Here is a 187,914-nt window from a genome sequence, read left to right on the forward strand (position 1 = left end):
GCGCGGCCCACTGCGCGTTGCCGTGGATCAGCGGGGCCAGGCAGAGCCGGACCATGCCGTCCGCGCCGGCCCCGCGCCGGGACTGCTGCCACTCGTCCTCGAGGGGGATGCCGGTCATGAAGTCGACGCCGCCGCCGAGGGCGCGCCACACGTCCTCGTGCCGCCAGAGGACGCCTTTCGGATAGCCGGTGGTGCCGCCGGTGTAGAGCAGGTAGATGTCGTCGGCGAAGCGCTCGCCGAAGTCGCGGGCCGGGTCGCCGGCGGCCAGCGCGTCCGCATAGGTGACGGCGTCGGTGCCGGCATCGGAGTCGTCCGGCAGCACCACCACGGTGTGCAGGGAAGGTACCGAGGGCAGCACGGCCGCGACCCGGGGTGCGAAACGGCGGTCGTGGATCAGGGCCGCGGGCTCGGCGTCGGCGAACAGGAATTGCAACTCGTTCTCGACATACCGGAAGTTGACGTTGACGACCGCGGCGCGCAGCTTGTAGACGGCGATCATCGCGACCACGGCCTCGATCGAGTTGCCCGCGTACAGACCGACCCGGTCACCTGGCAGCACACCACGATCTTGCAGGAAGTGCGACAGGCGATTGGCGCGCTCCTCCAGCTCGGCGTAGCTGATCTCCTGCTCGCCGAAGCACACCGCGGTCCGCGGCCCGAACGCGTCGACCGCGTGCTCGAACAGGTCTGCGATATTTGCCGCCATCCCCAGAAAGTAGAACCTGTTATCGTTCGTGACAAGCCCGGGAATTGACGCAGGAGGCACAATGGAGGCGCACGCCCTCGTCGAGCAACACGGACCGATCCTGGTCGTGACGATGAACCGGCCGCAGGTCCGCAACGCGCTGTCGGCCGAGATGATGGCCATCATGCGCGACGCCTGGGACCGGGTCGACGAGGATCCGGCGATCCGGGTCGCGGTGCTGACCGGGGCCGGCGGGGCGTTCTGCGCGGGCGCCGACCTGCGGGCGATGACCGCGTCGCACCCGGGTGACACCTTCGACGGCGCCGACCTGTCCCGCATCGACGCGCTGCTCAAGGGGCGCCGGTTGAGCAAACCCCTGGTGGCCGCGGTGGAAGGCCCGGCGGTCGCCGGCGGCACCGAGATCCTGCAGGCCACCGACGTGCGGGTGGCCGGGCAGAGCGCGCGGTTCGCGGTGTCCGAGGCGCGCTGGGGGCTGTTCCCGCTGGGTGGCTCGGCGGTGCGGCTGGTGCGGCAGATCCCGTACACGATCGCGGTGGACATGCTGGTCACCGGCCGCCAGCTGAGCGCCGCCGAGGCCCGCGACGCCGGTCTGATCGGTCACGTGGTGCCCGACGGGCAGGCGCTCGGCAAGGCCATGGAGCTGGCCGGGGCGATCGCCGCGAACGGGCCGGTCGCCGTGCAGGCCATCCTGCGGACCATCCGGGAGACCGAGGGCCTGGCCGAGACGGACGCGTTCGCGGTCGAGTCGAAGATCGGGATGGCGGTGTTCCGCAGCGACGACGCCAAGGAGGGCCCGCGCGCCTTCATCGAGAAGCGCGCCCCCGAGTTCCGGGGGCGCTGACCCCTCAGCGTCGTGCCGTGCAGGTGACAGTGGTCGTGGCGGCCGGGTTGCTCTCCGAGCTGATCGTGACGGCCACCCTCGAGGCGCCGTGCACCGCGACCTGCGCCGTGGCGGTCCGGCCGCCCGGCACGGCGACGACGGCGCGCGGCACGCTCGCGCCGGGCGCCGCGACGCGCAGGACGTCGTCGCCACGGCCGGTGTTGCGGACCGGGATGTCGCAGCGCGCCCACCCGGACCTGTCGAGGCGGGCGGACGCCGAGTGGGCCTTCACCCCGCGGGCCGACGGCCCGGCGCCGTCCAGCGAGCGCACCGCCACCTGGTACGACAGCACGCCGTCGCGGTCCCGCTTCCGGTCGAGCACGTAGAAGTGCAGCCGGTTGGCGGCGTCCACGTACTCGAACTCGCTGCCCGAGCCGGTCCCGGCGTGGAACAGCGCGTCGGAGAGCTGCCGGTAGTCACCGATGGTCATCTTCTGCGGAGTGCCGTCCGGCAGCACGAAGTCGACCTTGTCGATGTCCTGCGGGTTGGCGTCGACGGTCCAGATGAACGGCGCGTTGTCGGCGTTCTTGGTCTTGGCCAGCAGCACCCCGGAGTCGGGGGTGAACGAGTCGAAGCCCATCCGGTCGACCACCTCGAGGGTGTAGTTGTCGTACTTGCCGCCGTCGCAGTACGGATCGGTCGCGGTGTCACACGCGGGCGCCTTGTCGCCGCCGTCCAGGGTCACGTTGATCCCGGCAAGCCGCCGCCCGCCCGGGTCCACCTCGCGCGCGGTCACCCGGGTCACCACGACGCCGGAGCCGGCCAGGGCGTCACGGGACAGCTTCAGCACCGCCGCGTCGTCGACGATGCCGAGTTTGATCTTGTTCCGCAGCATGTGCTGCGCGCCCATCGACGATCCCGCGGTGCCCGGGATCAACCACCGGCTGTGCGGGCCGCCGGGCCCGTTGAACGTGCCCCGGCTCAGCATCTCCCACGGGCCGCTGTAGTCGCGGCGGGCCGGGACGCTGTACGGGTTGTTGTAGTTGTCGCCGACGCCGAGGATGTGGCTGAACTCGTGCGCGTAGGTCGACATGCCCGAGCTCTCCGCCTGCAGCGAGCTGCCCGACGCGGCGTTCGGCCAGATGTTCGCCGAGGCCTGCCAGGAGGTCCACTCGACGTAGCGGGTCGCGTTCCAGTTCGGCAGCGCCTCGTCCGGCGGGCCGAACTCGTCGGTGACGTCCGCCTTGGTGGTGAACTTCATCTGGCCGAACTCCTGCCAGGTCGCCGACTCGTCCTGCCCGGCGGACAGGAAGAACACGAAATCGTACGAGGCGGCCTCCTGCTCGCCGACCGCGGCGATCCAGGCGGCCCGCGCGTCGGCACGCAGGTCACGGCCGCACACGTCGCCGGCCGGGCAGCCCTGGCCGCGCTGCATGGAGGACTCGATGCCGTAGTCGTGGCTGGCGTGCGGCATCCGGTAGACGCCGTACGCGCTCAGGTCGATGCCGTACCGCCCGTTCGAGTCCTCCATCCAGTACTCGTGGATGGTGTGGCCGCGGTTGAGCGTGCCCGGCGTGTTGAGGAAGTCCCGGTAGAACGCCGGCACCTCGGCACGGTCCAGGTTCTGCACGCCGGACGGGTTGCCGTAGATCGTGGAGTTCGCCGGCTGGGTGACCACGAACGGCTGGTTCGGGTAGTCGACGAGCACGAGCGCGCCGTTGAAGGTCCGTTCCGAGCCGCGTACCGCCGGATCCGCCCAGTCGGTGCCGGGCACTTTCCGGTAGTCCGACCAGGTCATCGTGTCGGGCAGCTCGTAGCGCTGCGGATCGACCGGCTGCGGCGCGCCGGCCAGCCCGGCCGGGGCGGCCACCTCGTCGCGCTGCCACGGCTGGGTCTGCGGCCAGTGCCGCGCCCGCCACGGCGTCTCCGGGTCACCGGCACCGGGCGGTGCGGCGCCGGCCGGTGTCACGGCGAGCGCACCGGTCACCGTCAGCACCACAGTGGACACGACCGCGACCAGACCTCGCACCGTCACCATCCCGCCATCCTGACAGGACCATCGATTCTTATCAATCAACACGCAGTGGTGCCGCTGATCTACGCTGCGTACGGCTCGATCCGCTGACCTGAGGTGGTAAACGACATGGCGCAGTCAGGAAGCAGCGAAGTCGCGGTGTGGCGGGCGGTCGTGCTCGGCGGGGCGGCGGGCACGGCGATCGGCCTGATCGGGAAGATCCCGGTGCTCGGCCTGGTGGCCGGCCTGGTCAGTGTGATCGGCGTGGTGGGGCTCCTGATCGCTCAGCGCACCCCGGCACGCTCCGCCCACCTGACCGCGAGCGATCGGCCCGCGCCCGAGGCGTCGCCGGGCCGGCCGGCGCGGAGGTGGGTGTGGGTCGTCGCCGCCGTCGTGGTGGCGGCAGCAGCCGCATTGCTGCTGGTCCGGCCGTGGCAGGACGACCAGTCGGCCGAGCCGCAGGCAGCCCGGGAACCGCTGGGCTTCTACCTGGTGCAGGGCATCACCCCGGGCGCCTGCGCGCCGAACGCGACGGCACCGCAGTACACCACGACCGACGGCAGTGGCTGCCTGACCGTGTCGGCCGAGGGCGGGTTCACGGTGCGGCAACTGGACGAGGTCCAGGTGCAGGACCAATCCGACCAGGGCAACGGCTGGGCGGTGTCGGTGACCTTCGCCGACCAGGACACCGCCCGCTTCACCGACCTGACCCGGCGGGCGAGCGCGCTGCCCGAGCCGCGCAACCAGCTCGCGATCGTGCTGGGCACCCGCGTGCTCAGCAACCCGACAGTGCTCGAACCGCTGACCGGCGCCACGGCAGTGATCACGACCCAGCTGGATCAGGCCGGTGCCCGCACCCTGGCCGGCGAGCTGGGCGCCCGCTGATCAGATGGCGCGCTCGCGGCCGGCCCAGTAGGGGTCGCGCAGCAGGCGTTTGTAGAGCTTGCCGTTCGGGTCGCGGGGCAGCTCCTCGGTGTAGTCGATGCTGCGCGGCAGCTTGAACTTGGCCAGCCGCTCGGTCAGGAAGGCCAGCAGCTCGACGGTCAGCTCGGGGCCGGCCCGCGCACCCGGCGCCGGCTGCACCACGGCCTTGATCTGCTCACCCCACTCGTCGTGCGGGACACCGAAGACCGCGACGTCGGCGACGGCCGGGTGCCCGGCCAGCTCGTTCTCGATCTCGGCCGGGTAGACGTTCACCCCGCCCGTGATGATCACGTCGCTCTTGCGGTCGCAGAGGTAGAGGTAGCCGGCGTCGTCGAGATAGCCGATGTCGCCGACGGTGAACATCCGGCCGCGCCAGGACTCGCGGGTCTTGTCGGCGTCGCCGAGGTATTCGAACGTGGCGTCGCCCATCTGCAGATAGACCGTGCCGGGCCGGCCCACCGGAGAGTCCGCGCCGTCGGCGTCGAGCACCCGCACCCGGGAACCGGGCCAGGCCTGCCCGACCGAGCCGGGCCGTTTCAGCCAGTCGGCCGCGGTGATCAGGGTGCCGCCGCCCTCACTGGCCGCGTAATACTCCACCACCACCGGGCCCCACCAGTCGAGCATCCGCCGCTTGACCTCCTGCGGGCACGGGGCGGCGCCATGGATCATCACGCGCATCGAACTCAGGTCGTAACCGTCGCGCACCGGCGCGGGCAGGGCCAGCAACCGGCGGAACTGGGTCGGCACCATGTGACTGTGCGTGACCCGGTGCCGCTCGATGAGCCGCAACATCTCCCGCGGATCCCAGCCGTCCATCACCACGACCGGGTGCCCGAACTGCAGCGAGATGACGGCAAAATTCATCACGGCCGTGTGATAGAGCGGTGAGCAGCACAGATGCACGTGCCCATCCCACGGCGCAAGCCCGAAAAGCCCAAAAAACCACAAAGACACCGGGGGTACGACGTCAGGGTCGGCTCCGGTCAACGGGCGGCGCACGCCCTTGGGCCGCCCCGACGTGCCGGAGGTGTAGACCATCAGCGCCCCGGCCGTACGCGGCTCGGGCCGGCCCTGGCCCGCGCCGATGGCGGCGATCTCCCCCACCGCGAAGAAGACCGGCACCCCCGTGGCCTCGGCCGCGGGCACCGCCGCCGCCGCGAACCGCTCGTGGGCGATGAACGCCTTGGCGCCGCTGTCGCGCAGGATGTAGGTGATCTCGGCGGCCGTCAGGTGCCAGTTCAGCGGCACCGAATAGAGCCCGGTCTGCAGCGTCGCGAACTCGACGGCCAGCAGGTCGGCGCCGTTGGGCAGCAGCATCGCCACGGTGTCGCCCGGGACGAGGCCGAGCTGCTGCAGGCCACGCCCGATCCGGTCGGCCTCGGCGGCCAACTCGCCATAGGTCACCACGCGGCCGTCCGGGTCGACGACCGCGGTCCGCTGCGGGCTCCGACCCGCGATCGTCCACAGCCCGATGTCGGTCATGCCGCCCACTCTATAACGCGTTCCAGTCATCGAACAGGCGTCCACCACAGGCCTTGATGCGCCGACTTAGAACGTGTTTCACTGGTCGCGTGACCGCTCCGCCGCTCTCCGCCCCGCTGAACATCAGCTTCGACTACACCCGCTCGCTCGGCCCGGTGCTGGGCCCGTTCATGACCGGCCTGCGCGACCGGCGGGTGCTCGGCAACCGCACCGCGGACGGCCGGGTGCACGTGCCGCCGCTGGAATACGACCCGGCGACCCACGCCCCGGTGACCGACCTGGTCGAGGTGCGGCCCACCGGCACCGTGACGAGCTGGACGTGGACCGATCGGCCGCTCGACGGGCAGCCCCTCGACCGGCCGTTCGGCTGGGCGCTGATCCGGCTCGACGGCGCCGACACCGCCCTGCTGCACGCCGTCGACGCGGGCGCCCGCGAGCGGATGCACACCGGCATGCGGGTCCGGATCCGCTGGGCCTCCGAACGCACCGGGCACATCCGCGACATCGCGTGCTTCGAGCCCGGCGCGGACTCGGCTGATCGTGCGGAAGGAGACGGCGAGCCCGTCACGATCATGACGACGCCGATCCGGCTGTCCTACACCCACACCACCTCCGAGGACGAGAGCCGCTACCTGCGGGCATTGGCCGAGGGACGACTGCTCGGGCAACGCTGCCCGGTCTGCCGCAAGGTCTACGTGCCGCCGCGCGTCTGCCCCGCCGACGGGGTGCCCACCGAGGAGGAGGTGACCGTCCGCGACCACGGCACGGTCACCACGTTCTGCGTGGTCAACGTCCCGTTCGCCGGGCAGCGGCTCGACCCGCCCTATGTCGTCGCGCAGATCCTGCTGGACGGCGCGGACATCCCGATCCCGCACCTGATCCTCGGGCTGCCCGCCGACCGGGTGCGGATGGGCATGCGGGTGGCGGCGGTCTGGCGCGACCCGGCGAGCTGGACGACCAGCCCGGAGAACATCGAGCACTTCCGCCCGACCGGCGAGCCGGACTCGCCCTACGAGTCTTATCAGGAGCATCTATGAGTACGCCGGAGGTGGCGGTCGTCGGGTTCGCCCAGGCGCCGTGCCTGCCGTCGGCCGGCACGACCAGCGGCGTCGAGACCCTGGTGCCGGTCTTCCGGCGGGCGCTGGCCGAGGCCGGGCTCGACCGGCGCGACGTGGACTTCTGGTGCTCCGGCTCGTCCGACTACCTGGCCGGGCGGGCGTTCTCGTTCGTCAACGCGGTCGACGCGATCGGGGCGTACCCGCCGATCTGCGAGTCGCACGTGGAGATGGACGCGGCGTGGGCGTTCTACGAGGCATACGTGAAGATCCTGGCCGGGGAGGCGCAGACCGCTGTGGTGTACGGGTTCGGCAAGGCGTCCGCCGGAGTCCTGCGCCGGGTGCTCGCGCTGCAGCTCGACCCGTATGTGGCCGCGCCGCTCTGGCCCGACTCGGTGAGCGTGGCGGCGCTGCAGGCCCGGTGCGCGCTCGACGGCGGGATCGTCACGGAACGGGCGATGGCTGAAGTGGCCGTGCGGAGCCGGGCGGACGCGGCCGGCAATCCGTACGCTCAAGTGTTCGGTGATTTTGATGTTGATGCTCTTCTCGCGGAGAGCTATGTGGCTGATCCGCTGCGGGTGCACGACTGCGCGCCGGTCTCGGACGGGGCGGCCGCGCTGGTGCTCGCGGGTGGTGACCGGGCGCGACAGCATCCGCGACGTGCGTGGATCAGCGGGGTGGCGCATCGGGTTGATCCGCCGGGGCTCGGTGAGCGGGATCTGACCCTGGTGCCGTCGGCGACCGCCGCGGGTGAGGCGGCCGGTCTGCGCGGAGATCTCGACGTGATCGAGTTGCATGCTCCGTTCACCCATCAGGAGCTGCTGTTGCGGGCGGCGTTGGGGGTGGGCGAGCAGGTCCGGATCAATCCGTCCGGTGGTGCGTTGTGCGGCAATCCGATGTTCTCGGCGGGGCTGGCGCGGATCGGTGCGGCGGCTGAGGAAGTGATGTCCGGGCGGGCGCGGCGGGCGGCCGGGCATGCGACGAGCGGGCCGGCGCTGCAGCAGAATCTGGTGTGCGTTCTGGAGGCTTCGTGATGCTTGCGGCCGTGCTCGGAACCGGACAGACACAGCACCGCACGCGGCGGACCGACGTGTCGATGGCGGGGTTGTGCCGCGAGGCGATCGATCGGGCTCTCATCGACGCCGGTGTCGAGTGGCCACAGATCGACGCGGTCGTGGTGGGCAAGGCGCCCGACCTGTTCGAGGGCGTGATGATGCCCGAGCTGTTCCTGGCCTCGTCGCTCGGCGCGGTCGGGCGGCCGCTGCTGCGGGTGCACACGGCGGGTTCGGTGGGCGGTGCCACCGCGAACGTGGCGGCCACCCTGGTCCGCGCCGGGGTGCATCGGCGGGTCCTTGCCGTCGCGTTCGAGAAGCAGTCCGAGTCGAACGCGATGTGGGCGCTGTCGATCCAGCCGCCGTTCACCGCGCCGATCGGGGCCGGGGCGGGCGGGTATTTCGCGCCGCACATCCGCTCCTACATCCGGCGGTCGCACGCGCCGGGCCACATCGGGGCGCTGGTCGCGGTCAAGGATCGGCGCAACGGGGCGCTCAACCCCTACGCCCACCTGCGGCAACCCGACATCACCCTGGAATCGGTGCAAGCGTCGGCGATGCTGTGGGACCCGGTGCGGTACGACGAGACCTGCCCGTCCTCGGACGGCGCGTGCGCCATGGTGATCGGGGATCAGGCAGCGGCCGAGGCGTCCGATCGGCCGGTCGCGTGGATCCGGGCGACGGCGATGCGGACCGAGCCGACGTTCTTCGCGGGCAAGGACCACGTGAACCCGCGAGCCGGTTTCGAGGCCGCGCAGGCGCTGTGGCAGGCGGCGGGGATCAGCGACCCACTCGAGGAGATCGACGTGGCGGAGATCTACGTGCCGTTCTCCTGGTTCGAGCCGATGTGGCTGGAGAATCTCGGCTTCGCCGAGGCCGGGCACGGGTGGAAGCTGGTCGAGGCGGGCGAGACCCGGATCGGCGGGCGGCTGCCGGTCAACCCGTCGGGCGGGGTGCTCTGTTCGAACCCGATCGGCGCGTCCGGGATGTTGCGGTTCGCGGAGGCGGCCATGCAGGTCATGGGGCGGGCCGGGGAGCATCAGGTGAAGGGGGCGCGGGTGGCGCTGGGTCACGCGTACGGAGGAGGCTCCCAGTTCTTCCAGATGTGGGTGGTCAGCAGTTCCTGAACGGGAAGGCGCCGTCCGGAAGCTCTCGGTGCGTCAGCCGGGTATGTCCCTCATCGCCCGGGACGACCGGGTCGTTCGACAGCCCGGTCACATTCGCACCGTTGTAGACATGCAGATCGCGGCCGGCGAACTGGATCCACAAACCCTGGATGAACCAGCCCTTCACCTCGTCCATCGGCAACTCGCCGGTGAGGTCCGACTCTCCGTCGAAGTACGGGCTCTCGGTCACCGCCCAGCCGGTGAGGACACGGCCGGCCACGTCAACAACCGGGTGGGACGAACGCCATTCGTGGGGCTGGCCGACGAGAAGGGGCGGCGTTTCCAGGTCGATCGTGTTCCACGTGATCGACAGGGACTCCCAGCCCTCCCAGGCGAGCTCCAACTGAACACCGTCGTCGAACACCAGCACCAGCGGGAGGACCGGTTGCCACAGTTCCCGGATCGGATCCCAGCCGGTCCAGCCGGCCCGCACCCGCCGGCCCATCAGCGCGAGCAGGCCGACGCGCTGGGCGCGCAACTGCGCCGGTGCGGGGAGGAAATCGGAGCGCCATCCGGACATGGCCAGGTCCTGGCGCCGACCCTGTTCCTTGGTCAAGAAGACTCCTCATCTGTGCATTTCCGGTCCTCGCGGGCCCGCGAGGTGGTGCTGGAGTTCGGAGCTTGGAGCGCGCCGTCACTCGGCTCGCTCGGCCTTCTCGTGGCGGCGGACCATCAGGGTCGTCTCCACCACCAGCGTGACGATCATCAGTGCGGTCGCGACGATCACCGTGAGCAGCCCGACCGTCATCGTCAACGCGCCGGGACCACTCCCCAGCGTGTCGATCCGCGTCGACAGATCCGCCGGCCCGCCCGGGCAGGAGGTCGTGCCGCACGAGCGGGCCGAATCCGACGGCGACAGCATCTGGATCGCTCCGAGCAGGACCACGGCGATCGCTCCGGCCGGGGCGAGCCCGGCGAACCACATCCGCGCCCGGCGGCTCGCCCACCACAGGGCCGTCCAGGCCACCACGAGCAGCACCGGGAGAGTTGCGTACCGCCACGGCAGGTCGAAGAAAAAGCCCACAACCTCAACCCCTTTCCGGTACGAATCGGAGCCGGCGGCGGTGGCTGGCGGTGGCGATGCCGTGGACCAGGCGGGCGAGGGCTGCCGCACCGTCCGGGTCGTCGGCGCGGCGGATGGTGGTGAGGATCGGGTGGACCTCGTCGAGTTCGATTCCCGCGCGCAGCAGGACGGCGTGCAGGACCAGGCCGGCCAGGCGGGCGTTGCCGTCGTCGTACGGATGGAAGAACGCGACGTCGAGATAGGCCCGGGCCGCGCGGGCGGTCGCCGGGATCGCCGGGTCGGTGGACTCCGCCAGGCAGGAGGCGTAGCGCTGCTGGGTGTCGGCGTGTAATCCGTAACGGTCACGGCCGTTCTTGGCGAACGCCGGGCCCCGACGGAACGTGACGGCCGGGAGGCCGCGCAGCGCGGCATTCCACTGGGCCGTGCGGGCCGGGGTCAGGGCGACGCCGGTTGCTGCCGCGGAGCGCACGTCGGCGTACGCGGTGAGCAGCAGCGTCTGCCGCTGCCGATCCTCGCCGATCGTGGCGTGGGCGGTGAATCCGTCGCGGACGGCGGGAATCGGGGTCGGCAGGTGCGGGACCACGTCGTGCCACGGCACCTGCTCGCGGACCTGCTGCCAGGTGGTGAGCTGGTCAGGCACCGGCCACCTGCCCGGCGACCCGCTCGGCCACCGAGGCGACGACCTCCCGGCTCGGCTCGGTCCAACTCTCGAACCGACCGCCGATCGCGTGGTCGAGCAGCTTCTTGTGCTCGGCAGGGGCGATGCCGGCCGCCTCGAGGAACCAGCGCAAAACCGTGGTGCAGCAGTTGTACCAGGCGGAGTCATAGTCGGTGCGGTCGCCGACGGCGGTCACCAGGTGGGCTACCGCGCGTTCCCAGCCGTCCAGGTCACCGGCGGGCAGCGGGAGGAACCGGTCGAACCGGTCGGCGGTGTCCACCAGCCAGTCGTCCCACTCGACCAGCGAGGCGACGATGGCGGCAGCGGTTGCCTCCGGGGTGGTGACCGAGTGCGAGAAGCAGCACCAGTTGCCGACCGGGCCGCCGTCGAGGTCGCCTTCGCCGACCGACCAGCGCCAGCCGACCGCCCATTGTCCGTACCGTTGAAGGAAACCGGCCGACACGGACTCCAGCCACAGATCCCGCAGCCGCCAGTCGGCGCCCTCCGCCGGGATGGTCTCGGCCGTGACCAGCGCGGCGACCGCGGCCGGCACCGTCGCCGGGTCGAAAGCCCGGCCTCGCGGATCGACGTCCGCCCAGCTCAGGCTCGCCGGGTGCGGAATGCTGCGGGTGAAGCGACCGGGGCGGGATCGGCCGATGCCGGGCGCCTTCACGGCCCGCCAGGCCACCGGGTCGCCGGTGCTGTCGGTGCCGGCCGGCGCGGCCGCGGCGAACCGGCCGCGGGCGTCGGTGGCGAGTTCGACGGTCAGCTCGTGCCAGGCCACCACGGCTGCGGCCAGGCGGTCGAGGGTCTCGGCCGGCGTGGTGATCGGCAGCTCGACGTCCCACCAGATCGGGATGACGCCTCGGCCCGGGTAGTCCTCCATCACCACCGTGTTCCGCCAGCCGACGACCCAGTCGCCGAGGCGTTCGACAAGGACCTGCGTCATCCGGTCCCGCCAGAAATCGGCGAGCCGCCAGTCGGTGCCGGCCGGCGGGATCTCGGCAGCCGGCGGCAACGACCGCACCAGCGCGGCCACCGCAGCCGGCTCGAAATCGGGGCGGCCGGCGGGATCGACGTCACGCCAGGTCAGCTGGTGGAACTGGGGCAGACGGACACGGTCAGTGGTCAATGTTTGATGGCCTTCCGGTGGGCAGCAGCACAGGATACGGGTCTGCCGCGTCCGCGCGTCACTGATTTTCCGGGGCCTTCTCGGGTGCGCGCCGGGCTACCGGACTCGAACCGGCTCATGCCTCCACGGAGCGAACCCCGCATCATGGGCAACATAACCTAATATGACGCACCCTTCCCATGTGCCTTTGCCCGGCGCGCAGCACAGGACGCTAGCTTATGGCCGGACGACATCGCTTCACGGGCCGGGCAGTTTTGCCGGTGGGGGTCCCTAGGGTGCGCGCGACAGTGCCCTGAGCAGAAAAGCCGACTTCTGATTCCGCTGATCGGAGACGACGGGCGGCGGGAGGACACGATCAGCGCCGACAGGGCTGCGGCAGGACACGATTGGTGCCGACGGGGCGGTAGGAATCCGCGGCCGGCGGGGTTGGGGGCGGCGGCAGGACGCGATCGCGTCCTGCGGACGTCTATCGCCCACCTGGGGGGCGGCAGACGTCCGCAAACAGACACCGCGGACCCGCACCGCCCCTGCGGCCGGGCGACCAGCGCCGACTCCGTTCTCAGCGGTAGTGGACCGGCAAGTGCTTGATGCTGTTGAGCCACCCCGACCGCAGCCGCTCCGGCGGGCCCGCCAGGCTGATCTCCGGCATCTGGTCGGCGATGGCGTTGAAGATCAGGTCGATCTCCAGGCGGGCCAGGTTCGCTCCCAGGCAGAAGTGGGCCCCGCTGCCGCCGAAGCCCAAATGCGGGTTGGGGCTGCGGGTGATGTCGAACCGGTCCGGGTGGTCGAAGACGTCCTCGTCGAAGTTCGCCGAGCCGTAGAAGAGCGCCACCCGATCGCCCTGCCGGATCTGCTGGCCACCCAGCGAGGTATCGCGCGTCGCGGTGCGCTGGAAGACGTTGACCGGGGTGCCCCAGCGGACGATCTCGTCGACCGCGGTCCGCGGGCGGGACTGTTTGAACGCCGCCCACTGGTCGGGGCGTTCGAGCAGGGCCAGCATGCCGTGCGAGATCGCGTTGCGGGTGGTCTCGTTGCCGGCGACGGCCAGGATCAGCACGAAGAAACCGAACTCGTCCGGGGACAGGTGCTCGCCGCCGATCTCGGCCTGGACCAACGTGGACACGATGTCGTCGCGCGGGCACGCCTGCCGGTCCTGCGCCATCGTCATGGCGTAACCGAGCAGCTCCATGGCCGGTTCGAGCGGGTCGGCGGCGCCACCGTACTCCGGGTCGTCGTAGCCGATCATCGAGTTGGACCACTCGAAGACGTTCTTGCGGTCCTCCTGGGGCACGCCGAGCAGCTCGGCGATCGCCTGCAGGGGCAGCTCGCAGGCGATCTCGGTGACGAAATCGCCGGTGTCACCACGGCCGGCGTCCTGCACGATCCGCTCGGCCCGGGTGGCCAGCGCCGCGCGCAAGCCGTTGATCGCGCGTGGGGTGAAGCCGCGGGACACGATCGCGCGCTGCTGGGTGTGCTGCGGCGGGTCCATGTTGAGCAGCACGTACCGTTGCATGTCGATCCGGTCGCGCGGCATGTCGGCCTGGAATCGGACGATAGCGGTGTTCTCCCAGCTCGAGAACGTCTCGCTGTCGCGGGACACGGCCATCACGTCGGCGTGCCGGGTCACCGCCCAGTAGCCCTCGTCGTCGAAGCCCGCACTGCCGCGCGCCTGCGGGATCCAGCACACCGGTGCGTTGCGGCGCATCTCGGCGAACTGCTCGTGCGGGATGCCGTGGACGTAGATCTCCGGGTCGGTGAGGTCGATCACGGTCCCTCCTCGGTAACAGGTTCTACCGATTCAAGCACGGCGGCGACGGCGATTGGTACGCCAACTGTGCTTAGATTCAAGAACACGTTCTAGTACGGGGAGGGCACCGTGGGCGTTCCGGTGATCGTCGAGGCGGTGCGGACTCCGATCGGTCGCCGCGGTGGCCTGCTGGCCGGGCTGCACCCCGCCGAGTTGCTCGGTGCGGCCCAGCGCGCGCTGCTCGACCGGGCCGCGCTCGACCCCACCCTCGTCGAGCAGGCCATCGGCGGCTGCGTCACCCAGGGTGGCGAGCAGTCGAACAACGTCACCCGCACCGCCTGGCTGCACGCCGGTCTGCCGCACACCACCGGCTGCGCGACCATCGACGCCCAGTGCGGCTCGGCACAGCACGCCGCCCACCTGATCGCCGGGTTGATCGCGGCCGACGCCATCGAGACCGGTGTCGCCTGCGGGGTCGAGTCGATGAGCCGCGTGCCGTTGCGGGCCAACCTCGGCGACGCCGGCCTCCCCCGCCCGGACGCCTGGGACATCGACCTGCCTAATCAGTACGTCGCGGCCGAACGGATCGCCGACCGCCGCGGGCTGACCCGCGAGGACCTGGACCGGTTCGGCGTGCGCTCGCAGGCCAACGCGGCCCGGGCGTGGCGGGAGGGGCGCTTCGACCGCGAGGTGGTGCCGGTCGGTGGCGCCGATCGTGATCAGGGGCTGCGCGACACCACGCTCGCCGGCCTGGCCGGGTTGCGTCCGGTGCTGGCCGACGGCCGGCACACTGCGGGCACCTCCTCGCAGATCTCCGACGGTGCCGCGGCGCTGCTGCTGATGGACGCCGATCGGGCCCGGCGCTCGGGTCTGCGGCCGCGCGCGCGGATCCTGGCGCAGTGCCTGATCGGCGCGGAGCCGTTCTATCACCTGGACGGCCCGATCGCCGCCACCGAGCGGGTGCTGGCCCGCACCGGCATGAAGATCGAGGACGTCGACGTGGTCGAGGTGAACGAGGCGTTCGCCAGCGTGGTGCTCTCCTGGCTGAGCGTGCACCAGGCCGACCCGGAGCGGGTCAACATCAACGGCGGCGCGATCGCTCTCGGTCATCCGGTGGGCAGCACCGGCGCACGGTTGATCACCACGGCGCTGCACGAGCTGGAGCGCTCCGGCGGCGGCACCGCGCTGGTCACCATGTGCGCCGGCGGCGCCATGTCCACGGCCACGATCATCGAGCGGATCTGACGGCTCCGGGCCGCTCCGGCTCGCGGTGGGCGACTGCTGTGATCGTACGATCAAAAGGTTTTGGCACCGACCGCGACCGTTCCGAGCTCGTCATCGGTTGTCACAACTGGCAATGAGCCCAGCACGCGACCGCGCGGTCCCGTGAGCCGGCTCCGCCGAAGACTCAAGTGCCGTTGACCTGCCTCTTATGCCTGAACGCGGACGCCGGGGTCCCCGGTGCCAGCACCGCACGCAGGGCCGCGAGCACGCGAGCCGCCACCTCGTCGCGGCAGTCATGGAAGCGCTGCGTCATCCGCAACAGCTGCTGTAACGGTTACCGCCGTGGGTGATGAGTTCTAGCGACATCCCATCGACGAAGGCGCACGGCTGATCACCACCCCAACGCCGGTACATCCGGTTCCGTGAGGACTCCCGCTACTGCCGCAGCGAACTGTTCGGGTTCGCCAAACGCACCTTTGCCCCGCTCGGTCACGCCCTGGCCGTCCGCGGCGCGATCGGCGACCCGCACGACGTCGTCCACCTGAGCCATGACGAGATCTTCGGGTACTTCGACGGAACCGGACCCGCCGAGCAGTTGCACGAGCTGATCCGGCTGCGACGCGGCGAGCACGAGCAGCCGGGCGCCGATCTGCCCATGCACTTCGCCACCGTGGGACCGGTCCGCGACAGCTTGCCGGAGATCGCCGCGGCCCCCGGCGGACGGCCGGGTAACTGGGCCGGGACTGCAAAGGGATCAAACGGACGTTCCGTGAGTGGCGTCTGCGAGTGACGCGCTCGGGCCTATGCGCAAACGGCTCAGCGCGAATCAGCGGGAAGCGATCGTGGAGAAGTCGCGGGCCGGCCCTGTCGTCGCGCGTGCTTGCCAAGCAGTACGGCGTCACCTCGAGCTGCATCAGGACGATCTTGATGAGGGAGCGGAAGAGGCGCGTCGTGGATGCTGACGCTTGAGACGGATCTTTGCCGCTCGAAGCTGTCCAAACCTATTCGAGCAGCCTGGTTTTAACGCGTTCTCCCTCACGCTCATGATTCTTAAGTGCTTCGTCATCAACGGTCAGCGTGAACATCAACTCAATGACAATGGGGTCGCCGGTGGCAAGCCTCTCCGGGAGACTGTCTGCAACAGCAACAATTTGGTCGATAAATTCTCGGATTTCGCGAAGCGGGGTATCAGTAAGGTGCGCAGCAGTCTCCATATATGGCGCTAGTTTACGGGAAACACCCGCACCACGTAGATTTGCAGCCATATCAATCAGGTCCTCGTAAACCTCTACGAAGCGCGTCGCGATGTGCTCAATGAGTGCTGGGTCGCCAGATTGGCCGAGCGGCCCAAAGGCACGTTCCTGGGCTTGGGTAGCGAGCATTTTCAAGATATTTGGGCCAAACGCCTGTAGATCATTGAAAACATTTCCGAGGAAATCAAATACCTCACGGTCATCGAAATGCTGACCGGTGCGGCGGGCGTAGCCCAACTCGTGGTCGCGCCATTTCGGCTCCAACGCCTCACGACGCTGCCAGAGCACACCCGCATACAGCAGGTACTCCCAGGCGGGTGGGCGCTGCGCTAGCAATTCGCGTTGTTGATCCGTCGTTCGCGGCACTCTCAGAACGGGTGGCTCAATGGTAGTCACGCCCGGTGTGACCGAGAGCTTCTGCTCGATTAATGATACGAGCTGTTCGGGCAACTTTCGCCGAGCATCAACGTACGCGACGGTCGGACGAAGCCCGGGGAGTTCGCTATCGTCGAGGCGAACCGGCAATAAGTAGGGGCCGATTTCTATAAGTGCTCGTGCCTGCACGCTCTGACGCTCGTGTCGCGTCCAAGTTTTGCTGACGTAGTGAGCCGATACGAACGCGACGGCGAAACGTGCGCGTTTTCTATAGACCTCGTCGAGAAGTACGTAAAGATCACTGCCCCACAACTCGGCAGCGGCGTACTCGTCGTAGAAGATCCGTATGTCTCGTTGTTTCAGCAGTTCGGCGACCTGCTGGACGTACGCACGGTCTTCCCCCGCGTAGGACAGTGCTACGTCGTAATCGAACGTCTGAGCAGCGGCGACCGTCACGCCAACTCCTTCGTACCGCAAGCGCCTTGAGCCTCAACCGCCTGTTCGCCTCGCACTTACTGCGCCTCCAGGAAGTCTGCGAGTTCTCGTAGGTCCATGTTCTCGGCGTCTTTCGGGTGAATCACAATCCGCAGGTGACTCGTTACGATCTGGGCCCGAGATGCAGTCAAGAACGATAGAAGAATCAAGCGCACGAGGTCGGGCCGGCTGATTTGACTGGAGAGCCGCGCGAGCCCGGAGCCGACAACAGGGATCGAGACGGGATCGCCTTGGCCGTTATTGCGTACAGCCTCCCATGCTGCGCACAGGCTTTGCCACAAGTCGGAAACGCTCCCTTGCGCCACGTTGTTGTTGCCCATGCGGGTATAAGCAACACAGAAGAAATGACGGTCAACGTCACCCAAAACGGCAACTGTGCCGACGGCATATCGATCGCGTTTACCGGCGGGCTTGTTGGCAGCGGTCTCTGTCGCTACGACCGTCGACCCGTGCAACGCCTTCTGGAGATCCTGGTCGAGTTTCGGCAGGTCATCTCCATAGACTCGGGTGAGAAGCTGCCCTTGGATTCCTCGCCTTTGGATGATGACTGGAGTTTCGGTATCGAACGTGTCGCTCATGCCGATAATAACATGGCCATCTTGTTCGAAGAGATCCCCTACGACGATGGAGATCTCCATGTCGGGATGGCTGAAACGGCGGCTATAGTGACGACGCGGGAGTGCGACCAAGACACCCCAGACAACGGGTACGCCGATGACCACCCACAAGTACCAGTTGGTCTGCTTCTTGGCCGCATCAGGGAAGAGGGCGGCGAGAAGGCCGGCGACGCCCGCTAGGAATCCCAGGCCAGCCAGAAAGGCAACTACCCAACGGCGGGAGGTGCGACGTGACAGCAGTGTCTTTTGAAATGCTTTGAGGTTCACAGGCCGAGCTTTTCGTAAATTGTAGCCTCGTAGTAAAAAGCGCCGGTTTTCGGAACCCTGGCGGCAAGGTTGGCGTAAAAATCCTCTACATGCTCGTCGAGTGCATATTGGACAATTTTGGGCTGAAAGGAAACGCTGGCGCTATATTGGGACACAAGCGTCGTCGGGATCTTGGCAGATTGCACCCTGCGTGATCCGTTGAGATTTACGAACACGACCGGCAGATTTAGCCTCGCAATGACTTCGATCTCGTAGTAGAGAAAGCTATTTGATCGCGCAGCCTTGGGTTTGGTGGTGTCACTGATCAGCACTACAGCTTGCTTGGTGTTCGCAAGGCGCTCACGCAGCCGACGTCGGATTGTGTCTGGCTGGCTGGTGTCGAGAGCGGTATTGATGCTGTGAGCATCCAGGAGGTCGAACTTTATATGCTCGTTGTCGCGCCAAGCCGTCATGAGCCGGTAGTAGTGAAGGTCCTCGCTGGCGAAAGCAACGTAAGTCTTGTTCCGATATGGCACGTTTGTCTTCTCCTGGACGCTATATCATACTTTAGCACTCAACGATGGTGACTGCTACCGGCTGCGTTTCGCGACCGATAGCGGAGTGGCAGAAGGCAGCACATCACCTCGCGCCCCTGATTCAAGATCACCGTCTGTAGTGGTGCCGCGCGGAGACGCTACTCCCGGGGTCCGACAGTGTTGGTGTTGTGGGCGCGACATACACGAAATCTGGCCGTTTGGCTTGATCGAATAGGCTGATCGAAGGAAAACGGCCAACCCGCGAGCCGATCGGCAGTCAAGGGTGTCGAGGTGCTGATTCAGAGGTCGGCTGGCGGTCGGCCCGACGGGCGAAACTGCGACCTCGCGCGCGATTTCGCAGCGTTCTGCGCCAGCCGGGGTTGATCTTCGAGCGGATGGATGAAATAGGTTGCCGGGATGTCGTTCGCACTGCCCGAGCCCATCGAGTCGTTGCCTCCGTTGCTGACCGCCCCGCCGTGGCGGGATCGCGGCCGAGTGAAACCGGTCCGGCTGAGGCTCGATCCAGTCCGGCCGGCGGAGTCAGTCCAGTGGCTGCCGGGTGAGCGGGAGAACTTCCTCGCGTCACCATTTCACCAGTTCGGTGCCGGGGTGGCGGCACTGCCCGCGCTGCTGGAGCAGGCCAAACAAGCACCCGCCGCGGTGATCGGGTTGTTGCAGCCCTTCGAGGCGCCGGTGTTGCCGTGGCTGATGAACTACTGGTTCGTTCACCGACCGGAGCAGCGGGTGGCGGCCTGGGCCTGGCTCGATCGGCACCCACATGCGGCCGCCGGTGATCTCGTGCCGCGCTCGCTTGGGTCGAGCCACGCCGACCGGCGCCGCGCCGAACTGGGCGTGCGCGCGCTGGTGGACGGCGGGCATGGCGACACAGTGCGCGGCGTCGCCCGCTCACACGGCCCGGCGGCGGCCGCTGGGCTGGAGACCATGCTGGCCACCGACCCGCTGCAGTGGCTGCCGGCAAAGCTGCCGTCCGTGCCTGCGTGGGAGGAACCGGCGCTGATCCCGCCGGTCCGGCTGCGCGACAAGTCGCGCGTGCTGCCGGCCGAGGTGCTCACCGATCTGGCGATGGTTCTCGCCTTGGGCGTCACCGACCACTATCCGGGGCTGGCACCGACCGCCGCGATGCTGGAGCCGGCCGACCTCGCCGAGTTCGGCTGGGCGCTGTTCAAGTTGTGGCAGGCGAACGGTGCCGACGCCAAGCAGTTGTGGGTGTTGGAGGCGCTCGGCATGGTTGGTGACGACGAGACGGCTCGCCGGCTGACCCCGCGAATTCTGAGCTGGCCGGGAGAGGGCGGGCACGCTCGTGCCGTCACGGGGTTGGAGGTCCTGGCCCAAATCGGCACCGAGGTGGCGTTGCTGCAGTTGTCCGCCATCGTTCAGCGGAGCCGCTACAAGGGACTCAAGGTCGCCGCCGAGCAGACGATGACCCGCGTTGCGGGTCGGCTGGGCCTGAGCTCGGAGCAGTTGGCCGACCGGCTGGTCCCGGACTTCGGCCTGGCCGCTGAAGGGGGCCTGGTCCTCGACTACGGTCCCCGCCGGTTCACTGTTGGCTTCGACGAGCGCCTGACGCCGTACGTGCAGGATACTGCCGGTAAGCGGCTCCGGGCGCTGCCCAAGCCGGGGGTGCGTGACGATGCTTCGCTCGCCCCGGAGGCATTCCAGCGGTTTGCCGCGTTGAAGAAGGACGTACGCACCGTCGCCGCCGTACAAGTGAGCCGGTTGGAGCGGGCGATGGTGGCCGGATGGCGCTGGAGCGTGGCCGACTTCCGGCTGTTCGTCGTGCAACACCCGTTGCTTTGGCACGTGGCGAAACGTCTGGTGTGGGGCGTCTACGACGGTGACGGAGCGCTGGTCGGCACGGTTCGGGTCGCCGAGGATCGCACCCTGGCCGATGTGCATGACGAGCGAGTCGAGCCGGCGGCCGGGACGACTGTAGGCGTGGCCCATCCGCTGCATCTCGGCGCGACGGGTCCGGGTTGGGTCGAAGTATTTGCTGACTACCAGATCTTGCAGCCGTTTGCGCAGTTGACGCGGGAGGTCTTCGAGCTCGGCGCGAACGAGGCGGCAGGCCCGGATCTACTCCGCTTCCACGGCCGCACGGTGCCCACCGGCAAGGTGCTCGGGCTGGAAAGGCGCGGCTGGCGGCGGGCATCACCGATGGACGGCGGAGTGCAGAGCGAGATCGAGGTCCCGGTGGGCGATGGCCGGATCTTCTCGCTGACGCTATCGCCGGGCATTGCGGTCGGTGCGGTGGACCTCTTCCCCGAGCAGACCCTCGGCTCGGGCAGCCTGGGAGGCGCCGTGCTGGGGCGGCTCGACCCGGTGACCACCTCGGAGATCTTGCGAGATCTAACGTCGCTGACAGCGTAGATACCGCCCAAGCGGTCGTGAAAGAACATGGACCGGCTGCCGCCATGTAGCGGTCAGCCAGCGTCCGAGCGCTCGATACGCCAATCCGACGCCGTCCGATGGATGACAGTCCGATGCGGGCGCGTCTCATAGCCTCACCGTGATCGAAGTCGATCTATTGAGGAGAGCCATGCGTATCGGCAGACTGCCCACCGCGATCGCCACCGTCGCCCTTTCCCTGCTCACCCTGCTCGTCGCCCCGGCGGCGGCGCAGGCCGCCGGCCCGATCTACATCAGCGTGCTCAAGCCGACCAGCACCAGCCCGACCCGAGTCCTCGACATGACCGGCTGGTCGATGGACAACCTGACCCAGGCGCAGCTGTGGATCTACCGGAACCAGGACGAGGTGCGTAACCAGCGCTGGTATGTCGACCTCATGTACAAGGACTCCGGCATGGGCGTCTACCACCTGCGCAACGCGCTGAGCAACAAGTGCCTGGACCGCCGCCTCGACGGCTCGCTGGACAACGGGGACGTGGTGCAGCAGTACACCTGCAACAACTCGAGCAAGAACCAGCAGTGGCGCGCCCACATGATCCCCCAGCAGACCGGTGACACGAACCTGAACTGGGTCCGTCTGGAGAACATGTCCGACGGCCGGTGCCTCGACGTCACCAATGCCAGTCACACCGACGGCGCGAAGCTACAGGTGTGGGACTGCGGCTGGGCCTGGAACCAGCGGTGGAACATCTACTGACCGGGGACCACGGAGTTCACTGGCAGCGGCCGGACGTGGTGATCGACGGACAGCCGCACCGTCGCCACCCCGGCGCGGCTGTCCGAGGACACGTCGACGTCGTAGGTGATCCTGGCCCACAACACCAGGATCACCACCACAGCCATCGAGTCAGCGAGACCACTCCCGCCGCCAGGTAGCGCTCAGCCGACGCCCGAGCGGGCGCCGGCCAGGCCCGCCACCATGAGTGCGATGCCGGGCACGGTTGCGCCATAAACCAGCAGTCCGACGCCGGCGATCACGAAGCCGCTGATGACCAACCCGGCCGGGGTTCGGTAGATCTGGGGTTAAAAACTGCTGGAAGCCCAGCTCAGCAGTTCGGTGCGGGCGGACGTGAGTGTTGCGGCGGGGATGCTCGTGGTGTCGGCGGTGTTGACGATCAGGGCGACGTGGATGGTGCCGGACGCGGAACCCGGCGCGGTCAGCAGGAGGCGCTGGGCGGTGCTGGCGCCGGTCTCGGTGGTGGCGGTGATCGCGCCGGAGGCCGGGATGCCGGAGACCGCGCCGAGGTCGCTGACCACCGTGGTGCGGGCCGGCAGGAACGAGCCGGGGAGATGAATTTCGGTCGGGGCGGTGATGCCGGTGTCGCGCCAGACCAGCACGCCGTATTGACGGGCGGCGACCAGCGACGCGATCGTGGTGAGGCGGGCCGGAACGGTCAGCCAGGCTCGCTGGGTGCCGGCGCCGGCGAACCCGTCACGGGCCAGGTCCTCGTAGCCGAAAGCCAGGGTGTGCCCGGCGACCGCGGACGGGTAGAGGCGGTCGAGCACGCGGCGGTCCAGGCGCAGGGCACCGGCCGCGATCACCGAGTGGTCCTCGCCGTTCCAGGCGTCGCCGCTGGTCTGCACCTTGTTCGGATTGCCGTTCATCAGTTCGGAGTGCCGGCCGCTGTAGACGTCCCAGTGCCACTGGGTGGCGGAGAGGACGGCGCCGGAGGTGGCCGCGTTGTTCCAGAACGTCGCGCCGGAGAGCCGGGAGTCGAGGCCCTGGTACATGGCGCGGATCATCCACGGGGTGCGGGAGCTGCTCATCGCATTGCCGAATTCGGACACGAAGCCGGTGGTGCCGAGGCCGGTGGCACGGTCACGGATGCGGTTCATCGCCGCGGAGTAGGTGCCGTCGCCGGCCGCGGTCGGGTCGACGGTGATCCGGGCGCCGTCGTAGTAGTGGCTGTTGAAGACGTAGCGGCCGCCCAGCGCGGGAATCGTCGAGAGGCCGCCGGCCTCGCCGAACGTGGTGTTCCAGAACACCAACGGCTCCGCGTAGAGCGGGAGGGCCGACCAGCCCGCGCCGTCCATCACGGTGCGGAACTTCTGGTAGAACGGCAGCAGGAAATTCTGCTCCCAGGTGGTGCCGGACGCGCCGTCGAGGCCGCCGTCGAACGGCTCGTTGAACGGGTCGACGCCGAGCAACATGCTCTTGGGCAGCGCATTACCGAGGTAGGTCAGCGCGGACGACGCCTGGGCGAGATACGCGTCCTGCACGCCGTAGTTGTTGTGCCAGAAGTCGTAGGCGGCTTTGCGGACGGCGTTGTTGGTCAGCATGTTCTGGCCCCAGAGCACGCAGATCCCGCACGACTCGGCCGGGTAACTCCCCTTGTCGATCACCCACTTCGGCGCGCCGTCGCCGGTGTACCAGCTGCCGGTGTTGAACAGGTACGACGCGTAGAGGTCCTGGTGGTAGTCGAGCAGCACGTGGATGCCGCGGTCGGTGAACTGCTTGATCTGGGCGGCCGCCCGGCTCAGATAGGCGGTGTCGATCGTGGTCGCGGTGGGCTGGACACCCTCCCAGCTGATCAGGAAGCGGATCGCGTTGGCGCCGGTCTGCTCGCGCATGATCGTGGCCGAGGTGGCCGCGTCGGCGGTGGTGCGGAACGGCAGCAGGCTGCTCTCATGGAGTTTGGTGCTGCCGGAGACGTTGAAACCACGGAAGGTGAGCTCGCGGCCGTACGGGTCGGTGAACCCGTTCGCGGCGGCGAGTGCGGGCCTCGGCACAGTGACCATCAGCCCCAGGAGCATCAGCACAAAGATCCATCGCGCTCGCACCATGTATCGAACGTAATCGATTGATTACGGAAGGCAATGACCCGAATGCGCGTCAGGTGTACCGGCCCCCGGGGCAGGTCACCTCAGGAGATCGCGACGCAGGCCTGTGCCGCGGTGTACTCGTCGGCCAGCAGCGTGCCGCAGAGGAAGGTGTTCGCGGCGACCTCGGCCACCGGGGTGAACGCGGCGCTCGCGGCGCCCGAGGTGCAGGCGCTGGTCTCGACGTTGCCGAACTCGGCGCCGGTCGCGTCGGCGCCCGAGACGCGCAGCATCACCTTGCCGGTGCAGGTCGACGAGGGGGTGAAGACCACCGTGACCCCGTTGATCGTGGTGTCCGCGGCGTCGACCGTCGTGCACAGCTTGCCGACCTCGTCGCCGGCCGGGGCCGTGACCAGGAAGACCGCCTCGCACTGACTGCCGCCGGCGGCCGTGGTGCTCCCCGGCGTGGAGGCGGCGTTCGCGATCGCGACGCCGAGACCGGTGACCGCGAGCAGGCAGGTCGTGATGATCGCGCCGTTGAACAGGGTACGTCTGCGCATGAGTGTTCCTTTCCGAGAAGCCGAACTGACGCCGTTCACCGTGGACAGACATTCTCTGAGATCCATGTGAGACGGTTGTCAGGAGGCTGTGCGGGACGCTTTTCATTCAGCCCGCACACAATTAGCGACGCTTTCCTGTATCTGATCTGTGGATTTTGATATCTCCCGCATAGCCATTCCACAGTGTCTATTCCTAGCTTCATCGACCATGACCGAACGATCGGCTCCGGCCCACACCGCCCTCACCCGCCGCGGCTTCCTGCGCGGCATCAGCGCGCTCGCCGTCGCAGGCGCCTCCTTGAGATTCGCCGCCCCCGCCCGGGCGGCCACCGCCTCCGGCAGCCTGACCGTCCCGCCCCTGCTCGAATCCACCACCGACAGCAGCGGGACGAAGGTGTTCAAGCTCAGCATGGAGTCCGGCACCACCGAGATCCTCAGCGGCGTCACGAGCGCGACCTGCGGCTTCAACCAGGCGTTCCTCGGCCCGGTGCTCAAGGTGAACCAGGGCGACACCGTGCAGATGGACATCACCAACAACCTCGACGACGTGAGCACGGTGCACTGGCACGGCGCGCACATCCCGCCCTCGGTCGACGGCGGCCCGCAGAACACCATCGACGCGGGCGGGACGTTCTCGCCGTCCTTCGAGATCAATCAGGCGGCGTGCACGCTGTGGTTCCACCCGCACGCACTGGGCACCACGGCCGAGCAGGTCGCCAGCGGACTGGCCGGGATGCTCATCGTCGACGACGACACCGACGGCGCGGCCGCGCTGCCCAGCACCTACGGCACCGACCAGTTCCCGCTGATCGTGCAGTCGAACCCGGTCAGCACGGCCGGGGCGCTGCTGTTCACGACCGCCGGCGAGACCGCGAGTACAACGTCGTTCCCGCTGCTGGTCAACGGGTCCAACGTGGGGGTGGACGGCACGCCGACGCTCACCGTGGACGCGAGCCGGGTCCGCTTCCACGTCCTCAACGCCTCGATCGCGGACATCATCACCGTCACCCGCTCCGACGGCGCCACCTTCACCCAGGTGGCGACGGATGCGGCGCTGTTGTCGAAGCCGCTCTCGGTCGCCGGTCTGCAGCTCGTGGCCGGCGAACGGGCCGAGATCTGTATCGACGTCACCAGCGGGGACAGCGTGACCCTGCAGGCGACGGTCACCGCCGGGGGCGCGCGGGGTGGCAGCGGCACGTCCGCGATCGTGACCCTGACCTCGAGCGCCACGGCGGCGGCCGACGAGCTGCCGAGCTCGCTCGCCACGTTCACGGCGTTGGACGTGAGCAGTCCGGACGCCACTCGTACGATCGCGTTGTCCAACCGCGGCAACAGCATGCTCATCAACGGGGTGGCCGGCACGACGATGGCCGCGATGGAAGCGGCCGGGATCATGACGACGCTCGGGGCGACCGAGGTGTGGACGATCACCAACGCGACCGGGCTGACCCACTCGTTCCATTTGCACGACGTACCGTTCCAGGTGTTGACGGTCAACGGAGTCGCGCCGACCGGCGGTTATGCTGAATGGAAGGACACCATTCTGATCGCGCCGCAGAGCACGAATGTCATCGCCATGCAGTTCACCGATTATGCGGACAACACATTCGGCTACATGTTGCACTGCCACAACACCGTGCACGAGGACGAGGGCATGATGACCATGCTGATGGTGATGACCGGCTGACCGTCTCCGTGGGCGATCAGCGGAGGCGGTCGCCGGGACTGCCCACCGGTCTGATCAGATACGCGCACGGAGCTCACCAAGCGGTTCAGCGACGACCAGTACGCCAAGGCGTTGGAGTCATGGTCGTGGCTGGACCTGCGGGGCAAGACGCCCCGCTTCGCCTCGCTGTTCGGGAACATCTTCCTCGAGGACGAACAGGGCACGTGGTGGTTCCTCGACACGATCGGCGGCGAGCTCCTGGCCGGATGGGTGAGTTACGCCGACCTGATCGCCGACCTCGAGACGGAGGACGGCCAGGACCAGTACCTGCTGGGCACCCTGGCCATGGCCGCATTCCACCGGCGCGGTCTGCGGCTGAACGACGACGAGGTGTACGCCTACGCGCCACCGCCCATCGTGACCGGCAGTTTTGCCGCTGACGAGATCCAGGTGTTCCGGTTCTCCGTCGTCGTCAACGTGGCGGGGCAGCTCCACCAGCAGCTCCGCAGCCCGGTGGCGGGCTGACGATCCCGCCGCCTGTATTACGCTGCCGCGCATGCCGCTGCCCGCTGACCTCCGCGCCTGCCTGACCGACCCGGATTTCTGGCGCGCCTACTTCTTCGAGAACGACACCACCGAGGACGAAGACGACGACGACTACGACGACTCCTCGATCGTCGTGGAGTTCTCGGTGGGTGGTGGCTACGGCCTGGTCCTCGACATCTGCGTAGGGCTCCGGTCGATCAACCTGGCGATGCGTACGCCGGACAGTTCCGAGCCCCTGGACCTGGGTTGGGATGATCAGGCGCACTGGCACCCTGACGCCCTGCGGTGGGCCGAGCTCGACCTGATCGCCCGCGCCGCCGCCGTGCTCGACCACACGCTCCGGCATCCCGGACCGGTCCTGGCCCTCGCCGGGCGGTTCGTCGTTCTCGGCTCCGGCGACGATCTGGACGCCGTCACCCCGATGATGGACGCCGCTTTCGGCACGCCGCCCGCACCCCAGGCCGATGTGGACCCGGAGGTTCCGATGCTGGACGTCGACTTCGGCCCGCCCCGGCCCGTCGAGACGTGGTGGCCCCGGACCCGGGACTGGCTGCACCGGATCGACGGCCGGTACAACGGGGTGGTGTGGCAGCAGGACGAGGCCGGAGTCTGGACGGTTCACCAGGACGAGGCCGAGAACATCGACCGTGACCTGTACAGCCTGCGCGGGCCCGACGGCGATTTCCCGTTCGCCGCCTGGCAGGAGCTGATGGCCGCGGCCGAAGCCACCCTGAAGACGGCCGACCTGCCCACCCCGGAGAGCCCGATCGAACAATGCTGGATCGACGAGGAGCGCACCGCCGCGCCCCGCGGATCACTCGTCGCGGCCCGCAACGGTCCGAGCCCGCTGCGCGACTCCCGCCGCTACCTGTTCACCCTGAAGCTGCCCGTGGCAGGCCGGTCGAAGGACTACCCGGTGGAGGTGCGCACCGATCTGAACCGGGCTCTGCGGCAGGCGGATCTCGGCTGGGCGGAGAGCAGCGGCTCCACGGTGATACCCGGAAGCGGGCAGACCGCAGCCGGCGTCAGCATCGGCGTCACCGGCGACCTCGACTCGGGCGTCGCCGTGATCCGGCAGGTGCTGGCTCGACACCGCGCCGACCCCGCTGGACTGACCGCCGGTCACTGATGCCGGCCCGGCCCGATTCATCGACCGGCGCCACTCCCGAAGCCCGCGGGCAGTGCCTAGGATCGCCAGCTATGACCGATCCCAGCATCGACGTGAACCGGCCGAGCAGCGCGCGGGTGTGGAACTACCTGCTGGACGGCACGGACAACTACGCCATCGACCGGGAGCTGGGCGACGCGCTCCGCTCGGCGAACCCGGCGATCGCGGCGGTCGCCCAGGCCCAACGGAGGTTCCTGATCCAGGCGGTGACGCTTCTCGCCGGCGAGGAGCGCATCCGGCAGTTCCTGGACATCGGCACCGGACTCCCGACGGCCGACAACACCCACGAGGTCGCGCAGCGGGTCGCACCCGGATCCCGGGTCGTCTACGTGGACAACGATCCCCTCGTCCTGGTGCACGCCCGCGCGCTGCTGACGAGTTCGGCGGAGGGCGAGACCGCCTACATCGACGCCGACGTGCACGACCCGGAGCGGATCCTGACCGAGGCCGCCCGGACGCTGGACCTCAGCGAACCCGTGGCGCTCACGATGATCGGCATCCTGGGCAACGTCGCCGACTACGCCGAGGCCCGCTCGATCGTCGAGCGGCTGCTCGCCGCCGTGCCCTCGGGCAGTTATCTCGTGGTGAGCGACGGGACGAGCACCAGCGCGCAGAGCGTGGAGAGCCAGCGGGTCGCCAAGCAGAACGGCCACCCCTACAACCTGCGCACACCCGAGGAGATCGGCGGCTTCTTCCAGGGCCTGGACCTGCTCGAACCGGGTGTGGTGTCAACCTCGCTGTGGCGGCCGCAGCCGGGCACGACACCGGAGGCCCTCGACGTCTACTGCGCGGTGGGCCGCAAACCCTGACCGCGCCGGGTCGGTTCTGGCCGGCCTGCTCGGCGGCACGACGGTGCCGACGACCAGTCACTCCGTGGGCCGCGTCCGCACGGCGCCGATGTTGGCGGCGATGACCAGCGCGATGGCCAGCCCTTCCACCGCGGTGAGCTGCTGGTGCAGGACGACATAACCGGCGATCGCCGCAACCGCGGGCCCCAGGCTCATCAGCACGGCGAAGGTCGCGGTGGGCATGCGGCGTAGTGCCAGCAGCTCCAGGGTGTAGGGCAGCGCCGACGACAACAGCGCCACCGCGGCACCCATCGCCAGAACGTAAGGATTCACCAGCGCGGTGCCGGCCCCGAGCGGAAGCGTGATGACCGCGGCGGCGATCATCGCCAGGGCCAACCCGTCAGCCTTCGGGAAGCGCTGCCCGGCCCGCGCACTGGCCATGATGTATCCGGCCCAGACAGCGCCCGCCGCGACCGCGAAGCCGATCCCCGCCGGGGTGAGCCGATCGGATCCGGTGCCGGTCAGCAACGCCACCCCGCCCGCGGCCAGGCCGGCCCACAGCCAGCTCGCCGCGCGGCGGGCGGTCAAAACCGACAGCACGAGCGGCCCCAGCACCTCCAGCATCACCACCGGACCGAGCGGGATCCGCGCGATCGCGTGGTAGGCCAGCGTGTTCATGCCGGCCAGCGCCACACCGAACCCGCCGATCAACAGCCAGTCCGCGCGCCGATAGCCCCGCACGCGGGGCCGGCACACCGCCAGCAGCACGAGCGCCGCGATCGTCAGCCGCAGCGTCACGACGCCGTCCACCCCGACCCGGGGGAACAGCAGCGCCGCGACCGCGCCGCCGAACGGGCCTGACAACAGCGCTGCCAAGACCAGCCCCACCGCCTCGGTGGAGTAACGAGCTTCAGTCATGCTTTTCGACGCTAGGAGTCACCCCGCTGGCCACGGAAATGCCGATTTTGCTGCGGTTATGCTCTGTGGTTATGACCGTCGAGCTGCGGCATCTGCGCGCCTTCCTGGCCATCGCCGCCGAAGGCACGATCACCCGCGCCGGGACCTGGCCCCTGCGCATCGGCCACGCCTGGTCGGCGCTGGGCGAACACACCACGCCCCTGCTGCGGCTCTGGAAGCAGGAGCACCCGGACACGCCTGTGCAGCTCCTGCGCGTCGACGATCGCCTGGCCGGGCTCGGACACGGCACCGTCGACGTCGCCGTCATCCGCGGCGAGGCCGACCTGCCCGCCGAGGTGGACACCGTGCTCCTGCTGTTCGAGGCGCGCGTCGCCGCCGTCGCCGCCGACAGCCCGCTCACCCGGAAAGCCCGGCTCACCCTGCACGATCTGGTCGCCGAGCCGATCGCCGTCAACACCATCGCCGGCACCGCGACCCTCGACCTCTGGCCGGCCGACGACGCGCCGAACGCCACCGTCGAGGTCGCCAACACCGACGACTGGATCGCCGCCATCGCCGCCGGCCACGCGGTCGGCGTCACCACCACCGCCACCGCGGCCACCTATCCGAACCCCGCCGTCACCTACCTCCCGCTGATCGACGTACCGGCCGTCCCGGTCCACCTGACCTGGAGGCAACCGCCGAGCCATCCCGCCGTACCGGATCTCGTCAACCTCGCCCGGAGGCTCCTCCTCGGGGAAAGAACTCGGTCTCGGGCCGCTGCAGGTATTCCATCGCCGCCGTGAACTGCGGGTCGGCGAAGCGCCGCGCCAACTCCTCGGGCGTCACGTCCTCGATCCGGCTCTGGATCCACCACACGTTGCCGAACGGGTCGCGCACCCGCCCGACCAGGTCGCCGAACGCCAGATGTGTCACCTCCGAGATCGACACACCGCCCGCCTCGACCGCTCGGCGGTGCACGGCGTGGGCGTCCTCGACGTAGAGCCGGAGAAACGCGGGCGTCGCCGGCCATCGCGGGTCAGCGTCGAAGAGCATCACGATCGCGTCGCCGATGCGCACCTCCGCGTGCCCGATCAGCCCCCGAGCGTCGATCACCCGGCCCAGCTCCTCGGCACCGAACGCCTCGCGGAGATAGTCGATGACCGCGGCCGCGTCACGCGAGACGATCCACGGCGTGACGGTCGTATAGCCCTCGGGGATCGCCTTGACAGACATATCGGATGGCTCCTCTCCGAACGGAATGCGTCCGGAAAAACTAGCCGTCATTCCGGCCAGTTTCCGTCCTCATGGGTGCTGGCTGCTCACCGAGATCACCTCGCCGGTCAGATAGGACGCGTAGTCGCTGGCCAGGAACGCCACCACGGTCGCGACCTCCCACGGCTGCGCGGCCCGGCCGAACGCCTCGCGCCCGGCCAGCTCGGCCAGCTCCGGTTCGCTGATCACTTTGCTCAGGAACGGGTGGGTGGCCAGGCTGGGCGCGACCGCGTTGACCCGGATGCCGTGCGCGGCCACGTCGAGCGCGGCGCACCGGGTGAACGCCATGACGCCCGCCTTCGCCGCCGCGTAGTGCGCCTGCCCGGCCTGCGCCCGCCACCCCAGAACCGACGCGTTGTTGACCACCGCTCCCCCGCCGCCCTGCGCGATCATCTGCCGCAGCGCCGCCCGCGTGCACCGGAACGTGCCACTCAGGGTGACATCGAGGACCCTCGACCATTCATTGTCGGTCATCTCGTGGACCGGCCGTTCGCCGCCGAGCCCGGCGTTGTTGATCATGACGTCCACCCGGCCGAACTCCGCCGCCGCGCCACTCACCAGGGCGGTCACCTCACGGTCGTCGGTGACATCACAAACCAAGGACCAGACCCTTTTTCGGTACGACGTGAGCAGCCGATCGCGCGCCGCCCCGAGCCGGCGCTCATGGCGGTCGCTGAGCACCACGCAGGCCCCCTCGGCGAGGCAGCGCTCCGCGATCGCGGCACCGATCCCGGTCCCGGCTGCCGCAGTCACCACGACCACCTTGTCCTGCAGCAGCCCGCGTCCCGCCGGCGGCCCGATCACCGGCGGCCCGGCCGGAGAAGGCTCCCGCGGCGGTCCCGGCCCCGTCCACGGACCTGAGCTCGGCGGCTGGCCCGGCGTCATCGGCGGTCCTGGCGGGGCAATCCCAGGACTCGCTCGGCCAGGATGCCGCGCTGGATCTCGTTCGACCCGCCGTAGATGGTGTCGGCGCGGCTGAACAGAAACAGTCTGCGCCACCTGTCGACATCGGGGTCACCGGGAACCGCGGCCACCCCGGCCGGCCCGAGGACCGTCATGGCCAGCTCGCCGAGGCCCTGCCGCCAGCGGGACCAGAGCAGCTTGATGACCGTGGCGGTGCCGGCGGACGGCGGCGCCGACAGCGACCGCAAGGTGTGCGCCCGCAGCACGGTCAGGTCGATCCAGGATCGGGTCAGCCGCTCGCGCACGCCGGGATCAGCGGCCGCGCCGGTGCGCCGGGCCAGCGCCACCAGGTCGTCGAGGTCGCGCTGGAAGCCGACCTGCTGGCCGACCGTGGCCGCGCCGCGTTCGAAGCCGAGCGTGGCCATCGCCACCCGCCAGCCCTGGCCGGGCTCGCCGACGACCAGGTCGCGGTCGGTGCGGGCGCTGTCGAAGAAGACCTCGTTGAACTCGCTGTCGCCGGTGAGCTGGCGGATCGGGCGGACCGTGACGCCGGGCTGGCGCATCGGCACCAGCAGATAGGACAGGCCGGCGTGCCGGGAGGCGCCCTCGGGCGGCGGCGCGGTGCGGGCCAGCACGAAACACCAGTCGGCCACGTGCGCCAGCGACGTCCACACCTTCTGACCGGTGAGCACCCACTGGTCGCCGTCGAGCCGGGCCCGGGTGGCGACGGCAGCGAGATCCGAACCCGCGCCGGGCTCGGAATAGCCCTGGCACCACAACTCCGTGGCCGCGGCGATGCCGGGCAGGAACCGCTCCCGCTGGCGGGTGGTGCCGAGCTGGATGAGGGTGGGACCGACCATGGTGACGCCGATGTGGTCGACCCGGCTGGGGGCGCCGGCCTTCGCGCACTCCTCGTGAAAGATGACCTGACGCTCCAGGGACGCGCCCTGCCCGCCGTGCTCGACCGGCCAGGCCAGGGTGGACCAGCCGGCGGCGGCCAGCCGGCGGGTGAAGGCCAGGCGCCTGTCGAACGCCTCGTTCTCCCGGCCCGCCCCGCCGGCGCCGCGCAGGTCGTCGGTCACGGTCGCGGCGAGCCACGCCCGGACCTCGCGCCGGAAATCCTGATTGTCGTCCACTGGCGACGCCTCCCGCTTCGCACGTAAGCTCACCCTACCAAGCACTTGCTTGGTCGGCCACGAGCGAGCGGAGGGTGCGATGGCCTCGACGATCCCGGCGGCGGTGGCCCGAGCCGCCCACGACTTCGGCTCGACGCCGGCCGTGGGCGCGCTGACGTACCGAGAATTGCTCGTCATGGTCCGGCGGGTGGCGCGGGCACTGATCGCGGGTGGGCTGCGGCCGGGTGATCGGCTCGCGCTGTGGGCCCCGAATTCGGCGGAGTGGGTGCTGACCGCGCTCGGGGTGAGTTATGCGGGCGGCACGCTGGTGCCGGTCAACACCCGGTTCACCGCGGTCGAGGCCCTGGAGGTGATCCGGCGCAGCCGGGCCCGGGGTCTGGTCGTGGTCGGCCCGTTCCTCGGTACCGACCGGCTGGCGCTGCTCCGCGCCGCCGCCGACTCCGACTCCGACTCCGACTCCGACTCCGACGAGCGTGGCCAGTCCCGACAGGCCGGTGCCCTCCCCGAGCTGGTCGTGTCGATTCCCGACGGGTGGGCCGATTTCCTGGCTCGGGGTGACGCGGTCCCGGCGAGCGAGGCCGACGCGCGGGCAGAAGCGGTCACGCCCGACGACGTCGCCGACATCCTGTTCACCTCGGGCACGACCGGGCGCAGCAAGGGAGTGATGAGCGCGCACCGGCAGTCACTCGACGTCGCCGCGGCGTGGGCCGGGATCGCCGGGCTCGGCACCGACGACCGCTATCTGGTGGTCAACCCGTTCTTCAACAGCTTCGGCCTCAAGGCCGGCATCCTGGCCTGCCTGGTCAGCGGCGCGACGATCGTGCCGCAGGCGGTGTTCGACGTGGCGCGCACGCGCGAGCTGATCGGCAGCGAGCGGATCACCGTGCTGCCCGGCCCGCCCACCCTCTACACCAGCTTGCTGGACCATCCCGGGGCCGGCGAGCACGACCTGTCCAGCCTGCGCCTCGCGGTCACCGGGGCTGCCGTCGTGCCACCCGCGCTGGTCGAGCGGATGCGCAAGGAGCTGGGCGCCGAGGTGCTCACCGCGTACGGATTGACCGAAGCGGTCGTGGCCACCATGTGCCGCGCCGGGGACGACGCCCGGACCGTGGCCGAGACCTGCGGCCGCGCCGCCGCCGGCTTCGAGATCAAAATCCATCGGTACGCCGGTGAAGTCCTATTGCGTGGGCCGAACACGATGCTCGGTTACCTCGACGACCCGGCCGCGACCGCTGAGGCGATCGACGCGGAGGGCTGGCTGCACACCGGTGACGTCGGGCGGCTCGACGAGCACGGCTATCTGACCATCACCGACCGGCTCAAGGACATGTACATCTGCGGTGGCTTCAACGTCTATCCGGCCGAGGTGGAGCGCGTGCTGGCCGGGCTGCCGCAGGTCGCCGAGTCCGCGGTGATCGGGGTGCCCGACCAGCGGCTCGGCGAGGTCGGCAAGGCGTTCGTGGTGTGCCGCCCGGGCCAGGTGATCACCGAGGCGGAGGTGATCGGTTTCTGCCGGGAGCGGCTGGCCGGTTACAAGGTGCCGCGCAGTGTCGAGCTGCGGGGCGGGCTGGCGCACAACGCCTCGGGCAAGGTCCTCAAATACCTGCTGCGCGAAGAGGCGGCCGATGGCTGACGAGGTGCTCTACGAGCGGCGGGGCCCGCTCGCGGTGGTGACGATGAACCGGCCGCGCTATCGCAACGCGCAGAACTCCGCGATGACGTACGCGCTCGACGCCGCGTTCGGCCGGGCCGTGGACGACGGCGAGGTGCGGGTGATCGTGCTGGCCGGCGCGGGTGAGCACTTCTCGGCCGGGCACGACATCGGCACACCGGAACGGGACGCGGACACGCCGTTCGCGCGCCGGGCGGCACTGTGGTGGGACCACACCGACCGGGCCGGGGCCGACCGGCGGTTCGCCCGCGAGACAGAGGTCTACCTGGGCATGTGCCGGCGATGGCGGGAGATCCCGAAACCGGTGATCGCCATGGTGCAGGGCGCGTGCATCGCCGGCGGGCTGATGCTGGCCTGGGTGTGCGACCTGATCGTCGCCGCCGAGGACGCGTTCTTCGCCGATCCGGTGCTGCGGATGGGCATCCCTGGCGTGGAGTATTTCGCGCATCCGTGGGCGCTCGGGCCGCGCTTCGCCCGGGAGGTGCTGTTCACCGGGGACCGGTTCGGGGCTCACCGTGCGTACGACATAGGGATGGTCAATCGGGTCGTGCCCCGCGCGGACCTGGAGCCGGAGGTGATCGCGCTCGCGGAGCGCATCGCGGCGATGCCGCCGTTCGGTCTCGCGCTGGCCAAACGCGGCCTGAACCAGTGCGAGGACCTGATGGGCATGCGTGCCGGGATGGACGCGGTGTTCGGCCTGCACCACCTCGCGCACGCGCACAACGCCGAGGTCACCGGCGATCCCCTGGCCGGTTTCGATCAGAAGGCCATGAAGCGGTGAACCTCGACCTGCCACCCGATGCCCTGACGTTCCGTGACGAGGTCCGGGACTGGCTCGCCGCGAACGTACCCGCCGAGCCACTGCCCCACGTGGACACGCCGGACGGCGACGCGGCGCACCGGGCCTGGGAGCGGCGGCTCGCGGACGCCGGCCTCGCGGTGGTGTCCTGGCCCGCGCGGTATGGCGGGCGGGACGCGCCGGCGCTGCACGCGCTGCTGTTCGAGGAGGAGTACCACGCCGCCGGGGCGCCGATCAGGATCGGTCAGAACGGGCTGTTTTTGTTGGCGCCGACGCTGTTCGCGGACGGTACCGCGGAGCAACGCGAGCGGATCCTGCCGCCGATGGCGCGCGGTGATCAGGTGTGGGCGCAGGCCTGGTCGGAGCCGGAGGCGGGCAGTGACCTCGCGGCGATCCGGTCCCGCGCGGAACGGGTCGAGGGCGGCTGGCGGCTGACCGGGCAGAAGACGTGGAGTTCACGGGCGGTGGTGGCCGATCGGGCGTTCGGGCTGTTCCGCAGTGATCCACGCGCGGAACGGCACCGGGGGCTGACCTATCTGATGGTCGACCTGCGCGCGGCAGGGGTCACGGTGCGGCCGATCCGGCAGCTCGGCGGGGAGGCCGGGTTCGCGGAGATCTTCCTGGACGACGTGTTCGTGCCGGATGCCGACGTGATCGGCGCGCCCGGTGACGGGTGGCGGGTGGCGATGAGCACCGCCGGGCATGAACGCGGGCCGGGATTGCGGAGCCCGGGACGGTTCAGCGCGGCGGCACGGCGGCTGGTGGCGGCGTGGCAGGAGGGCGGGGATCCGGGTCTGCGGGATCGGGTAGCGGATGCCTGGATCGGGGCTCAGGCGTATCGGATGCATGCGTTCGCCGGGGTCGCCGCGTCGCCCAGCATGGTCAAGCTGTTCTGGTCCGAGCTGGATGTGGGGCTGCACGAGACCGCGCTGGAGGTGCTCGGGCCGCGAGCCGAGATCGACCGGGCGTGGGCCGACGGATATCTGTTTGCGCTGGCCGGGCCGATCTATGCGGGGACCAACGAGATCCAGCGCGACATCGTCGCCACCCGGGCGCTGGGCCTGCCGCGATGATCCGCCAATCTTCGGTTGTCGCTGGCCGGGCGCTGGGGTGGCCGCGATGAGGCTGGTTCCGTCGCTGGAGCAGGCCGCGTTTGCCGGCTCGCTGCATGACCTGTTGTCCGGGGCCGAGGTGCCGGCGGCCGCGGACAGGTGGGCCGACGGGGATCACGGGCCTGGCCGGCGGGTGTGGGAACGGCTGGCCGGGGCGGGGGTCACCGGGCTCGCTGTGCCGGAGCGGTGGGGTGGACTCGACGCCGGGCCGGCCGACCTGGTCATCGCCGCCGAAGAGCTGGGGCACCACGCGGTGCCGGGGCCGGTGGCCGAGACTCTCGCCGCCGTGCCCGCCCTGCTGGCCGGGCTCGGCAAGCCCGGCAGGTGGCTGCGAGCGCTGGCCGAGGGGAAGGTCTTGGGCACGCTTGCCGCGCCGCCGTGGCTGCCGTATGCCGTCGATGCGGACGCTGCTGACGTGGTGCTTTTCGCCGATCGGGGCGCGGTCGGGGCGGGCGGGATCGGCGCGGCTCACTCCTCGCTCGACCGCACGCGGCGGCTGTTCGAGGTGGTTCCGGCCGGACCGCTGGAAGCGTGCCCCGCAGTCGGCCGGGCCCTCGACCTCGGCGCCCTGGTCTGTGCCGCACAGCTGCTCGGCGCCGGGCGGGCCTTGCTCGAGGTGGCGGTGGCGCACGCTCGCAGCCGGGCCCAGTTCGGCGGGCCGATCGGACGGTTCCAGGCGGTGCGGCATCGGCTGGCCGACGTTGCGGTCGGGCTCGAGTTCGCGCGGCCGCTCCTCTACGCGGCTGCGGTGACCGTCACGCCCCGGGACGTCTCGGCCGCGAAGGTGGCCTGCTCGGACGCCGCGAACCGGGCCGCCCGCGCGGCGCTGCAGGTGCACGGCGCGATCGGCTACACCCAGGAGCACGGCCTCGGCCGCTGGCTGACAAAGGTGCGCGCGCTGAGCCTGTCCTGGGGCACCCCGGCCGACCACCGGGCGCGTGTGCTGGCCGAGCTGGCCAAGGAGGACGGATGGAACTGAGTGACGAACATCGGGCGCTTCGTGACGCCGCGCGGGGACTGCTCGCCGCGCGCCCCGATCCGCTGTGGCCACGACTCTGCAAGGAGATCGGCGTCGCCGGGCTGGCGGTGCCCGAGCAGCACGGTGGCGCCGGTGCCACCCTGCTGGAGTCCCAGGTCGTGCTGGCCGAGTTGGGGCGGCAGCTCACCCCGTCGCCGATGCTCGGCAGCGCGGTCCTGGCCACCCAGGCGCTGCTGCGCGCCGGTGCCACCGACCTGCTGCCGTCGCTGTGCGCCGGTGAGCGGGTGGCGGCACTGCTGCTCCTCGGCGATCACGCGGTTTCCGGAGGGGGGCGGCTGACCGGCGAGGCCCGCCAGGTGCTCGACGCCGAGACGGCCGACGTCCTGCTGGTAGCAACCGGGGACGCGCTCTGGGAGGTGGCGGCCGCGGACGTCACCGTGCAGCACTGCGATCTGCTCGACCCCACCCGGCCGCTCGCCGTGGTGCGTTTGGACGACGCGCCCGCCCGGCGGCTGGGTGGCGATGCCGGGTTGCTGCCCTGGCTGCGCGACCTGGGCTGCGTGGCGTTGAGTGCCGAGCAGATCGGCGCCGCGGCCCGGGCTTTCGAGCTGACCCACGACTTTGTCCGCCAACGGGTGCAGTTCGGTCGTACCATCGGGTCTTTCCAAGTGATCCAGCACCGCCTGGCCGAGGCGTACCTGAGGCTGGAAACCGCGACCACCGCATCCTGGACCGCCGCCGAAGCCCTGGCCACCGGCTCTCCCGAGGCCCCGACGCTGGCCGCGATGGCCAAGGTGCACTGCTCGGAGGCGCTGCAGGCGATCGTCGCCGAGATGATCCAGATGCACGGTGGCATCGCGATCACCTGGGAGCACGACGCGCACCGCTACCTGCGCCGCGCCTACGCCGACGCGCAGCTCTTCGGCGCGCCGTCCGTCCACCTCGACCGCCTGTCCGGCACGCTGCTGCCCACCTGACTCGCCCGCGGGGCATACGATCCTTCGATGGAAGAGCCCGATCGGCCGTCAAAGGCCCGGTCCATGGTCGGACTGGGTGTCGCCTTCGCTCTGCTGCTGGTGCCGGCCGGTGGCGTTGCCCTGTTCGCTCTGGTCGTCAGCGCCTTCGAGGTCGGCAGCCGGGTCCTGGCGCTGCTCGCGGCGCTGGTCGCGGGCGCGGGTGTGGTCTGCGGTGTGCTGGCGTTGGCGGCCGGTTCCAGCGGAAAGGCGGAACGCGCCCGGCAGCTGATGACCGCCGACTTCCTGATCACCTTGGGCGCTGTCGTCGGCGCGATGCTCATCCCGACGCACGGCGAGTAGAGCCGTTTGGTCCTACGCGGCACTGACCACTAAGTTGACCGCCGTGAATGGTCAACACGGGGGTTTCGTGCCGCAGGCGTCCGACGGCACACAGAGCAGCGAGCCGCAGCCCTACCCGGAGCAGGCTTACCCGGCACAGCCCTACGCGGCGCAGCCCGTAGCGCCGCAGGCTTACCCGGGCCAGCCGGGTCCGGCGCAGCCCGGAACGCCGCAGGCCTACCCGGCGCAGCCTTACCCGGCGCAGGCCGGGCCGCCGCAGGTCGGACCGGTGCCCGAGCCGGGTGTGCAGTTCGGACAGCCCTGGCCTGACTCGGCGGAACGGTCCCCCAGCAAGCCGCCGCGCAGCCCGCGCACCGTCTGGGGCACGATCAAGACGCTGATCGGGGTCGGTATCGTCGTGGCGTTCGCGGGTGGCGTGTTCTACACCCACGTCATCGACCCCGATCGCGACGACGCCGGCAACGTGCGGGGGGACCGGTCGATCACCTATGCCGATGTCCGGGTCGGCGACTGCGCCAAGCTGAACCCGTTCATCCGCCAGGACAGCAACGTCGACGTGACACCGTGCACGAGCACGCACAACGCCGAGGTCGTCGCGCGCCACACCATGCCGAAGGGTGACTGGCCGGGCGAGGACGCAGTCGACAAGACCGCGACGACCGAGTGCTCGAAGCAGCTGGAGTCCTACGCGGGCAAATCCGCCGACGTCGAGCCGATCTTCGCGGTGCCCACCGAGTCGACCTGGAGCCGCGACCGCGACATCGTCTGCTTCGCCTATCGTTCCGGCGGCGGCCTCACCAAGTCGCTGCGCAAGTGAGCGGCCCGCGCTGATCAGATCCGGTCAGCGCGCCCCCGGCGGCTCCCGACCGTGCGAAGCCAGCTCCCCGCTCAACCGCGCCGACCGCTGCGTGGGGACTTTCGGCGCGCTCCGCACCACAACTTCACACGCTCCGCTGTTTCAGGCGCTGCGTGGGGACTTTCGGCGCGCTCCGCACCACAACGCTCCGCACCACAACTTCACACGCTCCGCTGTTTCAGGCGCTGCGTGGGGACTTTCGGCGCGCTCCGCACCACAACTTCACACGCTCCGCTGTTTCGGGCGTTGCGTGGGGACTTTCGGTGCGTGGCGGGCCGCTGCTCAGATCCAGTCGGTGTGGCGGGGCCAGGCCAGCAGGGTGTCGACCACCTCGGTGGTGGCCGACGGCGGTGGGGGCGCGGCGGTCCGGTACCGGCCCTGGAAGAACAGCAGCGGCCCGCCGTCGCGGCACTCGCCGAGGGTGAGCACCCGGCCTACCACGATCACGTGGTCGCCACCCGGGTGCACGGCCTCGACCCGGCACTCGGCCCAGGTCAGCGCGTCGCGCAGGATCGGCATGCCGCCCGGTGACGGGGTCCACGCGACGCCGTCGAACTTGTCCGGACGGCTCGTGCCGAACGCGCGGGACAACTCGTGGTGGTCCTCGCCGAGCACGTTGACGCAGAACAGCCCGGTGTCCTGGATCCGCTGCCACGTCTGCGAACCGGCCTGCGGGCAGAACAGCACCAACGGCGGATCCAACGACAGCGGCACAAAAGCCTGACACGCAAAGCCAGCCGGAAAAGCCCGGCCACCCGCCAAAGCCGCACCGCCAGCCGACCCCAGACCACCCGCCGCACCGCCAGCCGCCCGACCACCCGACGACGCCGGGCCGCCAGCCGACCCCAGACCACCAGACGACGCCGGGCCACCAGACGACACCGGGTCGGTGGATGACGCCGTTGTGACGATGGTGACGCCGGTGCAGAAGTGGCCGAACACCCGGCGGAACTCGCGCGCGTCCACCTCCACCGCGACGGTCACCCGTGGCCGCCCGCGGCGAACCGATGGCCCCACACGCTGTGCGCGGTGGTCTGCCGGGCCACCCACGTGTCGTCGTCGACGGTGAGCCCGGCCGTGCCGTATTCGATGTCGAAGCCGCTCGGTGTGCGTACGTAAAAAGAAATCATGTTGTCGTTGGCGTGCCGGCCGAGCGTGGAAATCATCGGGGCCTTGTGCCGCGCGCAGCGGTCGATCGCCCGGCCCACGTCGTCGATCGACGCCGTCTCGGTCATCAGGTGCACGAGGCCGCTGGGCGCGGGGATCGGCGCGAGCGCGACACTGTGGTGCCGCGGCCCGCAGCCGAGGAACCGCATCCACAACGGTTTGTCGTTGGGCGGCAGCCCGATGGTCTCCGGGATCAGCCGCATCGAGTCGCGCAGGCGGAAGCCGAGCACCTCGGTCCAGAACCGCAGCCCGGCCTCGTCGTCGAAGGACGGCAGCACCACGTGCCCCATCCCCTGCGCACCGGTCACGAAGCTGGTCCCGTAGCGGCTCAGTGCCGGCCGGGTGTCGAGGGCCGCGCCACAGAAGAACTCGAGCCGGTTGCCGGCCGGATCGTCCACGCTGATCATGCGATCCACCCGCCGGGCGGCGAGCTCGTCGTCGCCGGCCGCTTTGAAGCCGACGCCGGCCGCTTCCAGGGCGCTGGCGAGCTGCGCAAAAGAAGATGGTGACGCCAGCTCCCAACCACTCGCGGCGAGCCGGTCACGCTCGCCGGGCACCACCACGATCCGCGCGGGCAGCTCGTCCATCCGCAGGTAGACCGCGGACGCGTCCGGGCCACGGCCCTCGACCATGCCGAGCACCGTGACACCGAACTCCCGCCACGCGGGCACGTCGGTGGCCTCGACCCGCAGGTAGCCGAGCGATCGAATGAGACTCATGACCGGTCCCCTTCCAGCGAATCGAACAGGAAATCGAACGCCAGGCGATGGAACTCGTCGAACTTCTCCAGGTGCGCCCAGTGCCCGCAGCCGCCGAAGACGTGCAGCCGGCAGCGGCGGATCAGCTTGAGCGCGACGAGCGCGCCGTCGAGCGGGTTGACCCGGTCCTCGCGGCCCCACACCAGCAGCACCTCGTTGCGCAGCCGGTGCGCGTCGCGCCAGAGCAGGCCCTCCTCGAAGGACGCGCGGTCGGTGAAGGAGGCCCCCATCGCGCGCATGGCCTGCAGCGCCGCGGGGGTGGAGGCGGCGGCGAACCGCTCGTCGATCAACTCATCGGTGATCAATTTAGGATCGACCACGAGGGTACGAAGGAAAGCCGCCAACCGTTCCCGGCTGGGCCCGGCCCCGAACGCACCCAGTCGCTTGACCCCCTCGGTCGGGTCGGCGGCGAACACGTTGAGGCTGAGCCCGCCCGGCCCCATCAGCAGCAGCTTCCCGGCTCGGGCCGGGTGCCGCAGCGCGAACCGCACCGCGGTGCCCCCGCCGAGCGAGTTGCCGACCAGGTCCACCCGGTCGAGCCCGAGCTCGTCGAGCAGCTCCGCGAGCGCGTCGGCGGCGTGCGTGAAGTAGTGCCCGGTCAGCTCACCGAGCTCGGACCCGCCGTAACCAGGCTGGTCGACGGCGAGGGTGTCGAAGCGTTTGGCGAAGACCGGGACCGACCGCCCGAAATTGCTCATCGCCGACGCGCCCGGCCCGCCGCCGTGCAGCAGCACCAGCGGGGGCGCGCCGGGTGACCCGGCTCGGTGGAACGCGAGAGTCATGGCCGCCTCACATCATCGCGTCGGCGACGGAGAGGCCGAACTCGCCGCGGCCGAACATGGACAGGGCTCGCTCCGGATCGTTGATCGCGTGCACCCGGCCGGCGTGCGCGTCGCGCCAATACCGCTGCATCGGGTGGCTGGAGTAGATCGCCCGGCCGCCGGAATTCTCGAACAGCCGGTCGACGGCCTGGATCGCCAGCTCGGTGCCGCGCACCTGGTCGCGGCGCACCCGCAGGCGCAGCCGGGCCGGCAGCTTCTCCCCCGCGCTGGCGAGCGTCATCAGCTCGGTCATGTCGGCGGTCAGGGCCAGCCAGGCGGCGTCCAGGTCGGCGGCCGCCCGGGCCACCCGCACCTGCGAATACGGATCCTCGGCGGCGCGCACCCCGGCATACGCCGCGCGGACCCGCTCGCGCATGTAGCTGACGTGCGCGTCATACGCCCCGGTGGCCATACCGATGATCGGGGTGGTGATCGTGTACGGGAAGATCGACCCGTACGGGATCCGGTAGAGCGGCGCGGTGTTCAGCTCCTGGCCGGGGCAGACGCAGCGGGCGGTGTCACCGAAGCTCAACGACCGGTACGCCGGGACGAACGCGTCGGCCACCACGATGTCGTTGCTGCCGGTGCCGCGCAGCCCGACGGTGTGCCAGACGTCCTCGACGGTGTAGTCGTCGGCCGGCAACAGGAACGTGCGGAAGTCGGCCGGCGTCTCGCCCTCGCCGGGCACGATGCCACCGAGCAGCACCCAGCTCGCGTGCTCGCAGCCGGAGGAGAAGCTCCAGCGGCCACTCACCCGATAACCCCCGTCGACCGCGGTGATCCGGCCGGTCGGCGCGTACGACGAGGACATCAGCGTGCCCGGATCGTCGCCCCAGACGTCCTGCTGGGCCTGGTCGGGGAAGAGTGCCAGCTGCCAGTTGTGCACCCCGATCACCGAGGCGACCCAGCCGGTGGACCCGCAGGCGGCGGCGATGTCGCGCACGCAGCCGAAGAACGTCACCGGATCGGCCTGATAGCCGCCGAACCGGGCCGGCTGCAGCAGCCGGAAGAAGCCGGTGGCGGCGAGTGACTTGATGCTCTCGGTGGAGATCGTCCGGCGGTCCTCCGCCTCCTGGGCGCGGTCGCGCAGGACCGGCACCAGCTCCTGAACCCCGCGTGCGACGGCGATGGCGCCCTGCATGAGATCCCCTCTCATCGGCCTGGCTCGCGCACTCAACGGTCCCTATACTAGAACACGTTCTACCTGACGGGCTACCGCCCCGAGAGCTGGGGAGCGCAAGATGACCGACGGCGCGACAGCACGCACGATCGACACCGGGGTGCCGCCGCTCAGGTTCGCCCGCGGCTGGCACTGCCTGGGCCTGGCCGACTCGTTCCGCGACGGTGCGCCGCACGCGATCGAGGCGTTCGGCACCAAGCTGGTGGTCTTCGCCGACTCGGCGGGCGCCCTGCACGTGCTCGACGGGTATTGCCGGCACATGGGCGGTGACCTGACGATGGGCACGGTCAAGGGCGACGAGATCGCCTGCCCGTTCCACGACTGGCGCTGGCACGGCGACGGCCGCTGCGCCGCGGTGCCCTACGCGCGCCGGGTTCCGCTGCGCGCCCGCACCCGCTCCTGGCAGACCCTGGAGCAGAACAGGCAGTTGTTCGTCTGGCACGACCCGCAGGGCGCCCCGCCACCGCCCGAGGTCACCATCCCGCGGATCGAGGGCGCGTTCTCCGACGAGTGGAGCACCTGGACCTGGGATTCGATCCGGATCGACGGCGCCAACTGCCGCGAGGTGATCGACAACGTGGTCGACATGGCGCACTTCTTCTACATCCACTTCGCGTTCCCGACGCTCTTCAAGAACGTGCTGGAGGGTCACGTGGCGGCGCAGTTCCTGCAGACCCGGCCCCGGCCGGACGTGCCGGTCACCGCGCGGCAGGCCGGCGACGCGACGCTGCGCTCCGAGGCGGCCTATCACGGCCCGTCCTACATGATCGACTACCTGTTCAACGACTACCGCGGCTTCAACGTCGAGTCGGTGCTGATCAACTGCCACTACCCGGTCACGCCGACGTCGTTCGTCCTGCAGTGGGGTGTGATCGTCAAACGGCTGCCCGGCCTCACCACCGAGCAGGCGGCCCGGGCCGCGACGAAGTTCGCCAAGAGCATCGGGATCGGCTTCGAGCAGGACGTGGAGATCTGGAAGAACAAGAGCCGCGTCGACAACCCGCTGCTCTGCGCCGAGGACGGCCCGGTCTACCAGCTCCGGCGGTGGTATGAGCAGTTCTACGTCGACACCGAGGACGTCACCGAGGACATGGTGGCCCGCTACGAGTTCGAGGTCGACACCACCCGCGCCGTCGAGACCTGGACCGCCGAGGTGGAGGCCAACCTGCAACGGCAGGCCGGGTCGGCGCCGTGACCCGGGCCGGCACCCGCACCGAGCGGCAGGAATACCTCGAGGGCGGCCTCGAGGAGCTGGCCTGTGAGCGCTGTGCCGCGGTGGTCCGGGTCCGCAAGTCCAGCCCGCAGCAGACCAGCGTGCAGTGGAGCACCGCGGCCGTCCGGCAGTGCACCACCCCGCTCGGCGCGCTCGTGCCCCGCTGCCCGGCGCTGCACGCCAGCATCGACGACGCGGTGCGGGCCGGCCGCCTGGACATTCCCTGATGGCGTACCGGCTGCGGGTCGCCGAGGTCATCGCCGAGACGGCCGAGGCACACTCGCTGGTGCTGGCCGTGCCGCCGGAGCTGTCCGCGACGTTCTCCTACCTGCCGGGGCAATACCTGACCGTCCTGGTGCCGCACGGCAGCGGCAGTGTGGCCCGCAGCTATTCGCTGTCCAGCTCGCCGCACACCGACACCAACCCCAAGATCACCATCAAACGGGTACGCGACGGGCAGGCGTCCAACTGGCTCTGCGACCACGTCCAAGCCGGTGACGAGCTGGAGCTGTTGCCGCCGGCCGGGGAGTTCACGCCCGGCTCGCTCGACGACGACCTGCTGCTGCTCGCCGGGGGCAGCGGCATCACCCCGGTGATGGCGATCATCAAGTCGGTGCTCGCCCACGGGCACGGGCGGCTCGCGCTGGTCTACGCGAACCGCGACGAGTCGTCGATCATCTTCGCCGGCGAGCTGGCCGAGCTGGGGCGGCGTCACGGTGACCGGCTGCGCGTGACGCACTGGCTGGACCACGAGCGCGGCGCCCCCGACCCGGGCGCGCTGGCCGCGGTCGTGACGCCGTGGGCGGGGCTCATGGCGTACATCTGCGGTCCTGAGCCCTTTGTGGCGATCGCCCGCGAGGCGCTGCAGGAGGCCGGAGTCCCGCATGATCGCGTGCGGGTCGAGCGTTTCGCGTTCGAGCAGGTCCGCACGGCGGACGCGACCCTCGAGGTGGAGCTGGACGGGCAGACCCACCGGTTGGCGTGGCCGACCGGCACACGGATGCTGGACGTGGTGATCGAGGCCGGGCTCAACCCGCCGTTCTCGTGCCGGCAGGGGCACTGCGGCGCGTGCGCGTGCCGGCTGCTCAGCGGGGAGGTCGAGATGATCAACAACGAGATCCTCGAGGAGGAGGATTTCGCCGAGGGGTATGTGCTGGCCTGCCAGTCGGTGGCCCGCAGCGAGCACGTGTCGGTCACGTACTACTGAGTTGTAAGCTTTCAATCCAGAGACTTCCATGTTTCGATTCCATGACGCGCCCGGTGTCGTCGCCCCCCAACGACGGCGCCGATCCCCTCCGAAAGGAAGCGTCATGAGATCCATCCGGAACATCCTGGCCGCGTCGGCCGTCGCCGCCGTCGGCCTCGCGCTGCTGCCCGCACCGGCAACAGCGGCCACGGTCGTGGTCAGCACGGTGACCGACCTGACCAACGCCATCAAGAACGCCACCGCCGGTACCGTGATCCAGGTCCGCGGCGGCACCTACTACCCGACCGCCACACTGCAGTCGACGGTCAACGGCACGTCCGGCTCGCCGATCACGCTCACCGCGTACGGATCGGAAAGCGTCAAGATCAGCGGAACCAGCCTCCCCAGCGGTTCCTGGATCTTCAAGCTGACCGCCGACTACTGGAACGTCTCGAACCTGACCTTCCAGAACTCGCCGGACAGCGCGGTGGTCTGCCAGTCCTGCATCGGCACCACCTGGAACAACATCAAGACGATCAACGGTGGCGACTCCGGTTTCACCCTGACCGGCGACGGCACCAGCAACAACACCGTCAAGAACATCGATTCGTACGGCAACTACGACGCCGCCGAGCACGGGGAGAACGCCGACGGGATCGCGGTCAAGTTCGGCTCCGGCACCGGGAACCTGATCACCGGCGCCCGGGTCTACAACAACTCCGACGACGGGATCGACCTGTGGTCGTTCTCCTCGCCGGTGACCATCGAGCACACCTGGTCGTTCGGCAACGGCAAGAACCGCTGGAGCGACTCGGCGTTCGCCGGTGACGGCAACGGCTACAAGCTCGGCGGGGACGGCGAGACGGTGGCGCACGTGGTGAACAACTCGGCGGCCTGGGACGACGCCGGCAACGGGTTCACCGAGAACTCCAACAAGGGCGCGATCGTGATCAACCGGACCACCGCGTACGCCAATGGCAGTTGGGGTTATTACTTCGCCACCAGTGCGGCGAAGCTCGGCAAGAACCTGGCGGTCGGCAACGGCAGCGGCCTGGTGAACAAGGGGTCGTCGGTGGTCTCGTCCGGTAACAACTGGGACAGCGGGATCAGCACCCCGTCGTTCGTCTCGACCAACGCGACCACCACCTACAACGCGCGGTCGTCGAGCGGCACCCTGCCCGCCACCACGTTCCTGACCACCGGCAGCAGTACCATCGGCGCCACGATGAACTGATTCAGTGTGCGGCGGCCAGGCTGATCGCGATGTCGATGAGCTGATCCTCCTGGCCGCCGACCAGCCGGCGCTGCCCGGCCTGCACCAGGATCTCCGCGCCGGAGACCCGATAGCGCTCGGCCAGCGTGAACGCGTGGGTCAGGAAGCTGGAGTACACCCCGGCATAACCCATGATCAGAGCCATCCGGTCGAGTGTGCACTCGGCCGGCATGACCGGGCGCACCACGTCCTCGGCGGCGTCGACGATCGCGAAGAAGTCCACGCCGGTGCGGATGCCGAGCTTGTCGCAGACGCCGACGAACGCCTCCACCGGCGTGTTCCCGGCGCCGGCCCCGAACCGGCGGGTGCTGCCGTCGATCTGCTTCGCGCCGGCCCGCACGGCCAGGACCGAGTTGGCCACGCCCAGGCCCAGGTTCTCGTGGCCGTGGAAGCCGACCTGCGCGTCGTCGCCGAGCTCGGCGACCAGTGCGGCGACCCGGTCACCGACCTGGTCGAGCACGAGCGCGCCGGCCGAGTCGACCACGTAGACGCACTGGCAGCCGGCATCCGCCATGATCCGGGCCTGCGCGGCGAGCACATCGGGTGGCTGCGAGTGGGCCATCATCAGGAAGCCGACGGTCTCCAGGCCCAGCTCGCGGGCCAGCCCGAAGTGCTGCTCGGTGATGTCGGCCTCGGTGCAGTGGCTGGCGATCCGGCACACCGTGGCACCGTGTGCGGCGGCCGCGCGGATGTCGTCGAACAGCCCGATCCCGGGCAGCATCAGAAACGCGATCTTCGCGCGGGTGGCGGTCGCGACGGCCGCCGTGATCAGCTCCTGTTCCGGCGTCCGCGACAGCCCATACGTGAACGACGACCCGCCCAGTCCGTCGCCGTGGGTCACCTCGATCACCGGCACCCCGGCCGCGTCCAGGGCGGCGACCACCGCGGTGACCTCGGCGACGGTGAACTGGTGGCGTTTGGCGTGCGAGCCGTCCCGCAACGACGAATCGGTGATCCGGATGTCGGTGGTCATGCCGCCAGCTCCTCCCCGACCCGCGTCGCCGCCGCGGTCATGATGTCCAGATTCCCGGCGTACGACGGCAGAAAGTCCCCGGCCCCACTGATCTCCACGAAGATCGCCACCCGGCCGCGGTCGAACTGTGGCTCGTTGAGCAGCCGATAGCCCGGAACGTAGCGGGCCACCGCCGCGGCCATCGCGACGATCGAAGCGCGGATCGCGTCGTGGTCGGCGTCCGGCCCGATCGCGCAGAACACCGTGTCCCGCATGACCAGCGGCGGGTCGGCCGGGTTGAGCACCACGATCGCCTTGCCCCGTTCCGCGCCGCCGACCGTTGCCAGGGCGCGCCCGGTGGTGCGGGTGAACTCGTCGATGTTGGCCCGGGTGCCCGGGCCGGCCGAGCGGGACGCCACGGTCGCGACGATCTCGGCGTAGGCGACCGGCGCGCACCGGGACACCGCGTGCACCATCGGGATGGTGGCCTGCCCGCCGCAGGTGATCAGGTTGAGGTTCGGCGCGTCGAGGTGCTCGCGCAGGTTGACCTCGGGCACGACGAGCGGGCCGACGGCGGCCGGGGTGAGGTCGATCACGCGGATCCCGGCCTCGGCGTAGCGCGGCGCGGCGGCGCGGTGCACGGCCGCCGAGGTGGCCTCGAAGACCAGGTCAGGCAGCGGGTCCTGGGTGAGCAGCCAGTCGGCGCCTTTCGCGCTGACGGCCAGGCCGAGGTCGGCGGCGCGGCGCAGGCCGGGGCTGTCCGGGTCGATGCCGGCCATCCAGAGCGGCTCGATCCAGGCCGAGCGCCGCAGCTTGTGCAGCAGGTCGGTGCCGATGTTGCCGGACCCGACGATCGCCGCGGTCAGCTTTGCCACCCCGCCACCTCCGCCTGTCGCTGCGACCCCTGCGCCCGTCACCGCGCCGCCTCCGCCCGTCGCTGCGGCCTGGCCCCTGCGCCCGTCACCGCGCCGCCTCCGCTCGTCACCGCGCCGCCTCGGTGCCGGTGGGGTGCGCGTCGGCCCGGAAGGACAGCCGCACCTCGCCGAGGCCGGTGAACGCCGCCCGGTATGACGAGCCCGGCTGCACGTCGACGGCGCGGGCGCACGCTCCCGGCAGCACCAGATGGCCGGCGCGCAGACGCACCCCGAAGCCGGCGACGGTCCGGGCCAGCCACGCCACCGCGGTCACCGGGTTGCCGAGCACCGCGTCGGAGCGCCCGCCCACCACCGGTTCGCCGTCCCGGAACAGCACAGCGTCGATCCCCCGCGGGTCGATATCGGTCGGCCGCACCCGCCCGGCGCCGATCACGAACCCGGCCGACGACGCGTTGTCGGCGATCGTGTCGGCCAGACCGATCTTCCAGTCCGCGATCCGGCTGTCGATCAGCTCGATCGACGGCGCAAACCACTCCGTCGCCGCCAGCACATCCTCCTCGGTGCAGCCCTCGCCGGGCAGGTCCGCGCCGAGCAGGAACGCCACCTCGATCTCAACCCGCGGATAGCAGTAGCGCGCCGCGTCGACCGGATCGGTCTCGGACAGCTGCATGTCGGCCAGCAGGTGCCCGTAGTCCGGCTCGTCGACGCCCATCATCTGCTGCATCGCCGCCGAGGACAGCCCGACCTTGTGCCCCACCACGGCACTGTCCCGGCGGCCGATGTTGACGAGCTGGATCGCGTAGGCATCGGCGGCGGTCAGGTCGGGCCACTCCTCGGTCAGTGGCGGGATCGGCTTGCGGTCACGCTCGGCCACGCGCAGCCACTCGGCGAGCGCGAGACGATCAGCTTCGGTCAGCATGCGGGCCTCCCCAGCCCCGGACGATGGCCGGGGAAGTCAGCCTGCTGGCCTCCCGACCCCGGACGATGGCCAGGGAAGTCAGCCTGCCCGCCTCCCCGGTCCTGGACAGCGACGCTGCGGCCGGCCCGGCGCCCGGAGAAGACGCAGTCGGCCAGCGACAACCCGCTCACGTAGCTGCGCGAACAGATCCCGACCGCGGTGCGCCCGGCGGCATACAGCCCGGACACCCCCACCACCTGCCCGGTCTGCTCGTCGACCCGCAGACCCCCGAGGGTGAGCATCGGCGCCGGGTAGGCGGTCCGCTTCCGGATCGACACATCAACCATCGAGTACGGCGGGGAGCCCGCATGCGGCCCGGCCGTGGCGGCCAGACCGGCCTGGTCGACACCGGCCTTGCGGGCGACCGCCTCCAGCGTGGCGCCGGTGACCCGACCCGCCGTGAGCAGCCACAACACCGGCCAGCGCTGGAACCACAGCGTCTGCCCCCACCACTGACGGCGACACCGCGCCAGCGTGGCTGCGTCGAGCAGCAGCCAGGCCCGCGACCCCGGCGAGCGCAGGATCGCCTCGCCGACCGCCGCACCGTAGCGGGACTCGTCGCAGACCCGCCGGCCGTCCCGGTCGACGAGCAGGCCGTCGAGCATGGCCGCGGGCGGGCTCAGGAACCGCCAGACGCTCACCCGATCGAGATGCGCCGTGGAGCCACCCGCCGCGACACCGAGCCGGATGCCCGAGCCGTCGTCGCCGGGCGTGCCCAGCCGCAACCCGCCCCGATAGTCGGGCGCGTGCTCGCGCATCATCGCGCGGTTGAAGACGAACCCGCCCGCGCAGAGGATCACGCCACGGGTCGCCGAGACCCGCAGCGGACGCGCGTACCGCCGCTCCAGCGCGGCCACCCGCCGGTGCAGCGCCCGGCCCAGCCCCGGCAGGTAGAGCCCGGGCGTCACCGACCAGCGGTGCAGCACCCGAAACGCGAGCCGCACCCAGCCGGGCGCGCCGCGCAGGGTCCGGCACTCCACACCGGTCACCCGCCCGCCTGCGTCGGTGACCAGCCGCTCGGCCCGGGTCTGCGGGAACACGTCCACGCCGCGGTCGCGCACGGCAGCGGCGAGCCGGGCGAAGAGCACCCGGCCGGACGTGCCACGGGCCAGCACCCGGTGGCCCCGGGGCGCCGACTGGCCGAACGCGGTCTCGCTGCCCGAGACGTACAAAAAATGTCTGTTGGTGGGGTAAGAGGTCTTGTAGGGACAGCGGCGCGCGTCGAACGGCACCCCCAGCTCGGCCAGCCAGTCGAGCATCCCGGCGCTCTGCTCACAGAACCGGCGCAGCGTGCCGGCCGACACCGTGTCACCGGCCTCCTCGCGCAGGTAGTCGGCCATCTCCTGCGGTGTGTCGCTGACCCCGGCGGCCTGCTGCTGCCGGGTGCCGCCACCGGCATAAACCACCCCGCCGGAGATCGCGGTGGCCCCGCCGCCGCCGAACCGGTCGAGCACCAGCACCCGCGCGCCCGCGTCGGCGGCCTCGATCGCGGCGCACGCGCCGGCCGCGCCGAAACCGACGACGACGACGTCCCACGAGCCGGTCACGGAACCTCCTCCTCCAGTGGCGCCGGATGGGCCATAACTATAACCTGTTCTAGTGGCGGAGGCCGAGGGCGAATTCGATCTGGTGGTGGCCGGCAGCGGCGGCGCCGGGATGGTCGCGGCGCTCACCGCCGCGCACCACGGGCTGAGCGCGATCGTGCTGGAGAAGGCCGGCTCCTACGGCGGTTCCACCGCCCGCTCCGGCGGCGGGCTGTGGCTGCCGGGCAACGAGGTGCTGCGCCGCGCCGGCGTGCGCGACAGTGCCGAGGAGGCGCGGGCCTATCTCGCGCACGTCGCCGGGGCAGAGGTCACGGCCGCGCGGCAGCACGCGTTCCTGGCCGCCGGGCCGGCGATGCTGGCGCTCGTCCGGGCGCACACCCCGCTCGACTTCGCCTGGGTGCCCGGTTATCCCGACTATCACCCCGAGGCGCCCGGCGGCCGTCCGGGCGGGCGCAGCATCGAGCCGCGGCCGCTGGACGCCCGGCTGGCCGGGCCGGACCTGGCCACCCTGGCCAGGCCGTACCGGGCGGCGCCCAAAGGGATCGCCGTCACCCAGGTCGACTTCCGGTGGCTGTCGCTGGGCACCCGGCATCCGCGGGCCTTCCTGACCGTGGCGCGGCTCGCCGCCCGGGCGCTGACCCGGCGGAAGCTGACGATGGGTCAGGCGCTGGCCGCCGGTTTGCGGGCCGGTTTGCGGACGGCGGGAGTCGACGTGCGGCTCGGCACACCGATGACCGACCTGCTCGTCGAGCACGGCCGGGTCGCCGGGGTCCGCGCCGGTGGGCTGACGTTCCGGGCCCGGCGGGGTGTGCTGCTGGCCAGCGGCGGGTTCGAGCACAACGAGCCGATGCGCCGCAAATACCAGGACCTCGGTGTGGAGTGGACGGCGGGCGCGAGCGGCAACACCGGCGACGGCATCGAGGCCGGTGAGCGGCTCGGCGCCGCGCTCGACCTGATGGACGAGGCCTGGTGGGGGCCGTCGATCCCGCTGCCCGGCGGGCCGTATTTCTGCCTCGCCGAACGCAACCAGCCCGGCTGCCTGCTCGTCGACAGCAGCGGGCGGCGATTCGTCAACGAGGCCGCGCCGTATGTCGATGCCGTGCACGCGATGCTCGCCCCGGGCGTGCAGTTGCCGGCCTGGCTGGTGGCGGATCAGACGTACCGCAACCGGTACCTGTTCGCCGGGCACGGGCCGCGCGCCCGGCTGCCGCGCCGATGGTTCGCGGCCGGGATCGCGCACCGGGCCGACACCCTCGACGAGCTGGCCGGGCGGATCGGGGTGCCCGCCTACGCCTTGCGCAGCACCGTGCGGCGGTTCAACGGCTTCGCTGCGCACGGGCACGACGACGACTTCGGTCGCGGGGATTCGGCGTACGACAGGTATTACGGCGACCCGCGGCAACGCCCCAACCCGTGTCTGGGCGCGCTGGCCCGGCCGCCGTTCTACGCGTTCCGGATGGTCCCCGGCGACCTGGGCACCAAGGGCGGGCTGCGCACCGACGAGCGGGCGCGGGTGCTGCGCCCGGACGGCACGGCCATCCCGGGGCTGTATGCGGCCGGCAACGCCGGCGCCGCGGTGATGGGCCGGGGTTACGCGGGCGCGGGCGCAACCCTCGGCCCGGCCCTGACCTTCGGCTATCTCGCCGCCCTCGACTGCACAACCCCGGCTGGCCCACAGGGGTGCCTCAACCATGATCAGGGACCCCTGGAGACCAGCTGATGCCCACGACCCGGCTGGCCCACAGGGGTGCCTCAACCATGATCAGGGACCCCTGGGGGCCAGCTGATGCTGATTGATCCGGAGGTTGCGGTCGGGGCTGAGCTGCCCGGCCGGGAGCTGCGCTGGGACAGCACCGATGTGCTGCTCTATCACCTGGCCGTGGGCGCGGACGAGCTGTCCTACGTCTACGAAGGCGCCCTGTGCGGGGTGCTGCCCAGCTTCGCCACGGTGGCGTCGACGCTGCGCGACACCGAGCCGCCGGCGGTGCGTATGCCCGGCGTCGACGTCGACCTGGCCCGGGTGGTGCACGGCCGGCAGGAGCTGGAGATCCACCGGCCGCTCCCGGTGGCGGGTAGCTGCACGGCGCGGTCGCGGATCGTCGCCGTGCACGACAAGGGCAGCGCCGCGATCGTCGTCACCGAGACCGTCACGCCGTATTTCACCAGCCGGATCAGCATCTTCGTCAAGGGCGCGGGCGGCTTCGGCGGTGATCGCGGGCCGGACACCCGGGTGCCACCGCCGGTGCGCGCGCCGGACGCCGAGGTGCTCAGCCGGACCGATCCGCGGCAGGCGCTCTGGTATCGGCTTCTCGGCGACCGCAATCCCCTGCACGTCGACCCGGTCTTCGCGGCCCGGGCCGGGTTCGACCGCCCGATCCTGCACGGACTCTGCACGTACGCCATGGTGTTGAAAGCCGCGATCGGCACGGACCCGCAGCGGGTGGCCGGATATCGCGCCCGCTTCGCCGGGGTGGTCTTCCCCGGCGAGACGCTGCGCACCCGGATCTGGCGCGAGGACCACCGGTTGGTCCTGACCGCCACGGTCGCCGACCGCGGCGACGCCCCGGCGCTGTCGGACGCGGTCGTCACGCTCCGCTGAGGATCAGGCCGCTGGTCGGCACTCCGGTCCCGGCCGTGACCAGCACCGGGCCGTCGCCCGGGACCTGGTTGACGGCGGTGCCGCGGACCTGCCGCACCGCCTCGGCGATCCCGTTCATGCCGTGGATGTACGCCTCACCCAGCTGCCCACCGTGCGGGTTGATCGGCAGCCGCTCCTCCGCGACCACATGCCGCCCCTCCCCCCGGCCGCAGAAGCCCAGCTCCTCCAGCTGCATCAACACGTACGGCGTGAAGTGGTCGTAGAGCACAGCCGCGCGCACGTCGGCGGGCCTGAACCCGGACCGCCCCCACAGCTGGCGGGCCACCACCCCCATCTCCGGCAGCGCAGCCACCTCCTCGCGGTAGTAGCTGGTCATCACGAACTGGTCCGGTCCACTGCCCTGTGCCGCCGCGCGCACCACGGCCGGCGGCCGGCGCAGGTCACGGGCCCGCTCGACGGACGTCACCACCAGCGCGACCGCCCCGTCGCTCTCCTGGCAGCAGTCGAGCAGCCGCAGCGGCTCGGCGATCCAGCGCGACGCCCGATGGTCGTCGAGGCTGATCGGCCGGCCGAAGAACCAGGCGGCCGGGTTGGTCGCCGCGTGCCGGCGGGCCGCCACGGTGACCCGGCCGAAGTCGTCGGTGGTGGCGCCGTAGTCGTGCAGGTAGCGCTGGGCGACCATGGCCACCTGGGCGGCCGGGGTGGCCAGGCCCATCGGGTAGTGCCAGCTCGCGTCGAGCCCGGGCGGCACGGTCGCCTGCCCGAACCGGCGGCCGGAGCGTTCGTTGAGGGCGCGGTAGCAGACCACGGTCTCGGCGATCCCGGCTGTCACGGCGAGCACGGCCTGCTGGACGATCGCGCAGGCCGCTCCCCCGCCGTACCCGATCCGGCTCAGGAAGGTCAGCTCGCCCGCGCCGATCTCCCGGGCCACCGCGATCTCCGCGTTGTCGTCCATGCTGAACGTGGTCAGCCCGTCGACGTCCGACGCGCGCAGCCCGGCGTCGTCGAGCGCGGCGCGGACCGCTTCGACGGCGAGGCGCAGCTCGCTGCGGCCGGAGTCCTTGGAGAACTCGGTGGCACCGATGCCGGCGATCGCGGCGTTCACGACGTCACCCGCACGGTGCCCGAGACGTGCTCGCCGGTGGCCGTGCGGCCGGCGACCGCCACCTCGTCGCCGTGCGCGTATCCCGTGAAGGTCAGCGTGTCGCCGGGGTGGCAGGGCGCACCGAGCCGGATCTCGATGCCGCGCAGCACCGCGTCCGGGCCGGCCCAGTCGGTGACGTAGCGCTGAACGAAACCGGTCGTCGCCAGGATGTTGAGGAAGATGTCCCGGCTGCCGCGCCGCACCGCCGCGTCCCGGTCGTGGTGCACGTCCTGGAAGTCCCTGGTGGCCAGCGCACTGCTGATGATCACGGTGGGGGTGACCGCGAGGTCCCAGCGTGGCAGCTCGACCCCGGCCGGCCGCCACACCGGCAGGCCGTCGGCGAACGTCACCTGGACCCGGTCGCCGATGGCCGGGCGGGTGCCGCGCAGTTCGCCGACCATGCGGACGCCCTCGTCGAGATCGACCAGGGCGACCGTGACCGGGGAGCGGCGGCCGGGCAGCGGCGGGTGGTGGTGCACGACGTAGCTGTGTACGGTCCCGGTGCCGGCGGCGACCAGGTATTCCGGGGTGAAGGCGCCGCAGGCCGGGCAGCCCGGGCCGGGCGGGTGACGCAGCGCGCCGCACTTGCCGCAACGCTGGATGCGCAGCTCACCGGCTTCGACACCAGCCCAGAAGAACGCGGAGTCCGGGCCGGTCACCGGCCGGATCGGGTCCGCTCGCACCGGGGCCGCCGTCGCGCTGGGCCGGTACTTCAGCACCCGGAACCGCATCTCGGCCACCGGCTCGCCGTCGACCTCCCAGGTACTCGCCGTGGTGACGAACCAGCCCTCGCCGAGCGCGGTCCGTTTCGGCCCGGCCACGCCGGTGAGCCGGCTGCGGACCGCCACGGTCTCCCCCTCGCGCAGGTAGCGGTGGTAGGTCTGTGCACAATCGGTCGCCACGACCGACGTGAAGCCGGCCTCGTCCAGCACGTCCGACATGACGCGCAGCGGGTCGGCGTCGTCCGGCGCTGAGGGGCGCAACCCGCGCATCGTCCACACCTGCACCATCGCGGGCGGCGCCAGGCCCTCGCGCTCGTAACGCGGGTTGTCGTCGCCGATCGCGGCGAGCCAGTCCCGGATCGCCGGCCGGTGCACCGGATCCCGAGCCGGCCGTGCCGGCGACAAACCGGCCTCAGCGATCCGCCGCGCTGCCGCCTCGATCGTCTCGCTCATCGGGGCACCCGGGGCAGCCCGAGACCCGCCGACGCGATCAGTTCCCGCTGGATCTCGTTGACCCCGCCGCCGAACGTCAGCACCAGGTTGCGCTTGGCCTGCAGATCCAGCCACACCAGCAACTCCGCGGTCGCCGGGTCGGCCGGGTCGCCATACCGCCAGACCACCTCCTCCAGCTCCTGGCCGATCCGCAGCAGCCGCTCCGACGAGAACACCTTGGTCACCGACGCGTCGGCGGCACCCGGCTCGCCACCGGTCACCTGCCAGTTGAGCAGCTCGTTCACCCGCCGGTACGCCTCGGCCCGGGCCAGCGCCCGCCGCACGTCCGGAGCATCATGATCGGCCGCCCAGGCACCGACGCGATCGATGAACGCCCCGAACCGCCCGGCCGGCCCGAGCATCACCCGCTCGTGGTTGAGCTGCGTGGTCAGCAGTCGCCAGCCGCCGTTCTCCGCGCCGACCAGGCGGTTCGCGGGCACCCGCACGTCGGTGAGATAGACCGTGTTCACGTGGTGCGCGCCGTCGCACGTGATGATCGGCGTCCACGCGTAGCCGGGATCGGTGGTGTCGACGATCAGGATGGACAGGCCGCGGTGGCGGGGCGCGTCCGGGTCGGTGCGGCAGGCCAGCCACAGATAGTCGGCGTCGTGCGCGCCCGTGGTGAACGTCTTCTCGCCGTTGACCAGGTATTCGTCGCCGACCCGCACCGCCCGGGTGCGCAGCGCCGCAAGATCGGTGCCCGCCTCCGGCTCCGTGTACCCGATCGCGAAGTGGATCTCCCCGGCCAGGATCCGCGGCAGGAAGAACTCCTGCTGCTCCCGCGTACCGTGCGCGAGCAGCGTCGGTGCCACGGTCTGCAGGGTCACCGCGGGCAGCGGCACGTCGGCGCGCGCCGCCTCGGTCACGAAGATCTGCTGCTCCACCGCCCCGAGCCCACCCCCGCCGAACCGCTCCGGAAAGCCGATCCCCAGCCACCCGTCGCGGCCGAGCCGGCGAACCAGACCGCGGAACTCACTGCCGTGCCGCTCGCGCAGGACCGCTGCGCGTTCCTGTTCATTCAAGACCTCTGTGAGGTACGACCGGAGCCGCGTCCGGAGCCCCCGCTGCTCGTCAGTCAGATCGATGCGCACCGTGGCCTCCCAGCCGGTCGAGGCACTGCTCCGCGCCGCCGAGGTGCCGCACCAGCTCACGGACCAGCGCGGTGTGCCGGTGCAGCGGGTAGTCGGCGGCCAGCCCGAGCCCGCCGTGCAGGTGGTGACAGGTCCGCAGCGCCGGCAGCACTTCACTGCTCATCCAGTACGCGGCGGTCCACAGGTCACTGTCGTCCTCGGCGCCGTCGTCCACTCCCCAGCCGGCGGCCAGGGCGGCGAGGTGCATGGTGCGGGAGGTGACATACACGTCGGCGATCTGCTGGGCGACCGCCTGGAAGGTGGCCAGCGGCCGGCCGAACTGGTGCCGGTCCCGCACGTGGTCGGCCGTCATCCGCAGCGCGCCGGCCAGCGCACCGTCGCCGAGAGCAGCCGCGCCGGACACCGCGTACCGGTGAATGTCTGCCTTCCCGTCGCCCAGCGGCTCGGACGCCACATCGGCCAGCAGCACCGCGAATCCGCCCGGAGTGCGCCGGACGGTGACACCCGCAGCGGCCGGATCGACCAGCACGACCCGCTCACCGACCGGGATCAGGATGCGATGGGCCTGGTCCGCGTCGGGAACGTCATGGCACGTCCCGCTCAGCCGCCCGTCGTCGGCGACCGGGACCGGTGCGCCTTGGTCTCGCGGCCCGGTCCCGTGCAAACCGCCGAGCGCGGCGGTCAGCACCCGGCCCTCCAACACGCCCGGCAACAGGTCGCGCTGCTGCGCCGGGGTGCCCCACCGGGCCACCGGCAGCACGCCGAGCGCGAGCGTCGACCAGGCCGGCACCGCGGCGGCATGCCGGCCGATCTCGGTGAGCAGCAGCCCGGTCTCCAGCGCGCCGAGCCCGGCGCCGCCCAGCTCCCGCGGCACCGCGAGGCCGAGCAGCCCGGCCTGGCCGAGCGACTTCCACAAGCCTGCCGCCGCGCCGTCGTGACCGCCTGCCGGCCCGCCGCCGAGACCGCGTCCTGGCGCATTGTCGTGGTTGCGTCCTGGCGCGCTGCCGAGGCCGCGTCCTGGCGCGCTGTCGTGGTCGCTCAGCACCTCGCCGGCGAGGCGGACGATCGCCTCCTGGGCGTCGTCGAGCGCGAAGTCCGGACCCATGCCAGCCATTAGAACACGTTTCACTTCCGGGTGGAGATCGGTGGCCGTAACGGGTCGTCAACAACCCGTTGCTAGGCTGGAGTGAACCACCGGGTCATGAGGGGCAACCATGGCGGCACCGAGAACAAATTCCAGTATTGGCGCGGCACGCAGCACTCTCGACAGCGAGCAGGGTTCCGCCGCACAGCGCGACCGGCGCCGCCGGATCCTCGAGGCGACGCTGCTGCTGGCGTCGAAGGGCGGCTACGACGCGGTGCAGATGCGCACGGTGGCGGAGCGCGCCGACGTCGCCCTCGGCACGCTGTACCGCTACTTCCCGTCGAAGATCCACCTGCTGGTCTCGGCGCTGGCGCTCGAGCTGGAGAAGATCCAGGAGAAGCTGGAGCGCAAGCCGATCCCCGGCGACACCCCGCACGAGCGCATGCAGTTCGTGCTGAGCCGGGTGACCCGGGCGATGCAGCGCGAACCGCACCTGACCGAGGCGATGACCCGGGCCTTCATGTTCGCCGATCCGTCCGCGAGCGCCGAGGTCAACGCGGTCGCGCGGCTGATGGAGGACATGTTCACCCGGGCCATGCACGACGGCGAGCCGACCGCCGACGACCGGGCGAAAGCGCGGGTCATCGGCGACGTGTGGCTCTCCAACCTGGTCGCCTGGGTGACCCGCCGCGCCTCGGCCAACGACGTGATCAACCATCTGGAGCTGGCGAGCCGCCTGCTGCTGCGCTGATCACTCCGCCGTTGTGCTCGCGCTGGTCACTCGGTCAGCGCGACCAGCTTCGCCAAGGCCTGCTGGCCGGCGGCGCCGGCCTGTTTCTCCAGCATGCCGGCCATCGGGCCCTTCAGGGCCGGACCGATGAACTCCATTTCGTACGTGATGTGCGAGCCGCCGTCGGCCGGCGTGATCACGAAGAGGTTCTTCGCCTTGACGCCCATCGGCCCGTCGCCGTCCTGCTCGAGCCGGCCCGGCGCCGCCGCGGCGGTCACCCGCCAGGCCATCTCGGCGGGCATGCCCATCAGCTTGACCTTCTGCCGATACGTCGCGCCCTCGCCGAGGACCGCCGGCACGTCGCCGGCGAAACCCTCGTGCATCGTGTTCCATTCCGGGACCCGGGACAGGTCGGACACCACGTCCCAGATCCGCTGCGGATCCGCCTTGGCATCGGCCTCAACGGTCACCTTGGCCATCGCGCTCCTCCTCGAGTAGAGCAACTAGAACAGGTTATAGCAGTGTGACTTGATTCACTAGCGTCGGTCGCCCGGCGACGGCGATGCTGTGGTGGTGGACGGACACGCGGTGACCGCAGACGAGACCGGCCGGGCCCATCGACGCGAAGCGATCACCGAGCTGGGCGACGCCCTGCGCACGCTGGTCGAGCACGCCACCACCACCGAGGTGCCGACCGGCGACCTGCTCCGGGCCGCCGCCGAGATCCGCGAGGTGACCGCCCGGCTCGGCGACCGGGTGCGCGACCGATCGACCCTGTCCAGCGCCGACGACCTGCTCGGCGGTGTCCGGATGTTCAACCCGGTCACCGGGGCCGGCAGTGCGCTCGCCCCGCCGCTGCAGATCGAGGTGGTGGCCGGCGTGGCGACCGGCCGGTGCACGCTCGGCCGGGCCTTCGAGGGCCCGCCGACGTTCGCGCACGGCGGGGTCAGCGCCATGCTGCTCGACCAGATCCTCGGCCACGCCGTGGTCGCCTCCGGCAATCCGGGGATGACCGTGCGGCTGGACACCACCTACCGCGCGCCGGTCCCCCTGCTGACCCCGCTGCTGCTGACCGCCCAGGTCCAGGACGTGGCCGGCCGCCGGGTGACCGCGACCGGCACCATCGCCACCGAGGCCGACCCCGGCACACCCCTGGTCACCGCGACCGGCACGTTCGTCGGCCTGCGCGCCGAGCAGACCCACCGCCTGTTCGGCAAGCTCTTACGCGCCGACCCCTGACGGGCCGGCGGCTCACCACGGCAGCGGACCCGTCTCGTCCTGGAAGGTGCCGGTCGGACCGGAGGCGTCGAGAGTGGCCATCCCGACCACGACCCGGGCGCTCTGCTCAACCGGTCGCCCGATACCGAAAGCGGCGGTCATGTCGGTGGCGGTGGGGCCCGGCTCGACGGCGTTGAACCGGATGCCCGGCTGTGCCTTGGCGTAGTGCACCGTCAGCATGGTGGCCGCCGACTTCGACGCCGAATACAGCGCGAGCGGCAGGCCGAACTCCGGGCGCTCCGGGTTGGTCACCGCCCAGAACGACCCGGCGCTGCTGGACACGGTGACCACGTTGGCGTGCGAGGACTTGCGCAGCAACGGCAGCGCCGCCTCGGTGACCCGGACGATGCCGACCGCGTTCGTGTCGAAGGACCGCAGCGCCGCGGGGCCGTCGAGCGCAGTCTCCAGGACTCCGGCGTTGTGCACCAGGACGTCGAGCCGGCCCTCGGCCGCGTCGATCGTCGCCAGGGCGCTGCTGACCGAGGCGTCGTCGGTCACGTCGAGCTGGACGAACCGCGCGCCGAGCTCGGCGGCGGCCTTCGCGCCGCGCCCGGCGTCCCGCGCGCCGATGTACACCTGGTGCCCCAGCGCCAGCAGCTGCCGGGCGGTCTCGTAGCCGATGCCCTTGTTGCCACCGGTGATCAGGCTGACGGTCATGTTTTCCTCCGCGTTCCGTGGCCCCCAGCGGGCCGTCATGAACGCTACGAGCGACGCACCGGCACACCCGGAGTCCTGTGCAGCCTGGGGTGTGACAGGACCCCCTTCGCCCGGTGCGCACAGCGCTAATGTCGGGCCATGAGCGAGTCGACGAACGCCCTCGGCGCCTACCTGCGGGCCCGGCGCGAGCTGGTGACGACGCAGCAGGCGGGCATCCCCGACGTCGGCGTGCGGCGGGTGCCGGGCCTGCGGCGCGAGGAGGTCGCCATGCTCGCCGGCATCAGCGCCGACTACTACCTGCGGCTCGAACGCGGCCGGGACCGCAACCCCTCCGTCCAGGTGCTCGAGGCGATCGCCCGCGTGCTGCAGCTCGACGACGACCACTTCGCCCACCTGCTGACCCTGGTCGCGGACGTTCCCCGGCGGCGTCGTCGCCGGCCACGCAAGCAGACGCCGCCGGCCGGAGCGTTGAAGCTGCTGGCCAGCCTCGCGCAGCCGGCCTTCATCGAGGACCGCTATTTCGACATCCTGGCGGTGAACCCGCTGGCCGCGGCGCTGTCGCCCGGCCACGCCCCCGGCGGCAACCAGTTGCGGGACCTGTTCCTGGACCCGGCGACGCAGGCGCTGCACCCGGAGTGGGAGAACGTGACGGAGTGCTTCGTCGCCAACCTGCGGCAGGCCGTGGGGACCCACCTCGACGATCCACGGTTCATCGAGCTCACCGGCGAGCTGACGCTGGCGAGCCCGCGGTTCCGGCAGCTCTGGGCCCGGCACGAGGTGCGGGGGCAGAGCGGCGGGCCGATCCGGCTCGACCATCCGCAGGTCGGTGAGCTGACCCTCAACCGGGAGCGGCTCGCCATCAGCGGCACCGACGACCTGATGCTTGTCGTCTACCACCCGGACGCCGGCTCCGCCGACGCCGACAAGCTGGCCCTGCTCGCCTCGGTCGCCCTGCCCACGGCCGGCAGCACGAAGGACCACGTCGCCAAGCCTGCCTGACGAGCGCGGGGCGGCGCGCGGGGGCTGGTCTGACTAGCATCAACGCGGTCAATTTCCGCCACATGCTGAGGTATCGATGACTTACCCTCCCGCCACGCCCGAACCCGGCTTCGCCGCACCGCCGCCGCAGGCCCCGCCGGACGAAGTGCTCCAGGCCGCCGCGAGCCGCCAGTTCGGCAGTCTGATCGCCGGGCAGCGCGGCACCAACCCGTTCGGCAACCTGGCCTTCGGCCTCGGCGGCGGCATCGCGCTGATCGCCGGCGGCGCCCTGGTCGCCTGGGTGGGCTCGCTCATCGACTTCCGGCCGCTGGCGCTGCTGGCCTGCCCGATGATCGTGATCGGCCTGGTCGTCATCGTCTACGCCGTGATGGCGCTGGCCGCCGGCTTCACCGCCACATACCTGTTCGAGAACGGTCTCGTGCACACCAAGAACAAGAAGGTCGACGCGGTCGCGTGGACCGAGGTGGACGAGCTCTGGCTCTGGAAGGCCGGCGGCAACACCGCGCTGGCCGGCAACCTGCTCAGCTACTACGTGGTGACCTTCGACGGCCGCAAGGTCGTGGTCGAGTCGGCCGTCGGCAAGGGCGAGCAACCGCTGGGCCCCCGGCTGGAACAGATCGTCGCCCAACTCGGCCGCCCGGTCGTGGACAGCGGCCCCTACGTGGGCAAAATGCGCCCCTGACCGGGCAGAGGAGAAAAAACATGTCGTACGGCGTACGTTTTATGGCGATCCTCCTGTTCGGAGTCACCCTCGGGCTGGCCACGGCGCTCGCGTCGACCGGTCTACCGGTGCCCGCGGCCGCGACGCTGGCCCTCGTCATCGTCGGCGCGGTGGCCCTGGCCGTCGAGCGCAAGACCGGCCGGGACTCGCCGGTCCTGGGCGTCACGTTCCTGTCGTTCGGTGCCATCGCCGGGATCGCCGCCATGGTGCAGGCCGTGCCGCAGGTCAACGGATGGATCATCGGGATCGGCACCCTGATCGTCGAGATCGCGCTGCTGATCGGCGTGATGAAGGGCTACCGGAAGCTCGCCGGGCAGGCCGGCAGTCTGCTGCGCCAGCGGCTCGCCCAGCAGAAGGGCTGGACCTACGCCCACGAGGCCGAGGTCCCGGTGCCCGGCCCGCGCACCGCCCCGCGGCTGGTGGCCGTGCCCAACGACGCCACGTCGACCACCGGCCAGGAGGTCGTCTACGGCGCGGTCAACGGGCTGAACTTCATCGTGTTCGACCGGCGCCGCCCGAACGACCGCACCGGTCACCCGCAGACCGTGTGGCTGATCCAGTTGCCGGTCGCGCTGCCCTACCTGATCTCGTCCTACCTGCCCTACCTGCAGCAGGAGGAGGGTGCGGGTGAGGCGGAACCGACCGCCGCCCTGCTGGGGCAGATCCTGGGACTGCCCGCGGTCCGCCCGGGCCAGCCGCAGGATCACACCGACCACTCCGGGTTCGGCCGGGTGCTGCTCACCCCCGAGGTACGCCAGGCCACCACCGCACCGGACTTCCCGCGCCGCTGGTGGATCGAGGGCACCTACCTGTGCGCCACCTCGGACGGCGAGACCGCCAACCCCAAGCTGGTCGCGATGTGGGTGGACATGCTCACCAGCTTCGCCGCCCGCTTCCCCTGGCCGTCCCTGACCAGCACCCCAAGCTGACCCCACCGCACCCAAACTCCCCACGCAAGCAAGCAACCAGGCGAGCGTGGGGAGTTGCGGTGCGCTCCGCACCCAAACTCCCCACGCAAGCAGTGAACCCAGCGAGCGTGGGGACTTACGGTGCGCTCCGCACCCAAACTCCCCACGCAAGCAGTGAACCCAGCGAGCGTGGGGAGTTGCGGTGCGCTCCGCACCCAAACTCCCCACGCAAGCAGTGAACAGGGCGGCGCGCGCCCTGAACCACACGCACTCGGGTGACCGGGCCGGGTGGGGTTGGGGTGACCTGGAGGGAGCGCGGATGTCGCCCGGAAGGGTTGGCGTTTTGGACGCGTAGCGGCCAGCGAAGCCTGGAGGGTCCCGGCGGGAGCGGCGGTCTGTACCCCAGCGGACGCACGACATCCTGCATTTGAATTTGATCTTGCAAGGGTGCCGCGATCATCCAGGGACAACCTCTCCCTGGATGATCGCGGCCTTCGCCTGGCTGGAGCGCTGCCGCATCATTGACCGTGTTGATCGGAGGTGGGGCGGATGGATCGGGCACAGCTGGCGGATTTTCTCCGGGCGCGGCGGGAGGCGTTGCAGCCGGAGGACGTCGGGCTGCTGCGCGGGCCGGTGCGGCGGACCAGCGGGTTGCGGCGCGAAGAGGTCGCCGTGCTCGCCGGGATGTCGGTGGATTACTACAACCGGATCGAGCAGCAACGTGGGTCGATGCCGTCCGAGCAGATGCTCGCCGGGCTGGCTCGGGGGCTGCGGCTGACGCTGGCCGAAAGGGATCATCTGTTCCGGCTCGCCGGGCATGCCGCGCCGGTGCGGCGGATCCGGGACGATCATCCGAGCCCGGTGATGATGCGGATCGTCGCCAGTCTTGCGGACGTGCCGGCGTTGCTGTTCTCGCAGTTCGGCGAGGTGCTGCTGCAGACGCGGCCGGCCGTGGCGCTGCTCGGCGGGGACTGGACGCGGTTCAGCGGGCTGTCGCGGTATCTGGTGTATCGCTGGTTCGTGGAGCCGGCGATGCGCGACCTCTATCCGATCGAGGACCATCCGCTGCGCGGGCGGGTGTTCGTCGCGGACATCCGGGCGGCGTACAGCGCGGATCCCGGCGGTAAGGCCGGCGAGATCGTCGCGGCGTTGCTGGAGGTCAGTGCGGAGTTCGCCGCGATCTGGCGGCGGCACGAGGTGGACGTGGTCCACCACCACGACCTCAAGCGCTACCGGCACGCCGAGCTGGGCGAGCTGGAGCTCTACTGCCAGCCGGTGCTGGACCGCGACCAGTCGCACGAGCTGCTGGTCTTCACCGCGGTGCCCGGTTCGCCGAGCCAGGAGAAGCTGCGGATGCTGGCCGCCGTCTAAGCGTCTCCGGCGTCACACCTCTTCCACTGTGCTTCGAATCCGAAGCATGTTACGGTCAGAAAGTGCTTCGAGTTCGAAGCAAAACATCTCTCCTCAAGGTAGGTAGTCGTCATGAAGGCAGTGCGTTTCTCCGAGTACGGCGACCCGTCCGTCCTGCGCTACGAGGACGTCGAGCAGCCCGTTCCCGCCGCCGGACAGGTCCGGATCCGGGTGGCCGCGACGTCGTTCAACGGGGTCGACGGCAACATCCGCGCCGGGTTCATGCAGGGCCCGATCCCGGTGACGCTGCCGCACACCCCCGGCCTCGACGTCGCCGGGACCGTCGACGCGCTCGGCCCGGACGTGGACACGGTGGCCGTCGGTGACCAGGTGATCGGGTTCCTGCCGATGACCGGGCTCGGTGCGTCCGCGGAATACGTGCTGGCGCCGGCCGAGATCCTGACCGCCGCGCCGAGCAGCATCCCGCTGGTCGACGCGGCCGCGCTGCCGACGGTGGGCCTCACCGCGTGGCAGGCGCTGTTCGACCACGCCGAGCTGACCGCCGGGCAGCGGGTGCTGATCAACGGGGCGGGCGGCGCGGTCGGCGACTACGCCGTGCAGCTGGCCAAGAACGCCGGCGCGTACGTGATCGGTGTCGCCGGAGCGCGCAGCGCGGGCCGGGTCCGGGCGGCGGACGAGGTCCTCGACCCGGACAGTGCCGGGAAGGCCGAGCCGGTCGACGTGGTGGTCAACCTCGCGCCGGTCGCGCCGGAGCAGCTGGCCGCGCTGGTCACGCTGATCCGGCCCGGCGGGGTGCTGGTGAACACGACGGTGTGGATGCCGGCACCGAGTGACGAGGAGCGCGGGGTGCGTGGCGTCAACCTGTTCGTCCGCAGTGACGCGGAGCAGCTGGCCGGGCTGGTGGCGCTGGTCGACGCGGGGAAGCTGAACGTCGACGTGGCGCGGCGGGTGCCGCTGGCCGCGCTGGCGTCCGTGCACGCCGAGCCGGGCGCGGTGCCCGGCAAGACCGTGATCGTTGTCGGCTCCTGATCAGCCGGCGCCCCGGCGCTTGGCCCGGGGTTTCGCGGAGCGGGGCGGTGTCGCCCGCATGTGGGCGCGGACCCGGCCGAGCACCTCGCTGAGCGCTGCCAGGTCGCCGGTGGCCATCGGGTCGAACAGCAGCCGCCGCACGTCGGCCACGTGCCCCGGCAGCACCCGGGCGACCAGGGCCCGGCCGCTGTCGGTAACGGTCACCACGATCACTCGTTCGTCGTCGGGTGACGACGAGCGGGTGATCAGGCCCCGCTTGTCGAGCAGCCCGGCCTGGTAGGTCAGGCCGCTGCGGCTGTACACCACGCCGTCGGCCAGATCGGTCATCCGCAGCCGGCCGTCCGGGGCGTCCACCAGCCGGGCCAGGATCTGGAACTGCACGTAGCTGAGGTCGCCCTCGGCCCGCAGGTGCGCGTCGACCGCGTACTGCAGAAGGCTGCTGACCTCCATCACCGCGAAATACGCACCGAGCTCCTCGGGGCTCAGGCCAGGCGTCTCGTCAGTCACGCCGGCCATCCTACTTGCTTCGAATTCGGAACAGGAGAACCTTGATGTCCAGCCCGAAACTGATCACCGTGGTCGGCGCGACCGGCGCCCAGGGCGGCGGCGTCACGCGGGCGCTGCTCGCGGACGGGACGTTCACCGTACGGGCGGTGACGCGCGACGCCGGGTCGCCGAAGGCCCGCGCGCTGGCCGAGCTCGGCGCCGAGGTGGTGACGGCGACGCTCGACGACCGGGACAGTCTGCGCGCGGCGTTCGACGGGGCGTACGGGGCGTTCCTGGTCACGCCGTACTGGGAGCACCGCTCGCCGGAACGGGAGATCGCCGAGGTGCAGAACCTGATCGGGGCGGCCCGGGGCGCCGAGCTGCGGCACGTGCTGTGGTCGACGCTCGAGGACACCCGGGCGGCCATCCCGGCGGGCGACGAGCGGATGCCGCTGCTCGACGGCGGCTATCGGGTGCCGCACTTCGACGTGAAGGGTGGAACGGCCGACGCGCTGTTCGCGGAGTCCGGCCTGCCGGTGACGTACCTGTTGATGTCGTTCTACTGGGAGAACCTGCTCGGCGACCTCGCGCCGCAGCGTGACCCGGACGGGAAACTCGCGCTGCACCTGGCGATCGGGGACGCGGCGATCGCCGGGGTGGCCCTGGACGACCTGGGCGCGATCGCGGCGCGGGCGCTGCGGCGGCCGGCCGAGACGATCGGCGCCACCATCCCGGTGGCGACCGAGCATCTGACCGGCGAGCAGATCGCGGTGGCGTTCGCCAGGACGCTCGGCGAGTTGGTGGTCTACCGGCCGCCGACGCATGATCAGCTACGGGGGCTGGGCTTCCCGGGCGCGGACGAGTTGGGCAACATGTTCCAGTACTACGCGGAGTTCTCCGAGCACGCGCTCGGGTTGCGGGGCACCGGTGCCGCCCGGGCGATGCAGCCGCGGTGGCGCAACCTGACCGAGTTCCTGACCGGTCATCGCTCGGATGTGGCGCGGGTCACAGCCTAGCCGCCAACCTTTTCCGGGCCGGCGCGTCCTCCCAGGTGACAGTGCACCGACCGACACAGTGCTGGAGCTTGAGATGCGCAGAACCACCCGGGCCCTCGCGGTCACCGCCGGAACCGTGGCCGTCATCGCGATCGGCGGGGTGTCCGCCGCGGCGGCCTTCGCCGACGAGGAGACCCCGGCTCCGGCCCCGACTCCGACCGCGTCCGTCGCGCCGACCCGCACCGCCGCCACTGCTTCACCCGCGCCGGTGCCCCCCGCTTCCACCCGGAAGCCGACCGCCTCGCCGGTCCCCACGCGGGTGCAGACCGCTTCACCGGTCCCCACCCGGGTGGAGACCGCCACGCCGGTCCCCACCGCTTCCACCCGGGAGCAGACCCCCGCGCCGACGCGGTCGCCCGTCACCCGCCGGCCCACCATCGCGCCGACGCCCAGCGCCTCGGCCGCTTCCTGAGGTATCGCGCGCCGGCCGCCCCGTGCGGCCGGCGCGCCACCGTCCGCCCGTCTCCCCGACCCACACCGCGAGGCCCTTTTGATCTTCGTGCTCCCGATGCCCCCGTCGTTGCTGCGCTGGATGCGCGGGGCCGCGTCCAGCCGTGTCGTGACGGCGGCGGCCGCGGCGCCCGCGATCGACGAGCTCTATCGGGAGCGCCGGCTGCCGCTGGTCCGGCTCGCGGTACTCATGGTTGATGATCTGCCCACCGCGGAGGACATCGTCCAGGACGTCTTCACCCGGCTCTACCGCCGGCACGGCACCGGCCTGGACGCGGTCGCCAACCCGAACGCCTACCTGGTGTCCGCGGTGATGAACGCGGCCCGGTCGGCGCTGCGGCGGCGCCGGATCGCCCGCGCCTACCTGCCGCCGCGCCCGGAACCGGCGCCGGCCGCCGAGGACGAAGCCCTTCTCGGTACGGGTGACCGCGAGGTGATCCAGGCGCTGGGCCGGCTCACCGCCCGGCAGCGACAGGTGATCGTGCTGCGCTACTGGTCCGGGCTGTCCGAGCAGGAGATCGCCGGCACGCTGCGGATCTCCGCCGGGACCGTCAAGTCGACAGCACACCGCGCCCTGACCCTGCTCCGCACGCGATTGGAGGAGAGATGACCGAGACCGATCTGGAACGGCGCCTGCGGGAGGCGCTGTCCGCCCGGGCCACCACGGTGACGAGCCGGGACCTGCGCCCCGCGTCGGCGCCGTCCCGGACCGCCGGCCGGAGCACCGTGGCCCGGTGGTCGCTGCCGATCGCCGCCGGCCTCGCCGCCGCGGCGGTGTCGGTCACGGCGTTCGCCCTGCTCCGGCCCGCGGATCCGACGCCGGCCCCGCCCGCGGCACCGGCTTCGCCGTCGTCGTCGCCGTTACCCGCCTCGCCGGTGCCGCGCCCGACGGCGACAGTGGCGCCGGAGGTCACCCCGTCCGCGGCGACCCGGACGACGTCGACGGCCGAGCCGACGCCGACCAGGTCCACACCGGCGCGGGCCACCCTCGCGCCCAGTCCGCGCTGACCGCGGGTCAGGACAGGAAGCTGCCGTACGGGCCGTTGAGGATGCCGTTCTTCTGGGCCTGGCTGAACGTGCAGTTCGGGTAGCCGTAGAAGGACGCCGACATGCAGGTGCCGTCGGTGGAGGTGGCGTCCGGGAGGCCGAACGCGTGGCCGAGCTCGTGGACCATGCCGCCGTACCAACGGGGCATCGGCTCGGTCTTGCCGGCCGCCCCGTCGGCGTCGTGGCCGCTCAGCAGCACCCAGCCGGGCTGGCCTCCGCCACCGGACTTGCCGGCTTCCTCGGCGCTGACTTCGGCGACGAAGAGCCAGCGGCTGTCCGGGTTGCTCAGGCCGTACCGTTGCTGAAGTTCGCCCTGCATGTTGAAGATGACGCAGGCGTACCGGTCCCCGTTGGGATCGCAGTTGTTGTTGATGTACCAACTCGTGTCGTGCAGGCCGTCGACCGCCTCCACGACCGGGCTGTTCAGCGTGAACGTCTTGCCCAGCTGCTGGCGGAAGAAGCTCTGCGCCTCCCGCATGACACCGGCGATCCCGTCGGGGTAGCGCTGGTCGTAGGCCACGTCGGTGGGCTTGAGCCAGAAGACGCGCACGGTTCGCGCCGGGGGTGTCTGCGGAGTCGAGGACGACGGTGTCGCGGTCGGTGACATGGTGGCGGTCGGTGACGTGGTGGCGGTCGGTGACGTGGTCGCGCCGGTGCAGGTCACGCCGTTGAGCGTGAAACTCGCCGGTACCGGGTTGGCGGTGTTGTTCCACGCGCCGTTGAAGCCGAACGACGTGCTGCCGCCGGTGGCCAGAGGCCCGTTCCAGGCGGCGTTGACCGCGGTGACGGCGGCGCCGCTCTGTGTCGTGGTCGCGTTCCACGCCTGGGTGACGGTCTGCCCGGCGGTGAACGACCAGCGCACGGTCCAGCCGGTCACGGCGTCACCGAGGTTGGTCACCGCGACGGTCGCCGAGAAACCGCCGGACCATGACGAGCCGATCGTGTACTGCACGCGGCAGCCCGAGGCGGCGGCGTGCGCGGTCGTGGTGACGGTGGCGGCTGTGGTGCCGCCGGCGAGGGCGGCCAGGGTGGCCGCGATGAGCGGGGTGCGGCGTGCTCGGTGGAACATCATCGCCTCCTTGCGGAAACTCGGTCGGATGCCACGGTGGGTGCGCGCCGCCCCGCGAAGCGCCAGAGCGCAGCGTCGCGGGCGCGGCGTCGGCAAGCACGCCCACTCATCGCAATCGATGAATGTCGATTGCGGGCCACTCTGACCTACGAAAACCTTTTCGGCAAGGAGGGCGGCGGCTGCGGACCGGAAGGCGGCGGCATCGCTTCTCACCGGCTCCCGCGATCCGGTTGTATGCCTCTGCTTCGATGGGCTGGCGGCACACCTTCGGGATAGGAGTTCGCGCATGGCTGAGAGCGCCTGGCTCACCTTCCACTGCGGGACCGACAAACAGACCCGCCTCGCCACCTTTCACCACAACGGCACCGAGTGGCAGCTGGCGGAGGTGTCCGCCGAGCCGCTGCCGGAGGGTGGCGCCATGCCCGGGCGGATCGCGATGACCGGGCAATTCGGCCTCGCGCCCGGCTACACCGGCTGTCCGGGCTGCGCGGCGGTCAACTTCGTGCGCTGCGGCAGCTGCGCCGAGCTGGGGTGCTGGGTCGGCGCCTCGGCCGACTTCACGTGCGGGAACTGCGGAATCCAGGGCCCGGTCGTGGGCACCATCAAGTCGCTCAACGCGATGGACGTCGCTTGAGCACTCTCGAACCGACCGCGCTTGCACTTCGGCATGCACCTCACCTGTCACGCCGACGGCAGCTGCGAGTTCGCGCGCCGCGGCGTGCTCTATTACTGGCCGCCGGCGCTGCTGTCGGCTTACGCGACAATCACTTTTTGGTACGTACGGACAGCCCGAACCCGGGGGCTCGGCGCCCGGGTCATGCCCTACGCGATCACCGGTGCCGTGACCACCGTCGTGTTCACCGCGGCCTGGGTGGCGGCGGCGCTGTACTTCCCGAGCCATCCGGCACCGATCGACCCGCTGCCGTACTGGCCTACCTGGCGCTGGTGCTGCTGGTGCTGCCGATGAACCTCGGCTTCGGGCCGCCGCACTGGCAGATCCGGGCCGGCCTGGCGGTGCCGCAGCTCATCGCGGGGGGTGGTGCTGCTGCTGGGCGCGGCCGGGTTCCGGGCAGCCGCCCGCCGGCAGCACCGGTGACCGCCGTGACCGGCACCCCGGAGCCGGACGCCGCGCACCCGGCCCACGGCCTGGACGAGGTGGTGCACCAGCGCGTACGCCTGGGGATCCTGACCATCACGCACGAGGCGCGCCGGGTCGAGTTCGGCTACCTGCGCACCCAGCTGCAGCTGACCGCCGGCAACCTCTCCAAGCACCTGAGCGTCCTGGAACAGGCCGGGCTGATCGAGGTGGAGAAGGGTTACGAGGGCCGGCGCGGCCGCACCTGGCTCACCCTGACCGCGGCCGGCACCACCGCGCTCACCGACGAGATCCGCCGGCTCAAACAGCTCATCGCCCGCGTGGAAACCACCGACAACCCGGAGGACCGATGACCACCGCACTGACCCGTCGACACCTGCTGACCACGGCACTCGCGGCCGGGGTCGCCCTACCCCTCGGTGCCGGCCGGGCCGCGGCGGCACCGGCGCGACTGACCCTGCCCGCGCCCACCGGGCCGCACCCGGTCGGCACGGTGTCCATGCACCTCGGCGACAGAGGACGGCCGGGGCGCGAGATGATGGCCAGCTTCTGGTATCCGGCGCGGGACGTCAGGCGTCATCCGGTGGCGCCGTGGCTGGCCGCCGCGCCGCTGCGGGAGCTGCTCGCCGCGAACGGGCTCGACCCCGACATCGCTTCGCCGCTGACCGCCGGGCACGAGGGCGCCGCGGTGCTGACGGGCGGGCCGCGACCGGTGGTGGTGTTCTCGCACGGCTCCAACGGCCACCGGTCCGAGACCACCATCGTGGTGCAGGAACTCGCCAGTCACGGCTACGTGGTGGTCACCGTGGACCATCCGGACGACTCGTTCAGCGAGTTCCCCGACGGGCGGGTCACCGTGCCCAGCGAGGACGACAACGGCACTCCTTGGGATCATGCTCACGACGTACGAAATCTGCTTGATCGGATCGCGGACCTGGCCGGCGGCCGCAACCCGGACCTTCAGCGGCGGCCGCTCCCGGCGAACCTGGCGGGAGCGCTGGACCTGCACCGGATCGGCATGTTCGGCTGGTCGAAGGGTGCGACCGCGACCGCGCTGGTGATGAACACCGATCGGCGGGTGCGGGCCGGGCTCAGCTTCGACGGCCCGATGCTGTCCCAGCCGCGACCTGCCGCGATCGACCGGCCGTTCATGCTGATGACCGCCGAGTTCACGCCCTGCGCCGAGGAGTCCGGGGTCGCCGAGCTCTGGCCGCTGCTGCACGGGTGGCGGCGGCAGGTGCACGCGGAGGGCGCGGACCACGGGTCGTTCTGCGATCAGGCGTGGCTGCTCCCCCAGCTGGCGGCGCGCGCCGCCGCGCCGCTGGACCCGGCCCAGGCGGTACGGATCCAGCAGGCGTATCCGCTGGCGTTCTTCGACCGGCACCTGCGCGGGCAGCGGCAGCGGCTGCTGGACGGCCCGCACCCGGACTTCCCGGAGATGCACTTCGTCTCGTCGGTCACCTGCCCCTCCGCATGAGACAGGCCACACCTGCACGCGAGCCGGATTAACGGCGGGGGCCGCTGATTTGATCGTGATGTGACTATCGACGTGGATCCCGCGCCCCTGTTCGCCCCGTACACCCTCGGTGGTGTCGACCTGGCCAACCGCTTCGTGATGGCGCCGATGACCCGGCAGTTCTCGCCCGGCGGGGTTCCCGGCGCCGACGTGGCGGCCTACTACGCGCGCCGGGCACCGCACGTCGGGCTGATCGTCACCGAGGGCACCTACGTGGACCATCCGTCCGCCGGGTCCAGCGATCGGGTGCCGCGGTTCTACGGTGCGGACGCCCTCGACGGCTGGCGCGCCGTCACGCAGGCGGTGCACGCGGCCGGCGGGCGGATCGTCCCGCAGCTGTGGCACCTCGGCGCCACCCGGGCCGCGGGCGCGCCGCCGCACCCCGACGCGCCGGTGCTGAGCCCGTCCGGGCGGCGCGCCGACGGCACCGTCGTCGGTGAGCCCGCGACGCCCGACGACCTGGACGCGGTGGTGGCCTCGTTCGCGCGGGCGGCCCGCGACGCCCAGCTCGCCGGGTTCGACGGCGTGGAGATCCACGGGGCACACGGCTACCTGCTGGACCAGTTCCTCTGGTCGGGGATGAACAGCCGCGGTGACCGGCACGGCGGGAGCCCGGCCAACCGGGCCCGGCTGGGCGCCGAGGTGGTGGCCGCGATCCGGGCGAGCGTCGGGCCGGACTTCCCGGTGCTCTTCCGGTTCTCGCAGTGGAAGGGGGCCGACTTCGACGCCCGGATCGCACAGACGCCCGGCGAGCTGGAGCAGCTGCTCGCCCCGCTGGTGGACGCCGGGATCACCGGCCTGCACGTGTCTACGCGGCGGTACTGGCTGCCGGCCTTCGAGGACTCGTCGCTGACCCTGGCCGGCTGGACGAAGAAGGTCACCGGGCTGCCGGTCGTCGCGATCGGCTCGGTCGGCGTGGCGCAGGCCTTCCGCGGCGAGAGCGAGGAGCCGGCCTCGACGCTGAGTGTCGCGCCGCTGCTGGAGCTCTTCGAACGCGGTGAGTTCGACCTGGTCGCGCTGGGCCGCGCCCTGCTCTCCGAGCCGGCCTGGCCGACCAAGCTGCGCGAGGGCCGGCTGGCCGAGATCCGCCCCTACGACAAGGCCGACGAGAGCCAACTCAACTGAACCCTCGTCGACGCCGGGCGGCCCGAAATCACGGTGCCCGGCGTCGACGCGGCGCGGTCAGCCGACCTGCTTTGCTGGGACGAGGGCCGGACCAGCGATTATGGTGACAAAAATGTCAGACAACAGGATCGGGCTGCGCGGCGACCGGGGCGCGGTCCTCGGCGCGATGATGCTGGCCACCGGGCTCATCGCGATCGACTCGACGATCATCGCGACCGCCGTGCCGTCGGTGGTCGCCGACATCGGCGGGTTCCACGAGTTCCCCTGGCTCTTCTCGATCTACCTGCTCGCCCAGGCCGTGTCGGTGCCGGTCTACGGCAAGCTCAACGACATGTTCGGCCGCAAGCCGGTCATCCTGTTCGGGATCGCGCTGTTCCTGCTCGGGTCGATCTTCTGCGGGCTGGCCTGGAACATCTGGGTGCTCATCGCATTCCGCGTCGTGCAGGGCCTGGGCGCCGGCGCGATCCAGCCCACCACGATCACGATCGTCGGCGACCTCTACTCGATGGAGGAGCGGTCCAAGGTCCAGGGCTACGTGGCGAGCGTCTGGGGCATCTCCTCGGTCGTCGGCCCCACCCTGGGCGGCGTGTTCAGCGAGTACGTCAGCTGGCGCTGGATCTTCTTCGTCAACGTGCCGCTCTGCCTGCTCGCCGCCTGGATGATCATGCGGAAGTTCCACGAGAAGCCGGAGCGGGCCCGCCCGGTGATCGACTACACCGGCTCGGCCCTGCTCACCGGTGGGTTGACGCTGCTCATCCTCGGCGTCCTGGAGGGCGGGCAGGCCTGGGGCTGGGCGTCACCGGCCGGCGTCACGATCCTCGGCACCGGGACCGTTCTCCTGGTCGCGTTCGGGTTCGTGGAGCGCACGGCGGCCCAGCCGGTCCTGCCGCTCTGGATGTTCCGGCGCCGGCTGCTGGTGACCAGCGGGCAGCTCGCCGTCGGGGTGGGCGCCATCCTGATGGGGCTCAGTTCGTACGTGCCGACCTACGCCCAGCAGGTGCTCGGGGCCGGGCCGCTCGTCGCCGGGCTGGCCCTGGCCGCGCTGACCCTGGGCTGGCCGATCTCGGCGAGCCAGGCCGGCCGGGTCTACCTGCGCTTCGGGTTCCGGACCTGCGCGCTGATCGGCACCTCGCTGGTGCTGCTCGGGTCGTCGCTGCTGCTCCTGCTCGGACAGCACTCCGGCGTGCTGGAGGTGGCGGCGTTCTGCCTGATCATCGGCTTGGGCATGGGACTCACGGCGGCGCCCACCCTGATCGCGGCGCAGTCCAGCGTCGGCTGGGCGGAGCGGGGCGTGGTCACGGCGAACAACATCTTCCTGCGGTCGCTGGGTAGCGCCCTGGGTGTGGCGGTGTTCGGCGCGGTCGCCAACGCGGTGCTGGGGTCGGGCGAGGTCACCGCGGCGGGCCTCACCACGGCCGTACACCGGATCTTCCTCGGCATCGTGATCGTCGCCGCCGTGATGGTGGTGCTGGCGGCGCTGCTGCCCGCGGTGTCCCGCGCGGACGACCGGTCGGGCCGGCGTCGGCCGTCAGACCTTGGCGCTAATACCCCCTAGGGGTATGGTGGGCGCATGAGCGTCGATCCGCACCAGACACATCCGACAGCTACGTGGGGCATGGCAGCCTCGGCGACGGTGCACTGCCTGACCGGCTGCGCCATCGGCGAGGTGCTGGGCATGGTGATCGGCACGGCCGCCGGCCTGCACAACGCCGCCACCGTCGTACTGTCGATCTTTTTGGCCTTTGTGTTCGGTTATGCCCTGACCATGCGCGGGGTGTTGCGTGCCGGCGTCGATGTCCGGACCGCGCTGAAGGTGGCGCTGGCCGCGGACACCGTCTCCATCGCGATCATGGAGTTGCTGGACAACGCGGTCATCGTGGCCGTGCCGGGCGCGATGGACGCCGGGCTCACCAGCGCGCTGTTCTGGGCGTCGCTGGCCGGCTCGCTGGTCGTGGCGTTCCTGCTGACCACCCCGGTCAACCGCTGGATGATCTCACGCGGCAAGGGTCACGCCGTGGTGCACCAGTACCACCACGCGCACTGACCGGACGGGTCGTCAGACGGCGGCCCGGATCGCAACGGCGGTGACCGGTGCGGGCATCAACGCCCACACCGTCTTGCCGGCCTCACCGGATCGGGTGCCCCACGCCAGCGCCATCGCGTCGATCAGGAGCAGGCCCCGGCCACCGGCCTGCCGGGCACCGGGATGCCGCACCTGCGGCGCGCCGACCGCGGTGTCGGCGACCTCGACGAGGACACCGTCCGCGGTGAGGGAGAGCGTGAGCTCCCCGCCACCGCCGGTGTGCTGGCCCACGTTCTGCACCAGCTCGCTGACCGCGATCAGCACGTCGTCGCGCCACGCGTCGTCGGATCCGGCCTCGACGTGCTCCGCGAGGGCCGTCCCGGCCATGCGTCGCAGCGGTGACGCCGGGTCGTCGCGCCCGAACACCGCGCACAGAATGATCACCGACAGTCCTCCCCCGTGCCGTGCACCTGACGTCAACGCTAACGACTGACCGCACGGACGGGAAAGCCGGAGTGGAGCAACCGCTCCACTCCGGCTTTCGCATCGTGGGTCAGGCGTCGGGCCGGGCCACGTCGCCCTGCCAGGTGCCGGTGGCGGCGCCGCGGCTCTCGATGAAGTCCTTGAACCGCTTGGTGTCCGCCTTCACCTGGTGGCTGTCGACGCCGATGGCGCTGCCGACCTTCTCGATGAAGCCCTCGGGCTCCCAGTCGAGCTGGACGGTCACCCGGGTCTCGCTGTCGGCGAGCCGATGGAAGGTGACGACGCCGGCGTGCTTGGTGTCGCCGCTGGTGCTCTTCCAGGCCACCCGCTCGTCCGGGTGCTGCTCGGTGATCTCCGCGTCGAACTCGCGGGTCTGACCGGCGATCTTGGTCACCCAGTGGGTGTGGGTGCTGTCGATCTGGGTGATCGACTCGACGCCGTCCATGAACTGCGGGAAGTCCTCGAACTGCGTCCACTGGCTGTAGGCCGTGCCGATCGGCACGTTCACGTCCACGGACTCGGTCACGGTAGTCACGAGATTCTCCTTAGAAGGGGTTGCTCATCAACTACCCGGGAGCGAGCCGGCAAACCTCTTCTGCGTCGATTTCTGCGTCGATGTCAGTGTCAGGTCGAGCGCGGCGACAGCGTCGGTGAGCAGGCCGAACATCTCCCGCTCCTCCTCGCGCTGGACCAGGTTGTACTGGTCCTGCATCGAGACGAACTTCGTCCAGCCGTGACGCTCGGCGGCGTGCTGCAGCTTCGCGAACTGCCATGCCCCCATGGACGACGCACCGAGGTAGCGGACCTTGCCCGCCTTGACGACGTCGTGCAGCGCCGCCATGGTCTCCTCCACCGGGGTTTCCGGGTCGAAGCGGTGGATCTGCATCAGGTCGACGTAGTCGGTGCCGAGCCGGGTGAACGACGCGTCGACCTGCTCCGCAGCTGGGCCGCCCCGCCCCTCGGCGCCGCGGCGCAGGGGCGGTGACCGCCAGGACCACGACGCCGCGGCGAGTCTGCGGGTCCGAGCCCCGACCTCGCGCTCACTTCTTGAGACGGCGGCTTGCGGCGTGCCAGTCCTCGGTCGTGCCCGGCTCCTCGGCCGCGACGCCGCACGACGGCAGCTGCGGCTGTTCGCGCAGGCTGCGCTTGAGCTCAGGGCTCGTCCGGCGCCGGTCGCTGGGTGTAGCGGTGCTTCACGCCGGGCGGGAAGAACTCCGGGTCGCCGCACGGGCGCAGCAGGATCTGCGGTGACTGGTAGGCCGCCGGCACGTAGTGGCCGAACTCGCTGTTGAGCCGCAGCAGCTCGGTGCGGACCGAGGCGGCGACGGACGCGGCCAGGTCCGCGGTGGCCGGCTCGCCGGGCGCCAGCTCGACGACGACCGACAGGTGCCGGTCGCGGTCGGCGTCCTCGACCGTGCGTAGCACGAACTTGCCGGTGACGTGCGGTGCCACGTGCGGGCGTTCCAGGCCGACGGTCACGTTCTCCGGGTAGATGTTCGCGCCGAAGTAGGACACGGTGAACAGCGACCGACCGAAGACGTGGACGAACGGCAGGTCCGGCCCGCTGCCCGGGTCGAACCCGTGCTCACGGCAGAAATCGATCATCCGGTCGTGCTCGATCACGCCGCCCTCGTCGGCGATGTGGTAGCGCAGCAGCGGCGCCGCGCCGTCGCTGGAGAACACGAGGGTGCCGTCGACGGTCTCGAAGAACCGGGTGGCCGGGTCGTACTGCACCAGGGTCGGCAGGCGCGCGTCGCCGAACAGCCGGGTCGCCGCGTCCGGCCGGTCGGCGAGAAACCGGCGGATCCGGATGCTCAGCGGGGTCTCGTTGCCGAGCACGCCGGCGTCCGCCGTGCCGTAGAGCGAGGCCGAGCTCTCCGCCGGATCCGTCGCCCCGGTCCGGGCCGTGATCAGATCCCGCCATTGCTCGCTGAAGACCTCACCGGCCAGGACCACCTTCATCCGGTACGACGGCCAGTGCGTGCCCCGGGCCGCCCCGACGTCGATCACGTTCTTGACGAACGGCGGGTAGCCGAGCAGGACCACCTGGTCGAAGTAGGACCCCAGCTCGCCGACCACCCGCAGGATCTCGTCGACGTCGTTGCCGGGCGTGGCCACCGTGATCGGGTAGCCCTCCGCGGCCAGGTGACGGCAGGCCGCGGTGGTGTACATGCCACCGACCCAGTTGCCGAGCGCGAAACAGACCACGGCGAGCGTGGACTTCTCGGCCGCCTGGAACGCCCCGGCGAAGACCTGCTCGAAGCGGGCGGTGACCGCGGCCTCGTCGCGTACCGACCGGGGCCAGACGGTGGGCCGGCCGGAGGATCCGGACGAGACCGCGACGATGTCACTTCCGGTCAGGGTGCCGCCGAGACAGCGTGACGGCAGGTCGTACGTGTTGATGTAGGCGGCCTTGGTCATCAGCGGAATCTGCGCCGGCGTGACCACCTGATCCGGGTCCACCCGCTGGCCGGCCAGGAACTCGGCGTACGCCGGAACGCTCTTCGCCATCCGCTGGAACAGTGCCATGCGGTCGACCATGCCCACACTCCTCGGCGCCGAAGGGGTCTCCCTGTCAAACGATAGGGGGTCCGGGTGGCGGATAGGGGGAGCGCACCCTGGGAGATGCCTGCGTCGCGGACAGAGGACAAGCTTGCCTTAGTAAAACGCACCGGGCGCCGCTTTCCCGCCACACCGGACGGCTGAGCGATACGCACAAACAATGGCCCATCGTGAATTGACGATGAAGGAGGCTGCGACATGGAACGAACCACCAGAATGGCGCCGGGAATTCTCGATCCGGTGATGCTGGAGCAGTATCGCCAGGACGGTTTCCTGCTCATGCCGCCGGGTTTCCTGCCGGCCGAGACCCTCGCCGAGATCATCGGCGCCGTTCCGGGGCTGCTGGAGGTGGACAGCCCGGCCCGGGTGATGGAGCGCGACGGTGTCACGCCGCGGTCCGTCTACGGCATCCACCAGCAGGACGGCGTCTTCGCCGACCTGATGCGGCACCCGGCACTGCTCGGCGCGGTGCAGCAGATCCTGCACAACGACGTCTACGTGCACCAGTCCAAAGTCAACATCAAGGCGGCGTTCGCCGGTGACCAGTGGGACTGGCACCAGGACTACATCTACTGGCTGCAGGACGACGGGATCACCCGCCCCGACCTGGTCAACGTCGCGATCTTCCTGGACGACGTGAACGAGTTCAACGGGCCGCTGACGTTCATCCCCGGCTCGCACCGCGACGGCGTGCTGACCGCCACCGGCCGCGACGGCATGCCGCTGGGTTACGAGGACGCGCCGCAGTGGGTGGCCACGCTCACCGCCGACGAGAAGTTCCAGGTCAGCGACGACGTGATCGCGAGCATGGCGCAGCGCAACGGCATGGTCAGCCCGAAGGGGCCGACCGGCTGCGTACTGTTCTTCGATCCGAATCTGCTGCACGCCTCGACCCGGAACATGTCGCCGGGCCGGCGCGCCATGGTCATTCTGGTCTACAACGCTGTCGACAACGTCCCGCACGACGTGACCGATCCGCGGCCGCAATTCCTGGCCGAACCGGATCCCCGTGCGCTGACCCCGTTGGCCCCGAATGTCGCCACTCGCCGATAACCACTGAAACAACAATCACCCCGCCCCATCATCAAGGAGACATTGACATGGCGACGACCACCGTAATCACCGACGAGAACCTCGCGACGGCCTTCCCGGCCGACCTCGCGGCCGTCCCGGCGGAGGGGAACGCCCTCGAGGCGGTGCGCCAGGACCTGTTCCGCACGCTGCACGCGCACTACGCCGCCTACCTGTCGGCGCCGGAGGACTTCACGCAGATCCCCCGGCTCAACACCGATCCGGCGATCGCCCGTCTGGAACAGACCTGGCTCGACTGGGAGGACGCGCAGGTCGACCTCGATCGCCTGCCGCGCACCGCCGAGGAGTTCCCGGACTGGTTCCGCGCGCTGAGCGCCAACCACGTCCAGCCGGAGTTCTGCCGCTATCTCGCCGAGGACGCCACGATCGCCGAGCTGGCGCTGTTCTTCCTGGCCGAGGAGCTCGTCGACAGCCGTTTCGACGACCTGGTGGCGCTGGCGCAGCTGGGCTCGTCCGGCGCCATGAAGCTGGTGATCGGCGAGAACTACTGGGACGAGATGGGCCAGGGCTCGCTCGACCGGATGCACACGGTGCTGTTCGAGCACTCCGCGCGGTACATGCGCGAGCGGCTGGCCGAGCACGGCTACGACGCCGACGAGGTGATCTGCGCCGAGATCTTCGAGAACGCCAGCCTCACCCTGATGTACGGCATCCACCGGCACCTGATCCCCCGCTCGGTCGGCGCGCTCGGCCTGATGGAGCACAGCGCCCCGCCGCGGTTCACCGCGATGGTGGCCGGCTGCACCCGGCTCGGCGTGCCGGAAGACGTGATCACCTACCAGCGGATCCACGTGCACGTCGACGAGGACCACGGCGCGGAGTGGCTGGACAACGTCCTCACCCCGCTGGTCGAGACGTCGCCGGCCCTGCTGCGCGAGATCTGCCTGGGCATCCTGACCCGGGAGCGGGTCGCCAACGCGTACTACCAGCGCGTGTGGCAGCAGATGAAGGCGCTGCGCTAGTCATGGAGCCGGCCGCTTTCTACCACGGTGGCAGCCGGCGCCTGCAGGAGGCGTTCGGCACCCGGGAGCTCGCCGGGCACCTGGCCCGCAAGTACGTGACCGACGCGCTCGAGGACGACCACGTGCGCTGGATCAGCGGCGCCGACGCGGTGTTCGTCGCGACGGTCAGCCCGGACGGGCAGCCTGATTGTTCGTACAAAGGAGGGTTGCCGGGTTTTGTGCGGGTGGTCGACCAGCGGACGCTGGAGATACCCAGCTACGACGGCAACGGGATGTATCGGACCTTGGGCAATGCCGCGGCCTCGGGCCGGGTGGGGTTGCTGTTCCTCTTCCCCGAGCTGCCCGCGAAGTTGCGGGTGAACGGCACCAGCACGGTCAGCCGCGACGCCGGCGGCCACCAGGGCGCCGAGGCGGTGCTGCGGATCCGGGTCGAGCAGGTCTTCGAGAACTGCCCCCGCTACCTGCACGACCCGGCGACCGGCACGCACTCCGCGCACTGCCCGCGCCCGGAGTACACGCCCCCGGAGCCCGCCTGGAAGCAGAAACCCGAATACGACACGTTGTTGCCACGCTGAGGAGGACCCATGAGCCACATCGTCGACCTGTCGCACCTCATCGAGGCGGGCATGGTCACCTACCCGGGGCTGCCCGGACCGGTGATCAGCGATCACCTGTCCCGCGCCGCGTCCCGGGACCGCTATCCGGTGGGCACCGAGTTCCAGATCGGCGCGGTCACCCTGATCGCCAACACCGGCACCTACCTGGACACCCCGTTCCACAGGTATCCCGAGGGCGTGGACCTGTCCGGAATCGATCTGGACCGGCTCGCCGACGTCCCCGGCGTGGTGATCGACGCGACCGGTGCCGGGCGCGCGGTCGGCCCGGAGCTGTTCGACGGCATCGACGTCACCGGGCGGGCGGTGCTGATCCACACCGGGTGGGACCGGCACTGGCGCACCTCCGAGTACGGCGCAGCCGAGCATCCGTTCGTGACCGCCGCCCTGGTGGACTGGCTGATCGGGCAGCGTCCGGCGCTGGTCGGCATCGACTCGGTGAACATCGACGACATGGCCGACATGACCCGGCCGGCGCACACCGGCCTGCTCGGCGCCGGCATCCCGGTGGTGGAGCACCTGCACAACCTGCACGAGCTGCTGAACCGGGACTTCCGGTTCCACGCGGCGCCGGTGCCGATCGCCGGGATGGGCAGCTTCCCGATCCGGGCCTACGCGGTCACCCGATAGCCCGGCGACGGCGGCGGACCGCCCCTCCCCCGGCGGCCGCCGCCGTCGTCGCACCCATCCATCCCTCGGCAGACAAGGGGCACCGCCATGACGACACCCACGACCACCTACCGCCTGGAGCCGCTGGGGCAGACCTTCGGCGCCCGGGTGACCGATCTCGATCTGCGGACCGCCGGGCAGGCGACGGTGGACGCGCTGGTCGCCGACCTGACCGAGCATCGTGTCCTGGTGCTGCCGGGTCAACAGCTCACGAACGAGGAGCACGTGCGGGTCAGCCGGCGGTTCGGCCCGCTCGACGTGTACCCGGTGTCCACCTACGTGGTGCCGGAGCACCCCGAGGTCCTGAAGATCAGCAACATCTTCGTGGACGGCAAGCCGATCGGTCTCTACGACGGCGACGAGCAGGAGGAGTGGCACACCGACTACTCGTGGAAGGAGCAGACAAGCCGTGCCTCCCTGCTCTACTCGCTGGTCGCGCCGACCACCGGCGGGGACACGCTGTTCGCCGACTCCACCGCCGCCTACGACGACCTGCCGGTGCGGCTGGCCGAGCGGATCACCGGGCTGCGGGCGGTCCACTCGATGAACCACCTGGTGGAGACCGAGCGCAAGGTGAACCCGCACAAGGCGTCGCTGACCCCCGAGCAGCGGGCCAAGATGCCGGACGTCGCGCACCCCCTGGTCCGGGTGCACCCGGTCACCGGCCGGCGCTCGCTGCTGCTCGGCAGCATGATCATCAGTGGCATCGAGGGGTTGCCCGAGGCGCAGACCGCGGAGCTGCTGGCCGAGCTGCACGAGCACGCCACCGCCGACCGGTACGTCTACCGGCACCACTGGGCCGCCGGTGACCTGGTCATCTGGGACAACGAGGCGACGATGCACACCCGTACCGCGTGTGACCGGCGCAAGCACCAGCGCCTGCTGCACCGCACCACCGTGCTGTGGAGCTGAGCGACCGGGCACGACGAGGGCGGCGGTCCCACCGGACCGCCGCCCTCGCGCTGTCGCGTGGTCAGAACTTCAGCAGGACCTTGCCCGAGTACGCGCCGGTCAGCAGCGCCTCCGCGGCCGGGACCAGCCGGTCCAGGCCGCCCTCCACGATCGTCTCCGGCAGCACCACCCGGCCGTCCGCGACCAGCGGCGGGAACTCCCGGTCGAACTCGGCGAACAGGTCCTCGTGGTCCATGGTGGCCATCCCGTGCATCGACAGCCGGCGGTGCACGAACTGCTCGATGTTGCGGATGCCGTACGGCTCGCCGGTGCGGATCTGGTCGGTGCCGCCGCACTTGACGATCCGCCCGTGGGTGTTCATCACGGTGATCGCCGACTCGAGCTGCCGGCCGCCGGCGTTGTCGTAGTAGACGTCGACGCCGGGCAGGTCGTCGGGCCAGCCGTCGTGGTAGTCGAACGCGCGGTCGTAGCCGAGCTGCTCGGTGGCGAGCTTGGCCTTGGCCGGGGAGCCGGTGCTGGCGATCACGTAGCCGGCGCCGCGGACCCGGGCGAGCTGGCCGGCGACGCTGCCGACCGCGCCGACGCCGCTGGAGACCAGCACGGTGTCGCCGGGGTGGATCTCGACCAGGCTCAGGCCCACCCAGGCGACGACCGCGGAGCTGAGGTGGTGGGTCACCGAGGGGAAGCGGTCGAGCGGGACGGCGCGGAACTTGTCGGCGGGTGCCACCGCGTACTCGCGCCAGGCCAGGTTGTGCAGCACGGTGTCGCCGGGGTTCAGGTCGGGTGACGCCGACGCGACGACCTCGCCGAGGGCATGGCCCCAGGGCGGGCCGCCGAGGGCGAAGTCCGGTTCGCCGGGGCCGTCGATGTCCTGCATGCGTTGCAGCAGGCCCGGGTCGACGGCCTGGTAGGTGTTGCGGACCACCACCTCGCCGGGTTCCGGCACGTCAGGCAGCTCGACCTCGACCACGGCGAGTGTGCCGGGCACCGGCAGGCGGCCGGGCGGACGGGCGATCAGGTGGATCTCGCGGCTGACGGTCATCCGATTCCTTCCGTGGAGACGGCGGCACCGATCCGGTGCGCCTCGGCGAGCAGGTCGCGGTGCCAGCGCTCCCACAACCCGGCCAGCCGGGACGTGATCACGACAAGGTCGGCGGAGCCGGCGGCCAGTGGGGTGCGCAGGCCGATCGCGTACGTCGTGGGGTGCCCGTCGCGGGTCAGCGCGGCCACCGCGGCACGGTCGAAGTCCAGCGCCACCAGCGGGCCGGCGTCCGGCGGCAGTGCCGCGCCGGCACCGAACACCACGATCCGGGCGTCCGGGCCGGCCGCGCGCCGAGCCGCCGCGATCTCGTCGGCCACGGTCACGTCCTGGACCTTCTCGCGCCACAACGCGAACGTGCGGTACTCGTCGTTCCAGGTGAAGAACGGGCGGTTCATCCCGATCAGCGCCCAGCCCACCTCGAACGCGGAGTCGGGGTAGCGCCGCAGCGAGCGCTCCACGTTGTCGCGGAACGTGTCGAGCAGGGTGCTGATCTCCGGGCGGCCGTGCGGCGACTCGATCACCCAGGCGGCCCGGCTGATCCGGAACCGCAGCCCGTGCCGGTGCAGCAGATAACCGAGCTCGAGGTCCTCGCCGCCCCAGCCGGTCAGGTCCTCGTTGAAGCCGCCGACGGCGTGGAAGTCGGCGGCGGCCATCGAGCAGTTGATGGTGAACAGCAGGTTCCACGGCAGGGATCGCCGGTGCAGGTCGAAACCGCACGCGTCGAAGTGCGGGTGGCGGATGTCGCGGAAGCCGGGGTCGTCACCGAGCTCGTCGACGATCTCCTCCGGCGACATCCGGCTCATCCGGTCGAGGGCGTGCACCGGGTGTTCCGGGTCGTAGCCGTACGCATAACCGACGACGATCGTGGGTCGCGCCGCCTCCTCGTGCTCGGCCAGGTGCCGGCGCAGGAAGTCGTCGCCGGGGATCGCACCGGTGTCGAGGAAGCAGAGCAGCGGGGCGCTCGCCAGGCGGGCACCGGCGTTGCGGGCGGTGCCGGCGCGGAAGCCGAGATCGTCCTGGAAGTGGTAGGCGATCCGCAGCCGGTCGGCGAACGAGTCCACCACCTGGCGGGTGTCGTCGGACGACCCGTCGTCGGCGACGATCACCTCGAACGCGTCGCGCGGCAGGGTCTGCCGGGTCAGCTGCCGCAGCGTGCGGGCCAGCAGCTCGCTGCGGTTGTAGGTGGGCACCACCACCGAGATGCGCGGCACGCCGGTCACCGGGCGGTCCAGGTCCGGCCGGGGTCGGTGGCCAGGTCGCGCAGGATGCTCTGGTAGGTGCCGGTCCAGCCGGACACCGTGCTCGCGTCCAGGTCCTCGGTGTTGAACTGGACGCAGCCGCTCAGCTCGCCGCCGGGGTGCGGGTGCATGCCCCAGGCGACGCCGTGCGGGATCCACGGGCCGACCGGGGTGACCGACGGACGCTTGTAGATCTCGGTGCTGCCCCCGGCGAGCACGGGCGTGCCGACGCCGGACGGGTGCGGGAAGACCCCGACGATGCAGTTGGTCTTGCGGGGCTCGTCGTTCGGCGTCATCAGCTCGGGCACGGCGCGTTCGATGTGCTGGATCGGGATCTCGTTGGCGTAGGTCTCCCGGCACACGTCCCGGGTCGCCGCGACCACGTCGCGCAGGCTCGCGCAGCGGCCCAGGTCGGTGCGCAGCACCACGAAGTTCATCACCGGGCCCGCGGTGTCGTCGAACCGCGCTTCGGTACGCCCGGTGGTCAGCGTGTCGATCGCCTGGTCGGTGGTGCCCGCGACCGAGTGGACCAGCACGTTGAACGCGGCGAGCAGCACGGTCGGCACGTCGGTCCGCTCCTGCGCGGCAAGGTCGCCGATCGCGCCCATGACGTCCCGGCCGACCACGAAGTTCACCGCGGAGTACGGCTCGTGGTGCCGCTCCGGCACGTCCCGGTCGGTGGGCACCGCGAAGATCCGTACGCCGCTGAGCTTGTCCTGCCAGAACTTGGCGGCGGTCTCGCCGTCCGGGCCGTCGGCGGCCGCGCGCTGGGCGGCCGCGAACTCGCGGTACTGCACCACCGGCGGCAGGGCGGCCTCGGCGCCGGTGACCCGGGCGCGGTAGAGGGCGGCCAGGTCGCGGACCAGCACCCGGTTCGACCACTCGTCGGAGCCGGTGTGGTGGGTGATCAGGGCGAGCACGGCGTCGTCGTCGTCGAAGCGGGTCAGCACCGCGTGCAGCCCCGGTGACTGCCGGGGATCGAGGGTGCTGCGCTCGGCCTCGTTGAGCAGCTCCTCGGCGATGGTGTCGCGGGAGCCGGGGCGGTCGGCCGGCACATCGCGCACCTGCAGCGGCACCGGGGCGGGCTCGTGCACCTGCTGGAACGGCTCGGCGGTGCGCTGCACCACGGTCCGCAGGATCTCGTGCCGCACCACCAGGTCGTCCAGGGCGCCGCGCAGGGCGTCGACGTCGATCGGGCCGGTGACGCGCAGCGCGGTGGCCATCACGAACGCGCCCGCGAAGAATCCCGCCTGGTCGCCCTGATCACCGGAGCACCACAGTTGTTGCGGACTGGAGAGAGGGAATCTGCTCACGACTGTCCTTTCAGCCTCAATGGCGCATGGAGATAATGCACGCTAACAGAGAGACGACGCCATTATGGGTGGCCACAGCATCGATGAGCACGACAGAAGAAAAGAACGGCCGGCACCGCTTTTCGCGCGATGCCGGCCGATCAGAGAACGGTAGCGGTCAGAGCACCTGGGCGATCTCCAGGACGTTGCCGGCCGGGTCGAGGAACGAGATCGTCCGGCGGCCCCACGGACGGTCGGTCGGTCCGTTGAGGATGGTGACGCCGTGCGCCTTGAGCTCCTCGAAGACGGCGTTCGCGTCGGCCACCTCGAACGTGAACAGCTGGCGGGTGCCGGCCTCGGCCGCGGCCACCGGGCGCGGCTCGACGAGCGTGTCGGCCTTGTCGGTGTGCAGGATGTTGATCATCAGGTTCTCCAGCTTGACCACCGCCGAGACGTCGTCGGAGTAGACCACCTCGAGGCCGAGGGTCTCCTCGTAGAACGCCCGCGTGGCGGCCAGGTCCTCAACGAAGAACGTGATTACCTCGATCTTGTTCAGTCCTTTGATCACGTGCGACATCCCTCTTTCCGGAAATAGGTTCCGCCACCGGCCAATCGCGCCGGAGAGCGCTCCCTGAGAAAATAGATCCTACAATGGGCGGGCCGAAATGTCCGACCCCTATCCGAGCGTTGCGACCCCTATCCGGGCCGCCGGGTCACAGGTACATCGTGTTGGGGGCGAGTCCGGCCAGCACCCGGCCGAACAGCTCCAGGTTGGTGTCCGGGTGCATCAGGGCGTGCAGGTTGAGCGCCTGGATGTCGCGCTGGATCCGCTGGATCGGCACCGCGGCGTAGATCGACGAGCCGCCGCTGCCGGTGACCAGCAGGTCGACCGCCTCCTTGGCGAGGCGGAACACCCGGCCGAGGGCGGCCCGGGCGGCGACCCGGTCCAGCGGCGTCCAGTCCTGGCCGGCGGCGGCCCGCTCGTCGATCTGGCCGGCCAGCCGGGTCGCGTGGAACTGCGCCTCGTCGATCAGCAGCGTCGCCTCGGCGAGCTGCCGGTGGGTCACCGGCGCCTCCCGGCGGCTGGCGTAGTCGGTGTAGGTGATCTTGTGGTCGAGCCGGGTCCGGTAGTCCTCCAGCGCGGCCTGGGCCAGGCCGATCGCCGTACCGGTGAACGAGGCGCAGCCGGTGGCCATCATCGGCGCGTGGAACAGCGGGGTGCCGGCGTTGCGGGCCGACGCGTACTGGCCCTGCAGGATCGCCGGCATCGGCAGCACCCGCTCGGCCGGGATGAAGACCTCCCGCGCGACGGTGGTGACACTGCCGGTGCCGCGCAGGCCGCTGGTGTCCCAGTCGTCGACGACGGTCAGGTCACGCAGCGGAACCAGGGCCATCACCGGCCACTGCGACGCGCCGTCCGGGGTGGGCGCCATGGCCAGCACCAGCTGCCAGCCGCTGTGCCGGGCGCCGCTGATGAAGTGCCACTCGCCGGAGACGACCAGGCCACCGTCGCGGGGCACCGCCACCGCGGTCGGGCTGAGCACCCCGCACACGCCGCCGTCCGGGTCGGCGAACACCTCGTCCTGCACGGCGTCCGGGAACAGCCCGGCCAGCCAGCTGCACATCGACCACACCGAGGCGAGCCAGGCCGCGGAGCCGTCGCCCCGGGCCAGCTCGGTGATCACTTTCAGCATCGTGGTGGCGTCGGCGGCGTGTCCGCCGTACTGCTGCGGAACCCGCATCCGCAGGATGCCCGCCTCCCGGAGCGCCGCAAGGGTGTCGGCGTGCAGCTCGCGGTGCTCGTCCTGCCAGCGGGCGTGTTCGCGCAGCACCGGTACGGCCCGGGCCGCGCGGTCCACCAGGTCCGTGCCGGCCTGCACCGGAATGGCCAAGGTCATGCTGTTCCTCCTGTGGTGTGCTGAAGCGGTGTCACGGCCGCGGCGGGTTCGTCGCGCGGCCACAGAACGCGGGACAGCACACGCGGGCGCATCATCGCCTGCGGTGCGTCGACCAGGCCGGCCACCCGCACGAACGCGGCAGCGACCACCCGGTCGCGGGTGGCGGCGACCTGCATCCGCCGCATGAACGCGTTGCCGAGCCGGACCTGCGGGGTGCGGCGCCCGGCCACGTCCGGGAAGGCCAGGTCGCCGCCGGCGGACATGTCCCAGGCGCCGTCCAGGGTCTTGGCCAGGGCCCGGAAGTAGCGGCGCGGATCGCCCGCGCCCTGCTCCAGGTAGTCGCGCAGCACCAGCGAGCCGGTCGCCGCGACGGTCATGCCCTGTGCGTAGATCGGGTTGAAGCCGCACGCGGCGTCGCCGAGCGCGACCAGGCCGGCCGGCAGCCGGGTCATCCGCTCGTAGCGGCGCCGGACGCTGGCCGGGAAGCGGAACTGCACCGGCTCGCCCAGCGGTTCGGCGTCCCGGATCGCCTCGTGGATAGCCGGTACCGGCAGGCTGCGGGCGTACTCCAGGAAGCCGGGCAGGTCGGTCGGGGCCCGGTCGCCGAGCACGCCGTTGAGCGAGAGCGAGTAGCGGTCCGGCAGGCGGGCCAGGGTCGCGCCGCGCGGGTGGCCGGGGGTGGCGACCGAGATGACCGCGATGCCGTCACCGATCGGGTCGGCGGTCAGCGGCGCGCGGAAGTCGCAGGAGGTGTACGTCAGGTCCATGGTGACCCGTTCCTCCTCGACCGCCGGGTAGCCGGCCTCGGCGAGCCAGCGCGGCAGCCGCGAGCCCCGCCCGGTCGCGTCCACGGTCAGATCGGCACGCTCCAGCACCGGCGTGTCGTCGCCGGGCGACTGGATCCGGGCGCCGAGCACGGCGATGCGGTCGTCGGTGTACTCCAGCGCGACGATGTCGGCCTGCCGGAACGTGACGTTCGGCAGCGCGGCGACCCGCGCCCGGATCTGGTCCTCGAGGAGCCAGCGGCCGGCCGAGATGCAGATCAGGTCGCTCGGCGACTGCTGGATCGGTGTGCCGGCGAAGTGCCAGCCCAAGCTGGTGGCGAAGTCGCGGGTCGGCACGCCGGCCGCGGCCAGCTCGGCGGTGAAGCCGGGGAACAGCTCCTCGAGGATCTGCTGCCCGCGGGCCAGCAGACCGTGGATGTGATGGCCCTGCGGCACCGCCCGCCGCGGCCCGGTGGCGTCCAGCAACGGGTCCCGGTCGACCACCACGACCTCGGTGAAGTGCTCGGCGAGCACCCGGGCGGCGAACAGTCCGGCCACGCTGCCGCCCAGCACCACGGCCCGATCTCCGACATGTACGAACACCTGTGTCCTCCGCTTCCTCGGTCTCCCTGCGAGGGTGTCAAGCCCGCCACCGGCCGCGCATCTTCCAGACTGCTCAGCGGCGCCGGGCGCCCCGCTCGGCCAGCCAGTAGCCCTTGGCGTGCAGCGAGCCGTCGAGTGCGCTGAGCCCCCACACGTTCTTGAGGTGCTGGCGGATCAGCCGGGTGGGCGTCGCCTCGGCGGCCACGAACGCCTGCACCGGGGTGAGTGGCACCGGCAGGTCACGCACGTACTGCCAGAGGGTCTCGCCGGTGACCTGGGCACCGCGGTCGAGCCAGCGGATCGCGCCGGGGCCGGGATAACAGCGGTAGCCCCGGTCGCCGGTCTCGACGATGGCCAGGCCGGCGGCGGACGGGGTGAGCGCCTCCAGGATGGCGGCGATGGCGGGCAGCCCCGACTCGTCGCCGATCAGCAGGTGGCGGGTGACGTCCTCGCGTACCAAATAGCCTGCCTCTGGCCGCAGGAACCCGATCCTGGCGCCGGTGCCGGCCGTCGCCGCCCAGATCGAGCCGGGCCCGTTGCCGTGCAGCAGGATGTCCACGTCGAGTTCGCCGGCGCCGGGATCGTGGCGCCGCACCGTGTAGGAGCGCATCGCGGTGCTGGCGCCGGGCCGCCAGAGCAGGCCCTCGGGTGTCCAGGCCGGGAACTCCGGCGTGGCCGCGGCGGCCGGCGGCAGGAACAGCCGGATCTTGGCGGCCGGTGCCAGCTCCGGCAGCCCGCACAGCTCCGCGCCGCTGATCGTGATCCGCTTGACGTGCGGGGTCACGTAGGTGATCCGCCGGACGACACCGCGCAGGAACTCCGGGTCGCGCAGCGCGGTTCCCCGCCGGTCCAGCAGCGGTGTTCCCCGCCGGTCCAGCAGCGGTGCGGGAGCTGGCAACACGAGCATGACGGACTCCGTTCCTCGAGAAAGGACCTACCGGTACGCCTTGGCCTGCAGCCCGAACAGCTCGGCGTAGAGCCCGTCGCGGAGCATCAGGCCGTCGTGGTCGCCGGTCTCCACCACTCGGCCGTCGCGCAACACGATGATCAGGTCGGCCATCCGTACGGTGGAGAAGCGGTGCGAGACGAACAGCGTGATCGCGCCCCGGCTGGCCCGCACCTGACGGGCCTGCTCCGCGTAGAGCTCGAACAGCCGGTGTTCGGCCTGCGGGTCCAGTGCCGAGGTCGGCTCGTCGAGCACCAGCAGCAGCGGGGTCTCGCGCATCAGCGCCCGGCCGACCGCGAGTTTCTGCCACTGCCCGCCGGAGAGTTCCGCCCCGTTGGTGTAGCTCTTGCCCAGCGGGGTGTCGAGCCCGTGTTCCAGGCGTTCGACGACGTCGGTGCCCTGTGCCCGGTCCAGCGCCACCGCGACCGCGCCGTCGTCGCCCATCCGGGGCAGGTCGCCGAGCCCGACGACGTCACCGGTACGCAGCTCGAAGCGCGCGAAGTCCTGGAACCCCGCCGAGATCTGCTCGCGCCACGCGTGCACCGGGATGCGGCGCAGGTCGACGCCGTCCACCAGGATCTGCCCGCGGGACGGCTGGTACATCCCGCACAGCAGCTTGACCAGGGTGCTCTTGCCGGCGCCGTTCTCACCGACGATGGCCACGCTCGCGCCGGCCGGCAACGTCAGGGTCACTCCGCTGAGCACCGGCTTGTCCGTACCGGGATAGACGAAGTCCACGTCGTCGAGCCGGATGCCGTCGCTGAGCCGCCGCGGCGGCTCCCGGTCCACCGGCGCCGGGTGGGTGACCGTGACCAGCTCGCGCACCACCCGGAAGCGTTGCAGCAGGCTGCCCACCCGCTGCAGGGTGCCGAGCAGGGTGATCGCCGTGATCACCTGGTGGTTGACCTGGCTGGCCAGCACCATCACCAGCACCACGTCGCCGATCGTGCCCTTGCCGGCCACCACGTCCCGGATGACCAGCAGCACCGCGCCGGTGTAGGCCAGCCCGAAGAGCACCTGGCCGGCGGCCCGGATCGCCCCGCCGCGGGTGTACGCGCCGGCCAGCCCCCGGCTGGTGCGCCCCCACTCCTGCCGGTGCCGGCGCAGCAGCTCCTCGCGCAGCCCGAAGACGCGCAGCTCGCCGCCGAAACGCGCCGAGGTGGCGAGCCGGAACAGGTTCAGCGCGATCCGGGTCGACTCGGCGGTGCTGGTCTTGGCCCGGTCGATCCGGGTCTCCGCCCAGCGCCCGCTCAGCAGCGGCGGCAGCGCGGCGATCGGCATCAACAGCAGCAGCACCAGGTTGACCCGGCCCAGCAGGATCGCGGTGAGCAGCCCGAACAGCACCAGGCCCAGCGTGCCGAACAGGGCCTCGAGCGCGAGGGTGAGCTTCCGGGTGTCGCGGCGCAGCACGGTCAGCTCGTCGGCGTAGTCGGCCCGTTCGTGGTGTTCGATGCCCTCCGAGCCGTTGGAGAGCAGCATCAGCTCCTCGGTCAGGTCGCGCTCGGCGATCTCGGAGAGCTCGGTGTAGGCGATGTGGGCGAAGTTCCCGAAGGTCAGCGTGATCATGACGAGGATCGCGACCAGGACGCCGTACCAGGCGGCCGTGGTGCCGTCGCCGGCCACCACGGCGTCGGTCATCACGCCCAGCCCGGCCGCCATCACCGGGCCCATCGTGACGTGCCCGAACATCAGGAAGATCGCGGAGGCCGTCTTGCGGCGGTCCAGCCGCCACGCGATCCTCAGCAGCCGCCAGGCGCCCGTCACCGTCTGCCTCATGCCGGCGTCCTCACCGTCTCTGCGTCGGTACGCCGCTCGTCGGCGAACCGGTCGGCCTGCAACCGGAACAGGTGTGCGTACACGCCGTCCTCGGTCATCAACTCGTCGTGGCTGCCCTGCTCGGCCACCTGCCCGTCGGCGAGCACGACGATCTGGTCGGCCTGCCGCACGGTGGAGAACCGGTGCGAGATCAGCAGCGTGGTGGCACCCTCGGTCAGACTCGTGAACTGCTGGAAGAAGCCGGCCTCGGCGCGCACGTCGAGGCTCGCGGTGGGTTCGTCGAGCACCAGGATCGACGCGCCGTGGCGCAGCCCGAACAGCGCGCGGGCCAGCGCGATCCGCTGCCACTGCCCGCCGGAGAGGTCCGCTCCCCCGGCCAGGTGCCGCGCCAGCGGGGTGTCCATGCCCTCGGGCAGCGCGTCGATCAGCTCGCGCAGGCCGACCGCGTCGATCGCGGCCCGGATGCCGTCGCGGTCGTCGAGGTGCCCGGCCGCGCCGAAGCCCACGTTGTCGGCGACCGACACCTCGTAGCGGGCGAACTCCTGGAACGTCACCCCGAGCCGGGCCCGCCACTGCGCCAGCGGTATCGACCGGATGTCGACGCCGTCGACCCGGATGGCGCCGGCGGTCGGCTCGTACAGCCGGGCCAGCAGCTTGACCAGGGTGGTCTTGCCGGCGCCGTTCATGCCGACCAGGGCGGTGCACCGGCCGATCGCGATGGTCAGGTCGAGCTCTTCGAAGATCATCCGCTGTTCGCCGGGGTAGTGGAAGCTGATCCGGTCGAAGTGGATCGTGCTGACCGGCGCGGGCCGGGCCGGAGCGGCGCTCGGCGGTGCCTCGCTGCCGTAGGCCCGGATCCCGTCGACGAACCGGCGGACCGCCTCGTGGGCGTGCATGCCGATCGCGGTGTGCAGGTCGGCCTCCGGGTAGAACTCGCCGAGGCGCAGCGCGAAGATCGCCGCCTGCATCACCATGACGAACGTGGTCAGGGTGAATCCGCCGGCCGGATCCGCGGCGGCCACCCCGGTCAGGGCGAACACCACTCCGCTGACGGCCAGGCCCCAGGCCAGGATCCAGAGGAACGGCCAGAGGTAGATGCGCCGCCGGGCCGCCCAGACCGGTTTGAGCCACTCCATGTACTCCCGGTGCCACCGGTCGCGGAAGTGGTCGAGCAGCCCGAAGACCCGCATCTCCTTGGCGGCGACCGCGTCGGTGGCGAGGTCCCGCAGGTAGTCGTTGCGGCGTTCCTCGTCGTCGAGGTCGAAGCGCACCTGGGCGAACTTGCGCAGGCCACCACGCTGGCCGTAGCGCAGCAGCAGCACCGCGACGACCAGGCCGGCGCAGGCCCACCAGGACAGCACCACGCCGACCAGTACGGCGTACCCGGCCAGCTTGGTGTACCGGGCCAGCAGGGCGAACAGCCCGGCGCAGGCCTCACCGGGGCTGAACGCCCAGGTCTCCAGCTCCCGGGCGGCGGTGCGCAGGTCCTCGACCAGGCGCGGGTCCTCCAGGGGGCCGATGCCGGGGGTGGCGGTCGCGGCGGCCATCAGTGCGTCGCTGACCCGGCCGTCGACGCGCCGGGCGATGAGCTGACCGGCCAGTTCCTGCAGCGGCGCGACCAGCATCTCGGTGATCGACACGACGGTGGTGATCAGGAACGCCATGATCAGCGTGCGGTACGCGGGCGAGTCGAGGCCGGCGCTGGTCGCGGCCGGCACCTTGCCGAGCACGAGCGACGAGCTGACCACGTAGGCGATCGGCAGCAGCCCGATCACCAGGTTGACGAGGACGGCGAGCGCGATCAGTGGTGCGCCGGCGAGGCCGGTCAGCCGGGCGATCTCCAGCCGGGCGACCGCCTGCCGGACCACGGTTGTCTGCTTCAGGCGCGAGTTCATCGCACTCCTACCTCCAGGAAATTCGCTTCGGTGCAACGACGAACGGCCGCGCGGCGGATGGACCCGGTGGCGCCGGCTTTTTTCCGCGCCGGCGCCACCGGGTACGGATCAGCGCTGGCCGGGCGTCCCGGCGACCGCGTAGATGCTGTCGCGGATCTCCGCGATGATCGCCTGGGCGCCGTCCGCGGTCGGCGCCGCCGCGATCACCGCGATGATCGGGTCGGTCCAGCCGAGGGCGCGGATGCTCGTCGGGTACGCCTTGACCCCGGCGTCCCACAGCCGCTGGAAGACCGGCCGGATGTGCTCCTCGTAGGACGTGCCCTCCAGCACCGGCAGCATGAAGTGCGCCGAGAGCGTCAGCTCCTTCTCGGCACCCCAGAACCGCAGCAGGCCACCGGCGTGCAGCGAGCCGCTGCGCCGCGCGTTGATCTCGGTGATGTAGAGCTGGTCGTCGGCGCCGGCCACGCAGTCGATGCACATCCAGCCGACGTAGCCGAGCTGGCGGGCCGCCTCGCCGACCTCGAGCGCCGCCGCGCGCAGCCGCTCACCCCAGACCGGCGGCAACGCGCCCTCACCGACGTCGACGCTGCGGAACGAGTAGCCGTGCTCGACGGTCAGCGCGCAGAGCACCACGTCCTCGACACCGTCCGGGCCGACCAGGATGTCGGCGGCCGGGCAGCCGACACCGGCGGCGTGCTCGACGAACTCCTGGATCAGGATCGGGAACGCGAAGAACGAGTCGCCGCTCGCGTGGTCCAGGAACGCGTCCACGTCGCCGGGCGCGTCGGTGACCACCCGCGAGCCGTCGCCGGCGACGCCGAAGAGCGTACGGGCGATCACCCGGCCGTGCCGGGCCACCATGGCCCGCAGCGCCCCGGTCAGCTCCACCCAGTTGCCGACCACGACGCCGGGCGCGACCCGCATCGCCGGCAGCTGGCGGGCCAGGTCCAGGCAACTGACCTTGGAGTCGAGGTAGAGGCTGGCCCAGAACGCGTCCTCGGGCACCGAGTCCAGCTCGACCTCGTGGCCCCAGCCGCTGACCAGCGCGGCCAGCAGGTAGGTCTCCGCGGTCGGCCCGACCATGGTCAGCTTCACCACGTCGTAGCCGGACACCAGCTGGCGCAGCGCGTTCTGCGCGGCGCCGTCGTGCAGCAGGTCGTCGACGAGCAGGCCGGACCGCATCCGCGGCGAGACCACCGGCGGCGCGGCCAGGTCCAGGGCCTTGTGGATGTCGTCGAACCACGCCTGGCTCCAGCCCTGCGGCAGCAGCAGCACCCGCGGCGCGTCGGTCCAGAAGACCGAGTGCTCACACTCGTACGTGCCGCCGAACCGCACCACCCGTGCCCGCTCCTCACCCTTGAGCTGCAGGGAGGGGTTGCGCAGGTGGTATTCGGCCATGTTCGGGATGATGAGTTCGATCGCGTCAGACATGAGGCCAGCCTGGCCTGATCAGGGCCGGCTATTCATCTTCTGAACTGCGCTCTGCGTCGGAATCCATCTCGGCCAGTCGGCGGCTCAGGTAGCGGCGTTCGGCGTCGTTTCCCGCCAGTGCGAGGGCCTGCCGGTACGCGGCCGCGGCGTCGGGGCGGCGGTCGAGGCGGCGCAGCAGGTCGGCGCGCAGGGCGGGCAGCAGGTGGTAGTCGCCGAGCCGGCCGGACGCCGCCAGCTCGTCGACCAGGCGCAGCCCGGCTTCCGGGCCGTCGGCCATCGCGACCGCGACCGCCCGGTTGAGCTGCACCACCGGGGTCGGGGTCAGGGTGGCGAGCCGGCCGTAGAGGGCGGCGATCTGCGGCCAGTCGGTGTCCTCGGCGCGCAGCGCCTCGCTGTGGCAGGCCGCGATGGCCGCCTGCACCTGGTACGGGCCCGGACGGCGCCGGCGCAGCGTGCGTTCGAGCAGCGCGATGGCCTCGTCGATCTGCGGGCGGTCCCAGAGCGTACGGTCCTGGTCGGCCAGGATGATCACGTCACCGGCGGCGTCCGAGCGGGACCGGCGGCGGGCGTGTTGCAGCAGCATCAGGGCGAGCAGCCCGGCCGGTTCGGTCTCGCCGTCGGGCAGCAGCGCGACGAGCGCCCGGGTCAGCCGGATCGCCTCGGCGCACAGCTCGTGCCGGGCCAGGTCGGCGCCGCCGGTGGCCGCGTACCCCTCGTTGAACAGCAGGTAGAGCACGGCCAGCACCCCGGAGACCCGCTCCGGCAGCAGGTGCGGCGGCGGCACCCGGTACGGGATCCGCGCGGCGGCGATCTTCTGCTTCGCCCGGACCAGGCGCTTCGCCATGGTCGCCTCGGGCACCAGGAACGCCCGGGCGATCTCCGCGGTGCTCAGCCCGGCGAGCGTACGCAGGGTCAGCGCCACCCGGGCCTCAATCGCCAGGGCCGGGTGGCAGCAGGTGAACATCAGCCGCAGCCGGTCGTCCGGGATCTCGTCCGGGTCGGGTTCCTCGTCCGCGGCCGGTTCCGGGCGCGCCGCGACCAGCTGCAGTTTCGCCTTCTCGGTGGTGGCCCGCCGCAGCCGGTCCAGCGCCCGGTTGCGAGCGACCGTGGTCAGCCAGGCGCCGGGCCGGTCGGGGACACCGTGCGCCGGCCAGTTGCGCAGCGCCTCGGCGAACGCCTCCTGCGCGCACTCCTCGGCCAGGTCCCAGTCGCCGGTGAGCCGGATCAGCGCCGCCACGATCCGCCCGTAGTCCTCCCGGAACGTGGCGGCCACGACAGCACCGGCGTCATCGGGTCCCACGGTTGCGACCACGGTTTTCTCAGGTCCCACGGCTGCGACGAAGGTTTCCTCGGGTCCCACGCCGGCCATTATGGCGGTCGCCGGGCCCCCGTGCGGGGACCCGGCGACCGGAAGCAGGGTGTCAAGCGGGGTTGCCGAGCACCACGGGCAGGGTGTCGAAGCCGTTGAGCAGGAACGTGCTCTGCGGCGCGATCTCGCCGGCCGGGACGGCGAGGGCCAGGTCGGGGAAGCGCGCGAACAGCGCGGGCAGCGCGATCGCCGCCTCGAGCCGGGCCAGCGGGGCGCCCAGGCAGTGGTGCACGCCGTACCCGAAGGAGAGGTGCTCCTTGTCGGAGCGGGTGATGTCGAACTGATCGGCCTGCGCGCCGTGCCGCTCCGGGTCCCGTCCGGCCGAGGCGAAGCCCATCAGCACCGGGTCGCCCTTCGGGATGGTCACGCCGGCGATCTCGACGTCCTCGGTGGTGAACCGGAACGGCAGCTGGGCGATCGGCGACTGCACGCGCAGCGTCTCCTCGACCACGTCCTTCCAGGCCACCTCCCCCGACAGCACCAGGGCCAGCTGGTCGGGGTGGGTGAGCAGCATGACGACGGCCTTGCTGATCAGGTTGGTGGTGGTCTCGGAGCCGGCGCCGAGCATCAGGTGCAGGGTCCCGGCCAGCTCCGAGTCGTTGAGCACCGAGCCGTCCTCGGTCTTCGTCTTGATCAGCATGCTGAGCAGGTCGTCCGCCGGGTGCTGGCGCTTCGTCTCGACCAGGTCGTTCATGGCCTGGTGCCACTGCTCGACGTTGGCGACCGCCTCCTCGTGGCTGATCGTGGTATCGACGTTGACCTCGCCGCCGCGCATCACCTCCCGGCGCATGTCCTCGGGCACGCCGAACAGGTCGCAGATCACCCGGGTGGGCAGCGGGTACGCGTACCGGCCCTTGAGGTCGACGATCTCGTCCGGCGCCGCGGTGCCCAGGTCGGCCAGCAGCTCGGTGGTGATCTGCTCGATCTGCGGGCGCATCGCCTCACTGCGCCGCATGGTGAACGCCGCGGCGGTCAGCTTGCGCAGCCGGGCGTGGTCGGCGCCGTCCGCGGTGGTCATGTTGTCCATCAGCACCCAGCCGATCAGCGGGAAGTCGTCGCCGATCTTGCCGTCGATGAACGCGGTCCAGTGCTTGTGGGCGTCCTTGGCGAAACGGTTGTCGTTGAGGACCTGGCGGACCATGTCGAAACCGACCACGGACCAGCCGCGCACGCCGCCGGGCAGCTCGACCTGAGCGATCGAGCCCTGGGCCCGGAGACGGTCACCTTCGGCGTGGACATCGCGGCCGGTCGGGTCGAGCACGACGGCGGCGGGAGAGACGGTAGTCAAAGTATCCTCCACATGGAGTAATCCTGATAAGGACGTTCCGAGAACGCCGACGGGTTTCATTCTCGGTTGTCCCGCGCCTTTTCTCTTCTTCCAAAGTGCGGTTCCCGGCACCCCCTATCAGCAGGCAAAAGGCCCCTATGGTGCTTTCCGAGCGGCGGGACACATTGCTAGCGTCGATGAATATCTCGACCATTCATCGCGTTTAAAAGGAGCCCGAGATGCGTCCGTTCACCATCGCCGTCCCGCAGGCGGATCTCGACGACCTGCACCGCCGGCTCGCGGACACCCGCTGGCCCAGTGCGCTGCCCGGCGACGGGTGGGAGCGGGGCGTGCCGCTGGACTACCTGAAGGAGTTGGCCGACTACTGGCGCACCGGCTTCGACTGGCGCGCCGTGGAGGCCCGGATCAACCAGTACCCGCAGTTCATCACGGAGATCGACGGAACCGACGTGCACTTCCTGCACGTCCGCTCCCCCGAGCCGGACGCCACACCGCTGATCATGACGCACGGCTGGCCGGGCAGCTTCGCCGAATACCTCGACGTGATCGGCCCGCTGACCGACCCGCGCAGCCACGGCGGCGACCCGTCGCAGGCGTTCCACCTGGTCATCCCGTCGCTGCCGGGCTTCGGCTTCTCCGGGCCGGTCCCGGAGGCCGGCTGGAACGTCGGCCGGATCGCCGCGGCCTGGGGCGAGCTGATGAGCAGCCTCGGCTACGAGCGCTACCTGGTGCACGGCGGCGACCTCGGGGTGTGGACGTCGCTGACGCTCGCTGCGATGCGCCCCGAGCAGGTCGCCGGCGCACACGTCACGTTCCTGCTCACCCCGCCGTCCGGCGACCCGGCCGAGCTGGCCGCCCTCGACGCTCAGGACCTCGGCCGGCTGCAGCAGATGGTCGACTTCATGCAGACCAAGGGCGCCTACATGCACGTGCAGGGCACCCGGCCGCAGACCCTGGCGTACGGTCTCACCGACTCGCCGGTCGGCCAGCTGGCCTGGATCACCGAGAAGTTCTTCGAGTGGACCGACGCGGAGAAGTCCCCGGAGGACGTGGTGACCCGCGACCAGCTGCTCACCAACATCGCGATCTACTGGCTGACCGGCAGCGCGGGCACCTCCGCGAACCTCTACTACGAGATGGCCGACCTGCTGCCGATCGCGCCGACCCCGCCGCCGGCCGCACCGCCGCACCCGGTGCCGCTGGGCGTCGCGGTCTACGCCCACGACGCGAGCCTGGCCATTCGCAAGCTGGCCGAGCCGAATTTCCCGAACATCGTGCAGTGGAGCGAATTCGACAAGGGCGGCCACTTCTCCGCCCTGGAGCAGCCGGAATTGTTCGTCGGCGACCTGCGCTCGTTCGCCGCGAAACTGTCCGCCTGAAACCCGAGGACCGCGGCCGGCCCGGATCGTCGGGCCGCCCGCGGTTTCCCCATTTATTTTTTGGTACGCAGGGTGAGCCCCGCGCCGCTCACATCCGCCGGGTCAGGTACCGGGCGTCCGCGCCGTAGCCGGCCGGCGGGATCACATCGTCCCGGTCCCGGAACCCCTGGGCTCGCCAGAACGCACCGGCGCCGGCGAGCGCGACGAGCGACACCGACCGGTAGCCCCGCCCGGCCGCCTCGCTCAGCAGGTGCCGCACCAGCCGCGCGCCCAGCCCGGCGCGCCGGTGCCCCGGGGCGATCGCCAGGTCGTGCAGGTGCAGGTTCACCGAGTCGTGCACGGTGTCCTCGGCGCGGGTCAGGTCCGGGCTGCACCGCTCCGGATACGGCAACGCCAGCAGATACCCGGCGATCCGGCCGCCCGTGGCCAGCACATAGGAGGTGGCCGGGTCCATCCGGGTCCGCAGCACCGCCGGGTCCTCGGACAGCCCCTTGCCGGCATAGGTGCTCGCCTCGATCGCGACGATGCCCGGCCAATCCCTTTCGGTCACGTGCCGTACCTCGGGGGTCATCGCAGCGCCACGTCGACCGGCTGCCGGTCGTGCACGGCCCGGTACGGCAACGGCGCGAACCCGTTGAAGCCCACCGACCGGTAGCTGACCGAGTACGCCCCGGTCGCGAGGATCCACACCGGGTCACCGGAGCGCAGCCCGGCCGGGACCGGCATCGGGTGCCCGGCGTCGTACGCGTCGTCGCTGTCGCAGGTCGGCCCGGCGATCACCGCGGGCACCGTCGGGGCGCCGCGGTGGGTGGGGAACTCCAGGCGGTACTGCAGCTGGTCCATCTCGTACAGTCCGTTGAATTTGCCGCAGCTCAGGTAGAGCCAGCGTGCGCGTCCACGGGTGGTCAGCCGGACCACGTGGGCGCGGATCGCGCCGTGGTCGGCGACCAGGTGCCGGCCGGGTTCCAGGATGACGTCCAGCGGGGTGCCGGCCGTGCGGCGCAGCCGTCCGATGCCGTCGCGCAGCTCGGCCAGGATCGCGTCGAGCGGCGGGTGCAGCGGCAGACCGCGCCGGTCGAGGTAGCCGAGGGCGGGCAGCCCGCCGCCGAGGTTGACGTGGTCGAGCCGGATGCCGCGCCGGCGCAGCCGGGTGATCGCGTGCACCAGGTCGTCGGCGGCGGCCCGCCAGGCGGTGGTGCTCATCTGCTGCGAGCCGACGTGCAGCGACAGCCCGGCCGGGGTGAGCCCGCAGGCCCGGGCGGTGGCCAGCACGGTCACCGCTTCCGGCACCGAGCAGCCGTTCTTGCCCTGCAGCCCCCAGAGCGCGCCGGCCCCGGTGGTCACGATCCGGCAGAACACCCGGGCGCCGGGCGCGTGCGCGGCGATCGCCCGCACATCCGCCACGCTGTCGGTGGCGAAGTCCCGGATGCCCAGCCGGTAGGCGGCAGCGATGTCCGCGTCCGACTTCACCACGTTGCCATAGTGGATCAGCCGGGGCGGAGTGCCGGTGCGCAGCGCCTGCCGGATCTCACCGGGGCTCGCCGTGTCGAACCCGGCCCCGGCCACGGCCAGCGTGTCGAGCACCTCGTCAACCGGGCAGGCCTTGACCGCGAACCGCACCGCGACCCCGGGCAGCTCCCGCGTCAGACGTCGCTGGCTCTCCCCGATCCCACCGAGGTCAAAAATGATCCGGTCCTCGGTAGCCGCACCCAGCGCACCACGCAGCGTGCCAGAAATCTGCATATCAAGCCCTCATCGTCGTGCCGGGCCGTGGGCCGGGCTGCGGGTCACCGGCTGGCTCCCAGGGGTGTGTCAAAGCGGTCGAGACACCCCTGCACGCCAGCCGGGAACCGTGCCCAACGCAGGGCGGCAGGGTGGGCTGCGGGTCAGGTGGCGGGGACGGGGCGGGGGCGTAGGAGGAGCGCGGCGACGGTGAGCACGACGAGCAGGTTGATCGCCAGCAGGATGCCGCTGAGCGGGTCGATGCCGTGCTCGTGCTCGTGGCCGGGGAGCGCCGCCAGTGCGTCGTCGTCCGCCACCGCATCGCCACCGCCGGACCGGATCACGCCGCTGACCTGCTCGCCCCGGGTGCCGATCACGTGGTAGGCGACCGTGTAGCCGCCGGCGCCGACCGACTGCACCGGGACGCTCAGCACGTGGCCGGGGCCGGCGGTGACCGGACCGGCCTCGAGCTGCCGGCCCTCCGCGGTGGCCACCGCGATGTGCGACAGCGCCGGGTCGGCGTCCGCCGAGAACGTCAGCCGGACCTCGGCGGGCCCGACCGGCGAGCTCGACACCAGCGCCAGCGGCGCCGGGCGGTCGGTGCCCGCCAGCCAGAGGCCCAGCGGGGCCAGGATCAGCAGGACGAGCACCACCCACCGGCCACGCGCGGACATCAGGCGACCGCGACGGCCGGGCGCGACTCCACCGCGACGCAGTCGCACGGCGCGTCCTCGAGCTCGCGCCGGTTCGGCCGCAGATGCAGGTACATCCCGATGATCATGGGGATGAACACGATGGAGTTGTAGAACAGGTGCAGCTCGACCCGGGGGTAGAGCACCTGCAGCAGGCTGGTGGGCACCGGCTTGCCGAAGAAGTTGTGGCCGGTCTGCGCCTGCCACAGCAGCAGGAAGTGTTCGATGTGGTGCCAGAACTGGATCGCCAGGGCGACCGTCCACCAGGTCCGGGCCCGGCCGGTGAACGCCGGGCGCAGCAGGAACAGCCCGGCCAGCATCACGGCCGCGTAGCCGTAGTGCATCCACTCGGACTTGACCAGCCACGGATAGAACTGCCCGAGCACGCCGCGCGCTTGCGGCCGCGCCCACCCCAAGACCCAGATTTGGTACGCCTGGACCAGGTGCTCAGCCCAGTGGGCGAGCGTCACCACCAGGAAGACGTTGAGAGCGACCCGATGGCCGGTGCGGTTGAGAGACATGGCGCGGTCCTTCCGGAGGTCCGAGGTGGGTCAGCTGTTGTAGGGCATGGTCGGGAACCAGCCGTAACCGAACATCGAGGGCAGCCGCACGTCCCAATAGACGACCGTGAAGACGCCGAGGGCCAGCAGCAGCACCCCGGTGAACACGGCCGAGCGGCGCGGGTCGCGGGCGAACCAGTTGAGGAACCGGCCCCGGGTGGCGAGCACCAGCACCGTGAACAGCACGGCCAGGACCACGATGTTGCCGAGCGACTGCAGGACGAACGCGACGGCGCCGTTGATCGGGTTGCCGGTCTCGACGGCCCAGTGGAAGAGCTTGTTGAACAGCGGGTACGGCCGGCCGATCAGGAACCCGCCGATCAGCGCGCCGAGGGCGACGACCCGGCCGACCGGGTGGCGGCGGAACACGTCGGGCAGCACGCCCAGCGCGGCCAGCCCGAGATACGCCAGGGCCAGGCCGATGATGCCGAAGACCACCGAGGCCTGGATCAGCCGGACCGGCACGCCGCCGGCCGTGGCGGTGGACAGCTGCGGCAGGTGGTCGCCGAGCAGGACGCCGACGAAGCCGTACACCGCGGAGACCCCGACCATGCCGGCGGCCAGCCAGCCGACCGGGCGGACCGCGCCGCGCAGGGCCTGACCGACGGTGGCCGAGCCGGCCCCGGCCTGGCTCATCGGGCCGATCGCGGCGGCCATCGCGATGTTGCAGGCGGTGAACGTGCCGGCCAGCCCGGAGACGAACGCGAACACCAGCCCGGCGACGGTGCCGGCGATCGCGGTGTGCTTGGCGTCGCGGTCCAGGATGGTGTTGGCGACGTTGTCACCGATGACCGAGTCGACGAACTCGTAGGACCAGAGCACGGCGAGCAGCAGGCCGGCGACGACCGCGCCGACGACCGCGACGGTGCGGCGGGGACTCGGCCGGGACTCGGCCCGGTCGATAGCAGGGGTACGGATCAACTGTTGGGTCATGGCGGCGCTCCTCAACAAAAGGAAGGGGAAGAAGCCGGGGAGGCGCGGGGGCGCCACGCCTCCCCGGGGGAATCAGCCGGCTACCGGAAGGGCCGCGGCCACCGGCACCAGGCCACGCTGGCGACGGCGGTCGAGCAGCCACCGGCCCCACCAGAACAGGCCGCGGGCGGCGCAGACGAGCGTCACGGCGAAGAACATCGTGTAGACGACGTTGAACACCATCAGCACGCCGTAGACCATGGCCACGCTCGAGCCGAACATGAACTGCATGCGCGGCCGGGACGGCGTGGTGCCCGGGTCGGTGATCATGTAGTTGGTGAACAGCACGAACGCCACGCCGGTGATCGGCACGAGCGTCGACCAGATCGCGACGTCCCAGATGAAGTGCCGCAGCAGCGCCTGGATGACGAACCCGCCGACCCAGCCGACGATCAGCGGGATCTTCTTGGTGAGCATCGCGTTGAGCACGGTGCCGGCGGTGAGGATGATGAACGGCACCATCATGCTGATCACGTCGGGGACGTTCTCGGTGAAGTGGTACGGCGGCGCGATGTTGACCCAGCCGAACGCAAGCAGGGTGACCGTGATCCCGAAGTTCGACGGGTTCATGAAGTGCCGCATCCGGCCCGCGATCGGCGCCTGGAACACCGCCTTCTGCCCGACCGCGACGAGCACGGCGAACAGGATCGGCCAGAACTTGTCGTTCGCGTAGAGCAGCATGTTCGCCGCGAGCGTGGTGATGTGGGTGGGCAGCAGGAACGTGTAGACACCCCAGGCGCCGTTGCCGCGGAACGCCGGGCGCCGCTTGTGCGCGGCCGCGGCGACCAGCTCGATGGTGATCTCGGCGGTGTAGCCGACCGCCAGGGCCAGGAACGGCCACAGCCACGGCTGTTCGAAGCCCAGGACGGTGTACCCGAGGATGTTGAAGATCGACATGGAGATGGCGAAGTTGCGCAGGGCCAGGTAGCGCGGGTCGCGCTTGTCGATGCGCGGCGGGGTGGCGCCCTGGCCGGCCGCCGTGGCGGGCTTCGGCTCGATCGGGGTTCCGGCGTTGTCGGTCAGGGTCGGGCCGGTCGGCATGCTGGTGCGGGCCTGGGGGTCGCGGACGTCGGTCATCGGTTCGTCACCTCCGTGGCGCGGTCGGTCAGCACGAGGTCGTGCCAGCCCTTCGCGAGGTCGAGTTGCTGGGTGTGCTGGCTGCCGTCGGTGGCCCGCCAGCTGATCTGGGCGGCGACCGGCCGGTCGCCGGCCGCACCGAGGCCGAAGTAGACGTCGAAGCTGCGCTTGCCGGAGTGCCCGCCGCCGCCGTCGACCTGCGACAACTGGATCCGGCCGTCGGCCGTGGTGATCCGGACCTGGGCGCCGTAGGCGGGGCTGCCGGGCACCGTGGCCGTGCCGGGCACCGTCGACGGGCGGAACAGCCGCAGTCCGAGGAAGTTGCCGTCGGCGGGCCGCGCGTTGCGGTAGTAGGCGGGCGCGCCCCACTGCCGGGCCACCGCGAAGTCCTGTGCGCCGTCGCGGTCGGCGTCGGCGACCGCGACCCCGCGGGTCGGGATCTCGGCGGCGAGGCCGAGCTGCGGGCTCAGGTCGACGTAGCGCTCGTTGCCGTCCTCCTTGGCCCAGAAGGCCATGTGGTCGGAGCCGGAGATGTCGTCACCGGGCTTGGCGTTCGGCCACATCTGCGGTTCCTGCAGCATCAGGTCGTTGCTCATGGCCAGTTCCTGCAGCCAGTTGAACCGGTTGATGGTGCCCTTGACGAAGCCGGCGGTCTGCACGATGGCCATCTGGCCGCTGTTGTCGAAATCGGCCATCTTGGCGTCCCAGCCCCAGCCGGTCCAGGCCAGGTTCTTGTCGCCGGCGACGTTGCGGAACGGCGCCACGCCCTTGTCCAGCAGCCGGTGCGCGTCGGCCGCGTCGGTGGCGGTGTTCTGCCAGACGTGGTTGCTCTCCTCCAGGCCCCACGACTCGGTGATGTTGCTGACGAACAGGTCGAACCGGCCGTCGTGGTCGAGGTCGCCGAACTCGGCGGCCATCCCCTTGAACGAGTCGTGGCCCATCACCAGCGACTTCGGGGTGGTCGCGTCGCGTTTGCCCTCGGCGAGCTTGAAGCAGATCGTGCCGGGGGTGGAGACGTTGTGGAAGAAGCGGTCGTTGCCGAAGTCGTTGGCCAGGTAGAGCTCCGGCAGCAGGTCACCGTCGAGGTCGGCGGTGGTCGCGCCGAGCGTCCAGCCGCTGGACACCGCCGGGGCGATGGCCGGCTGCTCCTCGTACGTCACCGACGGCTCGGATCCGCCGGTGGCGGAGACGAAGCGCAGGATGTGCGCGCCGCCGGCGTTGCGAGCGTGCGACATCGAGTGGTTCATCGACACGTTCGGCGCGCCGTTCGGGTCCAGGACCGCGGTCTCCGGGAAGTAGTTGAAGATCCCGACGTCGACGTGGCCGTCCCCGTCGAAGTCGGCGACCGCGACCGCGTTGGTGTTCCACAGCGGACCCCGGTAGCGCCCGTCGGCCGGCTTGGCCTGCGGCACCAGCTCGGTGGGGGTGAAGGTCGCCGCGCTCAGCCCGGTGGCCTCGGGGCGGTGCAGGAACACCACCGGGGTACGACCCCAGTAGTAGACCAGCGCGTCCATCCGCCCGTCGGCGTTGAAGTCGCCGGGGGTGCAGCCCATCGGCGCGATGGCCGGGCCGCTCGGCAGCGGGGCGGGGGTCAGCACGAACGGGGCGTACGTGCCGGTCTGCGGCGCCGGGGTGACGATCACGCTGTCGCTGCGCGGGTCCACCAGGCACAGGTCGTCGGAGGCGCCGTCACCGTCGAGGTCGTTCACGGCGACGGCGGCGCCGACCGACGAGATCCACGAGCGGATGTGCTCGTACTTGGGGTTGACGGTGCGGACGGTGTGCTCGGGCAGGCCTGGCGGCATCGCGATGGCCAGCTCGGTGAACTTGAACCGCTGGGCCATCTCGGTGCGGGTCGCGGCCGAGGCCGACGGAAGCCGGGCCACCAGGTACGCGGCGACCACGAGAACCAGGACGAACAGCGCCGGCAGGGCTCGGCGTAGACGGTTGACGTCATTGGGCGGCAACGACTTCCCCTTATCTCGAAAGCAGTGACAGGGCATCTCGACAGCAGTGACAGTGGGTGGTGCTGGTCAGCCGGCTTCGGTGACGGTCATCGGCAGGCCACCGCGCACCCGCAGCGACAACATCGGCTCGGGCACCACGGCCCGGCCGGGCGGGCTCTCCAGCCGCAGATCGCGGACCAGGGTGGCGAGCACGAACGCGGCCTCCATCAGGCCCAGGTGGTTGCCGACGCAGAACCGGGGCCCGGCGCCGAACGGGATGTAGGCGTACCGGGGCCGGTCGCTCGCCCGGGACCGGTCGAACCGCTCCGGGTCGAAGCGGTCCGGCTCCGGCCAGAACTCCGGGTGCCGGTGCAGCGTGTACGGGCAGATCAGCACGTCCGAGCCGGCCGGCACCCGGTAGCCGCCGACCACGTCGGCTTCCAGCGACTTGCGCGGCAGGATCCACACCGGCGGGAAGAGCCGCATGGCCTCCTCCAGCACCATCGAGGTGTAGGTGAGCCGGTGCAGGTCCTCGAAGACCGGCGCCCGGTCACCGAGCACCTCGACGGCCTCCTGGCGCAGCCGTTCGCGGACCTCGGGGTGCTTGTCGATCAGGTGCAACGTCCAGCTCAGCGTGCTGGCCGTGGTCTCGTGCCCGGCCAGCAGCAGCGTGACCAGCTCGTCGCGCAGCCGCTGCCGGCCCACCTCCGGGTCGGCCTCGGCGGAAGTGGAGACGATCAGCCGGGACAGCACGTCGTCGCCGCCGGTGCTGCCCCGCTCGGCGACCAGCCGGTCGACGGTGCGCTGCAGGTTGGTGCGGGCCCGGCGGAACCGCAGCTGGCGGGGCAACGGCACCCAGTGCGGGACCGCGCCGAGCGTCTCCAACTCGAACATGGCCTGGTCCTGCACCGCGGCGAAGTCGTCGCCGACGGTGTCGAAGCGGGTCAGGTCCGCGTCGAGCAGGGTCCGGCCGAGCACACCGAGGGTGAGCCCGGTCAGCTCCTGCAGCATGTCGACCGGTGCGCCGCCGGCGTGCTGACGCAGCCGGGCGACAAGTTTCGTGGCCTCCTCGGCGACGATGCCGGCCTGCGCGGCGATCCGCCGGCTCTGGAACGCCGGCTGGGTCACCTTGCGCTGCTTGCGCCACAGGTCACCCTCGCTGGTGAGCAGACCGTCGCCGAGCGCGCGGCGGGCGTGCACCAGGCCGATGCCCTTGTGGTAGTTCCCGGCGTTGTCGGCCAGCACGTGCTTGGCGTGGTCCGGGTGGTTGAAGTAGTAGAGCTGTTTCGGGCCGACCGGCAGGCGTGCCGCGTCGCCGTAGCGGGCGGCCGCATCGGTCATCATGCCGAGCCGGTCACGGCCCATCACCATCAGCATGAGCAGGGCCGCGGTGCGCGGCGGCCCGGGCGGGACCAGGCCGCTCATGCCGCCACCTCGCTGCGGTGCGCCGCGGAGATCCGGCCCCGGTGGAACAGCAGCGCCTCGTCCTCGGCGCCGCTGCCCATGCCGAGCAGCCGGCCCAGGAAGATGGTGTGGTCGCCGCCGTCGTAGGAGCGCCACAGCCCGCACTCGAAGTGCGCCAGCGCCCCGGTGATCAGTGGCGCGCCGGTGTGCTCACCGGCCTGCCAGTCGACCGGGCCGAACTGTTCGCCGCCGAGCGGGCGCCGCCGGTCGGCGAAGTACCGGGCGAGCGGCGCGTGCCCGGCGGCCAGCACCGAGACGCCGAAGCGTCCGGCGGAGCGCAACGCCTCGTGCATCACCGCGTTGTGCTCGATGCAGACCAGCAGCAGCGGGGGGTCGAGCGAGACCGCGGTGAACGAGTTCGCGGTCATCCCGTGCGGCGTCGGGCCGCCGACGGTCACCACCGTGACACCGGTGGCGAACGTGCCGAACGCCTGGCGCAGCGCCAGCGCGTCGAACGGCGGGGTGTTCATCGGGCGCCCCGCCCGGCCAGCACGTACGGCTCGAGCGCGGCGGCCAGGGCGTCCGGCACCCGGGCGGGCACCGTGCGGGTGTTCGGCCCGCGCATGCAGGCGATCCGCTGGCTGCCCCGGGCGATCAGGGTCTCGCCGCCGCCCGGGTCGAGGCGGACGTAGTCGAAGCCGAACTCGATCTGCGTCTGCCCCAGCTCGACCAGCCGCATCCGGATGGACAGCTCGCTGAACGCGGTGATCTCGGCGTAGAACTCGCAGTCCACCTTCAGCGTGAACAGCTTCAGGTCGTCCTGCAGCTCGGCGACGATCTCGGGTGCGTGGTTCTTGAGGAACATCTCCCGGCAGCGGCCCTGCCAGCGCAGGTAGTTGACGTAGTAGACGTTCCCGACGATGTTCGTCTCCTCGAACCCGACGGTGTGCGGGTACTCGTAGTACTCGTCCATCTCACTCCCCCATCTCGGCCAGTACGGCGACCACGACCGGCGCAGCGATGTCCCGGACGGCCGTGGCGAACGTCGCCACCCGCAGGTCGCCGGCGCGCAGCAGCACCCAGCGATCACGGGTCGCGGGCAGTACGGTCAGCGGCCCGTCCAGCGACCGCCCGGCCTTGCGCAGCGACTCCAGCGCGGTCCACACCCGGGTCGCCGCCTGGTCGAGGCTCTCCCCGGTCGCGGCGGCCACCTGGCGGGCCAGCTCGGCGTGCTGACCCAGCAGCCCGGCCCAGTCGCCGGCGTCCCGTGCGGTCACGACCTCCAGGTCGCAGCCGAGGGCTCCGGTGCTCGCCGTGACGACGGTCAGCCCGGCCGCGTGCGCCGCGGAGACCACACCGTCGTCGACCTCGGGACGCCCGTCGGCCCGGTAGCGCAGCTCGACCGGCCGCCGGAACGTCCGGGTCGCGGCGAGCCGGGTGGCCGCCCGTCGCGGCAGGTCACCGTCCGGCACCACGGTGACCGCCACCGCCTTGCCGAGCAGGTCGTCGGCGGCCCGGGTCAGGTACGGCCCGAGCAGCGCGGGCACCCACGGTCCGGCCGGGTCCTGCTTGCGGACCGCCCGCAGCCGCAGGCCCTCCCAGCGTTCGAGCACCTCGCCGGCGTCCGAGCGCAACGCCACGTCGTAGACGTACAGGTCGCCGTCGCGGGAGCGTTCGGTGGCGCAGTAGCGCAGGCCCTGCGCGGCGGTGAGCTTCTCCCCGCCCGGGTAGATCCGGTCCACGCCGACCGGCAGCAGGGTCGCGTCGGGCACGCAGACCTGGTTGCCGTGCATCAGCGCGTCCCGCACGCCGGGGTCGCCGAGCAGCAGGTGGTCCGGCACGTACGAGGCGAACCACTGCACCGCCGGGTCCGCGGCCACCTCGGCGTCGACGTAGCGGGCCGCGGCGCTGTGGTAGCGGCGCAACCGCTGGAACCGGCCGCCCTGGAACAGCAGCCCGGAGTAGAGGTCCTCGGCGGGCACCAGTTCCACCGGCGGCACCTCCGCGGGCACCTGCTCCGGAGCGCCCTGGGGCACCTCGGACGCGCCGAGCCGCAGCCGGGCGGTGAAGTGGTCGGCGGCGTACCCGGTCTCGGCGCTGCGGATCGCCACCTCGACCGTGTCGTCGGCGGTGACCACCGCGGCGACCCGGATCGTGGTGCGCCCGGTCGGCGTCACGATGATCGGCCGCAGGAACTCGGCCTGTTCGATCACCGGCAGCGTCTCCACCCCGGTGGTGGCCGCGGCGACCTGGGCCATCGCCTCCATCCCGAAGACCGCGGGCAGCAGCAGGTTGCCGTCCAGGTCGTGGTCGGCCAGGTAGAGGTCGGTGCCGGCGTTCAGCTCGACCTCGCAGACCAGTTCCACGCCGTGGTAGCGCACCAGCGGCCGCTCGACGAAGCGCGACAGCGGCAGCGGGGGCAGCGGCCGGCGTACCGTGCCGATCCCCTCGGTCCGTCCGCTGATCACCACGACGTCCGGTGACTGCGGGTCGGCCAGCACCCGGCGCAGGATCGCGACGCCCTGGTCCGGGGTGATCGGGGTGACGCCGTCGCGGGTCAGCGACTCGACGACGGCCAGACGTTCGCCCATCCCGACGCCGGACCAGACCGACCATTCCAGGCAGACGCTGCGGCACTGCGGGTGCCGCCGGCCGACCTCGGTGGTCAGGTCGGCCAGCCACTCGTTGGCGGTGGCGTAGTGCGCCTCGCCGCGCAGGCCGGCCCGGCCGATGATGCTGCCCAGCGACACCAGCAGCCGCAGCGTGGCCGGGTCGACCACGTCGAGCACCGTCCGCAGGCCGTCGACCTTCGGGGCGAAGGTGCGCCGGAACGCGTCGCGGTCCAGGGTGGCCAGGCTCGCGGGCTCGTTGCGCCCGGCGCCGTGCAGGACCGCGGTGATCGGGCCGAGTGCGGCGGTGAACCGGTCGACGGCCTGGCGGACCTGATCGGTGTCGGTCACGTCGGCGCGCTCGTAGTGGCACCGGACCCCGGCCGCGGCGATCCGCTCGAGGTTCGCGGCCAGCTCCGGGTCGCTTCCCGGGTCGGAGCGTCCGAGCAGGGCCAGCGCGGCGCCGGTGTCACCGGCGAGAGCCAGCGCGCACTCCGCGGTGATGCCCTTGCCGCCGCCGGTGACCAGCAGCACGTCGGCGTCGCCCAGCGGCGCCTCGGTCACCGCCGGGCTGACCGGCATCGGCCGCAGCGTCGGTACCCGCCGGGTGCCGTCCGCGTCGTAGTGCGCCTCGGCGAACGACGTGGTCGCGGCCACCTCGGCCACCACCTGCGCGAGGTCCGGCGCGCCGGTCGGCAGGTGGATCACGGTGACCCGCAGGTGCGGGGCCTCCAGCCGCAGCGTCTTGGCCAGCCCGGCCGCGCCGCGACCGTGCTGCACCAGCACGAACCGGGTCTGCGGTGCCGCGGTCAGCGCCTCCTGCGCGCCGGCCAGCGCCAGCGCCAGGTCGTCCTCGCCGCACTGTTCCGGCAGCACGACCAGCACTCCGGCACCGATCTGCGCCGCTTGCAGGCCGCGGCGCAATTCCTCCGCGTACGAGTGGGCCTCCGGCGCGTGCACGCTCCACACGCCGGCCTCCTCCCCCGCGGGCCGGGTGCCGAGCGGCACCACGTCCAGGTCGAGGCGGAACGGCCGGGCCCAGGCCGCGGCACCGGCCACCACCGGCGTGCGGACCGCGTCGGCGTCGGTCGACGTGGACCGCAGCTGGTCGAGGGCCTCGGCGAGTTCCGCCACCCGCGCGGTGGCGAAGTTCGTCGGCACCTGCGACGGGTTCAGCCGCAGCGCGGCGGCGGCCGCGTTGACCACCTGGCCGACCGTGATCGAGCTCAGGTGCAGATCGTCGAGGAACAGGCTGTCGCCGCGGACCAGCTCGATCGGCAGTTCGACCCGTTCGGCGGCGAGCCGGCGCAGCAGATCGAGTGTCGACTCCTCGCCGTCCACGGTGGCCGGCGAGCCGGGCTCCGCGGCGGTGCCGGTGCCGGCCGGTTCGGCGCGCCGCTCGGCGACCGAGACCACCGGGGCCTGCTCGCAGGGGCTGCCGAAGAAGCTGAACGTCACGTCCAGCGGCAGGTCACGCACCAGGCGGCCGCGGAACAGCGCCGGGTCCAGGGTGGCGGCCCCGATCACGTAGGCGGCGCCGGCCGCGCGCAGCAGCCCGGTCAGCGACTCCGCGTCGGTGTCGACGGCCAGCGCCGGCACGTCGGTGAGCTGCCCGGCCAGCGAGCTCAGCACCCGGCCCGGGCCCACCTCGATGAGCAGGTCGACCTGGGCGGCGGCCTGGGTGACCGCCTGCTGGAACAGCACCGGGTCGGTGATCTGCCGGTGCAGCAGCCCGGCCAGGTCGGCGTCCGGCGCGAGCGGCGCGCCGGTCACCGTCGACACGACGGTACGGCGGACCGGTCCGAGCCGCTCGCCGGCCAGCGCGGCGACGAAGGTGTCCGCGGCCGGGGCGACCAGCGGGGAGTGGAACGCGTGCGAGACGTTCAGCGGCCGGGCCACCAGGCCCCGTTCGCCGGCCCGCCGGCAGACCTCCTGCACGTCGTCGACGCTGCCGGCGACCACGGTCTGCTCGCCGCTGTTGTAGGCGGCGATCACCACCGGCAGCCCGGCCAGCAGCTCCGTGACGACCGGCGCGGACGCGCCGACGCCGGCCATCGTGCCGGACGCGCTGTGCTGGGCCATGGTGCGCCCGCGCAGCGCGGCGACCCGCAGCAGCGCCTGCTCGTCGAGCGCGCCGGCCCAGTGCAGCGCGGCGATCTCGCCGAGGCTGTGCCCGACCGCGACGGACGCGGTCACACCCAGGTCGTCGAGGACCCGCAGCGCCGCCACCGAGCCGGTCACGATCCGCGGCTGGGCCACCTCGGTGGCGACCAGGTCACCGCCGGTGGGCAGGTTCGCGGCGGTGTAGACGGCGTCGGCCTCGGTGAAGCGCCGGCGCAGCGCTCCCCCGCTGACGCCGGAGCCGGAGCCCTGGCCGGGGAAGAGGTAGCCGATCCGGGCCGGGCCGGTGACCCGGTTCAGCAGGATCCGGCTGTCGGCCGACAGGCGCCGCGTCTCGCCGGCCGCGACCGCGTCGCGCAGCGTGCGCAGCTGCTGCTCGGCGTCGGCCGGCGAACCGGTGACCACGCCGGCGCGCAGCGGGCGGTCCTGCAGCTCGCCGTGCAGGGTCGCGGCCAGGTCGCCGAGCTGCCCGTAGGCGAGGGTGGGTACCAGGGTGAGCAGCTGGTCGATCCGGGCGAGCAGTTCGTCGGCCGTACCGCCGTCGATCAGCAGCAGCTCGGCGTCCTGCACCGAGCCGGCCAGCACGCCGGTGCGCGCGTCGAGGGTGCCCCGGCCGCGCGGCTGGGAGTTCTCCAGCACCAGGTGGGTGTTGATGCCGCCGAAGCCCATCGCGGTGACGCCGGCGCGCAGCGGGGTGTCCCGCGGCCACGCCTCGGCCTTGCGCAGCACCCGCAGCGCCGGATCATTCCCGGTCAGCAGCTCGTGCGGGTCGACCGAGCCGATGCTCGGCGGCAGCACCTCGTGGTGCAGCGCCAGCACCGCTTTGATCATGCCGGCCACGCCGGCCGCCGCCTTGGTGTGCCCGATCATGCCCTTGATCGAGCCGATCGCGGCCGGTGCCGCCGAGGGTCCGGCCGCCTTGCGGGCCGCCGACAGCGCGCCCAGCTCGGTGGCGTCGCCGACCTTGGTCCCGGTCCCGTGGCCTTCGAACAGGCCGACGGTCTCCAGGCCGAAACCCGCTCTTTCGTACGCCCGGCGCAGGGCCAGCTGGTAGCCGCTGATCTCGGGGCGGGTCATGCCGCCCTTGCCGTCGGAGCTGATCCCCCAGCCGGCGACCGACGCGTAGACCCGGTGGCCGGCCGCGAGCGCCTCGTCCTCGCGCATCAGCACGACCATGCCGCAGCCCTCGCCGGGCCAGAAGCCGTTGGAGAGCCGGTCGTAGACGCGCATCTCGCCGGTGGCCAGCGCGCCGGTCTTGGCGAACCCGATGATCTCGAACGGGTCGATGGACAGGTCGACGCCTCCGGCGATCGCCACGTCGGCGTCCCCGTCGAGCAGCGCCTTGCAGGCCGTGGCGACCGACAGCAGCGACGAGGAGCAGGCCCCGTCGACCGTGTAACCGCCGCCGTTGAGGTCGAAGAAGTTGCAGATCCGGCCGGCGATGGTGTTCGACAGGCCGCCGGCCAGGGTGTCCTCGTCGACGGCCGGGAACGGGTGCTTGAAGGTGACCTCGAGGTCGGCCAGGAAGCCGGCCAGCTGCTCGTCCTCCCAGCCCTCCGCCTTGAGCGCGGCGGCGACGGTACGGCGGACGTACGGCCAGCGCAGCCGGATCTGGCTGGCCCGGGAGAACTCACCGGTCAGGGTGTTGCCGACGACCACCGCGGTGCGTTCGCGCGGCAGCCCCTCGCCGAGCGGGAACCCGGCGTCGGCCAGGGCGTGCGCCGCGATGTCCAGCGCCAGCCAGTGCGTCAGGTCGGTCGAGCGGTACGTGCTGCCGGCCACCTTGTAGGCGAGCCGGTCGAACTCGTAGCCCTCGATCACGGCGGCGTTGCGGGCGTAGAACTTGTCCGGCGCGGACGGGTCCGCGCTCCAGTAGTCGTCGAGGCTCATCCGGGTGTCCGGCAGGCGGCGGAACGCCCGGCGACCGGCGACCGCGTTCTCCCACAACTCCCGGGTCGTGGTGGCGTCCGGATAGCGGCAGGCCATCCCCACGACGGCGATCCTGGTCATGCCGTCCCCCGGGAAAGGTCGCGGTCCGGCTCCGGCAGGACCGAGGTGGTCAGGTAGGTGTGCTTGATGCGCTGGCGCCATTGCTCGTAGGCCGGTTCGTGGCCGTGGTGGTCCAGGCCGGCCAGCGCGTCGTCGTTGACCTGGGCGGCCTCGGCCGTCGTGCGCCCGCAGAAGACCTCGGTGGCCACCTCGTTGTGCGGCACGACCAGGCCGGCGCGCACCCGGGCGCCGGCCGCGAACGAGGCGCCCTGTGCCAGGTCGGCGGCGTACTCGCCGACGGCGGTCCGCAGCCAGCGCAGCTCGGCGGCGTCGGCGCCACCGGCGTACGTCGCCGCCAGGCCGGTGCCGGCGTAGAGGTCGGCGCGCCGGTGCTCGGGGAACCGCTGCACCATGGCGTGCAGCCGGCGGGCGTCGGTGCCGGCGACGAACCACATCGCCCGGCCGACACCCTGGTCGATGGCCCGGGCGGCGTAGCGGCGGTAGTCGTCGTCCGGCCACGGCGAGCGCTCCGAGCGGAACTGGCCGGTCACGTACTTCTCGGTCTTGAAGTAGGCCTGGTGGAACCCGTAGCCGTCGAGCACCAGCCAGCGCAGCAGCGGGTCCGGCGCGTGCAGCGTGGACCAGCGCACCCGGGGCAGCCGGGCCATCGCCCAGCCGACACCGACGTACGCCATGTAGACGTGCCGGTCACCCTCACCGGCGAGGAACCGCTGCATGTGCTTGCCACCGAGCGGCAGGCCGTCGCGCACCGCGAACGCCATGGCGGCGCCCTCGTACGCGAAGCCCCGGAACTCGGGGGTGATCTGGTCCAGCCGGGGCTCGGCCTCGGCGGGCCGGCGTGCCTCGGCAGCCAGCGCGTACCCCTGCAGGAAGGATTTCCCGACAGTTTCCAAACGGTCCTTCGCCGCGGTGCTCTTCACGTGGAAACCACGCACGGCCATGCTGGTCTGCGAGACATTGGGGGTCAGAATTCGACGACGGATTCCTGCGACGATTCCCATTTTCCTTTTCCTATCGACGTAGGTTGATCAATTTTCACCGGCACGGTTGCCCGTCGTCATCTTCCGAATTGCGCGCAGCGGTGGTACCGCGGTCAGACCGCCACATTCTGTGCCGTTATCAGCGCCCGGATTCCGGCGCGCCAGCCCTCGTAGTCGGCCGGGACCGCGCCCGGGTCGGCGTCGGTGACGCTGTCGGAGAGCCGGACCGCGTCCGCGGCGGAGAGCCCGGCGAACGCGGTGGTGCCGAGCTCGGTCTGCGGCGGGGTGAAACCGGCGAACGCGCGGGCCTTGGCCGCGAAGACCGCGCCCTGCGCCAGGTGCGGCCGGTGCTCGCCGGCCAGCCGGCTCAGGGTGGCCAGCGACGCCGCGTCCGCGCCACCGGCGAACGTGGCCGCCAGGCCCACCCCGCTCCACAGATCCGCCTGCCGGTCGGCGGCGAACCGGCCGACCGCCGCGCCGACGGCGTCCACGCCGCCACCGTTGATGAACCACAGCGCCCGGCCGATGCCCTGGTCGACGGCGCGCGGGAAGTAGTCGGGCCGGCCCTGCCACGGGTACGGCTGCGGGACCCGCTGCTGGTCGACGTAGCGGGCGGTGTGGAAGTAGGCCAGGTCGAAGCCGTAGCCGTCGACGGCCAGCCAGCTCATCGTCGGGTAGTACGGCGTGCCGGTCAGGTCCGGCAGCACCCACTTCCAGGTGGTCCGCGGCAGCCGGGCCATCGCGAAACCGACACCGATGTACGTGAGGAACGTGTGCGGCACGCCCGGACCGGAGAGCAGGTCACGGGAGCGGTGTCCGCGCCCACCGGCCATCACGTCGCGGATGGTGCAGGCCATCGCGGCGCCCTCGTAGGCGAAGCCGCGCATCTCCGGCTCGACGAGCTCGAGGCGGCGCTCCAGCTCCCACTGCTGCGCGACCTCGATCCCCCACTCGAATCCGCAGACGACCGCCTGCGGGATGGCCTCCAGGCGCTGGGTCGCGGCGGTCGCGGTGACCGGGAACCCACGGGAGGCGAACGTCACTGATCGCAGCGCGGGGGCCAGAGCCTTGCGCCGCAGGGTACCCATCGTTGACATGGTCTGCCGTCCTTCACCGCCCGGGCCGGCGCACTCGCACCGCGCCCAGGGCTCGTCGCGGTACGCCCCGGCGTACCGATGGATGGTCTTGTTCTTGATGCGCGGGCCGTGACATACCGGCGGCAACCGGCATGCCACGGCCGTGATCAGGCGGCGGCCTGCTCGGCCCAGCCGGCGCTCACCGGCTGCAGCACGTCCATCGCCTGCTTGCGCGCGTCGAGCAGGGCCAGCAGCACCGGCGGGTCCAGGGCGCGCACCGGGCGCAGCACGAGGTCGGCGGAGAGGATCGAGTCGGGCTGGACGGTGAACGGCCCGTAGGAGGCCACCGCGACCGGACGGTCCGCGCGGTCCGCGCCGTCGGCGGTCCAGGTGGCGGCGTCGGTCGACACCGACTGCGCGAGCAGGTACCACTGGCCCTGCGGCACCGCGTCGAAGCGCACCGGACCGGGCTCGTGCAGCACCGCGCAGCGCACCGGGCGGCCCTCCGGGATCGGCTCGGCGAACATCCCGATGAAGATCACCGCGTGGTCGTCCGGCTCCTCCAGGCTCACGTGGCAGGAGACCCGGCTGCTGGCCGGCCAGGTGGAACGGCGCTCGCCGCCCGCCTGGATGGCCGGCGCGTAGCCGTCGTGGCGGCGGTAGGTGGTCGGCGACATCCCGACGCTGCGGCTGAACCGCGAGCTGAACGTGCCGACGCTGTTGTAGCCGACCTCCACGCTGATGTCCGCGACGTTCATCGAGGTCGAGACGAGCAGGTCCTTGGCACGCTGCAGGCGCATCGCGGACAGGAAGCGGGCCGGCGAGACACCGGTGACCCGCTGGAAGATACGGGTGAAATGGAATTTGCTGAACAGTGCGGCACGGGCCAGATCGTCGACCGTCAACTGCTCCCCCAGGCGCATCTGCATGGCTTCGATGGCCCGTAGGACCGCCCGCTCAGAATCGTCTTGCATGACACCTCCCAATGGTGCCGCTCATCGCGTCACCGCAGCAGCTGCCGGACCGCGGTCGTCACTGATCCGGGGTTCGACAGAGGAATGGCCGGGAACGCATTTCGGAAAGTATTCCGTCAATGTATTCCGCGTGATCATTCGGCCACGGAAAGATTATCGAACCCCGATACGGGCCAACCACCCCTAGATATTCGGCGCACCCCGCACCGCAATCGTGAAGTAGGAACGGATACCGTCACTATTCACTTCGGATAGTCGCCGTATCCGATTCCGGCCGCGCCGCCGGCCCGCGCATCGCCACATCCCCGCATCCCCGCATCGCCGCTGAGCAGGCGGCCGGCGTTCCGGGCAGCGGCCATCGCGGCCCACGCGGTGAGCCGCACCAGCGCGTCGTCGCCGTGGCCGCTCGCGCGCACCGCCGCGATGTCGCCGTCGCTCACCCGGTAGGACGCGAACGCCACCAGCAGCGCCAGCCGGGCCGCGGGGCGCTCGCCCGGCGGTAGGGGTGCCACCGCCTCGGCCAGCCAGGGTTCCGCGCTCAGGCCGGGGCCCGGCTCGGCCGGATCCGCCAGCCGGGCGAGTACCAGCTCGCGGACGGCGACCGGCAGCACCGCGGCGCCGGCCTCGTCGATCGCCGCGGCGGCACGGGCCAGCGCGTCGGCGATCGGGGCGCACGACGCGGCCCAGCTCAGATCGGCCGGCAGCGGGCGGGCCGGCAGCGCGGTCACCGCCTGCCCGGGCGGCACGACGGCACGGGCGAAGCGACCGAAGACCCGCGCGGCCACCCGCCGGCCGAGCGGGCGGGCCGCGACCGGCATCGCTTCCAGGGCGGACTCGCCGAGGAAGACGTTCACCATCCGGTTGAGGTAGTGGAACGTGACAGCGACGCCGAGGACCGCGGCCGCCTGATCGGCGGGGACCGGGATCGGTACGGGGGTGACCCTGGACGCGCCGTCGCGCGCCCACCGGGCCAGCGCCCGCACCGCGGGGTCGCGCACCTCGTCGACGCGACCGGCGGCCAGGTGCCGGGCGTCCGCGCCGGGCCGGGTGCCGGTCAGCGTCGCGCCGTGCACCTCGACGCAGTAGGGGCAGGTGTTGGCGAGCGAGACGGCGGCCGCGACGGTCTCCTTCGTGGACCGGCCGGCCGGGTCGCCGGCCAGCAGCGTCTCGCGCAGCATCAGCCAGACCGCGTCGAGGACCTCGGGAGCGGCGGCGTGCAGCGCCACGGGCGGCGCGGCCATGCCGAACTCGGTCTCCATCTGGTGCCAGACCGCGGTTGTCCGGGCCGGGCGCACCGGGCTCAGGTGGCGGATCTGACGGAGCACGACACGGCGCGCACCGCGCGCGAACAAGGACGTCACGGGGTCCCCTTTCCTCGCCCTCCATGCTTCGGGCGGGCGGCGGCGCGGCGCATCTTCGGGTGTGCCCGGACCTGTCGCGTCCAGGTAGGACAGCACGAATCTGGTGCTGGCACGGGCCTGGAGAGCGCTCTATTGCGAGACCCATCGAGATCTTCTAATCTCACAGGCGGCGGAGGACGAGCGCCCCCACGACGGGAAGCATGATGCGGATATCCGACCTGAGCCGGCAGTCCGGCGTACCCGTCGCCACGATCAAGTTCTATCTGCGCGAGCAGCTGCTCCCACCCGGCGAGCCGACCGGGCGCAACCAGGCCGTCTACGACGACCGGCACCTGCGCCGGCTGCAGCTGATCAAGGTGTTCACCACGCTCGGCCGGCTCGACCTGACCTCGGTGCGCCGGCTGCTCACCGCGATCGCCGACGCGGACGTGCCGGTCACCGGGCTCTACGCGGCCCTGCACCAGGTCCAGGCCACGTCCGGGGAACCGACACCGGACGAGGCGCCCGCGGTGGCGGCCGCCCGCCAGGACGTGGACCGGTTGATCGCCTCGGCCGGCTGGCAGGTGCCGGCGGACGCGGCCACCCGCGACCAGCTGGCGACCGTGCTGGCCGCGATGCGGCGGTTGCACTGCGACGCCAGCCTGTCGTTCTTCGACGACTACGTCACGGCGGCCGACCAGCTGGCCCGCAAGCAGGTGGGCCGGCTGCCGGCGGTCGAGGTGGAACGGGCCGAGGCGCTGGCCCGCGGGTTGCTGCTGGAGGAGGCGTTCACCGCGATCCACCGGCTGGCGGTGGAGCACCACGCCGGGCAGCGCTTCCCGTCGGCCTGACCCGCCGGCGCTCTGTGAACGGCGCCGGCGGCTCGGCCGGGCCCATTAGGCGAATTGGCCGGGCTCGCGTCCGGGGCCGGCCGGGCCACGGTAGGCCTGAGCGATTTCCCGCCACTGCTCGGCCGGGGCGCCTTCCGCCCGTACCCCTACATCGGTGTGATGGCGGCGGCGAGTGACCAACAAGCAGAAGTCTTCGGCGGACCCGGTGATGCGGGCGGCCGCGTCGGCCGGGCCGAATTCCCACAGCGCGCCCGACGGCGCGGTGATCTCGAAGCGGAACGGTTCCGCGGGCGGCGTCAGCCCGCGGGCCAGATACCCGAAGTCCCAGGTCCGCACGGCGAAGGTGACCAGGTGGCGGAGCCGGTCGGTGTGCGTGCGGCGGATGCCCAGCGCGTCGGCGATGTCCTGGCCGTGCCCGAACAGCTCCATCATCCCGGCCGCCGCGAGGACCGCGGCCGGGATCGGCCGGACCAGCCACGGCACCAGCTGGTCCGGCGGCAGCGCGCCGAGCGCCTTGCCCGCCGTGTCCCGCTCGGCCCGCCAGCGCGCGAGCAACACTTCCGGCGGGTCGTTGACGAACTGGCCCAGCGCCCGCGCGACGTTCGCGTCGAAATCCGGCGAGAGCGTGCCGGCCAGAGCGGTGAACGCGTCCGGGTCGGCGGCGGCCAGCCCGGCCATCCGGAACGTCGCCGCGAGGTGCGCGATCTGATGGGCGACGGTCCAGCCCGGCGCCGGGGTGGGTGTGGTCCAGCCGGCGGGTGCCAGATCGGCCACCATCCGGTCGACCTCGTCGCCGAACGCGGCCAGGTCGCTCGTCACTGTCGCTGTGTCAGTCACCGGTCTGCCCTCTTCTCCGTTGTCGTCATCTGCTGTTCGAGGCTGGTCCGTTCGGGGCTGGTCCTCAGGGGTGCCTCAGGACTCTTGAGGCACCCCTGAGGACCAGCCGGGGGTAGCGCTCAGGCGGGGTCGCGCGGGCAGTTCTGGTAGACCGCGAGGACCCAGCGGTCGTCGCGCTTGACCAGGGTCCACGAGGCGCGGATCGCGTTGCTCGCGTCCAGCTGGTCCTGGCCGGGCGCCAGCACGCCGCCCACGGTGATCAGGGCGACCGCGCCCGGGCCCAGCGGTTTGAGCGCGATCGGCTGACCGGTGACCGTGGTCCCCCGGTAGACGCCCTGGTAGGCGGCCGCCATGAAGTCACGGATCTCGGCCCGGCCGGTGCGGTACACCCCCGGCAGGATCAGCGTGCCGTCCTCGGCGAACAGGTCGGCGAACGCGTCGGCGTCGTGCGCGGCCCAGGCCCGCACCATCCGCGCCGGGATCGCGGCGATCTCCGCTTGCTGCTGTGCGGCAGCCTCGGCCGCCTCGGTGGTGATGGTCATCGTCGTCCCGCTTTCACTCAGCGGTCGCGGGTTTCCCGGCGACCGGGCGATCGACGTCCATCGTGACCGCGGGCACCCGGCCGGTGCGTCTCCCAACGTGCGGCGGCCACCGGGGCGCAACCGGGAAGATGCGCCGCGCACGGCCGCGGACCGACGATGAGGCTCTACCTGCATACCGGACGAAAGGGGCACTCCGTTGCTCGAGATCGCGGTAGAACTCGACCCGGACCAGGTCATGACCCTCGAAGCCTTCGCCGACACCATCATCCCGGGCGAGCAACGCTGGCCCGGCGACCGGGCGGTGCCGGGCGCCGCGACCGGGGGCGGCGCGGTCACCTCCGGGGCGCTGGACCTGCTCGTGTCCGAGGAGGGCGGCATGGCCGGAACCCTCGACACCCTGGCGCTCGGCCTCGACGACCACGCCACCGACTACGCGGAACGCACCGGCCTGACGCTCGATCCGGCGGTGCCGCCGTTCGTGGCCCTGTCGTTCGAGCACCGCACCACGCTGACCGCCGAGCTCACCGCGCGGGACAGCCCCGACCAGGAGCTGTGGGTGGCACTGGCCATGTTCAGCGTGATGGCCTGGGACACCGGCGCGGCCGAGCACACCGTCGACGCGATCGCCGCCGGCCACCCCGGGCTCACCCAGATCGGCTTCGCCCCGCCGGACGCCGACGGCCTGTGGCGTTTCCCGGACTTCTCCTACGGGCGGGTCCTGGCCCCGTCACACCCGCACACCACACCCACGGGAGATCCCGCATGAGCGACACCGACAGCACCGACGTCCTGATCATCGGCAGCGGGTTCGGGGGCTCGATCCCGGCGTACCGGCTGGCCGCCGGCGGAGCCCGGGTCGTGGTCCTGGAACGGGGGCCGTGGCTGTCCGGCAAGGACTTCGACCACGACTTCAAGTTCGGCAGCGCCAGCACCCGGGTCTTCGAGTTCACCATGGGCGACGGCATGAACGTGCTGGGCGGCAACTGCGTGGGCGGCGGCAGCGTCGTCTACTTCGCCGCCATGCCCCGGGCGCCCCGGTTCACCTTCGAACGCCACGGCAGCCTGGGCCGGCGGCTGTGGCCCGGTTCGGTCGACCGGTCGGCGCTCGACCCCTGGTACGACACCGTCGCGGAGTCGCTGCCGATCAGCCGCAACGACTGGTCGGACGTCACGTACTCCGGTGGGTTGTGGGCCGCGGCGTGCGCGCACGCCGGGCGGACCGCGAACCCGGTGCCGGCCGCGATCGACAAGTCCTCGTGCACCAACTGCAACTGGATGATGTCCGGCTGCCGGTTCGACGCCAAACGGTCATTGCTGCTCAACTACATCCCGTCCGCGGTGGCGGCCGGCGCGCAGATCCGGCCGCTGCACGAGGTGCAGTACATCTCCCGGACCGCCGACGACGGCTACCGGGTGCACTTCAACACCCTCGACGAGGTCGACTACCGGGAGGTCACCGGCAGCGGCACGATCGACGCGCGGATCGTCATCGTGGCGGCCGGCGCGGCGGCCACCCCGGTCATCCTGCAACGCTCCGAGCAGGCGCTGGGCGAGATGCCGGCCGCGGTCGGGCGCTACTTCTCCGGCAACGGCGAACGTCTGAACACCGCGATCGTCAACGAGGACAAGGTACGCGAGGTGCTCGGGCTCAGCCGGCCCGACGGTGTCGCGTACGAGGGGTATCAGATCGGCAAGGGCCCGGTCTGCGCGAGCTGGGACAAGCTGGACGGCGACCTGCCCGAGTTCAGCCGGCACTCGCTCGAGCAGCTGTACTTCCCGCCCGGGTTCGGGTCCATCCTGGCCCAGGTGCCGGACGCGACCGGGCCCAGCTGGTTCGGCGTGGAGAAGAAGGAGATCCTGCGCCGCTGGAAGTCCTGGCTGACGATCTTCATCATGAGCGAGGACGACAACGAGGGGGTGTTCGGCCCGCCGCCGCCGACCGGCAACGGCGACCGCATCGCCCAGCAGATGCTCAGCCGGGGCGCGTTGAGCTACGAGCCGACCGCGAACACGCTCGCCGGGTGGGAGCGGGCCGACGCCGACGTCCGCGACATCCTGGAACGTGACGGGCTGTCCCGGGTGATGCCGTGGACGAACGAGGTGATCGGGGCGTACACGGTGCACCCGCTCGCGTCCTGCCGCATCGGCGACGACCCGCAGACGTCGGCGCTGGACGACCGGCACGAGCTGCGCGGGCATCCGGGCATCTTCGTGACCGACGGTTCCGCGGTCCCGGCCGGGCTGACGGTCAATCCGGCGTTCACCATCGCCGCGCTGGCCGAGCGGGCGGTGCCGGGGATCGTCCAGGCGGCGATTGACCGGGGGGTCGGGGTGCGCTACGTGTCCCGGCCGCCGGAGCACGCGACGGTGAGCGCTTCCTCGCCGGTCGGCGCCGGGGCTTGACCACACCGGGCCCGCCATCTCGGTGGCGGGCCCTCGGGGTGCTCAGACCTTCGGCACGTCGAAGTACTGCGGGAACGTGCGGGCTAGGCCCAGATCGCCGCGGGCTTTGAGCCGGCCGCGCAGGAACAGCGTCCACGCGGCGGCGCTCCCGGTGGTCATCCGCAGGAAGTTCGCGACGTCCAGGCGCAGGGTCAGCCGCGCCGGGTCGGGGGTGCCGGGCACGGTCACGCACTGCCCGCCGGCGATGGTGACCTGGTAGGCGGCGTCCGCGTTGTCGGGCCCGAGCACGTGCCAGTGCACGACGGTGTCGAGCGCACCGGCGCGGTCGGCGCGGAACACCCCGGGCATCCCCTCGAAGATCGAGTCCAGCAGCGACGGCCCGGCGTCGCGCACCAGTTGCTCCAGGTCGGCATCGGAGGCGGCCCGCACTTGCAGGGCGAACTCACCGGGTTCGGTCAACGGATCCGCTTGGATGGCCATCGGGGTGCTCCTCGAAATAGGGGTGGTAGGGGGTCTCCTCGAGCTTCTAGGGGTAGGGGTCCACCAACCAACTTCCAGCGTGCGCAGCAGCGACGGCCGGGCTCAGATGGTCCTGTCCTGCCACCCGGCGGGTACCGCGGCTGCGGTACCCGCCGCATAGCGGAAACCGCTGGTAACGCGCCTGCGGTAGCCGCGGATGCCGTGCGCGGTTGACGACGTGGGCCGGCGCGGACGGGATTCTGGAGATCGCCCGAGGACGCCCCTCGTGTCGTCCCCGAATCACCTACCGAGGAGTCCTGTCTCGATGGCTGCGTATCTGTCCCGGCTCGGCGCGTTCAGTGCCCGGCATCGGGTTCTCGTTTTTGTCGTCTGGGGGCTGATGCTGGCTGTCGGCGTCGTCGGCACCGTGACCGGCATGACGTTCAGCGAGGGCGGGTTCAGCCTGTCGAGTACCGAGTCCGGCCGGGCCCTGCAAGTCATGCAGGCGAAGTTCCCGGCGACCGCGATCGACGACACCAAGGGCACTCTGCAGCTGGTGCTCACCGCCCCCGCCGGACAGAAGGTCACCGGCGCGACCAGCAAGAAGATCATCGCCACGGCGATCGAGAGGGTCACCGAGGTCGGGCACGTCGCGGCGGTCAGCGACCCGTTCGCCAAGGATCGATCGTACGTGTCGGCAGACGGCACCACGGCGGTCGCGACCGTGACGCTGACCGGGCTGACCGACGACGTCGACACCGACCCGATCTACGCAAAGGTGCTCGCCGTCGCCGACCAGGCCCGCGACGCCGGACTGAGCGTGGAGGTCGGCGGGTCGATCGGCGACCAGGTGCCCGAGCAGAGCCCGGCCGAGGGCCTCGGCGCCATGATCGCGTTCATCATCCTGATCGTCACGTTCGGCTCGCTGATCGCGGCCGGCGCCAACATGCTCGGCGCGCTGCTCGGGCTCGCCACCGGGCTGCTCGGCGTGTTCGCGCTGTCCGCCTGGCACCCGATCGGCTCGACCACGCCCACCCTGGCCGGCATGATCGGCCTCGCCGTCGGCATCGACTACGGGCTGTTCATCCTGGCCCGGTTCCGCACCGAACTGCGCGAGGGCCGTACCGTCGAGGAAGCCATCGCCCGCTCGATCGGCACCGCCGGCTCCGCGGTCGTGTTCGCCGGCGCCACCGTGATCATCGCGCTGGTCGGCCTGTCGGTGGTCCGGATCCCGTTCATCACCGAGATGGGCCTCGCCGCCGCGGTCACCGTCGCCACCACCGTGCTGATGGCGCTCACGTTCCTGCCGGCGCTGATGCGCTCGATGGGCTACCGGGTGCTGTCCCGCCGGGAACGCACCATGATCCGCAAGGGTGTTCCGCTGCCGGAGCAGGCCGCGCAGCGGGGACGGCGCCGCTCGTTCCTCGGCGGCTGGATCCGTGTCGTGATGAAGGCGCCGCTGCCGATCGCGGTGGTCGCGATCGCCGGGCTGCTCTTGCTGGCCATGCCGACGTTCGACCTCAGGACCGCGCTGAGCACCCCCGGCGGCGAGGACCCGGACAGCACCCAGCGGGCCGCGTACACCGTGATCGCCGACAAGTTCGGCGCCGGCAGCCAGAGCGCGCTGATCGTCCTGGTCGAGGGCACCGGCGTGGCCGGCAAGCTCGACCAGGTGGCCGGCATGGTCACGGCGGTCGGCGACGTCGCCGCGGTCACCCCGGCCGGGGCCAGCGAGGACGGGACGACCGCGATGCTTCAGGTCGTACCGAAAGGTGGTCCTATCGACGACGCGACCCGTGACCTGGTCCGCGACATCCGCGACCACGCCGCAGACGTCGCCGGGGTGAGCATCGCCGTCACCGGATCCACCGCCGTCGACATCGACACCAACGACATGCTCAGCGACGCTCTGATCATCTACCTGGTGCTGGTGGTCAGCCTGGCCCTGGTCCTGCTGATCATCCTGTTCCGGTCGCTGCTGGTCCCGCTCGTGGGCACGCTGGGCTTCCTGCTCTCGCTCGGCACCGCGTTCGGCGTCACCGTCAAGGTCTTCCAGGACGGCTGGGCCGACGCGCTGATCCCGGCGCCGTCCGGCAACCCGATCCTGAGCCTGCTGCCGATCCTGATCGTCGGCATCCTGTTCGGCCTGGCCATGGACTACCAGGTGTTCCTGGTCTCCCGGATGCACGAGGCACACGCCCGCGGCCTGAGCCCGGCCGACGCGATCGTCGACGGCTTCCAGCGCACGGCGGTGGTCGTGGTCGCCGCCGCGGCCATCATGATCGCGGTGTTCGCCGGCTTCGCCACCGCGGTGTCACCGTTCGTCGCCGCGATCGGGTTCGCCCTGTCGGTGGGCGTGCTCGCCGACGCCGTCATCGTCCGCATGATCATCGTTCCGGCGGTGCTGAAACTGCTCGGCAACGCCGCCTGGTGGATGCCCCGCTGGCTCGACCGCCTCCTGCCGACCATCGACGCCGAGGGCCGCACCCTGGAAGCCGCCGACCGGCAAGCGCCGCAGCACACCGACGAGGACGTGCTGACACCCGCCGGAACGCGCTGACCACAGCCAGGATCCGGAACACCGAGCGGTGGTCGCCGACCCGGCGACCACCGCTCGCCGGCCGGGACACCGGGGTTCGCGTCCGCCCCGGACGCACCGTTACGGAGAATGATCGAGTGACCATCCGCGTGCTGCTCGCCGACGACCAGGCCCTCTTGCGGGCGACGTTTCGCCTGCTGCTCGACTCCGATCCTGGCATCGAGGTGGTCGGTGAGGCGGCCACCGGTGCCGAGGCCGTGACCCGGGCCCGGGAGCTGGCCGTCGACCTGGTGCTGATGGACATCCGGATGCCGGAGATGGACGGCATCGAGGCGACCCGGCTGATCACCGCCGACGCGTCGCTCGCCGGGGTGCGGGTGCTGGTGCTGACCACGTTCGAGACCGATGAGATCGTGGTGGCCGCGCTGCGGGCCGGTGCCAGCGGCTTCCTCGGCAAGGGGGTCAACCCCGACGAGTTGCTGCAGGCCGTCCGGACCGTCGCCGCCGGTGAATCGCTGCTGTCGCCGGCCGCGACCACGGCGCTGATCGGCCGGTTCCTGGCCCAGCCCCCGGCGGCGACGCCGGAACCGTCGAGCGCCGAACCGGCCTACGCACGGGCCCTGACCGAGCTGACCGGCCGTGAACGGGAGATCACCGCCCTGGTCGGGGCCGGACTGTCCAACTACGAGATCGCGGACCGGCTGACGATCAGCGCGGCCACCGCGAAGACCCACGTCAACCGGGCCATGATGAAAACCGGCTCCCGGGACCGGGCGCAGCTGGTGGTGTTCGCCTACGAGACCGGGCTGACCACACCACGCGCCGGCACCCGAACCGATTCCGGCGGACGGTAGCGCCGCGCGGGCGGCTACAGCGGCCGAATAACCAGCCGAGCCCGCCGGTCATGGGCACCTCAAAGGCCTCATAACGGCCACGAGAACCAGCCCAACTCGCCCAGCTGGTCCTGGCAGCCCTTAAAGCACCCCCATAACGGCCACCACAACCAGCCCAACCGACCCAGCTGGCCGAGACGGCCCCTAAAGCACCCGGATAACGGCCGCCAGGACCAGCCGAGCCCCGCAACACTCCCTGCCAACCGCCCCAAAACGCGCAACCGGCGACCCCGACCGGACCACGAACCGAGACCCCCGACCACCTGCTGAGATAACCGCCCCACCCACAAACCACAACCGGCGGAACCAACCGCGACCCCGCCTGGCCAGCCGGCCCCAGCCACCCACCCACCGCAACCCGCCGACCACTGGTTGCTGGCTGGCTCTGAGGGGTGCCTCCCGGGGTGGGAGGCACCCCTCAGAGCCAGCCCGGACCGAGAGCCGCGCCACGGTCCGAGCCGGCACCGACCTCGCGCAGGCAACCGCCAACCAGAAGACCCGCCACGGCACGGGCCGGCACAGGCCCACGGGCGGGACCCGGCCCGCAGCCTGCGGACCCGCGCTCCCCACCCGGACCAAAGACACGCGCTCCCCACCCGGACCAAAAAGCGATTAAGTCATCCGACTGATTCGACCGCCGTGACTGCCGCGGCATCCTTCCGGTATCACCACGAAGGAGCGCACGATGTCCGAGATCCGCACCCCCGTCGTCTTCATCCACGGTCTCTGGTTGCACGCCACGTCCTGGCAGCCATGGAGCGACCTGTTCGCCGCGCAGGGCTACGACCCGATCGCGCCCGGCTGGCCCGGTGAGCCGCCGACCGTCGCCGCCGCCCGCAGCAACCCCGACGCCGTCGCCGGGGTCGGCATCGACGACGTCGTCGCGCACTACGCCAAAATCGTCGACGAGCTGCCGGTCCCGCCGGTCCTGATCGGGCACTCGTTCGGCGGGCTGATCGTCCAGAGGCTGCTGGCCGATCACCAGGGCGCGGCCGGCGTCGCGATCGACCCGGCGCAGATCAAGGGCGTGAAGCCGCTGCCGTTCGCCCAGTTGCGTTCCGCGTTCCCGGTGCTCGGCAACCCGGCGAACCGGAAGCGGGCCGTCTCGCTCACCGAAAAGCAGTTCCGTTACGGCTTCGGCAACGCCCTCCCGGCCGCCGAGTCCGACGTGCTGCACGAGCGGTGGACGATCCCCTCCCCCGGTCGGCCGCTGTTCGAGGCCGCGCTGGCGAACTTCGCCAAGCACTCGCCGGCCGCCGTCGACACCGCCGCCACCGGCCGTGGCCCGCTGCTGCTGATCTCCGGCCAGCAGGATCACACCGTGCCGGACGTGGTGACCCGGGCCGCGTACAAGCTCTACGGTGACGCGACGTCGGTCACCGAGCTCAAGCAGTTCCCGGACCGGGGTCACTCACTGACCGTCGACGCCGGCTGGCGGGGCGTCGCCGATCACGTCCTGGGCTGGCTGAACAGCCAGGGTTTAACCGGTCAGTCCAGCTGACCGTCGTAGTCCGGGAGTTTGAACGTCCGCTCGGCGTGCCCGCCGCCGAGGTCGGTCGCGCTGTTCCCGACGTTGGCCACGATCGTGTAGCCGCGGCGTTCGATGTCGATGCGGGCGTTGGTCTTGAGGGTCTGGTTGCTGGAGAAGTCGAACGTCGCACGGGTGTAGAGGTCGGTCCAGACGTAGCCGACCGCCTTCAGGTTCAGCGCGGTCACCGGCTCGATGATCTCGGGGCGGGCGGTCACGAAGAAGACCGCCGCCCCGGCCGCGCGGGCCTGCTTGGCCAGGGCGAGCACGCCGGGCGTCGCGTCGTAGGGCTTGTACTTGCTCTGCAGCGCGGTGTTGTCGATGTCCAGCACGATCGCCGCCCGCACGCCGGAGTCCGGCAGACGTCCGCCGAGATAGCCGGCGGCCGCGTCGGTCACGGCCGCGACATCCGACAACCAGATCTCGTACGACGGAAGCGCCTGAACCGCCACCCCCGCCCGGGCTGGCAACGGCGCCGCCGAGGCGCTCGCAGCGACTCCGGTGGTGAGCACGGTCGAGCAGGCCGCGGTGAGCAGCACCCCTCGCAGCACGGCGTTACGCATGGTTTCTCCTCGATCGTCCCCGGACGTGACCGCGGTAGTCCACCGGGCCCAGATGACCACCCGGCGAACCCCGAATTATCGACGATCGTAAATGAGATGACGCCGCGCCGACAGGTGACCGGGTCAGGTGACCGGGAGCCGGACGATGAACGTCGTGGTGGCCTCTTCCGGCTCGCTGACCGTGATGGTCCCGCCGTGCTGCTCGACGATCGCGCGGGCCAGGGTCAGGCCCAGTCCGTTGCCGGGGATGCCGCGGTGCAGGGTGTTCTCGGTGCGGTAGAACAGGTCGAAGATCCGGGCGTGCTCGTCGGCCGGGATCCGGGTGCCGACGTTGGTGACCGCCAGCACCGCGGTGTGGTCGTCGGCGTGTGCCGTGATGCCCACGACGGTGTCGGCGGGCGCCCAGGTCAACGCGTTGTGCAGCAGCTCGTCGATCACGTTGCGGAGCCGGCCCGGATCGCCGTTGATCATGACTCGGGCCGGGGAGTTCACGTCGATGGTGACCCGGGAGCTGGTCCGTTCGGCCTGCTCGGCGGCGGCCCGCGCCAGGTCGGTCAGGTTGACCAGCCGGGGTTCCAGGGTGATGTGCCCGTTGCGGGTGCCGGCCACGTCGAGCAGCTTCTCGATCAGCACCTGCAGGTCGCCGGAGCGCCGGTGGACGACCTCGAGCATGTCGTCCCGGTCCGCGGCGGACATGTCCGGGTCGTCGCGCATCATCTCCGCGTACGACTGGACCAGCGTCAGCGGCGTCCGCAGATCGTGCCCGACCAGCGCGATGTACTCGTCCCGGGTCGCCTCGAGTTCGGCGGCGAACTGGTCCGCGCGCCGCCGTTCCAGAAACTCCCCCAGCTGGGCCGCGAGACTGATCATCGCGGCCGTTCGCATGTCGTCCGGCGCTTCCCGGTCCTCGCTGTAACAGACCAGCACGCCCAGGACCAGCGCGCCGCTGGGAATGGAGACCGCGAGCGCGGACCGCAGCGGCGCCCAGTGCCGGGACTGCTGCGCGGCGGCGGGGTCGGTGTCCAGGTCGGCGACCCAGACCGGTTCGTTGCTCTTCCACGCCCGGCCCGGGATGCCGATCCCCTTGCCGAGCCGGTCCGGCAGCTCCCGGGGCAGCTGGTGCTCGAGGGCCGTCCAGGAGGCGGACCGCCGCAGCACCCGGCCGACCTGGTCCACCGACCAGAACTCGGCGGCCGACCAGCCCAGCCGCTCACCGATCAGCCCGATCGCGGCTTTGATCAGGCTGTCTGCCGGGTCGGCCCGGGCCAGCAGCTCGGCGACCTGCCGTCCGCACTCCTTGAACTGCTCGGCCCGCTGCGCCCGGGTGATCTCGTGCACGGCCAGCACCGCGGCGAGCCGGCCGCCGTCCGAGATCGGTTTCCCCTGTACCCGCAGGGTGCGCGGGGCGACCCGGTCGCCCTTCGCGACGACCAGCATGTTCTCCACCGGTTCGCCGCGCAGCAGCAGTTCGACCGGCAGGTCGTCCGGGGCGATGGCGTTGCCGTCCGGATCGGTGAACGCGACGTGGCTGAACCGCTGCCCCCACAGGTCGACCGGCCCGGCGTCGAGCGGCAGGCCGAACAGGTCCCGCGCGATGTGGTTGCTGAGCACGGCCCGCCCGTCGCTGTCGCAGCCGACGACCGCGGTGTCCAGGCTGTCCAGCACGGCGTGCAGGGTGTCCTCCTGGCCCTGCACGTGCGCGGTGACGTCCTCGGCCCGGTGCACGATCCAGAGCAGCTCGCCGTCCGGGCTCTCGACCGGTGAGTTCATCGGCGCCCAGTACCGGGTCTCGAAGTCGGTGCGGCCGGGCACCACGATCGGGTACTTCTGGATGGCCATCACGTCGACCACCCGGTTGTCGCGTACCCGGTTCAGTGACGCCCGGAGGTTGGCGACGCCGTCCGCGTCGGGGTCGGCGGGATCGTCCGGAAAGGCGTCGAAGACCAACCGTCCCATGAGCATGGCGCGGTCGGTCCCCGTCGCCTGAAGAAAGGCGTCGCTGGCGGCGACGATCCGCAGGTCGGGATCGACCACCAGCAACGCGGCCGGCGCGGATTCGAACACACGCCGGAAATCCACCTCGATGCCCATGGCGGCCACGAACACAGGCTAGCGACGTTCCTGCAGGTCGGAGCGGTAAACCGGGATCGGACCGGCGTCACAGGCCGGTTGGTGGGCATCGGTGCCCGATCCGAGGCAGGATCGAGGTAGCCATCTATCCCGGCGATAGGAATTGAGGGCACTCACGTGCGTATCGGAATCATCGGCGCCGGCTTCATCGGCGGCACACTCACCCGCCGGCTCACCGCACTCGGCCACCAGGTGCACGTCGCGAACTCCCGCGCCCCGGAGACCCTCGCGGACCTGGCCGCCGAGACCGGCGCGACGGCCGTCCTGGCCGCCGACGCCGCGACCGACGCCGACCTGGTGATCGTCAGCATCCCGCAGAAGAACGTCCCGGACCTCGCGCCCGGCATCGTCGACCGCCGCAAGCCGGGTGCGCCGGTGATCGAGACGAACAACTACTACCCGCGGCAGCGCGACGGCCTGATCGCCGAGATCGAGGCCGGCCTCACCGAGAGCGCCTGGGTCGCCAAGCTGATCGGCGCCCCGGTGTACAAGGTCTTCAACGGCATCTACTGGAAGCACCTGCTGAGCAAGGGCACCGAGGCCGGCACGCCGGGCCGGATCGCGCTGCCGGTCGCCGGCGCGCCGGGCGCCGGGCAGGACCTGGTCTTCCGGATCGTCGACGAGCTCGGCTTCGACCCGGTCGACGGCGGCCCGATCGAGGAGTCCTGGCGCCAGCAGCCGGGCACCCCGGTCTACGGCAAGGACTACGACGCCGACGGCACCCGCCGCGCCCTGGCCGAGGCCCCCGCGGAACGCCCCGCCGACTTCCGCGCCGAGGCCTGACACCGGGCGCGGGCGGTGCGAGCCGCCCGCGCCCGTCGGGCTGTGCGCCCCGGCGGTTCACCAGGTCAGCGTGCCCCGCAGCAGGCTGTGCCCGGAGTGCCCGGCGTCCCCGTCGTGCGGCTCGTCGCTCACGTCCACGAGGCGGTACCGGCTCAGGTCGGTGCCCGGCGGCACCGGCAGCTCCGCACGCGCGCCGTCCGGCAGGTTGCCGAGCGCCACCATCTTGGTCAGGTCGTCCGGATCGATCAGCCACACCTCATGAAAACCCGAGGTCAACGGCAGATTTTGTACGACGATCCGCACGTCCCCACCGGCCAGCACCCGGACCGAGCCCCCCGCCGTCGCCGGCACGTCGGGCAGCGGCGTGAGCGTCGCCCGCGCCGTCACCCGGGGCGCCGCGCTGCGCTGGGTGACCCGGACCGCGACAAGCGTCCCGGCCACCGCGAGCACCGCGGCGGCGGCGGCCGCGAGCACCGGCGCCAGCCAGCTCGGCCGGCGTTCCCCCCGGTCCGGACGGTCCGGGCGCCGCTGCCGTTCCCGGCGCTCGTCGAGGACCGCGACCGGCGGCGTGGTGATGCCCGCTTCGATGGCCTGCCAGACGTGCTCCGGCGGCGGGGGCAGATCGGGCAGGTCCCGGCCTCCCGCGCCGAGCTCGGCGACGGTCCGCAACGTGTCCAGGTCGTGACGGCACCCGGGACACCCCGTCAGGTGATCGGTCTCGGTCAAATCCTCGGGCTCCTCAGAGAGCGCCAGAAGGACCAGCCGATCGGGATCCAGATGCTGCACCGTCCACCTCCCAACGACGTCGCAGGTTCGCCATCCCACGCCGGATATGGCTCTTGACCGTACCCAGCGGCAGCCCGGTGACCTCGGCTATCTGCGGGTGCGTCAGGTCTTCGAAGAACGCCAGCTCCAATGTCCGGCGCTGCTCCTGGGGCAGCCGGCCCAGCTCGTCCGCGACGACCAGCCGGTCCACCACCCGGTCCGGCGTTTCCCGGGCGTCCGGTGGCGGGGCGGCCTGCGACCGTACCGTCTCGGTCACGCGGACGTCGCGCGCCGCCGACCGCAACCGGTCGACGGCCTTGCGGCGGGCGATCCCGAGCAGCCAGCCCAGCATGGTGCCGCGCTCCGGGTCGAACGTGTCCCGTCCGGTCCACGCCGCCACGAACGTCAGCTGCGTGACGTCCTCCGCGTCGGTCCGGTTCCCGAGCATCCGCTGCGCCAGGTACAGCACCGCCCCACCGTGCCGCTCATACGCCGCCCGTAGCGCCTTCTCATCCCCGTCACGCCACCGCCCGGCGAGCTCGTCCTCGGAATCCATCGACCTCTCTCCCGCACACAGTTATTCCGATGATTCGCTCGGGGACGCCGCCATGGATGCATCAACCCCCAGAGGATAAGAATACCGAGCGCCCCGCCGCAGGCTACAAGCCGAGTCCCGGGCCGGTCTCGCGCGAGACCGCGGCCACTCCGGACCGCGGCGCGCCTGCGGACCCCGGCTGGCGCTGGCGGCTGCCTCCGGCAGCCCGAGCCAGCCGTGAACACCAGCCGAGACCGTGACCGCCCCGGACCGCAATGCACCGCACGGTCTTCGGCTGGCTTCCAGGGGTGTCTCGATGCTCTCGAGACACCCCTGGAAGCCAGCCGGGGACTGGGGGCGCGCTGCGGTCCGGGGCGGACGCGGTGTCGCGTGAGACCGGCCCGGGGCGTGGCTCGTAGCCTGCGGCGGGGCGCTCGGTATTCGTACAAAATGGGGTTGAAACGGCGCGGCGCCCGGACAAGGACGCCGCGCCGGGAGAGTTATGCCGTGGCGCAGCTGGCCGACGGCCAGGTCCAGTTGCCGTTGGTTTGGATCGTCACGCCGAAGGTGTTGCCGCTGCCGTTGGGTTTGGCGACCATCTGCTGGGCGCTGGGCCAGGTGGCGGCGGTGTTCCAGGTGGCGATGACCTTTGCCGGGGACGGGATGTTCAGGGTGACCGTCCAGCTGCTGGAGCCCGTGACCGCCACGCTGAGGTTGTAGCGGTCGCTCCACTGCTGACCCGCGGAGATGGTGGCCGTGCAGCTGCCGGACTGCGGCGGGGTGGTCGTCGGCGGGGTGGTCGTGCCGCCACCGTCGGGGGCGACGGCCCGGCCGGTGGACGGGGAGATCATGCCGCTGCAGAGGCCGCGGGCGGCCAGGCCCTGAGCGATCCGCGGAACGGCGGCGACCGTGTTGGCCGGCCAGTCGTGCATCAGGATGACCTGGCCGTTGGTGAGCCGGCCGGCCGCCGCGACGATCGCGTCGGTGCTGGCGTTGTTCCAGTCCTGCGAGTCGACGTCCCAGATGATCTCGGTGAGGCCGTACTTCTGCTCGACCGCCTTCAGGGTCGCGTTCGTCTCGCCGTAGGGCGGCCGGAACAGTTTCGGGGTGCCGCCACCGGCGTTCGCGATGGCCGTCTGGGTCCGGGAGATCTCGGAGTCCATGGTGGCCTGGCTCTGCTGGGTCAGGTGCGGGTGGGTGTAGCTGTGGTTGCCCACCCACATCCCCGCGTCGACCTGGGCCCGGACCAGGCCGGGGTTCGCGGCGGCGTACTGGCCCTCGTTGAACATGGTGGCCCGCAGGCCGTTCGCGCGCAGGGTGTTCAGCAGGTTCTGGGTGTTGCCGGCGGTGGGGCCGTCGTCGTAGGTGAGGCCGACGTAGCCGCTGCACGCGGCGGCCTGCGACGGGGTGGCGTCCATGGTCACGGCGATACCGGCCGCGGCGGCCACGATGGCGGCCAGGGAGGCTGCGATGCGCATCTGACGTTCCTCTCTAGCTCGCGCTGCACGAGACGCTGGGCCAGGTCCACGTGCCGTTGGCCTGGATGGTGACGCCGAAGTTGTTGCCGCTGCCGTTCGGCTTGGCGACCATCTGCTGGGCGGAGGGCCAGGTCGCGGCGGTGTTCCAGGTGGAGAGCACCTTCGCCGAGCCGGGCAGGTTGAGGGTCACCGTCCAGTTGCTGGAGCCGGTCACCGCGACGTTGAGGTTGTACCTGTCGCTCCACTGCTGCCCGGCGGAGAGGGTGGCGGTGCAGCCGCCGGACTGCGGCGGTGCGGTGGTGGTGCCGGTGGTCGGCGTGGTGGTGCCGCCGATGGTGATGTTGGAGTTGCCGGAGCTCTGGTAGCCCTCGGTCGCCAGGATCATGTAGTTGAAGGTGCCGAGGTTCATGCCCTTGCTCGCCCAGGCGTCGAAGTGGTTGCCGCTGGTGATGGTGCCGCCGGTGCGCTTCTGCTGGCGGACGCTCCAGTACTGGTAGAACGTCGAGTTGTTGCCCTCGATCGACGGGGCGTTGACCCGCTGGGTGCGGTAGATGTCGTACGTGCCGCCGTCGCTGGTCACGGTGCCCATGAACGTGCCGGTGGGCCGGTAGGTGCCCCAGTTGTCGACGATGTAGTACTCGATCAGCGGGCCGGTGGTCCAGCCGTAGAGCGTCAGGTACGCGTTGCCGGACGGGTTGAACGAGCCGGAGTACGTGACCGCGCGGCGCCCGCCGGTGCTCCAGCCCTTGCCGGCGACGAAGTTGTTGATGCCGCTCCACTGGGTGCTGTACTGGCCGCCGGCGCCCATGGTCATCGAGACGTTGCCGGTGTCCTTCCAGAACGAGAAGTAGTACCCGTTGTTGGTGCCGGTCTGGTTGGTGGTCACGGTGGTGTCCGCGCGGGCCGGGGCGGCCAGCACGGTGGCCACGACGGCCAGGATCGCCGCGCAGGCGGCGCTGAAGAGCAACCGGACGCGATTTCTGGGCATGGTGATCAGACCTCCCGGGTGGGGGATTTCGGGCGGGTTGTCAATCGACGCCTACTGATGTGTCGACTGCCGCAGTATTGGCCCGGGCTCGCGCTGGTGTCAACAACTTCCGGATACATACCGGAAACATGCTTGAACGTCTTACCTGCTGAATTCGATTGTTGCGGGCCCAAGCCGGAAGCTGGCGCTGAACTTACGGAGCACTACTCCGAAAGTTTCGGGCGTCCTCCTGCTTCAGCAGGGCATCCAGGTCGCTGAGCCGGCGCAGCCCCTGCAGCGGCTGGCGCATCCGGTGGTTGCCGGTCAGGGCCGCCTCGTTGCGGGCCAGGAAGCTCCAGTACCCGGCGGTGAACGGGCAGGCGTCGTCGCCGACCCGGACCTTCGGGTCGTAGCGGCAGCCGCCGCAGTAGTCGCTCATCCGGTGCAGGTAGGCGCCACCGGCCGCGTACGGCTTGCTGCTCATCCGGCCGCCGTCGGCGTACTGGCTCATCCCGACCACGTTCGCGGTCATCACCCACTCATAGCCGTCGACGAAACTGCGGTGGAACCAGTCGGCGACCGCGCCGGGCCGCCAGCCGCGCTGCATCGCATAGTTGCCGAGCACCATCAGCCGCGGGATGTGGTGCACCCAGCCTCGGTCGCGGACCCCGGCGAGCACGTCGGACAGGCAGCGCGCCTCGACCGCGTCCGCGTCCAGCTCGGCGAACCAGCTCGGCAGCTGCTTGCGGGCGTGCAGCTCGTTGACCGCGCGGTACTCCGGTTCGAAGTACCAGTACAGGTGCCAGACGAAGTCGCGCCAGCCGAGGATCTGCCGGACGAACCCCTCCACCCCGGCCAGCGGCGCGGCGCCCTCCCGGTACGCCTGCTCGGCGCGTTCGATCACTTCCAGGGGGTCCAGGAGTCCGAGATTGATCGCCGGGCTGAGCAGGCTGTGCGCCATCAGCGGGTCGCCGGCCAGCATCGCGTCCTCGTGCGGGCCGAAGACCGGCAGCCGGTACGTGACGAAGTGCCGCAGCCGGGCCAGCGCCTCCGTGCGGGTCGCCGGGAACAGCCGCGGGCCGTCGTTGCCGACGAACGTGATGCCGTCCTCGCGCTCCCACCGGTCCAGGTCGGCGCGGACCTGCTCGTCGATCTCGTCCTCGACGATCGCCGGTGGCGCCGGCGCGTCCAGCCGCTGCACGCCGCGCGGCGGCGGTTCCCGATTGTCGGCGTCCAGGTTCCACCGGCCCCCGGCCGGTTCGGCGCCGTCCATCAGCACGTCGTGGTGGCGCCGGGCGTACCGGTAGAAGTCCTCGAGCCGCAGGTGGTCACGGCCGTTCGCCCAGCTCACGAACTCGTCCGGGGTCGTGACGAAGCCCCGCGGCGGCAGCAGCTCGACGCCCGGCAGCCGCCGGACCAGACCGCGGGCGGCCCGGGAGGTCGGATGGCAGACGGTGAGCGGTTCGTTCACCGCTTCGGCGTACGTCTCGGCGCGCACCAGGCGCACGTCCCCCTGCTGGGCCCGGTGCCGCAGCGCGGAGAGCACCAGGTGCGCCTTCTGCCGATGGAAGGCGCGGCGCCGGAACACCGCCTTGGACTCGACGAGCAGCACCGGCTGCCCGGGCGTGTCCAGGAAGTGCGGGCCCAGTTGGTCGGCGAACAGCCAGCGGCGCGTCATACCGCCCATACTCCCGCATCTCGGGCGGCGACGGCGCATGGCGAGCGCCCACGGTGGTCAAAAGTGGGGGCGAGACCACCAAGGGCGCCCGGCTGGTCTCCAGGGGTGTGGAAACGGATGCGAGACACCCCCGGGAACCAGCCGGGGACCGCACCATCCCGACTACCGAGGGTGGATGCCCTGCAGGGCCAGCCGGAGCAGGCGGGCGGCCTCCCCGGCCGGGTCCGGGCCGCTCTCGGTGGCCAGCGACACCGCGTTGACCAGGGTCAGCAGGTCGATCGCGGTCAGGTCGGCGCGCACCGTCCCGGCCGCCTGCGCCGCGGTCACCAGGTCACCGCCGGCCGCGAGCAGCATCACCTCGCACGAGCTGTCGACCGGTGCGGTCGCGCCGGCCAGCAGCGACGAGGCCAGCCCCCGGGTGGTGGCGCCGAAGACCGCCACCGCGATCAGCCAATCCACGAGTGCCCGGCCCGGCTCGCCCTGCCCGGCGAGCACCCGCGCCTGCGCGCAGAACTCCTCGACGCGGTCGTGGAAGACCGCCTGCAGCAGCGTGTACCGGCTCGGGAAGTGCCGGTGCAGGGTGGCCGATCCGACGCCGGCCCGGCGGGCGATCTCCTCGAGCGAGGCGTCCGCGCCGGAGCGGGCGATCTCGGCCTGGGCGGCGGCGACGATCTGCTCGTAGTTGCGGCGGGCGTCGGCCCGCCGGGGTCGTTCGGCTTCCACCGGCCTGGCGCCTCCAGATCTGGGGTGTCCCTCCAGATCCTAGTCAGCACCAAACGGGGTGGTCCACCACTTCTCGTTGACAAGTGGGGGACCCCTCCATATCGTCGTCTCCAGGAAACGGGGTGCCACCCCGTTTCAAGAGACAGGAGTTCCCGATGAGTGACAGCACCGTTCTGGTCACCGGCACCAGCACCGGCTTCGGGCGGCTGACCGTCGAAGCCCTGGCCCGCCGCGGTCACCAGGTCTTCGCCGGGCTGCGCGACGTGACCGGGCGCAACGAGCGGGCCGCCGCCGAGCTGACCGCGCTCGCCGCGGCGGAGGGCCTGCGGCTGCGGGTCGTCGAGATCGACGTGACCGATCAGGACTCGGTCGAGCGGGCCGTCCGGGAGGTGACCGAGGCGGCCGGCCGGCTCGACGTGGTGGTGAACAACGCCGGGATGAACTTCGCCGGGCCGGTCGAGGCGTACACCGCGGCGGAGGCGCACCGGCAGTTCGACGTGAACACGCTCGGCGCGCTGCGGGTGAACAACGCCGCGCTGCCCTACCTGCGGGCGCAGGGTCACGGCGCGCTGATCCAGGTCGGTTCGCTCGCGGGCTGGCTGACCCCGCCGTTCAACGGCCTGTACGCGGCGAGCAAGGCCGCCCTGCGCAGCCTCACCGAGGCGTGGCACCACGAGCTCGCCCCGTACGGCATCGAGGCGGTCATCCTGGACGCCGCGGCGTACCCGACGAACATCGGCGCCAACGCGGCGATGCCCGCCGACCAGCAGCGGATGGCGCTCTACGGCGAGACGATGACCCGCTTCGTCACCGACCTGGTCGCCCGCACCACGGCCGGCGCCGCGACGATCGGCGAGGCGAGCCAGGTCAGTGACGCGCTGGTCGCGCTCGTCGAGACCCCACACGGCAAGCGGCCGCTGCAGACGCTCGTCGCGCCGCCGGCCCAGTACGCCGCCGTGCACGCGCTGCAGGAGCAGGCGAACGCGGCCGCCCGGATCGTCGCGGACGACATGGGCATCGGCGCCTACCTGGCGGCCCGCTGAGCGGCGAGAACCGTGGCCAGCCGGCGACGCGACGTGATCGCGAGTTTCCGGAAGACCTTGGTCAGGTGGTACTCGACCGTCGACGTGCTCAGGAACAGCCGGGCGGCGATCTCACCGTTGGTGGCGCCGGCCGCGGCCAGGCTCGCGACCTGCTTCTCCTGCGGGGTGAGGTCCCGGGTGGCCTGCTCGTCGCGTCTGCGGGCCCGCTCGCCGGTCGCCAGCAGCTCCACCCGGGCACGTTCGGCGAACGCCGCGGCGCCCATCCGGGTGAACATCTCGTAGGCGGTGCGCAGCTCGGCGCGGGCGTCGGCGCGCCGGCGACGGCGGCGCAGCCACTCGCCGAACAGCAGGTGGGTGCGGGCCTGTTCGGTGACGATGGAGGTCCGGGCGAGCAGGTCCGCCGACTCGCGGTAGAGGTCCTCGGCCTGCTCGTCGTCGGCCATCAGCGCCCGGCAGCGGGCGAGCAGGCCCAGCGCCCAGGGGGTGCCGCTGGCCTGGGCGCGTTCCTCCATCCGGGTGAGCGCGGCCTTCGCGGCCGGGTCGTCGCCGCCGCGCACACCGGCCTCGACGATCTCGTGCAGCGACCGGGTGGCGACGCCGGGCTTGTCCCGGTCGAACGCGGGCAGCAGCAGGGCCAGCGCCTCGTGGTGCCGGCCGAGGCTGATCTCCAGGACGGCGAGGGAGTTCTGCACGTAGTCGTCGAAGCCGAGGCCCGCGGCGGCGACCGCCCGGGTCTCGGCCTCGCGGCCGCTCCAGGCGAGCAGCTCGATCCGCTGGATGCCGCCGCGGTGCGGCTGGCCGACCACGTCGGAGAGTTCGTCGAGTTCGTCCTGGAGGGCCGCGGCCGCGTCGAAACGGCCGGCGCGCAGCTCCCAGGTGGCGCCGGCGACCAGCGTGGTGCGCAGGTTGGCGAGGGCGCCGTTGTCCCGGTCATGTTTCTCGAGCCGCCGCCACACCCGGCGGCCGCCGTCCTCGTCCCACACGTCCTCGGCGGCGAACATGCTGATCACGGCGAGCGGCAGGCACTCCTCGGCCAGGCTGTCGCCGTCGCTGCTCAGCGCGGCCAGCGCGGCACGCATCAGCGGCACGGCCGGCCGGTAGCCGACCGCGATGCGCGTCGTGTAGCCGTACAGGAAAAGATCGGCGTAGCCGTAGGAGAAATCATCGGTCCGGGTGGAGGCCGGCGAATCCTGCACCGCGCGGGCCAGGGCCGGCAGCGTGAGGGTGGCGTCCCGGTCGTCGGTGAACAGCACGGCCTGCAGCGCGTCGAACATCATGGTCCGAGCCAGGCCGGCGTCGACCGCGGCGATCGACCCGGCCGCGTCCAGCAGGATCGTGGCGGCGCCGGTGAACCGGCCGGTGTACATCTCGGCGATCGCCCGGGTCTGCCGGGCGATCGCCCGCGGCACCGGCTGGTCGAGTCCGTGCTCGGCCCGGTCCAGCATCGGGCCGACCGAGGCCGGGTCGCCGAGCACCAGGTGGGCGTGTGCCGCCGCGACCAGGCGCGCGGCCCGGGCCCGGGGGTCCGGGGAGAGGTCGGCGGCACGGCTCAGGAACGCGGCCCGTTCGGCGTGACCGCCGCGGGCCCGGGCCCGGTCGGCGGCCCGGTCGAGCTCCGCGGCGACCTGCTCGTCGAGCCCGATGGTGGCTTCCGCCCGGTGCCACGCGTGGCGGTCGCGGTCGAGCACCGGATCGCAGACGGCGGCCAGGGCGGCGTGCGCGAGACGCCGGTCGGCCGGGTCGGCGCCGCGGTAGACCGCTGAGCGGATCAGCGGGTGCCGGAAGTCCAGGGCCGGGGTCAGGATGCCCGCGGTCAGCGCCGGGTCGGCCATCGCCGCGGCGATGCCCAGGTGCCCGGCGGCCCGCCAGAGCAGCGACGGATCCTCCGGCGGGGTGGCCGAGACGAGCAGCAGCAGGGTACGGGTCTCGGCCGGCAGCCGGCCGACCTGCCGCAGGAAGTGGGTCTCCAGGAACGTGCCGACCGGCAGCGGGCTGGGCAGCGGGGTGATGCCGGTCAGCTGCTCCGCGGTGAGCGCGTGCGCGAGTTCGATGAGCGCCAGGGGGTTGCCGCCGGTGCCGGCCACGATCCGCGCGGCGACCGCGCCGTCGAGGTGCCCGCTGATGCTCGTCGACAGCAGGCTCTCCGCGTCGTCGTCGGGCAGCCCGGTCACGGTCAGCGCCGGCAGCCCGTCGACCAGGGCCTGCCCGTGCGGGCGGGTCGCGAAGACCAGCCCGATCGCCTCGGCGTGCAGGCGGCGGGCGACGAACGCCAGCACCTCGGCCGACTCCCGGTCCAGCCACTGCGCGTCGTCGACCGCGCAGAGCAGCGGCTGCGGCGCGGCGGCGTCGGCGAGCAGGGTGAGCGCGGCCATCCCGGCGAGGTAGCGGTCCGGCGCGACGCCGGCCAGCCGGCCGAACGCGGTGTGCAACGCGTCGCGCTGCGGCGCGGGCAGCTCGTCGATGTGGGGCAGCCAGGGGCGCAGCAGGCGGTGCAGGGCCGCGAAGCCGAGCCGCATCTCCGACTCGACCCCGGCGATCCGTACGGTGTGGACGTCCGGGCAGCCGGCCGCGACCTGGTCGAGCAGGCTGGTCTTGCCGGTGCCGGGCTCGCCGACCAGCACCAGCGTGCCGCTGCGTCCCTCCCGGACACCGGCCAGCAGGTCGGCCAGCACCTGCCGTTCCCGGTGACGGCCGATGAACGGCGCCGTTCGTTCCATGCCCACCGACCCCCCTGTTCCGCCTCAGGTCAAGGGGACCATCCGGCGGCGCTGGGGGCCCTAGGGCCGGACCCTAAGCGTCCGACCCGGGGTCCGGTCCGCGCAGCGCGTCGGCGAGCAGCCGCCGGGACGAGATGCCGAGCTTGGCGTAGATGTTGGACAGGTGGTACTCGACGGTCTTCTGGCTGACGTAGAGCTCCGCGGCGGCTTCCTGGTTGGTGCGCCCGCTCGCGATGACGTACGCCACCGACGTCTCGCGTTCGGTGAGCGTCGGCCGGCCACCGGGATCGTTCTCGGACGCGGTCAGCCCGCTCGCGGCCAGGTCGGCCGCGCACCGCTGGCGGAACGGCTCGGCCAGCAGCGCACCGAAGCGCCGGTGCGCGTGGTGCAGCCAGGTCGCCGCGTCCCGCCGCGACGTCGCGCCGGTGGCCAGCAGCAGCTTGCCGTGCGCGTGTTCCAGCATCGCCCGGTGCAGCGGCGCGGTGCTTGCGTCCACCTCGACCGCGAGGGCCTGCTGATAGATCTCCACGGCTTCCAGGGGCCGGTTCCGGGCCTCGGCCAGCCGGCCGGCCAGCCGGGCCACCACGTCGCGCAGGTAGCCGGTGCCGTCGTGCCGGGCGCGCAGGTCACGCAGCGCGGCCGCGGCGTCGTTCAGCTGATCGGTTCCGGTCAGGGCTTCAACGAGCATCGACTGCTGCCACAGCCAGAACGGCTGGTACCGCAGGCGGTAGCCGCCGCTGTCGTCGAGCAGCGGACGCAGCGCGTCCAGCATGCCGGGATGGTCGGCGCGCGCCTGCGCCATGGTCGCCGCGGCCAGCGACGAGTAGACGGTCTCCGGGGCGGAGCCGAGCACCTGCACCAGGTCGCCCAGCTCGACGAGGCGCCGCTGGGCACGCTCCCAGTCGCCACGGCCGGCGTCGACGCAGACCATCGCGAACCGGGCCGCCGACTCGAAGGCCAGCAGCTCCTGGGCCTGCGCCACGGCGAGGGCCCGTTCGGCGGCGGACTCGCTCTCGTCCCACTCGCCGGTCAGGTACTGCACGACCGCCTGCAGCGCGAGGGTCGCCGGGCCGAGCTTGGACGCCGCGCCCTGCCGGTCGCGCAGCGCGGTGGTCGACAGGTCGGCGAGCGCCGACGGGAGATCACCCAGGAACAGCCGCATGACGCCGCGGGTCGCCAGGGTGTCCAGGGTGTCGTTGCGCGCCGCGGTGCTCGACATCGGCAGGTGGGTGAGGTCGCCGAGCGCGGCGCGCGGGCCTTCGTGCCACATCCGGCCGGTCGCCTGCAGCGCCCGGATCAGGTCGACGGTAGCCGGGTCGAGACCGCCGATCGTCAGCGTGCGCCGGGCGATCTCGGTCGCCTCGCCGCCCCGGCCGGTCCAGATCATCATCTGGGCCAGGAACGTGCCGGCCAGCGCGGCCACCCAGCCGTTCTCCGGCACCGGCCGGGCCTGTTCCCAGGCCTGGGTCAGGTGCGCCTCGGCGGCCGGCAACCGGCCCGACGTCAGGTCCATGATCCCGAGGACGCAGCTGCGCAGCGCGCCCGGCGAGCAGTCCTCGACCTGCCGGCGCAGCTGCGGGATGCCGGTCGGCTGCTGGGTGCGCAGCGTCTGCGCGCACGAGGCGAGCAGCCGGCGTTCCCGGTCGGCGCGGGCCGCGGAGAGCGACGCGGCCCAGCCCAGCCGGGTGGCGGCCACCGCGCTGCGCCCGCCGGCCGCCTCCGTCATCCCGGAGCGCTCCAGGTCGGCGGCGAGGCGTTCGTCGGTGGTGGTGGCCGCCGCGACCCGGTGCGCCCAGCTCGCGGCCGCGTCGACCAGCTCGGCCGCGCCGGCGTGCAGGGTCCGGCGCCGGTCCGGGGCGAGCGTGTCGTAGATCGCGTCCCGGTGCAGGGCGTGCACCAGCGCGACCGGGCTCTCCGGTTCGGTGGGCGACCACTGGACGAGGCCGGCGGCCAGGGCCGGGCCGAGGGCGCGGGCCGGGTCCGGGACTCCGGCGAGCCGCCCGGCCGCGGCCAGCGGGGCCCGGGTGTCCAGCACCGCCATCGCCTCCAGCAACTCGCGCGACTCGGCCGGCAGGTGGTCGAGCTGCGCCCGCAGGCCGGTCAGCAGCGAGCGGGGCACCGGCCAGCGTTCCAGCACCCCGTCGCGCAGCACGTCGGCGGGCACCTCGGCGAGCACGGTGCGGACGTGCAGCGGGTGGCCGCGGGTGTATTCGAACAGCCGCTCGCTCAGGGCCGGCGCCAGGGCGCCGTCGACCAGGGCGTTCGCGAACTGTGCGACTTCGCTGTCGTCAAGACCGCCAAGATCGACCTTTATCGTACGATCGGTGGAGCGCAACAGCCGGTCCACCGTCTCGGCGGCCGCCCCGCCGTCCGGCCGGGTGACCAGCACGGTGAGCACCCGGTCGGCCCACAGCCGGCGCAGCACGAACCCCAGCGCCTGGATCGACTGCCGATCGGCCCACTGCAGGTCGTCCACGATCACCGCGACCGGGGCACCGAGCTGCTGCAGCGCGCCCAGCAGGAGCAGCAGCTGCCCGCCGAGCACGTGCGGACCGGTCTCGGCGGCCGGCGCGGTCAGCTCCGGGAACTCCCGCAGGGCGGCCGGACCGGCGCGACGGGCCAGTTGCTCGATCACGCCGTACGGAAGATCGGTCTCTGCGGGGTCACCGGTGGCCCAGAGGACCGTGAAGTCGTCGAGGGACGCGGCGCTGCGGCGCACCAGCGAGGTCTTGCCGATCCCGGCCTCGCCCTCGACCACGGCCAGCCAGGACGCACCGGCCCGGACCTGGTCGGCGCAGTCGCGCAGCCGTGCGGTATCCCGTAACCTGCCGACGAAAAGCTCACCACTCGTCAAGATCGCTCCTTGGCGTCGCGGCAGCCGCCGTCGCACGACTCTAGAAATCCCCCAGTGACCGGCGCAAGCCAGAAACCCGGACTGTGGTCTTTCCCTGATTCGAAGCCATCCGGCCCGGTGATGTGCTGCGGGCATGACGACACCTACCCCGATCGTTTTCATCCACGGGCTGTGGCTGCACGCCACCTCGTGGAACCCGTGGATCGACCTGTTCACCGCGGAGGGCTACGCGCCGATCGCGCCCGGCTGGCCCGGCGACCCGGACTCGGTGGCCGAGGCCCGGGAGAACCCGGAGAGCATCGCCGACCACGGCATCGACGACGTCGTCGAGCACTTCGCCGGGATCATCAAGACGCTCGACTCGGCGCCGATCCTGATCGGTCACTCGTTCGGCGGCATGATCGCGCAGAAGCTGCTCGGGCAGGACCTGGCCCGCGCCGCCGTCGCGATCGACGCCGCGCAGATCAAGGGCGTGCTGCCGCTGCCGCTCTCCGCGCTGCGCGCCACCCTGCCGGTGTTCAAGAACCCGGCGAACAAGCACCGCGCGGTGTCGCTGACCGCCGAGCAGTTCCGGTTCGCGTTCGGCAACGCGATCCCGGAGGCCGAGTCGGACGCGCTGTTCGAGCAGTGGACCATCCCGGCGCCGGGCAAGCCGCTGTTCGAGGCGGCCGCCGCGAACTTCAGCCCGCACTCCCCCGCCAAGGTCGACACCGGCAACCAGTCGCGCGGCCCGCTGCTGCTGATGACCGGCGGCAAGGACCACACCGTCCCGGAGGCGGTGGTGCGGGCGACGCTCAAGCAGTACCGGCACTCCGAGGCGGTCACCGACATCACCGAGTTCCCGGACAAGGGCCACTCGCTGACCATCGACAACGGGTGGCGCGAGGTCGCGGACACCGCTCTGACGTGGCTGCGCGCCCAGGCGCTCTGAGTTCGTACACCTGAGGGGGTTTGGTTATGGATCTTGGTCTGTCCGGTAAGAGCGTGATCGTCACCGGTGCGAGCCGGGGCATCGGCCTGGCCGTCACGCGCGCCCTGGTCGAGGAGGGCGCGTCAGTGGTCGCGGTCTCCAAGGGTGGCTCGGTCGAGCTGAAGGCCCTCGAGGAGACCGGGAAGGTGCGCGCGGTCGCGGCGGACCTCACCGACCCGCACGGCGCCACCGAGGTCGTCGAGGGGGCGATCGCGGCGTTCGGGCGCCTGGACGTGCTGGTCAACAACGTCGGCGCGGTCCAGCCGCGGCTCGGCGGGTTCCTGTCGGTCACCGACGACGAGTGGCACACCACGCTGACCATCAACCTGCTGTCCGCGGTCCGGATGACCCGGGCCGTGCTCCCCCGCCTGATCGAGGGCGGCGGCGGCAGCATCGTCACGGTCAGCTCGGTCAACGCCGTGCTGCCCGACCCGCTGGTGCTCGACTACAGCGCCGCCAAGGCCGCGCTGTCCAGCCTGTCCAAGTCGCTGTCCAAGGAGTTCGGGCCGTCCGGCGTGCGGGTCAACACGGTCAGCCCCGGACCGGTCTCGACCGCGCTGTGGCTGGGTGAGGGCGGTGTCGCCGCGACCATCGCGAAGGCCACCGGCGGTGACCCGGCCGCCATCGCGGAGCAGGCCGCCGGCGGCGCGGTGACCGGCCGGTTCACCACGCCCGACGAGGTCGCCGACCTGGTCGTCTTCCTGGCCGGCGACCGGGCCGCGAACGTCACCGGCGCCGACTTCACCATCGACGGCGGTCTCGTCACCACCCTGTGAGGACTCTTATGCGATTCACCCGCATCATCGGCCTGGCCCTGGCCGCGGCGCTCTCTCTCGTCGCATCACCCTCCGTCGCGTCCACCCCCTCGGCGGTGGAAGAGATCCCGGCCGGTTTCAGCGAGCACACGACACAGGTCGGCGCGGTGGGCATCCACTACGTGATCGGCGGGCACGGGCCGACCCTGGTCCTGATCCACGGCTACCCGCAGACCTGGTACGAGTGGCACCACATCATGCCGGCCCTGGCCGAGCACTACACGGTCATCGCCCCCGACCTGCGCGGCGCGGGCGGCAGTGACGCCCCGGCGACCGGCTACGACAAGAAGACCCTGGCCGCGGACCTGCACGGGCTGCTCACCCAGCTCGGCCGGACCTCCAACGTCCGGATCGTCGGGCACGACATCGGCACCATGGTCGCCTACGCGTACGCCGCCGCGCACCGCGCCGACGTGACCAAGCTCGTGCTCAGCGAGGCGCCGATCCCCGACCCGGGCATCTACGACTTCCCGTCGCTGACCAAGGACGGGCCCGGCGCCTGGCACTTCGGCTTCTTCGCGCTCACCAACGGCATGCCGGAGCAGCTGATCCAGGGCCGCGAGCAGCTGTGGACCGACAAGTTCATCGACAACCTCGAGGTCAAGAAGGGCTCGGTGACCCCGGCCGAGGTCGCGGTGTTCGCCAGGCACCTGAGCGAACCCGGCCACCTGGCCGCGAACCTCGCCTGGTTCCGCACGTTTCCGCAGGACATGACGGACAACGCCCGCAACCAGAAGATCAAGCTCACCATGCCGGTGCTCGCGATCGGCGCGTCCGGCAGCCTCGGGCCACTGGTCGGCGAGAAGGCCAAGGAATACGCCCGGCACGTCACGCCGGTCACGGTGGCCGACTCCGGCCACTGGATCTACGAAGAACACCCGGCTGAGATGACCAGCCTGCTCCTCACGTTCCTGAAAGGTAACAAGAAATGACCGCATTCCCGGAGACCGGGTCCCCGTTCTGGTTCCTCGGTGGGCAGGCCAAGGTGCTCGTGCCCGGCAAGGTGACCGGCGGCAGCCTGTCGGTCATCGAGTTCACCGACTCCGCGGGCCACGCCCCGCCGATGCACGTCCACGAGGGCGAGGAAGAGGTCTGGATCGTCCTGGACGGCAAGATCCGCTTCTTCGTCGGCGACGAGAAGTTCGACCTGGAGCCGGGTCAGGCCGCTTACGGGCCGCGGGGTGTGGCGCACAGCTATCTGGTGCGCAGCGAGACGGCGCGGCTGGCCGCGGTGTTCGCTCCCGGACAGGTCGAGGAGTGGTTCACCAGCAACAGCTCGCCGGTCTCCAGCGTGGACGAGGCGCCGGCGTCGTTCGACATCGGGGCGATCCTGACGTCCGCGGACGCTTTCAAGGTGCGGGTCGCGGGTCCGCCGCCGACTGAGTGATCGTTTTCGGCCGGTCCTCGCCGATTTCGGCGAGGGCCGGCCGGCCGCTTCCTCGCTTGCCGCTTTCTTGATCGGCCGCTTTTGATCGGCCGGCGGCCCGGGTCAGAGCAGGCGGCTGCGGTCCTTCGCCGCCCGGGTGCGGACCGCCTCGCGGAACGCCTCGTTCGCGCCGGCGCCCGCGCCCTCGTCCTCCTTGAAGTCGGTGTAGAGCAGCTGGCAGCCGTGGATCCCGATCAGCAGGTCCTCCAGCAGATCGCGGGCCGGGCGCGACGGGTCCAGCGGCGTCATCCGCACCGGCTCCCCGGCCAGCACCCCGGGCTCCACATCGTCGTCATCGTCATCGTCGTCATCGAGGTCCGGCTCGTCGGCTTCCTCGTACCGTCCCTCGCCACCGGCGAAGATGACCGTCCCCGGCGCCAGCCCCTCGGCGATCAGCATCGCGTCGCCGACCAGGTCGACGACCAGCTGATGCGGTGAGCCACCGGCCGCGAACAGCTCCAGCACCACCGTCGGCGTCCGGTACGGCAACGACTCCAGGTCGTCCGCGGCCACCACGACCTGCTCGGCCGGGATGCCGGTCAGGTCGGCGGTCACGTCCGCCGCCGCCTTGAGCCAGTGCGCCGCCGCCACCGCCGCGGCGGTCGGTTCGAGCTCGCGGAACAGCTCACTGCCACCGAGCGGATCTTTGTCGAGCACCGCGTCGGCCGCGGCCACCTGCGCCGGGCTGGCATCGGTACGGCTCAGCGTCACCGCCTGCACCGCCCGGCCGGTCAGGTCACCGAGCTCGGCCCGCTCGACGGCGTCCCGCTCCGCGTCCACGTCCGCCACGACCGCCTGCGACAGGGCCTCGTCGCCGATCGTGTGCAGGGCCCGGCCGACGCGGTTGGCGTACTCCTGGACCGGGTCGTACTCGACGACCAGGTAACCGTCGCCGTCGACCAGGTGCGGGGCGCGGATCGCGTCGGCGACCGCACCGAAACTGTCCCGGCTCTGCTGCCGGCGCCAGCCCTCGGTGTGCGGCTCGGTGCTCGCGGCCGCGCTGGCCGGATGGGTGTAGCAGCGCCACAGCGTGTCCGCCAGGCCGGACAGCTGCGCGGCCAGATCGAGCCGGTGCAGCCTCGGCGCGGACTCCGGGATCGCCGCGACGACCGCCGCGAGGTGCCCGTGACCGGCGGCCCAGGTCCGGATCAGGACGTTGCCGTCGTCGTCGACCGCGTAGTTGCTCACCAGCTCATCCCCCATGTGCCTGTAACACCGGAACCGAACACTACGTCAGCGCCTCCGGGCGGGGGTTTTCCCCACCCGTACTCCGGGGGTGGATCGAGTGCGGTCCGGGGGACTGCTCGATCGCGCCGGAGCTGCGAAAACGGAAACATTGGTCCTGTCAGCAAGGCCCGCACCGCAGACAGGGACAGAGATCATGTGGAACAGCTCGCACTGCTCGCCCGGCGACAACACCCCGTCCAGCGACACCACCTCGCACGCCTCGCACGGCGACAACAGCTCGCACGGCGACAACAGCTCGTATGGCGACAACGGCTCGTATGGCGACAACACCGCCTACGACTACACCCGCTGGGAGTCGACCAGCAGCCACCAGCAGAACCAGTCGTGGGACGACCACTCGCAGAGCTCCTTCGAGCACCAGGAATACACCAGCGTCCACTTCGAGCACCACACCTTCACCGGCTGCAGCTGACCGCTCTCGGGCGGCACCGGGGGTTATCCCTACCTCGGGCCGGGGGAGCTCCCCGGCCGGATCCGGGGGTCTCCTCGGTCGCGCCGCGGCGGTCAAGACGGAAGCATTGTTCCCATCAGCAAGGCCCCCCACCAGGTAAAGGACAACGACCATGTGGCAGAGCACGCACCACTCCGACAGCCGTCACCAGAGCGATGACAACAACCACGACAGCGGGAGCTCCGGGCACGACCGCAACCACTGGGACGACAACGACCACCACAACCACCACAACCGCCACGACGACCACCGGTGGAACCACGACTCGCACGGTCACCACGGCGGTCACCACGACCACCACGGCCACCACGAGCACCACGACCACTCCGGTCACCACGACTCGCACCACTACTTCCAGCACTGACGGCACCCGACCGGTGGCCGCCGCCCGGCGGCCACCGGACCCAGCACACGGAGGTGAGCCCGATGACCGTCACGACCGAGCAGATCGACCTGCGGGAGCTCGTCCACCTGGTCCGCCAGGGCGCCGAGGCCAACGAGCGACCCGACCTGGTCCGCCGGATGCACACCGCCGCCGGCGAGCTGGCCGTCACCCACCCGGCGCAGGGCACTCCGGTCGCCGCCACCGTGGTGCAGGCCCTGCAGTCGCTCGAGGTCGACCTCCGCAACCGGCGGGCCGGGCTGTGCGACCCGGGGCGGTCCGCCCGGCTCACGGCCGAGGCACGCCACGCTGAGGCCCGGCTGCGCCGGTTCCGGGAGAGCACCGCGAGGTGGCCCCGCACGCTCGGCGACGCGCTGGGCGCGGCCGATTCAGACCTGGAGTACGCCGTTCAGCGCCGGTTGCGCTCCCTGCTCGACGAGGGCACCGCGCTGATCGAGCGGGCCGAGCCCGGCCTGGACCTCGACGGCTGGCTCCGCGCCCGGTTCGCCACCGAGACCGAGGCCTGCGAGGAGGCGCTGCGGTCGGCGGCCGCCCGGGTCGCCGCCTCGCTCGAGGTCCCGGTCCCGGTGCCACCGGTGTGGCTCGCGCCGCTGGACGAGCCCCGGCCCCGCCCGGCCCCCGCCGGCCGTCAGCCGCTGGCCGGCCGGATGCTCGGCATCGTCATGCCCACCTATGGCGGCATGATGATCGCCCTGGTCCTCCCCAAGATCCTCGGACTCCGGCTGCCGCTCTGGCTGATCGTGACGGCCGCCGTCACCGGCGCGTTCGCGATGGGCGGCGCCGCGATCGCCGGCGAACGCCAGCGCCAGCGGAGCCGGCGCGCCGCGGAGACCACCAGCGGCCTGCGCGCCACGGTCGACGACTTCCGGATGGCCCTCAGCAAGCGCATGCGCGACGGCGTCCGCTCCCTGGACCAGCACCTGCGCACCGCCGCCGACGCGGCGGTCACCGCCCGCACCCGGCAGCTCACCTCCACCGCCGACGCGGCCCGGCGAGCCGCCGACGACAGCACCGACGAGGCGCTCAGGGCGATCGACGCGGACCTGGAGTCGATCCGGGATCTGCAGGTCCAGGCCCTGCGCTTCCTCCGGAGTGCCTGAGCATGAGGTGCTCACAGGTCCGGACCACGGTCGCCGCGACCAGCCGCACGCTTCCGGAGGTGCCGGGGTGCGAGGCCCGGGTCCGCCAGACCGCGAGAGCTCGTGCCGCGGCCTCGGCGACCTGGGCCCGGCCGGCGTCCGCGGCGAGCCCGAGCCGGGTCCGCGGATCCGTGCCGCTCTCCCCGAGCAGCCGAGCCGCCATCTCGACCTCGTCCGGCGCGCCGGGATCGGTGGTGCCCGCCGAGCGCAGGGCGTCGATCGCGGTCACCTCGGCCCACTCCCGGCTGCTCGAGCGGATCCGGTCCAGCCGGTGCAGCAGGTGCGGGCCGTTGCCCGGGGGTGGCTCACTGCGGACCAGCTGGTCGAGGGCCCGCAGCGCCGACCACGCGGCGAGGATCCCGGCCCGGCGGGCCGCCGGCTCGTCCAGCCCGGCGCGCAGTTCCCGGATCCGTTCCACGGCCGGGTCGTCGCCGTAGGCGGCTGCCGCCGCCTGGATCGCCTCGCGTACCGCAGTGACCAGCGAGTCGTCGTCCGCCGGCCCGCCGGGCAGCGGCACCCAGCCGTCGACGCGGGTGCCCGCGCCCGGCGCGGACCGCACCGCCACCAGGCCACCCACCGCGGTCACCCGGGCCATCACGTTGCGCATGCCCCGGCCCGGTGAGCCGGCGCTCGCGGCCATGTCCCAGCCCGGCCCGTCGTCGTGAACGCCGAACACCAGGCGATCCCGGCCGCACGTCAGGCTGAGCCGGATCGGCGCGCCCGGGGCGTGCTTGCGGGCGTTGTTCACGGCTTCCAGGCAGCAGAACCAGACCGCCGACTCCAGATCGACCGGGAAGCGGCGGCCGGCGTCCATCCCGGCGGCCGTGATCGGCACCCCGGCGCCCAGCTCCGACGCCAGCGCCGCGACCAGGCCGCGCCGCGCCAGCACCGGTGAGGTCACGCCCCGGGCGGTGCGCGCCAGGATCGCCTCGGCGTCGTCGATCTGGCCGGTGACCCGGTCGAGCGCGGTCTCCGCGTCCTCCCGGCCGCCCTTGGTGAGTTTGTGCTCGGCCAGCCCGAGCGCGAGCCGCAGCGAGACCAGGTGGTGCTGGGCTCCGTCGTGCAGGTCCCGTTCGATGCGGCGGCGTTCGGCGTCCATCTCGGCGACCAGCCGCCGGCGCGATCCGGCGATGTCCGCGGCGTGCGCCCGGACCGCCCGCAGCTCGCGTTCCAGGGCGATGCCGAGCCGGTGTGCCTCGAAGACCGGGCCGAGGCTGTCGGCGACGTCCTCGACCAGCCGCCGCCGGTGGACGTCCGGCCCGGCCGCGGCCGCCCGGTCCACCGCGATCGAGCCCAGCTGCTCCGCACCGCGCACCACCGGCAGCGTGACCAGGGTTTCCCCGGTGTCACCGGCCGGCCAGACGTAGGTGCGGTCCGGCAGGTCCGGCCGGTGCACAGTCAGCCGGCACACCCGGGCCCCCAGCCCGCGCCCGACCGCCTCGGCGACCCGGGCCAGGTCGGGGGCGTCCGCCGTGCTCGTCCACGACAGCGTCCCGATCCCGGCCAGCACGCTGTAGGGCGTCGGCCGCCGCCCGTGCAGCAGCCGCTCGGCCCTGACCAGGGCCGGATGCAGCAGCAGAGCGACCGGCGCCGCGGCGATCGGCACGGCCAGCCCCGCGGGCAGCCGGTCGAGCAGCAGGCGCAGCACCAGGAACACGCCGCCGCCGAGCACCGCGACCGGAAGGATCACCACCGCCCACGGCAGGGACCGGCGGCGACGCGTCACGAGCCCGGCCCGAGGGTGGCGCCGGATTCGAGGAGCGCGTCCAGCCGGTCCGGCAGCCAGGCGTGCAGCCGCAGACCGGGCTTCCCGTCGTCCGGGCAGGCGACGTCGCCACCGAGCGCCGCGAGCCGTTCGCTGTCGTCGAGCAGGGCCGTCCGGACCTGCTCCGCGGTCACCGGCGGATCGGGATCCTCGACCAGCACCCGCACCCGGCCACCGCCGTAGGTCAGTCGCACGTGGATCTCCGTGGTCTCCGGCCCGTCCACCCGGACGTCCAGCTCGGCGGTGGTCACCCCTCGCACCAGCGATCCCGGCCGGCCCACCGGCAGCTCCGCGCTCCCGGTCCCCTGCGCCAGCACCTCCAGGGCCGCCGCCGTCACCTGGTAGACCGCGGACTCGATCTCCCACGCCACCCGGACCTCCAGGTCACCGGTGATCCGCACCGTCCGGCGCAGGTCGGCGATCAGCTCCTCCAGGGCAGCACCCGGACCCTGGCTGCGCAGCACCGCCGGATACACGCCACGGGCGATCACCCGGAACCGGTCCAGCAGCTCGTCCAACTCGGTGCGCGCCCGCACCAGGTGACCCGGAACCTCCGGCTGTCCCAGGCCGTCCCGGGCCGCGGTCACATGCTCGCGCAGCGCGGCCAGGCGGCCCGAGGTCGCGCGGGACAGCTCGGTCAGCAGCCGGCGCCGCTCCACCTCACGGGCCTGCGCGAGCCGCCGCCGGGACGCCTGCAACTCGCCCGCCAGGTGGTCGGCGCGGTGGACCCGGTCGGCCAGTTCGGCGTTGAGCGCCACCGTCCGCAGCAGCAGGGCCGCCCCGTTAGCCACGTCCCGCATCAGCGCACGGTCGGCGGGCGTGATCGGCGCACCCGGCTTCTCGATCACCAGCACGGCCCGCAGCTCGGTCCCGTCCAGCACCGGCACGACATGCCCGATCTCCGGGCGGGCCAGCAGCACCGCAAGGTTCTCCACACTGTCCGCCACGCCACCGGGCACTCCGTCGTCCGGATAGGCAGCGCTGATGACCAGCCGCTCCCCCACCGCGAGCCACACCGACGCACGGCGCGCTCCGGTCCCGTCGGCCAGCACCCCGGCCAGCCCGGGCAGCGCCTCCTCCATCGACGGCGACCGCAGCCGTCGCGCCGCGTCCGCCAGCGCCGAGTAGGGCGTCGCCCGCCGGTCGTGAACCACCCGCTCCACCGGCCCGCGCAATCGCGCCACCAGCACCACGGCCACCCCGACGGCCAGGAACGGCAGCCCGGCGACCACCGGGCCCGGCCCGCTGACCAGGCCCGCCAGCACCAGCGGCACGAATGCCCCACCGCCGAGCAGCGCGGCCCGCAACACCCCCGCCCTACGCACCGTCCTGTTGCGATCTCAGATACGTCAGCACCGCGAGCACCCGTCGATGGTGCTCCGCGGCGTCGGCCGGCAACCCGAGCTTGCTGAAGATGTTCGCGATGTGTTTCTCCACCGCCTTCGGCATCACCACCAGCTGATGGGCGATCCCGCCGTTCGACCGTCCCTCGGCCATCAGCCGCAGCACTTCCTGCTCCCTCCCGGACAGTGCCGCCACCACGTCCCGGCGGCTGCTGCTCGGGCGTTCGACCAGGCGCCGCGCCAGCACCGGCTCGATCACGATCTCGCCGTCCCGGATCCGGGTCAGGGTGTCGCTGAGCACGTCGACGCTGCCCACCTTCTCCTTGAGCCGGTACCCGATCGCGTCGGTGCCGATCTGCAGCACCCGCATCAGGTAGTGCGCCTCGGCGTAGTGCGACAGGAACAGCAGCCCGAGCTTCGGGTGCGCGGCCCGCAGCCGTTCCGCGGTGACCAGGCCACCGTCCGGTTCGGGTGGCATCCGGATGTCCAGGATCGCGACGTCGGCCGGTTCGGTGGCGAGCAGCTCGACGAGCGCGTCACCGTCCGCGGTCGCGCCGACCACCTCGTGCCCGGCCGCCTCGAGCAGCATCATCAGGCCGTCGCGGAACAGGGCCCCGTCCTCGGCGAGCGCTACCCGCACGGAATCCGCACCTTGATCGTGCGCCTACCGGCATCCTCGACGATCTCGACCACCCCGCCCAGCCACGCGATCCGGTCACCGACGGTGACGCCCCGGCCAGTATCGGCACCGGCCAGATCGAGCGCCAAGCCGTCGTCATCCCGGCGGACCGTGATGTCCACCGTTCGAGTGGTGACCGGATGGTCCCGGAGCACTTCGAGGACGGCGAAGTACGCCACGCCCTCCACGGCCGGGTCGAACCGCCCGTCGGCGGCGTCGACCCGGACCGGCGCCGGCAGCACCGAGGCCAGTTCCCGCAGCGCGGCGCCCAGGCCGGCCTCCTGCAGCAGCGGCGGGTAGATCTGGTCGGCGATCAGCCGCAGCTCCTGCAGCACGATGTGCAGCTGTCCTTGCAGGTCTTCGATGTCGTGCCGCAGGTCACCGGCCTTCTGCCCGAGCAGTCCCAGGTGCAGGGTCAGCGCGGCGATCCGCAGCGCCGGGCCGTCGTGCAGCTGTCGTTCCAGGTCACGGCGGCGTGTCCAGTGTTCGTCGGCCTGCCGGCGACGGGCGGTGTCGTCGTCCGGACCGAGCGTCATGCCCTCATTGTGCAGGAATTCACCCGACACGTACGGGTTGGTTCCCTGGATCCTGGCCCCCCGGTGTCCGAGACTGACCACAGTGCAGGACCGTCTTGGAGGTGTGGTGGGTTACGACCTGGGTGTCGATCTGGGCACCACCTTCGTCGCCGCCGCGATCTCCCGGGACGGCCGCACCGAGATGTGCACGCTGGGCAACCAGACCGTGGTCACCCCGGCGGTGGTGTTCCTCAGTGAACCGTCCCGGCTGGTCTTCGGCGACGCCGCGGAACGCCGCGCGCTGAGCCACCCGGACCGGGTCGAGCGCGCGTTCAAGCGCCGGCTGGGCGATCCGACCCCGGTGGTGCTCGGCGGCATCCCGCACGCGGTGACCGCGCTGATGTCCGCGCAGCTGCGCGACGTGCTGGACACCGTCACCCGGGTGGAGGGCGTTCCGCCGGACCGGGTCGCGCTGACCTACCCGGCGAACTGGGGCCCGTACCGGCGGGAGCTGTTCGAGGAGATCCCGCGGCTGGCCGGGCTGCACGACTACGTGCTGCTGACCGAGCCGGAGGCGGCCGCGGCCTTCTACGGCGCGTCCCGGCTGCTCGCCGAGGGTGACACGCTGGCCGTCTACGACCTCGGCGGCGGCACGTTCGACGCCACGGTGCTGCGCAAACGCGCCGGGTTCGTCGAGGTGATCGGCGACCCGGACGGCATGGAGCGGCTCGGCGGGATCGACTTCGACGAGGCGATCCTGCAGTGGCTGAACTACCAGCACGGTGGCGCGCTGGCCGAGCTCGACCTGTCCGCGCCCGAGTCGGCGGCCGCCATGGCGAACCTGCGCCAGGAGTGTGTGCAGGCCAAGGAGGCGCTGTCGGTCGACGTCGAGACGACCATCCCGATACTGCTGCCGAACCGGCACTTCGTCGCCCGGCTGACCCGTCCGGAGTTCGAGGGCCTGATCCGCGCCCCGATCGAGTCGACCATCGGCACCCTGATCCGGGCGGTGCACACCGCGCGGCTGGACGTCGGTCAGCTGTCCGCCGTACTCCTGGTCGGTGGATCCTCCCGGATCCCCTTGATCGAGAGAATGGTCGCGGCCGAGACCGGCCGGCCCACCGTGAACGACGCGCACCCGAAATACGCGGTCGCCCTGGGCGCGGCGATGGTCGCCGCGGGCCCCCGCCACGCGCCGGCCCCCGCCGGTCCCGCGCCGGCGCCGCAACCCCCATGGACGCCACCGCCTGCGCACCATGACGGCCCGATCAGAACCGGCCGGAGTCGGCGCGCCCTCGCCCTGGTCGCGGCGCTCGCCGCCGTCCTGCTGCTCAGCGGCACGATCGTCGCGCTCACCCGGGACCGCGACCACTCGATGTCGGCCGCGGCTCCTCGGCAAAGGCCCACCCCCGCCGCGACCGCCGCCCGCATCGCGAAGACTCTGCTCTCCGCGATCGCCGTGCCGTCACTGGCCAAACCGGTGACGCTCACCTCGCCCCCGGGTTACGTCGCCGCCTCCCCGAACGGGCGCCAGCTCTACATCGCCAGTGGCGACCAGACCGTCTCGGTGCTCGACACCAGCACCGATCGGGTGACCCCGACCACCATCCGGGTGCCCGGCCCGGCCCGGTTCCTGTCCTTCTCCCCCGACGGCCGCTACGTCTACGTCAGCCTCTGGGACCGCCGCGACGGCGACGTGCACGCCGTCAGCATCCTCGACACCAGCGACAACACCATCAAGAAGACCATTCCGGTACGGACGCGGCCGTTCCTCGCGGCAGTCACCCCGGACGGCACCCGGTTGTACGTCCCGAACCACGACGGTCACACGGTCACCGTGATCGACACCGAGCGGATGGCCCCGATCGCCGAGATCACCGTCCCGCCCGAGCCGCACTACGTCTCATTCTCGGTCGACGGCACCCGGGCCTACATCGCCGATCACGAGTCCAACGAGATCAGTGTCGTGGACACCGCCACCCGCAAGCTGCTCAAGAACATCAAGGTCGGCCGGTCCCCGCACAGCGTCGAACAGAACCCGGTCCGACCGCTAGTGATCAACGTCAACTGGGACGACGACACGGTCTGCGCGATCGACACGACCACGCACACGGTCCGCCGCACGATCGCCGTCGGCAACGAGCCACTGAACGTCAACTGGTCACCGGACGGCCGCTACGCCTACGTCGTCAACAGCGGCAGCGACACCCTCTCGGTGATCCGCGCCGACAACCTCCAGGTCACCGCGACGCTCCCGACCGGCAAGGCGCCCACCTCGATCGCGGTCCTGCCGGACGGCTCCCGCGGCTACGTCAGCAACAGCAAGGACAACACGCTCACGGTCCTCGACCTGACCCGCTGATCGCCCTACTCGCCGGCCTCGGCCCGCCAGGCGATCAGTTGCCCGGCCACGCCTTCCGTGTCGACGGTGCCCGCCGGCACACCGAAGTGACGCCTGAGCTCGTCGTCGAGCAACTCGCGGAGATACGCCGCGTCCGCCCCACAGTCGAGTCCGACAATCATCGGCCGGATCAGACAGTCGTACGATCGGGTGTTGTCCTCAGGGTCGAAGACGCCCCGGAAATCCCACGCGTTCAGCAGCCCCCGCACCGCCGGGATCGCCGCGAGGTGCTCGATCGCCATGGTCCGCACCTGCTGATCCGGATCGGTCACGAGCTGCGCGGCCAGGTCAGCGATCCGCTCCAGGTCCAGTCCGGCGATCTCCTTGGTGGCCGCGTACACGGCGTAGAACCGGATGTCCGCGTCCTCGTCGTGGCACAGCCGGATCAGCGCGGCCGCCGCGGCCGGCTCCACCTGCGTGAGAGTGACCAGACCGGGCAGCCCGGCCGCGACGGCGAACCGCACCCCGACCGCGGGATGATCCGCCATGCCCAGCACTTCGTCCAACGCCTCACCAGCGTGGTGCGCGGCGAGCGCGCTCACGATCGCGCCCAGCACGTAGGCGTCGGTTTCCCTCCCGAGCCGCTCCCGCAGCATCGGCACCGTCTCGGCGCTGAACGGCCGCCGCCCGTCGGTCTGCGGACCGAGTTGCCCCAGAATTCGCGCGGCAAGGAACCGCCAGCCGGCGTCACCGTCGGACAGGAGAGGGGCCACGCGATCGAACACCACCCGGATCGGCCGCTCATGCACCGCACAAAGAAACGGCACCGGCCGATCCTCGTCATCCTCGGCTTCCCGCCGCGCAAGCCGCAGCAACAATGCGAGCGGCAGCTGGTCGAGCTCCGGCAGTCCGTCATCGCCCACCCGCTGGAGTCTGCCTTCCCCGACCACAGCCAACCGCCCGTCGGCACCGACACTTTCGGTTACCTTCACCAGGACTCCTGGCCACGGCCGTACACCATCAGCTGAAACACGCCACTCGCACGCCGAGCAGAGCGCATGGGACCAGGCGCGGGATCGCCGCCACATGCTCCGATGACACGCCTTGCCGCAGGAGCATATTCTGGCCCAAGATATCTGCGCATTGACGCCTTCCCTTGGGAGTGTGAATGAAAATCATGATCGAGGTTCTCGGAGACGATTGCGGTGACGAACTCCACGACCTTCGCGAGTGGCTGAGGGATGATGCCGATTTACGAGGGTCGTCGCTACTGTCGTTGCCACGGCCCCCAGCGGACGGCGAGATGAACGGTGGCGTCCCCGCAGCACTGGAAGCAACGATCATGAATAAAGAACTGGTGGTCGCGCTAGCCGGTTCCATCGGCGGCTGGCTAACCGCACGGGCAGCAAGTCGGCGCACTCGGATTCGAGTGCGCCGAGGCGAGGTCGAAGTCGAGATTGACACTACGAAGTTGCGCGACGCCGAAAAGATTGCTCGGACTATCCAGGAGCAGCTCAACGGGGTGGACTGACATGCGGCTTCCTGAATTTTCGCGCTCACAGGCTGTCATATTCGGCACTGCAGAATACAAATCCGACAACCTTGAGAATTTGCATTCCGTAGCACGGAACGTGCAAGCGCTATATAACGTTCTGACCGACGCCAGGATTTCCGGATTCCCGCGTGATCATTGTATAACAGTGATAAACCCAAGAGTACCCAACGACATGCTACTCCCGCTGAAGAAGGCAGCGAAAAAGGCTGAAGATGCTCTACTGGTCTACTTTTCAGGCCATGGCCTGCTGGCCAGCAGACGGCATGAACTACATTTGGCACTCGCCGAAACAGAAACAGAAGATGACCAGTTCTGGACGAGCGTTCCATTCCGCGACCTGGAAGAAATCGTACTCGGTAGTTCTGCGGAAGCTAAGATTGTCATCCTCGACTGCTGCTACAGCGGACGTGCAGTGCGCTCAATGTCCGATCCGGTCACGGCTGCGGTCGAGCAGCTTGAAATAGAGGGACTGTACATCATCACCTCCTGTTCAGGCACTAAAACGTCGCTCGCCCCCGAGAACGACGAGTTCAGTGCATTCACCGGGTGCATGCTCGACGTCATGATGACCGGTGTGCCGCATCCGGAAAAGTACCTGCCCATGGACGTCCTCTACGAGTACGTCACAAAACGAATGTCAAGCCGAGGCTTCCAGAAGCCTCAGCAGCGAGCCGGAAACACTGCTGGCAAGCTTGCATTAGTGCGAAACATCTACATACCAGCATCACATGGATTTCCACCCGACGAAACGCCCCCGAGCGACCCGAGCGAGCAGTCCGCCGGGATCCGGATTTCTCGCTGGCGTGAGCACAGACGTTTCTCACCGCTGGACCTCGCGCAATTGTTGGGCCGCCCGGAGAGCTGGGTTCGTCAGGTCGAGAGCGGACAACTGCGACTTGACGAGATCGAACTGTCAACGGTGCTTCAAATATCCGATGCCCTGAGCATCGATCTTCCAACCCTCCTAGACAATGAGCCAGTCTATCGAGCTCGCGGGTTTTACTCGATCGACTACCTGGATACCCACGAGATCCGCTCTGCACTGGAAAGAGATTACCCGAGCAGCGCCATTGGTGCCGACAAACAAAATTTGAATCCAAATGAATTCACGACATTAGTCAATGACGCGTGGCGACTCCTTGACAACGCCGATTATGGCCTGCTTAGCTCTAATATTCCTCGGCTACTGAGGGACGTTCGTGCGCTCGAAACCGGGCCGGTCGACTTCCTTCGCATCGCACAACTTCGCAGCCAGATATACTTGATCAGTTCCTCAGTGTTACGCAAAGTCGGCGAACATGAGTTGAGTTGGCTCGCTGCGGATCGAGCCTCATCTCTAGCACTACAAATTGATGATTCTTTATTACTCGGCGCCACAATTGTCCGCGTGTCCGGCGCGCTCCTTTCTCTCGGCCGAGTACGTTCGGCCTTCGAGATATGCCTGGAGACTGTCGCAGAGCTCAGGTCCGCCAGTCATGAACGGATGCAGGCGCCGGACAGTGTTGCTATCCGCGGGGCGCTGTTACTCCAGGCAGCCATTATTGCCGCTCGCATGGGAGACGCGCCTTCCGTCCGCGATCTGCTCAAGGAAGCCGAGGACGCAGGGCGGCTGCTCGGCGGTGAAGCGAACCACTTTTGGACATCATTTGGACCTACCACCATAGAGGTTTACCGGGCGGCGGCCGCCGTGGAGCTCGGAGATGGTCGACTAGCACTCCAGGTCAACGAATCCTTGGGATCAAGAATAGATACACTTGCTCCATGCGCCCAAGGCAGTCATTTTCTGACAATTGCACGCGCCGCTCTTCAGTCAAGAGATTTGCCTCAGGCGATCGATATGCTTCTTGAAACCGATCGTCGCGTGCCATCCGAGATCATTTGCCGACCGGTTGCCCATGAAATAATAGCCGATGTTCTACGCCGGAGCCGGTCGGATATTCCTGCACGATTAATTGAGCTGGCTGATCACATAGGCCTCGCCGGGGCATGACAAATTCGCGTTACTTGCCGTCGAATCACCAATGATCGAGGAATATATTTATCATTCCGAACGTGCAAGATTATTCTGCGATTCTTGCTGAGATCCTCTTCTGGCGCTGTTCGCAAACGCACGGGGATGGCGGCTCGAGGGCACGCGACCGGGAACGGATGGTGGGCCGGTATGGTGAGGCGATGGCCTGGCCTCGCACGGTGGTCCTCAACGGTGATCTCGGCAGCGGCAAGACGACCGCGTCGGTGATGCTGGCCGAGCGGCTGGGGGTGCGGCGGGTCAGCGTCGGTGACCTCTACCGCCGGATGGCGGCGGAGCACGGCATGACGGCGCTGCAGTTCAACCTGCACTCGGAGCTGGACGACAAGATCGACCATCAGATCGACCAGCTGCAGCACGACATCGCCGCCTCCGGTCAGCGGCTGGTGGTCGACAGCCGGCTGGCCTGGTACTACTTCACCGACGCCCTCAAGGTTCACCTGATCACCGACCCGGTCGTGGCCGCCCGGCGGGTGCTGGCCCGGCCCGGTGACGCGGTGGAGCGCTATGACAGCGTCGAGGAGGCCCGGCGCCAGCTCGCCGAGCGCAGCGACAGTGAACGGCAGCGGTTCCTCGCGCGGTACGGCGTCGACAAGTCCGACCTGCGCAACTACGACCTGGTCTGCGACACCACCCGGGCGACCACCGAGCAGGTCGTCACCCGGATCGTCGAGATGCTCGGCAGGCCGCCCACCGCGTCACCGGCCACCGCGTGCCACCTCGATCCCCGCCGGGTCCGCCCGACCGCGGACACCGACGAGGCCGGCGAGATCACGGTGCGGCACCAGGCATCGGAGTTCGTCGCCGTGCGCGGGCACCGCCGCCTGACCGCCGCGGTCCACGCCGGCGAAACCCTGACCCCGATGCTCCTCGTCGAAGGCGCCTGACACCCCGACACTGAAGTCATGACGTTGACGACCCGGATGCTGTCACCGGAGACGTGGGACGACTTCGCCGCGCTGGTCGAGGCGAACAACGGGGTCTGGGGCGGCTGCTGGTGCATGGGCTTCCACCCGGAGGGCGTGGGCCCGGGGCGCACCCGCGAGGGCAACCGGCAGGCGAAGCTCGAGCACGTCAGGCGCGGGACCGTTCACCAGGTGCTCGTCTACGACGGCACACTCTGCGTCGGCTGGTGTCAGTTCGGTCCGCCGCCGGAGCTGCCCACCATCAAGAACCAGCGATCGTACGATCAGGGAGCCGCCGAACCACCGGACTGGCGGATCGGCTGCATCTTCACCAGTGCCAAGGAGCGGGGCAAGGGTGTCGCCGCCGCTGCCGTCGCGGCCGCGCTCGACGAGATCAGGCGGTCCGGCGGCGGCATCGTGGAGGCCTATCCGGAGCAGACCGAGGACCGCCCGCCGCAGCGAGGCGCCTACCTGCACACCGGCCCGGAGGAGCTCTACACCCGGCACGGCTTCACCCGGGTCCGCAAGATCGCCAAGTGGCGCTGGGTGATGCGCGTCCAGGTCTGATCGCGCTGTGGTCAGCCCCAATCCTCCGGCGCCTCGACGAGCTTGCAGCGGACGGCGTCCGAGATCAGCGAAGCGTCCTCGCCGAACGCGCCGCTGAGATCCCAGTACTCCTCGCTGAGCGCGTCGTCCTCCGGCTCCTCGTCCAGCCGGCCGAGCAGGTCGGTGAACCGGTCGAGGCCGAAGTAGGCGGCGGCCGTGCTGAACGCGGCGATCTGCTCGTCGGTGCAGGTGTCCAGCGGCCAGTGGACGCCGTTGGCCATCGCGCCGCCGTGGAACCACATCAGATACGACAGGTGCCGCAGACCCACCGGGCTCTCCGCGGACGACCACGGCTCGAGGTCGATACCGCGCTCCATGACGGCGTCGACCCGGTCCCGGTCGAGGTAGTCGCCGGCACCCCTGTGCCAGTCGAGGGCGTGCACCCAGCGGTGGTTCGCGGCGGGCGTGCGCAGGAACTCCAGGCCGCGGGCGCGGGGCAGGACGTTCGTGCCGGACTCGTCCAGGCGAAGCTGCCGGCCGCCCCGGTGCCGTTCCACCCGGCACTCGTCGGGACCGCTGACCCACACCAGCACGCCGTCGTGTTCGAAGACCGGTTTGGTCGCCGGATCAACGGCGGCGTAGGTCGCCTCGAGATCGGCGGCATCGATCACCCGCTGCCGTTCGCGAGCGAGGTACCACCGCAGTCTGATCACGTCGCCAGTCTGCCGGACCGGGGAAAACCGGCCGGGCCGGGGAGGTCGTGTGGAGGTTCCGTGCAGGGCCTTCCAGCGGCACCGGCCACGGGCCCAGGGTCGTGTCATGGACATTCACCAGCATCTCGCCATGTTCGAGGAACACGCTCGCCGCCGGGCCGCGCGGACCGAGCCGCAGCCGCTCGGCGGGCAGCTGCCGCCAGCGCTGATCCGCAGCGTCCAACGGTTCCAGGCCGGTGAGGACGGCGACGGCACCAGCCTGATCGCGGCGGCGACGCGCGCCGGCGACCCGGTCTATCTGGCCGCGATCCGGCTCTTCGTGGCCGAGGAGCAGAGCCACGCGGTCCGGCTGGCGAACGTGCTGCGCTACGCCGGGGCGGCCCCGATCAGCGGGCACTGGACCGACACCGTGTTCGTGCTCGTCCGCCGCGGTGGTGGCCTGCGGCTGGAGCTGCTCACGCTGATGCTGGCCGAGGTGGTGGCGTTGCGCTACTACCGGGCGCTGCGCGACGGGTCCGGCGACGACTACGTGGCCGACGTGGCCGGCCGGATCCTCGCCGACGAGGAACGGCACGTGCCGTTCCACCTCGACCGCCTGCGGCAGTGTTTCGCCGGGACCCCGCTCGCCGGCCGGGTCGCCGCGGCCGCCGGGTGGTGGGCACTGATGACCGGGGCGGCCCTGGTGGTCTCCCTCGACCACGGTGGCGCGCTGCGGGCGCTGGGGCTGAGCCGCCGGCGGTTCGTCGCCGACGTGCTGCGCCTGTTCCGCCCGATGGTCACGGCCGTCTTCGGCCAGCGGGCGGCCGCGGAGGATGTCAGTGAACGGCCGCTGCGGCGTCTCGGGAGGACGTTGCGGCCAGCGCACTACGAGTGATCACCCCGGTGATCCGGCCGTCGGTCAGGACCGCGACCCACGTGGCGGCTGCGGGCGTGCGTCCCAGAGCCTCGGCCGAGGACTCGCCGATGCCGACGGTCGGCAACGGAGGCTGGGCAACATCGGTCAAGAGGGCGCTCGGAGCGGCGTGGACGAGCGCGTCGAGCGGCACCGCCCCGACGACGTCACCGGGCGCCGGATCGGTCAGCGGACGGTCCCCGCGCGGCAGGACCACCAGCGCCACCGAAGCGACCGGCCGGCCGGTCACCTGGTCGGCCGGCCGAGCCGGCACCCGGGCGGCGGCCGGGAGATCCCGCACCCGGGCGGTGACCGGCAGCAGGACCGCGGCGCTGATCGGGATGTCCCCGACCAGCGGGCCGGGCGAGGCCGCGGACCCGGGTGCGGCGTGGGCTCCGGACCCGGGCGAGGCTGCGGCCAGGGAGCCACGTGCCACCGGCGCCGGGAAGCCGTTGCGGCGCAGCCAGCCGTCGTCGAAGTACTTGGACAGGTAGGCGCGGCCGGAATCCGGTGCGAGGACCACCACCAGCCCGTCCGGGCCCAGCTCACGGGCCACCCGCAGGGCCGCCACCACGGCCGTGCCGGTCGACGCGCCGACCAGCACGCCCTCCTCGCGGGCCAGCCGGCGGGTCATCTCGATGGACTCCCGGTCGCCGACCCGCTCGATCCGGTCGACGACGTGCGGGTGATACGACTCCGGCCACACGTCCTCGGCGGTCGCCGGGTGCACGTAGTGGCCGATGCTCTCCACGTAGTACGGGCTGCCGTCACCGCCGCCGTAGACCGAGTTCTCCGGGTCGGCGCCGACGATGGTCACCGGGCCCGCCGACCGCAGGAACGCTCCCGTGCCGCTGATCGTGCCGCCGGTGCCGACACCGGCCACGAAGTGGGTGACCCGGCGGCCGGTCTGCCGCCAGATCTCCGGGCCGGTGGTGGCCCGGTGCGCGCCCGGGTTGGCCGGGTTGTCGTACTGGCCGGCCAGCCAGCCGCCCGGCGTCTCGGCGGCGAGCCGGGCGGCGACCTGCGAGACGTGCCGCGGATCCTCGCGGGGCACACCGCCCACGGTGATCACCACCTCGGCGCCGTAGGCCCGCAGCGTCGCGACCTTCTCCGCGCTGCTCTTGTCCGGCACCACGACCAGTGCCCGGTAGCCGCGCTGTGCGGCGATCATGGCGAGGCCGATCCCGGTGTTGCCCGAGGTGCCCTCCACGATCACCCCGCCCGGGCGCAGCTCGCCGGACTCCTCGGCGGCCTCGACCATGGCCAGCGCGGCGCGGTCCTTGACGCTGCCCCCGGGGTTGAGGAACTCCGCCTTGAGATGGACTTCGGCGGCGATCCCGGCGGTGACCCGGGTGAGCCGGATCAGCGGCGTGTCGCCGATGGCATCGAGCACACTCATCGCCATAACCGAGCATACATATGGGATTTATATGCAATGCGGCTCCGGGGAACGCCCAGCAGCGCGTTACGGCTCAGGTGTGCCCGGGCGGTGCCGAAGCGGACAGCGGAGGCGCGCTTTGTTCTCACCAGCGAGCCGGCTGCTGGGCCGGCTGCGGTACGCGTTCCGGACCTGGACTCGTACTACGTGATGGACGCGCTGGTGTTCCGGCTGCCGCTGCTGCTGGACCAGGCCGGGCGGGCCGTCGACGAGACGGTCCTGGCGGTCGGCGGTAAGGCGGCCACGGCCCGCGCCGTGCAGCTGCACCTGGCCCGCGCCGCCGGCACCCTGGAAAGCACCCAGCAGGCGGTCGCCTCCGGGATGACCACCGCGCTGGCCACGACCTCGCGAACGCAGCTGACCGCGCTGCAGGACCTGATCGACGCCGAGTACTCCGCGACGGTGTCGCGGCACGTCTCGGCGACCTCGGCCGGCGCCGAGGAGATCGCCGGCGGGATCGGCTCGGTCACCGAGGAGGCCCGCCGGACCACGGCGGCGGCCGACACCACGGCCCGGTCGGCGCACGAACTGGCCGACGCCGCGACCCGGCTGCGCGACGTGGTGGCGACGTTCACGACCTAGGTTGGCGCGGGTCACCGCGGGTACAGCGTGGCCATGGATGCCACACCAGTAGTCGTGATCACCGGGGCTTCCAGCGGAATCGGGCGGGCGACGGCGCTGGCCTATGCCCGCACCGGCGCCAGGCTGATCCTCGCGGCCCGATCAGAATCGGACTTGGACACTGTTGCTGCGGACTGCCGGGCCGTCGGCGCGCAGGCGCGGGCGGTGGTCGCGGATGTCACCGACGCCGACGCGATGGAGGCGGTGGCCGAGGCCGCCTCTCACGCGTACGGCGGGATCGACGTCTGGGTGCACACCGCCGCGGTGATGGCGTACGGGAAGTTCGAGGACGTACCGGCCGAGGTGTTCGACCGGGTCGTCACCGTCGACCTGCTGGGCGCGGCCACCGTGGCACGGGTCGCGCTGCGCCGGTTCCGTGCGCGCGAGCGAGGCGTGCTGGTGCTCACCGGTTCGCTGCTGGGGACCGTGGTCACGCCGTTCACCAGCTCCTACGTCACCAGCAAGTGGGGGCTGCGCGGGCTGGCCCGGGCGCTGCGGCTGGAGACCCGGGACGCTCCCGGCATCCACGTCTGCCTGGTGTCGCCGGGCGCGGTGGACACCTCCATCTATCGCACCGCGGCCAACTTCGCCGGCCGCTTCGGCCAGCCCCCGCCGCCGGTCGACTCGCCGGAGAAGGTCGCCGCCGCGATCCTGCGCTGTGCCCGGCGCCCGCGCGGCGAGGTGTCGGTCGGCCTGGTCAACCCGCTGATCAGATTCGGCTTCGTGGCGCTGCCGGCGGTGTACGACGCCCTGGTGGTCCCGCTGATGAGCGTCGGCGGCCTGTCCCGCGAGCAGGTCGCCCCGCACGACGGCAACGTCTTCACCCCGATCGCGGTCCCGCCCAAGCCCGCCCCGGCCCACCGGCGCTCCCTCGCCGCCCCCGCCACCGGCCTCGCCCTGACCGCCGCCGCCGTGCTGACCTGGCGCGCCACCCGGCAGTCCCGCCCCTGACCCCTCGCCGGCTGGCGCTGACGGCTCCCTCCGGGTCGCCGAGACAGCCGTGAGCACCAGCCGAGGACCGCGACCGACCGGACCGCAGCGCCCGTCGCGGTCCGCCGGCTGGTCGTGAGGGGTGCCTCCGGCCCTCCGAGACACCCCCGAGAACCAGCCGAGGTCCGGGAGGCGCGCTGCGGCCTGGAGCGGCCGCGGTGGCGCGCGAGGCCACCACGGGACGTGGCTTGTAGCCTGCGGACGAGCGCTCCGTATTCGTACCGAAAAAGTATTAAGCGGGCGGTAAACGCCTGCCTTGACCCGGGATGTGCTTGCGAAAATGTCGAGTCCTGTTTCTTTTCGTTGACATCACACATGTAACTGGCTCAATGTGATCTCGTTACGTCGTTGTGCGAAGGGAAACACTCGATGCCGCGATCGCCCTGGAAGTCCCTGCTCACAGCAAGCCTGCTAGTCCTCGCTACCCTGGTGGCGCCCGCAGCCGCCCACGCAGAAGCACCCGCAGCAGCCGTCGTCGTGCACGGCCTCAAGGGTGAGTATTTCCGGATGTCGGCGCCGGGGGCTCGGGACTTCGCCGAGCTCGGCGGCGTCTCGCTGGACCCGAACGTCGACCTGCCGGACCTGACCGGCAGCTTCCAGTCGTTCCTCGGGCGCACCGAGCACACCACCGCCCGCTGGACCGGCAAGCTGACCGCGCCGGCCACCGGCGACTACACGTTCTTCATGATCGGCGACAACGGGTTCCGGTTCTTCATGGACGGGCAGCCGGTCATCGATCACTGGGTCGGTGACTGGGACGTCGAGCAGACCAGCGCCGCGGTGCACCTGACCGCCGGTGAGACGCACGACGTGCGCGTCGAGATGTTCCAGGACGTCGGCGGCGCGAACCTGTTCCTGCGCTGGTCGGCCGCCGGCCTCTCGAAGCAGCTCGTTCCGGAGAGCGCTTTCACGCCGCCGGACGGCTTCCAGGTCTTCCCGGCCGCGTTCGCGGTCGGTGCCGACGGCCGCAAGCTGACCGCCGAGTTCGACGCGCCGGTCACCGCGATCGGGCAGACCGCGGCGCACCTGGTGATCGAGGCGGACACCACGCCGATGCCGATCTCGTCGATCACGAAGAGCGGCACGCGGCTGACCGTCACCCTCGCCGAGCCGATCCAGGCCGGGCAGAAGGTGCGGGTCAACTACGACGGCGCCGGCGGCCTGATCGTCGGCGGGGAGACGGTCCCGCAGATCATCCGGTCCGCGACGAACGCCTCCACGCACCGCCTGACCACCCGGTGGGGCGACAAGGTCGACACCAGGCACCCGCTGCCGGAGTACCCGCGCCCGCAGCTGGTCCGCGACGACTGGGTGAACCTGAACGGCCCGTGGGAGTTCGCCGGCGCCGCCGCGGGTGAGCAGCCGGTCTTCGGCGCGAAGCTGGCCGAGAAGATCATCGTGCCGTTCCCGGTCGAGTCGCAGCTGTCCGGGCTGGAGCGCCGCGAATCGCACATGTTCTACCGCAAGCTGATCACCGTGCCGAAGGGCTGGAAGATCGGTTCCGGTCAGCGGCTCAAGCTCAACTTCGGCGCCGTCGACTACCAGGCCAAGGTCTACGTCAACGGCACCCTGGTCACCGAGCACACCGGCGGGTACACCGCGTTCACCGCGGACATCACCGGCGCGCTGGTCACGAAGGGCCAGCAGGAGATCCTGGTCGAGGTCACCGACGCGACCGGGGCGAACCAGCCCAAGGGCAAGCAGTCGCTGAACCCGGGCGGCATCGTCTACACCCCGTCGTCCGGCATCTGGCAGACGGTCTGGCTCGAGCCGGTCGCCGCCACCGGCATCACCGAGCTCGTCACCACCCCCGACCTGGCCACCAACGCACTGCGAGTGACCGTCAAGTCGGCCGCCACCGGCGCGAAGGTCACCGCGGTCGCGCGGGACAAGAAGGGTCACAAGGTCGGCTCGGTCACCGGCGCCGCGAACACCGAGCTGCGGATCCCGATCGCCAAGCCGCACCTGTGGAGCCCGGACGACCCTTATCTGTACGACCTGGACGTCACGCTCGGCAAGGACGAGGTGGGCAGCTACTTCGGCATGCGCTCGATCGCCGTGCAGACCGTGGCCGGCTTCCCGAAGCTCGTCCTCAACGGCAAGCCGATCTTCTCGCTGGCCACCCTGGACCAGGGCTTCTTCCCGGACGGCCTCTACACCGCACCGAGTGACGCGGCGCTGCGCTTCGACCTGGTCGAGACGAAGAAGCTCGGTTTCAACGCGGTCCGCAAGCACATCAAGGTGGAACCGGCCCGCTGGTACCGGCACGCCGACGAGCTGGGCCTGCTGGTCTGGCAGGACTTCGTCTCGGCCGACATCACGAACACGACCGGTCAGCAGGCCTGGTACGACCAGGGCCGGCAGATGATGGATCAGCTGCACAACGCCCCGTCGGTGATCGGCTGGGTGGTGTTCAACGAGGGCTGGGGCGAGTGGGACCGCACCGAGACCGGCCGGATCACCGAGCGGGTCAAGGCCGCCGACCCGTCCCGGATCGTGAACGCGCACAGCGGCGTGAACTGCTGCGCGTCGAAGGGCGACTCCGGCAAGGGCGACGTCATCGACCACCACGACTACAACAACACCGATCCGGCGTACCCGGACGCGACCCGGATCGCGATGGACGGCGAGCACGGCGGCTTCACCCTGCGCACCCCGGGCCACATGTGGCCGGGCACGCCCGCGGTGATCTACAGCGGGGTCGCCGACAAGGCCGCGCTGACCGCCAAGTACGTCGACAACACCGAGCGGTTCTACCTGGAAGCCGCCGGAGCGGAGCTGTCCGGTTCGGTATACACCCAGATCACCGACCTGGAGACCGAGCTCAACGGCCTGTGGACGTACGACCGCCGGGAGATCAAGGTCGACCCGGCGCCGGTCCGGGCGATCAACCTCAAGGTGATCGCGGCCGGTGCCGCCGCCGCCCAGCAGCCCCCGCCGCCGGGCCACGGCGACTGGAGCCTGGACGAGGGCACCGGCACCACCGCGAAGGACAGCGGCGGGACCAGCGACCTCACCCTGGCCGGCAACACCACGTGGACGCCGGGCGTGTCCGGTTCCGCGCTGACGTTCGACGGTGACGGCGACTACGCCGACACCACGTCCCCGGTCGTCGACACCACCCGCGACTACTCGATCGCGTCGTGGGTGACGCTCGACAGGCTGCCCGGCAACTACGCCACCGTGGTCAGCCAGGACGGCCGCACCACCGAGAACCCGTTCTACCTGCAGTACGGCCAGGGCGCCTTCGCGTTCAGCACCCCGGGTGGCAACCGCGCCCGGCTGGCTGTGACGCCCGAGCTGAACCGGTGGTACCACCTGGTCGGCGTGCGCGACCACACCACCGGCGAGGTCCGGCTGTTCCTCGACGGCAAGCGGGTCGCGGCCACCACGGCCGGGCCGGACGTGGTGAGCACCGGGCCGCTGTCGGTGGGCCGGGCCAAGTACGCCGGCAACAAGACCGACTACTGGTCCGGGTCGATCGATCAGGTGCACGCGTTCAACCGCGCGCTGACCGACGACGAGGTCGCGGCGTTGTACACCGCCGAAGTCCGCTGATGCTCTGAGCGGTGGCCCCACCCGGGCCACCGCTCAGTACTTCAGGTTCTCCCGCGTCGCCGCGGCGACCTTCTCCACCAGCGCGATCCCGTCCTTCAGGCTCTTGTCACCGTGCGAGAGCACCACGATCGACACGTTGGTCTCCCGGTCCTCCGAGACGATCCGGCCCAGCGAGTTGACCACCCACAGGTTGTGGTCGTCGCTGCGGGTGTCCCAGCCGTTCTTGACCGGCGCGTGCTCCCCCTGCTTGGCGACCGACGGCACACCCCAGTTCTGGTCGTCGTTCACCGTCTCCATCAGGTCGAAGATCAGCTGCCGGTGGTCGACGGTGAGCTCGCTGCCCGAGTCGACCAGGTTGCCGAGCAGCCGGGCCTGGTCGTCGGCGGTGGTCGAGGTCAGCCCCCACGCCTTGTCGACGGTCGTCTCCTTGAGCCCCAGGCGCTTGTTGCACGCGGTCAGCCCGTCCACCTCGCCGACCTCGGTGAACAGCGCCGTGGTGGCGTCGTTGTCACTGGCCTGGATCATGCGCTTGGCCCGCGCGGTCTCCTGCGCGGTCAGCTCGCGCTTCTCGTCCTGGGCGTGCAGCAGCACGCAGGCCAGCACCGAGACCTTCACCGCGCTGGCGGTGTCGAAGCGCTCCGAGCCACGGTAGGAGAAGTCCCGGTCGTTCGCCTTGTCGAGCACCGCGACCGCGAAGTCCGGCGAGGTCAGGGCGATCGCGTCGAGGGCGTTGGTGAGCTGCTTCTCCTGCCGGGAGGCGGCGTTCAACCCCGGAATCTTCCCGAAGAAGGCGAGCCCGGCCACCACGACGACGACCATGACGACAGCCGCACCCGGAATCAGGAATCTGCTACGCGACATCGGCACTACCTCTTCCTCGCCGGCGGGGGGGGTGCCGGCTGATCCGAGCTTTCTAGCGCATCATCGATGTCATCGGCCACCCAGGGACGCTGCCCGGTCGGTCACATTCCGGTCCCGGTCTCGTCCGCCTCCGCGGCTCAGCAGCAGACCGCCGGCCGCCAGCGTCGCGCCGAGCGCGAGCGATCCGAGCAGGCCGATCAGGTGGCCGGCGCTGAGCAGGGCGAACACGCCGCCGTGCGGAGCGGTCAGGGTGGCGCCGGCGAGCATGCTGCCGGTCGCCGCGACCATGCCGCCGAGCATCAGGCTGGGGATCACCACCATCGGGCGGATGGCGGCGAACGGGATCGCGCCCTCGCTGATGAACAGGGCGCCGAGGACCCCGGCGGAGCGGCCGTCGCGGCGTTCGGCGGGGGTGTAGGCGGAGGGCCGCACGACGGTGGCGAACCAGCAGGCCAGCGGGGCGGACATCCCGGCGACCATCACGGCGGCCATCAGGGCGAGCGGGCGGCCGCCGATCAGCCCGGCGCCGTGGATGCCGGCGCCGGCCTGACCTGCGCCGCTCACCCCGGTGATCGCGAACAGGTAGGCCGCTTTGTTCAGCGGACCGCCCAGATCAGCAACGGTCATCGCGCCGAGCGCGGCGGCGAGCAGCACTGCGGAGACCCCGTTCAACCCGTCCAGCCACCCGCCGAACACCCGCATGAACGACGCCAGCGGCGGGCCGATCACGGCGAGCATCGCTCCCCCGCTGATCAGCGTGGCCACCAGCGGCACGAGCAGGAAGGCGGCCAGCCCCCGCAACCACTCCGGCAGCGGCACCCGGCCCAGCTGCTGTGCCAGGATCCCGGCCAGGACACCGCCGATCAGGCCGCCCAGGAAGCCGGCGCCGGTCACGGTCGCGGCCAGGCCGGCGGTGAGTCCCGGCATCAGGCCTGGGCGGCCGGCGATCGCGAAGGATATGTAGCCGGCCAGCACCGGCGCGAGCAGGTAGAGAGCGAGGGAGCCGAGCGTGAACACCAGCGGGGCGGACCCGCCGAGCATCAGGCCGAGCGCTTGCAGCAGACCGCCGACCACCACGAACGGGATCATGTGACTGACCCCGATCAGGACGGAACGGCGCAGGTCGAGCGAGGGCATGCGGCACTCCCGGTCAGGACTGGTCGAGCAACAGATAGAGGGACTTGCTGTGGTTCTGCGCGGCGACTTCGACCCGCTCCGCGATCGGCTGCAGCCGGGCCCTCGCCTGCGCGCGCAGCACCGAGGCCACCGAGCCGGCGCCGTCCAGGCGGTGATCGACCACCAGCGCCAGCACCGCGGCCACCACGGCGAGCGCCGACACGCTCGTCAGCGCGAACGGCAACCCCCGCTCGCCCGCCAGCAACCCGATGATCGGCGGCCCACCCAGCAGCCCGGTGTACCCGACGCTGGACGCCCGGGCCACCCCGCGCGCCCCGCCCAGCAACCCCGCTTTCGCGATCGCCAGCGGGAACACGTTGGCCAGCCCGAACCCGACCAGCACAAACCCGGCCAGCGCCAGAAACGGCGACGGCGCCGCCGCCCCGACCAGCATCCCCACCGCCGCGAGCAGCGCTCCCGAGGTCAGCACGACGGTGTCGCCGTACCGGACGATCAGGCTCCGCCCGCGCAGGCGCGCACACGCCATGGCCAGTGAGAACACGGCGTAACCGGCACCGGCCACCATCGGCGTCGCGTGCAGGTCCTCGCGCAGGTGCAGCGACGCCCAGTCGGTCAGCGCCCCCTCGGCGAACGCGGTACACCCGGCGATCAGTCCCAGCACCACGATGACCGGCGCGGCCCCGGACGCCGTGGGCCGCTCCCGGCTCGGCACCGGCGCGGGCTCCCCGTGAACGAACCCCGCCAGCGCAGGCGCGATCACCACGCTGACCCCCAGCCCCAGCACCCCGACGACCAGCAGGTGCCACCCCGCCGGCATCACCGTCGAGGCCACCCCGCCGACCAGCGCCCCGCCCAGCCCACCGAAGCTGAACCCGGCATGCAGCGTCGACATCACCGGCCGCCCCACCGCCTGCTGCACCTGCACCCCGAGGCTGTTGGCCGCCACGTTCGCCAGCCCGGTCGCCGCCCCGAACAGCAGCAGCGCCACGCACAGCGACCCCATCGAGCCGGCCAGCCCGGGCAGCACCACGGCGACGCTCGCCGCCACCGCGCCCGCGGCACTGACCCGTCCCGCTCCCCACCGGGCACACAGCCCACCGGCGGTCTGCATGCTGACCAGCGCACCCGCCGAGATGCAGAACAGTGCCACGCCGAGCGCGGAGTGGCCGGCACCGACCTGGGCGCTGACGTCCGGCACCCGGGCGGCCCAGCTCCCGAAGACCGCGCCGACCAGCGCGAACAATACAAAAACGGCCGCGAGCGGGTCGCGTACACGGGCAGCCTGCACGGCACATTCCTTAAAAGGGATAAACGCGGAATTCGCTGACTACATTCAACGTCCAGCCTGGGAGCACCGCGCTCGACTCTCCAAAGAATCCGCCAGTGACCTGCAATACACGCCCCTGAGCAGGGGACTTTCCACGACCGGGCATGACGCGGCTAACAATTTTCCGATTCGCCGACAACAGCGGCGGGGCCGCCGAAAGATCAGCGGCCCCGCACTTGTTTCGCCCTTATTTCAGTACACCCTAAGCAGCGATCGACCAGAGCTGGCAGGTGTTGTTGAGCCACATCCAGAGCCGGGCCGGTGTGCCGTTGGCGGTGCCGCAGTCCTGGTCGTCGAGGACCATGCCGCTGTTCTCCACGACCAGCTCGTAGCGTCCGTTGCCCGCCGGGATCACCGCCCACTGCTGGCACAGGTTGCCCAGCGACTGCCACAGCTCGACCGCCGTGCCCAGCGCCAGCCCGCAGTTGGTCGCGTCGAGCACCTTGTTCGCGTTCACGTTGGTGATCGTCCACTTGTTCGCGCCGACATTGGTGAACTTCCACTGCTGGCAGGTGTTGCCCAGCGACTGCCACTGGTCGATCGCGGTGCCGTTGGCGGTGCCGCAGTTGACCGCGTCGAGCACCTTGCCGCTCTGCAGGTTGGTCAGCCGGTAGGTGGCGCCGTTGACCGGGAACGTGACGCTCTTGGTGTAGCCGACCGAGACGATGTTGGACTGCACCGAGTTCTCGGTGGCGTCGGTCGGGTAGCCGCTGGTCATCACGCCCTCGAAGAACGAACCGACCGAGCCGTTGCTGTTGTCCCCGCCGATACCCAGGATGATCGCGCCCTGCTTGGTCATCGGCTTGTACCCGGCCTGGGTCGGCAGCCCGCCGTTGTACCGGGTGGCCAGGCCACCGGACTGGGCGTTGCCGTCCTTGATCGCGTAGGTCGTCGTGCCGTTGTTCTTCAGCACCGCGGTCACGAACGCGCTGTTGCGGCCGGTGTTCGCGGTGTTCGAGCCGTTGCCGCCGGCGAACAGGCCGTTCTCCAGGTCGGCGGCGACCCGCGGGCCGGCCGCGCACGGCGAGAACCAGCACAGGTTGCCGAAGTAAATCGCGTCCATGTCACCGTTGCCGGTGTCGTTGTTGTTCGTCTCGGCGTTGCCGTAGTCGAAACAGCACCGGTCGTTGACGTGCGTGCCCTCGGTGACCATGTACATCCCCTCCGGCTGGCTGCCGGTGGCGATCCCGTTCGTGGCGTTGTTGCGGTAGCCGTTGCCGGCCGAGATGTAGACCCCGTAGACCTTGTGGCCACCCGCGGTGACCGGCAGCGCGGCCGCGTTCGAGCCCTGGTCCGCGGTCGGGTTCGCACCGCCGCCGGGCGCGATCGTCAGGTCGTTGTGCCGGGTCGTCTGGTCGTAGATCCGCACGATCGTGCAGTAGGTGCCGGAGCAGAACGAGTCCTGCGTGGCCGCGTTCGCGTACCCGCCGGCGCTGAGCGTGCCGACGTTCGTGGTCGCGCCGTCCGACCAGCGCCGGACCTGGTAGAGCGACCCGCTGTAGGCCCCGAAGAGCGCGCGGGTGGTGCTGTGCGCGGCGACGCACGGTGTGCCGCCGCTGGCGTAGATGTCGCAGGGCAGGGTGCCGGCCGCGGCGGCCGGACCGGTCGCGGCGACCAGGGTGGTGGCGACGACGATCGCGGACGCGGCGACGGCGAGCGCTTTGCGCCAGAGGGAGCGTTCGAGACGGGGAACCATGGCGTGACCTCTCGATTCCGGGCAGGGGACGAACCCGCGGGGATGGAAATCGATGATTGTTAGCGCTCACAGTTCTAACCGCCGTGTTTCACGCTTGTCAATGGGTCGTTTCGCCGCCCGGACCGGGGTCAACCCCACCATCAAGATCAAATTCATGAGGTCGTGCGTCCGCCGGGGTGCAGACCGCCGCTCCCGCCGGGACCCCTGCGGGCTTCGCAGGCCGCTGGCGCGGCCAGAACGCGAAACCCTCCGGGGCGATGCCCGTGCCCACTAGCGGTCACCCCCTGTTAGCGCTCGCCTGACCCGGGCCGGGTCAGCGCCGTGACAGTGACTCAAGAGTGAATTGAGAGAGGTGGGCGGAAGTATGGGTCTCGCCGGGCGGGGCGTGACGCCCCAAGCAGTCGCCCCGCCCGGCCCCGAGTCGCCCGTCAGGTGCGGTCACGAGCACGAAAAAGCCCCGGGAGCCATGAGGCTCCCGGGACTTTCGGTCAGATTCGGTCAGCGCGGGCGGCGACGGCGCTCGAGGCCGGGCAGCACGATGTGCGGGTCGAGGTCGTCACCGGAGGAGACCTGACTGGCGAGCCGGGCGGTGATCCGGCGCAGGCCCGGCCGGCGACGCCCGGTGCCGGTGTCCGGCTGGCTCAGCTGGTGGGCCTGCTCGCCCATCGACCGGGCGATCTCCTCGAGCGGGATGTAGAGCGCCCGGTTCGCGGCCGAACCCAGGTACTCGAACGGTGCGGAGCCGGCCAGCGCGGTGAACCGGCAGCCCAGCATGTCCAGGTTCCGGTACGCGGCCTGGTCCAGCATGCAGACCACGTGGCGGACGCTGGCCCGGTGCCCGGCGTTGATGAACGTCCGGTAGAGCATGCCGCTGACGACCAGGCTGTCCCGGGAGGCCCGGTACTGGGGCAGCACCGCGAGCGTCGCGTAGTCCCAGATCCGGCCGTCGTACATGCCGTGCTGGCGGACGATCTCGGACAGCTCGACACCGATCATGTCGGGCGCGTCGTCGAGGGTCTTGCCACCGCCGTCGATCGCCCGGGCGGCGCCGGCCGGCAGCCCCGTCTCCCGGTCGATGACCAGGAAGAAGAAGCTCTGCTCCTCGTACGGGCCGTACTCGGCGATCATGGTCGCTTCGTCCAGGCCGAACGAGGCCTCGAAGACCATTCGCTCAACGGTGCGGGCCACGTCGGCCAGCGGGTCGTTGGGCTTGACGGCCGTGGCGACGAAACGGTTCGTGGACGGGTGCTCGGCGAGGGCTGTCGCACAACGTTCGCGCAGCGTGAGGTCGTCGAGAGCGTAGGTCATCGGGGGGTAACTCCTTCACCTGGTGCAGGGTGTCCGAGTGACCGGGGGTCGCGGCCACGGGTTCATACCGGGGCGTTGTGGGCCTCACCGGCATATGGGGGGATTCGGACTTATGCAGCATTGACCAGGGTGCGAGCCACCGTCAAGACCGGGAGAGCTTTTCCACTGACCCGACCACGTGGAGTGACTGATCGATGACGGACTTTTCGGCACCTGCCATGCTTTCGCCCATGCTGAGGCTCCTGGTGGTCGGCGGTGGCGGCCTGTTGGGCCGCGAAGTGGTCCGGCTGGCGCGACGGGCCGGCCACTCGGTCACCGCGACCTACCACCAGCGGCCGATCGGGACGGACGGGCGACGCCTGGACATCCGGGACCGGGCCGCGGTGGCCGCGCTCGTCGCGGCGGTACGACCGGAAGTGATCGTCAACGCGGCGTACCGGCAGGCGGACTGGGCGACCACCGCCGACGGCGGGATGCACGTCGCGGCGGCCGCCGCCGAGGCCCGGGCCCGGCTCGTGCACGTGTCCAGCGACGCGATCTTCTCGGGGGCCGCGGACTCCTACGACGAGGGGACGGCACCGGATCCGGTCACGCCGTACGGCGCGGCCAAGGCGGCGGCCGAGGTCGCGGTCCGTGGGCTCGTGCCGGACGCGGTCATCGTCCGCACCTCATTGATCATCGGCGCCGGGACGTCGGAGACCGAGAGGTACGTGCACGACCTGGCCACCGGAAGGCGGAGCGGCGCCCTGTTCACCGACGACATCCGGTGCCCGGTCCACGTCGGCGATCTGGCCGCCGCGGTCCTGGAGCTGGCCGCCGACCCGCACCCCGGCGTACGAAATGTGGCCGGAAGTGATCCGATCTCCCGGCACCAGCTCGGCCTCTTGATCGCCCGGCGGGACGGCCTCGACCCGGCCGCCCTGCCCGCCGCGCTGCGGGCGCACAGCGGTCTGCCGGGCGCCCTCGCGGTCCGCCTGAACTGCTCAGCCACCCAGGCCGGGCTGGTCGTCCGCCTCCGTGGCGCCCACGAGTTCGTCGGCGCGGGCACGGCGTGAGGCCCGGCTGACCGGCGGCCGCAGCACCAGCACCACGACGACCGCCACCAGGATGATCGCGGTGAGCGTCACCGGAACCGGCACGACCGGGTCGAACAGCACCAGCACCGCCCCCAGCGGCACCGCGACGTTCACCACCCGGTCGGCGTTCTCCCGGATCACCACCCACCAGACACCCAGCATGAACACCGCGATCGGCACGGTGACCGTGAACGACGCGGCCACGTCGCTGAGCTCGCTGTGCCCGGTCAGCGCGTCGATCTCGACCTCGACGCCGGCCGAGAACGCGGCCGCCGCGGCGAAGATGAAGTAGTGGGTGTAGCCGTAGCGGAACGAGTCGCGTAGCCGGACGATCACGGTGTGGTGCGGCGGCCAGAAGTAGAGCCACCACAGCGCGCCGCTGACCACCAGGGTGACCACCGAGATGGAGATCAGCGGGGCCAGCTCGTCGGCGTCGTGCAGCGCCTCGATGATCGCGTTGGCCGCGCCCAGCAGGCTCTCGCCGAGCACGATCAACGTGAACAGACCGTAACGTTCGGTGATGTGGTGCAGGTGACGCGGCGTGGTCGCCTTCCGCTCGGCGATCACCGGAACGGCCATCTCGGCGAGCGCCAGCACCACGAACGACACGCCCTGAATGCTCGCCGGCAGGAACAGCCGGCCGATCCAGAGCAGCTGCACCAGGCCGATGCCGACGGCGTAGCGCCGGGCGATGCCCCGGTCCGGCCCGCCCGCGCGGGAGGCGCGCAGCCACTGGGTGATCATCGCGACCCGCATCACGACGTAACCGATCACCACGACGGTGAAGTCACCCTCGGTGAACGCCGGGTCGATGCCGGCCGCCAGCACCAGGACCCCGCCCATCTGGACGAAGGTAAGCACCCGGTAGAGCCAGTCGTCGATGCCGTACGAGGTGGCGAACCAGGTGAAGTTCATCCACGCCCACCAGATGGCGAAGAACACCGCCGCGTACGACAGCAGTCCGTGCGCGATGTGGTTCTCGGTCAGCGCATGGTGCAGCTGAACGGCGGCGATGCTCACCGCGACCACGAAGACCAGGTCGAAGAAGAGCTCCAACGGGGTCGCGGTGCGCCCGGGCTCGTCGGGATCGCGGGGTCGCATCGGTGTCAGTCGAAAGGGTGCGCGTGCAGTCACCGCGGCAGCGTAACCGCTGGTCCCCCTCCGGTCGTTACAGAGTTGCTTCCGTCCCACCTGCCTCCGGAGACCGATTTCGTGCATCCTCAGCCGCCTCGTCGCACCACCCACGCCCACGGCACCCCGCGCAACCGGCTCGTCTACGACCGCTGGGGGCGGTTCGGGCGCCCGGTGGTGCTGCTGCACGGCCCGTTCTACGACCGGACCATGTGGTGGCCGGTCGCCGCCGAGCTGGACGGCAACTGCGCCGCGATCGCCGTCGACCTGCCCGGGCACGGCGAGTCGGCACGGCGCGACGACCTGTCCGGCCTGACCCAGCACCTGGCCACGCTCGTGCACGGGCTGGATCTGCAGCGCGCGCCGGTGCTGGTCGGGCACGGGGAGTCGGCGGCGCTGGCGCACGCGTTCGCGGCCCGGTACGCGGTGCAGCACGTGATCACGGTGCAGGACGGGGACCTGGCTGCCGTACCCGAGGCGTACCGTCAGTTCGCGGTGCGGCGCAGCGACCCGGCACTGGCGCTGACCTACCGGGAGTGGTCGAGCGTCCCGGTCGGCGCGGCGCCGCAGGCGCACGTGGGCGACGGCCCGTTCCCGCACCTGCGCGACCCGGCCGCCTTCGCCACCGTGATCCAGGGCCTGGTCCGCTGTTGATCAGCGCCGTTTCTGATCACTGCCGTTTCCGATCAGCGCCGTTTCTGATCAGCGCCGCGCGCGGCCGATACTGATCAGCGGTGGGCGAAGTGTGTCGCCCGCTCCTCGTCCAGCAGCAGCCGCCGCAACCGGCCCAGCGCCCGCGCCCGGGTCGGCCCGATCGCACCGACCGGCATGTCCAGCCGGGCGCTGATCTCGGCATACCGCGCGTCCGGGTCGGTCGCCATCTGCCACAGCAGCCGGCGCTGCCGCTCGGGCAGGCGGGCCAGCGCCCGGCGCACCGACGCGGCCTGCTCGTCGCGCAGCAGACCGGCGTCCGGGGCCGCGCCGGGCTGCGGCAGCCACTCGTCCATCCCGGTCACCGGGCACTCCCGGTCCCGTCCGGTGACCGCGCGCAGGCAGAACCGGCGCATCGTCACCGCGAGCCAGGCGCCGACCGCCTCCGGGCACTGCAGCCGGTCGATGCCGCTGAACAGTTGCAGCCAGGTGGCCTGCAGCAGGTCACCGACCTGATCGGGTGGGATGCGGAACCGCCGGGCCACCAGCCGCAGCCGCGGGCCGTACGCCTCGACGAGCGTGCGCCAGGCCCGCTCGTCGCCGTCGCGGGCGTCCCGGACCACCGTCGCCACATCCATGGTCATCGTTTGCCGCATGTCGCCACTCCCCCTGATAGGCGCTCGATCGACCACTGAAGCCTGCCGATACACCGGGCCGCGTCGCGCCGGGGAAATCCCTGGTGTCGCATTGACCGGGGACGGCATGATCCGGGCATGATCCGCGAGACCCTGCCGGAGCGCCGGGAAGCACGTTGGCTGCTGGCCGGTGTGCTGCTCTCGTCGATCGGGCGGGGTCTGACGCTGCCGTTCCTGTTCATCTACCTGACCGACGTGCGCGGGCTCTCCGACGCGGCCGCCGGGATCGCGATCGGCTGGTTCGGCGCCGTGGTGATGGTGCTCCCGCCGGCTGACCGCGGCGGAACACGACCGGGCCGAGACCGACGGGTACCGCCAGGTGTTCTCCGACCGCGCCTTCCGGCGCCTGCTGTCCTTCGGCCTGCTACTCATGACCTGCGGTTACGCCCAGATCGAGGTCGGCTTCGCCGCTTTTCGGTACGGGTGGCCGACGTCAGTACCCGAGTGGTCGCCTGGGCCATGGCTGCCAGCACGATCGCGATCGTCGGCGCCCAGCTGGTGGTGATGCGCCGCATCGAGGGCCGCAGCCGCAGTCACGTGCTGGCCCTGGTCGGCGTGGTCTTCGCGGTGTCCTGGCTGGTGCTCGGCGCGGGTGGCCTGGCCGGTGGGCAGAACCCGCTGCTCGCCGCGGTCCTGGTGATCGCGTGCGCGGCGATCTTCGGGCTGGGCGAGACGCTGCTGCAGCCGGTCCAGCCGGCCCTGATCAACGCGCTCGCCCCGGACCGGTTGCGCGGCCGGTACAACTCGGCGCACACGATCAACTTCGGGATCAGCTCGGTGGTCGGGCCGGTGACCGCCGGCCCGCTGATCGGTGCCGGGCACGCGGGGGTCTGGGTGGTCCTGACCCTCGGCGGGTGCCTGGTGGCCTCGGCGCTGGCGCTCTCGCTGCGCGGCCTGCTCACCCCGGACCAGGACGGGACACCGTCCCCCATTTCCGGACATCGTTGATCTTTGTCTCCTCAGTTCATGCCACCACGGGCCCCGGATTCGACACACGCATCGACCGTCCGGCACTCTCTGAGCCGCGCGCGCACGGCCGGGCTCACGGCCGTGCGCGCTGCCGTCCTGCCAGACTCCAGGAAGTTGCCGAGCATGCCCCTCCCCGCGACACTGCCACCCGCCGCCGCCATCGCGGACCCGGTGCCGGCGCAGCGGACGAGGGCCGCGCCACCCGGCACCACCGGCGGACTCACGCGGCTTCCGTCGCTGACCGGGCTCCGCTGGGTGGCGGCGTTCATGGTGTGGGGATTTCACCTCGGCATCGTCATGCCCAGTTCCAACGCGACCCTCGCGCCGTTCTTCCGGGCGGTGTCGATGGGCGGCATCGGCGTCTCGTTCTTCTTCGTGCTGAGCGGCTTCGTCCTGGTCTGGAGTTACCGGCCGGGCGACACCACCCGCGCCTTCCTGCACCGCCGGTTCGCCAAGATCTACCCGAACTACGCGTTCGCCCTGTTCTGCGCGCTGATCGTGCTCGCCGTCACCGGCGGGGTGATCAGCACCTGGTCCGTGCTGACGAACGTCCTCCTGATCAACAGCTGGGTCTTCCACGCCGGTTTCCCGAACGCCGTCAACCCGGTCGCCTGGACGCTCTGCTGCGAGGCGTTCTTCTACCTCACGCTCCCCTACGTCCTGCCGCGCCTGCAGCGCCTGACCACCGAACGGCTGTACGTCTGGCTGGCCGCCCTGCCGGTCGGCGCGCTGCTGGTGAACACCGTCGCCCGCGAGGGACTGCCCCCGGTGGCCGCGCCGTACTTCGGCTTCTTCCCGCCGACGCGCTACCACGAGTTCCTGGTCGGCGTGATCGTCGGCGTGCTGGTGGTCCGGGGCCGCTGGGCCGGCCCGGGACTGTGGCCGAGCACCGCGCTGGTCGTCGTGCTCTACATCGCGCACAGCTGGGTGGACATCGGCGTGGTGGTACCGGTGGTCTTCGCCGCGCTCATCGCCGCCGCGGCCGCCGCCGACGTCACCGGCGAGCGGTCACCCTGGCGCTGGAAGCCGCTGGTCCAGCTCGGCGAGGCCTCCTACGCGTTCTACCTGATGCACTTCCTGGTCATGACGACCGCGGTGCACGTGCTCCAGCAGCACGGGCGGCACGGCTACTGGTTCGGCCACCAGCCGCTGCTCGGCGGCGCCGGCCTGTTCCTCGGCGGCACCATGGTCATCACCCTGCTGATCTCCTTCGCCATGTACCACTGGCTGGAGTGCCCGATGATGCGCGTGCTGAGAGCAAAGGCGAAGACGGCTCGCAGCTGACCGCCACACTCACTCTCCGGACGGCGGCCAGAGCAGGTCGGTGACGCTGCGGCGCTCGCGAGCGGGCGCCTCGGTGCCCCCCGACGCGGTGGCCCTGCCGATCGCGGTCATCGAGGTGACCTGCCAGTGGTCCGGGATGCCGAACTCCTCGACCACACCCTCGAGGGAGAACGCCCGGAACTGCCGGACCTGCAAGTCCAGCGCGGCGGCCTGCACGGTCAGGTGGGCCACCGCCTGGCCCAGGTCGTAGAGGGCGAACTCGGAGTACTCCCAGTCCGTCCCGGCGACGTACCGGTGGGCGAGGTTGACCACCAGCGCCCCGGCGTCCGGCGCCCACCGGGCCGAGCTACGCGCCAGGTGCCGCACCAGCCGCTCGTGCGTCGTGTCGCCGCGCAGCGCGACCAGGAAGCTCCACGGCTGCGAGTTCCCGGCCGACGGGGCCCAGCGGGCCGCCTCGATCAGCGACGTCATCTCCTCCGGCGTCACGGCATGCCGCCGGTCGAAGCCCGTCGGACTGCTCCTGCCGCGCAGCAGCGGGTGCAGGGCCGGAACACCGTCATTCGCCACGCCCTCAGCCTTTCACTCGCCGATCATCAACCGGCGGGCCGGGCACGCCGGTCTATGTAACGGCACCTGACGACAGACGCGAAAAACGGCAGGGAAAACACTCCCAGCTCATGAAACAAGTGAAACAGTCACCGGCAGTCACCCGTGAAACACACGGTCGGTTCCGGAACCATTAAAGAAACCTTAAAGCATCTTGAGACTTCGATGGGAAAGCCGAAATGCTGGGGTCCCCCACTCCCCCACGAAGGGCACAACATGTCCGCTCCCCAGCACCGCCGCCCATGGCGACGGCCCCGGTGGCTCGCCACCGGCACGATCGCCCTGGTGGTCGCCGGTCTCGGCATCGCCGGTATGACCGAGGCCCTGGCCGCCAGCAGCGGCACCATCGTCAGCTCCGCGAACGGCAAGTGCCTCGACGTCACGAACGGCAGCACCGCGAACGGTAACCAGCCCCAGATGTGGGGTTGTTCCACCGGACCGAATCAGAACTGGACGTTCGCCGACAACGGTCAGGTGCAGGCGCTCGGCAAGTGCCTCGACGTGGTAAACAACGGCACCGCCAACGGCGCGGCCATCCACCTGTGGGACTGCTACGACACCGTCGCCACCCAGAAGTGGACGCTGAGCGCGGGCAAGGACCTGGTCAACGTCGCGGCGAACAAGTGCCTCGACATCAAGGACAACAACCTGGCCGACGGCGCCAAGCTCCAGCTCTGGGACTGCGGCGGCGGCGCCAACCAGAAGTGGACGTTCTCCGGCGTCGCGACTCCCCCCACCACGCCGCCGACAACCGTGCCGACCAACCCGAACAACCCGGACCTCGGCCCGAACGTCACCGTGTTCGACCCGTCGATGTCCGCGTCGACCATCCAGAACAAGCTGACCTCGGTCTTCAACGCCCAGGTCGCCAACCAGTTCGGCAACGCCCGCTACGCGCTGCTGTTCAAGCCCGGCTCGTACAACGCGGACGTCAACGTCGGCTTCTTCACCCAGGTGGCCGGGCTCGGACTGTCGCCGGACCAGGTGAACATCAACGGTCACGTGCACGTCGAGGCGGACTGGTGGCCGGACGGGTCACAGAACGCCACCCAGAACTTCTGGCGCGCCGCCGAGGGTCTGTCGGTCACCCCGGGCGACGGGCTGGACCGCTGGGCCGTGTCGCAGGCCGCTCCGTATCGCCGGATGCACGTACGCGGAAATCTTGCTCTTTCCGATGGTGGCTGGAGCTCGGGTGGCTTCATCGCGGACTCCAAGGTCGACGGGCAGATCCAGTCGGGTTCGCAGCAGCAGTTCCTGACCCGCAACTCGGCGATGGGCAGCTGGGCCGGCTCGAACTGGAACCAGGTGTTCGTCGGCTCGACCGGCGCGCCCGCGCAGAGCTTCCCGACCCCGCCCTACACCACTGTCGGCTCCTCGCCGGCGATCGCCGAGAAGCCTTACCTGTACGTCGACGGCACCGGTGCCTACCAGGTCTTCGTCCCGGCGCTGCGCACCAACGCGTCCGGCACCACGTGGGCCAACGGCACCCCGGCCGGCTCCTCGCTGCCGATCAGCAGCTTCTACGTGGTCAAGTCCGGTGACACCTCGGCGACCATCAACGCCGCCCTGGCCGCCGGCAAGAACCTGCTGGTCACCCCGGGCGTCTACCACCTGAACCAGACGCTCGACGTGAACCGGGCCGGCACCGTCGTGCTCGGCCTGGGCCTGGCCACCTTCGTCCCGGACGGCGGCGTGGACGCCATGCACGTCGCGGACGTCGACGGGGTGCGGGTCGCCGGTCTGCTCTTCGACGCCGGCACCACCAACTCCACCACCCTGCTGCAGGTCGGCCCGACCGGCTCCAGCGCGTCGCACGCGGCGAACCCGACCGTGCTCTCCGACGTCTTCATCCGGATCGGCGGCGCGATCGCCGGCAAGGCCTCGGTCAGCCTGCAGATCAACAGCAACAACGTGATCGGTGACCACGCCTGGATCTGGCGCGCCGACCACGGCAACGGCGGCACGGTCGGCTGGAACATCAACACCGCCCGCAACGGCCTGATCGTCAACGGCAACAACGTGACGTTCTACGGCCTGTTCGTCGAGCACTACCAGCAGTACCAGACGATCTGGAACGGCAACGGCGGCAAGACGTACTTCTACCAGAACGAGATGCCGTACGACCCGCCGAACCAGGCCGCGTACATGAACGGCTCCACCCAGGGCTGGGCCGCCTACAAGGTCGCCGACTCGGTGACCAGCCACGAGGCGTGGGGCCTGGGCAGCTACGCCTACTTCAACGTGAACCCGGCCGTGGTGAACGCCCGCGCCTTCGAGGTGCCGGTGAACAGCGGCGTCAAGTTCCACGACATGGTGACCGTCTCACTCGGCGGCACCGGCACGATCAGCCACGTCATCAACAACACCGGCGCCGCGGCGAACAGCGGCCACCAGGTCACCAACCTGGTCTCCGGCCCGTAACGGTCGTGCCCGGGAGCGCGTCGTTCACACGCTCCCGGGCGCAGGCCCACGCGCCATGAACACGTCCACGTCGTCCTCGCTCTCGAGCGTGAACCCGTGCCGCTCGTAGAGCCGCCGCGCCGCACTCCCCCGCAACACGTTCAGCCGCACCGTCGCGCCCTCGCGGTCACACCGTTCCAGCAGGCCCCGCAGCACCGCCGTGCCGATCCCGGCCCCCTGCAGCCCCGCGTCCAGATAGAAGTGCTCCAGCCAGTAGGCCCCGCCGTCCGGCCGCAGCGCCACACACCCGGCGAACGCACCGTCCACCTCGATCACCCACGTATTCCCGGGCGCGAACCCGTCCCGGAACCGCTGCCGCACCCGATGCTCGTCATACCGCCCGAGCCGCTCCAGATCACCCCGCAACACCACCGCCCGCA

171 protein-coding genes and 6 pseudogenes (1 of these 177 cut by a window edge) are annotated in these 187,914 nt (G+C 71.2%); 79 read left to right on the top strand and 98 right to left on the bottom strand.

Features of this window, described 5'->3' with window-relative positions; translation table 11 throughout:
* Positions 1 to 706: the 5' portion of an acyl-CoA synthetase gene (locus ADL15_RS04125; protein WP_067685230.1), read on the bottom strand. It extends 893 nt beyond the left edge of the window; 706 of the gene's 1,599 nt are visible here — the first part of the coding sequence; it begins with the start codon at positions 704 to 706; its stop codon lies off the left edge, out of view.
* Between the two features lie 61 nt (positions 707 to 767).
* On the opposite strand from ADL15_RS04125, the gene ADL15_RS04130 reads away from it, so the two are divergent.
* Positions 768 to 1,547, top strand: a complete 780-nt coding sequence (locus ADL15_RS04130; RefSeq protein WP_067685231.1) for a crotonase/enoyl-CoA hydratase family protein — start codon at positions 768 to 770, stop codon at positions 1,545 to 1,547.
* A gap of 4 nt (positions 1,548 to 1,551) precedes the next feature.
* Here the strand turns inward: ADL15_RS04130 and ADL15_RS04135 are convergent, their stop codons facing one another.
* On the bottom strand, positions 1,552 to 3,564 hold the full coding sequence (locus ADL15_RS04135) for a M6 family metalloprotease domain-containing protein (RefSeq protein ID WP_067685232.1): 2,013 nt from the start codon (positions 3,562 to 3,564) through the stop codon (positions 1,552 to 1,554).
* Positions 3,565 to 3,669: 105 nt separating this feature from the next.
* Between ADL15_RS04135 and ADL15_RS04140 the strand changes: the two genes are divergently transcribed.
* Complete coding sequence (locus tag ADL15_RS04140) at positions 3,670 to 4,425, top strand: SecDF P1 head subdomain-containing protein (protein WP_157441152.1); 756 nt, start codon at positions 3,670 to 3,672, stop codon at positions 4,423 to 4,425.
* Here ADL15_RS04140 and ADL15_RS04145 read toward each other — a convergent pair whose 3' ends face one another.
* Complete coding sequence (locus ADL15_RS04145; protein ID WP_067685388.1) at positions 4,426 to 5,946, bottom strand: acyl-CoA synthetase; 1,521 nt, start codon at positions 5,944 to 5,946, stop codon at positions 4,426 to 4,428. It abuts the gene before it with no gap.
* Between the two features lie 89 nt (positions 5,947 to 6,035).
* On the opposite strand from ADL15_RS04145, the gene ADL15_RS04150 reads away from it, so the two are divergent.
* The 3 genes from ADL15_RS04150 to ADL15_RS04160 are packed head-to-tail and all read left to right on the top strand — an operon-like array spanning position 6,036 to position 9,180.
* Positions 6,036 to 6,983, top strand: a complete 948-nt coding sequence (locus ADL15_RS04150; RefSeq protein WP_232343886.1) for a Zn-ribbon domain-containing OB-fold protein — start codon at positions 6,036 to 6,038, stop codon at positions 6,981 to 6,983.
* Complete coding sequence (locus ADL15_RS04155; RefSeq protein ID WP_067685235.1) at positions 6,980 to 8,035, top strand: thiolase domain-containing protein; 1,056 nt, start codon at positions 6,980 to 6,982, stop codon at positions 8,033 to 8,035. Before ADL15_RS04150 ends, ADL15_RS04155 begins: the two co-directional genes overlap by 4 nt.
* A complete protein-coding gene (locus tag ADL15_RS04160; RefSeq protein WP_157441153.1) occupies positions 8,032 to 9,180 on the top strand; it encodes a thiolase domain-containing protein in 1,149 nt (382 codons plus the stop codon). The genes ADL15_RS04155 and ADL15_RS04160 overlap by 4 nt, the downstream gene beginning before the upstream one ends.
* Here ADL15_RS04160 and ADL15_RS04165 read toward each other — a convergent pair.
* From ADL15_RS04165 to ADL15_RS04185, 5 genes are all read right to left on the bottom strand, one after another.
* Entirely contained in the window at positions 9,167 to 9,775 is a 609-nt protein-coding gene (locus ADL15_RS04165) for a hypothetical protein (protein WP_067685237.1), read from the bottom strand. The genes ADL15_RS04160 and ADL15_RS04165 overlap by 14 nt on opposite strands.
* A 78-nt stretch (positions 9,776 to 9,853) precedes the next feature.
* Positions 9,854 to 10,243 carry a hypothetical protein gene (locus ADL15_RS04170; protein WP_067685238.1) on the bottom strand — a complete coding sequence of 130 codons (390 nt, stop codon included), beginning with the start codon at positions 10,241 to 10,243 and terminating at the stop codon, positions 9,854 to 9,856.
* Between the two features lie 4 nt (positions 10,244 to 10,247).
* The gene (locus ADL15_RS53945; RefSeq protein WP_198170514.1) at positions 10,248 to 10,883 is read right to left on the bottom strand and encodes a Fic family protein; all 636 of its coding nucleotides are present in this window, start codon (positions 10,881 to 10,883) and stop codon (positions 10,248 to 10,250) included.
* The gene (locus tag ADL15_RS04180; protein WP_067685239.1) at positions 10,876 to 12,033 is read right to left on the bottom strand and encodes a hypothetical protein; all 1,158 of its coding nucleotides are present in this window, start codon (positions 12,031 to 12,033) and stop codon (positions 10,876 to 10,878) included. Before ADL15_RS04180 ends, ADL15_RS53945 begins: the two co-directional genes overlap by 8 nt.
* A gap of 559 nt (positions 12,034 to 12,592) precedes the next feature.
* A complete protein-coding gene (locus tag ADL15_RS04185; RefSeq protein ID WP_067685240.1) occupies positions 12,593 to 13,801 on the bottom strand; it encodes a cytochrome P450 in 1,209 nt (402 codons plus the stop codon).
* Positions 13,802 to 13,909: 108 nt separating this feature from the next.
* Between ADL15_RS04185 and ADL15_RS04190 the strand changes: the two genes are divergently transcribed.
* On the top strand, positions 13,910 to 15,025 hold the full coding sequence (locus ADL15_RS04190; RefSeq protein ID WP_067685241.1) for a steroid 3-ketoacyl-CoA thiolase: 1,116 nt from the start codon (positions 13,910 to 13,912) through the stop codon (positions 15,023 to 15,025).
* Between the two features lie 370 nt (positions 15,026 to 15,395).
* On the opposite strand, the gene ADL15_RS04195 is transcribed toward ADL15_RS04190, so the two are convergent.
* The 4 genes from ADL15_RS04195 to ADL15_RS51015 form a co-directional block, all read right to left on the bottom strand.
* Positions 15,396 to 15,665 carry a hypothetical protein gene (locus ADL15_RS04195; RefSeq protein ID WP_067685242.1) on the bottom strand — a complete coding sequence of 90 codons (270 nt, stop codon included), beginning with the start codon at positions 15,663 to 15,665 and terminating at the stop codon, positions 15,396 to 15,398.
* 340 nt (positions 15,666 to 16,005) lie between these two features.
* Positions 16,006 to 17,088, bottom strand: a complete 1,083-nt coding sequence (locus ADL15_RS51010) for a toll/interleukin-1 receptor domain-containing protein (RefSeq protein ID WP_198170516.1) — start codon at positions 17,086 to 17,088, stop codon at positions 16,006 to 16,008.
* 56 nt (positions 17,089 to 17,144) lie between these two features.
* Positions 17,145 to 18,011, bottom strand: a complete 867-nt coding sequence (locus ADL15_RS52640; protein ID WP_157441154.1) for a macro domain-containing protein — start codon at positions 18,009 to 18,011, stop codon at positions 17,145 to 17,147.
* A complete protein-coding gene (locus ADL15_RS51015; protein ID WP_083970886.1) occupies positions 18,008 to 18,526 on the bottom strand; it encodes a TIR domain-containing protein in 519 nt (172 codons plus the stop codon). Before ADL15_RS51015 ends, ADL15_RS52640 begins: the two co-directional genes overlap by 4 nt.
* A gap of 417 nt (positions 18,527 to 18,943) precedes the next feature.
* Between ADL15_RS51015 and ADL15_RS04205 the strand changes: the two genes are divergently transcribed.
* Positions 18,944 to 20,914, top strand: a complete 1,971-nt coding sequence (locus tag ADL15_RS04205; RefSeq protein ID WP_067685244.1) for a DUF4132 domain-containing protein — start codon at positions 18,944 to 18,946, stop codon at positions 20,912 to 20,914.
* A gap of 169 nt (positions 20,915 to 21,083) precedes the next feature.
* Positions 21,084 to 21,650: an RICIN domain-containing protein gene (locus tag ADL15_RS04210; RefSeq protein ID WP_067685245.1), complete on the top strand. Its 567-nt coding sequence runs from the start codon at positions 21,084 to 21,086 to the stop codon at positions 21,648 to 21,650.
* Here ADL15_RS04210 and ADL15_RS52645 read toward each other — a convergent pair.
* The 3 genes from ADL15_RS52645 to ADL15_RS04220 form a co-directional block, all read right to left on the bottom strand.
* On the bottom strand, positions 21,644 to 21,796 hold the full coding sequence (locus ADL15_RS52645; RefSeq protein ID WP_157441155.1) for a hypothetical protein: 153 nt from the start codon (positions 21,794 to 21,796) through the stop codon (positions 21,644 to 21,646). The two genes, ADL15_RS04210 and ADL15_RS52645, sit on opposite strands and share 7 nt — an antisense overlap.
* Before the next feature lie 180 nt (positions 21,797 to 21,976).
* A complete protein-coding gene (locus ADL15_RS04215; protein ID WP_067685246.1) occupies positions 21,977 to 23,737 on the bottom strand; it encodes a cellulase family glycosylhydrolase in 1,761 nt (586 codons plus the stop codon).
* Between the two features lie 80 nt (positions 23,738 to 23,817).
* Positions 23,818 to 24,273, bottom strand: a complete 456-nt coding sequence (locus tag ADL15_RS04220) for a hypothetical protein (protein WP_067685247.1) — start codon at positions 24,271 to 24,273, stop codon at positions 23,818 to 23,820.
* Positions 24,274 to 24,481: 208 nt separating this feature from the next.
* Between ADL15_RS04220 and ADL15_RS04225 the strand changes: the two genes are divergently transcribed.
* The 4 genes from ADL15_RS04225 (at position 24,482) to ADL15_RS04240 (ending at position 28,462) form a co-directional block, all read left to right on the top strand.
* Positions 24,482 to 25,960, top strand: a complete 1,479-nt coding sequence (locus ADL15_RS04225) for a multicopper oxidase family protein (protein WP_067685248.1) — start codon at positions 24,482 to 24,484, stop codon at positions 25,958 to 25,960.
* A 111-nt stretch (positions 25,961 to 26,071) separates the two neighbouring features.
* On the top strand, positions 26,072 to 26,464 hold the full coding sequence (locus ADL15_RS04230) for a hypothetical protein (RefSeq protein ID WP_067685249.1): 393 nt from the start codon (positions 26,072 to 26,074) through the stop codon (positions 26,462 to 26,464).
* Between the two features lie 31 nt (positions 26,465 to 26,495).
* Positions 26,496 to 27,614 (top strand): hypothetical protein, encoded by a 1,119-nt coding sequence (locus ADL15_RS04235; RefSeq protein WP_067685250.1) that lies wholly within the window; start codon positions 26,496 to 26,498, stop codon positions 27,612 to 27,614.
* Positions 27,615 to 27,685: 71 nt separating this feature from the next.
* Complete coding sequence (locus ADL15_RS04240; RefSeq protein WP_067685251.1) at positions 27,686 to 28,462, top strand: SAM-dependent methyltransferase; 777 nt, start codon at positions 27,686 to 27,688, stop codon at positions 28,460 to 28,462.
* A 57-nt stretch (positions 28,463 to 28,519) separates the two neighbouring features.
* On the opposite strand, the gene ADL15_RS04245 is transcribed toward ADL15_RS04240, so the two are convergent.
* Positions 28,520 to 29,359: an EamA family transporter gene (locus tag ADL15_RS04245; protein ID WP_083970887.1), complete on the bottom strand. Its 840-nt coding sequence runs from the start codon at positions 29,357 to 29,359 to the stop codon at positions 28,520 to 28,522.
* Positions 29,360 to 29,430: 71 nt separating this feature from the next.
* Here ADL15_RS04245 and ADL15_RS04250 point away from each other — a divergent pair, with 71 nt between their 5' ends.
* Positions 29,431 to 30,144: a LysR substrate-binding domain-containing protein gene (locus tag ADL15_RS04250; protein ID WP_067685253.1), complete on the top strand. Its 714-nt coding sequence runs from the start codon at positions 29,431 to 29,433 to the stop codon at positions 30,142 to 30,144.
* Here the strand turns inward: ADL15_RS04250 and ADL15_RS04255 are convergent.
* From ADL15_RS04255 to ADL15_RS04265, 3 genes are all read right to left on the bottom strand, one after another.
* The gene (locus ADL15_RS04255; RefSeq protein WP_067685254.1) at positions 30,068 to 30,574 is read right to left on the bottom strand and encodes a VOC family protein; all 507 of its coding nucleotides are present in this window, start codon (positions 30,572 to 30,574) and stop codon (positions 30,068 to 30,070) included. The two genes, ADL15_RS04250 and ADL15_RS04255, sit on opposite strands and share 77 nt — an antisense overlap.
* Positions 30,575 to 30,643: 69 nt before the next feature.
* Positions 30,644 to 31,498: an SDR family oxidoreductase gene (locus ADL15_RS04260; RefSeq protein ID WP_083970888.1), complete on the bottom strand. Its 855-nt coding sequence runs from the start codon at positions 31,496 to 31,498 to the stop codon at positions 30,644 to 30,646.
* Positions 31,495 to 32,652, bottom strand: a complete 1,158-nt coding sequence (locus tag ADL15_RS04265) for an acyl-CoA dehydrogenase family protein (RefSeq protein WP_394326909.1) — start codon at positions 32,650 to 32,652, stop codon at positions 31,495 to 31,497. The genes ADL15_RS04260 and ADL15_RS04265 overlap by 4 nt, the downstream gene beginning before the upstream one ends.
* A gap of 79 nt (positions 32,653 to 32,731) precedes the next feature.
* Between ADL15_RS04265 and ADL15_RS04270 the strand changes: the two genes are divergently transcribed.
* From ADL15_RS04270 to ADL15_RS04300, 7 genes are read left to right on the top strand one after another with little or no spacing between them, the layout of a single operon-like run.
* Entirely contained in the window at positions 32,732 to 34,285 is a 1,554-nt protein-coding gene (locus ADL15_RS04270) for a FadD3 family acyl-CoA ligase (RefSeq protein ID WP_067685257.1), read from the top strand.
* Positions 34,278 to 35,105, top strand: coding sequence for an enoyl-CoA hydratase (locus tag ADL15_RS04275; protein WP_067685258.1), 828 nt, complete (start codon positions 34,278 to 34,280; stop codon positions 35,103 to 35,105). The genes ADL15_RS04270 and ADL15_RS04275 overlap by 8 nt, the downstream gene beginning before the upstream one ends.
* The gene (locus tag ADL15_RS04280; protein WP_067685259.1) at positions 35,102 to 36,196 is read left to right on the top strand and encodes an acyl-CoA dehydrogenase family protein; all 1,095 of its coding nucleotides are present in this window, start codon (positions 35,102 to 35,104) and stop codon (positions 36,194 to 36,196) included. Before ADL15_RS04275 ends, ADL15_RS04280 begins: the two co-directional genes overlap by 4 nt.
* 46 nt (positions 36,197 to 36,242) lie before the next feature.
* Complete coding sequence (locus ADL15_RS04285; protein WP_067685390.1) at positions 36,243 to 37,214, top strand: acyl-CoA dehydrogenase family protein; 972 nt, start codon at positions 36,243 to 36,245, stop codon at positions 37,212 to 37,214.
* Entirely contained in the window at positions 37,211 to 38,191 is a 981-nt protein-coding gene (locus ADL15_RS04290) for an acyl-CoA dehydrogenase family protein (RefSeq protein WP_083970915.1), read from the top strand. The genes ADL15_RS04285 and ADL15_RS04290 overlap by 4 nt, the downstream gene beginning before the upstream one ends.
* 27 nt (positions 38,192 to 38,218) lie before the next feature.
* Positions 38,219 to 38,530, top strand: a complete 312-nt coding sequence (locus ADL15_RS04295; RefSeq protein WP_157441156.1) for a hypothetical protein — start codon at positions 38,219 to 38,221, stop codon at positions 38,528 to 38,530.
* A 43-nt stretch (positions 38,531 to 38,573) separates the two neighbouring features.
* Positions 38,574 to 39,347 (top strand): septum formation family protein, encoded by a 774-nt coding sequence (locus ADL15_RS04300; protein WP_157441157.1) that lies wholly within the window; start codon positions 38,574 to 38,576, stop codon positions 39,345 to 39,347.
* A gap of 321 nt (positions 39,348 to 39,668) precedes the next feature.
* Here ADL15_RS04300 and ADL15_RS04305 read toward each other — a convergent pair.
* The 5 genes and pseudogenes from ADL15_RS04305 to hsaA form a co-directional block, all read right to left on the bottom strand.
* Positions 39,669 to 40,127, bottom strand: a pseudogene (locus tag ADL15_RS04305) (flavin reductase family protein); the annotation flags it as partial.
* Positions 40,128 to 40,286: 159 nt separating this feature from the next.
* Positions 40,287 to 40,370: pseudogene (locus ADL15_RS57350) on the bottom strand (monooxygenase); the annotation flags it as partial.
* Entirely contained in the window at positions 40,367 to 41,272 is a 906-nt protein-coding gene (gene hsaC / locus ADL15_RS04310; RefSeq protein ID WP_067685263.1) for an iron-dependent extradiol dioxygenase HsaC, read from the bottom strand. The gene hsaC and the pseudogene ADL15_RS57350, both read right to left, overlap by 4 nt.
* Positions 41,269 to 42,093 (bottom strand): 4,5:9,10-diseco-3-hydroxy-5,9,17-trioxoandrosta-1(10),2-diene-4-oate hydrolase, encoded by an 825-nt coding sequence (hsaD, locus tag ADL15_RS04315; protein ID WP_067685264.1) that lies wholly within the window; start codon positions 42,091 to 42,093, stop codon positions 41,269 to 41,271. The genes hsaC and hsaD overlap by 4 nt, the downstream gene beginning before the upstream one ends.
* A 7-nt stretch (positions 42,094 to 42,100) precedes the next feature.
* Entirely contained in the window at positions 42,101 to 43,273 is a 1,173-nt protein-coding gene (hsaA, locus tag ADL15_RS04320; RefSeq protein ID WP_067685265.1) for a 3-hydroxy-9,10-secoandrosta-1,3,5(10)-triene-9,17-dione monooxygenase oxygenase subunit, read from the bottom strand.
* Positions 43,274 to 43,373: 100 nt separating this feature from the next.
* Between hsaA and ADL15_RS04325 the strand changes: the two genes are divergently transcribed.
* The 4 genes from ADL15_RS04325 to ADL15_RS04340 all read left to right on the top strand — a co-directional run bounded on the left by ADL15_RS04325 (position 43,374) and on the right by ADL15_RS04340 (position 46,945).
* On the top strand, positions 43,374 to 44,507 hold the full coding sequence (locus ADL15_RS04325; RefSeq protein WP_067685266.1) for a Rieske 2Fe-2S domain-containing protein: 1,134 nt from the start codon (positions 43,374 to 43,376) through the stop codon (positions 44,505 to 44,507).
* Positions 44,504 to 44,752, top strand: coding sequence for a hypothetical protein (locus tag ADL15_RS04330; protein ID WP_067685267.1), 249 nt, complete (start codon positions 44,504 to 44,506; stop codon positions 44,750 to 44,752). The genes ADL15_RS04325 and ADL15_RS04330 overlap by 4 nt, the downstream gene beginning before the upstream one ends.
* Positions 44,752 to 45,732, top strand: coding sequence for a ferredoxin--NADP reductase (locus ADL15_RS04335; RefSeq protein ID WP_067685268.1), 981 nt, complete (start codon positions 44,752 to 44,754; stop codon positions 45,730 to 45,732). Before ADL15_RS04330 ends, ADL15_RS04335 begins: the two co-directional genes overlap by 1 nt.
* Before the next feature lie 103 nt (positions 45,733 to 45,835).
* The gene (locus ADL15_RS04340) at positions 45,836 to 46,945 is read left to right on the top strand and encodes a right-handed parallel beta-helix repeat-containing protein (RefSeq protein WP_067685269.1); all 1,110 of its coding nucleotides are present in this window, start codon (positions 45,836 to 45,838) and stop codon (positions 46,943 to 46,945) included.
* 1 nt (position 46,946) lies between these two features.
* Here the strand turns inward: ADL15_RS04340 and dmpG are convergent, their stop codons facing one another.
* The 4 genes and pseudogenes from dmpG to ADL15_RS04360 all read right to left on the bottom strand — a co-directional run.
* Complete coding sequence (gene dmpG, locus ADL15_RS04345; protein WP_067685270.1) at positions 46,947 to 47,957, bottom strand: 4-hydroxy-2-oxovalerate aldolase; 1,011 nt, start codon at positions 47,955 to 47,957, stop codon at positions 46,947 to 46,949.
* Positions 47,954 to 48,811, bottom strand: a complete 858-nt coding sequence (locus tag ADL15_RS04350; protein ID WP_067685271.1) for an acetaldehyde dehydrogenase (acetylating) — start codon at positions 48,809 to 48,811, stop codon at positions 47,954 to 47,956. Before ADL15_RS04350 ends, dmpG begins: the two co-directional genes overlap by 4 nt.
* 106 nt (positions 48,812 to 48,917) lie before the next feature.
* Positions 48,918 to 49,730 (bottom strand): 2-keto-4-pentenoate hydratase, encoded by an 813-nt coding sequence (locus ADL15_RS04355; protein ID WP_067685272.1) that lies wholly within the window; start codon positions 49,728 to 49,730, stop codon positions 48,918 to 48,920.
* A 92-nt stretch (positions 49,731 to 49,822) separates the two neighbouring features.
* Positions 49,823 to 51,316 (bottom strand): annotated as a pseudogene (locus ADL15_RS04360) (FAD-binding protein); the annotation flags it as partial.
* Positions 51,317 to 51,368: 52 nt separating this feature from the next.
* Here ADL15_RS04360 and kstD point away from each other — a divergent pair.
* Positions 51,369 to 53,033, top strand: coding sequence for a 3-oxosteroid 1-dehydrogenase (gene kstD, locus ADL15_RS04365; protein ID WP_067685273.1), 1,665 nt, complete (start codon positions 51,369 to 51,371; stop codon positions 53,031 to 53,033).
* A gap of 66 nt (positions 53,034 to 53,099) precedes the next feature.
* The gene (locus ADL15_RS04370; protein WP_067685274.1) at positions 53,100 to 53,912 is read left to right on the top strand and encodes a MaoC/PaaZ C-terminal domain-containing protein; all 813 of its coding nucleotides are present in this window, start codon (positions 53,100 to 53,102) and stop codon (positions 53,910 to 53,912) included.
* On the opposite strand, the gene ADL15_RS04375 is transcribed toward ADL15_RS04370, so the two are convergent.
* The 5 genes and pseudogenes from ADL15_RS04375 to ADL15_RS04390 form a co-directional block, all read right to left on the bottom strand.
* Positions 53,899 to 55,017, bottom strand: coding sequence for a lipid-transfer protein (locus ADL15_RS04375; protein ID WP_067685275.1), 1,119 nt, complete (start codon positions 55,015 to 55,017; stop codon positions 53,899 to 53,901). The genes ADL15_RS04370 and ADL15_RS04375 overlap by 14 nt on opposite strands.
* Entirely contained in the window at positions 55,014 to 55,382 is a 369-nt protein-coding gene (locus ADL15_RS54980) for a MaoC/PaaZ C-terminal domain-containing protein (RefSeq protein WP_269748305.1), read from the bottom strand. Before ADL15_RS54980 ends, ADL15_RS04375 begins: the two co-directional genes overlap by 4 nt.
* Positions 55,383 to 55,409: 27 nt before the next feature.
* Positions 55,410 to 56,231 (bottom strand): annotated as a pseudogene (locus tag ADL15_RS54985) (bifunctional MaoC family dehydratase N-terminal/OB-fold nucleic acid binding domain-containing protein); the annotation flags it as partial.
* Entirely contained in the window at positions 56,228 to 57,361 is a 1,134-nt protein-coding gene (locus tag ADL15_RS04385; protein ID WP_067685392.1) for an acyl-CoA dehydrogenase family protein, read from the bottom strand. The gene ADL15_RS04385 and the pseudogene ADL15_RS54985, both read right to left, overlap by 4 nt.
* Entirely contained in the window at positions 57,342 to 58,466 is a 1,125-nt protein-coding gene (locus tag ADL15_RS04390; protein ID WP_067685277.1) for an acyl-CoA dehydrogenase family protein, read from the bottom strand. Before ADL15_RS04390 ends, ADL15_RS04385 begins: the two co-directional genes overlap by 20 nt.
* Before the next feature lie 109 nt (positions 58,467 to 58,575).
* Between ADL15_RS04390 and kstR the strand changes: the two genes are divergently transcribed.
* Positions 58,576 to 59,196 carry a cholesterol catabolism transcriptional regulator KstR gene (gene kstR / locus ADL15_RS04395; protein ID WP_067685278.1) on the top strand — a complete coding sequence of 207 codons (621 nt, stop codon included), beginning with the start codon at positions 58,576 to 58,578 and terminating at the stop codon, positions 59,194 to 59,196.
* Positions 59,197 to 59,222: 26 nt separating this feature from the next.
* Here kstR and ADL15_RS04400 read toward each other — a convergent pair whose 3' ends face one another.
* The gene (locus ADL15_RS04400) at positions 59,223 to 59,654 is read right to left on the bottom strand and encodes a type II toxin-antitoxin system Rv0910 family toxin (protein WP_067685279.1); all 432 of its coding nucleotides are present in this window, start codon (positions 59,652 to 59,654) and stop codon (positions 59,223 to 59,225) included.
* 109 nt (positions 59,655 to 59,763) lie between these two features.
* Between ADL15_RS04400 and ADL15_RS04405 the strand changes: the two genes are divergently transcribed.
* On the top strand, positions 59,764 to 60,414 hold the full coding sequence (locus ADL15_RS04405) for a PaaI family thioesterase (protein ID WP_067685393.1): 651 nt from the start codon (positions 59,764 to 59,766) through the stop codon (positions 60,412 to 60,414).
* A gap of 12 nt (positions 60,415 to 60,426) precedes the next feature.
* On the opposite strand, the gene ADL15_RS04410 is transcribed toward ADL15_RS04405, so the two are convergent.
* The gene (locus ADL15_RS04410) at positions 60,427 to 61,110 is read right to left on the bottom strand and encodes an SDR family NAD(P)-dependent oxidoreductase (RefSeq protein WP_067685280.1); all 684 of its coding nucleotides are present in this window, start codon (positions 61,108 to 61,110) and stop codon (positions 60,427 to 60,429) included.
* Positions 61,111 to 61,248: 138 nt separating this feature from the next.
* Here ADL15_RS04410 and ADL15_RS04415 point away from each other — a divergent pair, with 138 nt between their 5' ends.
* From ADL15_RS04415 to ADL15_RS04435, 5 genes are all read left to right on the top strand, one after another.
* Positions 61,249 to 62,109 carry a helix-turn-helix domain-containing protein gene (locus tag ADL15_RS04415; RefSeq protein ID WP_067685281.1) on the top strand — a complete coding sequence of 287 codons (861 nt, stop codon included), beginning with the start codon at positions 61,249 to 61,251 and terminating at the stop codon, positions 62,107 to 62,109.
* 76 nt (positions 62,110 to 62,185) lie between these two features.
* Positions 62,186 to 62,791, top strand: coding sequence for a DUF6585 family protein (locus ADL15_RS04420; protein WP_067685282.1), 606 nt, complete (start codon positions 62,186 to 62,188; stop codon positions 62,789 to 62,791).
* 20 nt (positions 62,792 to 62,811) lie between these two features.
* Positions 62,812 to 63,759, top strand: coding sequence for a hypothetical protein (locus tag ADL15_RS04425; RefSeq protein ID WP_198170518.1), 948 nt, complete (start codon positions 62,812 to 62,814; stop codon positions 63,757 to 63,759).
* A gap of 528 nt (positions 63,760 to 64,287) precedes the next feature.
* Positions 64,288 to 65,109, top strand: a complete 822-nt coding sequence (locus ADL15_RS04430) for a helix-turn-helix transcriptional regulator (protein ID WP_067685284.1) — start codon at positions 64,288 to 64,290, stop codon at positions 65,107 to 65,109.
* A 111-nt stretch (positions 65,110 to 65,220) separates the two neighbouring features.
* Positions 65,221 to 66,138: an NADP-dependent oxidoreductase gene (locus ADL15_RS04435; RefSeq protein WP_067685285.1), complete on the top strand. Its 918-nt coding sequence runs from the start codon at positions 65,221 to 65,223 to the stop codon at positions 66,136 to 66,138.
* Here ADL15_RS04435 and ADL15_RS04440 read toward each other — a convergent pair whose 3' ends face one another.
* Complete coding sequence (locus tag ADL15_RS04440) at positions 66,139 to 66,645, bottom strand: MarR family winged helix-turn-helix transcriptional regulator (protein ID WP_067685394.1); 507 nt, start codon at positions 66,643 to 66,645, stop codon at positions 66,139 to 66,141.
* A gap of 44 nt (positions 66,646 to 66,689) precedes the next feature.
* Between ADL15_RS04440 and ADL15_RS04445 the strand changes: the two genes are divergently transcribed.
* From ADL15_RS04445 to ADL15_RS52650, 4 genes are all read left to right on the top strand, one after another.
* Entirely contained in the window at positions 66,690 to 67,640 is a 951-nt protein-coding gene (locus ADL15_RS04445; RefSeq protein WP_067685286.1) for an NmrA/HSCARG family protein, read from the top strand.
* A 73-nt stretch (positions 67,641 to 67,713) separates the two neighbouring features.
* Positions 67,714 to 68,091: a hypothetical protein gene (locus ADL15_RS04450; protein WP_067685287.1), complete on the top strand. Its 378-nt coding sequence runs from the start codon at positions 67,714 to 67,716 to the stop codon at positions 68,089 to 68,091.
* Positions 68,092 to 68,187: 96 nt separating this feature from the next.
* Positions 68,188 to 68,739, top strand: coding sequence for an RNA polymerase sigma factor (locus ADL15_RS04455; RefSeq protein ID WP_083970917.1), 552 nt, complete (start codon positions 68,188 to 68,190; stop codon positions 68,737 to 68,739).
* The gene (locus ADL15_RS52650; RefSeq protein WP_067685288.1) at positions 68,736 to 69,137 is read left to right on the top strand and encodes a hypothetical protein; all 402 of its coding nucleotides are present in this window, start codon (positions 68,736 to 68,738) and stop codon (positions 69,135 to 69,137) included. Before ADL15_RS04455 ends, ADL15_RS52650 begins: the two co-directional genes overlap by 4 nt.
* A 7-nt stretch (positions 69,138 to 69,144) precedes the next feature.
* Here the strand turns inward: ADL15_RS52650 and ADL15_RS04465 are convergent, their stop codons facing one another.
* Positions 69,145 to 70,248, bottom strand: a complete 1,104-nt coding sequence (locus ADL15_RS04465; RefSeq protein WP_232343887.1) for a cellulose binding domain-containing protein — start codon at positions 70,246 to 70,248, stop codon at positions 69,145 to 69,147.
* Between the two features lie 283 nt (positions 70,249 to 70,531).
* Between ADL15_RS04465 and ADL15_RS04470 the strand changes: the two genes are divergently transcribed.
* The 7 genes from ADL15_RS04470 to ADL15_RS04500 all read left to right on the top strand — a co-directional run bounded on the left by ADL15_RS04470 (position 70,532) and on the right by ADL15_RS04500 (position 76,026).
* A complete protein-coding gene (locus ADL15_RS04470; protein ID WP_067685289.1) occupies positions 70,532 to 70,879 on the top strand; it encodes a hypothetical protein in 348 nt (115 codons plus the stop codon).
* 33 nt (positions 70,880 to 70,912) lie between these two features.
* Positions 70,913 to 71,212 (top strand): hypothetical protein, encoded by a 300-nt coding sequence (locus tag ADL15_RS04475; protein ID WP_198170524.1) that lies wholly within the window; start codon positions 70,913 to 70,915, stop codon positions 71,210 to 71,212.
* 125 nt (positions 71,213 to 71,337) lie between these two features.
* Positions 71,338 to 71,694 (top strand): winged helix-turn-helix domain-containing protein, encoded by a 357-nt coding sequence (locus ADL15_RS04480; protein ID WP_067685397.1) that lies wholly within the window; start codon positions 71,338 to 71,340, stop codon positions 71,692 to 71,694.
* A complete protein-coding gene (locus ADL15_RS04485; RefSeq protein WP_067685291.1) occupies positions 71,691 to 72,818 on the top strand; it encodes an alpha/beta hydrolase family protein in 1,128 nt (375 codons plus the stop codon). The genes ADL15_RS04480 and ADL15_RS04485 overlap by 4 nt, the downstream gene beginning before the upstream one ends.
* 60 nt (positions 72,819 to 72,878) lie before the next feature.
* Positions 72,879 to 73,982, top strand: a complete 1,104-nt coding sequence (locus ADL15_RS04490) for an NADH:flavin oxidoreductase (RefSeq protein WP_067685292.1) — start codon at positions 72,879 to 72,881, stop codon at positions 73,980 to 73,982.
* Positions 73,983 to 74,094: 112 nt separating this feature from the next.
* Positions 74,095 to 75,537, top strand: coding sequence for an MFS transporter (locus ADL15_RS04495; RefSeq protein ID WP_067685293.1), 1,443 nt, complete (start codon positions 74,095 to 74,097; stop codon positions 75,535 to 75,537).
* A gap of 15 nt (positions 75,538 to 75,552) precedes the next feature.
* Positions 75,553 to 76,026 (top strand): DUF4396 domain-containing protein, encoded by a 474-nt coding sequence (locus tag ADL15_RS04500; RefSeq protein WP_067685294.1) that lies wholly within the window; start codon positions 75,553 to 75,555, stop codon positions 76,024 to 76,026.
* Between the two features lie 12 nt (positions 76,027 to 76,038).
* Here the strand turns inward: ADL15_RS04500 and ADL15_RS04505 are convergent, their stop codons facing one another.
* The 4 genes and pseudogenes from ADL15_RS04505 to ADL15_RS04520 form a co-directional block, all read right to left on the bottom strand.
* Entirely contained in the window at positions 76,039 to 76,449 is a 411-nt protein-coding gene (locus tag ADL15_RS04505; RefSeq protein WP_067685295.1) for an ATP-binding protein, read from the bottom strand.
* Positions 76,450 to 76,558: 109 nt separating this feature from the next.
* Positions 76,559 to 77,023, bottom strand: coding sequence for an SRPBCC family protein (locus ADL15_RS04510; protein ID WP_067685296.1), 465 nt, complete (start codon positions 77,021 to 77,023; stop codon positions 76,559 to 76,561).
* Positions 77,024 to 77,134: 111 nt separating this feature from the next.
* Positions 77,135 to 77,419 (bottom strand): annotated as a pseudogene (locus ADL15_RS04515) (aldo/keto reductase); the annotation flags it as partial.
* A gap of 221 nt (positions 77,420 to 77,640) precedes the next feature.
* The gene (locus tag ADL15_RS04520) at positions 77,641 to 79,029 is read right to left on the bottom strand and encodes a phenylacetate--CoA ligase family protein (protein ID WP_067685297.1); all 1,389 of its coding nucleotides are present in this window, start codon (positions 79,027 to 79,029) and stop codon (positions 77,641 to 77,643) included.
* A 219-nt stretch (positions 79,030 to 79,248) separates the two neighbouring features.
* Here ADL15_RS04520 and ADL15_RS04525 point away from each other — a divergent pair, with 219 nt between their 5' ends.
* The 5 genes from ADL15_RS04525 to ADL15_RS04545 all read left to right on the top strand — a co-directional run bounded on the left by ADL15_RS04525 (position 79,249) and on the right by ADL15_RS04545 (position 83,299).
* Positions 79,249 to 80,103 carry a phytanoyl-CoA dioxygenase family protein gene (locus ADL15_RS04525; RefSeq protein WP_083970890.1) on the top strand — a complete coding sequence of 285 codons (855 nt, stop codon included), beginning with the start codon at positions 79,249 to 79,251 and terminating at the stop codon, positions 80,101 to 80,103.
* A gap of 47 nt (positions 80,104 to 80,150) precedes the next feature.
* A complete protein-coding gene (locus tag ADL15_RS04530; protein WP_067685298.1) occupies positions 80,151 to 81,104 on the top strand; it encodes an iron-containing redox enzyme family protein in 954 nt (317 codons plus the stop codon).
* 2 nt (positions 81,105 to 81,106) lie between these two features.
* Positions 81,107 to 81,679, top strand: a complete 573-nt coding sequence (locus ADL15_RS04535) for a pyridoxamine 5'-phosphate oxidase family protein (protein ID WP_067685299.1) — start codon at positions 81,107 to 81,109, stop codon at positions 81,677 to 81,679.
* A 9-nt stretch (positions 81,680 to 81,688) separates the two neighbouring features.
* On the top strand, positions 81,689 to 82,348 hold the full coding sequence (locus ADL15_RS04540) for a cyclase family protein (protein WP_067685300.1): 660 nt from the start codon (positions 81,689 to 81,691) through the stop codon (positions 82,346 to 82,348).
* 87 nt (positions 82,349 to 82,435) lie between these two features.
* A complete protein-coding gene (locus ADL15_RS04545; RefSeq protein WP_067685301.1) occupies positions 82,436 to 83,299 on the top strand; it encodes a TauD/TfdA dioxygenase family protein in 864 nt (287 codons plus the stop codon).
* A gap of 61 nt (positions 83,300 to 83,360) precedes the next feature.
* Here ADL15_RS04545 and ADL15_RS04550 read toward each other — a convergent pair whose 3' ends face one another.
* The 12 genes from ADL15_RS04550 to ADL15_RS04605 form a co-directional block, all read right to left on the bottom strand.
* On the bottom strand, positions 83,361 to 84,341 hold the full coding sequence (locus ADL15_RS04550; RefSeq protein WP_067685302.1) for an MDR family NADP-dependent oxidoreductase: 981 nt from the start codon (positions 84,339 to 84,341) through the stop codon (positions 83,361 to 83,363).
* The gene (locus ADL15_RS04555; protein WP_232343889.1) at positions 84,338 to 85,552 is read right to left on the bottom strand and encodes a glycosyltransferase; all 1,215 of its coding nucleotides are present in this window, start codon (positions 85,550 to 85,552) and stop codon (positions 84,338 to 84,340) included. The genes ADL15_RS04550 and ADL15_RS04555 overlap by 4 nt, the downstream gene beginning before the upstream one ends.
* Positions 85,553 to 85,557: 5 nt before the next feature.
* On the bottom strand, positions 85,558 to 86,892 hold the full coding sequence (locus tag ADL15_RS04560) for a condensation domain-containing protein (RefSeq protein ID WP_157441160.1): 1,335 nt from the start codon (positions 86,890 to 86,892) through the stop codon (positions 85,558 to 85,560).
* 157 nt (positions 86,893 to 87,049) lie between these two features.
* A complete protein-coding gene (locus ADL15_RS04565; RefSeq protein ID WP_067685304.1) occupies positions 87,050 to 87,448 on the bottom strand; it encodes a VOC family protein in 399 nt (132 codons plus the stop codon).
* 136 nt (positions 87,449 to 87,584) lie between these two features.
* Positions 87,585 to 88,769, bottom strand: coding sequence for an acyl-CoA dehydrogenase family protein (locus ADL15_RS04570; protein ID WP_067685305.1), 1,185 nt, complete (start codon positions 88,767 to 88,769; stop codon positions 87,585 to 87,587).
* Entirely contained in the window at positions 88,766 to 90,136 is a 1,371-nt protein-coding gene (locus ADL15_RS04575) for an FAD-dependent oxidoreductase (RefSeq protein ID WP_083970891.1), read from the bottom strand. The genes ADL15_RS04570 and ADL15_RS04575 overlap by 4 nt, the downstream gene beginning before the upstream one ends.
* A 73-nt stretch (positions 90,137 to 90,209) precedes the next feature.
* Positions 90,210 to 91,043, bottom strand: a complete 834-nt coding sequence (locus ADL15_RS04580; RefSeq protein WP_067685307.1) for a siderophore-interacting protein — start codon at positions 91,041 to 91,043, stop codon at positions 90,210 to 90,212.
* Positions 91,044 to 91,070: 27 nt separating this feature from the next.
* Positions 91,071 to 92,858 carry an ABC transporter ATP-binding protein gene (locus ADL15_RS04585; protein ID WP_067685308.1) on the bottom strand — a complete coding sequence of 596 codons (1,788 nt, stop codon included), beginning with the start codon at positions 92,856 to 92,858 and terminating at the stop codon, positions 91,071 to 91,073.
* Positions 92,855 to 94,753: an ABC transporter ATP-binding protein gene (locus ADL15_RS04590; RefSeq protein WP_067685309.1), complete on the bottom strand. Its 1,899-nt coding sequence runs from the start codon at positions 94,751 to 94,753 to the stop codon at positions 92,855 to 92,857. Before ADL15_RS04590 ends, ADL15_RS04585 begins: the two co-directional genes overlap by 4 nt.
* A gap of 108 nt (positions 94,754 to 94,861) precedes the next feature.
* Positions 94,862 to 96,184, bottom strand: coding sequence for a hypothetical protein (locus ADL15_RS04595; RefSeq protein ID WP_067685310.1), 1,323 nt, complete (start codon positions 96,182 to 96,184; stop codon positions 94,862 to 94,864).
* Positions 96,185 to 96,212: 28 nt separating this feature from the next.
* Positions 96,213 to 97,484, bottom strand: coding sequence for an RNA polymerase sigma factor (locus ADL15_RS04600; RefSeq protein WP_067685400.1), 1,272 nt, complete (start codon positions 97,482 to 97,484; stop codon positions 96,213 to 96,215).
* Positions 97,485 to 97,605: 121 nt separating this feature from the next.
* On the bottom strand, positions 97,606 to 98,841 hold the full coding sequence (locus ADL15_RS04605; protein ID WP_067685311.1) for a cytochrome P450 family protein: 1,236 nt from the start codon (positions 98,839 to 98,841) through the stop codon (positions 97,606 to 97,608).
* Positions 98,842 to 99,059: 218 nt separating this feature from the next.
* Here ADL15_RS04605 and ADL15_RS04610 point away from each other — a divergent pair, with 218 nt between their 5' ends.
* Positions 99,060 to 100,220, top strand: a complete 1,161-nt coding sequence (locus tag ADL15_RS04610) for an epoxide hydrolase family protein (protein WP_067685312.1) — start codon at positions 99,060 to 99,062, stop codon at positions 100,218 to 100,220.
* A gap of 88 nt (positions 100,221 to 100,308) precedes the next feature.
* Here ADL15_RS04610 and ADL15_RS04615 read toward each other — a convergent pair whose 3' ends face one another.
* The 15 genes from ADL15_RS04615 to ADL15_RS04685 all read right to left on the bottom strand — a co-directional run bounded on the left by ADL15_RS04615 (position 100,309) and on the right by ADL15_RS04685 (position 119,724).
* A complete protein-coding gene (locus tag ADL15_RS04615; RefSeq protein WP_198170530.1) occupies positions 100,309 to 100,770 on the bottom strand; it encodes a GNAT family N-acetyltransferase in 462 nt (153 codons plus the stop codon).
* 17 nt (positions 100,771 to 100,787) lie between these two features.
* Positions 100,788 to 101,963 (bottom strand): type III PLP-dependent enzyme, encoded by a 1,176-nt coding sequence (locus ADL15_RS04620; RefSeq protein WP_067685314.1) that lies wholly within the window; start codon positions 101,961 to 101,963, stop codon positions 100,788 to 100,790.
* Between the two features lie 143 nt (positions 101,964 to 102,106).
* The gene (locus tag ADL15_RS04625) at positions 102,107 to 102,616 is read right to left on the bottom strand and encodes a copper resistance CopC family protein (RefSeq protein ID WP_067685315.1); all 510 of its coding nucleotides are present in this window, start codon (positions 102,614 to 102,616) and stop codon (positions 102,107 to 102,109) included.
* Positions 102,616 to 103,155, bottom strand: a complete 540-nt coding sequence (locus ADL15_RS04630) for a hypothetical protein (RefSeq protein WP_067685316.1) — start codon at positions 103,153 to 103,155, stop codon at positions 102,616 to 102,618. The genes ADL15_RS04625 and ADL15_RS04630 overlap by 1 nt, the downstream gene beginning before the upstream one ends.
* Before the next feature lie 30 nt (positions 103,156 to 103,185).
* Entirely contained in the window at positions 103,186 to 104,127 is a 942-nt protein-coding gene (locus tag ADL15_RS04635) for a hypothetical protein (protein WP_067685317.1), read from the bottom strand.
* 72 nt (positions 104,128 to 104,199) lie between these two features.
* Positions 104,200 to 105,207 (bottom strand): enediyne biosynthesis protein, encoded by a 1,008-nt coding sequence (locus ADL15_RS04640; RefSeq protein WP_394326911.1) that lies wholly within the window; start codon positions 105,205 to 105,207, stop codon positions 104,200 to 104,202.
* A 32-nt stretch (positions 105,208 to 105,239) separates the two neighbouring features.
* Positions 105,240 to 107,246 carry a CRTAC1 family protein gene (locus ADL15_RS04645; protein WP_067685319.1) on the bottom strand — a complete coding sequence of 669 codons (2,007 nt, stop codon included), beginning with the start codon at positions 107,244 to 107,246 and terminating at the stop codon, positions 105,240 to 105,242.
* A 30-nt stretch (positions 107,247 to 107,276) separates the two neighbouring features.
* Positions 107,277 to 108,614: a cytochrome P450 gene (locus tag ADL15_RS04650; RefSeq protein WP_067685320.1), complete on the bottom strand. Its 1,338-nt coding sequence runs from the start codon at positions 108,612 to 108,614 to the stop codon at positions 107,277 to 107,279.
* Complete coding sequence (locus ADL15_RS04655; protein WP_067685321.1) at positions 108,611 to 109,123, bottom strand: flavin reductase family protein; 513 nt, start codon at positions 109,121 to 109,123, stop codon at positions 108,611 to 108,613. The genes ADL15_RS04650 and ADL15_RS04655 overlap by 4 nt, the downstream gene beginning before the upstream one ends.
* Entirely contained in the window at positions 109,120 to 109,566 is a 447-nt protein-coding gene (locus ADL15_RS04660) for an acyl-CoA thioesterase (protein WP_067685322.1), read from the bottom strand. Before ADL15_RS04660 ends, ADL15_RS04655 begins: the two co-directional genes overlap by 4 nt.
* Position 109,567: 1 nt before the next feature.
* On the bottom strand, positions 109,568 to 115,333 hold the full coding sequence (locus ADL15_RS04665; RefSeq protein ID WP_067685323.1) for a type I polyketide synthase: 5,766 nt from the start codon (positions 115,331 to 115,333) through the stop codon (positions 109,568 to 109,570).
* On the bottom strand, positions 115,330 to 116,334 hold the full coding sequence (locus ADL15_RS04670) for a DUF1702 family protein (protein ID WP_067685324.1): 1,005 nt from the start codon (positions 116,332 to 116,334) through the stop codon (positions 115,330 to 115,332). Before ADL15_RS04670 ends, ADL15_RS04665 begins: the two co-directional genes overlap by 4 nt.
* A gap of 92 nt (positions 116,335 to 116,426) precedes the next feature.
* Positions 116,427 to 117,410 (bottom strand): DUF1702 family protein, encoded by a 984-nt coding sequence (locus ADL15_RS04675; RefSeq protein ID WP_067685325.1) that lies wholly within the window; start codon positions 117,408 to 117,410, stop codon positions 116,427 to 116,429.
* 146 nt (positions 117,411 to 117,556) lie between these two features.
* Complete coding sequence (locus tag ADL15_RS04680; protein WP_067685326.1) at positions 117,557 to 118,363, bottom strand: helix-turn-helix domain-containing protein; 807 nt, start codon at positions 118,361 to 118,363, stop codon at positions 117,557 to 117,559.
* A 242-nt stretch (positions 118,364 to 118,605) separates the two neighbouring features.
* Positions 118,606 to 119,724: a carboxymuconolactone decarboxylase family protein gene (locus ADL15_RS04685; protein ID WP_067685327.1), complete on the bottom strand. Its 1,119-nt coding sequence runs from the start codon at positions 119,722 to 119,724 to the stop codon at positions 118,606 to 118,608.
* Between the two features lie 200 nt (positions 119,725 to 119,924).
* Between ADL15_RS04685 and ADL15_RS04690 the strand changes: the two genes are divergently transcribed.
* Complete coding sequence (locus tag ADL15_RS04690; RefSeq protein WP_083970894.1) at positions 119,925 to 120,554, top strand: MerR family transcriptional regulator; 630 nt, start codon at positions 119,925 to 119,927, stop codon at positions 120,552 to 120,554.
* Positions 120,555 to 120,599: 45 nt separating this feature from the next.
* On the opposite strand, the gene ADL15_RS04695 is transcribed toward ADL15_RS04690, so the two are convergent.
* Both ADL15_RS04695 and ADL15_RS04700 read right to left on the bottom strand, forming a co-directional pair.
* Positions 120,600 to 121,391: a TIGR03084 family metal-binding protein gene (locus tag ADL15_RS04695; protein ID WP_067685328.1), complete on the bottom strand. Its 792-nt coding sequence runs from the start codon at positions 121,389 to 121,391 to the stop codon at positions 120,600 to 120,602.
* 119 nt (positions 121,392 to 121,510) lie between these two features.
* A complete protein-coding gene (locus ADL15_RS04700) occupies positions 121,511 to 121,933 on the bottom strand; it encodes an SgcJ/EcaC family oxidoreductase (RefSeq protein ID WP_067685329.1) in 423 nt (140 codons plus the stop codon).
* Between the two features lie 235 nt (positions 121,934 to 122,168).
* Here ADL15_RS04700 and ADL15_RS04705 point away from each other — a divergent pair, with 235 nt between their 5' ends.
* Together ADL15_RS04705 and ADL15_RS04710 are read left to right on the top strand one after the other, a co-directional pair.
* The gene (locus ADL15_RS04705) at positions 122,169 to 122,699 is read left to right on the top strand and encodes a DUF5987 family protein (protein ID WP_067685402.1); all 531 of its coding nucleotides are present in this window, start codon (positions 122,169 to 122,171) and stop codon (positions 122,697 to 122,699) included.
* On the top strand, positions 122,696 to 124,336 hold the full coding sequence (locus ADL15_RS04710) for a GMC family oxidoreductase N-terminal domain-containing protein (protein ID WP_067685330.1): 1,641 nt from the start codon (positions 122,696 to 122,698) through the stop codon (positions 124,334 to 124,336). Before ADL15_RS04705 ends, ADL15_RS04710 begins: the two co-directional genes overlap by 4 nt.
* 42 nt (positions 124,337 to 124,378) lie before the next feature.
* Here the strand turns inward: ADL15_RS04710 and ADL15_RS04715 are convergent, their stop codons facing one another.
* Positions 124,379 to 124,816: an SCP2 sterol-binding domain-containing protein gene (locus ADL15_RS04715; protein WP_067685331.1), complete on the bottom strand. Its 438-nt coding sequence runs from the start codon at positions 124,814 to 124,816 to the stop codon at positions 124,379 to 124,381.
* A 304-nt stretch (positions 124,817 to 125,120) separates the two neighbouring features.
* On the opposite strand from ADL15_RS04715, the gene ADL15_RS04720 reads away from it, so the two are divergent.
* The 3 genes from ADL15_RS04720 (at position 125,121) to ADL15_RS04730 (ending at position 129,728) form a co-directional block, all read left to right on the top strand.
* Positions 125,121 to 127,355, top strand: coding sequence for an MMPL family transporter (locus ADL15_RS04720; protein ID WP_067685332.1), 2,235 nt, complete (start codon positions 125,121 to 125,123; stop codon positions 127,353 to 127,355).
* Positions 127,356 to 127,471: 116 nt separating this feature from the next.
* On the top strand, positions 127,472 to 128,188 hold the full coding sequence (locus ADL15_RS04725) for a response regulator (protein ID WP_067685333.1): 717 nt from the start codon (positions 127,472 to 127,474) through the stop codon (positions 128,186 to 128,188).
* Between the two features lie 724 nt (positions 128,189 to 128,912).
* Complete coding sequence (locus tag ADL15_RS04730) at positions 128,913 to 129,728, top strand: alpha/beta hydrolase (RefSeq protein WP_067685334.1); 816 nt, start codon at positions 128,913 to 128,915, stop codon at positions 129,726 to 129,728.
* Here ADL15_RS04730 and ADL15_RS04735 read toward each other — a convergent pair.
* Both ADL15_RS04735 and ADL15_RS04740 read right to left on the bottom strand, forming a co-directional pair.
* Positions 129,716 to 130,318 carry an HAD family acid phosphatase gene (locus tag ADL15_RS04735; RefSeq protein WP_067685335.1) on the bottom strand — a complete coding sequence of 201 codons (603 nt, stop codon included), beginning with the start codon at positions 130,316 to 130,318 and terminating at the stop codon, positions 129,716 to 129,718. The two genes, ADL15_RS04730 and ADL15_RS04735, sit on opposite strands and share 13 nt — an antisense overlap.
* 123 nt (positions 130,319 to 130,441) lie before the next feature.
* Positions 130,442 to 132,409, bottom strand: a complete 1,968-nt coding sequence (locus ADL15_RS04740) for a PAS domain-containing sensor histidine kinase (RefSeq protein ID WP_067685403.1) — start codon at positions 132,407 to 132,409, stop codon at positions 130,442 to 130,444.
* Between the two features lie 141 nt (positions 132,410 to 132,550).
* On the opposite strand from ADL15_RS04740, the gene ADL15_RS04745 reads away from it, so the two are divergent.
* Positions 132,551 to 133,231, top strand: a complete 681-nt coding sequence (locus ADL15_RS04745) for an NADPH-dependent F420 reductase (RefSeq protein ID WP_394326912.1) — start codon at positions 132,551 to 132,553, stop codon at positions 133,229 to 133,231.
* A 57-nt stretch (positions 133,232 to 133,288) separates the two neighbouring features.
* Here ADL15_RS04745 and ADL15_RS04750 read toward each other — a convergent pair whose 3' ends face one another.
* From ADL15_RS04750 to ADL15_RS04775, 6 genes are all read right to left on the bottom strand, one after another.
* The gene (locus ADL15_RS04750; protein ID WP_232343891.1) at positions 133,289 to 133,957 is read right to left on the bottom strand and encodes an anti-sigma factor; all 669 of its coding nucleotides are present in this window, start codon (positions 133,955 to 133,957) and stop codon (positions 133,289 to 133,291) included.
* Positions 133,958 to 133,970: 13 nt separating this feature from the next.
* A complete protein-coding gene (locus tag ADL15_RS04755) occupies positions 133,971 to 134,552 on the bottom strand; it encodes an RNA polymerase sigma factor (RefSeq protein WP_067685338.1) in 582 nt (193 codons plus the stop codon).
* 479 nt (positions 134,553 to 135,031) lie between these two features.
* Complete coding sequence (locus tag ADL15_RS04760) at positions 135,032 to 136,009, bottom strand: polysaccharide deacetylase family protein (protein ID WP_067685339.1); 978 nt, start codon at positions 136,007 to 136,009, stop codon at positions 135,032 to 135,034.
* A gap of 13 nt (positions 136,010 to 136,022) precedes the next feature.
* On the bottom strand, positions 136,023 to 136,997 hold the full coding sequence (locus tag ADL15_RS04765; protein WP_067685340.1) for a glycoside hydrolase family 11 protein: 975 nt from the start codon (positions 136,995 to 136,997) through the stop codon (positions 136,023 to 136,025).
* Between the two features lie 193 nt (positions 136,998 to 137,190).
* Positions 137,191 to 138,654 carry a cryptochrome/photolyase family protein gene (locus ADL15_RS04770; protein WP_067685341.1) on the bottom strand — a complete coding sequence of 488 codons (1,464 nt, stop codon included), beginning with the start codon at positions 138,652 to 138,654 and terminating at the stop codon, positions 137,191 to 137,193.
* A gap of 162 nt (positions 138,655 to 138,816) precedes the next feature.
* Positions 138,817 to 139,377 (bottom strand): TetR/AcrR family transcriptional regulator, encoded by a 561-nt coding sequence (locus ADL15_RS04775; RefSeq protein ID WP_067685342.1) that lies wholly within the window; start codon positions 139,375 to 139,377, stop codon positions 138,817 to 138,819.
* A gap of 155 nt (positions 139,378 to 139,532) precedes the next feature.
* Between ADL15_RS04775 and ADL15_RS04780 the strand changes: the two genes are divergently transcribed.
* Positions 139,533 to 140,420, top strand: coding sequence for an SDR family oxidoreductase (locus ADL15_RS04780; protein WP_067685343.1), 888 nt, complete (start codon positions 139,533 to 139,535; stop codon positions 140,418 to 140,420).
* Here the strand turns inward: ADL15_RS04780 and ADL15_RS04785 are convergent.
* Complete coding sequence (locus ADL15_RS04785; RefSeq protein WP_067685344.1) at positions 140,402 to 143,137, bottom strand: AAA family ATPase; 2,736 nt, start codon at positions 143,135 to 143,137, stop codon at positions 140,402 to 140,404. The two genes, ADL15_RS04780 and ADL15_RS04785, sit on opposite strands and share 19 nt — an antisense overlap.
* 73 nt (positions 143,138 to 143,210) lie before the next feature.
* The gene (locus tag ADL15_RS04790) at positions 143,211 to 145,991 is read right to left on the bottom strand and encodes a helix-turn-helix transcriptional regulator (RefSeq protein ID WP_198170532.1); all 2,781 of its coding nucleotides are present in this window, start codon (positions 145,989 to 145,991) and stop codon (positions 143,211 to 143,213) included.
* Positions 145,992 to 146,124: 133 nt separating this feature from the next.
* Between ADL15_RS04790 and ADL15_RS04795 the strand changes: the two genes are divergently transcribed.
* The 4 genes from ADL15_RS04795 to ADL15_RS04810 are packed head-to-tail and all read left to right on the top strand — an operon-like array spanning position 146,125 to position 149,163.
* Positions 146,125 to 146,922: an alpha/beta hydrolase gene (locus ADL15_RS04795; RefSeq protein ID WP_067685345.1), complete on the top strand. Its 798-nt coding sequence runs from the start codon at positions 146,125 to 146,127 to the stop codon at positions 146,920 to 146,922.
* 26 nt (positions 146,923 to 146,948) lie between these two features.
* Complete coding sequence (locus tag ADL15_RS04800) at positions 146,949 to 147,737, top strand: SDR family NAD(P)-dependent oxidoreductase (RefSeq protein WP_067685346.1); 789 nt, start codon at positions 146,949 to 146,951, stop codon at positions 147,735 to 147,737.
* An 8-nt stretch (positions 147,738 to 147,745) separates the two neighbouring features.
* A complete protein-coding gene (locus tag ADL15_RS04805; protein ID WP_083970896.1) occupies positions 147,746 to 148,708 on the top strand; it encodes an alpha/beta fold hydrolase in 963 nt (320 codons plus the stop codon).
* Entirely contained in the window at positions 148,705 to 149,163 is a 459-nt protein-coding gene (locus ADL15_RS04810) for a cupin domain-containing protein (RefSeq protein WP_067685347.1), read from the top strand. The genes ADL15_RS04805 and ADL15_RS04810 overlap by 4 nt, the downstream gene beginning before the upstream one ends.
* A 102-nt stretch (positions 149,164 to 149,265) precedes the next feature.
* Here the strand turns inward: ADL15_RS04810 and ADL15_RS04815 are convergent, their stop codons facing one another.
* Positions 149,266 to 150,390 carry a hypothetical protein gene (locus ADL15_RS04815; RefSeq protein WP_157441161.1) on the bottom strand — a complete coding sequence of 375 codons (1,125 nt, stop codon included), beginning with the start codon at positions 150,388 to 150,390 and terminating at the stop codon, positions 149,266 to 149,268.
* Between the two features lie 193 nt (positions 150,391 to 150,583).
* Here ADL15_RS04815 and ADL15_RS04820 point away from each other — a divergent pair, with 193 nt between their 5' ends.
* From ADL15_RS04820 to ADL15_RS04830, 3 genes are all read left to right on the top strand, one after another.
* The gene (locus ADL15_RS04820; protein ID WP_067685348.1) at positions 150,584 to 150,862 is read left to right on the top strand and encodes a hypothetical protein; all 279 of its coding nucleotides are present in this window, start codon (positions 150,584 to 150,586) and stop codon (positions 150,860 to 150,862) included.
* 151 nt (positions 150,863 to 151,013) lie between these two features.
* A complete protein-coding gene (locus ADL15_RS52655) occupies positions 151,014 to 151,265 on the top strand; it encodes a hypothetical protein (protein ID WP_067685349.1) in 252 nt (83 codons plus the stop codon).
* A gap of 62 nt (positions 151,266 to 151,327) precedes the next feature.
* Entirely contained in the window at positions 151,328 to 152,404 is a 1,077-nt protein-coding gene (locus ADL15_RS04830) for a hypothetical protein (RefSeq protein WP_067685350.1), read from the top strand.
* Here ADL15_RS04830 and ADL15_RS04835 read toward each other — a convergent pair.
* The 4 genes from ADL15_RS04835 to ADL15_RS04850 are packed head-to-tail and all read right to left on the bottom strand — an operon-like array spanning position 152,328 to position 156,766.
* Positions 152,328 to 154,169, bottom strand: a complete 1,842-nt coding sequence (locus ADL15_RS04835; RefSeq protein ID WP_067685351.1) for a sensor histidine kinase — start codon at positions 154,167 to 154,169, stop codon at positions 152,328 to 152,330. The genes ADL15_RS04830 and ADL15_RS04835 overlap by 77 nt on opposite strands.
* Entirely contained in the window at positions 154,166 to 155,533 is a 1,368-nt protein-coding gene (locus ADL15_RS04840) for a sensor histidine kinase (RefSeq protein ID WP_157441162.1), read from the bottom strand. Before ADL15_RS04840 ends, ADL15_RS04835 begins: the two co-directional genes overlap by 4 nt.
* Positions 155,526 to 156,191 carry a response regulator gene (locus ADL15_RS04845; RefSeq protein WP_083970899.1) on the bottom strand — a complete coding sequence of 222 codons (666 nt, stop codon included), beginning with the start codon at positions 156,189 to 156,191 and terminating at the stop codon, positions 155,526 to 155,528. The genes ADL15_RS04840 and ADL15_RS04845 overlap by 8 nt, the downstream gene beginning before the upstream one ends.
* Complete coding sequence (locus tag ADL15_RS04850; protein ID WP_067685353.1) at positions 156,182 to 156,766, bottom strand: sensor histidine kinase; 585 nt, start codon at positions 156,764 to 156,766, stop codon at positions 156,182 to 156,184. The genes ADL15_RS04845 and ADL15_RS04850 overlap by 10 nt, the downstream gene beginning before the upstream one ends.
* Positions 156,767 to 156,872: 106 nt before the next feature.
* Here ADL15_RS04850 and ADL15_RS04855 point away from each other — a divergent pair, with 106 nt between their 5' ends.
* Positions 156,873 to 159,107, top strand: coding sequence for an Hsp70 family protein (locus ADL15_RS04855; RefSeq protein ID WP_067685408.1), 2,235 nt, complete (start codon positions 156,873 to 156,875; stop codon positions 159,105 to 159,107).
* Between the two features lie 5 nt (positions 159,108 to 159,112).
* Here ADL15_RS04855 and ADL15_RS51030 read toward each other — a convergent pair whose 3' ends face one another.
* Complete coding sequence (locus tag ADL15_RS51030) at positions 159,113 to 160,078, bottom strand: HEAT repeat domain-containing protein (RefSeq protein WP_157441165.1); 966 nt, start codon at positions 160,076 to 160,078, stop codon at positions 159,113 to 159,115.
* A 176-nt stretch (positions 160,079 to 160,254) separates the two neighbouring features.
* Here ADL15_RS51030 and ADL15_RS52660 point away from each other — a divergent pair, with 176 nt between their 5' ends.
* The 4 genes and pseudogenes from ADL15_RS52660 (at position 160,255) to ADL15_RS04875 (ending at position 164,142) form a co-directional block, all read left to right on the top strand.
* Complete coding sequence (locus ADL15_RS52660) at positions 160,255 to 160,617, top strand: effector-associated constant component EACC1 (protein ID WP_157441166.1); 363 nt, start codon at positions 160,255 to 160,257, stop codon at positions 160,615 to 160,617.
* A gap of 1 nt (position 160,618) precedes the next feature.
* Entirely contained in the window at positions 160,619 to 162,631 is a 2,013-nt protein-coding gene (locus tag ADL15_RS51035) for a caspase, EACC1-associated type (protein ID WP_083970901.1), read from the top strand.
* Positions 162,632 to 162,813: 182 nt separating this feature from the next.
* Positions 162,814 to 163,545: pseudogene (locus ADL15_RS04870) on the top strand (cytidylate kinase family protein); the annotation flags it as partial.
* A 30-nt stretch (positions 163,546 to 163,575) separates the two neighbouring features.
* Entirely contained in the window at positions 163,576 to 164,142 is a 567-nt protein-coding gene (locus ADL15_RS04875) for a GNAT family N-acetyltransferase (protein WP_067685356.1), read from the top strand.
* Positions 164,143 to 164,153: 11 nt separating this feature from the next.
* On the opposite strand, the gene ADL15_RS04880 is transcribed toward ADL15_RS04875, so the two are convergent.
* Positions 164,154 to 164,834 (bottom strand): hypothetical protein, encoded by a 681-nt coding sequence (locus ADL15_RS04880; RefSeq protein WP_067685357.1) that lies wholly within the window; start codon positions 164,832 to 164,834, stop codon positions 164,154 to 164,156.
* A gap of 106 nt (positions 164,835 to 164,940) precedes the next feature.
* Here ADL15_RS04880 and ADL15_RS04885 point away from each other — a divergent pair, with 106 nt between their 5' ends.
* The gene (locus ADL15_RS04885; protein ID WP_198170534.1) at positions 164,941 to 165,708 is read left to right on the top strand and encodes a ferritin-like domain-containing protein; all 768 of its coding nucleotides are present in this window, start codon (positions 164,941 to 164,943) and stop codon (positions 165,706 to 165,708) included.
* Here ADL15_RS04885 and ADL15_RS04890 read toward each other — a convergent pair.
* Positions 165,650 to 167,125 carry a PLP-dependent cysteine synthase family protein gene (locus ADL15_RS04890; protein ID WP_067685410.1) on the bottom strand — a complete coding sequence of 492 codons (1,476 nt, stop codon included), beginning with the start codon at positions 167,123 to 167,125 and terminating at the stop codon, positions 165,650 to 165,652. The genes ADL15_RS04885 and ADL15_RS04890 overlap by 59 nt on opposite strands.
* Positions 167,126 to 167,215: 90 nt before the next feature.
* On the opposite strand from ADL15_RS04890, the gene ADL15_RS04895 reads away from it, so the two are divergent.
* The 3 genes from ADL15_RS04895 to ADL15_RS04905 all read left to right on the top strand — a co-directional run bounded on the left by ADL15_RS04895 (position 167,216) and on the right by ADL15_RS04905 (position 172,333).
* Entirely contained in the window at positions 167,216 to 167,746 is a 531-nt protein-coding gene (locus ADL15_RS04895) for a hypothetical protein (protein ID WP_157441167.1), read from the top strand.
* 33 nt (positions 167,747 to 167,779) lie between these two features.
* Positions 167,780 to 168,736: an SDR family NAD(P)-dependent oxidoreductase gene (locus tag ADL15_RS04900; RefSeq protein WP_083970902.1), complete on the top strand. Its 957-nt coding sequence runs from the start codon at positions 167,780 to 167,782 to the stop codon at positions 168,734 to 168,736.
* 408 nt (positions 168,737 to 169,144) lie between these two features.
* Complete coding sequence (locus tag ADL15_RS04905; protein ID WP_067685360.1) at positions 169,145 to 172,333, top strand: glycoside hydrolase family 2; 3,189 nt, start codon at positions 169,145 to 169,147, stop codon at positions 172,331 to 172,333.
* Positions 172,334 to 172,366: 33 nt separating this feature from the next.
* On the opposite strand, the gene ADL15_RS04910 is transcribed toward ADL15_RS04905, so the two are convergent.
* From ADL15_RS04910 to ADL15_RS04930, 5 genes are all read right to left on the bottom strand, one after another.
* A complete protein-coding gene (locus ADL15_RS04910) occupies positions 172,367 to 173,194 on the bottom strand; it encodes a serine hydrolase (protein WP_157441168.1) in 828 nt (275 codons plus the stop codon).
* Positions 173,195 to 173,263: 69 nt separating this feature from the next.
* Positions 173,264 to 174,331 carry a PTS fructose transporter subunit IIC gene (locus tag ADL15_RS04915; RefSeq protein ID WP_067685362.1) on the bottom strand — a complete coding sequence of 356 codons (1,068 nt, stop codon included), beginning with the start codon at positions 174,329 to 174,331 and terminating at the stop codon, positions 173,264 to 173,266.
* A 13-nt stretch (positions 174,332 to 174,344) separates the two neighbouring features.
* The gene (locus tag ADL15_RS04920) at positions 174,345 to 175,619 is read right to left on the bottom strand and encodes an MFS transporter (RefSeq protein WP_198170536.1); all 1,275 of its coding nucleotides are present in this window, start codon (positions 175,617 to 175,619) and stop codon (positions 174,345 to 174,347) included.
* 241 nt (positions 175,620 to 175,860) lie between these two features.
* A complete protein-coding gene (locus ADL15_RS04925; RefSeq protein ID WP_067685364.1) occupies positions 175,861 to 177,354 on the bottom strand; it encodes an arabinofuranosidase catalytic domain-containing protein in 1,494 nt (497 codons plus the stop codon).
* 498 nt (positions 177,355 to 177,852) lie between these two features.
* The gene (locus ADL15_RS04930) at positions 177,853 to 178,662 is read right to left on the bottom strand and encodes a hypothetical protein (RefSeq protein ID WP_067685365.1); all 810 of its coding nucleotides are present in this window, start codon (positions 178,660 to 178,662) and stop codon (positions 177,853 to 177,855) included.
* 230 nt (positions 178,663 to 178,892) lie between these two features.
* On the opposite strand from ADL15_RS04930, the gene ADL15_RS04935 reads away from it, so the two are divergent.
* Positions 178,893 to 179,717 carry a sugar nucleotide-binding protein gene (locus ADL15_RS04935; protein WP_394326910.1) on the top strand — a complete coding sequence of 275 codons (825 nt, stop codon included), beginning with the start codon at positions 178,893 to 178,895 and terminating at the stop codon, positions 179,715 to 179,717.
* Here ADL15_RS04935 and ADL15_RS04940 read toward each other — a convergent pair.
* Positions 179,646 to 180,839: a low temperature requirement protein A gene (locus tag ADL15_RS04940; protein WP_067685366.1), complete on the bottom strand. Its 1,194-nt coding sequence runs from the start codon at positions 180,837 to 180,839 to the stop codon at positions 179,646 to 179,648. The genes ADL15_RS04935 and ADL15_RS04940 overlap by 72 nt on opposite strands.
* Before the next feature lie 111 nt (positions 180,840 to 180,950).
* Here ADL15_RS04940 and ADL15_RS04945 point away from each other — a divergent pair, with 111 nt between their 5' ends.
* Positions 180,951 to 181,523, top strand: a complete 573-nt coding sequence (locus tag ADL15_RS04945; RefSeq protein WP_157441169.1) for an alpha/beta fold hydrolase — start codon at positions 180,951 to 180,953, stop codon at positions 181,521 to 181,523.
* A gap of 74 nt (positions 181,524 to 181,597) precedes the next feature.
* Here ADL15_RS04945 and ADL15_RS04950 read toward each other — a convergent pair whose 3' ends face one another.
* Positions 181,598 to 182,176, bottom strand: coding sequence for an RNA polymerase sigma factor (locus ADL15_RS04950; RefSeq protein ID WP_198170539.1), 579 nt, complete (start codon positions 182,174 to 182,176; stop codon positions 181,598 to 181,600).
* A gap of 117 nt (positions 182,177 to 182,293) precedes the next feature.
* Here ADL15_RS04950 and ADL15_RS04955 point away from each other — a divergent pair, with 117 nt between their 5' ends.
* Positions 182,294 to 183,163 carry an MFS transporter gene (locus ADL15_RS04955; protein ID WP_232343892.1) on the top strand — a complete coding sequence of 290 codons (870 nt, stop codon included), beginning with the start codon at positions 182,294 to 182,296 and terminating at the stop codon, positions 183,161 to 183,163.
* A 144-nt stretch (positions 183,164 to 183,307) separates the two neighbouring features.
* Entirely contained in the window at positions 183,308 to 184,468 is a 1,161-nt protein-coding gene (locus tag ADL15_RS04960; protein WP_067685369.1) for an acyltransferase family protein, read from the top strand.
* Positions 184,469 to 184,477: 9 nt separating this feature from the next.
* On the opposite strand, the gene ADL15_RS04965 is transcribed toward ADL15_RS04960, so the two are convergent.
* Positions 184,478 to 185,035, bottom strand: a complete 558-nt coding sequence (locus ADL15_RS04965; RefSeq protein WP_067685370.1) for a nitroreductase family protein — start codon at positions 185,033 to 185,035, stop codon at positions 184,478 to 184,480.
* A gap of 255 nt (positions 185,036 to 185,290) precedes the next feature.
* On the opposite strand from ADL15_RS04965, the gene ADL15_RS04970 reads away from it, so the two are divergent.
* On the top strand, positions 185,291 to 187,495 hold the full coding sequence (locus ADL15_RS04970; RefSeq protein WP_067685371.1) for an RICIN domain-containing protein: 2,205 nt from the start codon (positions 185,291 to 185,293) through the stop codon (positions 187,493 to 187,495).
* 24 nt (positions 187,496 to 187,519) lie between these two features.
* Here the strand turns inward: ADL15_RS04970 and ADL15_RS04975 are convergent.
* Positions 187,520 to 187,914 (bottom strand): GNAT family N-acetyltransferase (locus ADL15_RS04975; protein ID WP_067685412.1); only part of this gene is annotated, 395 nt, incomplete at its 5' end.

Source organism: Actinoplanes awajinensis subsp. mycoplanecinus (assembly GCF_001509495.1).
In the GTDB taxonomy this organism is placed as follows: Bacteria; Actinomycetota; Actinomycetes; order Mycobacteriales; family Micromonosporaceae; genus Actinoplanes; species Actinoplanes palleronii.

What these genes read in the sequence shown, in the direction of transcription:
- ADL15_RS04130 (WP_067685231.1), top strand. Translation starts at nt 768, where the DNA reads ATGGAGGCGCACGCCCTCGTCGAGCAACACGGACCGATCCTGGTCGTG.
- ADL15_RS04135 (WP_067685232.1), bottom strand. Translation starts at nt 3,564, where the DNA reads ATGGTGACGGTGCGAGGTCTGGTCGCGGTCGTGTCCACTGTGGTGCTG.
- ADL15_RS04140 (WP_157441152.1), top strand. Translation starts at nt 3,670, where the DNA reads ATGGCGCAGTCAGGAAGCAGCGAAGTCGCGGTGTGGCGGGCGGTCGTG.
- ADL15_RS04145 (WP_067685388.1), bottom strand. Translation starts at nt 5,946, where the DNA reads ATGACCGACATCGGGCTGTGGACGATCGCGGGTCGGAGCCCGCAGCGG.
- ADL15_RS04155 (WP_067685235.1), top strand. Translation starts at nt 6,980, where the DNA reads ATGAGTACGCCGGAGGTGGCGGTCGTCGGGTTCGCCCAGGCGCCGTGC.
- ADL15_RS04205 (WP_067685244.1), top strand. Translation starts at nt 18,944, where the DNA reads ATGTCGTTCGCACTGCCCGAGCCCATCGAGTCGTTGCCTCCGTTGCTG.
- ADL15_RS04210 (WP_067685245.1), top strand. Translation starts at nt 21,084, where the DNA reads ATGCGTATCGGCAGACTGCCCACCGCGATCGCCACCGTCGCCCTTTCC.
- ADL15_RS52645 (WP_157441155.1), bottom strand. Translation starts at nt 21,796, where the DNA reads ATGGCTGTGGTGGTGATCCTGGTGTTGTGGGCCAGGATCACCTACGAC.
- ADL15_RS04215 (WP_067685246.1), bottom strand. Translation starts at nt 23,737, where the DNA reads ATGGTGCGAGCGCGATGGATCTTTGTGCTGATGCTCCTGGGGCTGATG.
- ADL15_RS04220 (WP_067685247.1), bottom strand. Translation starts at nt 24,273, where the DNA reads ATGCGCAGACGTACCCTGTTCAACGGCGCGATCATCACGACCTGCCTG.
- ADL15_RS04225 (WP_067685248.1), top strand. Translation starts at nt 24,482, where the DNA reads ATGACCGAACGATCGGCTCCGGCCCACACCGCCCTCACCCGCCGCGGC.
- ADL15_RS04235 (WP_067685250.1), top strand. Translation starts at nt 26,496, where the DNA reads ATGCCGCTGCCCGCTGACCTCCGCGCCTGCCTGACCGACCCGGATTTC.
- ADL15_RS04240 (WP_067685251.1), top strand. Translation starts at nt 27,686, where the DNA reads ATGACCGATCCCAGCATCGACGTGAACCGGCCGAGCAGCGCGCGGGTG.
- ADL15_RS04245 (WP_083970887.1), bottom strand. Translation starts at nt 29,359, where the DNA reads ATGACTGAAGCTCGTTACTCCACCGAGGCGGTGGGGCTGGTCTTGGCA.
- ADL15_RS04250 (WP_067685253.1), top strand. Translation starts at nt 29,431, where the DNA reads ATGACCGTCGAGCTGCGGCATCTGCGCGCCTTCCTGGCCATCGCCGCC.
- ADL15_RS04255 (WP_067685254.1), bottom strand. Translation starts at nt 30,574, where the DNA reads ATGTCTGTCAAGGCGATCCCCGAGGGCTATACGACCGTCACGCCGTGG.
- ADL15_RS04260 (WP_083970888.1), bottom strand. Translation starts at nt 31,498, where the DNA reads ATGACGCCGGGCCAGCCGCCGAGCTCAGGTCCGTGGACGGGGCCGGGA.
- ADL15_RS04270 (WP_067685257.1), top strand. Translation starts at nt 32,732, where the DNA reads ATGGCCTCGACGATCCCGGCGGCGGTGGCCCGAGCCGCCCACGACTTC.
- ADL15_RS04275 (WP_067685258.1), top strand. Translation starts at nt 34,278, where the DNA reads ATGGCTGACGAGGTGCTCTACGAGCGGCGGGGCCCGCTCGCGGTGGTG.
- ADL15_RS04285 (WP_067685390.1), top strand. Translation starts at nt 36,243, where the DNA reads ATGAGGCTGGTTCCGTCGCTGGAGCAGGCCGCGTTTGCCGGCTCGCTG.
- ADL15_RS04295 (WP_157441156.1), top strand. Translation starts at nt 38,219, where the DNA reads ATGGAAGAGCCCGATCGGCCGTCAAAGGCCCGGTCCATGGTCGGACTG.
- hsaC (WP_067685263.1), bottom strand. Translation starts at nt 41,272, where the DNA reads ATGAGTCTCATTCGATCGCTCGGCTACCTGCGGGTCGAGGCCACCGAC.
- hsaD (WP_067685264.1), bottom strand. Translation starts at nt 42,093, where the DNA reads ATGACTCTCGCGTTCCACCGAGCCGGGTCACCCGGCGCGCCCCCGCTG.
- hsaA (WP_067685265.1), bottom strand. Translation starts at nt 43,273, where the DNA reads ATGCAGGGCGCCATCGCCGTCGCACGCGGGGTTCAGGAGCTGGTGCCG.
- ADL15_RS04325 (WP_067685266.1), top strand. Translation starts at nt 43,374, where the DNA reads ATGACCGACGGCGCGACAGCACGCACGATCGACACCGGGGTGCCGCCG.
- ADL15_RS04335 (WP_067685268.1), top strand. Translation starts at nt 44,752, where the DNA reads ATGGCGTACCGGCTGCGGGTCGCCGAGGTCATCGCCGAGACGGCCGAG.
- ADL15_RS04340 (WP_067685269.1), top strand. Translation starts at nt 45,836, where the DNA reads ATGAGATCCATCCGGAACATCCTGGCCGCGTCGGCCGTCGCCGCCGTC.
- dmpG (WP_067685270.1), bottom strand. Translation starts at nt 47,957, where the DNA reads ATGACCACCGACATCCGGATCACCGATTCGTCGTTGCGGGACGGCTCG.
- ADL15_RS04355 (WP_067685272.1), bottom strand. Translation starts at nt 49,730, where the DNA reads ATGCTGACCGAAGCTGATCGTCTCGCGCTCGCCGAGTGGCTGCGCGTG.
- ADL15_RS04370 (WP_067685274.1), top strand. Translation starts at nt 53,100, where the DNA reads ATGCTGATTGATCCGGAGGTTGCGGTCGGGGCTGAGCTGCCCGGCCGG.
- ADL15_RS04390 (WP_067685277.1), bottom strand. Translation starts at nt 58,466, where the DNA reads ATGGGTCCGGACTTCGCGCTCGACGACGCCCAGGAGGCGATCGTCCGC.
- kstR (WP_067685278.1), top strand. Translation starts at nt 58,576, where the DNA reads ATGGCGGCACCGAGAACAAATTCCAGTATTGGCGCGGCACGCAGCACT.
- ADL15_RS04400 (WP_067685279.1), bottom strand. Translation starts at nt 59,654, where the DNA reads ATGGCCAAGGTGACCGTTGAGGCCGATGCCAAGGCGGATCCGCAGCGG.
- ADL15_RS04410 (WP_067685280.1), bottom strand. Translation starts at nt 61,110, where the DNA reads ATGACCGTCAGCCTGATCACCGGTGGCAACAAGGGCATCGGCTACGAG.
- ADL15_RS04415 (WP_067685281.1), top strand. Translation starts at nt 61,249, where the DNA reads ATGAGCGAGTCGACGAACGCCCTCGGCGCCTACCTGCGGGCCCGGCGC.
- ADL15_RS04420 (WP_067685282.1), top strand. Translation starts at nt 62,186, where the DNA reads ATGACTTACCCTCCCGCCACGCCCGAACCCGGCTTCGCCGCACCGCCG.
- ADL15_RS04425 (WP_198170518.1), top strand. Translation starts at nt 62,812, where the DNA reads ATGTCGTACGGCGTACGTTTTATGGCGATCCTCCTGTTCGGAGTCACC.
- ADL15_RS04430 (WP_067685284.1), top strand. Translation starts at nt 64,288, where the DNA reads ATGGATCGGGCACAGCTGGCGGATTTTCTCCGGGCGCGGCGGGAGGCG.
- ADL15_RS04435 (WP_067685285.1), top strand. Translation starts at nt 65,221, where the DNA reads ATGAAGGCAGTGCGTTTCTCCGAGTACGGCGACCCGTCCGTCCTGCGC.
- ADL15_RS04445 (WP_067685286.1), top strand. Translation starts at nt 66,690, where the DNA reads ATGTCCAGCCCGAAACTGATCACCGTGGTCGGCGCGACCGGCGCCCAG.
- ADL15_RS04450 (WP_067685287.1), top strand. Translation starts at nt 67,714, where the DNA reads ATGCGCAGAACCACCCGGGCCCTCGCGGTCACCGCCGGAACCGTGGCC.
- ADL15_RS04455 (WP_083970917.1), top strand. Translation starts at nt 68,188, where the DNA reads ATGCCCCCGTCGTTGCTGCGCTGGATGCGCGGGGCCGCGTCCAGCCGT.
- ADL15_RS52650 (WP_067685288.1), top strand. Translation starts at nt 68,736, where the DNA reads ATGACCGAGACCGATCTGGAACGGCGCCTGCGGGAGGCGCTGTCCGCC.
- ADL15_RS04465 (WP_232343887.1), bottom strand. Translation starts at nt 70,248, where the DNA reads ATGATGTTCCACCGAGCACGCCGCACCCCGCTCATCGCGGCCACCCTG.
- ADL15_RS04470 (WP_067685289.1), top strand. Translation starts at nt 70,532, where the DNA reads ATGGCTGAGAGCGCCTGGCTCACCTTCCACTGCGGGACCGACAAACAG.
- ADL15_RS04475 (WP_198170524.1), top strand. Translation starts at nt 70,913, where the DNA reads ATGCACCTCACCTGTCACGCCGACGGCAGCTGCGAGTTCGCGCGCCGC.
- ADL15_RS04485 (WP_067685291.1), top strand. Translation starts at nt 71,691, where the DNA reads ATGACCACCGCACTGACCCGTCGACACCTGCTGACCACGGCACTCGCG.
- ADL15_RS04495 (WP_067685293.1), top strand. Translation starts at nt 74,095, where the DNA reads ATGTCAGACAACAGGATCGGGCTGCGCGGCGACCGGGGCGCGGTCCTC.
- ADL15_RS04500 (WP_067685294.1), top strand. Translation starts at nt 75,553, where the DNA reads ATGAGCGTCGATCCGCACCAGACACATCCGACAGCTACGTGGGGCATG.
- ADL15_RS04520 (WP_067685297.1), bottom strand. Translation starts at nt 79,029, where the DNA reads ATGGTCGACCGCATGGCACTGTTCCAGCGGATGGCGAAGAGCGTTCCG.
- ADL15_RS04525 (WP_083970890.1), top strand. Translation starts at nt 79,249, where the DNA reads ATGGAACGAACCACCAGAATGGCGCCGGGAATTCTCGATCCGGTGATG.
- ADL15_RS04530 (WP_067685298.1), top strand. Translation starts at nt 80,151, where the DNA reads ATGGCGACGACCACCGTAATCACCGACGAGAACCTCGCGACGGCCTTC.
- ADL15_RS04535 (WP_067685299.1), top strand. Translation starts at nt 81,107, where the DNA reads ATGGAGCCGGCCGCTTTCTACCACGGTGGCAGCCGGCGCCTGCAGGAG.
- ADL15_RS04540 (WP_067685300.1), top strand. Translation starts at nt 81,689, where the DNA reads ATGAGCCACATCGTCGACCTGTCGCACCTCATCGAGGCGGGCATGGTC.
- ADL15_RS04545 (WP_067685301.1), top strand. Translation starts at nt 82,436, where the DNA reads ATGACGACACCCACGACCACCTACCGCCTGGAGCCGCTGGGGCAGACC.
- ADL15_RS04550 (WP_067685302.1), bottom strand. Translation starts at nt 84,341, where the DNA reads ATGACCGTCAGCCGCGAGATCCACCTGATCGCCCGTCCGCCCGGCCGC.
- ADL15_RS04565 (WP_067685304.1), bottom strand. Translation starts at nt 87,448, where the DNA reads ATGTCGCACGTGATCAAAGGACTGAACAAGATCGAGGTAATCACGTTC.
- ADL15_RS04570 (WP_067685305.1), bottom strand. Translation starts at nt 88,769, where the DNA reads ATGACCTTGGCCATTCCGGTGCAGGCCGGCACGGACCTGGTGGACCGC.
- ADL15_RS04580 (WP_067685307.1), bottom strand. Translation starts at nt 91,043, where the DNA reads ATGCTCGTGTTGCCAGCTCCCGCACCGCTGCTGGACCGGCGGGGAACA.
- ADL15_RS04585 (WP_067685308.1), bottom strand. Translation starts at nt 92,858, where the DNA reads ATGAGGCAGACGGTGACGGGCGCCTGGCGGCTGCTGAGGATCGCGTGG.
- ADL15_RS04590 (WP_067685309.1), bottom strand. Translation starts at nt 94,753, where the DNA reads ATGAACTCGCGCCTGAAGCAGACAACCGTGGTCCGGCAGGCGGTCGCC.
- ADL15_RS04595 (WP_067685310.1), bottom strand. Translation starts at nt 96,184, where the DNA reads ATGTCTGACGCGATCGAACTCATCATCCCGAACATGGCCGAATACCAC.
- ADL15_RS04610 (WP_067685312.1), top strand. Translation starts at nt 99,060, where the DNA reads ATGCGTCCGTTCACCATCGCCGTCCCGCAGGCGGATCTCGACGACCTG.
- ADL15_RS04620 (WP_067685314.1), bottom strand. Translation starts at nt 101,963, where the DNA reads ATGCAGATTTCTGGCACGCTGCGTGGTGCGCTGGGTGCGGCTACCGAG.
- ADL15_RS04625 (WP_067685315.1), bottom strand. Translation starts at nt 102,616, where the DNA reads ATGTCCGCGCGTGGCCGGTGGGTGGTGCTCGTCCTGCTGATCCTGGCC.
- ADL15_RS04630 (WP_067685316.1), bottom strand. Translation starts at nt 103,155, where the DNA reads ATGTCTCTCAACCGCACCGGCCATCGGGTCGCTCTCAACGTCTTCCTG.
- ADL15_RS04635 (WP_067685317.1), bottom strand. Translation starts at nt 104,127, where the DNA reads ATGACCCAACAGTTGATCCGTACCCCTGCTATCGACCGGGCCGAGTCC.
- ADL15_RS04640 (WP_394326911.1), bottom strand. Translation starts at nt 105,207, where the DNA reads ATGCCGACCGGCCCGACCCTGACCGACAACGCCGGAACCCCGATCGAG.
- ADL15_RS04645 (WP_067685319.1), bottom strand. Translation starts at nt 107,246, where the DNA reads ATGCCCTGTCACTGCTTTCGAGATAAGGGGAAGTCGTTGCCGCCCAAT.
- ADL15_RS04650 (WP_067685320.1), bottom strand. Translation starts at nt 108,614, where the DNA reads ATGAGCGGCCTGGTCCCGCCCGGGCCGCCGCGCACCGCGGCCCTGCTC.
- ADL15_RS04655 (WP_067685321.1), bottom strand. Translation starts at nt 109,123, where the DNA reads ATGAACACCCCGCCGTTCGACGCGCTGGCGCTGCGCCAGGCGTTCGGC.
- ADL15_RS04660 (WP_067685322.1), bottom strand. Translation starts at nt 109,566, where the DNA reads ATGGACGAGTACTACGAGTACCCGCACACCGTCGGGTTCGAGGAGACG.
- ADL15_RS04665 (WP_067685323.1), bottom strand. Translation starts at nt 115,333, where the DNA reads ATGACCAGGATCGCCGTCGTGGGGATGGCCTGCCGCTATCCGGACGCC.
- ADL15_RS04670 (WP_067685324.1), bottom strand. Translation starts at nt 116,334, where the DNA reads ATGGGAATCGTCGCAGGAATCCGTCGTCGAATTCTGACCCCCAATGTC.
- ADL15_RS04675 (WP_067685325.1), bottom strand. Translation starts at nt 117,410, where the DNA reads ATGTCAACGATGGGTACCCTGCGGCGCAAGGCTCTGGCCCCCGCGCTG.
- ADL15_RS04680 (WP_067685326.1), bottom strand. Translation starts at nt 118,363, where the DNA reads ATGCAAGACGATTCTGAGCGGGCGGTCCTACGGGCCATCGAAGCCATG.
- ADL15_RS04690 (WP_083970894.1), top strand. Translation starts at nt 119,925, where the DNA reads ATGATGCGGATATCCGACCTGAGCCGGCAGTCCGGCGTACCCGTCGCC.
- ADL15_RS04700 (WP_067685329.1), bottom strand. Translation starts at nt 121,933, where the DNA reads ATGACCATCACCACCGAGGCGGCCGAGGCTGCCGCACAGCAGCAAGCG.
- ADL15_RS04705 (WP_067685402.1), top strand. Translation starts at nt 122,169, where the DNA reads ATGACCCTCGAAGCCTTCGCCGACACCATCATCCCGGGCGAGCAACGC.
- ADL15_RS04710 (WP_067685330.1), top strand. Translation starts at nt 122,696, where the DNA reads ATGAGCGACACCGACAGCACCGACGTCCTGATCATCGGCAGCGGGTTC.
- ADL15_RS04715 (WP_067685331.1), bottom strand. Translation starts at nt 124,816, where the DNA reads ATGGCCATCCAAGCGGATCCGTTGACCGAACCCGGTGAGTTCGCCCTG.
- ADL15_RS04720 (WP_067685332.1), top strand. Translation starts at nt 125,121, where the DNA reads ATGGCTGCGTATCTGTCCCGGCTCGGCGCGTTCAGTGCCCGGCATCGG.
- ADL15_RS04730 (WP_067685334.1), top strand. Translation starts at nt 128,913, where the DNA reads ATGTCCGAGATCCGCACCCCCGTCGTCTTCATCCACGGTCTCTGGTTG.
- ADL15_RS04735 (WP_067685335.1), bottom strand. Translation starts at nt 130,318, where the DNA reads ATGCGTAACGCCGTGCTGCGAGGGGTGCTGCTCACCGCGGCCTGCTCG.
- ADL15_RS04740 (WP_067685403.1), bottom strand. Translation starts at nt 132,409, where the DNA reads ATGGGCATCGAGGTGGATTTCCGGCGTGTGTTCGAATCCGCGCCGGCC.
- ADL15_RS04755 (WP_067685338.1), bottom strand. Translation starts at nt 134,552, where the DNA reads ATGGATTCCGAGGACGAGCTCGCCGGGCGGTGGCGTGACGGGGATGAG.
- ADL15_RS04760 (WP_067685339.1), bottom strand. Translation starts at nt 136,009, where the DNA reads ATGCGCATCGCAGCCTCCCTGGCCGCCATCGTGGCCGCCGCGGCCGGT.
- ADL15_RS04765 (WP_067685340.1), bottom strand. Translation starts at nt 136,997, where the DNA reads ATGCCCAGAAATCGCGTCCGGTTGCTCTTCAGCGCCGCCTGCGCGGCG.
- ADL15_RS04770 (WP_067685341.1), bottom strand. Translation starts at nt 138,654, where the DNA reads ATGACGCGCCGCTGGCTGTTCGCCGACCAACTGGGCCCGCACTTCCTG.
- ADL15_RS04780 (WP_067685343.1), top strand. Translation starts at nt 139,533, where the DNA reads ATGAGTGACAGCACCGTTCTGGTCACCGGCACCAGCACCGGCTTCGGG.
- ADL15_RS04785 (WP_067685344.1), bottom strand. Translation starts at nt 143,137, where the DNA reads ATGGAACGAACGGCGCCGTTCATCGGCCGTCACCGGGAACGGCAGGTG.
- ADL15_RS04795 (WP_067685345.1), top strand. Translation starts at nt 146,125, where the DNA reads ATGACGACACCTACCCCGATCGTTTTCATCCACGGGCTGTGGCTGCAC.
- ADL15_RS04800 (WP_067685346.1), top strand. Translation starts at nt 146,949, where the DNA reads ATGGATCTTGGTCTGTCCGGTAAGAGCGTGATCGTCACCGGTGCGAGC.
- ADL15_RS04805 (WP_083970896.1), top strand. Translation starts at nt 147,746, where the DNA reads ATGCGATTCACCCGCATCATCGGCCTGGCCCTGGCCGCGGCGCTCTCT.
- ADL15_RS04810 (WP_067685347.1), top strand. Translation starts at nt 148,705, where the DNA reads ATGACCGCATTCCCGGAGACCGGGTCCCCGTTCTGGTTCCTCGGTGGG.
- ADL15_RS04820 (WP_067685348.1), top strand. Translation starts at nt 150,584, where the DNA reads ATGTGGAACAGCTCGCACTGCTCGCCCGGCGACAACACCCCGTCCAGC.
- ADL15_RS52655 (WP_067685349.1), top strand. Translation starts at nt 151,014, where the DNA reads ATGTGGCAGAGCACGCACCACTCCGACAGCCGTCACCAGAGCGATGAC.
- ADL15_RS04830 (WP_067685350.1), top strand. Translation starts at nt 151,328, where the DNA reads ATGACCGTCACGACCGAGCAGATCGACCTGCGGGAGCTCGTCCACCTG.
- ADL15_RS04850 (WP_067685353.1), bottom strand. Translation starts at nt 156,766, where the DNA reads ATGACGCTCGGTCCGGACGACGACACCGCCCGTCGCCGGCAGGCCGAC.
- ADL15_RS52660 (WP_157441166.1), top strand. Translation starts at nt 160,255, where the DNA reads ATGAAAATCATGATCGAGGTTCTCGGAGACGATTGCGGTGACGAACTC.
- ADL15_RS51035 (WP_083970901.1), top strand. Translation starts at nt 160,619, where the DNA reads ATGCGGCTTCCTGAATTTTCGCGCTCACAGGCTGTCATATTCGGCACT.
- ADL15_RS04875 (WP_067685356.1), top strand. Translation starts at nt 163,576, where the DNA reads ATGACGTTGACGACCCGGATGCTGTCACCGGAGACGTGGGACGACTTC.
- ADL15_RS04885 (WP_198170534.1), top strand. Translation starts at nt 164,941, where the DNA reads ATGGACATTCACCAGCATCTCGCCATGTTCGAGGAACACGCTCGCCGC.
- ADL15_RS04890 (WP_067685410.1), bottom strand. Translation starts at nt 167,125, where the DNA reads ATGAGTGTGCTCGATGCCATCGGCGACACGCCGCTGATCCGGCTCACC.
- ADL15_RS04900 (WP_083970902.1), top strand. Translation starts at nt 167,780, where the DNA reads ATGGATGCCACACCAGTAGTCGTGATCACCGGGGCTTCCAGCGGAATC.
- ADL15_RS04905 (WP_067685360.1), top strand. Translation starts at nt 169,145, where the DNA reads ATGCCGCGATCGCCCTGGAAGTCCCTGCTCACAGCAAGCCTGCTAGTC.
- ADL15_RS04910 (WP_157441168.1), bottom strand. Translation starts at nt 173,194, where the DNA reads ATGTCGCGTAGCAGATTCCTGATTCCGGGTGCGGCTGTCGTCATGGTC.
- ADL15_RS04915 (WP_067685362.1), bottom strand. Translation starts at nt 174,331, where the DNA reads ATGCCCTCGCTCGACCTGCGCCGTTCCGTCCTGATCGGGGTCAGTCAC.
- ADL15_RS04925 (WP_067685364.1), bottom strand. Translation starts at nt 177,354, where the DNA reads ATGGTTCCCCGTCTCGAACGCTCCCTCTGGCGCAAAGCGCTCGCCGTC.
- ADL15_RS04930 (WP_067685365.1), bottom strand. Translation starts at nt 178,662, where the DNA reads ATGACCTACGCTCTCGACGACCTCACGCTGCGCGAACGTTGTGCGACA.
- ADL15_RS04935 (WP_394326910.1), top strand. Translation starts at nt 178,893, where the DNA reads ATGCTGAGGCTCCTGGTGGTCGGCGGTGGCGGCCTGTTGGGCCGCGAA.
- ADL15_RS04940 (WP_067685366.1), bottom strand. Translation starts at nt 180,839, where the DNA reads ATGCGACCCCGCGATCCCGACGAGCCCGGGCGCACCGCGACCCCGTTG.
- ADL15_RS04950 (WP_198170539.1), bottom strand. Translation starts at nt 182,176, where the DNA reads ATGCGGCAAACGATGACCATGGATGTGGCGACGGTGGTCCGGGACGCC.
- ADL15_RS04955 (WP_232343892.1), top strand. Translation starts at nt 182,294, where the DNA reads ATGATCCGCGAGACCCTGCCGGAGCGCCGGGAAGCACGTTGGCTGCTG.
- ADL15_RS04960 (WP_067685369.1), top strand. Translation starts at nt 183,308, where the DNA reads ATGCCCCTCCCCGCGACACTGCCACCCGCCGCCGCCATCGCGGACCCG.
- ADL15_RS04970 (WP_067685371.1), top strand. Translation starts at nt 185,291, where the DNA reads ATGTCCGCTCCCCAGCACCGCCGCCCATGGCGACGGCCCCGGTGGCTC.